Genomic DNA, 167,461 nt, shown 5'->3' with positions numbered 1-167,461 from the left:
TACTGTACCTACTAATCCGATTATCCATATATTCGACACTTCGTGTCGGTATTTTTGATTCCATTAACAATACTATTTCCTGTCTTATGTCTTTAATCAACCGTGTGGTTATTTGTACTCGACCTTCTTGGGTAAATGGGGTTATACTTTGAGTAAAAGCAATTACATTTTTTGTTTTGATTATCCCAAGAGGGAAGAGATATACCCCGGCGATTTTATACGTTTTAGAGCCTAAGCCATAGAACTTTTTATAGACAGGTGGCGGGTTGTTAGGATGTTCATATTTACCGATAGGTTTAAGACGATTGTACATAGATGCACCTATTTCGTAGGCAAGTCGTGAGAACGCTAAGTTGACGTGAGTAGCTCTATTAAAATAATTGTGTAACCCTAAGACAAAACTATTAAAGCGCATGGCATTTTGAGTAGTTGGCGATGTTCGAAGTATTTCTAATCGTTTCTTTGCATCCGCCTTAATTTTTTTCATCTTTTCAGCTTTGACAAACGTATGTGCCACTCGCTTTTTTCCTTTACGATTGGCACGTATTGTGAAGCCAAGAAAAGCAGACTCATTCTTGCGCAGATTAATAATCTTCGATTTTTCTGGTGAAATATCAAGTTTTAAACGTTCTTTTAGATAAAGCTTAACCGCATGATACCACTTTTCAGCAGTTTTCCAATCTCGACAGATGATTTTAAAGTCATCAGCATACCTAACTATGTAGCCTTCTTTTAAGTGTGTACGATTCTTTGCAAGAAGTTGACCCCTAGTCTTTAAGTTTTTATGGAGGGGGAATAGCTCCCATTGATTCGCTACCCATTGGTCCAATTCATTCAGCACAATGTTAGACAATAAAGGCGAAAGTAATCCGCCTTGTGGAGAACCTTTTGTTGGGATACCTTTACCATCCACTTCTGCTTTTAACATTTTGGATATACAGGCTATAACTTGTCTATCCCGGATACCTAAATTCCATAGCTGCTTAATTAGTAAGGTATGATTGATATTATCAAAGAACCCTTTGATATCAATGTCTACAACGTAATGGAGTTTCGACCGGTTAACTAGAAATTGAATTCTTGCCATTGCATGATGAGTAGACCGCAAAGGTCTAAATCCATAACTGTGATTATAAAAATGAGCCTCAGCAATCGGTTCTAACACTTGTTTAAAGCACTGTTGTATGATTCTATCCAGAATACATGGAATACCTAAAGGTCGCATCTTGCCATTGTCTTTTTCGATTAGTTTACGTCTAACTTTCTTTGGACGATAATTTTTAAGCTTACTTTGTATTTCTTCTACTAATTCGTTCTCTGATCGTTTCTCTATGTCTACAATAGTTTTACCATCTGTTCCAGGGGTCTTCGACCCTTTATTTGACTTGATTGTACGATACGCTAATAAAATATTGTTCCTCGACGTGATGATGTCGTATAGCAGATGGAATGATTCTTTATTTTTTGCTCGTTGATGTAAGTCTGTAAAGGTGTCTGTCATCCCATAATAATCCCAATATCGGAGAGCTTGCACTGTGGCATCATTCCTCTTTGAAGTGATGTTCCCACGTTCTTACCCGACCGGTGCAATGCACAGTTGAAAAATAATTGTTACGTATCGCTAGACTTGGGGCTGTTCCTCCATCTTCATTACAGAGACTTCACAGGTCGTACCCCTACCCTCATAAGGACAAATGCATTTCGCCAAATCGCTTATAGCAACCGTTTCGGGTGACAGCCCTTGAGTCAACGTTCCTTACTTTCCAAGTCCCTTATAACCTAGCTATCTTTTTCTAAACTTAGGTGCTTCCTGTAAGCCTGTGAGCTGGATACCGCCATTGTTCGGTATAGCGTGTTTCATAGAAGCAATTTTTACTCCACGTCACTCACCCCATCGTTGGATGGTACACAAGTTTCCTTATGTTCTAACTTTAGACCCGTACATCCGGAAGTTCGTCTGTTCTTTTCCACAAGAAAATTCTCACCATATTTAGTTTTTCAGCCATCCGGCATATCCATTGGCATACCTTTTCCGTAGGGAGTGGCTTCAGCCTTTGTTCTGCCGACTTTACCTGAGCTTCAGACCCCACAATCTGTCCATTATGACGCATGCAGGAAACTTAATGGGATAGTTTCAAAATACATGGTTTTGTCATTCCTATCCTCGGTTATAAAGTTAGGATTTCCGAAGAAATCCCTTGTTTTTTCACACATTAGTGCTTATAACAAAACTTGTCGCGCTGCCCCGTTAGTTTAAGTACATTTCTTCACAAACTCTATAAATTAAAAGAGTTATTCTCCAATTGTATATCTCCTAAGAAGTTTGAAGTTCTTTTTGAACTAATTAATACGGCAGTTTAGTTGAAAATCCTTTTTATTAATTGTAGTTTAAAGGTTTGAATAAACTGTGTTCTATTATGCTCTTTGTTATCTGCAATAGTTATTATTACATGAAAACCTAACTGCCAATTACCATCTAATACCCAAAATTTAATTCCGTTTTTCTGTCGAACCAAAGACTTCATCTACCTCTTTACCGAAAACATGGAATATGTAGTATATTTCTTGTTCTTCTGTAGCGATACCTGTCGCTAAACCTGCTAAACTACCAGTTTTCGTCCCTTGAATATGCATCAAAACATTATGATCGTCGTCAACTGTTGAAAAATCACCTTTTTTCCATCGTTTTAATATATCTAAATATTCTTGATAATACTTATATTTGTCTTTATTTTCTTCTACCATCTGTATCAAAATGTCGATTCTTTCTGTTGTTATCATAATCGAACCTTCTTTTTCCTCAGCAATAATCTTTTGGTGCGCCATTTGTTGAATCACATCTTCCACTAGATTGTCAACAAATGGTTCATTTCCACTTGTCCATTCATCAATCATCTTGGAATGAGTAGTACTTTCCCCACCAAAGGACGAATCCACTGTCGATACAAACTCTCTTTTATCATCTTCTTTTAAACTGCTATCTAATTCATTTTCAATAATTTTAGAAGTTTCTTTTTCATAGTTCTTTTCCACAATAAAATACGTGCCACCTATACTTAACAAAGCTGTTAAGACAACAAGACCTAAAATTCTAATCCACTTCATCTTTTTACCACCTTTATTAATATTTACCCCAAAAGTAACATATGGACTTCACCTTGTAAACGATAGAAAAAAAATGGTTTCCCGACATTACGGTTTGCTAAAATACGAGTCACATTTCTGATAATAGGTTAAAAATTCATCCTCTACCATATCCTCAGCAGCCAACCAATCCAAATATAATCAGTATATTCTATCATAACTTTTTGAAATTATTGCTTTAACAAAATACGATTCATCTAACACTCCCCTATCCTTCCTTATGACTAAATGGACGATTTATCTCTATATTATGTTTTCAATTTCTTGAATTTTTTTAAAAAATCCAAACCTTATTAATTTGGTAATCGTTTAATATATAACAACGAAAGGAGTTATGATCTTGCTAACTATTCATGACTTAAAGGAGTTAATGCTTCAATATACAGAATCCTTAATACGCTTGGCTTATTACTACGTGAAGGATCTACAGGCGGCAGAGGACATTGTACAAGAAGTATTCATAAAGTTTTATCATATGCAGAATTCTTATGAAGAACGTGGAGAGTTAAAGGCTTATTTAACAAAAATGACTGTCAATAAAAGCAAGGATTATTTAAAAAGCTGGGCCTATAGAAAAATCCAACTACAGAACAAATTTTTTTCAACAGTAGGGAAAAGAAATGCAGACGAACTGGTTAGAAAAGACGAGCAAGCAATAATTGGCGAAGCGATTTTAGAATTACCCTTAAAACAGCGAGAAGTTCTCATTTATTTCTATTTTAACGAAATGACGATTACAGAGGTGGCTCATCTTTTATCTATTCCAGAAAGTACAGTTAAAACCCGATTGAGGCGCGGGAAAGAACTATTAAGAAATCAACTGAAAGGAATAGAATGGGAGGTACTTTTAAATGAATAACTTTATTCCTGAAGAAGTGAAGGATTTAACAAGCAGTAAACAACGAGTCATGAGAAATGTAGTGAATGAATTAGAAAATAATACAAAAAAATCAAAACTTAATTGGCGTTATATAGTGATTACGGCTGTTTTAGCCATCAGCACAATGCTGTTTGTCTTCAACGAAATCTGGTTAGAAAATGAACAACAATCAGCTACCGATCTACAATTAGATTTAACCAAACCCACATTTTCAGAAGAACAAGGGTTTCTATATCTTAATGGAGTAACACTAGGTGACTCTCAATCAACAGTAATAGAACGTTTAGGTGCAAATTATACAGTTTATGATCACGAGGATGGTAGTGGGGCAGACTTCATATTGGATTATGATGGTGTTGCGAGATTTTATTTTTATCAAGACAAATTAGATTCAATAATATTCTTGAACGTAGATGAAGGTTACTTTGACAAGTTATTTAATGATTACAATGGTTTTAAATTTCTTACACCAACAACTAATAATGATCGTTATTTCTATTCTAAGGAGACTGGTCAGCTATTGAAAGCAACGACCATACCTGACGGAAGCCTTTATTTATATCTTATGCACGGTGGTCAGGATCTCCTAGAAAATCCAGAGTTCCCCAAAATAGAACAGATTAAATGAGGTTTATGAACAAAAAGTATGAACGATAAAAATAAGGAAGCTCCCTAGATAGTAGGTGCTTCCTTACTTGTATTATTTTTTAAATAAGATGTAATTCTTATAAATTTGAACTGCTTAAGAGATCTCCAATAACAGTACCTATCCAGATGCCTACTAAAATAGTAATCATAAATAAACCCAGTCCCATACCTTCCCAACCACCAACTCCGAATACGCTATAAATAATCACACCTATACAAATCAGACTTAATACAGTAGAGGTAGAAAATAAAGACTTTCTTGAAACCTTACGGGACATAACAAACATCCCAATTACAAACACAATTCCGCTAAGCAATATAGGAGTCCATCCATCTAACAACACAGCATCCATTGAATCCCCCTGTCATTCGTTAATTTTGAATACAAGTTTAACAACATACTTCAACTTTCTTAGAACAATATAGTGGGTAAGTATCCATTTTATCTTTTGTTATGATATACAATTTAAAATTTGCAGTTCGCATTATGGTCGGTTTATATTAGTTGTTTTTTTGACTATCTTTTCGTGTAAGGTTGTATATTTTATAAACACTTAGTTCATAATAAGCTTTGTAAGATATCTACTATTCCGAAGTAGCTCAGCGGTAGAGCAACCGGCTGTTAACCGGTTGGTCGTAGGTTCGAGTCCTACCTCCGGAGTTGTTAACTAAAAATGGTTGATCGTGTATATTTCACGATCAATCATTTTTTATTAATCCACCATTTTATTGCCGTATCATATTCTTTTACCACAATTTTTGAGACAATTGTATCTTACACTAGCTTGTTTTTGGAGAGTTATTCCTCTATTTCTTCTTCATCTATTTTCGCATTTGTAAATGCTGGTTTTATCAGTGAAGCTGAAGTGGAATTATTTACAGACGTCGCATTGTTTTTTTGCTTAATCTCAAAATATTTATCGACAAGTCTTCGTGCTAAAGGCGTAGAAAAATTTGTTTTGTATGATGACTCCAACGAAGCGTGTGGGATAACGAGTGCGTATGCTATTTCGGGATTATCGTATGGCGCAAAACCGACATGGGTTAAGTTTACAGTACTAAATGATTCCCACAATTCTGCATCAAAGTAACTAGCTTGAGCTGTGCCTGTTTTTCCTCCCCCAGTAAATGGAGCGCTTCCAAAGGCTTTATAAGCAGTTCCTTTTCGACTAAAATATACAAGTCTCATACCTTGACGAACACGTTCGATTTCTTCACGTGAGTTATCTACTGTGTTTAATATAGTTGGCGTAATTTCTTTTACTACGTTACCAAGCTGGATGCCATCCTCAGAAGGCTCTCTAATTTCCTTGACTACATGAGGTTGAATTCTATTCCCACCATTAGCAAGCGTAGAAACAAATTGGGCTAATTGCAATGTAGTGTACGTATCAAACTGTCCAATGCTTAAATCCAGCAGCTTACCATCTTCAAATCCACCTGTCTTTCCGCTCACTTCTCCAGGCAAATCTATACCTGTTAATGCTCCGAGTCCAAGTTGAGCATAACCACTTCTCATTTTAAGGAATGCATCTGTCCCAAAATTAATAGGCTGGTTTGGTCTATAAGTACTGCCGGCAACTCCATATGCCGTTTTAAACATATATACGTTGGAAGATAGCTCTAGCGCTTGTAAGTCGTTGATTCGAACACTTCCTAATCGGTTAAATACAGAGCTTTTTGGTTGCGAATCCTTTATTCGGATCGGTTCATCAACCAATGAGCCTCCGATTGGATATACACCCTCACGATAACCTGTAAGTACGGTACCTGGCTTTACAGTGGATCCCACTTCATATGCATTTGTAAATGCACCAAATGCGTAGTCATCTATTTCTTTTGCACCCGTTTCTTCATTTTTTCCAATTCGCTTACCTACTAGTGAAAGTACCTCTCCTGTATAAGGATCCATCATGATAAAATAAGCATTCTGCAAATAATGACCACCACTGTTTTTACTAAATTTAAGTAGTTCTTCTGCTAGTATTTCTTCATGCGCCAATTGAATTTCACTGTCCATTGTTAACACTAAATCTCTTCCAGGTTTACCTTCGTAAACTGTCTGAATATCTTTAACTCTTCCTTTTCCATCCGTAATATTAGTGACCACACTTTTTTGACCTTGGAGCACTTCCTCATATTGTTGTTCTATATAACTTGTACCTACACGGTCATTTCGAGAATAGCCTCTGGATAGAAAATAATCTAATCGATCTTTTGGAATACCTGCTTTTGGCAATGTAGTTGTGCCCAATATAGCTAGTGAAGAAGTTTTTACTCTTCTCCAATCGGTTGTCGTATTAACTCCCTCTAATTCACCCAGCCTTTCTGAGACTCGTGCAAATTCTTCCACTGTTACCTCTTCTTTTACGTCATCTCCTTTAATAATTTGAGGAGATAGTGCATATCCAGAGGCCATTTCTCTAAATATAGCAATTATTTCTAATTCTTCTGGATTAAAAGAATTCAGCTGTTCTTCCGTAATTCGACTTCGAGTCAAACGGTCGATTGCTCTATTCCTCTCTGTTTTATCTAATTTATCATCTGCTTCTATCGCTTTACGCTCTTTATCCGTCACCAACTTAAGGGCTTCTTTTGGATATTTTTTCAACCAAAAATCTTGCAAATCACTCTTGGTAATATTGTTTGGTTTCTTTTCTATTAAAACGCTTAATTTTTCTGCAATCTTATACATTTCTTTGGACTTCGTTGTTTGCATTTTTGTATACGTTATAGCTCGTAATGGAAGATTATCAACCATAATCCGTCCTTCACTATCGAAAATTCGACCACGGGGTACACTAGTATTTACCGGGAATTCTTCACCTTGGGCCAATTTACTTGTATACTCTTCCCCTTTAACGATTTGTAAATAGCCTAATCTTAGTATTAGCACTGTAAAAAGTATAAATATCGAGAAAAACAGTATGTTCATACGAAATGTAATAGTTGAACGTTGTTTCACCTTCACACTTTGTGCACGTTTATTGGGAATTTTTCGCATGGAATCACCTTCTTTCTTTCATAATTTTCTCATGCACCGTCCCTAAAGAAGCAAGTACTGCAGCAGTAGTTGTTTCAATACTATCTACTAAAAAACTAGAATAGAGCCTTGTAATTATAGGAGTGTATTACTTCCTGTTTTCTTTGGTAACTTGCAATGAATTCGCTAACCAAAAAAGTATTGTAATAATTGCAATAACAAATATATTAGGCTCTATATCTGAAATAATCGTATACAAAATCAAAAAACCAAGAAACATATTCATGCTACTAATATTTGTACTTGTAAAAAGTTTAGAGAAAACTTTCAATTACAACACTCCTTCTAGTGATTTACTTGTTGTCTTTAAAATTTTATTGAACTAACCTATTGCTTTAGCGTATTATCTAGTGCCCTTGCAAATGAAAAATCCTCGTAAACTCTCGCAATTGTCCATTCAATAATTATTATTAAATTATTGATCCTTAAGTAAATTCACCCCAAATCATATGTATTGTTATGTGCACCCCTTCTTCAAGTAACCTGAACAGTAGTTTAATAAGAAAAAATGCTTTACTCCTTTTGAAGTAAAGCAATAGTTGGTTGAGAAAGGAATATTATTTGCCTGTTTTACTTGCGGTTTCACTGATAATTAAACTAAGTTTCAATCGGCTTAACCATTTTTCAGTATCACTAATAATCCTTGAGATTCCATTCGTTTCTTCGTGATATTCCAAGCCTTCCACAGGTCGATAGTCTATGTCTAACTTTGCTATTCTAAATGCAATCATTGCCCATTCAGCATCTGTCATTTTTTCTTTGGAATAACTGTTTATGTATTCAGCACTTTCCCTTGAAAAAGAACAAGAACCAGCTGTAATATCAACTTGTTTTCCTAGTTCTAAAGAACAGATATTATTTGTAATTTTTTCTGTTGCAATCCATTCGACAGGGTGTGTTTGCATTGCTCTTTCGGTACGACCTAAAATTTGATAATCATGATTTGGAATGTCTAATACAACATTTTTTAATTCCTCTAAGTGGTTCTTTCCCCAAGTTAATATTCGATCAAAATCACAATAATGATAATATTGACCTTTACCAGTGAGACCAAAATCTAAAACATTTCTACGTGCCTGTGCTGCCCCTTCTTTAGGAATTATTTTAACGTTAAACATGCTAATTTCCATTTCCTTAATTAATTCAATTGACGACTCTTCACTAATCGCGATGAACAGCTCCGAATAAATACCTTCAAATTCTATTTGTAACTCATTGAATGCCTTTTCTTTCCAGTGGGATCGTGGGTAACCGTCAATAGATCTATTTTAGACACGATTTACCCCTCCCACATTTTTCGATACTAACTACCCTACAAACCTGTTCCAGTACTTTTATTCAATTAGCTGCTCCCATACATTAATACGTTTGAATTCAATTAAGGTTTCAATATTATTGGGAATTTTTCAAAATTTTTGACGAATAAAAGAACTTTGAAATGATGGTCTTGTTTAACTTAAGCCCGCGTTAATTCAACAAAGCTATATCCATTAGATATACAAGTGATGGTTAAATGAGGCTGTTTTCGTAAAGATTGTTGTTTTTGAATAGACATATTAGTAGAATATTTTTGGTTCCGCATTAATAGATTTAATATATAACAAATAAGGGAGGAATAGGTCTGAAAAAGGGAGCAATAGCTATAGTAGTAATCCTCATCATATTAAACATAATGTACTTTCTAACAACATCTTCTCCCTCATAGCGATTGCCTTTTTATGGAGGCAATTTTTTATACATGTCTAATTATTTCAGTCTGCTGTTGTTTATTAAAATTTCAATTGGTTAGATGTAGTTTCACCACCGTCGAACCTAAAATCTAATATATAGATCAAAATTCTTCAGACCAGCTTTCAACTTGATTATGGTACATAATATTTACAGTTGCATGTTCTATATTTAATTCATGCTGTAGATAATCAATTAAAGATAGAAACATTTCTTCGTTTATTTCTTCTTTTTTGTTATTTAAGTTGACATTAAGTGCAGGTATGCCTTCTATATCATCCGAAGGTGTAAATGCTATCCCCTGTGTTTCTCCGAATTTTTCATTTATATAACTTTTAACTTTCGGGGTAACTTGTTCAATGAATTTTGTTGCTTCTTGAATAGAGATATCATCTTCTACTTTTTTGGTAAATCTGTTTTCATAAACCATGAACGATTTTTGTGTTTCTTTATTTATAATTATTGCAGCATAATCGAAATTACCGTGCTGCTCCCCAACATCATAAAGGACATACGAAAATTCGTAATCCATGTTTGGATATTCTGTTTGTAGGTATTGTTTTGCTTGAGCCGTTATCTTTTCCTCTTCTTTTTTATCGGTGACTAATGACTCCCTAAATTCACCGAGAAGCCAGAAAGCTCCAACTACTAATCCAACTACTAGGAACAAGAATATTCCTGTAACTATCACAACGAGTTTTGGCCAATATTTTTTTCGCTGATCCATCTTTACACTTCCTCGTTTACTTTAATAGTTCAAATAAGAAAGTATACCTCTTAACTTCAGCCTCTCTTTTAAACATTCAATAAATAATTTACGATTGAACATTCTATTAGTTTCAGAATATTATACTTTTTCTTGAACTATCCTACTGGTAATTGCTTATCCAACTAAACTGTCGCGTTAGTTTAATTGTTTAACTATGCAATTCTTCGTAAGGCTGCTGTATGATTGGTATCATTTATGACTATAACTTGTACAATTGAAAAAGAACAAAGTAGGTGATCGTAGTGTGTGGAAGATTTACACTTTTTACGTGATGGCTATTGGACATCGATTATCCTGCATAATCACCCTTTAAAAGATGAATGGGTTATATGCTAGTGCTGATAAAATTTACGAAGAGAGTAGATAAATTTAAAATATACAGATTTAAAAAACAAGTTCGAATATGAACTTGCTTTTTATTACTATTTAAACTCTTGCATTAAAAATGTTCATTTGTAATTCATAGTTGATATAAACAAGGTCATTTAGTTACAACTCAAAGCTATTTACCTGATGTGCCAAACTATCTGAGAATTCATTGATTTGTTCCATATTAACTTTTAGACATAATGCAGGACCATTCCCTGTTGCTCTTGAATGATTCATTTCGCCTGCATCTAAAACAAAAATTAATGTATATTGACACTCACTTACAGACTCTTTATCAGGAACTAGAAAACCGTGTGTAGGATAGTAATAAGTGCCAAAATGAGGGATGTGGTAAATACACAATCCTGGATCTTTATGCTCTAGCATGCTTAAATGCGTATTATTAAGTTGTTTTAAATCACCTAACATTTCAAGAAAATCTTCTTTCAAACATCTTATTCTTCTGGAATGAACAGTAGGGAAAATGTGACCAGAACGGAAACATATATGGAAAACTACACTTTGTTCAGTAACTGACTCTATATTTAGTTCAACTTCACAAATAGGATCTTTTGGGTCATCTTTTAATATAACCATTAATAAATCTCCTTCTTCCATTTGATTTTGTAAAATGATAAGATACAGCTAGAATCCATAGTAAAACATACCATGGAATCTGGAGTTAAGTTTAGAAATAGCTTCGTATAAAGCTAAAAAAGCTCTAGGATTGTTCCACAGCTCTAATCTACTTTCATTTTACATTAATATCAAAAACGAAATTTTCTTTTCCTCTATCCCAAATTGTATGAAGTTCATAAATATAATACCCCTCTTTAGATGGCGCGGTTATTTTATTATCTTTAATTTCAACATTATCAATTGACCCATCTTCATTCAGTTTAGTTACCGTAATGGAAGTAGGATTCTTATCAATTTCAAATTTTAATATATCTCCTTTTTCTACTTCTAGTGTTTTGAAATAATCAACTAATTCATATACATCGGGAGAACTTTGTGTCTTAATTTCAATGTCGCCTTCTTTCCATTCGTAATTACTTTGAATCATTAAATAGGATGCGTCATCTACAATAATTTTACCTTCTGGTTGACTAAGCGTTCTGGAGGAACTATTGCATCCAGCCAAAACCACAGCAATCAATATGGCGAAAATGGGAAAAATTATTTTATTCATTCAACACTCTCCTTTTCCAAGCTTAGAGTCTCCTCCAAGTTTTGCCCTATATTATTATTAACTATCTCTTCCTGACATCTTATTATATCTGCTTCTTAAATTATCTAACCGGCGGCGTTAGTTCAATAAAGAAAATGTCTGACTCCTTCTTGAAGTAAAGCACCATTAGTTGAAAAAGGTCTCATTTTTTAGATTTCCTAATTAATATTAAAGGAATAATAATTTACCCTTGAAATTCCCTAAAATATATTCTTAAAATCTCGTCCATCCCCATCCAATGAATGAGATAAGGGTTGATGCAACTAAGAAGTGAAATTTATGAAAATAAATCTTGATTCAAGAAACAATATAAATATAATCACAACACTTGTGCCCAAAGATAAGTGGACGAATAGAATAGATTTAATGTTTTTTTCTAAAAGAGCATACCTGTCCATAGATATATCAAACTTAATTTATTGAGATAACTCCACCCGTAATTGTTATAAAGTTTGCATTAGCCCCGATTATACAAATTATATATTCCCCATCCTCATCTACTTCAAAAGAGGTTATCAGTTTATCAGTAACGGGTTCCGAAAAAGTCTCTGTATATTTCCCATCTAATATATATCCAACTACAGTATGACTGAAGCCATCAGGTATCATGGATAAATCTATCTCAACATAATCTCCTTTTTTTAAATGCAAACCATTATTTTTTCTATTTAATAAAAAAAGATCCCCATTGTGTAAATCCATATTCTCTTTGAAATAATAACTATTTGGGGATTCCTCTTTCAAAGCAACGTCAACTTTATTAAAACTATTCAGAAAGTCATTATTTTCTATTTCTGTTTTTAATTCTGCTTGTGTTGCGAAATTTTCATTAATCTCAACTTCTGTTGGTTCAAATATCTCATTACTACCTGACACTTTATTTTCGGCTTGCTTCATTGTATCTAATGGCTGTATAGCAAGAAAAATTATAACGGCTACTATTAAAATGACAGTGATAGTATTATATTGCCAAACTCGATTATTTTTAAGAACTTTTTTGGGGATTGTAACTGTATTCTCTAATATTTTTTTTCTTAATATATTTTTGGATTTGTGTGTTATCTTTAATTCTTGTTCTAAATCACTAAATTGTTCATCTAAAAAAGTTCTCATAGGTAAACCCTCCATCTAATAATTCATTTTTAAGTGCAGCTAAAGCTCTTTTTAAAGTCATTTTCACTTTACTTTCAGACCAGTTTAAAATGATAGATGATTCCTCCGTAGAGAATTCTTTTAATTTCCTCAAAATGATCACATGTTTGTAAGAAGGTTTTAATTGTTGAATGGCCCTATATAATTGTTCAGTTTGATCATTCATTACTACGATTTGTTCAGGTATTGGCTTGTAATCTTTTTCTGTTTTTGTAATATCCAAATAATGTTGTAAAGGATGTTTTTTTCGAAAATGGTCATTTGTCACATTAAAAGCAATAGAGAATAACCACGTTTTCACCGTCGATTTCTGTTCAAATTTATGTTGATTTTTATAAGCTTTTATAAAAGTTTCCTGCGTTAAGTCTTCTGCATGTTGATAGTCTTTCAATATTAATAGTATGTAGGTTAAAACGGATTCACCGTATTGATCAAACCATTTAGCTAATTCTTCTTGTTCCAAAATGTTCACCCCTTTTTATATACTTAGACGTAAATTAAAATGAAAACGTCACGTTTTACTTCAAGATTTAAATTTCCACAAAAAAAGAACGTTAATCCATTATTAGATTAACGCCTCTAGCCCTTTAAGATATCAAGAACTCCAACACTACTTTATTGAACTATCATGCCGCTTTAGTTCAATAAGAAAAAAGTCCACATAGGCAGCTCAATGTTCTTTAAGTAAAGGACCCGTTAGTTGAAAAACGTTATCTCATTGACCTTGCAATTTCTACCATTTGTTCTTTGGATAATCTGGAACTATTCATTTCTACAGAAGTACCATCTTGAATCCAATTAAGTAAGCCACCTGTGATGGTGTCTCCATTTTTATCAAATTCACCACTGTCTCCCCATTCCTGAAAATAACCTTTGTTTCCGTTTATATCAACTTGCTGATGATAAGGAAAATCGTCATCGAATAATCGAAATCCTTTTCTTAAATCAATGACGACCATCAACTTTGAGTCCTTGCTATCCATATAATGTAGCATTATCCAAGGGGAAGTTTTGGTATCTAATGTCCAATCATCAGGAATCTTTTTTGGACTTAAAACGTTAAAGTCAACTTCTTCCTGTATTTCGGATATGGTTTTGCTATCATGATTATACTTTAATTCTTTTGCCATAATTATCATTGGGTAACAATTTAACAGGATTAAGACAATTACTAAACGTATCAGTTTTCTACCTCCATTCTGTTCGAAAATTCATGTATTAGTATTTCCTACTTTTCACTTCTTATTAAACAATCTTATTCTTTAGTTCAATAGAAAAAAAGCCTTACCCCTTCTTGAAGTAAAGCAGCCGGTAGTTGAAGTTCCTCAGTATTTTATTCTCTTTTTGAAACCCCAATAACTATTAGTATTAACCCAATTAAGAAAAAGAACCAGACAAAAAAGTTATCAAAAAAACCAGGGTAATTCATCATACCAGATGTTGAAATTCCCGCAGAAGCGAATCCAGCATCAGTAACAGCAACAGACAATCTTTCAGCAATTCTTTCAGCAGTAAAGAATATACCACTGAGTGAAATACATATCGCTCCTATAATTCTATAAACATTTTGTGTCATACTATTTCCCCCTTGATTTATTTACTATATTATTTGTTATTAAAAGCTAACCCTGTTCAATCAAACTACTGCTTTAGTTTAAGTGTAATTTCACAATGGATTTCTGAGCTCTACTTGAGGTTTTGAACGCAAAAATAGACCATCGAAAATGATGGCCATGTTTAACTAAAGCACCCGGTAGTCCAACAGAGTTACTTACTCTTATTGTGCAGTTCAAATGACTCTTCAAAGTCGTCCCATTTTACATTTACTTTTATAACTTCGTCTTCACTTACCTTTGCCCCACCTTTTGAAGCACCTGAAGTTGAAAATATTACTGTTTGCGGGGGTTCCGTGAACTCTTCAGTGTTTTTCCCACCACTACTATTAGTTTCATATGAGTATTCAAGTTTTTGTAATGAAGACAACTCTTCTAAAGAATCTTTATATTTTAATACAAATTCAAAGTTATCTTGGTTTGAATATGTTTTTTTTCCTGCTTTTTCTCCCCATTTCTCTGTTCCTTTATAGGAGTATTCAGCTTCCCAATGTTCACTTTCTCCACTAAATCTATAATCATTATTTGTAGTTTCCGAACAAGCTGTAAAAAGCATTATTGTAAACAATAAAATCATGATTCTCTTCAAATTATCTCTCCTCCAAGAAAATGTTGAATAGAATTATCACCATTTATTAACTATATTCATCACGCTTCTAAAAAACCTTTTCTTCCGCTAAACTGCACTGTAAGTCCAATAAGAAATAAATGCTTCATCCTTCTTGAGGTAAAGCACCCGTTATCTTAATAAGAACAGAAACTTAAGAAGCCTTATCTGATTTTGCTGTTTTAGGTGTAGCTTTTTATAGCTTTTCCGGCACCAACAGTGATTAGAAGGATTAATATTATAGAAAAGACTGAAGCCCAGATATTTCCTTCTCCAAATAGGACAGTTAATACCACATCAAACGAAGGAGCGCCCAACGCACTCAGCAATGGTATTACGAAGGCTGTTGAAATAACACCCATTACGAAAGCAAATATAAATATTTTTTTCTTTTTATCCACAAGGTCCACCCCTTTACAACTATTTTATCACAATATTTATAAATGTCAGTCAATTTTATATAGTTAACAAAATAGACCGATTTGTGAACACAAGTTAAACCACACTCTTCGACTAACCTGCTGTTTTAGTTCAATAAAAAAATGCTTTACTCCTTCTTGAAGTAAAGCACCCGTTAGTTGAATAATAATAAGCAAAAATCTATCCCTTTAAGTCCGAGAATTACTAAAGATTTTTTTGGTTACTTGTAAAGGAAACTTGATCAGCAGAAATAATAAAGTCCATTAAACCCGTTTTGTTATTTTGAAGCAAGACGTGAAACTCGTATGTGTCATTTCTTTTGTATACTTCTTCATACAGCCACCATGTGTCTTCCAATAAATCATCTTGCTTTATAATATCAAAATTTTCAAAATTGACTTCAACTATATTTGTAAATCCACCTGTATTATCAAGGAATAATGTTAAGGACATATCATTCTGAACAGATTTTATTATAGTACAATCATGAAATCTAAATCTCTTAATAATCTCTTTGTCTAATGTATTAGAGGCTTCTTCTATGTATTTTCTATAATCCTCGCTCGTGGCGGTTACGGATCTTTCATTATTCTCACAAAATTGAATTACAGCGTTCATAACCGGACGAGTTGCTTTATTTAAAGCAAATACCCTTAAATCAGCTATCTGATTTAATATAGTTTCTGGTAATTCCCTTTTTAAATGCTCTTGATTATGAATGAAACCATCATGAAATTGTTCGATTATCTTATCTCTATTAAAAGGCTCATACTCGTTATTATCATCTGTATTTACTGTTTCGTTATTTTTCATTATAGAATCAATTTCTTCTTGTAAATTAAGCCAAGTATTTAACTCAGTGTTGTAAAGGTGTAGAAAAAACTCTTCTGAAAATGTTTCAGCTTGGTTTTCTTCCTCTAAAAGTAAATGAAAACTTGTTTTTTGACACAGTTCATACCATTCTTTAGTAAAATATTTCATTTTTATTTTTCTGTCCTCTCTATAGAAACTCGTTAGTACAATAAAAGAGTCGATTTGATATTTTCGTTGTTCAACTAATATGCCCCTTTAGTTCAATAAAAAATGAGTTGCTAAAGTAACTCATTGAACTTTAACTAAGCACCCGTTAGTTTAAGTACAATGTTTCATAAACTAAACTAATCCTCTTCTTTTGTACATTCTGTATATGAGTCGAAATCTTCACACTCCAATATAAGTTCACAACTCTGAGGGTGAAGTATAAAGAAAGTCTTGTGGTATCCGTCTTCAAAAGACTTTGCATAAAAAGCTGTTAAAGTTAAACAAAGAGAAACCTCCTAGAGATTCTAAGAGGTTATATGTAATCTCAAACTTTTATTTGGGAACGTTTTTTCAGCTGCGTATGTATAATTGTTCTTCTTATTTTTTCAAAGAAAAAGCTACTCACCTTTGCGTGAATCCATAAGCTTTCTTGTCTTTAAATCGTAAATTTTATAATCCATTTCCCACATATGGTCTTTGGTCACCGTAATCTCACAGTAATAAGGGATTGATTTGCCATAAGCATCAAGTTCAGGAATCTCTCTGAAACTAAATTGATCATCGGTATCAATCATATTAAATGTCGAATCAGAAGAACGACCAGATGAAGATATTTCTATCGTACATTTGCCATTAACAACATCAAAGTCTTTCGTTATTACATATTTTAAACTTGGAACAGTCATCCATAAAATTAGGAGTCCTATTAGAAAACCGCTGAGCATTTTAATCGTCGACCAAAACTTAATTTCTCTCTTTCTATACATACGAATAAAAAAAATCGCACTGCCTATAACAAATAACACACCTAAACTAAATAAAAAATAATAAATAAAAATCCCTTCCTCTCTCCCTCCCTACAATAATTACTATATTTACGTTGATTCAATTATAAAAGTTTCAAAAGCTATCATTATAACATTCCCAAGGCGTCGTTTGGTAACATTTCTTTACTTAGCGTTGTAAATCTGACGATAGTCCTTGTTGCACTAAACTGCCCCTTTAGTTCAATAAGAAAAATGCTTTACTCCTTCTTTAAGTAAAGTAATCGTTAGATTAATAATATTACTTTTTATTATGTCGTTTTTTTACATTTGGAAATTTGTTATTAACTTTGTTCCAAATTTTTAATGCATTTGGATAACAATTATTAATCGAATGTGCTTCACTAACTGAAAACATCTTATCAAAGACATTTTGTATCACTACAGCTAATTCTTCAACAGAAGTTACAGTTGGTAATAGCGAAACAATGAGATTTATTTCTGGATCATATTCATCCTCAGATGTGTAACGTAAAAGGTGCTTCGGGTCCCATTCATTAATTACTTCTTTTACAATTTGGTAGTGGTCCATAATATCCCTCTTTTAAATTGTATTTTTAGTGATTTATTCTACACCTTCTTCAACTCACCTGTTGCGTTAGTTCAATAAGAAAAAAGGCTTTACTCCTTCTTGAAGTAAAACACCCGTTATTTGATAAGCAACTTCTCTTTTAAATACCTAATGTATCTTTACCATAACCATTTTCTAAGCTTTGAACCAGTAACTCCACACAATTAACCGCATCTACCATATTTTCAAATACTGTTTGTACTACTGTTTCTTCTATTCCTTTTCCACGGTAACATATAACAAATATACCCAGTTTATAAACTCTTGTGTAATCTCTTTTTATGATAAATTGCATACCTTCCTTTTCAGAGTTTAGAAAGAAACCTGCATGAGAATCATCTAGCAAAATATTACCTTCCACCGCCTCCCATCCAAATATCCTATTAGTATTTAATTTACCCTCATTGATGATGGTCGAGAATTCTTCATATTCTTTAATTACTTGCTTCGATAAGGGGTGAGAATGTTCTTCAACTTTAAGGGGAAGTATTCCTTTATTTCTTTGTTCTTGAAGATACTCAGAAAATCCTTTATCTAATGCTTTAGCAAATCTCTCAAAATCAAATTTATAATTGTAAAAAATCGGTTGACTATTTTCGCCAAAAGTTAGACGTTCAATACATAGATTTTTCTCCTCTACAGTTAAATAATATCTCACCGCAAAACCGAAACCGTCTATTTCAGTTTTGTTTGTTTTCCCGTTCCATAGCTGTAAAAGTACATAAAAAAACGAAGGTATTGAAACGAATGCAATCATAAATATGAAATAGATATCTTGACCATCTCCATTTAATTTAATTTCAACATCTCCGTTTCTATAATCTATATCAAAACGACATGTTTATTGGTTATCCAAAAAAATACTCCTTTTGTTATCTTATTCAACTAACCTGCTGCTTAAGTTTAAGTGTAATATTTCACAATGCATATCTAATGTTTTGGACATAAAAATAGACCATCGAAATGATGGCCATATTTTGCTAAAGCACCCGTTAGTTGAACAAGGAACTGGTAATATAGAATCTTCTTTGATATTTTGTCTCTTTAATCCTATTTTTTTTGCATAATAATCAAGCATTTCAAAAACAGTTAAACGATGAAAACTTCCGTGGATAAATTGAGGTTCATTTCGTCTGTTAGGGTCTATTTTCCAAAGAGGAATTGAAACACTTCCTGTATTATCGCTAAATTCATTTATTGGAACACTGAAGTTAATATGCTCGTTATACCCATTTGCAACTGCTATTACAGTAACTTCCCCCATGTTTTTCATTAGGAACCTAGGGTCCTTGTGAACTGAAACAGGTATTTTTGCTTCGCCATCAGAATTTGTTAATTCTGTTCCAATTATCTCACCTAATGAATTTATTACAATAATTCGAGAGTTACTAATTGGTGTACCATGTTCTTCAAAAGTTGTTGTTACTTTAGCAGATAATGTCGCTACTACGGTGTTTTCATTTGTCTCTGCAAACTTTGCTTTTGTTGAACTTTCCCAATTTACATAAAACACCGTTGTTAGACATAATAGCAATAGTAAAAAAATTACTGATATTTTTTTCATCTAATCACCTACCTAATTATAAGTAGTATTTCCTTGTGATAAGACATTATTCTTATTGAAGTAAAGCACCAGTTAGCCATCCATGAAGCCTTGCTTCACCACAGAATATGGAATAAAAAATTCCATTCTTCCATAGTAGTTGAAGAAGGGAGTAGTAATCTGGTTTATTTATACTGATTAAAGTTCGTGTCGATAGGCATTACCGATTTAATGAAGGCTATATCTTTTTCGTTAACATTGGGTGCAAAAAATTCCATACCCCAATGTTCGGAATGAAAAATAGTAGTGGAATTTTTACTTAGAAAAATAGAGAACCATTTTATCTTTCCTTCCATATTTACATTGTTAGACAATAAATGTTTTACAACATCTAGTACTTTATTTCCCTTGAAAATAGTAAGGTTGTTTTCCGTGATTGTTTCAAATGAGCCTTTAAGTACTGATTTTGTTTCCTCGACAACAACTTCTTCTTCATTCCAACAATGGATTTCTATGGTATCTGATTGTGATAAAAAATAATTCATCAAAGGAACCCAATAATCAATTTTTTCATGTTCATCAGACACACTAAAATACAGTTGATATATCATTTTACTACCTCTTTTTAGTGATTTTTATATACTATATCTCAAATTTCTTCTTCAACTAAACTGCCCCTTTAATTGAATAACAACAATAAAGGCTGTCAGGAGACAGCCTTATTTTGCTAAAGCACCCGTTAGTGCAACAAGGCACTTTAGATGTTTCCAATAATACATAAGCAATTGTGGTTTATAAGATTCCTCTATTGATATAATTTGATTAAATTTAACTGAACGAACATCCTCTATAATAAATCAACCAATAATCAAAATATTACCAGTGTAAGACTCCTTGGCAAATAATTTATCTAAACAGAAAATGTCAGTAACAACCTATGAATTTTCCTTTATTATACGAACAAATTCAAATGCAACAGGGGTTAAATCATCTAAATCGTTTGCAAACACTCCAATATCAAATGATATTGTGGGACTGATAGGATATTTTGAAAATCCTCTTGCCAAAGTATCTAAGGTGTATTCCGAAATGATACCAATGCCAATAGCATCAGCCACCATATTGATAGCCGTTTCCGCATTTTGAACTAATAAAATCTTATCTGCATTTACAATTTTATTATAAGGGATATGTTCAATAATCGTTTCATAAGCGGGTTTATTAATGATCAGTGTATTGGGTGGCATATTCAAATCTATGGATGATATTGCATTATTGTCTTCAGGGAGCATAGCCACAATATGGTCGTGAATCAATGTAATAGAATCAAATTTTCCAAATGGCGAACACGAAACCGCAAAGTCTACTGTATGGTCTTCAACCATCCTAAAAATATCATTCGGGGTCCCCTCTTTGATTTCTATTGTAACATCGGGATATAGAGTACGATATTTTTTTAATGCTTTTGATACGATTGTAGACGTAAGAGAGGTAAGAGCAGCAATTCGTAATCGTCCCTCAATTAAATTATTCTCCTTATATGCTGCTTGGTAAATTCTATTATCAATATCCTGCATCTGTTTAGCCAGGGTCAATATTTTATGACCAACATCTGTTAATAAAAGTCCATTCCTCTTATCACGGAAAAACAATTTCACATTTAAATCAGTTGCTAATTTGGAAAGAGCATTGCTTACTGCTGGTTGAGTTATATACAAAGTTTTTGCAGATTTGGTAATACTTCCATATTCAACTACTTTTATAAATATTTCAAGGTTGCGGTTCAACATCACTTATTGATTATCTCCTCATCATAAAAATAGAATTTTAATTATGATGCATACTAACATATAATGTTTTCAGAAACAATAATTCAAAGCTATTGCAAATAAGATCAAAAGGAGAATGTTTTTATGAAAACAATTTTTATTACAGGAGCATCATCAGGTATTGGTAAAGCAACAGCTGAATATTTTGCAGAAAAAGGATGGCAAGTCATTGCAACTATGCGTAATTTAACAAAAGGAGAGGACTTAGCTAAACTTCCAAATGTTATAATTATGCCTTTAGATGTGACAAACTCAAAACAAATTCACGAAACATGTCAAGAAGCAATTTCAAAGTATGATATTGATGTTTTGTTTAATAATGCTGGTTATGGGTTAATGGCACCAATGGAAGTAGCAACAGAAGAAGAAATTCATCAATTATTCAATACTGATGTGATCGGAACGATGCTAGTCACTCAAGAATTTATTCCGTATTTCAAGAAGCGTGAAAGTGGAACAATTTTAACAACAACTTCATTGGCAGGAATTATCGCACTTCCATTAGATGGTGTTTATGGTGCTGCTAAAAGAGCTTTAACATCGATGTGTGAATCTATTTATTATGAATTAAAGCCATTTAATGTTGCAGTAAAAGTCATGATTCCCGGAGGAACACATACACCTTTCCAAGTTCCCCATAAAGATGTTACAGGATATGAAAAGGCATCAGAGAATCAAAGAAAGTATCTTTTGGATGGCAATGCACAATTCCCATTAGCTGATGAAGCAGTTGAAGTAATCTATACAGCTGCAACAGATGGTAAAGATAAGATTCACTACCCAACGGATAGAGTATGTCAAAAACTTTATGATCAATATATGAATACAAACATTGAAGATTTTAAAATTGATTTTTATCATTTGCTTTTTGAAACAGAAAAACACTAAATGGTGAATCGCCAACATTTCGGAAGTTTTGTACGCTAAGCAAATTCAAACATAAAAAAGTCGAATTCCCCTGTACATTAAGGAACCGACTTTTTTATTTGACTTCTTCAAGTAAAATGCCGCTTTAGTTTAAGTGTAACATTTCACAATGCATATCTGAGATCAACTTAATGTTTTGAAGATAAAATATTGCCCATCAAAATGATGGCCAAATTTTGTAAAGCACCCGTTAGTGAAAAATTATATTCAATCTATCTGGTAAAAATCCTTGAATTTCAACCACGTTTCATACCAAAATGTTTTTTGTTTTAGAGGTTTTTCTATCTCTATTTCCTCTCCATTTTTAATTATATACACTGTATTATCATTAGTTTTCATCTTATCTCCAAAATTAAAAACAATGTTAAAGCAGTCCTTTTTATACTGGTTTTCTCTTTCATCCGACCATTCTGCCTTTTCGATTGAGAATCTACTTTTCAAGTTTAAATCAGTCCTTTTTGTTATTCGTGATTCTTACATCAATTGCAATGTTATATAGTGAAAAATCCTATTCCTTCTTGAAGTAAAGCACCCTTTAGTTTAACAAGAAGGGAAAATCTTATTGATTTCTAAAATCAAATTTGTCCCTTCGCACATCTAACGTATGTCCATTAATTATTACTGTGTTATTGTCTCTCCAAGAAATATCTGCGGAATCTTCTCGATAGTTCCAATAGATATTTTTAGTTTTATTATCTTTATCATTGAATACCAACTCACCACGAACAGAATATGCCGTTGTTGCCCCTCCATTGGTGACATATGCTTCTATTGTGTACTTTCCATTAGGTGATATCTCTTCAGTTAGATATTCTCCAGTTGGTAACCTATTCATATCAAAGAACGCCCAATAAAATCCATATCCGACAAGTGCAAGAAATAACAAACCAAAAATTAAGAGAACCTTTATCAATGTATTAAATTTCTTTTTCTCATATTTAGCATTTGATTTATTATGTTCCAAATCCATTTTCCCCCTGCCCACTAAGATTAATAGAAGATTCTAACCCTTGTAATGAATACGTTAACCAACCAATAAAGTTCCAATTACATATAGTTCAACTAAACTGCCCCGTTAGTGAAATAAGTAGAACGAGCTGTCTTGGCAGCCCTACGCCATTCAAGTAAAGCACCCGTTAGTTGAATAAAGACCTATTCTTCTACTGCACATTATGGTCGAACTATGACACATTCTTTACATATTATAAACACTCAATTAAAATTGGTAAGTGTTCTTATAAGGAGTGGAAATATGTTTAGAAAAATATGGATTAATTTACATTGGATTGCTTTGTGCATTTTATTATTGCTTGTAATCCCAATTGCCATAATGAATAATTTACATACAATTGAAGGTGGGCAACTTGGTCATGACATCATCATGGTTTCATTAAACATTTTTTTTACTTGGCTTCTATTTAGAAATAAAGATGCTAGATATGAAGATGCAAGAAAATAGAGTTGTTGCTCATTATGTGTCAAATGCGACATAGAACCTCAACGTCTCTTATTGAACTAAACTGCCCCTTTAGTTCAATAAGAAAAAATGCTATACCCTTCTTGAAGTAAAGCACCCGTTAGTCAATTTAATCTATCGTTTAAAAGTCCTTTAAAACGCTGCCGTTCTTCTTTGTCCCTTAACAATTTTCTAACCATTTTTCTCGATGAGAAATATCGCCTAAATTCTTTATCTCCATCTACCAATTTAAGTATAGATGGTTCATTAAGCATTAGTTCTTGGAACCAGTATTTATCTTTAACTAATCTTATATTAACTTCAGTCTTTTCTTCTTTTGAAAGGGTGAGGTACTTAACATAAGAAAAAACATCTTTAATTATTCCCCATATTGCTTGTTCGTTTGTCTTCATTTAGTTCCCTCGTTTTATATTTTTGTTGTTCAACTAACCTGTCCCTTTAGTTCAATAAGAAAAAAGCTTTACTCCTTCTTGAAGTAAAGCACCCGTTAGTTGAAGAATATCAACTGTGTATAGAACCTACTCTTGCAATATTTATTAAGTCATTTTCAATTTCAATATCTCCAACAATTCCAAGAGGATTAGGGATTTTTTTATATTCTTCCTCACTTATTTTCTGGCAGTCAAGAATAGGTAAAGTACTATTCCCTACACTTTTATAGAATTTATCCATAAATTTTGTTGCATATTCTATTTTGCTTAACTCGTTTTTGTCCATTATCTGCTCAGAATAACTACCAACAAATTTCCAACTATAATCAAGTATTGAAGCGATACCTGAATTAGCAATATATGTGAAATGTTTTTTCTCTATTAGTTCGTGTATATTTGAAACTTTAAGCGACTCATTAGTAAAGGTGTTTAGAAACCCAATGACAATATCATCATACTTATTTAATTTTAAATCCCCTTGTAAAACAACACCATAAGCATATTTATTAATTTCTTCTAGGTAAATTTCAAATACTTGTCTTGGGAATATATTTCGGAATTTTTTAGTTTTGTTTTTTAGCTTTATTTTAACTTCATACGGAAACTGTCCCCCATAAATCCTCTGGTCAAGATTGAGTGCTTCTAAAATTATATTTTCAAGCCTTTCAATATCCGCTTCAGAATTATTCTGCTTAAATTCTTCAATCAATAATGTACTAATTTCTGATATAGACTTGTTCAATTTAACCCCTCCTTAATTCCCTCTTTACATCTATAATAAAACAAATTCTTATTGAACTAACCTGCCCCGTTAGCTTAATAACTCCATAATTCAACAAAACTATGGTTTCGACTTATTTCTTTTCATTTGATAAAAAATTATAGCAAATACAACCTGAATTAAAGGGACAAATTTTGCCCAAGGAAAAGGCGGATAACCACTAAAAAACCAAGCATCAGGATAAAGTAAAATTGCACTTAACAACATCAAAATCCAAGAACGCTTAATGAGTGCATATACAAAAATAATTACTGATGCTATAAGCAGAGGATAAAACAAACCTAATGGACCCAACAAGCCCCCCATAATTTCTTCCAAGCTATAACCTCCCCTATTTTTTTCTTTTCCTACTTAAAGTAACCTGCCCCTCTAGTTCAATAAGAAAAAAAGCTTTACTCCTTCTTGAAAGTAAAGCACCCGTTAGCTTATAAGGTTTATCGATTTGTTTGCCCTTCATATGAATAATGCTTAGATAAGAATTCATCCAAAATAACTTTATGACTTTTAACAATATTCTTTGGTAATTCATTAGGATAAAAGAAATCAAATGTTATCGATTCAGATTTATCTATGTCTAATTCTCCTTTAAAACCGTCTGAGTAATAAGCGATTGTAACAACATAGAATTCATCACCATTTTCGGCTTTTATATAATTCTGTGGTCCTGAATAAACGTTTATTAGGTTCAGTTTATCAACCTTTAGACCAGTCTCTTCATATATTTCCCGTCTGGCAACATCTTCAGTAGATTCTCCTAATTCCATTAGTCCTCCTGTAATTCCCCACATTCCATTTGGAAACTTTCGCAGTTGTAGTAACAACCTGCCCATTTCATCAATAATGACCGTAACGGAACCCACGAATATCAAAGGTCTATGACCAACTAATCCCCTTAAATCTTCCACATATCCCATAACTAATAACTCCTTCGAATAAATATTATTCCCAATTTCTTAGTGAAATGTCTATAGCAACTCTTAAAGTAAAGCACCCGTTAGTTGAAGAAGAACAGAGACGTTTCTTAAAATAATCGTCCGATTGAAAAATCGAAGGTTATTGAAGCTGGCTCGTACTTAATTTTCATAACCCTCTACGTTGAGAGATTATTTATTAACTTAAAAGTAATTCAGAAAAGAATAATCCAAAAGATAAACCTAACATTGAAATAAAAAAGTATAACAACTTCATTTTCATTGTTTCGTCATTGAAAACCATTCCTGAATAGCGATACACCCAATAAAATATTGGTAAAACCACAACAATACAAAAAATATTTTCAAAAGAAAAACTAAGAGTAAATGTGGTGCTGATCGTGGATAGAAGGCCCCCTAGACATCCAGCAACAAAACCGATTGTATAACCACCTAATAAAAAGTGTTTTAATTCAACTTTTCTTTCCAGAACTTTCACCTTCTTAAAACTGTTTTTTTAAACAAAAGATTTTCTTACAAGTTAAACAACATTATTAAACTAACCTGCCCCTTTAGTTCAATATGAAAAAAGAGTTTGCAACTGCAATAGCTCTAACTCTTTCAATATCTGATAAGTCCATCTCTCTTATTAGCATAATTCATCTCCTAAATTTATTTGATTACTACTTAACTATAACTATTCATTTTCTGTATAAACCTTCTTCAACTAAGCTGCCCTCTTTAATTTCAATAAGTAAAAGGCTTTACTCCTTCTTGAAGTAAAGCACCCGTTAGTTTATTTATCATAATTACTTAAATAGGAGTTATAGACGTTATAGATTATTGATCGTTGAGAAATGTATTCGATATTGTTTGGGCTTATCTTGATTCCCTGCGTGTTCCAAATCTAAATCTCTATCAAAGTAGATATCATATGATTTTCCTTTTAGATCCCCCCCACTTGGTGGTTTTATTAACATAGTTGTAGAATCTTTAGCTTCTACTGTCACACTGACTTTATTTTTATCTTCATCTAAAACATAAATGGATTTTTCATTAATAATATCCTTATTCATTCCTTTATCGAAAGTAATAACCCAATTATGATTTAAAGGTATATCAGATTGATTCATACTAGCCATTACTATATTTTCTTGTTTTTCTTTAGTGTTTTGATTATAACTAATTAAACTCCCTACTCCTATAATAAGAAAAGCACCTAAAGCAAGAACTATCTTTTTCATATTATTTCCCTCCTTATTTATTGTTTAACTATTCTATATATTACCACATTTACTGCATTTACCATTATAAATTTATTATTTTCTCTTCAACTAAACTGCTTTGTTAGTGAATTCCCATAAAATAGATAACCATAAAATTATGGAAATATTTAATACAATAACATATCAATAGTTTTCATAAAATCAACATTATCCTTAATTTTATATCCTGTACTACTTTTATGTGGAAATACAATTATATTTTCTTCAACGAATAAATACAGTTGGTCTTCTTGGTTTGATGTTGATACTATCCTATATTCAGCATCGAATGGAGAATAAGAATCGTCCATTCTTTTTAGGTTCAATTCTTTTACAAATAATTGAATTTCTTTAGACGTATCTATTTCAGTAAAATTTATATTATTAATTCTCTCTATACTTAGTCTCGTATCACTGCTAAAAAACAGATTTTGTAAATAAATCTCCAAGGGTCACTTTTATTTTTTTCTTTCTTTGATCCATAAATATTTCCTCCAAACCTCTGCGTTAGTACAACAAGAAAAAAGGCTTTAATTCATCATGAATCAAAGCACTTGTTAGTTGAATAAAGATAAATTAATAGACTGTTTTTCGCTTTTTTAGGGAAAACAGTAACAATGCTATGACGAAACAAATTATAGAGAGAAGTCCAACAAACTGTATAGGTGGTTCACCTGAAAAAAAATAGAAAGAAATCGGTAATGTAACAATACCTAAACTTAAAAAACTCTTCCAACTACGAACAATCAACGTATAAAACAAAATGATGATTGAAAACAAAAATGACAAAGCAAATATAACAGTAATTAAAATCCCCATATATTCGCCTCCTTTTAATAATTTTGCCCTACATTATTATTAACTATCTCTTCCTGACATCTAATTATACCTGCTTATTAAATTAACTAACCTGCGTCGTCAATTTAATTAAGAAAAAGGCTTTACTCCTTCCTGAAGTAAAGCAATCGTAAGCTTAATAGATTCAATTAAAAAGTGTTAATCCGTCTTGCAGTGACTTCAAAACTAGTTAATTTATATAGATGAACGTTTCCATTTCCTTAACCTTTTTCCCGTTTAATTGGTGCGTGACCCCGAATGTTTCGCCCTTTCCATCATGATTTATTACAATGTCGAGATCGTGAACTAGTTCGGTGAAATAACTAAAAGATTTTTCTAATTCGTTATAGGTTTCTGCCGTTTCAATCCCTTGCTCTTCTGCTCCCGAAATAGAAAAAACAAGATTAGCCATATAAAGTTGAAGCACCTGTAAATTCTGAAAGTCTTTTTGAAGATCCTCACCTTGAATCCGAAAATATTTCATTTCATTTCTGATGCGTTCTGCCTTCGGATAATATTCTTTCACGTCGGTTGTTTTGGCAATGTCTTCAGCGTGATAGGCAATCCAAGCTTCCAACGTTGGTTCTATTCCATAACTATTGAAGCCCTCAGGCGTTGAAACGTCCTTCCAGTTCTTCGGTTCGTTGACTTCGGCTTCTTTTTTTACTTGTTCAACTTTCGTTTCATCTGTTTTAGGTTGTTCAACTTTCGTCTCTTCCTTCGTACACTCTGTTAATAATCCACTTACCAATAATCCTGTAAATGCTAATTTTATTAGCTTCATTTTTCTGCCCTCCTGTTAGTTTTATGAAATACTATATATTTGTTTTACTAAACATTTTATTTTTATTTCTACCATTCAATCGTTTTAACACAAGGTAGACTACCGTAATGTAAAGTGGAATTGACATGAGATAAATCGTCACATTAAAGATAGTCAAATCCCTGATCATATTGTACTCTCCCCATTCTAAAAGAATACGATTTATCAGTCCAATTGAGTTAAATATAAACGCAAATAGAATCATCACAATTGGACGTTTTTCAAATAGACCAAATAATATATAACCAATATAAAAATAGACAACTAGCATTGCTATAGATAAGGGAATATATTGAGTTAATCCTATTGGAAAGAATAGCCCTCCAAATAAAACCATCCAACCAAAAGTAAATGTAAATACCTTTTTTCTATTTCTAGTTATCCATTCAAAATCTGTTTTATTCATTCTCTTCACCCTTATTAAATTATATTTCGTATTTAACCTTTCTCGTTATTCAATATGAAAAAATGCTTTACCCTTTCTTGAAGTAAAGCACCTGTTAGTTGAAGAAGAATACTTATTTTAGAAGTTTTTTTAATTCCTCTATTACTACTAATGTTTTTCGATAGTAGTCTATTTCTTTCTCGGTAAACCTGATAAGTTCTAACTGATTTATTATTTCATCCTGAAAATCACTTAAATGTTCTGGGAAGTAAGCTGTTTCCATTCTACTTTGAAATTCAACAAGACCATATTCTTTTTTTATAAAACTCTCACATAAGACGAGTAATCTATTATTATTGTCATTCATTGTCTACCTCACTTAATTAAATTCTTATGTCGTACCTTAAGCTAACCCGCTTCTTTAATTCAGTAAAAAAAATGCTTTACCCCATCTTGAAACTTAACTAAAGCACCCCTGAGCTGAATAAAAATAAGGTTTTAGTCTCCAGCAATATGCACCCTATCTATATCTGAACTAGACACATTTTTTATAAATTCTTCAAATTCGTTAAGTTTATCTAACGAAACAAATACTTTATAGTTATTAAGATCTGTTATTAGGTTGGAAAGTCTCTCTCCTGAAAAATTCTCATTGGTAAGATAAAAATCGCTTAATCTTCTAAGTTCCAAATAACTACGCCACAGATTCTTAGAATTAAATATTTCATTATGGAGACTTTCGCTCAATTCGTAAAATCCCATCTCACTACCTTCTTTATTATATAAGACAACATCAAATCCCAAATGTAGCACCCTCCTTATAACTTTGTCCTATTGATTTCTTATTGAATTAAACTGCTTCTTTAGTTCAATAAGAGATATTAGTTTTGGTAGCAAGTCTCGTATTCGTCTTTCATTACCAAACTTTTACAAGCCAAACCATTTTCGTGATAAATCTCTTTACCGATTTCTAATTTGATACTTCTATTTGAATTTGGATAATCAGGTTCGTCGTTTAAAATGTTTAACGTATTTTCATCGATCCATTGCATAGAAAAATCGCTTTTTGCATCACTATAATAAACAGTTTGAACCTTATTTTTCTCCTTATTGTTTGTAATTTCAACCCATACGTTAACACCGCCTGCTGCACCACCATATGGTTCATAATAAGCATTAGCTGTATATACTTCATTGGGGGAATTTATAGGTCCAGGACCCTTTTGTATAAATTCCCTGTCAATTTCACTAAATGTAAAATAGTACATTTCATATATATAGATCGAAGATACCAGAACAACTCCAGACAACGATGCAATCAGCAACTTTTTAGGAAAAGGTTTCTTTTTAATAAATGAATTTATGATCTTTGCACATAAAATCAAAAATAATATAACGGTAATGAAAGATATCAATAAACCAAATAAATTTAAAATCATAACTCCCCCCATTCTCGTGTACAATCACAATCATCTCAAATACTGATATTTTGACAGTAGTCTTCTTCAGGTGAATTGCTGCGTTAGTCAAAAATCAATAAGGACTATCTACTAACATCCCTGTTCTGTTATAGCACCCGTTATTTGAATAAGGTCATTCCCTATCATTTGTATATTTTTCTGGTAGTAGTTGCATTACATTGCACTTTACTAACTCACCTTTATAAGAAATGATTACATCAGTATCTTTTCCATAATCACTTATTAACTCACGACACATACCACATGGTGCAACAACCCAACATTTTTCAATATCCTCATGTGGATGAGGATGGGCTACTGCAACAATCGTTTCAAATTCATGGTCTCCCTCCGATATAGACTTACCGAGAGCCATCGCTTCGCCACATACTGTAATTCTTCCTACATTTGCTTCAACGTGGACTGCTGAGTAAATATTTCCCGTTTTAGTCCTTACTGCTGAACCAATATGATGTCGTCCGTATCTATAATTTTTTTCAATAACTTTTTCCGCTTCCTTAATCAATTCATAATCGATATTTTCTAATGGTCTTACTTCTAACATAATAATCTCCCTCTCACTATTTCCCCTCTTTTTTCTTGACTAACCTGTCCTATTAGTCGGCCAAGCACACCAATTATCCCACTATCTCAATTATCTCCGTATACATTTCAGTGGCATATTCACCTAATCGCTCACTTAATTCCTCGCCAAGACTTCTATACTCACCATCTGCTTTTTCCATAAAAATGTAAAATTCCTCTTCCAAACTTTCATAATAAGGTTCTTCACTTCTACTATTTTCTACCGCTAAAAATAATCTCCATAATTCCTCCAAATACTTCTTTTCTATTTCTGCGTATTTATGAGCGCCAACTTTTTCTAGCATTTTCGTCAAATTATTTAAGTACGTTTGAATACCCATCTCCTTCATATGCTCTGAAAACCAATTGAATAAGCTTTCATGCCCACCACTTTCAAGCTCACAATAATAATTAAACAATAGGATGAAATCGTTCGTTTTCACGTCATCTGTCGGAAAAACATATTCTCCATAAGCTGATAAAACAGCATTCCAAATGTCTACGTTGGTTTGCAATTCATTGCGATTTACTTTCATTTTCATTATTATTTAGTCCCCCTGATTCTTTATTGAGAAAGCTTTTCATAGTGTATTTCGCTCCTTCTTGAAGTAGAGCCCCGTTAAGGAAACTAAGTTCTCCGTTTTTTCCAATGCTGCAAAAAAGCAATGCTCACTACGAAAAGAACTAGAACGGGAAGAGCTTTTGTAAGGAAATTCCTCCAATGAAAAGGTGCTTCGTGGACGTAGACTGCTTTTACCCATTGGTTTTCTGCAACTTCAACAGCAATTGACGTTTCAGTTGATACTCCATTTACTTCGAAGTATTTCGTTCCTTTTGGATAGGTATTAGAGGCGTCCCCATAATAGCTTCCAGTCACATCATTCGGTCTTGTTTTTACTTCACCCAATTGCTGACCAATTTCATTCTCTGCTATCTTTTCCTTAGTGACCTCATAAACATTTCCATTCCAAACTACAAAAGAATATGCCCAGGTTAGTGCATGTACGGATGTTGTCGTAAATATTAATAGAAAAAACAAAAGGATTACTCTTTTCATTAAGACCCCCACCCACTTTTCTCATTAACTAATTTGACATCCTTTCAAACACTTTCAGAATCTTATTGATTTCTTTAGTTGCATAATATTTCGAATACTTATGTTAATATTAGCATTAATAGTTTAATTGGATATACACAAATTGACGGCAAAATTATTATTACTATGCAGCCTAGTTAAATAGAAAGGAGAAGGATGAAAATGAATTATTTTGAGGGGTTTAGTTTCGAGAATTTTTGGTATGAGAGGGAATACGCAAGAAATGAGTATACTTCTAATCCTCCGACAGCAGAGCTTATCCATCGGATTGAAACCGAATTAGGCTATAAATTGCCGGCGTCCTATATCTGGTTAATGAAACAACGGAATGGCGGTATTCCTACGAAAGACTGTCATTCCACCAGCACTGCAACAAGCTGGGCAGAGGACCACATCTCTATATCCGGCATTTATGGTATAGGATATGAAAAAAGTTGCTCACTAGGTGGAGAGTTTGGTAGCAAGTTTTGGATTGATGAATGGGAGTATCCAGACATAGGAATTGCTATCTGCGATTGCCCTTCTGCTGGTCATGATATGATCTTTCTTGATTATCGAAATTGTGGGCCAACAGGAGAACCAAGCGTAGTACATGTAGATCAAGAAAACGATTATAAAATTACATTTGTCGCTAAAGATTTTGAAAGTTTTATTAAGGGATTAACAAATGGAGAAGTATACGAATCAGATGATATGGATCAGTCGAACCAATACGAAGTGGAAAGTGTATGGATACATCCTGATCTGGACAAAAGATTAAAAGGCGAATAATACTGTCGTCGTATGTAATTGTGCCTCGCAAATAAAGAATCTCCCTTTACTTCTTGTTTCTAGCAAATACATTTTTGACTTCTATTCTATTATTTTCTTACCTATTGATACTGGAAACATTTTGTAGCAGCCAATTTTATAACACATATCAGAAATACTGCGTTTAGAGACAATTAGTAGAGGGAAGTTATTAGTAAAGAGAAAAAAAAATATCTCCTAAGCTATTGGTAACATAATATGATGTCTTTGCTTAGTTCTCCTTGTGTATTCTATTATATTGAATATGAGGTGATGATAAATGGAAAAAGAGAAGATTAACAGTGAAAAGATTTTAGAGTTATTGCGCCAGATGGATACCACTCTTGGTAAAATGGATAGCAAACTCGATGAAGATCTGGAAGGAATGGACAAGGGGTTTGACCGTATAGACAAAAAGCTGAACGATTTGACTGAAAGAGTTAGCGAAATGGCAAAACTCCCTTCCGATAAACCAAATAATCTAATATAGTTGTATGTAACTTGCCCAATCAACATCTTATCTTCCTAGAACATTGAACTAAGTGAAACCATAAACTTCAACAAAATTACGCCTTTAGTTAAAACATAACAAAGGCTGTTCCTCCCTATTTTGTTAGCACTCGTTTGTATAATTTTAATTCAGCCATTATTTTTTCGTTAGCGTGTAATGATAGTGCAATTGTTCATCAATCTCAACATTTCCGTTTAGAAGAAAACCACATTTTTCTATTACTTTATTGGATGCTATATTCCTTGGAAGAACCACAGCATTTAATTGTTCCACATCCGTGTTTTCGAAGAGGTAATTTACTAATCCTTTTACCGCTTGTGTCGTGTATCCCTTATTTCTATAATGCTTAGAAATAGAGTAAGCAATTTCTCGATTTGATCCACTTAGCTCCTCTTTAATACCCGTATTACAGAAACCGATAAATTCATTGTTCTCTTTTAAAACAATTCCCAACTTCAGCCATCCTTCACCTATGTTTGGAACATTTGCTAAAAACTTTTTATTGTCCGGTATCTCATAATTCTTAACCCAGTCAAACCTTTGTTCTCTAGTCGAACGCCAATCTGGCAAAAACTCATAAACTTCAGGTTGTGAAGTCAGTTCATATATAGCATCTACATCTTCTATTCTAAATTCTCTTAAGATTATTTCACCGCAGTCTATTTTAAATAATTCGTTCATATTCATTTCCCCTTATAACTGTTTATAATAACCTATTGCTCAATAAAAACATTCTTATTCAATTTTTTTATCGCTTCTAGATGACGCCTTTCAAAATAGGCTACTTCGTTTGAACATCCTTATATATGCTTTGAAATGTCTAATAACTTTACCTACAATATTAAATTCGTACTGACTTAAAATTTATCTTCTATTAAACTATTTCCCACAAAAATCCTCAATATTTGAGTGAATATAATATCCAGATGCCAGGGCTTTCCCACCGCTAAAAAAATTGAATGATTCTGTCGCGCCATCACTATCTTCAAATGTAGCTGTATGTTCGATTGAGAACTCCATTTCCTCTGTACCTTCTCTTCGAGATTGATTGATTTCCTTGAGTACTTTATGAATGGTTTTCTGATCAACAAACTCCTTCGTTTCACCACTCTTACATTCGATTGTGAGTTTCACCATTTCTCCCTCTATTAAGGGATCGCTGTAATGGTTACAAGCGCCTAAGAATAGAAAACAATAGAGTAACCATCTTTTCATAATTCGCCTCCTATGGTTCGTTGATTCGTAATTTTCTATCTCATTGAACTCAACACAACCTTAGTGAATATGATCAAACCTCCTTAATCGATTCTATTCTTATCGTCCACATTATTTCTTTTCGGTTGAACAATCCAAATAACGAATAGAAAAAACAGTCCAAAGCAAACTCTATATAAAGTATTTATGATACTACTACCTTCGTCGAATAATCTTGGTGATAAAATAAAACTTAAACAAAATCCAATAATGAAAATAATGAAATTGCGAACTATTATTTCTCTCCCCTTCCTCTTTAAAAGTATCTTCTTTCACTAAACAGCACTGTTAATCAACAATTCTGTATATTCGTTGAACAATTCGAAGTCTCCACAACCCAAAATAAGTTCACAACTCACAGGGTGAAGCATAGTTCAGCAGAATTGGCCTGGACCTTTATTTTATTCATTTGTATTTTTAATCTTCCTTTTTGTTAGTTCGTCTTGAATTTTATTAGATTGCGAACCTATCGCAATACTTATAAACATCAAGTAAATAACCCATGTATGCCAGCCGTCGTCCAAAGTGAAAAAAGTTACAACAGCAGTTAATAATGATATTCCAATTTAATAAGGACCATTTTGATGGTTATAGCGCTCAACATCTCGTAAAGCATCTGCTTCAGCTGCATTTTGGTTTAAAGTCTTTTCCTGTTCTTTTAAAGAATATTTTCGTCCAGTGAAAAAATCCACGAGATAAGTACCTATAATTAACGCTGCAATGGAACCCCAAAAAACCCACATAATCCAATGCACGAGTTTACCTCCCTTTTTTGAGAACAATAATACTTAGAATACGTTTATCAACCGTAAGAAGTTTCGATAATTAGTTTTTTAAAAAATGGCCTACTCTTTTTATATACCATTTGAACAACCAATTACTGTTGATCTTAATGCACTTATATTAAAAATACATAAGAGTATAATTGAAATTTCCAACAAGCCAAGAGTCCAGTTATTAAAAAAAGGCGATAATCCTGCTTGGATTATCACCTCTAACCAATTGTATACCCATAGGCTTGTGTTTGTTTCTAACTATTCTTTTACCATTGCTTTTGAAAACCCTGTCTTAATTCGCTTGCAATCCGAACTAACTTTCCCTTTAGCTCTTCAAACCATGGTGGAGTAATAGTCATTTCTCCATAATCCAAAGAGCTTAGCAATTTGGCATACTTATATAAGTTCGCATATCTTTTAAAATATGGAAACTGAGCCACTGCGCCATCTTCTAACACATTTATAGACCGATACCCGTTCAAAAAAGACTGAATTAGTAATTTGGAATGTGGATTGTTATCATCCATAAAATCATCAAGGGCTGTTACAATATCAAGCGTATACCAGTGATATATCGCATCATCAAAATCGATTATATGGAAACTGTGACTCTTATCTTCAAAAAAGATATTATCTAATTGGAAATCATAATGTATCAACCCGTACACATCATTTCCAGTAGGTATCGATTGAAGCCAAGCAGTCACTTTTTGTAGCTCTTGAAGAGCTGCTTGTTCCTTTGGATGCTTTTGAAATACACTTTCCATGAACTGTACTGTATCCAACCAACTCTTTCTTCTTTCAAATGCAGGCTCGAAAGTCTTTGACAAACAATGAAGGGAGGCTAGTGATTTTCCCCATTCCTCCATCTGTTTTTGGGTAATTGTATCAGCATCCAAATTGATTCCTTTTGCTGCACTAAAGACAGTGGCAATATATGTCCCTTCTGGAGTCTTAAGTGTTTCAATTAGATTTCCACTTATTGAGTAGATCGGTGAAACAGTTGGAAATTCATTCAATAGTAGATATTGCATGAATTCTAGTTCAGCTTTTATTTGTTCAACAGAGTTATCCTGATCGGAACAAAATCTTAAAAAGTATGGAACTTGATTATTTTTAAAAGCATACACGAAATTTGAACTTGCACGCCAAATTTCCAACGTCCCTTCGTCATACTCCCAGAATAGAATGAGACTCTTTGCGACAGTCTCGGAAGTTAATCCTCTGACCATGTTTCCTAAATTCATCATCTTGTATTTTTCCTCCCATTACCTTTGAGAGGATTTAACCTTAGTTAAGAGCGAATTCCTCTCATCGGTATGCTATTTTGAAAATCTATCTTTTTCAATATGTCACCCCTTCCTTAATTTTCGGCTATAAAAAATCCATAGCCTGACATACTGTATTTCTCCATAAAAAGACTAATCCCTTCTTTTTGGGCCAGGATCATACTTAAAAAAGAGAGAAGCAAAAATACCTCTCTCTTTCATAAATATATTCTTATTACTCAATTATTCTCTTAAATAAACGCTGATTCTTTAAAGCAATAACACTAACTATTGCAAGTAAAATTCCGGAAAGAATAAAAACACTCCGCACACCGAAAAGGTCAGAAAGTATCCCCATGGTGAGTGAGGCAATTCCAAACATACCTGTTCCTATAGTGCCAAGAGAAGTATAAACAGTCGCTAGTTGTTCCTTGGGTACGCTTGTTTGAACCAATGTTTGTTGTGGTATATTTTTCAATTGTCCAAAAAGCCCAATTAAAGCAGAAAGGATCACTGCAATTATAGGGAAACTTGTCAATCCAAATATAACCGTAAAAATGCATGTCATAGATGCTCCTATCAGGATAAAAACATGTCGACTATTATCTACAACTAAGGAAAACTTAATGCACAATAAACTTCCTACTACTAAGCCTACAAAAAAAGATGCATTAATAAAACCCCACCAATACTCTTTTGCCATCAATGCCTGCTCCACATAGACTAATATTATGGCTGCTATCCAAACGGATCCGGCAATCGTTTCAACAATTTCCATACGGACCACTGTTTTCAATAACGGTGTCCGTTTAATCGTTTTCCAACCTTTTGTTAATTGAAACCATTTGTTTTCACTTGTTTCTTCTTTATGTTCTACGTTTTTTAACAAACTCAAGACAATACTAGAAAAAACAAATAGTATAGTAACCAGCCAAAGAAGCTGGTTTGGATTGAACACGACTAGCAGCATACTTCCAAAAAACCAGGTCCCTATTTGGATCGACTGAGTAACTGTTTCTGCTACTCCGTTTGCTTTAACTAAGCTGTCCTCAGTCACATAATACGGTATTAAAGTCTGTCTTATTGGATTTGCACAACCATCAAGAAGAGCGATCAAGCTAATTACAACAAATAGGAAGACAAGTTTATTTGCATCCAACCCGGTCATCAATAAAATACATAAGCCAAATAAAAAGACAGTTTTTCCGACTTGTGAACCAACCAATAAATGTTTCAAATTAAACTTACCTATTAGCAGTGGTGTAAGAACACTTGAAATAAACATGGAAAAAGTAATCGTAAACGGAACGAAAGCCGATGCAGTAGCTGATTCAGTTAAACTGTAAATCATGCTGATAACACCGACGATATATATAACATCACCTATATTTGCTAGTGATTGACCTACAAGTAAATAAAGAAAATTACGATTTGATTTCAATTTAATCCCCCATTTTTCGAAATTATCTTTGAAAAAAGGGAAGGTTAAATTGGACTATTATGCATAATACCAAGCTCCTTTATGTACGCAGTACGATAGGAATTGCTGGGGGATAACAAGACCTATCATATTTACGTTTGGTTATATATCTATCATATAAAAAAGCAATGCAAAAAAATACTTGAAGAATAAAAAACCCCCTCCTCCACGGAAAAGGGGTTAATTTGATAACTTATGCTTTGACATAAAAGTATTAGATGGAAAAGAAATAGATAGAAGCTTTTTTCCTATTCAAATCTAATGCTCTTAGCCTGTATATTGAATCATTTGAGCGATCACTAACGTGACAACGCCAATTCCTGAAAACACAAGGAATAGTGGCATATAGAAACGAATCCATTTCTGCCAGGAAACGCCGGCGATAACGAGTGCAGCCATAAAGTAACCAGATGTCGGGAATAGAATATGGGCAAAGCCGTCTCCGAGCTGGAATGCAAGCACTGCTGTCTGTCTAGTCACGCCAATAATGTCTGCAAGTGGCCCCATAATCGGCATCGTTACTAAGGCCTGTCCACTTCCGGAAGGGATGATAAAGTTAATAGTCAGCTGTACTAAATACATTCCTACTGCACCGAGTACAGATGGCATTTCACCAACCAGGGATCCCAGGTTGTAAACGATCGTATCCATAATTTGACCGTCTTCAAGCACTACAGCGACAGAACGGGCAAGCCCAATAATAATGGCTCCCATAAGCACATCACGGAATCCTTCCGTAAAGGCATTAGAAATCTGAGTTGCGTTAAGTCCTGCAATAAGGCCGACTACAATTCCCATAAAGATAAACAGACCTGCCATCTCTACCATGAACCAGCCGAGCTTAAGTACACCAAACACTAACATCCCAAGGAAAAGGAGAGCAACAACCGAAGCATATTTTTGTCTTGTGTTCATACTTTTCGCTTCAATTTTTTCTTTCTGCTTGTAAAGTTTTCTTTTTTCTTGATCATCCTCATACACATAGCTGTTTAAAGGATTCTTCTGTACCTTTTTTGCATAGCGCATGATGAAATAGATGCCGACTGATATACAGACAACAAAGAGAATGAGTCGCATTTCTATTCCTGAAAAAACCGGAATTCCTACAATTTTTTGCGATAACCCAACGTTGATCGGGTTTAAAATCCCAGTAGTAAAGCCGACTACCGTGCCTACTAGAGCAATCGCAGCAGCCACAATGGAATCGTATCCTAACGCAATGATTAATGGCATAATAACAGGTATGTATACTAACGAAAGTTCAGGTGTTCCGATTAAAGTTGCTCCAATCGCAAATACAATAGTTAAAATCGGAATAAGTAAAATACTCTTTTTGGCAAAACGGTTGGCTAGCCTGTCCACAACTACTTCAATAATTCCAGTTGTCTTCAGTACCATAAACATACCACCGATAATAAACGTGAAAAATACAATTTCCCCCGCATCAATCAGTCCCCGCGGAATAACAGTAAGGAAATCAGCTATACCAATTGGTGCAGATTCCACATAAGAAAATGAGTTCGGATCAATCGCTGTTCTTCCTTCAGGACCTGGCACACGCTCAAACTCTCCTGCTGGAATAAAGTAAGTCGAAATGGCTGCAAGCGCACTGAAAATAAATAGAATGACATAAATATGCGGAAGCTGAAATTTCTTCTTTTTGATATTTGTTTCCTTTTCCATTAGTAACCTCCAATAAGTTAATTTTTACAGACATTTGACTAGATTGTTTGCTAATCAAAACAGCAGCCTGCATTAAATGCTTATTATACTAGGTTATCACGCTTGTGTCGCTAGACCATTTAGCCAATAAAAAGTAGCCATATTGTTAATGACAAACAATAGAAAATTCTGATTTGTTAACCCTGCACAACCCTATGTGCACTATTGTCTTTTAATTAAGTTAATTCTCTTTTGTAAAATAATTTAGAATAAAAAAAAGCCGACCCCTTCGGATTTTATTGATCTGAAAGAACCTGTGTCTTAAACTATATAGTTATTTTAGTATCCTTCACTTAATTTCCTCTGGGCCAAATTTCGACCAACCATTATAACCAGTTAATTCATATTGTAAATACCCTTGCGGATTTACTTCATAAATGTTTAAAACAGCGACAGCTTTTATGGGTTGTTTTGTATAAAAATATAGTAGACTATCTTCTTTTGTTTCGCCATTCTCATTGTTGTAGTGCAAGTAAACACTGATGTCACTTGTTTTTAAATCTTTGGTGCTACCAGTATATCTTCCTGTAGATCCAGGTTCTAGACTTTTTATGGTTTCTAACTCAGTAAAGTCAGAACGATTCCCACTATATGAAAATTTAAGATCAGGAAGGATTTTATTGCTTAAATTATTTACTTCTATTGTAATTCCTTTATCGTATTTTTTATACTCATCTGGTGTTTCATCTAAAAAGAATAATAAATAGATAGGTAATATCGTGAATATAATTGCAAGTATTAATCCAAAACAAATAAAAGGAATAAGAGAAATATTTGTTTTCTTCATTAATTAACAACTACTCTCTTTATGTATTTTCCGCACTCCTTAGTACCTTTTAACCAATTACTCTCTTGTGGAAGACAAATCAAATTCATATTTTCCAAAAACATCTTCATATCCTCTTACCCGAAATAAAAGTCTCCCCGTGTTATCAATTCCTGTTATTTCTAAAATAACTACAACTTTACTTGGTTTATTAGATGCTAAATAAGCTAGACTCTCAACATCCGCTTTGGTTTTGTTGATGGGATAATGTAAGTATAAACTTTTATCATTACCCGTGTCTTTTATTTGGTGAGTATAAAGACTGGTGGATTCTCCAGGCCCTATTACATCAATCGTCCCTACATCCTGATGTACCTGATTGCGATCAAACGCAATATAGAAGCTTAAATCCGTTATTGCTTGTTCACTTGAATTATAAACTTCAATTGTTACTCCGTCATCGTATTTTAAAAACTCATCTTGCTTAGCCCATCTCAATAAAATGTAGAATCCCAACAAAATCAGAAAAAAGGAAGCAAGGCCGATTAATGAGTACTTCAGTGTTTTATTCACATTTTTTCTCTCCCTGCTAAAATAGCTCAACCCTCATTAATACATAATTTCAATCCCAGCTTCTTTAAATGGCTCTAACACTTCTGGAGAACACATGGAAATATAATCCACAGTTTTTAAATTTTTTAGATGTTGAAATCCTTCAACGGATGTTACATCAAATAAACTATCCTCACCATCCCAATCTGGTTTTAGGATATGATAAATTTCATTCCCCCCATCGAAGCAGAGGTACTCAATTTTGTCCAAGTCACTTGTTTCCAAAGTTAACTCCTCTAGATATTCCCTGATTTCCACAATGGCTCCTTGTCCAGAATACCATTCAAAGCTGTTTGTATACTTATTTTGTAAGTCTGTTAATTCTCCTAAAAATAGTGGCTCTTTATCTAATAAAGCCTCAATTACTACTAATTTAAAATTAAAATCCTTAAACAACCCGCTTTTATCCATTATCCATCCTCCATTTTTCCTTTATAGTGACAGGTACCAGGTTCTAACACAATTCTAAATTGTTTCAGAACTTGGTACCTTTAAATACAGAAAAATCAGTTTTATTGAAACTAATTTTAGATTACTTCGTATTAAGGTAAAAAGCCTAAAAAGGAGCAATTATTATGAAAAGCATTGAAAAGGAATATCCGATATTGAAAGAAGACCGTAGAAGAAAAGAAAGTAAAAACAGGAATATAAAATCACTTATTATTTTAAGTATCGGACTTATAGGAATAACCGTTAAGATTATGTTTTTTAGCTGAAGAAGAAAACGAATTACCTAAACAGACATAAGAACTTGAACTAAAGCACCTTTTACTTCAAGTTCTATCCCTCAGTTTTCATACTTTCTTTATATACGGCCAATTTATCTGGCTTGTGTCATAAACCAGTTGTATGCATCCTGATCTAATTTATCTAAAGGGTAACTATTAATCTCTTCCAATTTGCAATATGGTTTACCATAGGTACCGTAACCACAGATGCAATTGTTCAAAACCGAAACATTTGTTAGTAAATAGACGATCCCTTCTTCATTATATAAAGCATAGGTTACCAATTCCGTTTTATGCTGCTTAAAGAGCATTATTTCCTGTAGTGGTATTTCATATTTCTCATACTTTAAAATTTGATATGGATTGTTAGGGTTTTCTTCTTTTATGAAATATTTCATACTTACCTCCCTGCTATTGTTGAAGTCTCCATGAGTTTTACTATCCCATCTATGTACTCAAATAGGTAATCGCCTTCTTTGGCTAATAGAACAGGTAAATACTGAGTTACCATTTCAGCAATCCCAAGATTATTCGGGTGCATGATCCAATCAATTTCTTTCCAATCGAGAATTCCTTCTCTCGTTTTTTGTATAGGTTCATTTCCTAATGTTTCATTTACTTCGAATAAGTACACATGTAACCCATCTTTCTCCTCATCACTTTTACTCCAAGTGATTACACCTTTTGAAAAATATTCGTTTACTTTAATGCCTGTTTCTTCGAATACTTCCCGTTTCGCACCCTCATCAGCACTTTCTCCAGCTTCATATTTGCCCCCAACGCCGTTCCACACGCCCATTATTGGAGGCTTTTCACGATTCAACATTAAGATACGCTCATTACTCTTTATAAAACAAACATTGTATTTAAACACGAAATCACCTCCACAGTATAATTATTAGACCTAACTTTAGTATATACATAGTGTATAAATGAGATTGCTTTATCCGTTTAAAGTTAATTCCATAAAGAAGCCAATTGATTATTTCTACCAACTGACAATACTAGAATTTTTATATTTTCCATCCAAGATCATCGGTTTACGGATTCTCTTTTTCATTTTATTAACTTTACATTATCTAAAGGAAAATAAACCATTTTTGCAGTTCCTAATACTTTTTCCATCGAGACAAAACCAACTCGAGGGTCTCTGCTATCTGTACTATAACGTCGATTATCTCCTAGTACAAAAAAGTGTCCATCCGGCACCGTTACTTCACCTAGATTTTCTTCTAAAGTAAAGTCTTCCGTAAGGGTACCACTGTCTATCAAAGCGTTTTTATATTCTTCTAAATAAGGTTCCTCATACTTCTTACCATTAATAAAAAGCTCATCGTTTTCGTAAGCGATGCGGTCACCAGGAATACCAATAATACGTTTAATATAATTTGTATCTTCCTTTGCTTCAAATACAACCACATCGAATCGCTTATACTCCGTCAATCTTGGCCCAATTTTGTTCACTACTACCTTGTCACCATCTTCAAACGTCGGCATCATAGAAGCACCATCAACCACAATAGGAGTTAATATAAAAAATCGAACTCCCCAGACAAATAAGATAGCAATCCCTATTGCTTTCACCCATTCCAATAATTCACTTTTTTCTTTCGTTTTCGCCATGTCCAATGCCCCTTTTTCTATTAAAATAATTCTTTTACACAACTACTTCGACATAATGGTCATTTTACTTAATTAAAATATGAAACTAAGAACTGGTGGTAATAATAAGAGGAAAATCGAACTGAAAATCAGTATTTGAGAAAATCTTTTCGGTAGTTTTTCTCTGCCTTTCCCTTTATACCATCCGCTAAATTGCCATTTATTTCTGTACAGTACAAACATAAGAAAATAAACAGCAGTGAAACCTATCCAACCAAATTTTTCTGTATTAACGCCTATTTCTAAATATATATTTGACAAAAGACCACCTAATATTGTACCAACAATAGCAAATAGGAAGATAATTCGTATTAACTCTAATAAGACTCTCATACTTCCTCCAAACTGTTATCACTTTCAAAACCGTTCCGCTGAACGTTCGTTTTAACAAGCTTTTTTATTTCTTCTTTTTTATAAGTGCCCAAGCAAATAAAACCCAAAGTATGATAGCACAAAAAGTTAAAAATAACTTTAAAATAACAAGCCCAAATAAAATCATCAAAAATACAATTAAACTAAATAAAATTGCTAGAAATAAAGACGCTTTTTTCTTACCTTGTTTAGCTAAGAAAAATTGTATGACACAAACAACAATTCCTATAACAACCAATAGATTAGCTATTATATTCACCTCTTTCGAAACAGATTTTTTTCCTTCTCTTACTAATCATTCATCATCGATTTTATGCCACTTTAAATCCTCGGGAATATGTACCTGACTGACGTTTTTGGAAAGACCATAATAATAAAGAGCTTTCCCTTCGTCATTGAATGCAGTTGCATTTAAAAATTCCACTTGTTCGCTAAATGAAAATAAGAACGAGATACGCTCTCCTTTTTGAATTGCTTTTCTTTCTATATCAGGTTCTACACCCGCCTCTATATATGCAACTTCCTTATCATTAGAGATGACACTTAACAATGTGGCTGCTTCATCTTCTCCTGTGAAGCTAAAACCACTTACAGTTTGAATCCCATCTGCACTGATTGGTACGTTGGTAGATACCCGACTTCTATGTAATAATCCATGTTTCTCAGATAAGACTGTTTGAAATATCTCTTCATTATCATTCTTAAATAAAAATAAAGTAGATTTACCTGTATCATATGCTTCCACTAACTCCGCATCTTTTGACAGGAATGAATTCCCTTTTGCAGCACTTAATGCAGTAAACCTATATCCACTAAAGATAAAAAGCACAATGATTATAACAAGTAACGGTAAAACCTTTATCCATTTTTTCATAGTATATAATCCCCTTTTTTCTCTCTTTTCTTATCCAACTAACCTGATGCTTTAGCTGAATAAAAACAGTTACAAAACCACCCTCACTCCTAAATTCAATATTCATGAATGCTACTCCGGAACAATAATATATTCTCCCACTCTAGCTTTCAAAATTTCAATTAACTCTTCGTCCATATATTCATAATCGTCTGGAATGTCTAAGTTCCAAACTTTCTTATTACTAAGCATAGGACCGAACCTGTCTTTTAATCGTCTTAAATGCTTTTTTTCCATCACAAATATAACGTCAGCCCATCCAATGTGTCCGTTCGTAACCTTAATCCGAGCTGCAGCCTCTGTTCCTCCTGATCTCACATCATAGCCATTAAATTGATGAAATACCTTCTCTGCTGTTGGACTTCGCCATTTGTTTTTACTACATATAAACAGAATTTTAATATTGATCACCTCAAACAAAAAATTAGAAAGTAACAAAGAGTCCTACTATCATTTTAATTGACATTACTTATTTTATTTCCTCAGCCAACTCCAAAATAATTCCCTCCGGGCCCCGAACGTAGCATAATTTATAACTTTCCTCATATCGCTGTATACCACTAAAGATTTCCGTACCCTTCTTTTCCAATTTATCGACAACAGCTTCCATATCTTCCACAGTAAATGCAATATGTCGGATACCCAGCGTATTTGTAAAGGTTTGCTGAATACCTTTTTCATCTGACGGTGTATAAAATTTGATTAGTTCTATCCAGGTCTGACCGTCTGGCATTCCCAATCCAACACACGCTACTTTAGCGTCGGTAAGCCCAACAGCATATCCCATCAAGTCTCCTTCCATTTCCCATTCTCCCTTCACCTCAAGTCCAAAATCGAGAAAAAACTCTTTAGCGGCAGAGAGATCATTGACGATAATACCCACATGATCTATTCTTTGGATTTTCAAATTTCATACCTCCTATATTCCTGTTTATAATTATTCAGCTTGCCCCATTTCTTTCATACGTTTGAAACGATTTGAAGTTCCGCTTTTAAGTAAACATCTCAATTAAAATTACCATTATTGTATTTACTTGTTCAACTAACCTGCTTTTTTTGAACAAACAGGCTTTACTCCTTCTTGAAGTAAAGCACTCGTTAAATTTTTATCAAAACTTGTTGATAAAAATAACTTTGTAATTATCTATACCAGGGATATAATTATAGTAATAATCGGAGGAGGAATAAAAATGAAACAAGCAACTCTCCATCAATGGCATAAAAATCATCATAAACGAAGAGCAGTATTTCACAAAAACCACGAAATGGAAATACAACGTGGTGAAAATGGAAACGGTTTGTTAGCCAAATGGGAAAGATTTTTTTATAACAAAGTCATTTTTCCTCTAAAGAATGCAAAATAATACTTATTGATTGAACTGTCCTTTTGTACAGTTCTTTTTTTCTCGTTTTGAGCCAAATGCGACATAAAAACTTCCATTTTCTTCTTCAACTAAACTAATGAGTTAGTTCAATAAGAAAACGGGCTTTACTTCTTCTTGAAGTAAAGCAACCGTAAGTTAATAAACTAAAACCATTTATCTAACGTCCATCCTTCAGCTAATCTCTGTTTAAGTAAAGTGTCATTCCAAATTCCCCAAGGTGATAGTTGCTTTTGTTCATCAGATATTCTATCGACTTCTTCTCTTTTCCAAGTATCATAATCAATAATATGCCAACAAATCAATTCACCATTTACAAAATATTCACTTCTAAACTTTTTAGGGAATATAAAATTTTGTGGAATGGGATAACTCCCTTTCTGAGTTACTAGCTTTTGATTTAATGCTGCTCCCAAAGGAAAATGAATAAGATATAATTCTTTCTTTTTCACTAATTCATCTTTTATAACATAACCTTCCTCAAGTAAGCAGGGTAATATTCGTATTAACTCTCCAATTGTTTCGTCTTTATGAACATATTGAAATAATCCTATTCCATTTAATGTAACTACCTCAAAAACCTCACCAATGTTTAATCGTACCACTTAAATCATTCCCTATTATCCTCTATATTTTCACGCATGCTTTATTAAGCAGCTCATTCATAAACCCTTTTCTAAAATTTATCTTTCCCGTTCAAAAAGGATCCTTGGGTCTCTTACATTTTGCTTGAGGTTATTGCTCAGAATTCTCATCAGCAGGTCTTCGTTTATGTTTTTCATTAATGATTTTTCTGTTAAGAATTCTGACTTCACCAACCATTAGCAACCTCATATCCTCTACAATATACTTAGCTAACTCTTCGTCAGAAATGTCAACTCCATCAATATCAAGACGAAATTCCTGCCCTTGTATTCCTCCACCATTAGTAAAATCAATTTCAAAGTCGAATTGAACTCTTTTATCCAATTTGAATTCACCTCATGTTAGTTTGGGATTATTCATTTTATACATATCCAAGGGAAATATAACAATAACTATATGAGATCAATTTTTGATACCTCGTATTTCTGCTGACAAGCCTAGCTGCTGCATATAATTTTGAACAAGCATCTTTACCCCCCTAGTACACAAAAATGAATAACCTCTATTGTCGTTATTATATGCTGCAGAAGCAATCCAATTAATAATTAAGATAGAATTTTCGCTATAAACCTCTGTAAGGGGTTTTTTTGACAGAAATTTTATGCAAAAGTGTCTCTTAATAGTCGAAAAATCGTGTATGAATATCAATTCAAATGTTTATAATGCCTATACACAGAACCGAAAGCAGTTCTTAGGAAGCTCTGTTGATTTTGCCAATCTACGTTCTGTTGTTCCTTCAGAAGAGGTGAAGCTCATGCATACAGCTCTAATAATCGCCGTTATTAGTCTTCCATACATTGCCTTTATTTATTTTGTTTTTATTAAGACATACCGTAAGAAGAAATCTTGAACTCCAGTCGATGCAGATAATCTACATGCTGTGTGCTAAACACTTCTAATGTTTTCTATAAACTTATCAAGTGATATTTTTTGCACCTAGCATTGATAGCCTAATTTCAATGTATACACTGTTCCTTAGGTTAGGTGGTTTTCTTTTGAATTTCAATTAAGCCTTTACATTCAGTTTTCATTTTTATATAACGTTCGATTGTCATTAATTTCTTACTTTCAACTTCGCAATTTTCCTTCTTGAAGTAAAGAACCAGTTATTTTAAGTGTATAGTTTCACGAACATTCTCATTTAATTAATTTTTTTTATGATGAATATATCCGAATGTTCTTTTAACAATTTTGAAAGAAATAATAGTTGAGGAAAAGGTGTTAAAAATAAATCTCTATTTATATTTTCTTTTAATATCACTTTTCCATTTTGTTTAATAAAATCATTTAAAGTAATTTTATTATTACAGATAAAATGAACATCTTCTGGAGTTAGTAGTAGAAGTCCATTAGTTTCTGAGGAGGGATATGGTTCATTTTCAGAGTAGGAAAGATACATTATTGATAAAGATTCCTGCGCATTTCCTTTAACTAAAATTGGAGCTATTTCCTCGCTCATCTGTATTATGGAAGGCTTATTTTCCCACTCACTTATATAATAAGTTATTGGGGAATTTATTGGAGTTATTTTCATTGAAGCCTCTTCAAAAACTTCACGCCAAGCTGTCTCTAATGCAGTTTCTTCGAATTCTTTATGTCCACCTAGTCTAACTACTCCAAGTTTATCTGCCTCTTCTGTAGGTCCAACTTGAAAAATAAACAGCCCCCTATATAAAACGTAAGCACCCGAAGTTTTTACATTTTGATTTATATTAATGTCACTCACTCTCCTAATATTTAATATTTATTAATTGATGAGATTCCTAAGACTCAATGTTTATATTCTATTAGTTTTTTTATTCCTCTTTCACTAACCTGCCCTTTAGTTCAAATAGAAAAAAAGGCTTTACTCCTTCTTGAAGTAAAGCAACCATAGAAATCGATTTTTAAGCATCCAAGCTATCGAAGCAGTAGAAACATCTTCAGTTATCAGAACTATATTTCACTAAATATGGAAAAAACACCGATAAAAACATACCATATATAATCATTATTAATGCGATATAAGAAATAGATAAAGACCATTTATTTAAAAAGTAAGATCCAAATATCATTATTGGTAGAACTGTTAATAAAGCTAATAGAATCCTGGAAGAAAAAGTTATCCTATGATTCAACTCACATTGACTGCATTGAATAGGTCTGTATGCTGCACAAAGAGATTTATATATTTTACTCCACTTAAATTGCGATTTACATATCTCACAGTTTTGTAACCCCATAATATAATCACTCCCTTACTTTAACTTACCTTCAAACCCAAGATACTTCTTGAACTAACCTGATATGTTAGTTTAAGTGTAAAAATTTAACCAACTATTTAATTCAATAAAAAACGAGCACTTGTATTGCCCTTTCGTGATAGTAACTGGAACTGTTTCAGAAGATAGTACTGTTTGAAGAAATATATATTGAGAGCGTATCTTTTATCATAATCTTCTTTGTCAGTTCTAAATTAATTCCCAACATCTCTTCTCTTTAAGATGCAAATATTTTTTCGAGCTTCTTTAGTGATTCATTACTACATACATTAGAAAAAAAGGATAGCAGATATTTTCTTGATTCGGCTTTGTCTATATTTATTGTTTCTATTTTATTTCTATTAGCCCAAGAATTATATGTTTCAAAAGCTGTACTGCTCCAGCCATTCTTTTCCCCGACTTCATTTCTTTTCTCCTGTATGCCCGAAATGACAATATCCATTGATCCTTGCAATTCTAATAACGCGTTTTCAAATAGCTTCTTTTTATCGCGTTCCTTTAGACCTGCTTTTATTCTTAAAGCCCTTGTATCTATCCCTTCCAACTGAGTAATGATTTTGTAAATTTCAAACGCTTCTTTTGATACATTCCCTTTAAAATAGCGCTCCTCAACAGACTCATCATACCCTATGACCTTTTTCACATATGGAAGAAGCCGGATTGAAACTAATATCGATTTTTTCTTTATGAATTTGCCGTATCCTGCAACCCCATCAGTTGAGAATTTTGTTCTCCAAATCCAAGGATCGCACTCTGTATCAGAATGCCAGTACTCTGGCTGAGTAATGGTATTTAACGAAGGGAAATCTGGTATTAAAGGGGCAAGGGGGAGTATTCCGATTTCTTCGATTACCTTTATGGCATCTTCATAGGTTTTTACTTTATATTCCACTTTTTTTATCTCCTTTTATGAATAGACATATATCAAAGGCTTTGTTAAAAAGTATAGTTGTTTTCAGACATAAAATATGGGGACGTCCGAATCGAAAGTCCCCGTTTTCAAGCTTTTTAATAGCTACGTTTCCCTGCTCAAGCTCTTTGCATTTTACTTAGGAATACAATTTGCCCAATATGATATGCATCGTGCATTGCTAAACTCTTCATCTCCAGCACTAATGATCTTTCTCCAGGGATCTGTCTATACAAATCTTCCTGTTCTGCTTTTGCTAGTATTTTTTCGAGTTCACGATGAACATAGAAGTATTCTTGTTTTGTTTTCTCCCAATTTTCAGATGTCTCAGTGGGTAATCGAAATGTAGATTTATTATCTTCTGCTTGTGGTTCATTCGCTGTTTCACCAAGAAATCGCAATAGAAGTCTCTTTTCATAGAAAAGTAAATGACAAACTAATTCCCAAATGGAATTCATCGCCCCTTCAGCCGGTTTCCAAAGTGCCTGTTCATAATTAATGTTCTCTAGCACTTTATCAAGTGGTGGAAACCAGTCTTCTTCATCCAAGCAGCTTGCCCATTGTTGTAACAAAAGTGTCTTTACTTCCATTTCTTTTCCCTCCCATTTAATAACTCCCTTTATATACTTCGATTTTCTTATCTAAAGTCCTTTTTGTTCAACTAAACTGCGATGTTAGTTTGAGTGTGCCAAAGCATTATTATTTTTTTCAGCGCACTGTTTCAATTCCTTCATTTGTTTCTCTAAGCCTTTTTTCATAAATGCACGAAAAATGATACTTATTATCTTTCCTGAAACAGTCTTAGCTGTTAGTTCTTCTGTAATGTAAAGAATGCTAGAACTCGGACTAATTTCTTGAAGTTTATAAGAAAGATTGATCAAGAAAGAAGGATGATTCATTTGAATAATTAATCTATTATTTTTATTGAATTCCGTAACTTGTCCTTCATATTCTTGAATACGGTTTCCTTCTCTTAACCTTTGTTTGAACTTTATACCAACCGGATTATTACTATCAAACTCCGTTAAATATTCCGTTCCTTCTAATCCTGTCATCCATTCTTTTTGTTTCTCATTATCTTCTAAGTAAGAGAATACTACCTCCTTAGATGCTTGAATCTCCGTTTGGCTTGTTATTAACAATGTATTGACCCTCCCTTTATAAGTTTTTGCTTTTATGCATTAACCCTTCTTGACGTAACTTACCTTCTTCTTAAATAATTTTTCATAAGCAAATAGGATAATGGCACAAATAACAGTTACACTCAAAATAGAATATAAAAAGAAATATGGGGAAATGATCATGCCGAACGCTACTTCATTTTGAAGCACGTCCACTGTTTCCCATCCTTTTGGTATATCTGGATTATAATATTTTGTTTTTATATAACCGCCCATAATCGTATAAGCTGTATAAATTATATGAATGATGATCGAACCAATAAATGCTTGAAGAATTATCTTCATTTGAACATCCCTCCTCCATCCATAAGACATAAAAAGAAAGGACCAAAAAGTGGCCCATTCTTATTAAATCATCTTATTTAACTCTCAGTCGTTTACATGTAAGATAACTGCCATTTCCTTACCGAATCTATCGCCATGATCAATAAATCCTAAACTTGAGTATAAATTATGTGCTCCCAAATTTTCTGGATGATAACCTACGATAATTTTTTTCGCATCAGGTAATTTAGCCATTTCTAATATCATTAACTCAGTTGCAGCTTTACCTATACCCTTACCTTGAAATTTCTTATCTACCATTATTCGATAAATCCAATAACCATCCAGTTCTTCTTGAACAGAATTGTACATGAGAAAACCAACTATCTTCTCTTCTGCATAAATAGCATATGGCTTTAAAGTCGGCTCAAATTTGGATTGAGCTATTGATATAGCATTGGGCTCCATGTATGCTTTCTGTTCTGGTGATACCTCTAATTCACAACAATCGTACCAGTTTTCTGCATTTAATTCTGCCATTTTCACATTTTCAATTCTCATATTTTTCCCCTTTCAGAATGCGGGGAACGTTAAACAACTTCACTAATTAGTCGTTATCCCCTTGAAGTCATTAATAATATATTTTCTAATATTTGTCATAATGAACGCCTCCTCTAAACCTTTGCCCTAAAAATTATATTAAATAATTTTTAGACTATTTTAATTATACTATTTTTCATCATTAAAATCCTACCCAAAATCCACTCAATGTTTTGGACATAAAGATAGACCATCGAAAAGATGGCCTAAGATTTTATTAATAGCTTAGTATCAACCTGCAACTATCTAATCCTCTCTCAATCTTTGGGATGAAGAAATACTAGGATTTTTCCCTCTTCCGCATCATTAGAATAGCGTTCGGCTTCATCATCGGGAACTCCAATTTCCATTAGAGCATGCTTTAGTCCGCCAGCACCAGCGTTGGCCCCTATTACTGCTCCTCCAATTGTTGTAAGGATAGGGCCTGCAGCCAACACAGCGCCAAATCCAGGAATCAATATAGTGGATAACCCTGCTAACACACCCGCTATACCAATGGCTCCACCAGTTACAGCTCCTGCAATGGCTCCGTCCCTAGTGGAAGGTTTTACTTCCTGTGTGATCTCTGATAGTTCTTCTGTATTTTTAGCAATAACGGAAATTTCCTCTGTTGTATAGCCTTTTTCTTTTAATTCCTCCACCACATCAACCGCTTGTTGTTCATTTTCGTATACACCCACAATATGATTAGTCATTAATAATTACCTCCTGTTTACTCCAACTATGTATGCTTTACCCGTTTTTTCGGTTTTCTAGACATAGCTTCACCTTCTGGTTGCTTTTATTAATCTATAGGATTGTTTTTTTAACGCTAAAAAGCACGACCCAATAATCTGGATCGTGCTTTACATTCAACTTTCTAATTGAGTATGGCAGCTTGATAAATAGGAATTATTGGTGAAAATCGTATCATCAGGTTTTTCCTACAAAGATTCATCAGAAGGTTGAGTAGTATCATTGTTTGGCACTTCAGGATTCGATGTTTCTTTTGGTAGTTCATTTGATTCTGCTGGCTTTGTTGTAGGTTCTACAGATTTAGCAGCATCATCAGACGGTTTTGGTTGTGGTTCTGTTGTTTTAGGTGTTTCAACTGATGGCTTTGTTTGTGATGGCTGTGGTTTAGGTGTGCTAACTGTCGGTTTTGTGGTCGGTTCCGTTACATTTTTTACCGGCGCTGTATTCACAGGCTTGTTGCTACGTTGAACGTATATAAAAATGGACGCATCTGTATTCCATTTTCGTCCATCTCCAGGCAGCTCCTGTCGAATCACCGTGCCTTCTTTTTTTCCAGCACCACCGTCTTCGTATGCCACTCGAGGAGTAATTCCTGCTGCATGCATTATTTTTACAGCATCCGCTACAGTCTTACCTTCTACATTCGGCAAAGTTACAACACGTCTCGGAGCGAACATTCTTTTTAAATCCTCTTCAGAGTATATTTCTCTTAATTGAGCTCGATACTCTGGATCATTGGACATATCGCGACCATTTCTTTTGTAACCTTCTATGTCATGTTTAATTAACATTTCATTATACTGGTGATTAGCATCATCTTTCAGTGGAACAGTTGGTTTTTCTTCTTTTTTTGGTAGAACAGTTGTTTTGACTGCGGTTTCTTTTATTAATTCTTCTGTAGATGTTGGCTCTTCTTGACTAACTTCATGGATATCATTTTCAGCAGATTCCACTTCATTCGCTTGATTTTTTTCTGATTTATGTACTTTATTCTCGACTATTTTATTTTGTACTGAATTATCTTCAGTTTTATTGACTAATTTCTGTACTGGAAGCAATGCAGCAAGATATGCTTGTGGAACGTAAACAATTACTAAAATTATTGCTATTAGCATTGCACCACAAATGGTTACGAATTTCTTTTGAATTATTCTACTTTTTTTCATGATTTAATTCTCACAATCTTTCGGTTTTTAATTTAAGTGTACCATGTTTTTTTCAATCCAATATGTGCAATAATTGGAAATAGAAATGACACTAAATCAATAAAGACCACGAAAAAACAGCTATAAGAATAATCATCAAAATACTTTTGTTTCTACTTTTATTCCACAAGTTAACTGTAGAGACGATTCCACCTAAAACGACGAATATGCCACCAATAACCCCCACTATGTTTAAGGTGAATAAAGAGCCTAAATGTGCTAAGAAAGCACCCAGCAAAAGAAACCCACCTGTGAAAATAAAACGTCTTGACTTAAAATCATTGATGGCTGATTTTTTATCCTCCTTATCCATTTTTACATACTCTCTAATAACCAAAAAAGTTGGTATTGCCCATACAAATATAAATGATACTAGTGCATACGTGTTTATCTTCACAATTCTTTCCTCCTACTAAAGCTAGTACTCTCCTACTTCAATCAAATTGCTACGTTATAAAAACACTTAAGCACCAGTTAGCTGAAAAAGAACAGCATTTTTCGTATAAGGAAGAATGCTGTTCGTATTTTGTTTAATAAATAGCCAAGTACAGAACAAATCTATTCCACATAATGCTTTTTAAAATCTGGATGGATGGAAAATTTGCGACGTAAATTGACGAGGTTCTTCCCAAAGCTCTCCTCCAAAAGTTCTTTATGTTGTTCCATAATTTCCATAAGATATAAATCATGAATCATCACTTCTGTAATTGGCATGACTAAACCTACATGCATGGTCCATGCTGCACGGCTATCTTTACCCAGCGAGACAATACCCGCTACAACTTCCGAATCATCTCCACTGATGACAATCCATCGTCCTCCATACTCTTCTGTAATTTCTTGACCCATATAATGGTGGTAAACATTAGCAAAATCAGAGGCGATTTCCCCATACGCAATAATCGTTACGTTTACTCCTCTTTTTGTTGCCTGTCTCAGTTCAGTCTCCATTTCTTCAAATTCCTCTTTCCAGACTTCTAAGAGAATTCTTTTTTTGGCAGATGTTATACAAGCTTTTACCTTATCAAGTATTTCATTGCGTCCCGTAATGTTCCAGATGTTTTCACGATCATTTGCTGATTGTTTATACTCTGCTAATGATTTTTCTGCCAGTTCAAAATGCTCTTCTGCTTTCATTCGGCGATTTTTAATTAGTTCCTTTGCAGGAATAGGAGAGTAGAGTGGTGTGTTCCCGGGACTGATCAGAATATCTCCTCGCATGGCGAGACTTTCCAGAACTTCATAAATCTTCGATCGGGGCACACCTGAATGTTTTGCAACTGCATAGCCAGTTAATGGTGATTCTTGTAATAAGGTAAGATATGCTTTTGCTTCATATTCGGTAAAATTCAAATTTTTTAATGTATCTAAAATGTTTTCCTGCATATATCCTCCAAGACAAATTTAGTCGCTACCTTTGTAACTAATAGTTTAACAAAATCTATTGATTTTATCCAAAATATTCTGATATAATCATAAGTAGTTACTGCGGTAGTCACTAACAGAAAGAGAAGGGGGAAACAACATGGATAGCTTACTAATATATATTTCAATTGCTGCAATGATGGTTATCATACCTGGAGTAGATACGATGTTGCTAGTGAAAAATACGCTCGCTTATGGTCCAAAAGCCGGACGCTTTACGGTACTCGGTATGGCAGCGGGACTTTCTTTTTGGACGCTTATCGCCATTCTCGGTTTATCTGTTGTCATCGCAAAGTCTGTTGTTCTTTTCAGTATCATTAAATATTTGGGAGCCGCCTACTTAATTTATTTAGGGATAAGAAGTTTTTTTACTAAAAGCATGTTTTCTTTAAAAGAGATTCAATCACAAGCAAACACACCTACGAAATATTCAAACCAGTACAATAAAAGTTCCTTTATGCAAGCATTACTTAGTAATGTTCTCAATCCAAAGACAGTTTTGGTTTATATAACGATCATGCCTCAATTTATCGATTTGAACGAAAATGTAAATCAGCAATTGATCATGTTAGCCTTCATCCTTACTTTACTCGCTGTTTGTTGGTTTCTAACCCTTGTTTATGTGATTGATTATGCAAAAAAATGGTTGAACAACTCCAAATTCCAGAAGGCATTCCAAAAATCAACTGGATTAATTTTGATTGGGTTTGGCATAAAAACAGGCATATAGGAAAAATAATTTCAGACAATAAAAAAACCGGACTAACCCACGAAACTTTAATTTATTGTTTCGTCGTAGTTCGGCTTTTCTTTTTATCTGGTTTGGTTAAATCAAATATTATTCGGCTTTTGCAAAGGGAAATTAGATACGTACTAGGCACTGTATAACTAAAACCTGATTAATATCTAGCCAAATCACCGAAGGCAGAAGTAAATAATGTTCTTACTTGGAAAATAAATTCTCTTGCTCTTTTAGAAATATAGCAACTTCCTCATTTCCATATTCCTTTGCTAAAGAAAGTGCAGTATGTCCATCGTCGGTTTTTGCCATAATATCCGCACTTCTTTCTATGAGCAACTTCACCGTTTCTAAATGGCCATAACAACTGGCAATTATTAAAGCAGTAGTATCATCATTCGATTTTGTTTCAATATCAGCGCCGTTCTTTAATAGATAATTTACAACTTGTATATTCCCATCTGCAGACGCTTGATATAGAGGTGAAAAACCATTTTCGTCTTTTACATCAATATCGACACCGACTGAGAGAAGCAATTGAATAATTTCCAGCTGCCCTTCCTGTGTCGCCCAATGAATCGCTGTCCGTTCATCTTCATCGGATTCATTCACATCTATTCCTGAGCGGATTAATCCTTTTACTTTTTCCAGTTGACCATAATAAATAGCCCACACCAATTCTCCTCTATACCTCTTTGCTATTTTCATTTTTATTCTTTTGTTCATGCTCTGCCCTCCAGCCAAAGTATACTACTCACAAACTATAAATTCTGTATTAAAGTTGGGTCAGCACCAAACCAAGTTTGAACATCATTTTCTTCTGTCAATGGTTGAATCCAACAAACACCAAATATAAACGTTCTATCCAAAGTAGTGTGATATGTGTCATATTGAATTCCATTACTTAAATAATCCCCACCATAATCAATATATCTATTGTTGCCTGTAAATTCTCCCTCTACTCCAATTGTGAGTTTTATATCATTTTTGTAAAAAGATATTGCCTCAAGTCTTTCTCCGCTTTCAACTTCACCTTTTACATCTATTGAAGGTATGCAACACTTGATCTCTTGACTCTTCATTTCATTTTTGTATTCATATGGAATTAAATACCTACCATTTACATCTCGACAATGCAAATCTAAATCTATTTTTATCGCAGTAAATCCCACTTCTTCATCATTAACAAATAATTTTATAGCCCCTAAAGGAGTTGATAACATTAAAGCACCTACTTATAAAAATTTTAGCTTGTAAAATACTAACAGCACTTTATTCTACTTCGAGATGTTCCTTTTTCATCACAGATTATCTCTTCAGAATTGCACAGCTCTAAGCATCAGTCACTACATAATCAAATAGCCATTGTCCATCCTGTTTGATAAATCCAATGTTGATAGTACTATGTCCCTCAGAAAAATAATTTGCAAAGCCAATTGTCAGCTTATCGTTTTCCATTTGATAATGACGATACTCTAGGTTTTCTAATAGATAAGGCATATCATTCATTTTGTAGCTATAGTCAGTAGAATAGATAGTGCTTTCTTCTACATTCACTCGAATATTGGAGGAAGAAATGGATGTAATGTACTCATAATCTTTATTATTTATTGCAGTGAGAAGTTGGAATGCTAAATTCATCGTTGTCCTTAATGCTTCTTTTTCTTCCTCATTCTTCTTTTCCATATCAGATATCTGCTTTTTCTTTTGCTCATTTGTCATTTCCAGCTTTTCTATTTGGGTTATATTATTTACATCACTATTTTCCGATACTGAGCTTGATGGATCCTTACATCCTGCTAGTATTAAGATGAAAACAATTATAATAAACATCTGTCTTTTCATATTATCCTCCAAGATTTGATCTATAGTGCCTGTTAGTTAAGTTAGAAATCATGCTCATTTTAGTTCTTTTCGTAATTTTACGATTATTTGAATGGTAAGAATGAGGCTAAATAAAGGAACTAGCATAAATAAAACCTGATCCCCTTTAGTCAAATTAGGAATATCACTAACAATCAACCAAAGCAGACAACTAAATGTGTTTAACCCGAGGAGAACTCCCCAAACAACTTCTTTTACAATTTTATATAATCTATTACCAGTTAAATATCGTATATACAAGAAAATAATCAAAGCCATCCCTAACACTATTAATAATGACTTCTCGAAGGAGGAAGTTAAAGAAAACGGCTCTTCCCAAGGCATATCTATATAGATTAAGTTAAAGAGGCTAATTATATTATAGATAAAGACAAATAGCAGAGCAAAAAGATATAAAACCCATTCACATACATAAATAATTGGAAATATTATCTTTCTCACCCTTTTCACCTCAGTTGATTATATTTTCTTTCATTCCTTCTCCATGAATAACTGATAGCAAATGATGCAATGAAAAAAGTGGTCACGAAATAAAGGGACAACACGAAAATTTGAATAGCAAAGGACGGTTCTAAAAAAATTGTATGATCTATAAATACAAACAATATTAATAAAACTATCATATAGTATTTAAGAATATTACCTTTATAGAACGTTGAATAACCGTCCATTCTGATTCTTTTCCATTTTTCATGAAATTCAGTTTCCTTTGTTTCCATAAAAGAGCACCTCATTTAATCTTATTTTTAATAATGAGATCTACCTCATATTAGATTCAATAATCTTTTTGTTCCAGTGGAGGTCAACTTGCCTCGTTAATTTGACTCCAACGGCTATGTGACAAAGCCTGGTGCACTTAACTTTCCATTAATGCAACTGCTTCCGAATTATCCTAGTTTTTCTCTTATGTATAAACCAAAATAATATCGTTAGAAAAAGTAGAAAGAACGGAGTTAAACCAACGTATTTCCAAGCATTGTTTGCTCCTGAAAAATAATATGCTATCGGTATAAATGTAATCGTACTAATTAGTAAGAACACCCAAGACGTTTTAGCAACTCCAATAAATAAAGTTGCAATGGAAACAAATAATGAAAGCTGCCATAGTAATAACATTTTCCACCCCCTGCTTAACTTATTATTCTTAATGTAACATTCCCTCTTAATATTTCCACTACTTGCCGTATTAGCTCCATATGAAAAAAGAGCTGCCTAAGCAACCCATGAGTTTTAACGTAAGTATCTTTAACACAATAAAGATAAACAAAAATGTACAATCGTTTTATACACTAATTTCCTCCATAATTGAGTTCCCCTCAGTAGCTTCAGAATCAAGCCATTTCCAATTTTCATATAACCTTATTCGCCCATCGGGTAAAACTTTAGGAGTAGAAGTACACTTTCCACCTCTAATTTCATTTTTGTTATTAACGTGGTTATATCTAAATTCTAAGCAACCGTCTTCCTTTATTACTCCGATCAATGTCCCTTTTACAATTTCCCTTCCACCATATGTTGCTGAGATGATATGTCCCTCTTGTTTGTAATCAAAAATAGTCTTAGAAGAAACCTCACCGTTATCTGTATTTTCAATGGAAACAAAGCTACGACCATTATAATCTATCACTTTCTTTTCCCCCCTTATGATTTTTGTATAATCTTCTTCGTTACTGTTTTCAGCATTTCATACTGGTTCGTCCAATAGTTTAAGATATTCGCTTTTTTATCGGCACAAATAAATCAACTTTCATTTTCCCGTCTGGGTCTTCCCAAGGGTTATTCAAACCAAACTCAAGATTATATCTATCGTAATCTGCCTCATACTCACTATTTGGCAACCACTGTTCAAACATATATTTATAAGCTAAATTCAATAATTCGGGTTTATCATAAAATGGATACAAAGCATACTGCCCTCCATCTAACTTTTTGAATTGGATATTACTATGTTTCTCTTTTTTAAATCCTGCAGGAATGGTAACACAGGCATCATGTCGACATTTATCACTTTCCACAAATTCAGGATTATCTAAAGATATCCCTATAAATGATTGGTGAGGTGGAAAAATTCCATTTTCATTTGTCCAGTGCATCAATTTTTCCCAATGATCCTGTGGTTCAAAATAGCTTCCAACTCGTCTTACAAACGCTACCTCATATTCTGGTAATTCCTTTATTACGATATTTATATTGATCATCTCCTAAAATAGCAATAATCTCTCTATTCGCTATTTTTTGTTTAAATCCTTTTCGGCCCTATTGTTTAAGTGCAATTTTTCAATTCAATTTAAATTAATCGTAATTGGATCAAAATCAATTCGTTTATTATCTGTTTGGCTATTACTTACATGAGCGAAAGGATAAAATGTAATAGATGTTGCTTCTAGACATATACATACTTGGGCTCAGATTTATTAATTTTGCCTTCATTCGCTTGTGATTGGCATACTCCATATTTTCTTCTAATTCCTATATAGCTTGTTGTTACACCGTTACATATGCGGTTGCAGTACCCTTTTATACCACGAATGAACCGAATTTCTGGTTTTATAACAAGTTCTCAGGGTAAAGAAATACTATTACCAAGAACTAAGGAGATGTAGCAATGAGCATTAAAGCGCTAGTTTTAAATTGCAGTTTGAAAGACAGCACCCAACCATCCAATACCCGTGCGCTTATTAACGAGATTGTAAAAATTTTTGATGAAAACAGAGCGGAGACCGAAGTGCTTAGGATGGCTGATTATAATATCGGCTTTGGAATAACCCATGAGGCAGTGAATGATAAGGATCAATGGCCAGAAATTTTCGAAAAAGTGAAGAAGGCGGATATTCTTTTGATTGGCTCGCCGATTTGGCTTGGCGAACAGAGTAGCCTGGCTACTTTGGTTGTTGAAAGATTGTATGGTGGAAGCAGCCTTACGAACGAAAAAGACCAGTACATTTACTATAACAAAGTGGGCGGAGTGGTTGTGACGGGGAATGAAGACGGTGCGAAAAACGTCTCAAGCTACCTAATTTATGCATTGTCGCATATAGGGTTTACGATTCCTCCAAACGTGGATACCTACTGGGTGGGGGAAGCTGGCCCTGGTCCATCCTTTATTGAGGCAAATGGGAGAAAGAACGATTTTACGATGCAACTCGCAAAAATAACTACTTACAATTTACTGCATTTTGCCCGGTTGCTGAAAGTGCATCCGATCCCGGCAGAAGGAAATGTGAATTAAAGTTAATAGCGGTTTGAAAAGTATAAATTAAAACTCAAATAACATGCTAAACTAGCAGTCCAATTTAAATAGAGTTGGATTGCTTCTTTTTAAAAAAATCTGCCCCTATTATTAGTTTCATAAAGTTCATATAAAAGCACTTTAAATTTTCCATATATATTATAAATTTATCTTCAAACGTTCTTAAACTGAACTGCTACTTTAGCTCAACAAGAAAAAATGCTTTACTCCTTCTTGAAGTAAAGCACCTCGTTAGTTTATCAGACTTTCCGGCGTTTCATTCTTTCAAAATAATTGCTCGTAGTGAAGAGTTAGTCTCTCTTTAGACTATAAAATAGCTTAGAAGAAGTAATCTTCGTCCTTCAAGGGTTCGACAATATTATTTATTGTATAAATTGTCCCTTCATGTTTTACGCCAAGTCGTTTTTCAATTTTTTCCATTTTTAAAAGGGTTAAAAAGGGACTCCAAAAAGTCAGTCAAAATGACTTTTTGGAGTCCCTGCTATATCAAATATGACTAGGTAATCATCCCCTACTTATAGAAACGGAGGACCCTAGCTGAGTCAGATGAAACTGGACGAACTGTAATTTCATTGACGTTGACATAGTCAGGCTGGGTGACAGCATAGACAACAGCCTTTGCGATATCCGTTGCCTCCAGCATTTTACGATCATTCCAAGCGCTATTTCTGTTCAAGTCTGTATCTACCATCCCGGGTGAAATATTCGTTATCCTTACACCTGTTCTTGCAAGTTCCTTTTCCAATCCCATGGAAATGGCTCGGACAGCATACTTTGTAGCACTATAGACGGTACTTGTTTTTGTTACCTCATGACCAGAAACCGAAGCAATATTGATAATATGTCCACTTGACTGGCTTAGCATGGATGGCAACACAGCATGAATGCCGTAAAGCACCCCTTTTATATTCACATCAATCATCTGCTCCCACTCCTCTACCTGCCCAGATCGGATAGTTGATGTTAGCATTTGCCCAGCATTATTGACTAAAATATCTACATTGCCTAATTCGGCTAGTGCCTTTTCCGCAAGCTGATTAACGTCACTTTGAACGGACATATCCGCTTGGATTGCAATTACTTTCACGTTGTTATTTGTAATCTTTAAAATTTCACTTTTTACGTCATCTAATTTTTCTAGCCGGCGGGCGGCCAGGACTACATTTGCTCCCTCTTTGGCCAATTCCTTAGCAATAGTAGCCCCAATTCCTGTGCTGGCACCCGTGACAATCGCTGTTTTTCCTTGCAAACTGTTCATAACATCCTCCCCTTCTATCGCTTGCGATCATGATACCATAATTTCATGTAAAACATACGTTAAGCAAAATCCAATTATACTTTGAGGTTTAGCGTAAACGTTCAGGCATCATAAAATCGAGGAACTCCACAATACCATTTCCTACCATAAGTTCTTCTCTATCTTGATCGGCTAGCACTCTTCTGATAGTGTCTTCTTTACCTTCCAGCACTTTGCTTGTCCAGTGAGGATCAATGATAAGCGAACGCCCGACCGCCACTAATTCAGCATATGCTAATATATTTTCAGCATCTTCTTTCGTACGTACATCCCCCACGCCTATTAGAGCTAGGCGACCATTAATTTTTTCATGAACATATTGCATGATTGTTTTTTCTTTATACTCTTCCGATACAGATACTCGATTGTAATCACCCAACGAAATATGTAGATAATCTAATTTTTTATCAGCCAATTTATCAACTAAATATAGGGTATCCGCCATTTTAATTCCAGGCTCTTCATATTCCTCTGGAGAAAAACGGTAACCGACAATAAAATCTTGAACATTTGAATCATCAACAACAGAAATAACCCCGTCCACTAATTGGTTAGTGAAATTAAATCTTTTCTCCAAGCTTCCGCCCCATTGATCTTCACGTCGGTTTGAATGCGGGGAAAAGAATTGTTGGATTAAGTAGGTGTTTGCTCCGTGAATTTCTACCCCATCAAATCCCGCTTTAATAGCACGTTCTGTAGCCTTTTTAAAATCTTCTATTAGTATGTAGATTTCATCTTCTGTTAACTCTCTTGGAGTAACTGCTTCCGGGCGTTCTGCAGCAACGGCACTTGCAGAGACTGGTTGTACTCCACGTAATATTTTGGAATCAGTCATTCTTCCTGCATGGAAAAGTTGTAAAATGGCTTTTGTTCCATTTCGTTTAATGGTTGATGCTAATCGACTAAGACTAGGGATAAATTTATCAGATGCAACGCTAAGCTCACCTTCCCATCCTTTGCCGCCATCTTGGACATTTGCAGCGGCAGTGATAATTGCCCCTACTTCGCCCGCTCTTAGCAAGTAGTAATTCAATTCATCTTGTGTAACTACACCATCATAAAAACTCATTTTCGTTGTCATTGGAGCCATTACCACTCTATTTTTCAACGTTAGTCCTCTTCGAAAAGTTAATGTATTATCTAGATTTGTCATCTTTTCCAACTCCTATTTATTATTATTAATATTAATACTCCTTGTTCTTTGCCTACATATATTAATTGTTTGTTATCACGATATAATTTGTCGATTGTCCCTCCACCAAGGCACTCTTCTCCCTGATAGAAGACTTGTTGATTTTAATCTCTTTAATAAACTACATTTAATCATTTACGTTATTGCAGGAAAATGAGGGACTACTTCTTGTGCTAATTCTTGTATAACTTCTTCCGCAGGGCGATGACTATATTTGTTATTTAGATACACATGGTTCACCCCAGCTTCTTGTAATGCCTTTAGAAATTCAATTAAGAATTTATGGCCACTTCTGAAACCTAAGTGAATAGGTCTTGGCCCTTCATTTGGATCCTCAGATAAATCAATATGGAGTGATTGGGCAAATGGTTTAAATCCATCTGCTGATGAACGGTACTCTTTAATGAGTCTATCTTGTTGAGCTGGGTTACGTGGATAACCAAATAAACCATCACTATTTTCCGCGATCCATTCCATTGATTGCCCAGAAAAACCTGTTACAAAAACAGGAATATCTCCTAATACTGGTTTTGGTAGAAGATCTGTTCCTCCAGTTAGACTTACTCTACTTGTTTGAATCGTTGGGAATGACTTTGCCCACACTTCCTTCATCACATAAAAAGCTTCCCGGTAGTATGCAGCTCTTTTTTCACGTTCAACGTTATACGCGTCGAATTCAATCGGCCGGTCTCCCGTTGCAAGTCCAAATAGAAGTCTTTCCCCCGAGATTTTATCCAAAGAGGCTGCTGATTGGGCAAGATTTAACGGATGTTGAAACGATGTGATGACACTAGCTGTTCCTAAGGCAATTTTCTTTGTATGTGCCGCTATATGGCTAAGGTATATCCATGGATCATACATCTGTCCTACATCCCCGAATGAAGGATCATTTAATGGAATATCACGGACCATCAAAGAAGCAAAATCGGCATCTTCGGCAAGTTTTGCTAGTTTTATCTGTTGCTCTAAATCCATTTCTGGAACGTTGCCCTGATATGCTTCCAGTGGAACAGCCAAGCCTAAAGTAAGTTTATTTTCTTGAAATGTTCTTATATATCCCTTATGCTTTTCAAATTTATTCATGTTCACTATCTCCCTTTCGAATTCTTAGAATATCTAGTACATAGAAGCATCCTCTATAAATTAACATATCACGAATTAACGATTTGTTCGGGCAAAAAAATATAATAACACGCATTCACATATTCAAATACTTCGATATATAGAGTGTAATTAAAGTGAATTGCGATGTGCAATTCACTTGCTAGGCTTTAAAGTTCCTTTGAAATATAGTCGCCTATTTTCTTTATAACTTCTTCATTACGCTTATAATATGTCCATTTTCCTATACGTGTCGCTTCGAGTAGCCCTGCCCGATGTAACATTGTAAGATATTGAGATGCCGTTGATTGTGTAACATTTAACTTTTGATGCAGCTGAGATACACATACACCCTCTTTCTCTAAAGTAGCCCCTTCAGCCTCAGGGGACGTAAAATACAAATTGGGCTCTTTTAACCACTTCAAGATTTGCAACCGTTTTTCATTAGACAAAGCTTTAAGAATTTCTATGATATCCATACGACCATCATATCACTAATTTCCGATATGTCAATATATGCACCTAGAGTTTAATATCATCTACTAATTGGTCCTAATAATGACTTTTCAATCCTATTATATTGCCAAATATGCCTAAAATTTTTTTTCTTTAATGAACATTTGGTGAAAGATCCCACATTTTATTGCTTTATTATATTAGTGTCATTAATATAAAAAATACATGCGCCAACCGGTAAGTTCGGTGACCAGATATTATTTATTTAGGAGTTGAAATGAAATGATTTGGACCATTATCACTATTATAGTACTTGGAACAATATTAATATTCGTATCTTGTCCTCCCAGTGCACTAGTAGGATGGGTTTTAGATAAGTTTGCACTTCATCCAAAACTAGATTCAAAAGATATTACGATAACATTTAACGGAACGCACTTAGATGAGGAAGAAAAGATTAGATTTAATGAATATTTTAATGAAGCTCATTTTTTAGAAAGAAATCACATATTCCCGGGGAATGAAAAGTTTTTTCTAAATCCGGAGACAGATGTTATTCCATTTGTCATAAATGTAAGAAACCGAATAAAAGAAACGAATTTCTTTATCTATAGTCACGATGATAACATTGATGTGGTCAAGCAGTGGAAGAAAAAAGTTGCTTCTTATAGTCTTAGTTCTGAGTATCTACACAACTTTACTATTTCAACTAATATAAATGAAAAAGCTTGATATACATTCCTTACGAGAACTCATATAAATCATCAACTAGTTGAATAAAAATAAAGGCTGTCTATCGACGGCCTTGTTCTGCTAATATACACTTCAATGAATCGTCATATCCTCCCACGAATAATCGGGCATCGTTGCAATCCAGAGCGTATCTCCCACGCTATCCACATCCGAAACAACGAATTCAACCGCATCTAATACTTTTTCAGGTTTACTTCCAACTTTTGTGGGAATGGAATAAATAACCTCACCTCGGTAAGTATAACCGAATAATTTCTCGCCTTTTTTATGAAAGTGAAATATTACTTCATCCATTTGAACTTTTCTCCAAATTTCCTCTTTAAGAACACTAATCCAAATTCCACTTTTTGAAGTAATGAATAGCTGATTATTAATGACTTTCATATCTAAAAGTGCATCATTACTATTGGGTATTGCTATCTCTTTCCAGCCATCATTTGTCTTTTGCAAAATCTTGCTTTTTCCTGTGAGGACTAATAAAACCCCATTATCCGTTATTTGAAACTTAGAAAATGGTTCAGGGACTATAGCTTGTTCCCAACTTTCCCCGTGGTTGGTCGTATAATAAATCCTTTCACTTGATAGCACAGCTAGATGGTTGTTGCTTGAATAATCGACTTTCTCAATCGGGTGGTCTAATGAAAGAATCTTCTTTCCTTTATTTTTAGATGTAACACCTGCCCATATTTCGTTTTCCGTAGCTACATACAATTGGTCATTCCTATCAAACCATGCGTGTGTTACATAATTATTAACCGGAAGCTTTTCCCATGTTTCTCCATTGTTACGGCTCCATTCCATAAAGGGCTGTTTTGTTATACTAAATTGGGTAGGCTTTTTGTCACCCCATAACACTACATAGTTGTTTTCTGCAATAACCCCCATAATTGCCTTGCCTTTTTTGGATATTTCAGATTCGGTGGATCCTAAACGTTTTTTAATCACCCCTCCTCCTATTGGTACCTTGTGGCTGGCAGCTACTATTTCTCCTTTTTTGGCATCGAAAGTTATTCCTGTAAAAAGGCCATTCTTATCATTTCCTAAAACTTTTACAGTATGTTTATCTTTTTCCCCATCAAACGTAAAATGGTATCCTGTTGCCCAATCCACACTTTTTTGTAAACCATATATTTCCTTTGCAATTTTCACTAAATCAGGACTATCAAATTTTATATCCTCTAATTTTATTTCTCCAAGACTAGGTCCATTTCCCTTATGAGTTCCACTTATTTCTCCTTTGGAAATAAAAACAAATAATTGCTTTTCTATACCAGGAGCCTCAAAAATCAAATTCCAATTATATCGTTTCCCTGTTTCTCCCCTTGTTCCTCCCATATCCTCATCCACACTGGTTAGAAACGTTAAATAAGCATTCTCATTCCATTCTTTCGCTCTCTCTAAACCAAGATGAATGGCTTCTTTTAGCGTAATTTCACCATCTGAAGCCATTCCTTCATGATCAACCGAGTTTACAATAAGCAAGAAAATAACTAACATACATGCAGTTATTTTTAATAATCTCAAATCGTCCACCATCCTCTGACTTATTGTGCAATTTAGGTTGTGGTAAATACTTTGTTATATGCCTTCTTAGAGCCAATCTTTTTTTAGTTCCTACACTTTTGTATTCCTAATGATTTGGAGACTTTGGCATATAAGTACCTCCACCTGCTACCATTTCTTTTGTTTCAACATCATAAATTGCATATCTACCTCTAAATTCTTTTTCTGTGTCTTTAAAGGAATAAAAGAAATATACTTGCCTATCTGGGCTCACAGTTAGATGGTAGTTGGTATCTATATCAGGATAGGGCCGAAGAATATTTCCATCAAAAGTTATATAATTTAACCCTTCTACCTCATTAAACAATAACTTTCCCCTAAAATTTACAGAGGCATTATGCATCTCTTTAAAAAGAACAGTATCCAAATGTCTTTGCTGTTGCTTTGGCTTCTGCTTATACCTTTGATATAACTCCTGATGAACAGGATACTTTATGTCTCTTAATGCCTGGTAAAATTCATCTACAGTTTCAACAAAAACTTTTTCCTTATTTGCAGGATATAAATATTCAACTTTATTTGAAGGTGTAGATTGTGAATAAACAGGATTTCCTATAAACATGGATAGACTGAACAAAAAGATAAACGTATACAAACAAAATAAGAATGGATTTTTCATGTAGATTACTTCCTTTTTAAACAGTAACCTACCCTAAATATCATTACCTATCCTGCTTTTTAATAACGTAAAATTTGGCTGGTGTATGTTAAAATTTTCTGAACAGAATAAGCATAAAAAAGAGGTGAGACCATGAAAAACCTATATACAACAGTTGTTTTATGCTTTTTATTAGTTTTGGGCTTATCCGTTTCTGCCCAAGAAATAAAGTCGCCCAAAGTGCTTACTTACCATGGTGAAAGTGAAAATTGGGTCGGTGATTATACACTTGAAATTTCTGAAGGGGCAATAACAAAACTAGGGAGTTTAAAGTTTAAAGGCGAAGATGTTGATTCTGTAGGATGGATTTCATGTACGTATGAAGCAGGTACCGGTAGAACAACAATCAAAAGTCTATTAGCAGGTGTACATCCAACCGATTCACCTATAGGAGAAAAAGGTACTCTATCAAGTAAAACAGTAGTAGGGGGTAGCAAGGAGGGAAATAATTTATATTCTAAAGTAAAAGTTGTTAAAGTGACTGTGGAATGGGATGGGAAAACCGAATCATTTAATTTATACAAACAATAATAATGGCAGGTATTGTCGATAGATGCAAAAAATATATCACCCCCTAACACCATTCTCTTTTTTATGAATGGTGTTATTTTTGAAGCTACTTGATTTTTTGTACTTAATAATAATCAAACATCATAAATTCAAACTTCACTCTATATTTCTGGAAACATGGTAAAATGATGGTAGTAATGAGATTTTTGCTTTTCATTTTCCAAAAGGTAGGTCTACCCATATGATATATCTAAAAAGCTTCAAACTTAGCCCCCATACAGTCAAGAATCCAAATGCCTATCCATACAATGTGTTTAGAAAAATATCTGGAGAAGTATTTGTCTTTAACAATATTACAGTTTTGTATGGTAACAACGGTTCCGGAAAGTCCACGCTCTTAAATTTAATAGCTAACAAGCTGAAAATTACTGGGGCTGAGGGAATTACAAATAATCGCTATAACAATTACCCGTCGGATTACATGTCGGATTGTTCATACAGCCTTGGTGAAAAAAAGCATGACGGGGAGTCAGATCGAATACCGCATAATAACCTGTACATCAAAAGCGAAGATATTTTATATGAGATCAAGAAGATTCAGCAGGAGGCAGTTCTGAAAGAAGGTTACCTGTACCAACACTCTAAATTGGGTTATACCAAGGAGCAATTGGAAAATTTGAAGCATTCTTCGCAGATGTACAAGCAAATCGAGATTATGAACTTTGCCAATGAGAAGTATTCTAACGGAGAGACATCCATCCAAATATTTGATGAATACCTTGTGCCAAATGGATTATATCTGCTCGATGAACCTGAAACTTCTCTTTCCCCTACAAACCAAATTAAATTGGCGGAAGAAATAAATGAACTGGCAAGATTTTTAAACTGTCAGTTTATTATAGCGACCCATTCTCCATTTATGTTGGGAACACTAAATGCTAAGATTTATAATCTGGACGCTCCTCTTCTGAGAACATATAAATGGACTGAACTGGAAAATGTAAGATTTTTCTACGACTTTTTCAAAGATCGTAAAAATGAATTTGAATAAACAGCTGTAACATCCTTGGGTATTTCATAACGCATATATTGAAGAAGCAAGCTAAGACGCCAAATTGGTTACTCTTATAGGTAAAATTAATTTCCACTAAATTAATTGAATGAGAAGAAAAATTGTTCATCATCAGATTTATATGGTAGAAACTTTATTTGCTTGACAATATACTCATCTCCGTCCCACACATACGGAAGCTTGAGCAAACCAATTAATCCTCCGTAGACACTATCTTGTGCTATATAAACAGGTACTCTTCCAAACAATTGACCATTTTCAACAGAGTAGGTTATCTGCTGAAAGCTGATGTATAACGGTTCTCGTGGATTCATGAAATTGTATTCGGAGATATCGCTTACGTATTTCTCACCGTTTACATGAATCGTCACGATATTGTCGTGTTTCTCTAATGTCACGATCGAATCAATGGTTGCTATAGTCTTTTCAATGGACTCGATTATGGCTTCTTCATATTCTCCTCGCTCTTTAATAAAGTTCAAAATATGAATGTCTTTCCGAGGCTTCTCCATACCAGCTTTATCATTATTTAGAACAATGATGATGTCACCAAAGGAGTCGCCATTCACATCATGATAGAATAGATCAGGCGGATACTTTCCATGATACCAATTAGGGAAGTGATACAACGTTTCTTGTGTACTATCATTCACTTGAACAACAAAGTTCTCATAGTCCATCCAAGTGATTTTATCTGCCATTAAGTAAATCATTTGATATCTTATGTCTGAAGGGACACTTAGTAAGACAATTCGTTCGCGTTTTTCTTCAGCAATGACTTTCTCGGATTCTTCTGTATCCTTTCTTGCCATCCATCCAATTGAAGTTGCTAATACTAAAAAGAATAAAACCAACGTAAAAATTACTTTTTTGGTATTCATAATTCTCATTACCACCTTATTTATTAACTTAAGGTAGTTTGCCCATTTCGTAAATGTTATACGATGAGCTTAATGGTATTGTAAGTATTAAGAAGAACCGACTAATCAATCCGATGTATTGTAAATTAAAGCACCTATTATACTAAGTGAATATTTTCATAAGTATATCCTCAATCAATAATAATGACTCTATAATTAATCAGTTAATTTTGACTTTTGCGCTAAAATGCTTGTATAGGAGGTGAAATTAATGAGCAAAAGGAAAAATAAAATGATATCAGTTTTTGTAATGGGTGTTTTTGCAACTGCTTTTGCCTTACCACTGCTAAGTGCATTAGGTGTTCCTACATTTGATGTTGGATTAGTTGCTTTGTTTGGGGAAGGAAGCATATTGGCTTTAGTTCTTTCACTATTACTAATTCTTTCAATTGTTCTTGGTGTAGGGAAGGTTATTAAAAGTTATACCTGAGACGATAAGATTAAAATGAGTCTTAAATGAGACTAAAAAAACGCTAGGATATCTCAGCGTTTTTTTGTATATTAATATAGCTTAATAAGGAAAAAGTCTTTATCCCTTTTTGAAAATTTAGGATCGGCTGCACAAGCACCTTTTCGTTGATATAATGGTTAGAAATTAAATTCTATGAATGTACATTTATAACATATATACTGTTATGTTATCTTATCAACTTCTGCTTCTAAATAATCTTGGTTTTTGAACTTTTCTCTGGACTTTTATAATTAATTTTATGAATAAGAATCCTACTATGCTGCCTATGCTGTTTAAAATTAAATCATCAATATCGAATTGCCCTATTTGCAACAGAAATTGTAGTGCTTCTATTGTGAAACTAACAAGAATCGAAAAAGTAATTGCTTTGGAGAATGAAGTGTACCTTTTAAATAGAATAGGAAGAAATATTCCTAAGGGTATGAAAATAAGGATGTTCCCTAACGTGTTATTGATTACAATATCTAAATTAAATCTGTCATGGTTCACTATGTAATTGATTGTATTCTTAAAAGGTATTAAATTTGCGTTTAATTTCCAAATTTCTAGATTAAAAACAAAGAAACCTGTTTGCGCTTCATTGGAATAAAAGTAATTACTTTGAGGGAAACCATTACTATAATTTATCACTCGTTCCAGTAGTCTTATGAAGATCAACTTCCAAAGTACTACAAAAGAGAACAGAGAAAATAAAATCCAGTTACTAATCTTGAATAATTTGTAATATGGAGATATAGATTCTTTGTAACCATTCCTTAATTGCTTTTCATCTCCAAAACTTTCTAAGGCTTTATTTATAGCTTTTTCTTCTGCGAAACCTTGTTCTAAATACTCTTTCTTTAATAGTTTTAAGTGGTCACTGATCTCTTCGGCAATCTCTTTTTTCTCTGCTTTATCACAGTCTAAGTCTTTTACAATTTGCTCAATATAGGATTCGAATTTTTTATCCAAGCTAACCCCTCCGAAGTGATTTTTATTAAATCATTTACTTTCTTCCATTCACCAAGTTTTCTATTTAGTTCCTCCCTACCGCTCTCCAGAATTTGATAGTATTTTCTTCTTCCCCCTAGTTCAGCATCTTCCCAATAAGATTGTATCCACTCATTTTTCTCCAATCGCTTTAAAGCAGGATAGAGTGTTCCCTCACTCATGTTATACAATTCGTTACTATTCTCTTTAAGACTCTTAACAATTCCATAACCGTACATGTCTTTTTTTGACAATAAGGAAAGAATCAGTATATCGATACTGCCTTTCATTATTTCTTTATCCATATGAATCCTCCTATTTAGAAATTTTCTAATAACACCATCGTATTACATAGTGCATCGAATTACAAGGGTTAATATTTTCTCATTTAAAATAGGATCTTGATCATGAGCTATAAATTATCTAGATAAAAAAGGATAAGATTTCTTTTATCACTACTACCCTTGAATTTTACCCTCTTAATTTATTCAACTTAGAAATCAAAATCCTCTCTATTTGAGATTATTATTTATTCAGCTATACTACTTCGTTAGTTGAATAAGTAAAAAAAGCTTCACTTTTTTTTGAAGTAAAGCACTCGTTACCAATAAATTATTTGTTTATTAAAGTAAACTCTTCTCTTTTTCCATTCCATTCTACTCTTATTACTAACTCATCTTTTACACTTGTAGATGGGCTATTAGAAATCGGAAGATTACTTTGATATATGCCTTCTTCATTTAAAGAAGCGTTATTCTCACCAAAATTTAATACTCCGCTATTCTTTGCTTCCACATTGTAACTAAAAGTAGGCACATCCTCTTTGCTGTATTCTTTATAGTTAATAAGAATCCGATAGGTTTCATCCCCTTTAGTCTGACTAACGGTTACTTTGGAGGACCAATTTTCTCCCTCCCCACTAAATATTAGATCATTATCCTTCGCCTGGCATGCAAACAGTAATAGGAGTATCAAAAATACCAATGCTAAAGTGATCTTCTTGATAGAAATCACCCCTCTCCATGAATTGTTTTTATCCCATTTCCCGATTTTTTTAATGAATTAAACTGCTTTGCTAATATTAAAAGCACCGTTCCTCAATTTTCGTAAATAGAAATTGAATGACAAATTCCTTTCCATACTTAGACTCAACTTCGATTTCAATCTGCAATTCATCACATAATTTCTTAACAAGATATAATCCAATCCCAGTAGACTGCTTTCTATTAGGGTTATCTCCTGTAAACCCTTTATCGAAAATGAAAGGAAGATCAGAACTTAGCACTCCGATTCCATTGTCAGTTATCCTTAAAAAATATCTATTTTTTACACTGTCAAAACCAGTTTCTAACAAGATAAATCTAGCTACTTTTTCATTAGAATATTTGACTGCATTCACTATTATTTGCGTAAAAATAAACTGGAGCGCCTTTTCATCGGAAATAACTGGCACTTCTTTGATTTGAGAAATAACTTTAACTTCTTTTTCATCCAGTAACGATTGAATTTCTAATAGTACATCTTCCAAGCACTGATTGAGCGAGACTCTCTCTAGTTTATAATCAATATGAATAGCCTGTAATCTTGCATAATATAGTATCTGTTCGACATGATCATGGATAGTAATTCTTGCATGCTCAAGTCTTTGATATACCAATTCCGACATTTCGTCTTTGCGATTTTGAAGTACAAAGTTTACTAAAGAAATTGGTGTTTTAATCTCATGAACCCAGCTTTCAATAAATTCTTCATAATCTTTTGACTGTAATTTAACCTCATCCAGCCGGTCATTGAGCATTCGTAATTTTTTCGCTAAATCATGGACCTTATCCTTATGTATTTCCCCAAATGATTGTATCAATGCAAATTCTTGCTCCGGTGAAGGATTTTTTAAAAATCTATCATACACTTTGTCTTGCTTCGCCTTTCCCCGCCAACTAAACAGCATGCCTATCATCACACTCGTGATGGAAAAAACAATCATCATACCAACTAAAAGCTTGAATGCTTCAGGATATACAACCCATGCTAGGAATATAAAAAAAGCACAATTTATAAAAAGAAGTAAGATCCAAACACGTGAAAGCTTGAGTATTGTTAGCCAATCCCCTAGCTTCATGTGTTAGCACCTTCTACTAATTGATAACCAACCCCTCTAACCGTTTTAATTCGATTAGACAAGCCGACCTTATCAAGCGTCTTACGTAATCTGGTCATATTCACTTGCAAAATATTTTCATCGACATATTCGCTACTTCCCCATAACTGCTTAAATAACTCTTCCTTATTCACTACTAAAGGTGCACATTTCACTAAGAGCTTCATGATCATTCCTTCATTTTCTGACAATGAAATCGAGGTGTTGCCAGCATACAAGATATTTGTTTTTTCATCTAGCTGAAAATCGCCGGCATTTAACAGAACCTGCATATTTGCATATAAGTGTTGCAGTTTTTGAATTCTAGCAATTAGCCTTCTCGGATGACATGGTTTCGTTAAATAATCATCGGCTCCTAATTCTAATGCATGTAGCTCATCTCGAAGTTGATCACGGGAGGTTAAAACTAAAATAGGCCCTATTCCTCTAGCCTTCAAGGATCGACAAATTTGAAATCCAGATAGGTTTGGCAAATTTAAATCTAATAAAATGAGCGCTGGAGTAGCTGAAATAATATCTTCTAAAGGCGTATCGAAAGAAGAGATACTCTCTACAGAGTATCCCTCTTTTTCTAAAATACTTTGTAACTCTTCCCGTAAGAAAACGTCGTCTTCCACTATGACGATCTTTGCCATCATTTCACTCCTACTCAATCTCTTTTAATTTCTTAATTTCTTCGTCACTCTTTCGTTGAATCATCCATAAATAGCCAAGTTCAAAAACGATAAAAGCAATAAGAATAATTGCTATGTCCATACTATTTTCTACATTCAACGTCATTGAAGGAAAAGCAGTCAATAAAGACCAAATACCAAAAACACTGCTCACTAATGCTACCGAAATTACTAAACAAAAGTATAACCAAATTTGTTTTCTTGCAGAGGAACAGAGCGATTCAACACTTGCTCCTAGCATAGCTAGTGTTTGATATCTATGTTTCGTACTTCGTTGCTGCATAAGAAAGTTAATGCCCAATACCGTATTCGCAATTATAAGAAACATAATGCCTAGATAAAATGTTGTATAGCTACCTGCCACTGTATAAAACAGCTGTCTTCCCATACTAGATAGATAACTTTCATAATCTACATCGAATGTATTTATTGTCTGTTCTACTTCGTACATCCCTTGCATTAAGCCTTTTTCCTTCACAAATTCAGGATTTATTGTCATATTCCAAAACCATGAATCTTGAGAGTTGCCAACTAAGCTATCATAAATAGCATCGGGCACAATGAGTGCAATAGAAAGAGTAATCGCCCTATCTGCAACGATATTGCTAGTATACAAAGTCGGTACTATTTCATAATGTTTTTCTCCTATAGTAATTGTTGGATTTTTCTGCAATACCCTTCTTAATATATCATAAGAATTTGTATATTTTTCATTAGAGTACATGGCAACTTCATTATCTTCTAATATAATTGGAGATTTATTAATAGTCGTTAACATTTTATTGTAACTAGAAAGAGAAATGAAATAAGGGCGATCGTGCATAGACATATTCCTTAATAAATCCTCTTTTTCTTGTGTATTTTTTTCTTTAGAGATTCTTGCTTCTAATCCAGACCAAGAAAAAGCACTCGCGGCTGTATGGTCAGAAGTTTCTGATTCAATTGGCCAATACTGCCCGAGTTTCATCTCATAATAACTGTTTATGTAAGGCTTCAATTTAGCAGAGGTTAATATAGTAACAATTTCTTCTTCCGTCCCTTTTAACGTAAAATCGACAGTTCTACTCGATGTAGCACTATTATTTAAAGCAGTAGAGGTTCCAAAAGCAAAACAAACCATCGCCATTAATATTAATAAGGATGAAATGGCAAGAGAGCTCCATTGATGTAAAACATTTTCTTGAAGTTGTCTAGCTGTAAATACAAATAATCCAGTTGAAGAACTGCTTTTGCGTTTTATCGACGCTCCAATCAAACTACCTAATCCACGAAACAATATGAAAGTTCCACAGATTCCTATAAACAATATTAACGCAAATATTCTAAGGTCAAGGCCGCGCATATATAATATAGCCAATCCATAAGCTACACATAAGAAAATAGTTCCAAGGAGTAATGCTGCTCCAGTAAAGAAACTAACGACACTCCATATTGGTGAAAGTACTCGTTGCGATTTTTCCTTTTGGTCATTTAGTAATTCTATCGGTTCCTTCCTGCTCATTCTAAAGCTAAGTATAAACACAGCTAAGATTTGTACGACAATAAAACCAACTATCGTTAATCCTAGTCCAACAAAGGAAATACGAAACTCATGACCAATAATCCCCAATCCAATCAACCTTGAAGTAGCTAAGCTAATCAGCTCTGTTAAAAATAGCGATATGGGCACGCCAATGCATAGAGCAACCATGCCATTCCACAATGTTTCTCCCATAATCATGACGAATAGCTTGCTTTGCCTCATTCCCATCATTAAATACATACCAAATTCATGACTACGTTGTTGTAGTTGGTATCTATTTGCAAAATAAACTAAGAAAAATACGAAGAATAAAGAGACCGCATAAAGGACTGGCATCAACAACAGTAGCCTCTCGACCGCATCGCTTTCAACAGTTTTAAGATAGATAATTACATCTTGCTCACCAAGTGACAGGATGACATAAAAAGCGATAATCGAGATGACGAGCGAGACAAAGTAAACCCCATTTTCCTTTCGAGTTTTACGGCTATTTCGCTTGATAAAATCAAAGAACATTGCTGCTCCCTCCACCCAACTGCGCCAATACTGTTAGGATTCGCTCATAAAATGCATTTTGCGTTTCTCCAGGCACTTTCTTTCGAAGCTCATGAAAAATCATCCCATCCTGGATAAATAAAATTCTAGAGCAATAGCTTGCTGCATTGGCATCATGCGTAACCATTAAAATAGTAGACCCTTCCTCTTGATTATTTGCATATAATTTATCCATCAAGATTTTTGCGTTTTTTGTATCCAAAGCTCCCGTCGGCTCATCTGCTAATACAATGCTTGGATTTGAAATCAGTGCTCTTGCTGCAGCTACCCTCTGCTTCTGACCTCCTGATAACTGAGCGGGAAATTTATGTAATATATTCTCAATATCAAATTGTTTCATTAAACTTTGAAGCTGCTCCTCCTGCTCTTTAGGATTTACGCCATGAATAGACAAAGGCAAAATGATATTCTCTCTAGCTGTTAAATTATCGATCAGTTCAAATTCCTGGTACAAGTATCCTATCTTTCTTCCTCTATAACTCGCTAGTTGTGCCCCTTTAAATGAAGAAATATTTTTACCCTCCAATAAGATCTGCCCAGCTGTCGGCTTTAGCATAGTTGCAATCGTATTCAGCAATGTTGTCTTGCCTGATCCACTTGCCCCCATAATCCCAAGGAACTCTCCTGGAAGAACATCAAAGGAAACTCCCTTGAGTGCAACAGTTTCCCCTTGTCCCTCCCCAAATGTCTTATGTACTTCTTTGACCTGAAGCAGTTTATCTGCAATATTCATCTAATAATTCCCTCCCATGTAAACTCTCTATAGTAACCTTACAATAAATTAATATAAATTTACTCTTACAGTTGTTGTAAGGTTTGAAATGAGAAGGATACTATATCCAGCAACCGAGTCAAAACGTATTTGAAATTTGCGAGCTTGCAGAAAAATGATCGGCTAAATCTTGATCGAGTTAAAACGATTCGATGCTATTGAAAAAAAGTGTGTACCACTGGTTTACTTAATGACTTAAGAAAGTATTTAGAATGTGAACTAACTAATGTATTTTAATATCCTAATGAGTAACTTGAATAAATGATAGTAGAACTATATTAGACAATAAAGTTGAAAACATTAGCTGGATGGTATAATATGAATCTAACAAGAGTACATTAAAAAAGACTGTTAGGTGCGTCAACACCCAACAGTCTTGTAACAAAATAGTATCGCTTCAAAGGCGATCAGCAATTACAAGAGTAAACCACCCAAATGCTTGCTATGGCTCAGGGGCGGTTTACTTTTTTTCTTTTGAAAATGTAAGAATGGAAACAATCAAACCAGCGAACGCTATCGCGAGCATCAAGGCTTCGAAAGTTGTCATATACACCATCTCCTTCCCCTATTCTTGTGAGCTTACAAGAATATCAAATCGGAATAAAGGAAATGCTGACCGCCCATGAACACACTATTCTATTACTATTTTATTATACCATACATACGTTCTATTTTATTAATAATTCACTTGTTATCGAATTATCTTCAACTCCGCATTATTCCATTCGTAATTCAGCTAGAACTTTACTGACATTTAAATGTGCATCCAGTTATACTGCTCCCAGCAGCTTCATCCTAGAGAAATAATTTCATACAGAAAATTTCAACACATGCTAAATAAGAATTACCTTCTCCGCTAATATTCTAAGTAATTTTATTGGAGAAATATTATCTCCTCTGTATACGGATTAAAAACTATCTCGATTTCTTTTGAATCTTTAATTGCATTCATACGGTAGACTTCTTTACCAGATTCTACTTGAGTGATTGTTGTAAAATGACTGTCTATCACCTCTGCGTCGTATTTTTGCTCTACTATTGCTTTTGCTTCAGCATAGGTATAACTCGGTTTGACGAATTCATATAACAGAGTGCTACTCCCAATTCCAATCATGAAACAAACAATCATTTTAAAGAGTATCTCTTTATCTTTTTTATCACCAAAAGCCATAAACAGAATATATCCACACGTTACTAAAAAGAACGTTAGTATATTTGGTACAAAATAGGAAAGGGAATTTATCCGTTCGTATGCTTTCGAATCGTAAAAAAAATAGTACAGGCAGAGACTTGTGACTATAAAATAAATGATAAATGCGATGATGCTCTTCTTCTCGATTAGACTTTCCTCCTAATTTTTTCCTGGTGCTATGAAAATAATATTATAATGTCTATCGCTGCTCAATTATGGGAAATAGAATAAAAAATTCTTTCTCTATATCATTTCTTCTACATCAAATAAATAGCCTATAAATTCTTCATGTAGAGCACCATTGTCTTTTAACGACTCGATTGTTCCCTCAATAACTAAGTCTATACCAAATTTATCTGCTAAATCATCCACACCATCTATCATTACTAGTAAAGAGTGTATTACTCCCCTTATTAATTCATTAAGAATACTCTCATATGCTACTTTGTCTTCTTTATCCTTTAGCAAATGTCGCAGTCTTTCATAACCTTCTTCATTATCAGACCAAATTAAATTAGCGTTTGACTCTAACCCATCTAATGATGCTTTAACCCAATAATCTTTATAAAATTTTAGTTGTTCAAACAATAGCTTTTGCTTATCCATAATATTCCCCCTCGTATATTAGTAGAGTTCTTCCCGATAGAATTTCCGGTTGATCCGTACGGTTGGAGAATCTGTTGGATCTTTTTCAGGAAAATTTATGTATTTTTTGGACAAGGGAGAAATGCAGACCTCCCATGATTCAAAGCTGCCTAAAGTAAACCTTAATCTCTAACTAAAACGCCTTGCTAACAGTTTCTCGCACAAATTACCTGTTTCTAATGATCGGCTTTGGCTATTGTTTAACTAAATTAGGTTTTAAAATTTCCACTTCAACAATACCTTCATTTTTTATTTTTATCTCTGCTTCTTCTTCAATAATGTCCTTGAACTGTGTCAAAACTGTATTAAAGTCCGTATGCTTACCAAGCATAAAACTCATTTGATATTCTACATCTATCCAAGTGCTGATATCCGCCTCATTATGTTGAATTTGTGCTTCCAGCTTATCTAAGGCATTTGCTACTTTTGCTTCAAACGATTGTTTGTTTTCAAATTCAATCCAAAGATTGTATATATCTTCCCCTAAATTCCCTTTTAGAGTATCTCTAATATTTTCTATTGCTCTCATCTCATTCCTTTCTTTCTTTTTCTCCATGTTGTTCATCGTTTCGAATGCTGGTATGTCTCTTGCTTCAGCTTCAACCAAATCATGGATTATGATCATTTTTAATAACTTTGCAATATCAACCTTTTTATCTAAATAAGGTTCGACCAGCATAGCCATTAATGATACTCTCCAAGTATGTTCCGCTACACTTTCTTGCCTACCAGTAGAAAGCCAACTGTGCCGTAGTTCATATTTTAGTTTCTCTCCTAATTTAATTACTTTCAATATATCTATCAAATTTTCTCTCATCATTTGTTCCTCCAATTAGTATATTTTCAACTATCTATGTATGGTTTACCTTACTATATTAATTTAGTTTGTTGTACAATAACCCAATCTTTAATGATCGTCTATTTAAGCACTATAAGAAAAGGTGATCGTTAATGATCACCTTTCCCAGTCTCTAATCTAATTAGAAGAGTCGCTCAATAAAATTTATAAGCGTTCTTTCCTGCTGTTTTTGCACAATATAAGGCAGTGTCTGCATTTTTAAGAAGCGTTTTTAAATTGATATTACTATCGACAGGATAAGATACTATTCCAATACTTGTGGAGAGTTGATATTGGTTATCCCATGTATTTAAACAGTTAAGTACATATTCCGCTCGTTCACAGAGTTCCTCTCTAGTAGATAGCTGAGCGAAATGGATGATAAACTCATCTCCCCCTAGTCTTACCGCAAAGGCATCGTGGAGGTCATTAACGAACTTTTGAAGTCTTCTAGCGATTTCCTTTAACACTAGATCACCAGTATCGTGACCATGTATATCATTTACCTCTTTAAAGCCATCCATATCAAGAAAGAATAGCACACCTCCAGTTTTAGAATGTTCCTCAAAATACTTGGAAAGATAATGTCTGTTGTATAGTCCAGTCAAAGAGTCTTTATATGCAAAATGCTCTAGTTCCAAATAATAAGCAAACATCTTGGCTATTTTTTGAAGTAAATTTATACTCTTATTATCAAAATGGCTTTCTTCATGATGCGCTACACATAATGTCCCAAATCTTTCCCCATTAACCAGTGTAATAGGAATCCCCAGATAAGATTTAATATTGACTTCTTCCAGAATATTTCTTAAATCGAACGAACACGCTCCATTCTTAATATCCTCATATATTAATGGCTGTTTATTTTTAAAATCAATTCGATTACAAACCGTTTCGTTAAGGTTTATAACCATTCCCTCCGTTAAGAGAATACTCGTATCTTCATTTGAAAGCTTTAGAATAATTTGTTGTTTATCACTAAAAGAAGTTAAATAAATCAATTTGTCAGGCAAAATTTCTTTTGCAAGATCCAGTACATCACTAGCAAGCTCATCAAAATTCCTATACATCTGCAATTCTTGTAACGTTATTACCATAAAGCAGCACCTCTATTACTATCAAAAATTAGTTTTTATCGGCACATTAAGTGCAATACTTCCTTCACTATTTCTATTAAGGTTAACATAGATAACGATGTTGGTTCAAAAATCTGCCCACTTGTTGCATAACAGTTAAATAATGAAAAAGTTAATAGTTGAAACTTTTAACTTACACCTAGTGGAGAAAATCACTATATTTACTGCCCGCCACGATTTCCTTGGCACCCTTTTTTGTCCAATCCAATATAGAAATATCGGGATTGTTTTCAATGAAGCTTTCGGTGATTTGATAGCCTATTTTATAATTCGAGAAACTCGGGATATCTTTACGTGAATTGCCATAAACCAATTTATCGTAAATAACAAAATCCATAGATTTCCCATATACGCTTAATTCTTCTAACACCTTAGCTTCTTCATCACTAGAGAATGGTTCTTTCCAAATGACTTTTATTTCAGGGTATACAATACTTGCAAAGGTATCTGCTTTGCCTTCTTGGATGGTTAAATCCAAGATGTTATACTCAATCGGTACACTATTATGCAAAATATTAACGGTGTGATGATATTCGTGAGCCACAATATATTTTACTGTTTCTTCTGAAACGGATGGGTCAATCATCAGTAAAAAATCACTCTCAGAAAATGTCAACCCACTCATTCCTCCTCCTGTATTAATGAGATGCCATTCCTCAGGATTAACGGGAAAGATATAGATATTCGTATCTTTACCTGGTAGCAGTTCTGCCGCTTTCGATATGGCTTCCTCAATCCACTTATTAATTTGTTCTTGATTTTCAAGTAGCTCACTCGTCTTTTTTTCTAACTGCTCTATTTCCCAAGAAGGTGAAAGTGGGTCGCCTAATGTAATATCTTTAATGGAGGATTGCTCTTTAAACGGTTCTAATACATACTCTGTATAAATAGCTTTCTTATCAAGTTCAGGATTCTCACTAATTGTTCTTGCGTATTCCAAAGATTCATCGAAAAATGAAATAATTTTAAACTCCTGTCCTTTATATGAAAAACGGTATGTAGTTTCAGCAGAACTATTGTCATCCTTCATTATCTCATGAGCCTCTTCCTCTATTCCTTCATCCTGTTCTATAACCTCTGTACAGCCCCATATGAACAATACAAATAACAGTAAAATGGATAAGTTTTTCAAACGCCTCATGCTAACCCTCCATGTCCTTTCCTAAGTTGTAGAAAAGGACTTTTTATTTAGGTCAATGTACTTTTAATTCACTAAACAGCTTTGTTAGTTGAATAAGAAAAAATGCTTTACCCCTTCGTGAAGTAAAGCAATCGAAAGCAACAATTATTGGATGACATATAAACCATAGAAAATGACACAAAAATGACGTTTTCAATTATGATAATTTACTAAGTAAATAATCAAATATAATAATTATGGCAGTTAAAAATAAAATCCCTTCACAAATTGTTATAATATATTGTTTGGGATTCTGCGAATATTTACATTCAAACAATGCCCTTACTGCATAGTCTAATAATATGAAGAAAAACGTTGCAATCAATAACAGGTTTATGGAATAATCTTCAAGTATGATTAAGCAATTGATAACGATTAATGCAATAGAAGAAGTAATTCTGATAAACCAATCAATTTTTCTATGCAATGCGTTTATGTGGTTGTATAAAAAAATAGGTTTATTTTCTTTCTCGATTTTCAATAATCTTCTCAAAAAAAACTTAACTATTTCATTTAATATAAATACAAACAACACAAATATTGATAACTCTATCCAAATCACAAGATACCTCCCTGTTCAACCAAATCCTGCTGGGTTCTTTGAATTCATCTCCTCTCTCCAAATTTCCAATTTTCTATAAATTATACCATTATTTTATTCTCCTGACCTAAAGAATTTGTTCAATAAAAAAAGCTTTACTCCTTTTTAAAGTAAAGCATCCATTAACAAGAAATTCTCCTGGATTTATAATATTACTCCCGCAAAATTCCCCTTTAACACTTCTTTTTCATGCTGATTTTTACATATAAAAGAGGCTATTATAGCTGTTCTATTGTTCTTATTTTCCTGTTTTTCGAATTGGTCAATTGACACTTCACAAATGATTGTATCTCCCGTAAACACAGGTCTTAAAAACTCGAAATGCATGGAACGGGCTAATACATTATGATCTCCACCCACTTTTGTTGGCAGAGTAGCCGTAAGTAACCCTTGAACTACCAGTCTTCCCTGTTCATCTGGTGTCAGATGATGAATCCCTTCATCTCCCGAGATTTCTGTAAATAATTCAACATCTCTTGCGGTAAAATCCCGTTCAAACGTTATAATATCTCCCACTTTTAATGACATTTAAATCTCCCCTTTAATATGACTTTAAAAAAGCTTTCCATTCTTTCGGTTTTACGTTCTGATCCAACCATTCTTTTACTGGTGCATGATATGGAGCAGTGGCGATTAACTGATTGTCTTGCCATCTTGCAGCACCGGAACGAATCATTTCATCGAGCAGGATTTTAGTAAATTCTTCTGGCTGAACCTGAAAAGAGTAACGGGCAAAATCTTGAAACCAGCCGCACTGCAACAGATAGTAATCGATCTCTTCTTTGGCTAATCCATCTTTCATTATTAAAGTAAATGAAAAAATTCGCTTACATGCATGCCATGAAATCTTCTCAGGCATTGTGAGCCACTTTTCGAATCTGCTCCTTGCCGCATCAATAGAGGCCATAGGATTCTCAATTTGGGGGCCATGTCCTGAGTAAGCTTTTTCTATTGGAAGCATCGACAACCGCTCTAAGCTCTCTAAAGATCTTTGGATAGACGAAACGCCCTCGCGAAAAATATTTAACCATCCAATATCATTGTTATGAAAGAGATCCCCGCAGATTAAAGTCTTCTCTTCTGGTTCATATAAAGAAATATGTCCCAATGTATGTCCCGGTGTGTGTAAAACTTGTAATGTTCTACTTCCAGTATGGATTTCTTCATTATTAGAGAGCTTTCTATCAACTTGATAAGGTTCTACAGGCTGATCAAGCCATTCGGCACTGCAGGCTTCCGAATCACCAACATTAATTAATTCAGCCTCCCATTTATGGGCAGCGATTTTAACACCATAATTTTGCTGCAAATAAAAATTTCCACCAACATGATCACTATGATAGTGCGTGTTCACGATAAGGTGTAATTCTTCCGGTGAAACACCCGCTTCTGTTATTAATCGCTCTGTCTCTTTCACATCGCTACCGAAACCAGTGTCAATAAGGATCGGAAGCTCATCCTTAACAAGAACCATATTTGCACTTGGAAATTTTCTTTCAAAGAAAACAATAGTTGATTTGTTCAAAAGCTATTCCCCCTTTATGGAAACATAAATGGAATTTGATTGAGCGTTCACTCAACTTTAATTATACATAATTTCAGAATATTTAAAATGAAATTATTTATTTTAAAAGGAAAACTGTTAATCAAAAAATTCCATATGATCTTTTTCTGATTTATAATATTGTAATCTATCTAGCAATGTTCCAGTATGAAATTCAAACTTATGACCATCAGGATCAGTGAAATAAATAGAGTTCTTATCTCTTTCATCTCTTGGACGTCCCGCTAAAATATTTACATTCCATTTTTCCAGTTTTTTATGCATTTTTTCAAATTCAGCCTCATCAATGGAAAAAGGTATATGTGTATATGATTGACTTATTTCATTACGAGGTATATCTTTCTCTACATTTAGTGCAAGCCATATACCATTTAAATCGAAATAGGCAGTGGATCTCTCTTTCACTAACAATTTGGCTCCCAATACATTTTTGTAAAAATCAATGGAATTATCTAAATTGGAAACGGAAAATAATAAATGATTAATACCTTTTATCGACATGTTTATCACCTCAAGATTAATATTTATCAACCAACAAATACAGAAATTAGTAAACTGATTGCAAATAATAGATATGCAATCTGGATGATTACATACATAGCATGTTCAAAGATTGATAGTTTTCTTTGCTTCTTAGTTTTTGTTAGATGGCGAACATATAAAAAAGATGACATAATCATAACTCCAACATAAATAGCCATTAAAATATCTGCAATGAGTGACAAGCACACCAGCTCCTTTACAGTATCTACGAATAGTGGGAAATAAGGTTTCGGAAATTTCGAAATATAAGTTGTACAATAGAAAAAGAGCTGCCTAAGCAACTCTTTTTCGTCAGTTGTCCATTCTTTTTTTATATCCTTTATGTGGAAGGTTCCAGTCAAAATAGACGGATAGTATCCTTAATATAACAATCATTATTAAGAGCAAAAATGTAGCAGACGATCCACGTATAAAACCAAAACCAATGACAAGACCTACTAGTACGGCCCAAAAAGCATAAATACCAGAACTAAAAATCATCGGTTTCCTGCCTGCGAACACATCTCTTATCATTCCACCACCTGTTCCTGTCATGCAAGCCGCTATAATTACTACCATTAACGGTGCATCGATGGATACAGCATAATTTGCCCCTTGAATGGCGAACGCTGCTAAACCGATTGCATCAAAAAATACTACAGCATTTTTCCATTTTATAATCCATTTATTTGGCATTATATAAGCAATCGTAATAGTCAAAAATGCTATTTCAAACAAATGAGGTTGTAGCCAAAAGTTCTCAATTGGTATCCCAATCAATATATTACGAATAAGACCGCCACCGAATGCAGTCATAAATCCTAGCACATACATACCGAACAGATCATAATCCTCTTCTATAGCGATAAGCACACCACTTATTGCAAATGCAATGGTACCAATAATATTAAGAATGTCCCATGTCAAAGGCAACTCCTCCTTTCTTCATCGGACTCATTCATCGCAAAAAGTCGTTCAAATTGAAAGTTTTGAACGACTCTACTGTTTATGCTTACATACTTAATTATCATACCCAAAAATAGTGTTGCTAGACTAATTTAAAGGTATAATTGGCTGGAGGAAGCACGATCAATTGGAGGTGGAAGAAATGCAAAAGAAATCCCTTACATTACTAGGAGTAATACTGGCTTGGATTGTTATACTTACCTTTTTGTTTGTACAATCACAAAACGATGAGAAGACATTAGCTGAAAGTATGGCGGAGACGAAAAAGGAACACCAGAAAGTGGAAGAATTTTTAATGGAATTAAATCAGAGACTAGAGCACAAAGATTTCGGTGAAATAGGTACAACCTTCTCGAATGAAGGACATCTACTCACCCTAATGGTTACAGATCATACTTTAGTAGATCAACACGAACAGGAAATAAAAACGCTTGTCCATAACATTGCGAAAGAAAATAAGCTGGAAGCAATTAATATTCACTTCGAAGTTTCGGATAGGCCCAATATGATGAGTGAGGAAGATAAAAAAACAAATGAATTAATCAATGAGGTTTCTACAATATCAGCTGAATTATTAACCGAAAAAGGATATTCATTCAATGCAATGATGGTTGATCCAAGAAAATCGAATCCCTATGTAGATATAAGAATAGACGAAACGAAAGCGTATGATGACGAAGCGAAGGACGAAATTCAACTGCTCATTTCCAGTGCCATTTTTTCCAAGACAAACATGAACTTTGATGTGAAAGTAACAAGAAAAAGTGAGAATGAAATAAGAGATGAAAAATGGCAACCAATTTTCGATGCAATAAGAGAAGAAACGGATAAAAAGTTTGACGAATATAAAGGATTTGCTTACTCATTCCATCCAGAACCATTGCAAATTATTATTAAAACAGACTTAATCGACTCGACGTGGGCATGGATTTCCAATAAAAAAGTCGAGCAGATAGAAAAATATGTACATGACATCATTGACCTAAAAAGAGAAGAGTTAGCAGTAGAAGAATTGCCATATGAAGTTATTATAAGAGGGAAAAATCACAAGCGATTAAATTAAGGAAAAGCTTGGGTGAACTGGGCTTTTTCTTTATCTAAACAGTAATATAGTGAACGAGCTTTATTCTTCTAACCTCCTCTTTTGAAAAAAGAGCAGATCAATCCCCAATAAAATAACGGAAATCCCAATTGAAATAGTCATGTTTATCGCAATATCTAAATTTAATATAATGCCAATTATGTAGAATGTCGCAATTCTTGCTACAGCTAAGGATAAAATAGCATATATATTCTCCCCCCAAAGATATTCAAAGAATTTTTCTATTATATTATCCGCGGTCATCCAATAAATAAGATAAGAAATGCCAATTAGTATTAATTGACTCGAATTTAAATTTAACGAAAATAATGTATTCATGACATTAGCGGAACCAATGATGAGAAATAGAAAAAAAGCAATAATAGCTGTAAGAATCATTGAAAATAAGATAGCAATAATCACCAATGTTAGCAAATTGTCTTTCTCATTTTCTTTTTTATTTTCATGGTGAACAAACCAAAATAAAAAACCAAATAGAAGAATAAAAATAACAGCTAAAAATATTCCTATTTTCATTAATACTCACCCCACATTAAAAGCAATTCCATCTTCACTTCCCTAGATTCAAATATGTTCCTTTAAATATCTTCGGTTTTTTAACATAGCTTTCCATGATAAACCCACAATCTGTACAAATAATGTATATAATATCTGATCCAAAGCTCAATTTGTTACATGGATGCATAGTTGCATGTCCAATTTGCTTCCCTTTTCCGAGTTTTATTCCTCCACATTTTGGGCATTCTTTTGCTTTCGTAGAATATTCCATTTGAACTCCCCCTGTAATTTTGGATCATGAGTTTAAGATGTTCCCCTATATCTACGAATGTACAGTAAATTGGTTTCAATTTCTGCTGTAAGCTAAAAACGTCAATCCATTTCAGAATTGACGTTCCATGTTTTTATCGGTTATCTAAAACCATTGACTGCTAAAGAACTTTCATGAACGGTTGTAGGATAATTCAGCGATTTCTTCAATGACCTGAGTTGTTTTTGCAGGGTTTTCTACGACTAATAGATGCGTGCAGTTTTCAAAAGGTACCACTCTAGCATCTGGAATTTGCGATGCTAAATAATCCGCTGTCTCTTTCGAATACAGGGTGCTCTTTTCTCCGTATACTATTTGCGTTGGAACTGTAATGTTTGGGAGCACATCTCTAAAATCCGAAACTGCCATCGCATGCCACATCGCAGATAAAATATGTGACGTATTGTTATTGATCACTATACTGAGCTGCTCGCTCATAAGGTCATCAGTTAAATAAGGCACTGTAATTTTGAAAAATGGTTTCGCAAATTCTCTGAAATCCTCATTGATCACTGACAGGTCGTTTAGCGAATCTTCTCTTGTATATTTTCCATGATAGAGACCAAGATTCCAATCGCCCTCATTGACCAATTTTGGCGTCATGTCAAAAATGGAAACTGATTTTAGTCTTTGAACACCAAATTGCTTAACATACTCAAAGACAATAGATACGCCCATCGAATGTCCAACTAGAGTGACATTTTGAACCTTTAAATCTTCCATCAATTCTTCGAGATCTTTCGCAAATCTTTTTAAGGATAATCCTTTTTCCGGCCTTTCAGAACTGCCGTGCCCTCTTAAATCGTAGGAAATAACCTGATAGCTTTTACTCAATTCTTCGAATGTCTGGTCAAAAGAAGTATGATCCGAAGACCAGCCATGGACAAGCACGATTGGATTGCCTTCTCCCTTGTGCTGATAATACAATTTCACTCCGTCACTTGTTTCAAAAAACGCCATCTCAATCCCTCCCTTACACTGTTTCCCTCTATTTATATAGTATATTTTACCGCAATATAGAAGACTTTTATAGAATCGAGCTAGGATCTTTTAGAAATGTTTTACGTAAAAAAACCAATCAATCATATGTAATAACATAGATCGATTGGTGCTTATTAATGTCGTTCAAGTGGCATGGAACAACACCGGAACGAGCCTCCTGATTTAATGATTTCCGAAAAATCTACCTCCAACACTTCATATCCATGCTTTCTCAACTGATCATTAACATCCTGATTTATTGGCAAACTAAACACTCGATTTTGACCGATTGATAACACATTCGTACCCATTGAGAACTGCTCTTTCTCACTTACTTCGATTAAATGATACATACTCGCCAAGTGGTCCACTATCTCTGGATCGAGCGCATCGGGATAAATTAATGCATCTTCGGAGGACAAAATATTGAATACACAGTCCAGATGCAAGTATTTTGAATTAAATGGAACAGGAATAATCTCAAATTCCGGTAATACTTTTTGCAAAGCTTCTACAGCTTTCATACACGTACGTTCGCTAATTCCTATAAACACACGATTGCCATCTATGATTACATCTCCACCTTCTATGGAATGATTGGAAAACTCCATATAGGAAAGGCCATGTTCGTTCATCCACTGGGCTAATATTTCCTCTTCACCTTGACGAATCGGATTCGCCATTTCGGAAATAAAAAAGCGATTGCCTAATGTAAAACCAATATCTCTAGTAAATACTTGTTCAGGATGATCTTTACTTGGTTTTAGTTTAATCACTTCAACACCAGCATTTCTTAAAGTTTGTTCAAATAACTGATGCTGTGAAATGGCAAGTGAGCGGTCAATATTATCATGTTTATATTTTTTCTGCACATCATTAATCACTTCTTTAATTTCCATATATTGCGGTTCACATAGAACGACTTTTTGGAGCGTTCCATATTCATTTTGACAATATATTTGAGCTTGCGTTTGACTTATTTTCACAATGATTAATCCTCCAATTTCTTTATTCCTTCTTTTATATTCCCTCTTTTTTTCATTACATAACCTTTTTGTGCAATTTATTTTCATTTAACCTTATTGTTTCAGGAAATTTAGGATGGGGTAAAGAATAAATATATATATGTGAATAAAGATAGTGGAGGAGATTGTGTGATTACAAAGGAAAAAGCATTATTAACAAAAGAAGATTTTCATACTAGAACAGACTTGCCTAGTTGGCTTTATAAGGAATATGAAACATTTCACAATACAGTAACAGATAAAACGTTCCCGTGCTTTTTTGGAATGAGTGGCGAACTGAAAGGCGAGCTCCGCTATGCTTATATCACGCAAGACGACTGGAGTAATCTACCGTCTGCTGTAGCAGGCTTTCTAGATTTATTTAAATTACCAAACTACAAGAGACACGGTCTTTTTGTATTTGTAGAGCCTTTTGAACAAGAGGGTTCTATCGATGATTACCGAAAGCAGTTTTGGGAAATCCTCCAATACTTACACGAAGTCGATGAAGTAGAATGGCCGGAAGATAGTCCACGAGACCCTGAGCATTACTTATGGGATTTCCGATTCAATGGAGAGCCTATATTCGTGTTTGGAAATACTCCTGCATACAAGAAGCGCAAGACACGAGATCTAGGAAATGCCATGGTTCTTGGATTCCAGCCTCGTAAAATATTTAAAGGATTGGAAGGAACTGAAAAAGGTGGTATTATGTCACGTGAAAAAGTCCGGAAACGTGTGGAAGCTTGGGATCAGTTGCCGAAGCATCCAGATATCGGTCACTTTGGCGATCCTACGCATAATGAATGGAAGCAGTTCTTTATCGGCGATGATATTGAGCCGATTCAAGGAAAATGTCCATTTCAACATAAATCACAAGCATAAAGCTATTATAAAGGTTTCGGAATGATGTGTTCCGAAACCAACTGAAGTATAAAAAAATAAAATATTTTTTTCTTGTCTGTTATCGATATTCTTCCTATATCTCACATTAAAAAGCTCAGTGGAGACTTGTACTGCGCTTTTTAATGTGAATTTTATTATTATAGGAAACAATTTTTTGGTCCTATTATAGTTTATCTCGAACAGCAGAAGGAATCTCCTTTAGCTGGACTTCTTCCCATGATTTCACATAAGTTCTTTTAGTATCTACTTTTAAATATGCTCCCTCTCGTAAATGTTTACTGGCGGTAAAAGCAATCTGAACTTTCTTACCATCTTCATTAATTCCTTCTAAGATATATTCGTATGTCTTTGAATCTATCCTTTCTCCAATTTGATCAATCTTTACGAAAACATCCTTTTGTGGGATAAAAGGGTTTAACATGTCTGCCAGCTCGTTCTTAACTAAAAGAGACATAGACAATATTAGTATAACCGCCACAATCAGGGTTCCAATTGCTATCTTTACTGCTTTCATTCTTAAATTCCTCCTTCTTTTCCCTTTTCGTACATTTTACAGGTAATAGAAAATATTAGCCTACGATTATGGTTACAAAATGATAAGAGAAGTGACGATTTTGTCACTTCTCACATAAGTACTAGCTAATACTACCCGACTATCATACAAACAGGAAAATGAAGAAGTTTTTTTCAGCATGCATATTGGTTATTATTTACTTTTAATAAAAAAGTGACTACTTCCGAGAAAATTCTCTCCTAATCAATCCACCATTCGCTTCCGATACACTACCACCGTCAATGCAAAGACCGCAACGATCCAAATACCGATAATCCCTAAGTTCGAAAGCACTTGAACAAAACCTGCTCCTTGCTCTACTTCTTCAGCCAGCTCAATTAATTGTATGTTCGGTAAAAATTCTGCAACTTTTAATATTGGATACTTTTCTGTCCAAGCAGTTACAAATGAACCCATTGTAAAAACCCCAATAACCGGAAGTACAATAACAGATGACTCCATTACAGACTTTGCAACAAGCCCTAATAACGTACCCATTCCAATATAAAATAATGTCGATAAAACAATTGCAACTGCTACAATCCCCATACTTGCCGGTCTATATTCAGATAAATACGCACTAAAAAATACAACAACAATCGTTAATACAAATGTTAGCAAACTTTTCCCACCGAGAATTTCTAGCGTACTTGCAGGTGATAGCATGAGTCCTCGTAACGTGTTCTTCTCTTTTTCTTCTGCTATTAAACAACATTGTACATAGGTTCCAACCATTGCAAAGGCCATATTAATATTCATAAAATGGACTTGAAGCGAATCGATTCCCATCCTTCCGTAAATTGCAGCCAAAATAATTGGTAAGAAAATGATGATAGATACAGCCGAGTTTCTCGAAAAATCTTTAAAATCCTTTTGAAGTATTGCGTTTACACGCTTCCATGAAAATGTCATACCAATTCCCCTCCCGTTACTTTTACAAAAATATCCCCTAATGTTGGTTCGTTGGAATGTACCGTTACCACTCGATTATCTTTCATTAATTGGTACATCTCTTCTGCTCCTGCTGCATCTCTACGGAGTTGTATTTTTTCATCATTCGTTAATTCTACGGTAATAGTGGCATCCGCATATTGCTTCTTTAACTTGTTTGGTTGATCGAGCAGGCGGATCTTCCCTTTATTTAAAAAGGCAACGCGATTACACAATGTATCTGCTTCCTGCATATCATGCGTCGTTAAAAAAATGGTTGTTCCTTTTTTATTGAGCGCACGTAATCCCTCATATATATGAAGGGTATTCACCGGATCCAGTGCAGATGTTGGTTCATCTAAAAATAATAGCTCTGGTTCATGCAAAATTGCCCTTGCCAAAACGACACGCTGCGTCATCCCTTTTGATAATGTAGCCACTTTTTTCTTGCTTTCTTCTTTTAAATTAACGAATCCAAGGGTCTCATCAATTTTAGAAAGTGGGAGTTCATATAGCTCGCAATACAATTTTAAATTCTCATAAATGGTCAATCTTCCATACAGGCCACTATTATCTGTTAGTACGCCGAAACGTTTGCGTGCTTTTGGATTTTTTAGATGGGAAACATTTTCCCCAAAAACAAATGCTTCTCCTTCTGTCGGATCTAGTTGACCAGTTAATATTTTAATGGTTGTTGTTTTTCCCGAGCCACTTGGTCCAAGAAAGCCAAAAATTTCTCCTTTTTTTACTTCAAAATCGACGCCTTCAATTGCTTTAGAATTAGCAAAATATTTTGCTAAACCTTTCACTTCAATTGCGTTTTCCATATTCATCCTCCTAAATGGTTAGTTGTCTGTTTCGTTTCTATACAACTAACATTAAGCGGTTTTTATATGGAAAACAGCATATTTCCGGTGAAAGGAGTCATTTCCTTGGTGAATGGAGCTTATTTGAGGCCCAACATTCCCTTTAAATCCGCCATTTTCGTTTTGGATAAGGGAACGGAAGATTTTAATGCATCATCGAGTACGAGGCTATAACTATTTCTCGTCCACGTAATTACTTCCCGAACTTTTTGTAAATTCACGATATAGGAACGGTGACATCGGAAAAATCCAAACGGATATAATCGCTCCTCTAATTCATTTAGCGTAAACGTACAAGGAAAGCTTTCCCCCTTTATATGTAAAAAAGTTTGCCCTTCCGTACTTTCAATATAGTCAATTTCTGGTGGATCAAATAGCACGATTTTTTCATTTACTTTCGTTGGGATTTTTTCAAATCGGATTGGTTGTACAATTTTTTCTTCGGTTTCACTTTCTATTACGTTTTCGTTTTGGAGTTCCTCTGGATGCTCTTCTTCCGTTTGGACTATTTGAAGTCCTTTGTCATCCAAGCGGACAATTTTATCTGCAACAGTTACTGCTGTTTCTAAGTGACTTGTTAAAACAAGCACTGTTTTATTCAATTTTCGAAGCTCGTTAAAAACGGCGATAAATATTCGTTTCGATTCAACGTCCAAATTTTGATCAGGTTCTTCCATTATGTAAGTTTCCGCATTTTGAATTAGTATGTAAGCTAACTGAGCACGTTTTTTTTCGGAATATGTAAGGTCTTTTATTTTTTTGTTTTTCTTCGAATCCAGCTGTACTAAACGAGTAATCTCTTCGATTGATTGTTTGGATTGATACAATTGATGGTAAAACTTGAGAAACTCCTGCACTGTAAGACGCTCATGCAAGCCTTCATGTAGGAAAAAGAACGCTAACTTCTTTTCATCCGCATATTGAATTTCTCCATTGGATAATAAATTTCTTCCTAGTATTATTTCGATTAACTGCTCCCTTATGTTCACATTCGAACAAATAGCGGTAACTTCCCCACCAGCAATCGTTAAATCAAAAGCAGGAAATACGATGGAATCATATACTTGCTTTTCCGCTTGTATAAATTTGAGTGACATCCAAAATCCTCTTTTCTATTATTCTTAACATTTTAATTATAACAGTTTTCTATATATGCCCATATAGAAAAAACACGAACCCATGAAGGCTCGTGTTTTCCGATTAAGCTACTATTGCTTGTTTCTTTTTATCTGTTTTTTCACGTGTCATATATTGGATCGTGACAAGAATAGCAAAAATGATTAAGCCTGCAATGTCAGAATAACCTTCCGGATAAATTAATAATAACCCTGCAACCACAGCGAAAATTCTTTCAATCCAATTTACTTTACGATACCAATAACCAATTACTCCTGCACCAATAGCAATCATTCCAATTAATGCAGTAATGAAAACCCAAATTATCTCCCACAAGGTTGTATCAATCATTAACAATGTCGGTGAAAATACAACCATATACGGAATAATGAACGCGGCTATCGCTAACTTGGAAGCTTCCACACCGGTTTTGATCGGATCACCACCTGAAATTCCCGATGCAGCAAAGGCGGCAAGGGCGACAGGAGGCGTAATATCTGCAATAATCCCAAAATAAAACACGAAGAAATGCGCTGATAATAACACGACAATCGGCACAGCACTTTGCGGTACGTCAGGTGCCAATAATGCAATAATAGCCGGTGCTGCAATTGTAGAAGTAATAACATAGTTAGCAGTTGTTGGAGCACCCATTCCTAGTATTAGAGATGCAATCATAACAAAGAACAATGTTAAAATAATACTTCCTCCAGCTAGTTTTACTAAACTCGTTGCCAAACTTAGTCCTAATCCAGTTTTCACAACAACCCCTACAATTATTCCAGCACACGCAGTAGCGGCTATAACACCTAGAGCTGTACGAGCACCATCCACTAATGCATCTAAAATCTCCCGAGGACCTGTTTTTGTATCTCTGTTGATCATCCCAACGATGATACAAGCAACAATACCGTACATTGCAGAGTGAATGACAGGAACCCCTACCATCATCAACACGATGATTAAGAAAATCGGCAATATTAAATATAACTTTTTAAAGATTTTTTTACGATCTGGCATTTGCTCGTCTGTTAAACCACGTAATCCTAATCGCTTTGCTTCAAAATGCGTCATAATCCAAATCCCTGTGAAATATAAAATAGCAGGTATTGCAGCGGCTTTCGCGATATCCCAATACGTCACACCACGACCGATAAATTCAACCATTAAGAAAGCAGCCGCCCCCATAATCGGTGGCATCAATTGTCCTCCCGTTGAAGAAGACGCTTCTACCGCACCGGCAAACTCCTTTTTATAACCGAGCGATTTCATCATAGGTATTGTATAGGCACCAGAGGTAACAACGTTTGCTACAGAACTACCTGAAATCGTTCCTTGCAGCGCAGATGAAAAGATCGCTACTTTTGCAGGACCGCCAACCAACTTTCCAGCAACCGCTATAGATAAATCATTAAAGTACTCTCCTACTCCCGTTTTTACTAAAAATGCTCCAAATAATAGGAAAGCAAAAATATACGTAGAAGAAACGGCTAGCGGAGTCCCTAAAATTCCGTCCGTCGTAAAGAACATTAAATTAACGATATTATCAACACTTTGACCGCGATGGGCCATGAAGTCCGGGAAATACGGTCCAAAATACGCATACACTAAAAACAAAGAAGCAATAATGGTAATAGGTAAGCCTACAGCACGTCTAGAAGCTTCTAATACTAGTAATATGGAAAGTAAACCTATGAAAAAGTCCAATCCCTCTAACTGGCCTAAACTTTGTACTAAACGATTGTAGTTAATTGTCCAGTAACTCCCGATTAAAATTGCTCCCGCAGCTAATATAAAATCATAAAATGGCACTTTTGTTTTCGAAAATTTTCGTCGTGCCGGAAATAATAGAAAAATAAAAACAAGTCCAAAGCCTAAATGGACCGTACGCTGAATTTGCGCTGGAAACTGACCAAAAATAGCCGTATACAATTGAAATAATGAAAACGCCATTAACCCAAAGTAAATAACATACTTCAATATTCCACCTAAAGTACGTGTATTCGATTCAAGATCATACTTTTCTAAAATGGCCTGCTGTTCCTCAACAGACAATTCATCAAACTGATTGTCTTGTAATTTCGGATCCTTTTTACCCATTCAATTCGACTCCTTTCATCTTTTCATATAAAGACAGTTTCTTCACTTCAAATAAATATGATTTACCTCTAACTAGCTCTTCTTTTAAATTAAAATCCTTCGTCCCATAGTTGAAGCTTAACTTATAATCAACATCACCAATATGTAAGGTAAAATCCTTCAATATCGCTTCCTCGTATCGCAACGTATAAATTCCATTTTCATACTGTAACGTTTGACCTTCCTCCGCATAACCTGGCATACCGATTGCGACATCGCTGTATTGCATAGAAAGTAATTGAATTTTATGGGAATCTATTACTTTATAGCTTTCGATTACATCCGTCAGATGAATAGAATGTGTAAAGATAATTTGAAAATTGGTTTCTCTACTCATCGGTATGTAGTGGAGAACAGGGTCCTCACTGCGTGTTTCTGTAAACGTAAAAGCAGACCAAAAAGGAATAAAAAATATAATAGGCATTAAGATGATTAGCCCCACAAGTATTTTTTTCACTTGTTGATTAACCCCATTTAATTCAAAAAGAGGCTCGAAGCTATTCGCAACTGAGCCCCTTTTTTATTTTTCAATTATTTATTTACTTCATCAAAATATTTTTGTGCTCCAGGATGAACTTCGATACCGATTCCATCTAAACCAGTTTCCGCTTTAATGAATTCACCTTTTGCATGACTAATTTTATCTGTATTATCATAAATTGCTTTTGTCATTTGATATACAAGATCTTCTGGAAGTTCTTTTTTAACTGCAAGCATTGCCAGCACAGATACAGCTGGTACTTCTTCTGCTAAATCATAAGTACCTTTAGGAATAGCATCTTTCGCATAATATGGATATTTTTCGATTAATGCTTCTGCTTTATCGTTACTTACCGGAATGATGGATACTTTATTTGTTGCATTCAATGCTTCTACCGCACCAGTTGGATAACCAGCTGTGATGAATGCTGCATCGATTTGTCCAGATTGGATTCCATCTGTTGACTCACCAAAGTCTAAGTTTTGTGCTTGAATATCTTCCATTGTTAACCCGTGTATTTCAAGTAATTGTTCTGCATTTGCGTAAGTACCAGAACCTGGTGCACCCACAGAAACTTTTTTACCTTTTAAATCTTCGTAAGAAGTAATACCTGAATCAGCAAGTGTTACTAATTGAATTGTTTCTGGATATAAGGCACCTAATGCAGTTACTGAATCCGTTTTCTTTCCTTCAAACATTAGGGTTCCTTCCGTTCCATAATACGCAATATCGGTTTGTACGAAAGCGATATCACCTTCGCCATTTTGCAAAGCAGTCATATTCGCAGCGGATGCTTGAGAAACTTCTGCTGTAGTTTTAACGCCAGTTTCCGTTGTGATCAATTCAGCGAATGTACCGCCAAGTGGATAATAAGTTCCTTGTGTTCCACCAGTTAACAAGCTTAAAAATTTTGGTGCTTTGCTTGATTTTTCAGTTTCTCCGCCAGCACTACCATCAGTAGTAGCATCGCTGTCTGAAGAACCGCTATCTGTAGAACCACAAGCTGCTAATACTAATAAAGCAAATAAGCTTAGAAGCGCTAACAAATTCCATTGCTTTTTCTTCATTCAAATTTCTCCCCTTATCTATATATTTCCCCTATGTTCGTTACAATTCTACCATAAGTCGCTACTTAATTGTCAACCTATTATGCCAATTCTCTATTTTTAGATTATTATATATAATATATTACCAACTTATTAACTGACAAAATAAAAAACGCACATACATCTTTTCAAATTATATGTGCGTTTTTCTTCAATTATTTATTAAGAACAGCTATCATATGTTGTATTTTTTACTTTGGAGCCAGTTTCGCCTCTAAGTAGATCGCCTTCAGTTGCTTCGATGATTTGGTTTGTTACATTGTTAGAAATTGAGTTTGCAACTAATTGAAGAAGACTGTTTACATCACCTTGTGATTGTTTGAACTCTTGTACAATTGGCAGTTCATCGATTTCTGCTTCGATTGCTTCGATTTTACCTTCAATCATTTTGAGTGCTTTTTCTTTTCCTAGATGTTGAAAGTTTACTGCTTGTTTTTGCAAGCTTTTCAAACTAGCAATTTTTTCACGCACTGTTTGGTTTTCGTTAATTTGTGCTTCTGCACGTTTAAAGAAATCTACTTCTTCTGTATTAGCAATCATTGTTGCGATTTCTTTTGCTTTTTCAATAATATCGTCTCTAGTATATTTAGTAGTCATTATATTCCCACCTCTTGTTCTTTTTGTACTTCTACTAGTTCTCCAGTAAGTGACCACGTTTTAGCATCTGTAATTTTTACTTGCACTAGCTGACCAATGATCTCTTTTGGTCCAACAAAGTTAACTAGCTTACTCTTTGGTGTATATCCTGCAAGTACATCCGGGTTATTTTTACTTTCCCCTTCTACTAGTACTTCTACAATTTGACCCTCGTATTTTTTCATTGCTTCAGCAGACATATCATTTACTAATTTATTTAAACGTTGGAGACGTTCTTTTTTCACTTCCATCGGTACATTATCAACCATTTTGGCAGCCGGAGTACCCTCACGTGGAGAGTAAATATACGTATAAGCAATTTCAAATCCTACTTCTTTATATAAAGACATTGTTTCTTCAAATTGCTCATCTGTTTCGTTCGGGAATCCCACTATAATATCCGTTGTTAAAGAGACATTTGGTATAGCAGTTTTAATCTTACGAACTAGCTCTAAATAATGCTCTCTTGAATATTTACGAGCCATTATTTTTAGTATATCAGATGAACCAGATTGAACTGGTAAATGAATGTGATCGACTAAGTTGCCACCTTTTGCAAGTACTTCGATTAAATGATCATCAAAGTCTCGAGGGTGACTTGTCATGAAACGAATACGTGCTACATCAATCTTGCGAAGATCATCCATTAAATCACCGAATCGATAATCTAAGTCTTCGAAGTCTTTTCCGTATGCATTAACATTTTGACCAAGTAGTGTCACTTCTTTATAGCCTTGCGCTGCAAGATGTCTAATTTCTTGAATGATATCTTCCGGGCGACGGCTACGTTCTTTTCCTCGTGTATAAGGAACGATACAGTACGTACAGAACTTATCGCATCCGTACATAATATTTACCCAAGCTTTAATAGAACCTTTTCTCACTCGTGGCAAGTTTTCAATTACATCGCCTTCTTTAGACCAAACTTCTACGACCATTTCTTTTGAAAGGTAAGCTTCGTTTAGAATATTAGGTAGGCGGTGAATATTATGCGTTCCAAAAATCATATCTACTTGATTATAGGTTTTTAATATTTTATTGACGACGGATTCTTCTTGGGACATACATCCACATACACCGATTAATACGTCTGGATTGTTTTGTTTTAAGTGTTTTAAATGGCCTAGCTCACCAAATACTTTGTTTTCCGCATTTTCACGAATGGCACATGTATTAAGTAAAATGACATTTGCATCATCCACCGTGTCGGTAGGCTCATAACCTAGCTGCATGAAAATACCAGCCATAACTTCTGTATCATGCTCATTCATTTGGCAGCCATACGTACGAATATAAAATTTACGGTTTTGCCCCATTCCTTTAAATTGCTCGGCAATAGAAAAGTCATTATGGTAAGCAACTTCTTCTTTTCCTCGTTTTTTTGCTTCTTTTAAGGATGGTGGAGTATAAACTGATTGAAAATATTGGCTATAATCCTTCTCGGATTTTTTGTCCGGAGAATTAGGTTCCTTTACTTGTGTACTTTGTAAACGCGATTCTTCATTCATTAAGAAGACGCTCCTTTCTTTCCTTCGTAGCTAATACGAATACCCATCAACCTATTATACTGAATACTGCACTATAGCTACAAGGTATAAAGCTTAAAAGTACTTATTTGGACATAAGAAAATGGGTTTGGAGTGGAAACGTTGGAGTTTGTACTGTATTATTTTGGTGGTTTCGGGGGATCTTGCGATTTAAGGGGGCTATCTTGCGATTTTTGGACTCTATTTTGTGATTCTAAGTCTGTATCTTGCGATTTAGGGGTTCTATCTTGCGATTCCTAATTTATGGAGGGGGATCTTGCGATTCGCGGACTCTATTTTGCGATTCGGAGACTGTATCTTGCGATTTAGGGTTCCTAACTTGCGATTCCACACACCTATCTTGCGATCCCCAATTTATGGAGGGAGATCTTGCGATTTAGGGACTCTATTTTGCGATTCTAAGTCTGTATCTTGCGATTTAGGGGTCCTATCTTGCGATTCCACACACCTATCTTGCGATCCCCAATTTATGGAGGGAGATCTTGCGATTTAGGGGTTCTATCTTGCGATTCCACACACCTATCTTGCGATCCCCAATTTATGGAGGGAGATCTTGCGATTTAGGGACTCTATTTTGCGATTCGGAGGCTGGATCTTGCGATTTAGGGACTCTATTTTGCGATTCTGAGACTGTATCTTGCAATTTAGGGGTCCTATCTTGTGATTCCACACACCTATCTTGCGATTCCCAATCTATGGAGGCGGATCTCCCGTTTCCGGAACTCTATCTTCCAATTCTCCACGCACTAAAAAAGCTACCCCTTAAAGGTAGCTTTTTTATCATCACATAAAATCTTGTAATAATGTATTAAATTCTGTTTCACTCATTTTCAAGTTCTGGTCTACTAGTGGTGTTGGTGCGTAGCCAGGAACTTGCTCTTGATAGGAAGGAGCTTCTTCATTTTGATAAATGATTCCTGTTACTAATCCTTCGTTCTCCATGACAACTTGCATTGCTTGTTCGCGATTTGTATGGTCGTAGCCTTCTACATCGGAAAGCTTTGTTAAGTTTTCTTTGAACCAGTCATAGGTATTTACTTTATTGTACGTTACACAAGGACTGAACACATTGATGAAAGAAAAACCTTTATGGTTAATACCAGCCTCAATAATGGCAGTTAGCTCTTTGATGTCAGAAGAGAAGCCTTGTGCTACAAAAGTAGCTCCTGATGTTAGCGCTAGTTCTAGTGGTTTAAGAGAAGGCTCGATTGCTCCACCTGGCGTGGATTTCGTTTTAAATCCTTCTGCTGAGCGTGGAGAAGTTTGCCCTTTTGTTAAACCATAAATTTGGTTGTCCATGACTACGTATGTTAAGTCGATATTACGTCGAATGGAATGAATTGTATGGCCTATACCGATTGCAAACCCGTCTCCGTCTCCACCAGAAGCAATTACATGCAGATCTTTATTTGCCATTTTCAAGCCTTGTGCAATCGGAAGTGCACGTCCGTGAATACCGTGGAAACCATAAGAATGGATATAGCCGGAAATACGTCCTGAACAGCCGATTCCTGAAATTACCGCTAGGTCGTGGGGCTGAATGCCAACATTGGCTGCCGCACGTTGAATAGCTGCTTGAACGGAGAAGTCGCCACATCCTGGGCACCAGTTTGGTTTTACATTATTACGAAAGTCTTTAAATGTTACCATTATTTAAGCAACTCCTTTACTTGTTTTTCAAGCTGTAATGGTAAGAATGGCGTTCCATCATATTTCAATACATTGATTACTTTATCATGACCGCCAACATTCATTTTTAAAATGTTTGCTAATTGGCCTGTTGCGTTATTTTCCACAACGACTACTTTTTTCGCATTTGCTACTAGTGGTTGCACTTCTTTTGCTGGGAATGGGTGGATCAAGCGGATATGTGCATGATTCACTTTCATTCCTTGTGCAATTAGCGTTTGCTGTAATTCTTCTAACACACCTCTAGTAGAATTGAATCCTACGAATAGAATGTCAGCTTCTTCATAAGGTGCACTTACATAAACTGGGTCGCTAAAGTTTACATGCTGAAGCTTTTTCATACGTTTATCCATTTGCGCTTTTCGGTTAGATGCTGCTTCTGAAGGCTTACCAGTTTCATCATGCTCAACCCCTGTAACGTGGTGAATGGCATGCTTCGTACCAGGTAGTACACGCGGTGAAACACCATCTTCTGTTACTTCATAACGTTTGAAGTATGATTTATCTTCTGCTTCTGGTATTTCATCTGTATTTATTAGGTTACCACGGCGAATTTCGATTTTAGAATAATCAAATGGATCTACTGTTTGTTTACCGAGTGAAAGCTGTAAATCCGATAAGATAATAACAGGAATCTGTAATTCTTCTGCTATATTAAAAGCTTGAATCGTATCATAAAACGCTTCTTCTCCCGTACTTGGTGCTATAACTACTTTCGGAATCTCCCCATGTGTACCATAAATCATTTGCATAAGATCCGATTGCTCTTGTTTCGTTGGTAGTCCAGTAGATGGTCCCCCACGCTGCGTATCAACTATAACTAATGGCTGCTCTGTCATGCCTGAAAGACCAATTGCTTCCATCATTAAAGATAGACCAGGGCCCGCTGATGCTGTAAATGCACGTACACCACCGTAGTTAGATCCAATAGCCATAGTAGCTGCTGCGATTTCATCTTCTGTTTGAATAACTGCTCCACCAAACAAAGGCAGCTTTTTAATCATATATTCCATAATTTCAGAAGCTGGCGTAATCGGATAGGCTGCCATAAATCGAACACCCGCAGCCAAAGCTCCAAGCGCAATTGCATCATTTCCGATCATAAACAAGCGGTGTTTTCCGTCTGCAGGAACAAGTTCCCACTCGCCTAATCGGTCTCCTAGCTGTTCAGCCATCGTATCGAAGCCTTGTTGGATTGCTTGCATATTCTTCTCAACAACTTCTTGTCCTTTTTTACCAAAAATCTCATCTACAACTTCTTGGAATACTGCTTTATCCAGATTTAATAAGGCTGATGTAGCTCCTATTGCCACCATATTTTTCATAAGCGACGTACCTAATTCTGCAGCGACCTCTGTAAATGGAACAATATACATCGGTGCTAAGCAATCTTCTGGTGCTACTGGTGAGAATTTAGCATCTGCTAGAATAATGCTCTTTTCGGTTAGTTCTTTGTAGTTCACATCTATTGTTTCTTGATCGAAGGCTACTAAAATATCTAAATCATCTGGGATTGTACGCACTTGTGTAGGACGTACACAGATTTTATTGTTTGTGTGGCCACCTTTAATTCGAGAAGAGAAATGACGGTATCCGTACAAATAATATCCAAGGCGGTTCATCGCCATAGAGAAAATTTCCCCAGTACTTTCAATACCCTCTCCTTGCTGCCCTCCTACTTTCCAAGAAAGTTGTTGCAACATATATAAACATCTCCTTACTGTCTCGTTGAATGCTTTTTTCTATTATTAAATGTTTTTTTACCTTCATAAGTTTACCATGAAGTAGTACGATTCACTATGTATTCACAATGTTTTTCCTCAAAATCAGACCTTTGACGGAATCAAATCGTCACAATATATTCTAAAAAATAAAATGAAGTCGCTACGTTTTACAGTAGCGACTTCACGGTTATTTTACCTTTTTCTCTACTAATAACTTCAAAGCAGTTCGATCTTCACCCGATATGATGATATCTGTGAAAGCAGGTGAACAAGTTAAGTCTGTACCACTAGGTGCAACAAATCCTCTTGCGATGGCAATTGCCTTAATTGCCTGATTTAGTGCGCCTGCCCCTACTGCTTGCATCTCTGCATACCCTTGTTCTCTAATTACTGCAACAAGTGCTCCAGCAACTGAATTGGGGTTAGAACGAGAAGATACTTTTAAAGAATCCACTATCATTTCTCCTTTTATAGCTAGATTATGAACTTGCTTTCGTCCATAACCTACCTTATGCTCCGGAGTGATTATTTAGACTCTATTAGCCTTGAAATGGATAATCATCATTAATATAAACTCGTTCTTGGTGAACAGCTTTCCCCGTAGCATTATCTACTTCTACGAAAAAACCACTTAATACGGAACGACCACTTTTCGGTACTTCAAAACGAGTCGGCAAATTCGTTTGAAAACGATATAAAACATCCTCTTTTTTCATCCCTAACACTTCATCGTAAGGCCCTGTCATTCCAACGTCAGTTATATACGCTGTACCGCCTGGTAATATACGAGAGTCCGCTGTTTGTACATGTGTATGCGTTCCTACAACGACTGATGCTTTTCCATCTAGATGCCAACCAAAAGCAATTTTTTCACTTGTTGCTTCCGCATGAAAATCAACAAAAACAATTGGTGATAATTTCTTCGCTTCTTCTACTAGCTCTGTCGCTTTTTTAAATGGATCATCATGAGGTGGCAAGAATGTTCTACCATGCATATTAATAACCGAAATAGTTTGCCCATTTTTCGTTACGGACGTCATCCCTTTGCCTGGTGCCTCTTCTGAAAAATTGGCAGGACGAATCAAATAATCCGTATCATCAATAAAGTCCATAATTTCTTTTTGATCCCAAGTATGGTTACCCATCGTAACGACGTCTACACCCATATATAGCAGGTCTTGAAAAATTTTCTTCGTAATGCCGCGACCAGCCGCAGCATTTTCACCATTTGCAATGACAACATCTGGATTATATTTTCTTTTTAATCTTGGTAGATAACTTTCTAGTGTATCTCTACCAATCGAACCAACGATATCTCCTATAAATAAAATCTTCATTATTTACCCACTTCCTTAACGAAAAAAAGGCTTCTTAGTAGAAGCCTTCCTTCTATTTTGCGTATTCTACAGCTCTTGTTTCTCGAATAACAGTTACTTTAATATGACCAGGATAATCTAGTTCTTCTTCGATTCGCTTACGGATATCTCTTGCCAAACGATGAGCAGTAATATCATCGATTTGATCTGGACGAACCATAATACGAATCTCTCTTCCTGCTTGAATCGCAAAAGATTTTTCCACGCCATCATAGGATTCCGAAATTTCTTCCAGTTTCTCTAAACGACGAATGTAGTTTTCTAATGTTTCACTTCTTGCACCAGGTCGTGCTGCGGATAATGCATCTGCAGCTGCAACTAATACGGCAATAACAGAAGTTGCTTCTGTGTCGCCATGGTGAGACGCAATACTATTGATAACAACTGGATGTTCTTTGTATTTCGTTGCAAGCTCGACACCAATTTCAACATGACTTCCTTCTACTTCATGGTCAATTGCTTTCCCGATGTCGTGAAGTAATCCTGCACGTCTTGCAAGTGTTACATCTTCTCCAAGCTCAGCAGCAAGTAAGCCAGCTAAAACCGCTACTTCTGTTGAATGCTTCAATACGTTTTGACCGTAGCTTGTACGGTAACGTAAACGACCAAGGATTTTGATCAAGTCAGGATGTAAATTATGAACGCCTACATCAAATGTAGTTTGTTCTCCGATTTCTCGAATCTGTTCATCTACTTCTCTTCTCGATTTTTCTACCATTTCTTCAATACGGGCTGGATGAATTCGTCCATCTTGCACTAACTTTTCTAGTGCTAGACGAGCAGTTTCTCTTCGTATCGGATCAAATCCTGATAGTATAACAGCTTCTGGTGTATCATCAATGATTAAATCGATTCCAGTTAAAGTTTCGAGCGTACGAATGTTACGACCTTCACGGCCAATGATACGGCCTTTCATTTCGTCATTCGGTAGATTAACAACGGAAACGGTTGTTTCTGCTACATGATCAGCTGCAAATCGTTGCAACGCAAGGGAAAGAATTTCACGAGACTTTTTATCGGCCTCTTCTTTTGCTCTTGTTTCCGATTCTTTTGTCATGACAGCGATATCCGTAGATAGTTCATTTTCTACTTCTTGAAGAATAACGGTTCTTGCTTCTTCACGTGTTAAAGTAGAAATTCGTTCAAGTTCACTTTGTTGTTTATCAACAAGCTCGTCCACTTTACTTTCTTTCCGTTCGATATGCTGTTGTCTTTCGGTTAGAGCATCTTCTTTACGCTCAAGACCTACTTCTCTCTTGTTTAGAGCATCATCCTTACGATCAAGGTTCTCTTCTCTTTGTAATAACCGATTTTCCTGTTTTTGCAGTTCCATACGGCGTTCACGGATGTCAGATTCTGCTTCATTTCGTAATTGGTGAGTTTCATCTTTGGCTTCTAGTAATGCTTCTTTCTTTAATGCTTCTGCTTCTCGCTTTGCTTCATCTAAGATGAGTGCAGAAGATTGTTTTGCACCAGTCACTTTTGAATCGTTCACGTTTTTCAGATAAATATAACCAACAACGGCACCGACGAAAAGACCAAGCAAAGCGGAGATGATAATTTCATATGGCATTCGAACACCCCCTATTGCTATTCTTTTTAAGTTTCAGTCGGCTCATATATGAAAGTACATATATGTATTGCCTTTTCATTATTTTATAAAGAAATTATACAATTTTAATTGTATAGATGTAGAAATACTCTGTCAAGGAAACGATAGGAATATTATTGGTTTCTACTTGGTTTTTTATGAAAATGCGTAATTGCTTTAAAAGAAATACTGAAATCTTACTTCATTAAATAGGGATTACAAGTCTTAGTGAGTTTGAAGGGATTATTCGCTAGTATTTAGTATAAAGACATTTTGCTTTGCGTGGTCGTTCGACGGACAGCTTTGTCGCTACTGCCAGCGCGCTAAATCCCGAAAATTATATTGGATAATTAATCCTAAAAAATGGATAAGAGCAATCAATTCTTATCTATGAGCAACTAAATTAACCTCGAAAGCAACCAACTTTTCATATAGCAAGTACAGTTAGAGTGAGACAGCAATGAATAGGGCATATGCTATAAGGATACTGTTCTATAGTTTGCTATAATCCACCTGCTAAGTAAAAAGAATTCGCTAGATTGGTTTGTCGTGTTGGAGGCTTACTATGTCGTGTAAAACACTTAATGGAATTTAGAGCAAGCGAATCTTGGTTAAATTGGAATTTTGACCAGTGCTCTAGCTAAACTATTAAAATGTAGCTCAGCGGATCTGAATCCTAGTGCAAACTTATTATTGCGTATTATCTTTTAAAACGAACGCTAAAATATCAAAAAAAGTCCCTCAACAAGTTGAGAGACTTTGATTATTTTATTCTTCATCTAATAGTAATTCAAACTCTTCGTCTTCTTCTTCAGGTTCGTGTCCTGCAATTGTATAAGAAGACGCAGCAAGTCCTAGAGATTCGCGGATTTTTAAAGCGATTTCGCTTTTAATAGTTGGATTTTCTTTTAGGAATTGTTTTGCATTTTCTCTACCTTGTCCTAAACGTTCTTCGTTGTATGCATACCAAGAACCGCTTTTTTGGATGATGTCCATTTCTGAACCAAGATCGATAATTTCTCCTTCTTGCGAAATTCCTTCTCCGTACATAATATCTACTTCAGCTGTTCTAAATGGTGGCGCTACTTTGTTTTTAACAACTTTAACTTTCGTTTTGTTCCCCATAATATCCGTGCCTTGCTTAATTGCTTCTGCACGTCTTACTTCTAAACGTACGGAACTATAGAATTTAAGTGCGCGTCCACCTGGAGTGACTTCTGGATTTCCGAACATTACTCCAACTTTTTCACGAATTTGGTTGATGAAGATCGCAATCGTGTTAGATTTGTTAATAACACCTGAAAGTTTACGTAATGCTTGAGACATTAGTCGAGCTTGAAGACCAACGTGTGAATCTCCCATTTCCCCTTCAATCTCTGCTTTTGGAACAAGGGCAGCTACTGAGTCAATTACTAAAATTTCTACGGCACCGCTTCGAACTAATGCTTCTGCAATTTCAAGCGCCTGCTCTCCCGTATCTGGTTGTGATAAAAGTAATTCATCAATATTTACACCTAGTTTTTGAGCGTAAACTGGGTCTAATGCATGCTCTGCATCGATAAATGCTGCTTGACCGCCATTTTTTTGTACTTCTGCAATCGCGTGAAGTGCAACAGTTGTTTTACCCGAACTTTCTGGACCGTATATTTCGATAATACGGCCTCTTGGATATCCGCCTATTCCTAATGCTGCATCAAGTGCTAAAGAACCACTTGAAGAAGTAGATATTTCACGGTCCGTTTTTTCTCCTAATTTCATAATGGAACCTTTACCGAATTGCTTTTCTATTTGTTTTAACGCCATATCGAGCGCTGCTTTACGATCATTAGCCAACTATATTTCCTCCTTAGAAGATTCTCTGATTTTTATTTCTATCTCTACTATACTAGGTTTTTGAGAAATACACAAGAAAAAAGCGAACGTTTATTCGTTCATTTTTGCGTCTATTTCATTTTAGTTACTAAAAACAGCCCAAAATTCAATTTCGGGCTGTTTTCTATGTTCAAAATTCAATTTCTATAATCCTCGATCATGCAGTAAGCATATTAAATAATGGATGGTAAACTTTACAGCTCTTAATCTGTTTGTATTTCGCATACCTGATAGGCTTAACTTGTAAGAAACAGGTGCCGCATCGTCAAAAGCGATACCAATCCAAACTGTACCTGCCGGTTGACCACCGTGCCCGTCTGGACCAGCTGCTCCTGTAATGCCAACACCAATATTAGTATCAAACTTCTCTCTTACACGCATAGCCATTTCCTCTGCACATTGACTAGATACTACGGTGAATTCATTAATCGTCTCTTCATTTACGCCTAATTGCTGTATCTTTATATCCTCTGTATACGTAATCATACCACCAACTAGTGCCTGCCCCATACCTGAAACTGCGGCAAGCTCCGCTTGAAAAAGTCCTGCTGTCATACTTTCTGCGGCAGAGATCGTTAAATTATTTTCAACCAAAATATCTCGAAGCTTTGATGCAAGGGAATCATTATTATAGCCATACACAAACTTTCCTACGCGATTGTAAATCTCTGTTTGTAAGACATCAATAAGTTTCCAAGCCTCTTCCTCTGTTTCACTTTTAGCGGTTAATCGTAAGGTAACTTCTCCGTCAGACGCTAGTGGTGCAAGCGTTGGGTTCGTTTGATTGTACAATAAATCTTGGACTTCGGTTTCTAGCTCTGCTTCTCCAATGCCATAAAATCGCATAACATGTGACTTAATAATGGATTCATTATGTAGTAGCTTAGAAAGGATAGGTTTCGCTTCGAATTGGAACATTGGCTCCATTTCTTTCGGTGGGCCTGGTAGTAAAATATACGAATGCGTTTCGGTCGATAAAAACATTCCAGGTGCCATTCCGTGCTTATTTTCTAAAACAGTACAGCCTTCTAAAACAAGTGCTTGTTTTTTATTGTTTTCTGTCATATTTCGGTTCATGCGCTTGAAAAAATCTTCAATATAAATGAGAGCATGTTGATCTGATACAAGGTTTTTGTTTAGATGTTTCGAAATTGTCTCTTTCGTTAAATCATCTTTTGTAGGCCCCAATCCTCCTGTAAAAATGATCAGGTCTGCTCGATTCTCCGCAATTTTAATAGATTCTACCAAGCGGTCGGGATTATCACCAACAACACTATGATAATAAACATCGATTCCTAACTCCGCTAGCTGAGAAGAGATGAACCGAGCATTTGTATTGGAAATTTGACCTAATAATAATTCGGAACCTACCGCAATAACTTCAGCTTTCATAAAAAACTTCCTTCCTACTTAGAATCCAGTAACACTCTACGATTTAGATAAAAATAATCAAAACCGGACCATACAGTAAAGAATAAACAAACATACAGCATAATCATATCAAACGGAATATGGAACATTTCAAAAAACACATTACCTAATAATAAAGAAGAAACTGCGATAATTTGTGTCCACATTTTAATCTTTCCAAGCTGGTTGGCAGCTACGACTTCTCCTTCGTTTGCAAGGATCAAACGTAGTCCTGTTACCGCAAACTCACGGCTAATGATTAAAATAACTACCCAAGCTGGAGCTGAACCCAGCTGCACTAAAATAATGAGAGCAGCAGACACTAACAATTTATCTGCCAGTGGATCCAAAAATTTCCCCATATTCGTTACTAAGTTATGTTTTCTTGCATAGTAACCATCAATAAAGTCTGTAATCGATGCAACTATAAAAATTATCGCTCCGATTAAATGTCCCATCGGAATTGTTGCACCAAGAAAGCTAATATCGCCCCAGTTAAAAGGGACAAGCATAAATAACATAAATACTGGTATTAAAAAAATTCGGAACATCGTTATTTGATTCGGTATATTCATTTATATGTAACTCCTTTCACTTTCAAACAAAATAGCCATCTATAAGATGACTATTTTTGAAACTGTATGACTAAGTTTTGCGTAACCATATCTGTTGGAAATTCAACTACTTGGTCATTGATAGACACGGTATTACCAGGAGTCGAACCGAGGCGTACTCGAACTTTTGATGAGTTAGTCACGTCTAATTCGAATGTCTCACCAGCGCTAACTGCTTGGTCGACCAAAATCTTATTGTCCTGATCTCTTATGTTCAACCAAGTTTTGTTCGTTGCAACTACTTTTAATACATAGTTTTCTCCACCAGTTAAATTATACGTAGACGTTTCCCCTTGTGTTTCCACAAAAGTAAGCTGCTCGTCGGCAACAGGCTCTTCTTCTACTACTTCTTCCTCCACCGGCTCTTCTGGCTCTTCTTTTTCCTGTTCTTCCACGACTGGATCTTTTGCGTTTTGCTCTGATTGAGGTTTTTGTTCAATCACCACATTATCATTTGGTTCCACCACATCTTTGGAATCTTCGGGTTTATTTTGATATAAAATCCAAACAATTACAATAATTGCAATGATGAATAGGGCAACAACGATCATTGGGAAAGCTTCCATAAATTTATTCGACGTACGTCCACCTAAACTTCTTCTAGATGGCGTCGCAGGAATACTTTTAGAAACGTCGTCATTTGTAGGAGAAGGAATATCGGTTTTATACGACTCCAAAAGCTCGTCTCCGTTCAAACCGACTGCCTCTGCGTATTGCTTTATAAATGCGCGCACATAAAATGCGCCAGGCATTGTGGCATAATTTCCTTCTTCTATACCAGTTAAATACCTCTTTTGAATTTTTGTTATTTCTTGTAAATCATCAATACTATAACCTTTTGCTAATCTCGCTTCTTTTAAGCGAGCGCCAAGTTCCGTCAACTAAAACACCTGCCCGTTAAAAATTAAATCCACCAAATCCGCCGAAACCACTCATTCCTTTGTCCGACATGCTGTGGTTTTTCTCCATCATTTCATACGAAATCTCTTCTTCGGGATTGTGACGAAGCTCAATAATATAATCAAAATCATCAATAGAATACTCGGAGTGTTGAATGAACATATCTGGATGCTCTACTACTTTAATCGTAGGCATTCGCATCATTTCCCTTACTAACATTTGATGTTTTTCATCATTTGAATTCCTTGTCACAATGCCATCGAGGATGAAAATATTGCGATCGCTAAACTCGTCCCCTATAAGTTGGCTTCTGATGGTTTGTTTAATCATGGTAGAAGAAAGAAAAATCCACTTTTTATTTGCACAAACGCTTGCAGCGACAACCGATTCTGTTTTACCGACACGTGGCATTCCCCTAATGCCAATCAACTTATGGCCTTCTTGTTTAAAAATTTCAGCCATGAAATCCACTAAAATTCCCAACTCATTGCGGACAAATCGGAATGTTTTTTTGTCATCTGCATCTCGTTGAATATAGCGACCATGACGCACTGCCAACCGATCTCTTAACTTCGGTTCCCTATATTTAGTCAATTGGATTGTTTCCATTGTCGAAGCAATATGTTCAAAGCGTTCAATATTTTCCTTTTTTTCTGCTTTAATAAGCATACCACGTCTGCCTTCATCTACGCCATTAATCGTAACAATATTTACACGAAGCATCCCAAGTAATGAAGCAATATCCCCTAAAAGACCTGGACGATTTATTTGAATCTCGTATTCAAAAAACCACTCACTTGTCATACATATCTGTCCTCTCTCGTTAGATGACGTTATTTACCTATTATAAGTTCTATCATATATGAATTTCGAGGCGAATAAAAGAAAAAAGAAAAGAGCACGATTCTCTCTCTTTTCTCTAAAAATACTACTTAAATATACCATCCGCCGTTAATGCGAATAATTTGGCCAGTAATATAGTTTGCTTTTTCGCTAGCTAAAAAAACGACCGCATCCGCAACGTTTTGTGTTGTACCAAAAACGCCTGCAGGTATTTCTTCTAATAATAACGTTCGAGCTTCGGTTTCCACATGCATATTCATCTTCGTATCGATAAAACCTGGTGCTACCACATTTACCGTAATCTTAGAATGTGCGACTTCTTTTGCATAAGCTTTCACAAATGCATGCTGGGCTCCTTTTGCAGCAGAGTATGCCGCTTCATAGGAAGCCCCCGTCTCTCCCCAAATAGATCCAACGAAAATAATCGAGCTATGCAAATGTTTTCGAAGCTTTGGTGTCACTTTACCTAAAAGAAACATCGGATGTTCCACATGCACTAGAAATAACTGACGTATATCTTCTAGCGTCGTTTCTTCCAACCCTTTATATAAGCTATGCCCATGAGCGAAAACAATGGAATGAAGGGAAAAGATTGAATTTGCTAATTTTTCAATAGAGCCGGGTTCCCTCATATCCGCTTGTATAAGCATAAATTCTTGTGTCGGGTATAAACGCTCCAAATCTTCCATAAGCGTGCTTACACGCATATTATTGCTTGAATAATGTAGATATAGGGACCATCCTGCTTCAGCTAGGTTACGACAAATGGTGTCCCCTATTTCTCCTGAAGCCCCTAACACTAATGCAAACTTTTTATTCATTACCGTTTTTCTCGAATGGAACGACCTTGAATACAGTGTGTGTCTGTTCATCCTTCAAAGATTCCAGTGCCTGCATCACTTGTTCCAGCTTAAGATTTTCAAGGGCTGGTACAACGTCAAATAAATTCATATCGTTAAAGGAGTATCTTGTAAATTGGTTTGCGATGTATTCAATTGAATTTAATGCACGTAAGAAAAAGCCAATTTTTTTACGTGTAACCCGCTTTAAATCCTCTTCGGTAAACTGTCCTTCTTTTGCTAATGATTGAATCGATTGTTTAATTTTCTCGACAAGTTGTTCCGGGTTAACGGTATCCGAGCCGATCATCGTAAATCCGTATCCTTTTTCCATTGAAAAGTCTGCTGAATACGATTCATCGATTAATCCTTTTTCATAAACGTCTTGATAAAATGCAGAAGTTCTTCCGAATAAGAGTTCAATTGCCACTTGCATGGATAACTCATAATTCAGCATTTCTTCGCCAGAAATATCGGTATTCGTTGCCTTAATACCATAAATAACTTTTGGTTTTTGGACATCCATTTGCAAGCTGCGCTCTGAAAAAGCAACATTCGTTTGTTCAGTCGGGAAAAATCGTTTAATTTCCTGTGGCGCTTCAAAAGTTTTCGCCGCTTGGTCTTGTTTGATAAAATCCATCATTTCCTGTGGATTCACCGCTCCAACAACAAATACTGTCATATTAGATGGATGATAAAACGTGTTGTAGCATTCATATAAATGATCTGCGGTAATTTTATCAATAGACTCTATCGTTCCTGCAATATCAATTTTCACGGGATGGTCCTTATACATATTTTCAATAGCTCCAAAGTATAAGCGCCAATCGGGCTGGTCATCATACATGGTAATTTCCTGCCCAATGATCCCTTTTTCTTTTTCGACGGTTTCTTCTGTGAAATAAGGTTGCTGCACAAAATCAAGTAAAGTCTTCGTATTATCTAATACATGATCAGTAGAAGAGAATAAGTAAGTCGTTTTTGTAAAAGAAGTGAACGCGTTGGCAGAAGCACCTTTTTCACTGAACTGTTGAAAAACGTCTCCTTCCTCTTTTTCGAACATTTTATGCTCTAAAAAGTGGGCTATACCATCAGGAACGATTACAGGTTCCGTTTTACCAAGGGGAATAAATTCACGGTCAATCGATCCATACTTCGTCGAAAAGGTTACAAATGTCTTGGAAAATCCCTTTTTCGGTAAAATATATACTTCTAAGCCATTCGGCAATTGCTCATGGTATAACGTTTCTTCTAATTGTTCAAAATAAGTTTCATTCATTGCCTGCACCTTCCTTACCAGATAGGAAATAGACGAATTCCTTTTCTATTTTCTGAGCCATTTGACTGATTTGTTCCTTTGTTACAGTGGACCATTTGGCAACCCAGTCTTCTACAGTAAATGACTCATTTAATTCTTTATATTGATCGTAAATTTCAATTTGCGCGCGAGCGGAATCCATTGCTTCTTTCAATTGATTTGATAGCATCGATTTTGTTTGATTTATTTCTAGGTCTGTAATATTTCCTTCTTGCATCGTTTTTAACTGTTCATCTATTAACTTTACCGCTTTTTCCTGTAAATTAGCATCGATCCCTGCTAGGACAAATATTAAGCCATATAAGGATGCATAGCTACTAGACGCATAATAGGCCATGCTTTCTTTTTCTCGTACATTCATGAAAATTTTGGAATGTGAAAAGCCTCCTAAAATGCCGTTTGTCATCTGCATTACAGGAAACTCCTCCGAAAAGAAAGTAATTGGTGTACGATAGGCGATATGCAGTTTTCCTTGCTTCATATCTTGTATTTCATGTAAGAACCCATTTTCGGTAGATGCCTTAGCTGCCTCTACGTCACGTGACAGTGCTGTGGATCGAGCTGTAAATGGAAAATGGCTAGCTATTTTTTCTTTGATTTCTTCTACATTTACATCTCCAACAACATATATGGACAAATTATCTTCTGTTAGAATGGTTTGGTGCATCGCTACTAGTTGTTCGTTTGTTACAGCTTTTACTGCCTTAACTGTTCCATTTGCAGAAATAGAAGCAGGGTGATTCGGGCGAATATTCTCTAGCAAACGTTGCTGCGCATATCTTGTTTTGTCGTCATACATCGATTGTATACGTTCGACAACTTGATCTTTTTCTCTAGTGACAATTGAATCTACAAATTTTCCATCTACCAACCTTGGTTTAAATAAGACGGTATGTAATAAGTTGAAGACTTCATCTACTACTTTTTCGTTGGATAAATAAGCATCATTTACCGTTTCCGCATTCAGTGAAAAAATATGATGAGCTCCTTTTTTCCCTGTATCAAAGTATAAGACAGCACCATATAAATCATCTAAACGTTTTCGAAAATCTGCATTAGTTTCATATTCGGCATTGCTATACTGCAATACATTCGCTAAAACAGCACGGATCGCCGCTTGTTCCTCGGTTAGTTGTTGTTTCCATTTGAACGATATATTAATCGTTTTAAATTGTTCGGTCGGTCTTACATAAAGCTTAACGCCTTGGGCAAGTTCGAATTGTTGAAACATGTTGTGATCCCCCTTTTTCTTCTAGTTTATCTCTTATACCATTTTACTATACATGTAGTCCTTATAACTGTACAAACAAAAAGGGACCAAATTTAATTGGTCCCTCACGTTTTATCGTTTTCCTTTAATATATGGTACACCACTAGCTTTTGGTGCATGTGCTTTTCCGATAAATCCAGCTACCGCTAAAATCGTCAATACATACGGTAAGATATGCAAGTAATAGCTCGGTATTTGATCGATATATGGAATTTGCCCACCAATAATACTTAATGCCTGCGCAAAACCGAAGAATAATGCTGCTCCAAGCGCTCCTAGTGGATGCCATTTCCCGAAGATCATCGCAGCAAGTGCCATAAACCCTTGTCCATTAATCGTTGTATGACTAAATTCCCCGGAAATAGCTTGTGCATAAACTGCTCCACCGACTCCTGCAAGCATCCCTGATAAAATAACCGCAATATAGCGCATTTTCGTAACATTAACACCCATCGTGTCCGCAGCCATCGGGTGCTCCCCTACTGCGCGAAGACGTAAACCAAACGGTGTTTTATAAATAACAAACCACGCACCGATTGCTACGATAAAAGCTAAAATGGATGTCGAATAAACATCTTTAAAAAACATAGGTCCCAGAACTGGAATATCACTTAAAAAAGGAATATCGAATCGGACGAAACGTTCTTGAATATAATCTGTTTGCCCTTTACCATAAATCATTTTAACAGAGAACAATGCAATTGCGACACCTAGCATATTGATCGCTACCCCGGAAATCGTTTGATCTGCACGGAAGGAAATAGTTGCTACCGCGTGCATAATTGCAAATATACCAGAGACAATCATGGCTGCAACTATGGACATCCATGGAGTCATTGAACCGAAAGTATCGACAAATGTAAGGTTGAAAATAATGCCGATAAATGCTCCCATTACCATTAAACCTTCAAGTCCGATATTAACAACACCGGAACGTTCGGAGAAAACCCCACCGATTGCTGTAAAGACTAGCGGAGCAGCATAAAATATGGCTGACGGAATAATGAAATATAGAACCTCTAAAAAGCTCATGTTATTTCGCCTCCTTTTTCTTGTTCGTCTTTACAAGGAAATAGCGAATAATGTAACCACATGCTACAAAGAAAATAATAAGCGCGATAACAATCGAAACGATTTCAACCGGTATACCAGCCGCATTTGGCATATTCAATGAGCCAAATTTCAACGCACCGAATAAGGTTGCACCGAAGACTACCCCGAGCGGCGTATTTGCACCTAAAAGAGCTACTGCTATTCCGTCAAATCCGATTCCCGTAAAGCCACCTTTTACACTCGCATATTGGAATGTACCAAGCGCTTCCATCGCACCCGCTAACCCTGCAAATGCTCCGGAAATAACCATCGAAAGGATAATATTTTTATTTACATTCATACCAGCATACTCAGATGCGTTCTTATTGAATCCAACTGCCTTCAATTCAAAACCAGTCGTCGTTTTTTCTAATATGAACCACATCACAAATACCATTGCCAGTGCAATGAATATACCGTAATGCAATCTCGAATAATCTGTTAAACTTTCAAAAAATACTGATTTCAAAGAAGCCGTTTCTTTAATAGTACCTGTCGTTTCTTTGCCATTTGCAACCATTCGTGTAAGTACATTTGTCGTATGAAGCGCAATGTAGTTCATCATAATCGTTACAATAACTTCATGCACTTGTAATTTGGCTTTTAAAAGACCAGGTATAAATGCCCACAAACCACCTGCTACTGCAGCAGCGATAATCGCTAATGGTAAATGGATGTACATTGGTAGATCGAACGCAATTCCCACATATGCAGCTGCAAACCAACCGACTAACAATTGTCCTTCTACCCCGATATTAAATAGTCCTGTACGGAAAGCAAACGCAACTGCTAACCCTGATAACAAGTAAGGAGTTATTTGGCGGATAGTTTCTCCTATTGTATAGGAATCTCCAAAAATACCATTCCAAAGTGCAGAATAACCTGCAATTGGATCGTATCCACTTACTACCATTACTACTGCTCCTACAAGTAAACCTAATATTACGGAAATAACAGGGACAAGTATATTAACTACTCTATTCGGCATGCTTATTATCCCCCTGTTTGCTCACTTTTTCTCTTGTGCTTTGACCTGCCATTAACAGACCTAATTCTTGCTCAGTTGTTTCTTTTGGCAATACGGTGTCGACTATATGTCCATCATGAATAACCGCGATACGATCTGATACATTCATTACTTCATCTAGTTCAAACGACAGTAATAGTACCGCTTTTCCTTTATCTCGTTGCTCGATTAATCGTTGATGGATAAATTCAATCGCACCAACATCTAATCCCCTAGTTGGAAGTGCTGCGATTAATAACTCTGGGTTACGTTCGATTTCTCGACCAATAATGGCTTTTTGTTGGTTACCACCCGATAAAGCACGCGCCGGAGTAAATTCTCCTTGCGTTCGCACATCATATTCTCTAATGATTTTCTGTGCTAATTCTGAAACTTTTCCATAGTTCATAATTCCATTTTTAGAAATTGGATTTTCATAATAAGTTTGTAAAGCAATATTATGTCCAATAGGGAAATCCAATACTAGTCCATGTTTATGACGGTCCTGTGGTATATGTCCAATGCCTGATTCCGTCACTTTACGAGGCTTCTTATTCGTTATATCTTGTCCATTGATCGAGATGGAGCCGCTTTTTGACTTTCTTAATCCGGTAATGGCTTCGATTAACTCGGATTGGCCATTTCCATCAATTCCAGCAATACCTAAAATCTCACCTTTACGCACTGTTAAACTCAAATCTTTTACTCTTTCCACGCCACGATAATCGGTAACAACTAGATTTTTTATAACTAAAGCATCATCAGTAGGATTCGCATCCACTTTAACAGTTGTAAAATCTACTTGTCTACCAACCATTAGAGAGGCAAGTTCATTAGGATTCGTTTCAGCCGTGATAACGGTTCCAATTCCTTCTCCTTTACGGATAACGGTTACTCTGTCTGAAACGTCCATAATCTCTTTTAGTTTGTGCGTGATAATAATAATCGATTTTCCTTCTTGAATGAGTCTTTTCATAATTTGAATGAGCTCAATTATTTCTTGGGGAGTAAGAGATGCAGTTGGTTCATCGAATATTAATATCTCTGCTCCTCGATATAGTGTTTTTAAAATTTCCACACGTTGTTGCATACCAACAGATATATCTTCAATTTTAGCGTAAGGATCAACCGCCAACCCATACATTTCTGAAAGGGATTGGATTTTTTTCGCAGCATCTTTAATGTCGATAACACCGCTTTTCGTTAGTTCGTTCCCTAAAATAATGTTTTCTGTTACAGTGAAATTTTCTACAAGCATAAAATGCTGATGAACCATACCAATTCCAAGGTCATTTGCTACGTTCGGATCCGTTATTTTCACAGTCTTCCCTTTTACTTTTATCTCGCCGGCTTCCGGTTGATATAGACCAAATAGCACATTCATGAGAGTGGACTTTCCAGCTCCATTTTCTCCTAGAAGAGCATGAATCTCTCCTTTTTTTAATTGGAGAGTAATATTATCATTCGCAACAAATGATCCAAACTCTTTTCGAATGCCTAGCATCTCTATTACATATTCCAATGAATTCACTCCCTACTATACTAGTACAAAATTAATACAGGAAAGACTTTAAATTTTTAAAATCTTTCATCTATTAATTAAAATATCATAAAGACCGATTCACATCGATCTTTATGATGTTCGTATAACTAATTATTCAACTGTTTCAGGAACAGTAATTTCACCAGAAGCAACTTTATCGGAATACTCTTTGATTTGGTCTAAAATTTCTTGTGGAATAGCCCCACGTGAATCAGCAAGTTCAACGCCATTTTCAGCTAGTCCATAAGTTAAAGTAGTACCACCTGGGAAGTTTCCAGCCATTGCATCATTCGCAACATCTTGTACCGCAGTTCCAACTTTTTTCAACATAGAAGTAAGTGTTACGTTAGAATCACCAACAGCACCTTCTTCGTATTGGTCAGAGTCAACTCCGATTACCCATACATTTGCATTCGGATCTTTTGTTTTACGTTCTTTTGCTTCCGCAAATACACCGTTACCAGTACCACCAGCAGCGTGTGCAATAATATCTACACCTGAAGAATACATACGGTTAGCAGTTGTTTTACCAAGTGCAGCATCATCAAATTTACCAGTGTATTGTACATCTACTTTAATACTTGGATCTACTGCTTTAACACCTTCAACGAATCCTGCTTCGAAACGTTCGATAACTGGAATTTCCATTCCTCCAACGAAACCAACTTGTTTAGTTTCTGACATAAGTGCAGCTGCAACTCCAGCAAGGTATGCTACCTCTTGTTCTTTAAACAATACAGAAACAACGTTTGGTCTATCCGCAACACCATCAAGAATAACGAATTTATTATCCGGTTTTTGGTCCGCAATCGTACCAATCGGTTCTTCTAATAAGAAACCAATACCATAAACGATGTCGAAATCACGACGTACTAAGTTATTTAAGTTTGTTACGTAATCAGCGTCTCCTGCTGATTGAAGATAGTCAAAACCACCATCGCCTTTTTCAAGACCATGCTCTTCACCCCATGCTTGAAAACCTTCCCAAGCTGATTGGTTAAAAGATTTATCATCTACTCCACCAACATCCGTGATCATTGCAATAGAGAAATCTGTTGATTCTGTAGTACCTTTGTCTGTACCTTCAGAACCTGTTGATGCTTTCTCATCGTCTTTTGTACCACAAGCGCCAAGAATCGTACCAGCAGCTAGTACAAGTGAAAGACCTAAACCAAATTTACGTTTTGTCAAAATGAAAACCTCCATTTATTTTCTTATTAGCAGGAATTGAAACATTTTACAACCTTTTCCGAACAACATGAAAGCTAAATTTATCTGCTCGAAAATAATTTTTCGAATACAATACCACACAATCATTTTCATCGTAATGCAGTTGTTTTAATACAAGCAAAGACGTCTCCGGTGCACAATTTAGTGTAGGAGAAGCAACTTCATGGTATCCAACAGGATCGATGTATGCTACCGCATGAGATACACGAATTTCCCCAGATTCCTCTAGTGCTGAAAAAATAGAACCTTCTTCTCTTAGGAGAAAATCACCTGGCAAGTATTTTTTAGGAACTTTATCCACACAATACACTACCGGTTCGCCATTTGCAGTACGGACTCGCTCCATGGAAATAATCCAATGCTCGTCCTTACATTCAAAGCGATTCATATCTTCTTCAGTTGGAAGCGATTGCATCGAACTCAGATAAATTGTACCTGGTTCCATACCCGCACTTCGAATCATAGAAGAAATACTCGAAAGCTGTTCTATACCCGACGTGAAGACAGGTTTTGAATTAACAAATGTCCCTACTCCATGTCGTCTGACAATTACATTTTCTTCTTCCAAAAGACGTAAAGCTTCTCTTAAGGTTGCACGACTGACACCTAGTGATTTTGCTAATTCAAACTCAGAAGGAAGTTTTTCCTTTTCCTTGAATATGCCATTTTCAATGTCTTCTTTTATACGATCAATCACTTGAAGATATAAATGACGATGATCTACTTTTATTGTCATATAAAAACACCACCATTTTTAGAGATCAGACCTCTGATGTAAAACATTCCTACTAATCAGTCATACTATAACACTTTTAATTGGCGAAATAAATACTTTTATAAATTTTTTAACTATTAACTTAACAGAAACTTTATCTATTTGTAATCGTTTTGTCATATAGAATCAGTATCTAAGGAGTTTTTAATAACAAGTACTTGACGTGGCTTATTTCCTTTATGAGGTCCTACTATTTCATACAAACCGAGATGATCCATAGTTCTGACAACTCGACAATAGCCCACTCTATAGCATCTCTCGATTGGTGTCTTCGATAAAGTTCCCTATTTTTTACCAATAGTGTAGCCTCATCATACAACTCATCCCGATCTAATCGTTCTTGTTACTCTTCTACTTCAAACGGAATCCCTATTACAAAATTAATACAGGAAAGATTTTAAATCTTGTAAGTTAAAGTTCTATACAATGACATAAACACTTAAATTTTTTAAAATCTTTCTTCTATTAATTAAAACATCATAAAGACCGATAAGCATCGGCCTTTATGATGTTAGAAAAGCAAATTATTCTACTGTTTCAGGAACAGTAATTTCACCATCAACAATTTTTTTAGAGTATTCTTCGATTTGGTCTAGAATATCTTGTGGAATAGCTCCACGAGAGTCAGCAAGCTGTACCCCTTTTTCTGCTAAACCATAAGTTACTGTTTTCCCACCAGGGAAGTTTCCATCCATTGCTTCTTTTGCTATTGTTTGTACTGCAACGTCTACACGTTTTTGCATAGAAGTAAGTGTAATGTTCGTATCACCAACAGCACCTTCTTCGTATTGGTCAGAGTCAACTCCGATTACCCATACATTTGCATTCGGATCTTTTGTTTTACGCTCTTTAGCTTCTGCGAATACACCGTTACCAGTACCGCCAGCTGCGTGGAAAATAATATCGATGCCTGAAGAATACATACGGTTAGCAGTTGTTTTACCAAGAGCTGCATCATCGAATTTACCAGTGTATTGTACATCTACTTTAATACTTGGATCTACAGCTTTTACACCTTCAACGAATCCTGCTTCGAAACGTTCGATAACTGGAATTTCCATTCCTCCAACGAAACCAATTTGTTTGGATTCAGACATTAATGCAGCTGCCACACCCGCTAAGAAAGAACCTTCTTGCTCTTTAAACATTACAGAAGCAACATTTGGTTTATCAACAATAGCGTCAATAATAGCAAGTTGTGCATCTGGTTGTTGATCTGCGATATTACCAATTGGTTCTTCCATTAAGAAACCGATTCCATAAACTACATCGAAATCACGACGTACTAAGCTATTTAAGTTTGTGATATAATCAGCGTCCGATGAAGATTGAAGGTAATCATAACCGCCGTCACCTTTTTCAAGTCCATTTTCTTTACCGAATGCTTCGATACCTTCCCAAGCTAATTGGTTGAATGATTTATCATCTACTCCACCAACGTCCGTTACCATAGCGATAGAAAAGTCTTTTGTTTCTGAAGTTCCAGTATCTGTGCCTTCTGAACCTGTTGAAGTTTTTGTTTCTTCGTCTTTTGCACCACAAGCTCCAAGGATTGTACCAGCAGCTAATACAAGTGATAGACCTAAACCAAATTTACGTTTTGTCAAAATGAAAACCCCCAATTATTTTCTTTTTTTCTTATTAGCAGGAATTTAAAGCATTTTACACCCTTTTCCGAACAACATGAAAGCTAAATTTATCTGCCCGAAAATAATTTTTCGAATACAAAACCACACGATCGTTTTCATCATAATGAAGTTGTTTTAACACAAGCAAAGAAGTTTCCGGTTCACAATTCAAAGTTGGCGAAGCAACTTCATGGTATCCTACAGGGTCTATAAACGCGACCGCATGAGATACACGTATGTCTCCAGATTCCTCCAATGCAGTAAAAATAGAGCCTTCTTCTCTAATGAGAAAATCATTAGGCAAGTAATTCTTTGGAACTTTATCGACACAATACACAACTGGTTCTCCATTTGCAGTACGGACTCGTTCCATTGAAATAATCGATTGCTCTTCTTTACATTGGAAGCGCTTTATGTCTTCTTCAGTTGGAAGCGATTGCATAGAACTCAAATAAATAGTACCAGGTTCCATACCAACTCTCCTAATCATGGAAGACACACTTGTAAGTTGTTCAATACCAGACGTGAAGACGGGTTTTGAATTAACAAAAGTCCCGACTCCATGTCGTCTGACAATGACATTTTCTTCTTCCAATAAACGCAGAGCTTCTCTTAATGTTGCACGACTAACACCTAGTGATTTGGCTAATTCAAATTCAGAAGGAAGCTTTTCCTTTTCCTTGAATATGCCATTTTCAATGTCTTCTTTGATACGATCAATCACTCGAAGATATAAAGGACGATGATCTACTTTTATTGTCATATAAAAACACCACCATTTTTAGAGAGCAGACCTCTGATGTAAAACATTCCTACTAATCAGTCATACTATAACACTTTAAAAGTTCAAAATAAATACTTTTATTAATATTTTAACTATTGACTTTACAGAAACTTCATGTAATTGTAATCATTTTGTCATATAGGGTCCTGATCTAGTGCGTTTTTAGAAATAAGTACTTGGCGTGGCTTACTTCCTTCATATGGTCCTACTATCCCACCCATTTCGAGTTGATCGATGATTCTTGCCGCTCTAGAATAGCCCACTCTAAACCTTCTTTGGATGAGAGAAACCGACGCTGTCTGCATTTCTGTCACCAATTGTGCTGCGTCATCATACAACTCATCTCTATCTACTTGTTCGTGTGATTCTTCCACTTCATCTGGTATCATTTCTTCCTGATAATTTGCTTTTTGCTGTTCAATGACAAAATCCACCATACGTTCTACTTCTGCATCTGATAAATAAGCACCTTGTACACGAACCGGTTTGGAGCTACCGGCTGGTAAAAATAACATATCTCCTCGACCTAGCAGTTTTTCTGCCCCTCCCATATCTAGTATGGTGCGTGAATCGATAGCAGAAGACACAGCAAAAGCAATACGGGAAGGAATATTTGCTTTAATAATTCCAGTAATAACGTCTACACTCGGTCTTTGTGTCGCAATGATCAAATGGATACCTGCAGCACGTGCCATTTGAGCTAATCGTGTAATAGAATCTTCCACATCGCCGGAAGCTACCATCATTAAATCCGCTAACTCATCTACGATGACAACAATGTAGGGAAGCTTTGGATGTTTTTCCTCATTTTCTTCGTTCCATTTATCAATATAATCATTATACCCTTCCATATTTCGTGTACCGGTATGAGAGAATAGATCATATCGTCGTTCCATTTCCGAAACAATTTTTTTCAATGCTTGTGATGCTTTTCTCGGATCTGTAACTACAGGAGCTAGTAAATGCGGTATTCCATTGTATACATTTAACTCTACCATTTTGGGGTCGATCATCATCATTTTTACTTCATGCGGTTTTGCGCGCATCATGATACTAGTGATGATTCCGTTAATACATACACTTTTCCCACTACCTGTCGATCCTGCTACTAGTAAATGGGGCATTTTATTTAACTGCGCAAGCACGGCCTGTCCTGTTACGTCTCGGCCAAACCCTATGAGTAGTTTTAAATTTGGTTTGTTATTTTCTTCTGATTCTAGTACTTCTCGCAAGCTTACAATCGCCACTTCTGTGTTCGGCACTTCTATTCCAATAGCTGACTTTCCAGGAATAGGAGCTTCAATACGAATATCTCTCGCCGCAAGTGCCAGCGCTAGATCATCATGTAAACTGACAATCCGACTTACTTTTACCCCAACATCCGGCAGCACTTCATATTTTGTGACCGCTGGACCTAAATGCACTTGTGTAACTTTTGCTTTAACGCCGAAGCTTAAAAATGTCTTTTCTAATTTTTGTGCATTTGCTTGGAGCGCATTTAACTCACCACTTTGATCACTATGCTCAGGTGAATCTAGCAAAGTAATTGGTGGCAACTGATAATCCTCATTTTCCAATTCTTCTGTATCCATATTAATCTCGATTGGTTCGCTTATTACTTCTGGTGGTTCTACTTTTTCTTCTTTTCTCACGATTCGTTCTGTAAAGGCAGAAATAATCGGTGCTGTAACTTGTTCTACCTCCTCTTGGTCTCGAATTGTCAATACTTCCTCGTGAACAGTCACTGCTTCTTCTTGGACCTGTTCTTTCTTAGATCGTCTGGAAGTCTTTTTAGCAGGTGCTGGCTTTTTCTTTTTCTTTCTATTCATTAACTTTTCTCTTACTTTCGGTACTAACTCAACAGCTAACGGTACGAGTGCTTTGTCGCTCCATAAAATAATTCCTATTAATAGCAACAGCCAGCCGGCAATCCTCGCTCCGGCGGAATCAAATAAAACATGAAACGAAGCAAACAAAATAGCACCAATTATGCCTCCTCCAAGTGAGCTCGTTTGGTTGGTAATACCTCCACTTTCTACTAGCACACGATAGCTTTCTCGTAAAACTGAATTTGTCATTAATCCTTTTCCTTCAAATAATTGTTGAAAAAGAGCTAAGTGACTAAATAACAACAAACTACTTAATATAAAGCCACTCCCCAATAATAATCGGTGATTCCATGCGGGAAAAGTTTGCTTCATCATTATGATAAGTGCATATACGATAAACATAAATGGTATGGCGATATGCCAGTTTCCAAATAGGAAATACCCCATATAAGCGAGTCCCCGACCTACTAATCCATATTCAAAAAAGGCAATGATGGCTAGTCCTATAATGAGCAATCCGATAATTTCAAACATGAGTGGATGCATGGACTTTTTTTTCGGTGCTGCTTTTTTTGCTGGTTTTCTCTTCTGTTGTGCCAACAATATCACCTGCTTTCTAAAAAAAATGTACAAGCGCTTTGACAGAAACCCAAGGGGAACTGTTCTTCTGCGTCTTGGATTGATAAGCTTATATTCTCTTCTCTCTTATAAAAAGGGATTTCCCTCCGTAATCGGAAAGGAAATCCCTCTATTATCCATATTAATATTCCATAATAATCGGGATGATCATTGGACGGCGTTTAGTTTGTTGGAATAAATATGAATTTAGCGTATCACGGATTTCTTGTTTTATGTTTGTCCATTCAAACGTTTCTTTATTCACATATTTCTCAACAATTGTTCGAACTAGTCGCGCCGATTCCTCCATTAGTTCCTCTGATTCTCGTACATAGACGAATCCTCTCGAAAGAATTTCTGGACCAGACGCTATTTTCTTTTGGGCGCGGTTCAATGTAACGACTACGATAAAGATACCGTCTTGGGAAAGAAGCTTACGGTCACGTAAAACGATATTCCCAACATCTCCTATACCGATTCCATCAATTAGTACATTACCGGCTTGAACTCTGCCGCTCATTCGCATTTTACCGTTTTTATATTCGACAATATCCCCTTTATCTGCGATAAATATTTCGGATTTTGTCATACCAATGTCTTGCGCTACTTTCGAGTGAGCCATTAACATGCGATACTCCCCTTGAATCGGGATAAAGTATTTTGGCTTCGTTAAGTTAAGCATCATTTTTAAATCTTCTTGGCTACCATGTCCAGATACATGAACATTTTTGCTAGCAGTTAAAACTTTTGCCCCTACTTTTGCGATTTGGTTCATCGTTTGGTACATGCCAACTTCCATTCCTGGTGAAGGAGTGAACGTGATTAATACAGTGTCTGTGTCTTTAATTCTAATATCTTTGTGGTGTTTACGAATCATTTTTTCTAACGCCTCTAACGGTTCACCTTGATTGCCAGAGACGATAACAACAACGTTCTCATCTTCATGCTTTGCAATTTCTTTGATAGAAATAAGCGTGTCCTCTTGAACAGTGAAATACCCAAGATCCAATCCAATTTGGAACGTGTTTTCTAACGTTTTTCCAGCAATCGCTACTTTTTTACCTGTCTCAGCCGCTTTATCTAACACTTGCTGAATACGGATAAAATTAGATGCATATAAAGCTACTAGAATACGACCACGTGCAGCGTGGAATGTTTCGGATAACTGGTTTTCAATAACAGCTTCTGAAGTTGTATATCCTGGTCGTTCTGCTTCCGTTGAATCGGATAGAAGAATAAATACTCCTTCTTCACCTAACCCAGCGATTTTAGCGATATCCGGACGATACTTTCCTTTTGCTGATTGATCAAATTTAAATTCGCCTGTATGAACGATTGCACCTTCCGACGTATGAAAAACAATTCCAAGTGAATCTGGAATACTATGTGTTGTGTGGAAGAATGTAACATGCGTACTTTGGAAATTCATACGGCTTTTGTTTGTGACTTCAAAATATTTTACCGCTTGTTTCGTAGGTAATGCTTTAATATGCGTTTTTGCCAAAGCAATCGTCAATTTAGAACCATAGACAGGTGCTTGTACTTTTTGCAACAAATAAGAAATAGATCCGATTGCATCTTCATGTCCATGCGTTAAGAAGATTCCTTTTACACGATCCTTGTTCTCTTCTAAATACGTAATATCTGGAATGACAATATCAATTCCAAGCATTTCATTTTCAGGGAACATAAGTCCACTATCTACTACGAAAATTTCTTCATCTATTTCTACAACATACATTGCTTTTCCGATTTCTCCGACTCCACCGAGTGGGATAATACGAATAAGCTCATTTTTTACTTTAACCAAATCTTTTCCTCCTATTATTAACCCGACCAACATCCACTAGATTTTATTATATCGAACGACGACGAATCACACAAATAAAAAAAAGACGGAAAGGAAAAATAAAATGCCCCGAGCGAAGGGAACACTTTAACTTTCCTCAGTCTTTTTAGTAAAAAATTATTTATTTTTCAAGTATTCTTCCCAAATAAGATCGTATACTTTTTTCTCGTCCTCTGTCATTTCTACTAGTGGCAATCGAAGTGAACCTACTTCCACTCCCACTTTGGAAAGTGCATATTTCACTACTACTGGATTCGGATGTGCAAATAATCCATTTATAACTGGTAAAATAGCCTGATGAATTTTAGCCGCTTTTTGATGTTCGCCGGCATAGAATGCTTGTATCATTTCTTGCATATCGTTCCCAATTACGTGAGAAGCAACCGAAATAACTCCAACTCCTCCTAGTGCAAGCAGTGGTAGAGTTAATCCATCATCTCCACTATAAACACGGAAACTTTCATCTGTACCTGCTAAAATTTTAGTCATTTGATCTAAATTCCCACTCGCCTCTTTTGCGATTTGAATGGATGGAATTTTACTTAGAGCGATCATGGAATCCGCTTCTAAATTGACAACTGAACGTCCTGGAATATTATAGACAACAATCGGTAATGTTGTCGCATTTGCCACTGCTTCAAAATGCGCAATCATTCCTCGTTGATTTGGTTTGTTGTAATACGGTACAACGAGCATCAGTGCATCTACACCAAGCGCTTCTGCTTTTTGCGACAAGTCAATCGATGCTGCTGTATTATTACTTCCCGTCCCTGCAATAATAGGAACACGTTTGTTTACTTTCTCTACTACGAACTTAAAGAGTTCTAACTTCTCATCCGTTGATAATGTTGGAGATTCTCCAGTTGTTCCACATACAACGAGTGATTCCGTTCCAGTAGCTAGTAAATGTTCAATTAACTTCTCAGTAGCGATAAAGTCAATGGAACCATCTTCTGAAAACGGAGTAACCATCGCTGTTGAAATATGACCTATATTCATTATCTTACACCTCTTTTAAAATACGTTCCTCGATTAATGCTTCTGCGATTTGAATGGAGTTAAGTGCTGCTCCTTTTAATAGATTATCAGACACTATCCACATGTGGAAGCCTTTACTATTAGAAGGATCCTTTCTTATACGTCCAACAAACACATCGTCTTTGTCTGTTGCAAAATAAGGCATCGGATATTGCTGTTGTTCAGGCGCATCTTGCAAAGTGATCCCTTTTGTATTCGAAAGTAATTGTTTCAACTCATCCACTGTTACATTCTCTTTATCTATCTCGATATAAACAGATTCAGAATGACCCGTTACGACAGGTACACGTACACAAGTTGCCGCAATCGATAGATTTGGAAGTGTCATAATCTTCTTCGTTTCATTCATCATCTTATGCTCTTCAAAAGTAAATCCATCTTCCTCAAATACATCAATTTGTGGAATTACATTTCCAGCGATTGGGTAATGCTTCTCAGCGCTTTTTACAGGTAAAATGGCAGGATGCGGATTTGGTTCTTTAATCGCTTCACTTTGTGTTATTAACTCATCAATCGCTGCTGCTCCTGCACCTGAAACTGCTTGGTAAGTAGAGACAACGACTTTGTTTAGACCATATTCTTTTCGAATAGGTTCAAGTGCGGCAACCATCTGAATAGTAGAACAATTTGGATTAGCAATAATCCCTTGATGCTCATGTAACGCTTGTTTATTTACTTCTGGAACGACAAGTGGTGTGTCTTTATCCATTCGAAAAGCACTTGTATTGTCGACAACAATTGCTCCGCGACTAACTGCTTCTTTTGCCAGTACTTTCGAAATAGAGCCACCTGCCGAGAAAAAGGCAATATCTACTCCTTCAAATGATTCTGGTGTTGCTTCCTCAAGCGTATATGTTAAACCTTTAACTTCCACTTCTTTACCTGCAGAACGTTTGGAAGCTAAAAGCTTTAGCTTTGAATATGGAAAGCTTCTTTCTACTAACTTTTCGATAATTTTTTGACCGACAGCACCTGTCGCTCCTACTACTGCTACTGTGTAACCTTGTGACATAAAAGCTCTCCTCCTAAAATCAAAACATATTGGCGATATTGTATCATATTATACATGAAAATACATCTCTATTTATATTTATGATGAATACGTAATGAGTAAAGGCTGTAGTTGTTTTTTCTGAATAGCATGCTCCACAGTAGGCACAATCCTTGTGAAATCAGCAATTAGCGAGTTTGGTTTCGAGTGAGGATTGTCTTGACCGAAAGGTATAAAATAAATATTTTTTGTCGATAAAAGTTTCATAATGTTCATACCATTTAATCCTAATGCATCGTTTGTGGAGATACCAAGTACTACTGGTTTTCCATTTCGTAAGGTCGCTTTCGCCGCCATTAATACAGGCGAATCTGTTTGCGCATTTGCCAGTTTACTAATTGAATTTCCAGTCATCGGCGCAATGACCATGCAATCGAGCGGATTAGTTGGCCCAAAAGGCTCCGCTTCTACAATTTTAGAAATTACTTTACTGCCACTAGCAGCTTCAATTTTTTCAATCCATTCCTCTCCCGTTCCAAAACGGGTTGCTGCAGTTAACACAGAGTACGTGATAATCGGCACGACTACCGCGCCCAAATCCGTAAACTGTTTAATCATTGGTATTACTTCCTCATAAGTACAATGAGACGCAGTAATACCAAGACCTATTCTAAGATCCTTTACCACTAGATTTTTCCCCCTTCAAAAAAGCCAAATGATTTTGAACCGATTGGGCGATTAGTAAACCAGCATCTTGTGGAAAATACATGCCCGGTAAACTAGTCGCAAGCGCATAATTAGGCGGGATATTTTCCTCAGTATCGAGTAAACATCCAGGATTTGAGGCAAGATCAAAAACTTGTTTAAACAAGGATGCCTGCGTATTTTCTAACCATTTAGATGGTATGGTATTGATCAAATAGGCGGAATTACTTTTTTGTTTATCCAATACATTTTCCAATGTTTCTATAGCATAACCATAACTTTTTGCTTCAAATAATTGATGTTCGGAACGCACTGAAATGACCACTTTCGCACCTAAGTGATGCAAAGCATGTGCAAGTCTTTTCCCTACTCTCCCGTAGCCTGTAATGATAAATTGCTTATTATAGATTGCCTGTTTTTCATGCGTATAAAAATAATTAATAAATCCTTCCGCAGTCAAATTCGCATTATCCCAAATATATTGCTCATCTTCTAAATAGGAAAAAACTTGAATCTCTTTACGCTCTATTTCTTGATCGATTTCTTTATTTTTTTTGCCAACAAATAGTACTTCACATGAGGCTGGTAGAATAAAAGGACATTCCATTTTAAGTGGGTGAATCGGTAGGAAAACAATTTGTGGTTCAAATTGATCGATTGCATTTTTTAGTTCATCATCCCACGTCATCGTGGCAACTAATTTTGTATTTAAGTCTTTACTAATTGCAGTGTGGAAGTAGGATAAGCGTAGATCAGTTCCAATAATGACACACTTTTTTTTCATGAGTAATCACTTGCTTCACTGGAGGAATCTGTTTCATTGAATAAAATACGATCTTTCCCAATAAGGATGATTTCTTTCCAAGCAATAAATTCTTTTTTCTTATTTGTTTTGTTAGCCTGAAAAAAAGATGTCGTCTTTTGAAATACTTCAAAGCCTTCTATTTTACCGGTTTTTGGATTAAAGAGTAGTTCTGTGTCCGCTAACTTCCCGTATCTCGCACCGTCTCTCACTTGTATCAACTCTTTTTCTGCCAGTTCCGAAAGTAACAATCATTTCCCTCCTTATTTCTTTCTATTTATGTATATGCGCATTTTTGAGCAAAGTGAATAAGAAATAAAGCAATCCCGCTTTTAGTGGATCTTAGTGTCGAAAGTATCGCTGGGGTAGATGGTGGTAAATGGGGGTAGAGGAATTGCTTACTGATCAGATTCACTTGCTAAAATAGTGTGAGGCCATGCCTGTGGATAGTATCTGGCATAGCAAAAATCCTCGCGATTATATTTTAATATCCAGAAATTGGATTAGAGCAACCAACTAGTCATTGAAAGCAACCAATTCTAGTCGGAAAGCAACTAAATAATCGGGAGAACAACCAATTTGTCGAGGAAAGCAACCAATTCTTACTATAACAAGTTTACTTGGATTGAAACGAAGGTAGAATAGGACACTCTATTGTAAACGTTGCGCAAATGCCCCTGAATGTTGCGCGTTTGAAGGAGAACGTTGCGCAAATGTACTCCAATGTTGCGAGTACGGCAATATATGTTGCGCATTTATAAAATGCCACCTTAAAAAAACGCCGATCACGATTGATCGGCGTTTTTAGGCATGATAATGGAGATTGCAGGTTTGTGTGAAAAGATTTCTTTTGCTAAATCCATTACAGAAGTTAGCGTAACTTCATCTATTGTTTCACTCACTTCATCAAGTGAACGATGTTTTCCATATAATAACTCATTTTTACCATTGCGACTCATACGTGCATTGGTACTTTCTAAGCCTAGTAATAAATTTCCTTTTAGCTGCTCTTTTGCACTGGATATTTCGGTTTCTGTTAATCCATTTTGAATAATGGTTTGAATGGTATCGTTAATAGAAGACTGCAATTCGTTTAATTGATTGCTAGAAGTACCACCATAAATCGCAAGTATCCCTGTATCCTCATAGGAAGAATGATAGGAGTAAATGGAGTATGCGAGCCCTTTGTCTTCTCGGATTTCTTGGAATAGTCTGGAGGACATACTTCCACCTAAAATATTGTTTAGAATGACTAAGCTATAAATATTGTCTGCCTTCACCCCTAGTCCAGGGTAGGCTAAACATAGATGCACTTGTTCTGTTTCTCTACTATTTTGTGTAAAAATGGGTTTCATCACTGGAGTAGCAAAGTCTGCTCTATCCTGTGATTTCTTATACGTGAATTGACCAAATAGCGATTCAATTTTTTCCGTGAGACCTTCTGGAATATTACCTGCTATAGAAATAACAACGTTTTCTGGAGTGTAGTGCTTTTCCATATATGATAAAATCATTTCTTTCGTAAAGCTATTCAGCGTTTCCTCTGTTCCTAAAATAGGTGCACCTAGTGGATGATCGCCGTACATTTCTTTCCATAAATACTCATGGACGATATCATCTGGTGTATCTTCTACCATGTTTATTTCTTCTAAAACGACTTGGCGTTCTTTTTCAATTTCGATTGGGTCAAATACCGAGTTAAAGAACATGTCTGCAAGTATTTCAACTGCATGTGATGCATGATGATCCAATACTTTTGCATAATAACAAGTATTTTCTTTTGAGGTAAATGCATTAATATTTCCGCCAATACGATCGAACTCTTCCGCTATTTGTTTAGCGGTTCTTTTATTTGTTCCTTTAAACAACATATGTTCAATAAAATGTGTTAAACCGTTCTCTTCTGGAAGCTCGAACCTAGAACCAGCTTGCACCCATATTCCAACAGCTACGGAACGTACATGAGGAATCTGTTCTGCAACAATTCGAAGCCCGTTATTACAAGTAATTTTCTTTATCAATATTACACCTCTGTCTATGTTATTCATTAAGTTATTCATGTATTAAAAAAAGTTGCCGTAGTAATAAATGCTACGGTCAACCTATTTTATCACATTAAACTATTTATTTATTGCTGTTCTTTTTGCTCTTCACGTTCTTTTTCTTCTTTTAATACAACTTTACGTGATAAGTTTACGCGACCTTGATTGTCAATTTCGATTACTTTTACTAGAAGTTCGTCTCCTAGTTTAAGCACATCTTCTACATTTTTCGTACGTTCTTCTTGAATTTCTGAAATGTGCAGGAGACCATCTTTTCCGTTGAATATTTCTACGAAAGCACCGAATTTTTCAATTCGTTTTACTTTTCCTAAATAATATTCGCCTACTTGGGCTACGCGAACGATATCTTCAATGATTTGTTTTGCACGTGCAATCATTTCTTCATCTGGAGATGCAATATAAATTGTACCATCTTGTTCTGTATCAATTTTTACGCCAGTTTCATCAATGATTTTATTGATCTGTTTACCACCAGGTCCGATTACATCGCGGATTTTGTCCGGATTGATCTTGATCATGGTGATTTTCGGTGCGTATTGAGATAATTTCTCACGTGGTTGGTTAATTGTTGCAAGCATGCTTTCTAAAATCTGCATACGACCAATTTTCGCTTGTTCTAATGCTTCTTCTAAAATGGCTTTAGATAATCCGTCGATTTTAATGTCCATTTGAAGAGCTGTAATCCCTTTAGAAGTACCTGCAACTTTAAAGTCCATATCTCCTAGATGATCTTCCATCCCTTGAATATCGGTTAAAATCGTGTAGTTTTCGCCTTTTTTCACTAGACCCATTGCAATACCTGCAACAGGAGCTTTTAGTGGAACACCGGCATCCATCATCGCAAGTGTTGATGCACAAATACTAGCTTGAGATGTAGAACCATTCGATTCTAATACTTCTGCTACTAAACGAAGTGTATATGGGAAATCCGATTCGTCTGGAATCACTGCCTCTAATGCACGCTCACCAAGGGCACCATGTCCTATTTCACGACGACCTGGAGCACGAATTGGACCTGTTTCCCCAACGCTAAACTGAGGGAAATTGTAATGATGCATGAAACGTTTTGTTTCTTCTAAACCAAGACCGTCGATAATTTGTACATCGCCTAGTGGCCCTAAAGTACAAATACTCAATGCTTGTGTTTGTCCACGCGTAAATAAGCCTGAACCATGTGTTCTTGGTAAAATGCCAACTTCAGAAGCAAGCGGACGAATTTCTGCTACTCCACGACCATCTGGACGTACTTTTTCTTCCGTGATCAATCGGCGAACTTCTTCTTTCACCATTGCATCTAAAATTTCTTTTACTTGTTTTAACGTTGCTTCATCTGCTTCTTTTTCAGTATATTGCTCTAATATTTCATTTTTTACTTCCGTAATAGCATCTTCGCGTGCATGTTTTTCTTGTACTTGAATAGCTTGTACAAGTTTTGTTTCGCAAATGCCTTTTACTTCCTCAAAAAGCTCTTTGTCTAGCTCAAAAAGAGGAATTTCTTTTTTCTCTTTTCCAATTTCAGCGACTACTTGTTCTTGGAACTCAATCAATTTAATGATTTCGTTATGACCGAACATAATTGCTTCTAATACGACTTCCTCCGAAACTTCTTTCGCTCCAGCTTCCACCATATTAATCGCGTCTTTTGTTCCCGCAACCGTTAAATCGAGCGTACTTTTTTCCATTTGTTCAACAGTTGGGTTAATAATGAATTCTTCCCCTATTAATCCTACTTGAACGCCTGCAATTGGTCCATCAAATGGAATGTCTGACACACTAAGTGCTAAAGAAGAACCTAGCATAGCTGCCATCTCAGATGAGCAGTTTTGATCCACGGACATAACGATGGAAATTACTTGTACTTCATTGCGGAAACCATCTGGAAATAATGGTCGAATAGGACGGTCGATTAAACGACTAGTTAAAATCGCTCTTTCAGAGGGACGTCCTTCTCGTTTAATAAATCCACCAGGAATTTTACCAACCGCGTATAATTTTTCTTCATAGTTCACTGTTAATGGGAAGAAATCTAAATTTTTCGGTTGTTTAGAAGCAGTTGCAACTGATAATACACTTGTATCACCGTATCTAACTAGTACTGCTCCATTTGCTTGCTTTGCAAGTTGTCCAATTTCTACTGATAGTGGACGCCCTGCCCATTCGTACGTAAACACTTTCTTTTCACTCATTTAATCTAAACTCCTCTCAACTTCAAAACTGCTTGAAATAGCGTATATAAAAGTTATATGTATCATAAGTAGTGTATCAAAAAAACTCAAACTATGCGAAGTATTTTACGCGCAAGCACCTATGTTAGCGGAATACAGTCTAAGCTATCGACATTTTGTCGTAACGGCTGTATAACTTACTTCCTATAGGAGCCTTTCACAAGTAAATAGGTCTAGATTTACCCATCCACACAGCACCAGTTTATAGTTTCATAGACAAAAGAAAAAGCGGGATAAATCCCGCTTTCTTAGGTGGTATCTTATCGACGTAAACCAAGTTTTGCGATTAGCTCACGGTAACGTTGTACTTCGTTTTCACGTAAGTATTTTAACAAGTTACGGCGACGTCCAACCATTTTGAATAGACCACGACGTGAGTGGTGATCTTTCTTGTGTGTACGTAAATGTTCGTTTAAAGAATTGATTTCTTCAGTAAGGATTGCGATTTGAATATCTGCAGATCCAGTATCGCTTTCGTGAGTTCTGAACTCAGCGATCAATTCGTTTTTACGTTCTTGAGTAATTGCCATGTTTGTTTCCTCCTAAAATTCATAATATCCCCTGTTCCTGAGCAATCGTTGGAGAATCGAAAAAGCCAAGGAAAGGTTAAGTACAATTTTGTACTTTTACAGAATAACATATTATTTTATACGAAGCAACAAATTATGCTTGTCCGAAATAATCGATTGCTACTAATTTATCCTTTGTAATTTGTGCTTTTAATTCATCTATTCCATTGAATTTTTGCTCCGAGCGAATTCTCTTATACCAATGTACGACAACTTCTTCTCCGTAAATAGATTGATCAAAATCAAAAATATGTACTTCAATCGATAGCTTTTTTTCATCGGGATTATTAAACGTCGGCTTATATCCAACATTACAAACTCCCTCATACCATTTTTCTTGCACACGAATTTTCACGGCGTACACTCCAGTTGCGGGTGTGTATTGCCCTTCAGTCGGTTGGATATTGGCGGTTGGGAAGTCGATTGTTCTCCCTCGTTTATCTCCATGAACAACAACCCCGGATAACATGAAAGGTCGTCCTAGTAGTTCTTTTACGTTTTCCATATTTCCTGCTTTTAGCTCTTCTCTTATTCTAGTAGAGCTAATTTTCTCTCCAGATAGTTCTTGTTTACCAACGACAGTGACGGTATATTTACCCTCTGAAAGCTGTTCCATGTCTTCCATCGTTCCTTTCCCAAATGCTCCAAATGAAAAATCAAAGCCTGCAGTAACATGCTTTACATTTGCTTGTTTGATAAACGATTCGATAAATTCGGCAGGAGTAAGTCTCGCAAAGTCAGATGTAAAACGCACAACGAAAACAGCATCTACTTGCAGCTCTTTTAATATTTCTATTTTTTGTTCAAGAGGAGTTATATAAAAAATTTGTTCTTTTCTGCCTCCAAGAACTAACGATGGATGCGGATCGAAAGTCATAACAGCCGTTTTAATATTTCGTTCTTTTCCTTTATTTAAAGCTTCTTGGATGACCGCTTGATGACCAGCATGTACTCCATCAAAGAAGCCAATTGCTAAAGCATAGGCATCATTTGTTTCGTTTTTAAATAAATGGTTCGGGTAAGATACGTGATATACTTCCATACTAATCTCCTTTTTTAAGCTGAAAACATTTTTTCTGGTTTCATCATACCATTTTTTGTTGGATGTTTAATATAAATAGCAATCGGATTGGAATTTATAGCGTATACGATTTTATCATTCGTTTCTAATAGTGGATGAGATTCTATTACCTGGCCGTTCAAAATACTCTTTTTGGTTTCTTCTGTTATTTCAATTGTTGGCCAATGGCCGAGCGCCTCTTTCAAGGGTAAAATAGCATCGTTTAACTGATCATTTTCGACTGCTTGTTGTACTTCTTGTAATGTTAAGCATTGTTCTTTCGTAAAATTACCTGAGGTTGTTCGTACTAATGAAGCCATATGGGCAGGATAGCCAAGTAGCTCTCCAATTTGCACGGCAAGTGTACGAATATACGTCCCTTTGCTGCATCCTATTTCAATCGTGAACGTGACATTTTCTCCAAAAAATTCTTCTTGTTCATCAAGCAAGTTCAGCTTATAAATTGTTACTTGTCTACTCGGACGTTCTACTTCTTTTCCTTCTCTTGCATATTCATATAGTTTTTTACCATTCACCTTCACAGCAGAAAACATGGGAGGGGTTTGAGTAATTTCACCAGTCAGTTGTTTAAGAACTTCTAAAATTTGTGCTTTTGAAAAGTGCTTTTCTTCCTTATTTTGTTCGATTACTTCTCCGTCTGCATCTTCAGTAGAAGTAGATGAACCTATCGAAACGGTTGCTATATATGTCTTACCTTCGTTCATAATATATTCTGATACTTTTGTTGCTTGCCCTAAACAAATAGGCAGAACCCCTTCTACACTTGGATCTAATGTTCCTGTATGACCGATTCGTTTCATTTTTAATATTTTGCGTAGTTTAAATACACAATCGTGAGAAGTCATTCCTTTTTCTTTCCATAACGGAAGTATACCTTCGTACATGTACTTCACCTCTAGTTTCATAATATACAACAAAGAAGTCTGCTCATTTTGTTAAGCAGACTTCTTTGTTTTTTACTCTTCAGATGATTTGTTGATCTGTCTTAGTAAATCATCTATTCGATTACCGTAAGCTGCAGACTCGTCAAATTGAAATAACAGTTCAGGCGTGATACGTAATCTAATACGTTGTCCGATTTCCGAACGGATAAATCCTTTTGCTTTTTCTAAAGCTTTTAACGTATCTTCTTTGTTTCCATCAAGGACAGTTACATAAATTGTCGCTTGCTGTAAATCTCCTGTTACTGCAACATCTGTTACCGTAACAAAACCGATACGAGGATCTTTTAGTTTTCGGCCAATAATCTCGCCTAGCTCTTTTTTCATTTGTTCTGCAACTCGGTTAGCGCGCATCGACATGATGGCTACACCTCATTTTCTATCATAAATGTTCTTGTCTTATATCAATGCATTCCCATTCCGGAAAAGATTCCAAATGGTTGATCGCATGCGTAAGCTCTCGCTTTGCAGCATCCTTCCCAGACGCAACACAAACTATTCCAATAGTCGTCCGCTGCCATACATCTTGGTGATCAATTTCCGAAATAGAAACATTGAACTTTTGTTTCGTACGAGAGAGCGTTCGTTGAAGAACTGCTCTTTTTTCTTTCAAGGAATGTGCAGTAGGAATGAGAAAATCACACTCTGCATATACAATCATTATCGTTTAATCTCTTCCATAATGTAAGCTTCGATAATGTCGCCTTCTTTAATATCATTGAAGTTTTTAATCGTAATACCACATTCATATCCTCTTGCCACTTCTTTTGCGTCATCTTTAAAACGTTTTAATGTATCTAATTCGCCTTCGAAAATAACGATAGAGTCACGGATAATACGAACACCGCTGTCTCTTGTAATTTTACCTTCGATGACATAGGAACCAGCAATCGTTCCAACTTTTGATACTTTAAATGTTTCACGAACTTCCGCTTGACCAATAATTTTCTCTTGGAATTCAGGATCAAGTAATCCTTTCATCGCAGATTCAATTTCTTCGATTACTTTATAAATAACGCGGTGTAAGCGAATGTCTACGCCTTCTTGGTCCGCTGCACGTTTAGCATTTGTATCTGGTCTTACATTGAATCCGATTACGATTGCGTTAGAAGCAGCAGCAAGCGTAATATCTGATTCAGTAATAGCTCCTGCACCAGTGTGAATGATTCGAACATTTACACCTTCTACTTCAATTTTCATAAGAGAAGCAGCCATTGCTTCCACTGTACCTTGTACGTCTGCTTTTACGATTAAGTTAAGCTCTTTCATTTCCCCTTGCTTCATTTGATCAAATAAATTGTCTAATGTCACACGAGCTTTTTCAGAGCGTTGGTTAACTTGTGCATGAGAAGCACGTGTCTCCCCAACTTGTCGAGCAGTTTTTTCGTCTTCAAACACGACGAAACGGTCTCCTGCTTGTGGTACTTCATTTAATCCTGTAATTTCTACTGGTGTGGATGGACCTGCTGATTTAACACGACGTCCTAAATCATTCACCATTGCACGTACACGCCCAAATGCATGACCTACTACAATAGGATCTCCGACATTTAGTGTTCCATCTTGTACTAATAGTGTAGCAACTGACCCTCTACCTTTATCAAGTTGAGCTTCAATAACAGAACCTATTGCAAGACGTTTTGGATTTGCAGTTAGTTCTCCAACTTCTGATACTAACAATACCATTTCCAGCAGGCTATCAATTCCTTCACCTTTTAACGCAGAAATTGGAACGAAAATTGTTTCCCCACCCCATGCTTCAGGAACTAAACCATGTTCAGTTAGCTCTTGCATTACACGATCTGGGTTTGCAGCTGGTTTATCCATTTTGTTTACTGCAACGATGATTGGTACTTCCGCAGCTTTTGCGTGATTGATCGCTTCAACTGTTTGTGGCATTACACCATCATCTGCTGCAACTACAAGAATCGTAATATCCGTTATTTTAGCTCCACGTGCACGCATTGTTGTAAACGCAGCATGTCCTGGTGTGTCTAGGAATGTAATCTTTTTGCCGTTTTCTACAACTTGGTAAGCACCGATATGTTGTGTAATCCCACCTGCTTCACCAGCCGTAACTTTCGTATGACGGATGGAGTCTAGTAAAGTTGTTTTACCGTGGTCAACATGTCCCATAATGGTTACAACTGGTGGACGTTCTGTTAAGTTCGCTGTGTCTTCTTCAGAGTTTTCGAAGTGTACTTCTAAATCGGTAATATCGATTTTAATTTCCTCTTCTACTTCTACCCCGTAGTCTGCACAAATTAACTCTATTGCATCCTTATCCAATTCTTGGTTAATCGTTGCCATTACACCAAGTAAAAATAATTTTTTAATAATTTCTGCTGGTTCACGACCAAGTTTTTTCGCTAATTCCATTACTGTTAATGACTCAGTAAATGTAATTTTTTCAGGAAGCTCTCTTTCTTTTCTTGGTACTGGCGGTTGCACAGGCGTTGTTGGGCCTTTTCTTCTTTTTTGGAATTTTTGACCTGGTCTGTTTTGTCCACCTGGTCTATTTTGGCCGCCTGGTCGGTTATTTCCGCCTGGGCGATTATTGTTATTAAAAGGCTTTTTATCTTTTGATTGGTTGTTTGAACCTTGGCTAGCATTCCCTTGAGATGGTCTTGCTGCTCCTTGGTTTGCCGGTCTTGATTGGTTTTGGTTTGCTGGTCTTGATTGTGATTGTCCAGCTGGTCTTGATTGTGATTGTCCAGCTGGTTTTGCTTGTGATTGATTTTGAGCTGGTTTGCTAGGTTTAGCGGTAGACTTTTTATAAATACCGTCTAGTTTTTGGACAGCATCTCCTTCAAGCATCGCCATATGATTCTTCACTTGAATATTAAGCTTTCCTAGTTGCTCTATAACTTCTTTACTCGATTTATCTATTTGTTTCGCGTATTCATGAACTCTGATTTTAGTCATTCGCTCACCCCCGGTTATATTCGTTGAGAAGGCCGGACAGTTTTTTAGCGAAACCGTCATCCATAATGGCTATTGCCACCCTGGCCTCTTTTCCCGTCGCATGTCCGAGATCGTGCCGGTCTCCAAAGACATGCAGCTCAACGTTAAAAGATGCACATTTATCATTCAATTTTTTCGCTGTATTGTCAGAAGCATCGGATGCTAAAATGACAAGTTTTGCTTTTTTGCTTCTAATTTCTTTGACGACTAGCTCTTCACCAGATATCGTCTTTCTTGCGCGTGTTGCAAGTCCAAGTAGTTGGGTAATCTGCTGCTCTATCGTCATTTCAGTTTTTCTCTTTCAATGATCACGATCAATTCATCATATATTTCATTTGGAATTGAAGCTTCTAAATGATTGGCTAGCGAATTTTTCTTTTTCGCTTGGTTTACCGCTTCGATCGTTTTAGATACGTATGCGCCACGACCTGATTTTTTTCCAGTCAAATCGACCGTAACTTCGCCTTCTTTTGAACGAACGATGCGAATCATTTCCTTTTTCGGGAACATTTCACCAGTAGCAACACATTTACGTAATGGTATTTTCTTTTGAATCGCCATACAAGCTCACCATCCTTGCATATTCTTACTCTTCGTCTTTATAAAAATCGAAATCATCCATCTCATCATCGAAGCTTTCTAAAGTAACTTCAGGAGAGTTTTCATTCGGATAAATCCCTAATTCTCTTGCATCTGTTTCGCTTTTAATATCAATTTTCCAGCCTGTTAATTTTGCTGCAAGTCTAGCATTTTGGCCTCTTTTTCCAATTGCAAGAGAAAGTTGGTAATCTGGAACAACGACTGTAGTAGATTTCTCTTCTTCGTTCACTTGTACATCCAATACTTTAGAAGGACTAAGTGCATTTGCAACGAAAACTACTGGATCTTCTGACCATTCTACAATGTCGATTTTTTCTCCACTTAACTCATTTACAATCGTTTGTACGCGAGCACCTTTTGCACCAACACAAGAACCTACTGGATCAATTTCTTCGTTATGCGCATAAACGGATATTTTAGAGCGATCTCCTGCTTCACGAGCAATCGATTTGATCTCAACGATACCTTCAAAGATTTCTGGAACTTCCATTTCAAACAAACGGCGAAGGAAGCCTGGATGTGTTCTTGAAACAAACACTTGAGGTCCTCTAGAAGTTCGTTCCACTTTCGTGATATACACTTTAATACGATCATGTGGACGATACGTTTCCGTTTGAATTTGTTCATTCGCAGGAAGCACTGCTTCTACTTTACCTAAGCCAACATAAATATTACGTGCATCTAAACGTTCAACGATACCATTTACAATATCGTCTTCACGATCTACATATTCTTCGTAAATAAGTCCTCGTTCTGCTTCACGTACGCGTTGTGTTACAACTTGTTTCGCAGTTTGTGCAGCAATACGACCGAAATTACGTGGAGTCACTTCTTCTTCCACGACATCCCCAATAGCATAATGTGGATTAATCGCTCTTGCGTCTTCTAGTGAAATTTGTAAGCGATCATCTGTTACTTCTTCCACTACATCTTTACGAGAATAAACAAGCATCGTTCCCACTGCCAAATTAATATCTACCCGCACATTTTGCGCTTGGTTAAAGTTTCGTTTATATGCAGTTACTAATGCTGCTTCGATTGCCTCAATCAGCACATCTCTTGCAATTCCTTTTTGTTTTTCGAGCGCTGTTAACGCATCTAATAGATCACTACTCATAGCTATCACTCCTCAATATACATTATGCAGAGAAATCGATTGCTAAACGAGCAAGCGCAATTTTCTCTTTATCAATTTGAATTTTTACTCTTCTAGTTTTCACACGAACTTCTATTAATGCGCCTTCTTCTACGGAAAAGGAAAGTAATGTCCCTTCAAATTCCTTAGCGCCGTTTATAGGTTCATACGTTTTAATGAAAACATATTTTCCGACTGCTGCGATAAAATCAGCGTCTTTTTTAAGAGGTCTCTCTGCTCCTGGTGAAGAAACTTCTAAGAAATAGTTTTCCTTAATCGGGTCGACAACATCTAATTTTTCGCTTAGTTTTTCACTAACTTGAGCACATTGTTCAATATCTATACCACCAGCCGGTGTATCTATATAGATTCGTAAAAACCAATCGCGACCTTCTTTTACATATTCAATGTCAATAAGCTCTAAGTTTAACTCTTGTAAAATAGGCGTTACAAGGTTCTCAATTTCACTGGTAATATTACTCATATAAGCCTCCTACACCACAATGATTTTCTATATAACAACAGAAAAGAGCGGGAAATCCCACTCTTTCGTCACAGAACTATGAAACATTGGTAGTTTTATATTACCATACATCCTGCTTTCATGCAAATTGTGAAGAAATGCGCAAGCGCCTATATCTGCTCCGACGGGCAAATGGAGATGTGGTAGGTCTGCAAAGTGACCCGCATCGTGCCGGCCCGAGCAAGGCGCGGAAGCTAGACAATAACCGTATAGATAAGCTTATGCTATTAACTCAAAACAACGATAACTGATTGGCTTCTGGAAGGCCTTCTAAACAGCCCATTGAATCCATATATTCAATAATCGTTTTCGAAACTCGTCCTCTTTGCTGCAAGTCCTCTTTCGATAAAAACTCACCATCTAGTCTTGCTTTGGTGATTTGTATCGCAACGTTTGTTCCAAGACCAGGAATCGCATTAAAAGGCGGAATAAGCGTATTACCTTCAATTGTAAACTCTGCTGCTTTAGATTTGTACAAATCTACTTTTTGCATTTTAATTCCACGCTCGGACATTTCCAGTGCAATTTCAAGAACAGTAAGTAAACTTTTTTCTTTTGGAGCGGCATCGAGTCCCTTAGCGTTGATTTCATCTAATTTTGCCCGCATTGTTTGCGATCCATTCACCATGGAGATTAAGTCGAAATCAGAAGCTCGAACCGTAAAGTACGCTGCATAATATAGTATCGGAAAATGTACTTTAAAATATGCGATACGTACTGCCATTAATACATAAGCAGCGGCATGGGCTTTAGGGAACATATACTTGATCTTTTTACAGGATTCAATATACCAGTTAGCTACACCTTTTGCTTTCATTTCCGATTCGAACTCTGGTGTTAACCCTTTCCCTTTTCGAACCGATTCCATTATTTTAAATGCTAACGAAGGTTCCAGACCTTGATAGATCAAATAAACCATAATGTCATCCCGACAACCAATTACATCGGATAATTGACATGTTCCATCTTGGATAAGCTCCTGTGCATTTCCAAGCCATACATCGGTACCATGAGAAAGCCCTGATATTTGGACAAGTTCTGAGAATGTCGATGGTTTCGTCTCTTCTAACATTTGACGAACAAATCGCGTACCAAATTCCGGAATACCCAGTGTTCCCGTTTTACAATCTATTTGCTCTTCAGTAACACCTAACGATTCGGTTCCACTAAATATTTTCATCACTTCCGGATCATCCGTAGGAATTGTTTTCGGATCAATTCCAGATAAATCTTGAAGCATCCGAATAACCGTTGGATCATCGTGCCCCAGAATATCGAGTTTCAACAAATTATCATGAATCGAATGGAAGTCGAAATGGGTTGTTTTCCATTCAGAATCTTGCGCATCTGCTGGGAATTGAATTGGTGAGAAATCAAAAATATCCATATAATCGGGAACTACTATAATTCCCCCTGGATGCTGACCAGTCGTCCGTTTCACTCCAGTACAGCCTTGCACCAACCGATCGATTTCTGCTCCTCGCATCGTTAAATTATTGTCATTCATATACCCTCGAACATATCCGTAAGCCGTTTTTTCAGCAACTGTTCCGATTGTACCTGCCCGGAATACATAATCTTCTCCGAAAAGCTCTTTCGTGTAGTTATGAGCTACTGGTTGATACTCACCGCTGAAGTTCAAATCGATATCTGGAACTTTATCTCCTTTAAATCCAAGGAATGTTTCGAACGGAATATCCTGTCCATCTTTCACATACGGTGTATCACATTTTTCACAAGACTTATTCGGCAAGTCAAACCCAGAACCGACGGAACCATCTTGGAAAAACTCCGAATGCTGACATTTCGGACAAACATAATGCGGTGGCAACGGATTTACTTCCGTAATTTCAGTCAATGTAGCAACCAATGAAGATCCGACCGATCCACGAGAACCAACCAGGTATCCATCATCAAGCGATTTTTTCACCAGTTTATGTGAAATTAAATAAATAACCGCAAATCCATGCCCAATAATAGAGGTTAACTCTTTTTCTATTCGAGCCTCCACTATCTCAGGGAGTTCTTCTCCGTATATTTCTTTTGCTTTCGAATAAGTTAAAGACCTAACTTCGTCGTCTGCTCCTTCAATTTTTGGAGTATATAAATCGTCTTTAATCGGTTTAATCTCTTCTATCGAATCTGCAATTTTATTTGGGTTTGTAATGACAATTTCTTTCGCCAATTCTTCCCCAAGAAATGAAAATGCATCTAACATTTCATTTGTCGTACGGAAATGCACTTTAGGCAACCCATGACGATTCAGTGGATTCGCCCCGCCCTGGGAGTTTATTAATATCTTTCTGAAAATCGCATCGTTTTCATGCAAGTAATGGACATTACCCGTCGCTACTACTGGAAGGTTTAGTTTTTTCCCTAGTTTGATCATCTTGCGGATAATATCTTCCAAATTCCATTCATCTCGCACGAGCTCAAGTTCTAATAAGTGACTATATACTTCTTTTGGATGAATTTCTAAATAGTCATAGAACTTCGCAATTTCCTCGACTTGCTCTAGCGGTTTTTGCATAAGCCCTTCAAAAACTTCTCCTTTATCACAGCCCGAGCCAATGATTAATCCTGCTCGATGCTTTTGTAATACGGATCGTTTAATTCTTGGTACACGATAAAATGTCGTTGTATGTGAAAGAGAAACTAATTTAAATAAGTTTTTAAGCCCTTCGTCATTCACCGCTAAAATCGTACAGTGAGACGGTCTTGCTCTTTTATAGGAATCCCCTTGTCCAATATGTTTATTGAAATCATCATGGTATTCAATATCTTTTTCTTCTGCTTCCTTCAATAAATGAAGGAGTAAATAACCCGTTGCTTCACAGTCGAATATAGCTCGGTGGGCTTGTGTTAACTCAATGTTAAACTTCTTCGCGAGAGAACCAAGTCGATGGGTTTTCAGCTCCGGATGCAAAAATCTTGCCAGTTCCAGCGTATCAATAACTGGATGTGTGAAATGATCAATGCCGCAACGGCGATAGCCCTCATATAAGAATCCCATATCGAAGGATGCATTATGGGCAACAATAATTCCGTCTCCAATGAATTCATAAAAGTCTTTAATAACTTCTTCAATCTCCGGTGCATTTTGAACCATCTCATCCGTTATTCCGGTTAACTCAATAGTTGTAGCGGAAAGGGCGTGATGTGGATTGGCAAAGCGTTCAAATTTATCAATGATATTACCGTTTTTCATTTTGACTGCAGCTAGCTCGATTATTTTATCGTATGTTGCCGATAAACCGGTCGTCTCCACGTCAAAAACAATATAAGTGGCATCTTCAAGTCTAGTATGTTGTTCGTCATAAGCAATCGGAACACCGTCATGCACTAGATTGGCTTCAAGTCCATATAAAATTTTGATGCCATTCTTTTTACCAGCTGCATATGCTTCCGGAAACGATTGAACATTTGCATGGTCCGTAATAGCAATCGCCTTATGTCCCCATTTTGCTGCTTGAGATACGATAGAAGAAACAGAGGACACTGCATCCATCGCACTCATTGGAGAGTGCATATGTAATTCTACTCGTTTTTCAGCTGCTGTATCATGTCGCACTACAGCATTTATCTCTGACATATCTTGAGCCATAATGATTAGATCTCGTACGAATGTGTCGTTTTGAACGGATCCTCTTACTTTAATCCACATTCCTTTTTGAAGGCGAGACATCATTTGTGCATCTTCTTTATCACGAGAGAACATCTTCACAAGAATCGAATCTGTATAGTCCGTTACTTTTGCCGTCAGAAGCGAGCGCCCACTACGCAGCTCTTTTACTTCCACGTCAAATACAAATCCTTCGATCGTTACTCTTCTCTCTTCGTCTTGAATTGTTCTTATTTCTAAAATTGGTTCTTCCTTCTTCAGCGGAATACCTAGCTGGAAAGGTCCATCTGCAACATCGTCTCCAGCCTCTTGACGATTTTGTTCTCGGTTTTGCAAGTCTAACAACGCTTTTTTCCCGAGTGCTTCTTCTTCTAATCGCCGCTGCTCCAAAAATGCCATCTGTGCTTCAGCTACCGCTTCTGTGTTTTCTACTACTCGAAAATCAATCGCTACTTTCGGAAATCCAAAACTCTCGTAAATAGAACTGATCATCTCTATATATTTCTTTTTGAATGTACGTAACTCTAAATCATTCCCACATGTTAGTTGAATCATTTGGCCATTCCACACTGGCTCTTGCTTTTCTAGACAATCTTTTAGTGGCGGTGACATGTCACTTAATTCTTTTAGTACGCTTGACCAATATTGTTTTACTAACTCATCGGTCACGTCTGTATGATCACTCGAAATCGTTAAAATAACATTCGCTATGCCCGCAAACTTTTCTTGTAAGCGAGTTTGTAAAATAGTGTATATATTAATTGGCAAAATAGTTGGTAATTGAATTTGGAATTGCCACTTTCTTATTTTTTTATGCACTGTAAATCTATTGATCGATGCATGTTCAAAATATTTGACGAAAGAATCCTCTGTTAACTCGAGTTGTTGCAGCAATAAGTGCATTCTCATCTTACCATCTTGCATAGTGATTCCCTCCTTCACTAACCTATAACAGAAAAAGAAAGGAAAGTTCATTGGTGCGAACTTTCCCTTCTTCCAGTTCTTCTTTAGAAGAAAAACCTTTGTATATCATTCCACGTGACGACTACCATTAATACCATTAGAAGCATAATTCCCACAAAGTGAACCATTCCTTCTTTTTGTTTATCGACTGGTTTTCCTCGAATTGCTTCAAATAGGAAAAATAATAATCGTCCACCATCTAATGCTGGGAGTGGCAATAAGTTCATGATCCCTAAGTTAATACTTAGTAACGCTGCCCAATACATTAAATTATACACGCCATATTGCGCAACTTCCTCTGTTGCTTTATATATACCAACTGGACCTGATAAATCATCGATGGAGAAGTTACCAGAAATTAATGTACCTAATAAAATAAATATTCGTTTGGTCGTTTCATATGTTTGCCCCGCACCATATGGTATAGCTTTCAATGGATTTTTTTCAAGTGGGCTAACGTATTGAACGCCAATTTGTCCAACTTTTTCTTTGCCCACCACCACTTCATTTGGAGTCATAGACAACTCTAATGTTTCGCCATTTCGATCAATCGTAAAGTTCATCTTCTCATTTGGACTAACCTTTACTTCTTCTGAGAACTCATCCCATGTGCTAATAGGTGTACCATTAATCGCTGTTACTAAATCCCCGTCTTTCATCCCTGCCTGTGCTGCTGGGCTATCTGCTACTACTGTAGTTATAACAGGTTCATATGTCGGTACCCCTTGAAATAAACCAAGCAATAAAAATATGAAAAACGCCAATATAAAGTTAAAGAGTGGACCAGCAAAAATAGCCATTGATCTTTGTCCTACTGTTTTGGATCCAAATTGTCGATCATATGGAGCAATGAATGTTTCTTTCCCATTCTCATTGATCACAGCATTTCTAGCTACTTTATATCTAACTAATCGTTCCTCTTCATCATACCCTTCGATGAACATTTCCTTCATCAAATCCGAATTCTCTACTTCTAAAAAAAGCATGTCCGGAAACTGTTTATTTTGATTGAGAACGATTTGATCGATTTCATTGTCATCATTTACTCGAATCCCTAATCTATACCCGGGTTGAAGTTCGACAGAGTCCAAATCTTCTCCTGCCATCCGAACATACCCGCCTATAGGTAATAGACGAATCGTATAAAGTGTTTCACCTTTTGTCATAGCAAAAATCTTCGGACCCATTCCAATCGCAAACTCACGCACCATTATTCCTGCTTTTTTGGCAAAAATAAAATGCCCTAGCTCATGAAAAAATACAATACTACCAAAAATTATTATAAACGCAATGGCTGTCTCCATTATATCCCACCTTCATTGTGTTCCAGCATTTCATGCATTATTTTAACATGTTTCGTACGTTTTTTCTTGTTTGGGCGTCTACATGTAAGATAGTTTCTAAATCTGGACTTGAAATGTTCACATGTGCATCCATTGCTCGCTCGATTAGCTCATCAATCGTTAAAAAGCTAATTTTCTCCTGCAAAAATAAAGCTACCGCTGCTTCATTTGCCGCATTTAAAACTGTTGTCATCGTTCCACCTGCTCGTCCCGCTTCAATCGCAAGCTTTAATGCATAATAACGATTATAATCCATTTCTTCAAAATGCAGTTTGCCTATTTCAGCTAAATTCAATCGCTTTGCATTTGGACGTGGCAATCTATCCGGGTAAGACAAGGCATATTGAATTGGAACTCTCATATCAGGAGTTCCTAGTTGAGCGATTACACTCGTATCTTCAAATTCAACCATGGAATGGATAATACTTTCTCTATGTAACAATACTTCTATATCATCATAAGAAATATTAAATAGAACACGCGCTTCGATGACTTCTAACCCTTTATTCATCATCGTGGCTGAGTCTATCGTAATTTTAGAGCCCATTGACCAGTTTGGATGATTTAAAGCATCTTTTACCGTCACATGTTGCAGCTCTTCTCTTGTCCGATCTCTAAAGCTACCCCCAGAGGCCGTAATGATTAACTTGGCAATCTCTGATCTTTTTTCTCCGTTCATCGCTTGAAAAAGAGCAGAATGTTCACTATCTACAGGTAAGATAGGTACATTATATTCTTTTGCAGCTTGCATCACGAGATGTCCAGCTGTCACTAGTGTTTCTTTGTTCGCAATTGCAATCGTTATTCCTTTTTTGATAGCTTCCAGTGTCGGATTCAACCCAACACTTCCAAGGACAGCATTCACTAACACATCGGCATTTGTATGAGCAGCAACTTGTACTAACCCAGCGTCTCCGTATACGAATTCGACGTGAGAAAATTCACTTTGTAATTGACGCGCATCTTCTTCACTTATAACAGATACTAATTGCACAGGAAATTCACTCAAGATTTTTCTTGTCTCTTCTATATTTTTTCCGACTGAAAATGCAACCAGCTGAAACTGCTCCGAATGCTCTCTTATAATATCTAATGTTTGAATACCTATTGAACCGGTAGCTCCTAATAAACTTATTCTTTTTCGCATGAAATTATGTCTCCTTAGATGAAATGTAAAAAGTGTAGTAATGGTAAGACGAATAATAGACTATCAAAACGGTCTAAAATACCGCCATGGCCAGGTAAAATCTTACCAGAATCTTTTACATTATAATGCCTTTTGATCGCTGACTCTACTAAATCACCTAGCTGCCCAAAAATAGATGCAGCAATCGTAATTCCAATTAATATAAGATAAGAATTCGTAAGCGGGCTTATAAAGTGCATGATAAATGCTGCTATTATGGCCCATATAATACCGCCAATAAACCCTTCTATCGTTTTATTTGGTGAGATCTCTGGCCATAATTTACGCTTTCCAAGTTTTCTACCTGTAAAATAGGCACCAGAATCTGTTGCCCAAACTACAATAAGCGCAAATATTAAATAAGCTAATCCAGCATCTCTTGTCTCTATAAAATAGTAAAATCCAATTCCTACGTATAAAGTTCCTAATAACATAAATGCCGCATCATCGAACGTAAATCGATTTTTCACGAGTACTGTATAGATTAGGAGCAGAAAAACAACGACAAAAACCCATTCAATTTTTGAGTGCCCCGTCATAGCAAACACATCATCCGCAATAGACGATGGCAATAAAAGCACAAATAAAAGGAGCAAAGAAATAGCCCCCGCAAATGAAAATATTGGTAACTCTTTCATTCGTAACAACTCATACACGCCTATTGCAGCCAAAATATATATAAGTGCAGTAAAAATAGATCCACCTAACCAAACAATAGGAAGAAAAAGTGCTGCTGCAATAACACCCGTAATTATACGTACCTTCAATTCCCTTCTCCCTCCTTCAATCCACCATATCTCCTATTTCGTTTTTGATAATTTTCAATCGCATCCATTAAACACGATTCATCAAAATCCGGCCATAAAGTGTCTGTAAACCAAAATTCCGTGTAAGCAAGCTGCCAGAGCATAAAATTACTTAGACGTACTTCTCCGCTCGTACGAATAAGCAAATCTGGATCACTTAAATTCTTTGTCATTAAGTGATTGCTTAATAATTCCTCAGAAATCTCATCTAGCGCCACATTACCTTCTTGTACATCACGAGCAATTTTACTGACTGCTTGAACAATTTCATCTCTGCTTCCATAATTTAAAGCAAAGTTTAATATTAACCCATCATTTGCCGCAGTTTGATCGATTGCTTTTTGTACAGCTCTTTTCGTATGCTCAGGCAATGATTCCATATTTCCCATCATTTGTACTTGTACATTTTGCTCAATTAACTCCGGTAAATACGTGCCTAAAAATTCCTCTGGCAGGCGCATTAAAAACTCTACTTCCATTTTAGGCCTTTTCCAATTTTCTGTAGAAAAAGCGTATAAAGTTAACTCTTTTATACCAACTTCATTCGCAAACCTAGTTATTTTCTTTACAGTCTTCATGCCCTCGTGATGACCAGCTATGCGGGGTAGCGCTCGCTTTTTAGCCCATCTACCATTTCCGTCCATAATAATCGCAATATGGCCTGGCAATTGTTCTTGTTGGGCATTTTCTTTTCGTTTCTCTAACGGAATACTTATCGATTTTTCATTTTTACGGATAAGTTTATTTAACATTCAAAAAACCCCCACCTTACTAACTAGGAACATATATGACCTATCATATCAAATATATCGCAATATAAAAAGGCGTCCCTACTCTAAAGGACGCCTTTTCCAAACAAAAAGTTCAAACAATTATTTGGATGCACTACTAAATTAGCTTATACTTCTAGAATTTCTTTTTCTTTATCTTTCGTAATTGCATCGATTTTATCAATATTTGAATCCGTAAGTTTTTGGATTTCTTCAGTGTAGTTTCTTAAGTCGTCTTCTGTAATGTCCCCAGATTTTTCGAGTTTTTTAAGATCATCGTTTCCATCACGGCGAACATTACGAATATTCACTTTTGCTTCTTCTGCTTCTTTTTTCACTTGTTTTACTAATTCTTTACGGCGTTCTTCTGTAAGAGCAGGAATCGCAAGACGAATTATGGAACCGTCATTCGTAGGTGTAATACCTATATCCGACTTTAAAATTGCCTTTTCAATCTCTCCAAGAATTGACTTATCATAAGGCTGAATCGTGATTAATCGAGCCTCTGGAGTCGAAATACCTGCCATTTGATTAATAGGTGTTGGCGCACCATAATAATCAATTGAAATTTTGTCAAGCAAAGATGCATTTGCACGACCAGCTCGGATAGAAGCAAGTTCTCTCGTGTATACTTGAATCGTTTTTGCCATTTTATCTTTTGTTTGCTCAATTACTTGTTTCGGCATTATGAATTCCTCCTAACGACTGTACCAATCGTTTCCCCAAGTACAGCCCTTTTAATATTTCCATTTTCCATAACTGAGAATACAATAAGTGCGATATCATTGTCCATACATAATGTAGATGCAGTAGAATCCATCACTTGTAAACCTTGTTGAATTACTTCGATAAAGGATAACTCATCGTATTTAATAGCTGTAGTATCGGTCTTTGGATCTGCAGAATATACACCGTCCACATTATTTTTAGCCATCAGGATAACATCCGCTTCTATTTCTGCTGCACGTAAAGCAGCAGTTGTATCAGTAGAGAAGTATGGATTTCCTGTTCCAGCTGCGAATATAACTACACGCTTTTTTTCTAAATGACGAATTGCTCGTCGTCGTATGTACGGCTCTGCAACTTGACGCATTTCGATGGAAGTTTGAACACGAGTCTCAATCCCGCATTTTTCAAGTGAATCTTGTAGTGCAAGTGAATTCATAACCGTAGCAAGCATACCCATATAATCTGCAGTTGCACGATCCATGCCCATTTCGCTTCCTACTTTTCCACGCCAAATGTTGCCTCCACCTACTACAACAGCAACTTCGACGCCTAATTCTACTACTTCTTTTACTTGCTCTGCTACAGACTTGATAATTTCAGGTGATAGTCCGAAACCTTGCTCTCCAGCTAATGCTTCGCCACTCAATTTTAAAACGATTCTTTTGTATTGTGGTGTGCTCATAGGTATCCTCCATCTCTTTTCTTGAAAAATAGGGAACACTAATTGCGTGTTCCCTAAAAGTATTGTCTATTTAGTGAAAATACTTATCGTATTTCCGCTTTTCTTATTAGTTACCTTTTACTTGGTTCATTACTTCTTCCGCGAAGTTATCTTCACGTTTTTCGATTCCTTCACCAACAGCATAGCGAGTGAATGAAACTAGTTTACCACCAGTTGATTCAACGAATACGCCAACTTTTTGATCAGGGTTTTTAACGAAAGATTGATCTAATAAACAAACTTCTTCGAAATATTTACCAAGGCGACCTTCTACCATTTTCGCAACGATATTTTCCGGTTTACCTTCATTTAAAGCTTGTTCAGTTAATACTTTACGCTCACGCTCTACTTCATCAGCAGATACTTCGTCACGAGAGATGTATGCAGGGTTTAGTGCTGCAATGTGCATTGCAACATCTTTAGCTGCTTGCTCGTCAGTTGAACCTTCAAGAACAGTTAGAACACCAATGCGTCCACCCATGTGTAGGTAAGGACCGAATGCATCTGCATCTGTTTTAGTTTCAACTACAAAACGGCGAAGTGTAATTTTCTCTCCGATTTTTGCAACTGCGTTAGAAATAGCGTTTTCTACTGTTACACCTTCTTCAAGTGTAGAAGCTAAAGCTTCCTCTACTGAAGCTGGTTCAGTTGCTAATAAATGTGTAGCAACTTGTTGTACTAATTGTTGGAAAGCTTCGTTTTTTGCAACGAAATCTGTTTCTGCATTCATTTCTAAAAGTACAGCTTTATTTCCATCAATTTGGATGTAAGTAGTACCTTCAGCTGCAATACGGTCAGCTTTTTTAGCTGCAGAAGAAAGACCTTTTTCACGTAAAAAGTCGATTGCTGCTTCTAAATTACCTTCTGTTTGTACTAAAGCTTTTTTACAATCCATCATACCTGCGCCAGTTTTTTCACGCAATTCTTTTACCATTTGTGCTGTAACTGCCATTTTAAATTCCTCCTAGTACGAATAAATTCATCTTCTCAAAAAAAGGTGATAAGAGGTTTGGCCGCTTATCACCTGTTAACTACATGTGTCTTACTCAGCAGCAACTTCAGCTGGAGTTACTTCTTCGTCTTCACCTTGTCTTGCTTCAAGTAATGCATCCGCCATTTTAGCTGTTAATAATTTAACCGCACGAATTGCGTCGTCATTTGCAGGAATTACATAGTCGATTTCGTCTGGATCACAGTTTGTATCAACGATTCCTACTAATGGAATGTTCAGTTTACGAGCTTCCGCAACAGCAATACGCTCTTTGCGTGGGTCAACTACGAACATTACATCTGGAATAGCTTTCATATCACGGATACCGCCTAAGAATTTAACAAGACGTTCGTGTTCTTTTTTAAGTTGAACTACTTCTTTTTTAGGAAGTACATCGAATGTACCGTCTTCTTCCATTTTTTCAATCGCTTTTAGACGAGCTACACGTTTTTGAATAGTACCGAAGTTTGTTAAAGTACCACCTAACCAACGTTGGTTGATGTAGTAGTTACCTGAACGTTCAGCTTCTTCTTTAATAGCTTCTTGCGCTTGTTTTTTAGTTCCAACGAATAGAACTTTTCCACCGTCTTGACCTACTTGACGCATGAAATCGTAAGCTTCTTCTAATTTTTTCACCGTTTTTTGAAGATCGATGATGTAGATTCCGTTACGCTCAACAAAAATGTATTTTTTCATTTTTGGGTTCCAACGGCGAGTTTGGTGTCCAAAGTGTACACCAGCCTCAAGTAATTGTTTCATTGAGATTACTGACATGATAATTCCTCCTGGTTTGGTTTAGTCTTCCGCAGTCATCATTTTTCTTTAGCTACTCTTTTATTTTATAAAAGAGCACCTGCTAAATCCATCCGAACTGCGTGTGTATTCATACCGTATTGTAATATACCATACATATTTCATACTTTCAACTATTTTAATGCTTAAACTTTAAGAAAAGCTCTACTTCTGTTTTGCCAATTTGTAGCTTTTGGGCAATTTCATCGACGCTTTTCCCCTCGTCAGCATAAAAAAAGACTTTTTCTTTTATCGTAACTGGTTCCTTTTTTTCTATTACCGATGCAGTTTTTAAATAGCTATTTGCGGCAAGTTGTTTGGATACAAATGCTTTTGGGACCTCAAAAACTGGAGTTGTTTCTATTGTATCTTCTTTTTCCTCCACCTGCTCCGTCGTCGCTGCTACAACGCGATCGGTATGGTTTAATTCTCGTAACAGACGATCGTTTTCGTCTTTGATCTCGGCAATATATGCACTGAAGGAGTCTTCAATTTCGGCTAATATTTGCTCTTGCTTTTGCTCCATATTGTTGAATTTAGTTAGTTTTGCATTTAATAAAGCAATGAAGTAAAAGCTAATTAATTGAAGTAAAAATAATATGACTAGAATAATTGACGTCATTGCCTGCTCCTATCCACTAAAATCCACAAAATTTCCTTTAAAAGGATGTTTTGCCTCTTTCATTTCTTGTTCTCTTTTTTCTCGTTTTTTTCTTTCTTGCTCTGCTTGTTCTTTTTCTTTGTTTTCTAAATCCGCTTCTGCTGTCTTGTTCGATTCTAAAACAGTTTCTCTGTTTTTTTCAAGTTGTCTTTCAGAAGCAGCTTGGGCATTCGCCTGGTTTACTGCACTTTGCTGTTGCATTTGCTCAGCAACTTTCCCAGCATCTAATGTTTTCGGAATAGCAATTTGGAGCTCTACACCTTTTAAACTCAAGGGACTGCCTCCTTCGATGACTTAAGATAAAGTATTTATTTGATGAATTAGTAGCTTTCTAAAAAATAGTGCATAGAGACTGCTAGATAATCAGTAGCGTTGTCTTGAATCTCCTTTACGTCGAAGTATAGCGAACTGCGAAGTAGGTAGTTGATGAAGTTATCTGCTAGATTTTCACTGCAGTCGTACGCTTACCGCCGGGTGATCGATGAGCCATTCCCTCCGCTTAGGGCGTCGTTGGAATGTCTCATTAGCCCAAGGAACAAAGGCTAAGAGCGCCACATCGTGTGGCAACGCCTTTGAATCCAACGTCCTGTTGGCCTCCACAGGAGTCGACGGCTGCAGTGAAAATCAATAATAACTGCTTGTTTATTTAGTATCGGCTTGCTAAAAACCAACTATTAAACAGTTTCTCAACTGGGTAAATCCAATAAATGGTGGAGTGCGACACTATCCACTGTGACTGCGATAAACTAGCCTCTGTACGCGACAAAGCCGACAAAGTCGATGCTTTTTGTAAAGCAATCCCCAATAATGCGCTATTATTATCGGCGTCTCACTCCAAGTAAACTTGTTTTATGAATAATTGGTTGCTCTCAGGGGTAATTTGGTTGCTTTCAGACTGCCTCTAGTTGCTCTCAACAGTCGTTTGGTTGCTTTCAGACTAGGACAGGTTGCTTTCACTGCTATTTGGTTGCCCTTATCCATTTTCTGGAGATACTTATTCTGCAACTACTTAATTGGAGGGATTTAGTGCGGTGGCGCGAGCCCGGCAGTCGCTCGCCCGCGGAAAGCGAAGCGCCGCCGTGCTAAATCCAAGCGGTCACTTTCTTCAACGCATTACCTCGCCGTTCCCTAAGAAATAACCAATCATCTTTTCATTTTTTTATACATTCGTCATTTCGTTTGCGAGTAGCTTTCTTAACTTAAACAGGGCTTTTGAATGGATTTGAGAGATTCTGGATGTCGATAGTCCAAGCATTTCGCCAATCACAGTTAAAGTTAACTCTTCTGTATAGAATAGGCTCAGCACTAATTGCTCATTTTCGTTTAATTGCTGAATTTGTCCAGCTAGATCACGAAGTAATTCTTCTTTCACCATCTGTTGCTCCGGTGTTTTTTGGGCATCATCTCTAATCACAAAAGACTTTGAATCCGCTTCTTCATTATCTTGTAATTGCTCATCAATAGACAATACGTTAGAAAAAAAATGTTCTTGAACGGTTTGATAAACATCGTCTACCGGCATTTCAACATAATCTGCTATCTCTTCTGCAGATGCATGCCTTAATAATCGTTGTTCGAGCTCTTCAATTTTTGATTCTAACTTCTTCGCCTTTTCACGAGAAGATCTTGGAAGCCAATCTTCTTTTCTTAGACCGTCGATAATCGCTCCGCGCACCCGAAAAGAAGCATACGTATCAAATTTTAACTCTCTTGAGTAGTCGAATTTATTAAGCGCATCAAATAAGCCCATCATACCTAGGCTTTTCAGTTCGTCTCTTGATATATTTTTAGGGATGCTTGCACCAATACGCTGAACATGATAGGTAACTAGGGGCGTATACTTGCGTATAAGTAAATCTCCGGCCTCTGAATCTTTAGATTCTATCCATTTTTTCCAAAGGAGTTGTTCCTCTGTCGAATTTTCTTTTGCCACTATTACACCCCTTTTCAATATATCTGATGAATATGTATATTATAGCAAATTTCTGCACAAAAAGGGGAGTCGAAAACATCGACATCCCCTACTTTCATTGTTCGTTTAACATAGATTTGACATTTTTCGTGCATTCCTCAGGAGAAAGCTCTGCTTCATCTAAATATCTCTAACACCTTGGTTTACCGTTCGAATATTTAATAGTTTTGTCATAGGATTAAATTCAATCGTTCTCCCGCTACTTCCACCTGTATCTTCCGCAACAATTGGTATAGAATACTTTTTTAAATATTCCTTCACCGCTTCCACATTGCGTGGACCAATTCGCATGGTGTCTTTACCAGAAGTGAATTGGAACATTTGCGCACCACCGGCTATTTTTGCGCGTAATCTAAAAGGTTGTACCCCTTCTAGTTTAAGCTGCTCAATCATAGCAGGAATACCAGTATCCGCAAATTTGGCAATATTAATCGTTGCAGTTCTACCTAAACTAGAATCTGGTAGCATTACATGGACTAATCCAGCTATTTGCGACCTTTCGTCATACAAGACGACCCCTACACAGGAGCCGAGACCAGAAGTGCGTATCGTGTCTGGAGCTTTCACTGTATTCATATCCGCAATTCCAACTTTAACTACTTGACCCTGTCCAATCATATTACTGTACTCCTAAAGCAGTGAAAATAGCTTCAAATGAATCAGGGTCAGGCAGCAAGAAGAAATGTCCTTTCACACTTTCTCCATTCGGTGTATTTTCCTCAGTAATCGCAGTATCAATCACAATAACATAATCACTAATATGAGAAACTTCTACTAATCCAAAACTAACAATAGCTCCTACCATATCTACACTTAAAGCAGGTACGGACGGATAAATTCGAAGACTCGTAAAATCAGATAGTGCAGATAGATAGGATCCGGATAGAATATTACCTAATTCTTGCATGGCTGATGCTCCTAGCTCAGAAACTTCACCGGTTTGAAAATCCACACTACTATCTTGCACTAACGATTGAATGAAGTGATTAGCCTGCCCTACTGGTAACACAAAAAACATACTACCCGTTACATCGCCGTCAATGCGAAGATAAATACCCGCGACAACATTTTCAGGGCCCCCCGCTAAATCCATCATATCGTCAAAAGATACCATTTCCACCTTAGGAACAGTCATCTCTATTTTTTTATTTAATAATGTCGATAGGGCGGTCGCTGCATGGGCAGCGCCAATATTTCCTATTTCCTTTAAAACATCTAAATGGATCGATGTTATATTTTTTTTATACATGTATTAAACACCCGACTTTATCGGATTTAGTACGAGATGCATATGCAGCAATATTAACAAACGACTGTCCAGTTTAGCGACACCAGCTATATAATCTTCCTCGAATCCGCCAACTACTTCTGGTTGTGGTTCTATTGAATCTGTTGGAATGTCTAACACATCATTTGCGGAATCTACAATGACACCTACGTTCATCTCTTCTAACGTGATAATGATAATTCTAGAAGCTTCATTTAAGTTACTTTCTCCTAGTCCAAGACGATTTCTTAGATCTATAATTGGTGTAACTACCCCTCTTAAGTTTATTACCCCTTTTACATAAGAGGGTGTTTTAGGTACTCTCGTAATATGCGTCAGTTTTTCAATTCCTTGCACATGTGTGACCGGAATGACATATTCCTTATCTGCCAATTGAAAAACAACTACTTTTAAGTTTTGAACATCTACAGCTTCTGTCATATAGTTTCGCATCCTTCCTGAAAGATAAACTCTTATATAATCAATGCATTACAATCTACGATTAATGCCACTTTACCGTTTCCTAAAATAGTTGCTCCAGAAATAGCAAAAACACTCGTTAAGTACGCTCCTAGCGATTTCAAGACAACTTCTTGCTGTCCAATAAACGAATCCACAACAAGTCCAGCTAATTTGTCCCCTTTTCGAACTAGGACAACTGAATGGAATTCCTCTTTTGTGCTTTCTCTTGGTACATCAAACACATCTTCTAAAAATACTAAAGGCACTACTTTTCCTCGGAAATCTATTACTTTTTGATTGTGTGCATTTAAAATATCAGATGAACGTATAATGGCTGTTTCAATAATCGAAGAAAGTGGAATTGCATAAATCTCTTCTCCAAGTTCCACTAACATGACAGAAATGATAGACAATGTTAATGGTAATTGGATTGAAAACAAGGATCCTTTTCCTTCTGTTGAAGAAATCTCTATCGTTCCACCAAGTGATTCAATCGTTGTTTTTACTACGTCTAATCCAACGCCTCGTCCAGATACGTCTGAAATGACATCAGCTGTAGAAAAACCAGAAGACAAAATAAGCTCCGCAACCTGTTTATCTGTTAAAGTCAAAGCAACTTCTTCGCTTACAATACCTCTAGAAATAGCTTTTTTCAGCACTTTTTCCCGATTAATCCCTGCTCCATCATCCTCGATTTCAATAAAGACATGATTTCCGCTATGGTATGCTCGGAGAACAACTGTACCTTCTTCAGGCTTACCTTTTGATTTTCTCACTTCCGGGCTTTCAATACCATGATCGAGCGAATTCCGAATAAGATGAACAAGTGGGTCTCCAATTTCATCTATCACTGTTCGATCTAATTCTGTTTCTGCTCCAATAACTTCTAAGTTAATCTTCTTATTTAAATCTCTCGCTAATTGTCTTACCATTCGTGGGAAACGGTTAAATACTGTTTCCACTGGTACCATACGCATATTTAAAATAATATTTTGTAAATCTCCTGTGATTCTAGACATCCGCTCAACAGTCTCATCTAATTCAGCGTTTCGAAGATCCTCTGAAATGGACTGTAATCGACCACGATCAATCACTAACTCTTCAAATAAATTCATCAGAACATCTAGACGTTCAATATTTACCCGTATTGTTTTACTACTAGCTGGAGCATTTCCTTTTGCAGTAGATGATTTTTCTTTTTTCTCTGGCTGCAATTCGGTAGTCTCGCTCGTTAGCTCAGGAGTTTGAACAGCTACTTGCTCTACTTCCTCAACTTTGCTTAATTCATCCTGTTGGCGAGTTTTTAGTTGCTCTAAAGTTACAGCTTGGACAACTACATCTGTCACTTCGGAAACTTTCATTAATTTCTTTTGTACATCATCTTTTGGTTCATTAGTCACTAAGGCAATATAGAAAACTTCATCAAAATCTTCCTCTTCCAACTTTTCAACGGACGGTGAGGACTTTATAACATCTCCCATTTTCTCCAATAGTTCAAAAACCATATAAACACGTGCTGCTTTTAACAAACAATCTTCTCGTAATTTAACGGAAATTTCATATGTATGATAATCCTGCTCCAACGATTGTTGGATGACCGTTAATTCATAATCATCATAGTTTAACCAATTTTGTACGTTAGAAGAATCTACAGTTACTGTTTCTTCAACAGTGGTTGCTGCAACTGGAGCTTCTTCTCCTGTTTCGATTGCATGCAGTTTTTGTACTGTCGAAGCTACGTCTAATTTCCCGTTGCCACCTGCCGCAATATCTAAAACCATTTCTTCTAGCTGGTCAACTGCTGTAAATACAACATCTAGTAAATCAGCTGTTACATGCAAACGATTATTTCTTATTTCGTCTAGTACGTTTTCCATTTTATGAGTTAAATTTGCAATATCTTCGTATCCCATCGTTGCAGACATACCTTTTAACGTATGTGCTGAACGAAAGACTTCGTTTACAATGGCAATATCTTCTGGATTTTTTTCCAATTCTAATAAGTGTTCATTACAAGCTTGTAAATGTTCTTTGCTCTCTTCAATAAACATTTCTAAATATTGACTTGTATCCATTTATTAACACCCCTTTAAGGTAAATATTGTATGATAGCTTTGGCGATATGTTCTAAATCGACTACTTCATTTACGAGCTTTGTTTCCACTGCGGCTTTTGGCATACCATAGACGATGCATGAGTCCGCTGATTCAGCAATGGCTACGACATGGCCGTTTTTCTTCAGCTGCACAAGACCCTTGGAACCATCTGATCCCATCCCTGTCATAATAACAGCAATTTTATCGAAATCATTATAATGGCTATTATCCTCGAATAAGACATCTACTGACGGTCTATGTCCTGCTCTAGGCGCCTCTTCGTTATCTAAAACAATGCAATATGTACTTCCAACTTTTTGGATTTTCATATGATAGCCACCGGGAGCAATATAGGCATGACCATTGCGAATGATATCTCCATTTTCCGCTTCTTTTACTTCTATTTCAGCTAATTGATTGAGTCTTTCAGCTAAAGATTTCGTAAATCCAGCTGGCATATGCTGCACAATAAGCACGGGAGCTTGCATGTTTTTGGGAAGCTTTGTAATCACTTCCTGCAATGCTCTAGGGCCTCCTGTAGAGGTGCCGATCAATACCATTTTTTTAGTCGTTTTACTCCAATTGGACACTCTTTTTGTACTAACTACGTTGCTTGCTACTGGTTTTCTATCTAGTAGTTTAGGTGTAGTCGTCGGAAGTTTAGTAGTTTCTTTATTCAATTTACTAATGGTGACGTGTGCAGCATTCTCAACCTTCGCCACTAGTTCGTCTTTAATCTTATGTAAATCTAATGAAATCGTTCCACTCGGTTTTGCGACAAAATCTACTGCCCCATATGCCATAGCCTGTAATGTAATTTCGGTCCCTCTTTGCGTAGTGCTAGATAACATGATAACTGCAACCGGAGTTTCTGCCATAATTTGTTTTAACGCGTCTAGCCCATTCATCTCAGGCATCTCTACGTCTAGCGTAACAACGTCAGGTTTTAATGCTTTTATTTTTTGAATGGCATCCTTGCCGTTGCGTGCAATCCCAACCACTTCTATTACATTATTCTCCTTGAAAAAGTCACCTATCAACTTTCGCATAAACGCAGAGTCATCAACAATCAATAATTTCTTTTTTGGTATAAGAACCATCCGCTCATGACCTCCTTGAAAATAGATTTTTCAACCGAGAGATGAATGTACTTTGGTGTGGAATATCTGTTTCCTCTACTTCAATATTAGTAAAACTACTAACCATTTGTTTAAGCTTTTTGGTAATGGCGGCATTTGGATATAAAATAGAAAAAGGGACTTGTTCTTTCACGGACATACGTACGGCTGGATCTTCTGGTAATGAACCCAGCACAATGATTTCTTTTGATAAGAATTTAGACATTGCAAGTTTCAACCTAGTTGTCGTATCAAACCCTTCTTCTTCCGAGAATGCTCGATTGCAAAGCAAAAAGAAGTTTTTATCTGGATCTTTGAAGTAGATAAATTTCATCATCGAATAGGCATCTGTTATGGAAGTAGGTTCTGCAGTAGTAATGACAATAATATCATCCACAGAGACTAGTAAATCTAGGGTTTGACTTGTTGCACCAGCACCCATATCAAAGACGATGTAATCATAATTTTTTTGCAAATATTCAAACGCTTCGATTAGGCGAGTGAACATTTTATCATTCCACTCCATAACTCCCGAAAGGCCAGACCCACCCGAAATATATTGCAGGTTATTCGGCCCTTCGAACATGACTTCTTCAAGCGTTTTTTCTCCGACTAAATAGTCCTTCAAATTAGTAGGGACTGTTTTTCCAAGCAGTATATGAATATTTCCCATACCGATGTCCATATCAATTAGTACTACTTTTTTCCCTACCTCACTTAAGGTGGTTGTGAAATTCATCGAAAAATTACTTTTCCCGACGCCACCTTTTCCACTGACAACCGCAATAGATCGACCTAGCTTTTGCTGACTTCGAAGCATTCGCAGCCGTAACTCCTCAGCTTGATCTCTCATAATGAGTCCCCTTTAAAAAATAAATTGAGTAATTCATCTAGACTAGTTCCCATAATATCCTCAGGGACTTCTTGACCATCCGTATAGTAAGCAAGTCCCTTCTTATATTTAACCATTAAATTAATAATGGAGCCAATAGAATTTGTTTCATCTACTTTAGTAAAAATAAATTTTTCAATTGGGAATTCCTTGAATTGCTCAATAATCACTTCCATATCCCTCTGTTTAGAAGTAGAAGATAGGACAAGAAATGTTTCTGTATTCTCTTTTAAATCAATTAGCTCTTGCAAGTCTTCTACAAATTTAACTTCTTTGTAATTTCTTCCCGCTGTATCGATAAATACTACATCTAATGCTTCGAATTTCTGCATTGCTTGTTGTAAGTCCTGTTCGTTATAGACAATTTCAATTGGCGCTTGTAATAGTCCTGCATATGTCTTTAATTGTTCAATTGCTGCTATTCGATATGTATCCGTCGTAATAAATCCAACTTTTTTCTTTTTTTCTAATACAGCACGTGCAGCCATTTTCGCTATAGTCGTTGTTTTTCCTACTCCAGTTGGCCCAAGTACGTTGATATATTTCTTGTTATAGGAAATACCGCCAAATGGAAATGTTTCAAGCTGAGATTTCAAGTAATCTTTCGCCAATTTTTGCTGCATTTCTATAGAAATATGGTCTTCGTTTTTTTTCATATGCACGAAAAGCTCATCACTAATCGATGTGATAAGCTCCTCTGCTAATTCTTGCTCCTTCAAATGATGAATAAGAGCTTCCAGTTCATCCGGATAAGTCCTATTCGGTTTTTGGCGCCCTATCGATTTAACCATTTGTTTTAAGTCTTCTAATTCCTTTTTGATGGCAATTGAATTAGGATTTTCTTGGACCTGTTGAATGGTTGGCTTTTCTAGGATGGGCGCTGGACTTTCCATTGAATCCATTCCAGCTAATACTTCAATCGATTTCTTTTTAAACAAACCTAAAAAGCCTTTCGAATAGACAGCCTTCGAACTTAAAATGACTGCCTCTTCTCCTAATTCTTTTCGGATTAGTTTCATCGCCTCAGGCATCGTATCAGCCGTATATTTTTTCATTTTCACTCTACATTCACCACCCCAACACTTTGTACCTCAATAGATGACTCTAGTTCGTTGTAAGAAAGAATCGGAATTTGAGGGAAATATCGTTCTGTCATTTGTCTTACGTACATGCGTACCGCAGGAGAACATAGAACAATTGGCGATTGCTCCATTAAAGAAGCTCGTTCTATTTCCCTTGCCATGGATTCTAAAATGGCTTGTGAATCATTTGGATCTATAGATAGATAGTTCCCATGTTCTGTTTGCTGAATACTATCTGCTATTAACTTTTCTACTCTTCCTGAAACGGTTAACACTTTTAAAACATGATTATTGCCTGCATATTGCGTTGTTATTTGTTTTGCTAATGACTGTCTCGCATACTCGGTTAATATATCGACATCGGACGTCATTTTTGAATAATCGGCAAGTGTTTCAAAAATAATAGGCAAATTTCGAATGGACACATGTTCACGCAGTAGATTCCCTAAAACTTTTTGAATTTCCCCAACCGTTAAAGGTGTAGGCGTAAGTTCATCTACAAGGATTGGGTACGTTTCTCTAATATGATCGATTAACTGTTTCGTCTCTTGACGACCCAGCAATTCATGCGCATTGTTTCGAATAATTTCCGTCATATGTGTGGATACAACACTTGGTGGATCCACAACTGTATAACCAAGTATTTCGGCGTCTTCTTTTACAGACTCTGTTATCCATTTTGCAGGTAATCCAAAAGAAGGTTCAATTGTATCAATACCCTCAATCGAATCATCATCACCAGGACTCATAGCCAAATAGTGGTCAAGTAATAGTTCTCCTCTTGCCATCTCATTTCCTTTAATTTTAATTCGATATTCATTTGGCTGTAGCTGAATGTTATCTCGTATACGAACGACCGGAATGACCACTCCAAGTTCAAGTGCTAACTGCCTACGAATCATGACCACCCGATCGAGTAAATCACCGCCCTGTGCCGTATCTACTAACGGGATCAATCCATAACCAAATTCAAATTCGATTGGATCCACATTTAATAGATTAATAACATTTTCAGGACTTTTCATCGTATCAGTTGCAACTTCCTCTTCATATTCTTCGATTTCATCCGGACTTTCTTTCGTACTTTTCGACATCATATAAGCCCCTACTGCAAGTGCAATCGAAATAGGGAATGTGAGTAGTATTCCAATTGGAGTAACAATACCAAGTAAAGCTATCGTACCAGCCGCAACATATAAAAGTTTTGGTTGGTTAAATAATTGACCTGTAATGTCTCCACCTAGATTACCTTTAGATGCTGCTCTTGTAACAACGATACCAGTTGCAGTAGAGATCAATAACGCCGGAATTTGAGAAACAAGCCCATCCCCTACAGTTAGTGTGGAAAATAGGGATGCTGCTTCAGCAAAAGGAAGGCCAAATTG

General features: G+C 35.7%; 187 protein-coding genes and 1 tRNA gene (1 of these 188 running past the window's edge). 17 read left to right on the top strand and 171 right to left on the bottom strand.

Features of this window, described 5'->3' with window-relative positions; all coding sequences use genetic code 11:
* The coding region (gene ltrA / locus ACIP9W_RS10045) for a group II intron reverse transcriptase/maturase (protein WP_400788748.1) at positions 1-1,501 on the bottom strand (1,501 nt) is incomplete at its 3' end.
* Positions 1,502-2,490: 989 nt separating this feature from the next.
* Positions 2,491-3,105 carry a DUF6241 domain-containing protein gene (locus tag ACIP9W_RS10040; protein ID WP_400788746.1) on the bottom strand — a complete coding sequence of 205 codons (615 nt, stop codon included), beginning with the start codon at positions 3,103-3,105 and terminating at the stop codon, positions 2,491-2,493.
* A gap of 379 nt (positions 3,106-3,484) precedes the next feature.
* Here ACIP9W_RS10040 and ACIP9W_RS10035 point away from each other — a divergent pair, with 379 nt between their 5' ends.
* Entirely contained in the window at positions 3,485-4,003 is a 519-nt protein-coding gene (locus ACIP9W_RS10035) for a sigma-70 family RNA polymerase sigma factor (RefSeq protein WP_400788743.1), read from the top strand.
* Positions 3,996-4,652 (top strand): hypothetical protein, encoded by a 657-nt coding sequence (locus ACIP9W_RS10030; RefSeq protein ID WP_400788740.1) that lies wholly within the window; start codon positions 3,996-3,998, stop codon positions 4,650-4,652. Before ACIP9W_RS10035 ends, ACIP9W_RS10030 begins: the two co-directional genes overlap by 8 nt.
* A 97-nt stretch (positions 4,653-4,749) precedes the next feature.
* Here ACIP9W_RS10030 and ACIP9W_RS10025 read toward each other — a convergent pair whose 3' ends face one another.
* Complete coding sequence (locus ACIP9W_RS10025; RefSeq protein ID WP_400788737.1) at positions 4,750-5,025, bottom strand: YesK family protein; 276 nt, start codon at positions 5,023-5,025, stop codon at positions 4,750-4,752.
* Between the two features lie 236 nt (positions 5,026-5,261).
* Between ACIP9W_RS10025 and ACIP9W_RS10020 the strand changes: the two genes are divergently transcribed.
* Positions 5,262-5,333 (top strand) — tRNA-Asn (locus ACIP9W_RS10020).
* A gap of 138 nt (positions 5,334-5,471) precedes the next feature.
* Here the strand turns inward: ACIP9W_RS10020 and ACIP9W_RS10015 are convergent.
* From ACIP9W_RS10015 to ACIP9W_RS09930, 18 genes are all read right to left on the bottom strand, one after another.
* Positions 5,472-7,676, bottom strand: a complete 2,205-nt coding sequence (locus ACIP9W_RS10015; RefSeq protein ID WP_400788734.1) for a peptidoglycan D,D-transpeptidase FtsI family protein — start codon at positions 7,674-7,676, stop codon at positions 5,472-5,474.
* Positions 7,677-8,272: 596 nt separating this feature from the next.
* Positions 8,273-8,833: a hypothetical protein gene (locus tag ACIP9W_RS10010; protein ID WP_400788731.1), complete on the bottom strand. Its 561-nt coding sequence runs from the start codon at positions 8,831-8,833 to the stop codon at positions 8,273-8,275.
* 713 nt (positions 8,834-9,546) lie between these two features.
* The gene (locus ACIP9W_RS10005) at positions 9,547-10,170 is read right to left on the bottom strand and encodes a hypothetical protein (protein ID WP_400788728.1); all 624 of its coding nucleotides are present in this window, start codon (positions 10,168-10,170) and stop codon (positions 9,547-9,549) included.
* A 531-nt stretch (positions 10,171-10,701) separates the two neighbouring features.
* Positions 10,702-11,178 (bottom strand): hypothetical protein, encoded by a 477-nt coding sequence (locus ACIP9W_RS10000; RefSeq protein ID WP_400788725.1) that lies wholly within the window; start codon positions 11,176-11,178, stop codon positions 10,702-10,704.
* 154 nt (positions 11,179-11,332) lie between these two features.
* Positions 11,333-11,773, bottom strand: coding sequence for a hypothetical protein (locus tag ACIP9W_RS09995; RefSeq protein ID WP_400788722.1), 441 nt, complete (start codon positions 11,771-11,773; stop codon positions 11,333-11,335).
* Between the two features lie 450 nt (positions 11,774-12,223).
* Positions 12,224-12,925: a hypothetical protein gene (locus ACIP9W_RS09990; RefSeq protein ID WP_400788719.1), complete on the bottom strand. Its 702-nt coding sequence runs from the start codon at positions 12,923-12,925 to the stop codon at positions 12,224-12,226.
* Positions 12,906-13,436 (bottom strand): RNA polymerase sigma factor, encoded by a 531-nt coding sequence (locus ACIP9W_RS09985; RefSeq protein WP_400788716.1) that lies wholly within the window; start codon positions 13,434-13,436, stop codon positions 12,906-12,908. The genes ACIP9W_RS09990 and ACIP9W_RS09985 overlap by 20 nt, the downstream gene beginning before the upstream one ends.
* Before the next feature lie 238 nt (positions 13,437-13,674).
* Entirely contained in the window at positions 13,675-14,094 is a 420-nt protein-coding gene (locus tag ACIP9W_RS09980; RefSeq protein ID WP_400788713.1) for a DUF4367 domain-containing protein, read from the bottom strand.
* 203 nt (positions 14,095-14,297) lie between these two features.
* On the bottom strand, positions 14,298-14,540 hold the full coding sequence (locus ACIP9W_RS09975; RefSeq protein WP_400788710.1) for a hypothetical protein: 243 nt from the start codon (positions 14,538-14,540) through the stop codon (positions 14,298-14,300).
* 191 nt (positions 14,541-14,731) lie between these two features.
* Positions 14,732-15,166, bottom strand: coding sequence for a hypothetical protein (locus ACIP9W_RS09970; RefSeq protein WP_400788707.1), 435 nt, complete (start codon positions 15,164-15,166; stop codon positions 14,732-14,734).
* A 200-nt stretch (positions 15,167-15,366) separates the two neighbouring features.
* Positions 15,367-15,585: a hypothetical protein gene (locus ACIP9W_RS09965; RefSeq protein ID WP_400788704.1), complete on the bottom strand. Its 219-nt coding sequence runs from the start codon at positions 15,583-15,585 to the stop codon at positions 15,367-15,369.
* Positions 15,586-15,808: 223 nt separating this feature from the next.
* Entirely contained in the window at positions 15,809-16,585 is a 777-nt protein-coding gene (locus tag ACIP9W_RS09960; protein WP_400788701.1) for a DUF4085 family protein, read from the bottom strand.
* 437 nt (positions 16,586-17,022) lie between these two features.
* On the bottom strand, positions 17,023-17,349 hold the full coding sequence (locus tag ACIP9W_RS09955) for a hypothetical protein (RefSeq protein WP_400788699.1): 327 nt from the start codon (positions 17,347-17,349) through the stop codon (positions 17,023-17,025).
* A gap of 340 nt (positions 17,350-17,689) precedes the next feature.
* A complete protein-coding gene (locus tag ACIP9W_RS09950) occupies positions 17,690-17,980 on the bottom strand; it encodes a DUF1871 family protein (protein ID WP_400788696.1) in 291 nt (96 codons plus the stop codon).
* 139 nt (positions 17,981-18,119) lie between these two features.
* Complete coding sequence (locus tag ACIP9W_RS09945) at positions 18,120-18,776, bottom strand: hypothetical protein (protein ID WP_400788693.1); 657 nt, start codon at positions 18,774-18,776, stop codon at positions 18,120-18,122.
* Between the two features lie 120 nt (positions 18,777-18,896).
* Entirely contained in the window at positions 18,897-19,583 is a 687-nt protein-coding gene (locus ACIP9W_RS09940) for a hypothetical protein (RefSeq protein WP_400788691.1), read from the bottom strand.
* 164 nt (positions 19,584-19,747) lie between these two features.
* Positions 19,748-20,173 (bottom strand): hypothetical protein, encoded by a 426-nt coding sequence (locus tag ACIP9W_RS09935; RefSeq protein ID WP_400788689.1) that lies wholly within the window; start codon positions 20,171-20,173, stop codon positions 19,748-19,750.
* A gap of 324 nt (positions 20,174-20,497) precedes the next feature.
* Entirely contained in the window at positions 20,498-21,352 is an 855-nt protein-coding gene (locus ACIP9W_RS09930) for a LysR family transcriptional regulator (RefSeq protein ID WP_400788777.1), read from the bottom strand.
* 123 nt (positions 21,353-21,475) lie between these two features.
* On the opposite strand from ACIP9W_RS09930, the gene ACIP9W_RS09925 reads away from it, so the two are divergent.
* Positions 21,476-22,279: an SDR family oxidoreductase gene (locus tag ACIP9W_RS09925; RefSeq protein ID WP_400788686.1), complete on the top strand. Its 804-nt coding sequence runs from the start codon at positions 21,476-21,478 to the stop codon at positions 22,277-22,279.
* A gap of 598 nt (positions 22,280-22,877) precedes the next feature.
* On the opposite strand, the gene ACIP9W_RS09920 is transcribed toward ACIP9W_RS09925, so the two are convergent.
* On the bottom strand, positions 22,878-23,288 hold the full coding sequence (locus ACIP9W_RS09920) for a DUF5412 domain-containing protein (RefSeq protein WP_400788683.1): 411 nt from the start codon (positions 23,286-23,288) through the stop codon (positions 22,878-22,880).
* Between the two features lie 282 nt (positions 23,289-23,570).
* Between ACIP9W_RS09920 and ACIP9W_RS09915 the strand changes: the two genes are divergently transcribed.
* Positions 23,571-23,777 (top strand): hypothetical protein, encoded by a 207-nt coding sequence (locus ACIP9W_RS09915; RefSeq protein ID WP_400788681.1) that lies wholly within the window; start codon positions 23,571-23,573, stop codon positions 23,775-23,777.
* Positions 23,778-23,899: 122 nt separating this feature from the next.
* On the opposite strand, the gene ACIP9W_RS09910 is transcribed toward ACIP9W_RS09915, so the two are convergent.
* The 14 genes from ACIP9W_RS09910 to ACIP9W_RS09845 form a co-directional block, all read right to left on the bottom strand.
* Entirely contained in the window at positions 23,900-24,187 is a 288-nt protein-coding gene (locus ACIP9W_RS09910; protein WP_400788679.1) for a hypothetical protein, read from the bottom strand.
* A gap of 109 nt (positions 24,188-24,296) precedes the next feature.
* Positions 24,297-24,968 (bottom strand): hypothetical protein, encoded by a 672-nt coding sequence (locus ACIP9W_RS09905; protein ID WP_400788676.1) that lies wholly within the window; start codon positions 24,966-24,968, stop codon positions 24,297-24,299.
* A 99-nt stretch (positions 24,969-25,067) separates the two neighbouring features.
* Positions 25,068-25,325 (bottom strand): hypothetical protein, encoded by a 258-nt coding sequence (locus tag ACIP9W_RS09900; protein ID WP_400788674.1) that lies wholly within the window; start codon positions 25,323-25,325, stop codon positions 25,068-25,070.
* 116 nt (positions 25,326-25,441) lie between these two features.
* Complete coding sequence (locus tag ACIP9W_RS09895; RefSeq protein WP_400788672.1) at positions 25,442-25,921, bottom strand: NUDIX hydrolase; 480 nt, start codon at positions 25,919-25,921, stop codon at positions 25,442-25,444.
* A gap of 830 nt (positions 25,922-26,751) precedes the next feature.
* Positions 26,752-27,162, bottom strand: a complete 411-nt coding sequence (locus ACIP9W_RS09890) for an Ig-like domain-containing domain (protein ID WP_400788669.1) — start codon at positions 27,160-27,162, stop codon at positions 26,752-26,754.
* A gap of 597 nt (positions 27,163-27,759) precedes the next feature.
* Positions 27,760-28,002 carry a hypothetical protein gene (locus ACIP9W_RS09885; RefSeq protein WP_400788667.1) on the bottom strand — a complete coding sequence of 81 codons (243 nt, stop codon included), beginning with the start codon at positions 28,000-28,002 and terminating at the stop codon, positions 27,760-27,762.
* 208 nt (positions 28,003-28,210) lie between these two features.
* Positions 28,211-28,804, bottom strand: a complete 594-nt coding sequence (locus ACIP9W_RS09880; RefSeq protein ID WP_400788665.1) for a hypothetical protein — start codon at positions 28,802-28,804, stop codon at positions 28,211-28,213.
* 31 nt (positions 28,805-28,835) lie between these two features.
* Positions 28,836-29,249 (bottom strand): hypothetical protein, encoded by a 414-nt coding sequence (locus ACIP9W_RS09875; RefSeq protein WP_400788663.1) that lies wholly within the window; start codon positions 29,247-29,249, stop codon positions 28,836-28,838.
* A 112-nt stretch (positions 29,250-29,361) separates the two neighbouring features.
* Positions 29,362-29,595, bottom strand: coding sequence for a hypothetical protein (locus ACIP9W_RS09870; protein WP_400788661.1), 234 nt, complete (start codon positions 29,593-29,595; stop codon positions 29,362-29,364).
* Between the two features lie 131 nt (positions 29,596-29,726).
* Positions 29,727-30,032, bottom strand: coding sequence for a hypothetical protein (locus tag ACIP9W_RS09865; protein ID WP_400788659.1), 306 nt, complete (start codon positions 30,030-30,032; stop codon positions 29,727-29,729).
* 77 nt (positions 30,033-30,109) lie between these two features.
* Positions 30,110-30,667 carry a DUF5412 family protein gene (locus ACIP9W_RS09860; RefSeq protein WP_400788657.1) on the bottom strand — a complete coding sequence of 186 codons (558 nt, stop codon included), beginning with the start codon at positions 30,665-30,667 and terminating at the stop codon, positions 30,110-30,112.
* Between the two features lie 154 nt (positions 30,668-30,821).
* A complete protein-coding gene (locus tag ACIP9W_RS09855) occupies positions 30,822-31,253 on the bottom strand; it encodes a cytidine deaminase (RefSeq protein ID WP_400788654.1) in 432 nt (143 codons plus the stop codon).
* A gap of 73 nt (positions 31,254-31,326) precedes the next feature.
* Positions 31,327-31,815 (bottom strand): DMP19 family protein, encoded by a 489-nt coding sequence (locus ACIP9W_RS09850; RefSeq protein ID WP_400788652.1) that lies wholly within the window; start codon positions 31,813-31,815, stop codon positions 31,327-31,329.
* 86 nt (positions 31,816-31,901) lie between these two features.
* The gene (locus tag ACIP9W_RS09845) at positions 31,902-32,330 is read right to left on the bottom strand and encodes a hypothetical protein (protein WP_400788650.1); all 429 of its coding nucleotides are present in this window, start codon (positions 32,328-32,330) and stop codon (positions 31,902-31,904) included.
* Positions 32,331-32,531: 201 nt separating this feature from the next.
* Here ACIP9W_RS09845 and ACIP9W_RS09840 point away from each other — a divergent pair, with 201 nt between their 5' ends.
* Both ACIP9W_RS09840 and ACIP9W_RS09835 read left to right on the top strand, forming a co-directional pair.
* Positions 32,532-33,140, top strand: coding sequence for an SMI1/KNR4 family protein (locus tag ACIP9W_RS09840; RefSeq protein ID WP_400788647.1), 609 nt, complete (start codon positions 32,532-32,534; stop codon positions 33,138-33,140).
* A gap of 298 nt (positions 33,141-33,438) precedes the next feature.
* Positions 33,439-33,648 (top strand): hypothetical protein, encoded by a 210-nt coding sequence (locus ACIP9W_RS09835; protein WP_400788645.1) that lies wholly within the window; start codon positions 33,439-33,441, stop codon positions 33,646-33,648.
* A gap of 156 nt (positions 33,649-33,804) precedes the next feature.
* On the opposite strand, the gene ACIP9W_RS09830 is transcribed toward ACIP9W_RS09835, so the two are convergent.
* The 9 genes from ACIP9W_RS09830 to ACIP9W_RS09790 all read right to left on the bottom strand — a co-directional run bounded on the left by ACIP9W_RS09830 (position 33,805) and on the right by ACIP9W_RS09790 (position 41,958).
* Positions 33,805-34,350, bottom strand: a complete 546-nt coding sequence (locus tag ACIP9W_RS09830; protein ID WP_400788642.1) for a GNAT family N-acetyltransferase — start codon at positions 34,348-34,350, stop codon at positions 33,805-33,807.
* A 198-nt stretch (positions 34,351-34,548) separates the two neighbouring features.
* A complete protein-coding gene (locus ACIP9W_RS09825; RefSeq protein ID WP_400788639.1) occupies positions 34,549-34,884 on the bottom strand; it encodes a hypothetical protein in 336 nt (111 codons plus the stop codon).
* 605 nt (positions 34,885-35,489) lie between these two features.
* A complete protein-coding gene (locus ACIP9W_RS09820; protein ID WP_400788637.1) occupies positions 35,490-35,678 on the bottom strand; it encodes a hypothetical protein in 189 nt (62 codons plus the stop codon).
* Positions 35,679-35,965: 287 nt separating this feature from the next.
* The gene (locus tag ACIP9W_RS09815; protein ID WP_400788634.1) at positions 35,966-36,949 is read right to left on the bottom strand and encodes a phosphotransferase enzyme family protein; all 984 of its coding nucleotides are present in this window, start codon (positions 36,947-36,949) and stop codon (positions 35,966-35,968) included.
* Between the two features lie 253 nt (positions 36,950-37,202).
* Positions 37,203-38,408 carry an MFS transporter gene (locus ACIP9W_RS09810; protein ID WP_400788631.1) on the bottom strand — a complete coding sequence of 402 codons (1,206 nt, stop codon included), beginning with the start codon at positions 38,406-38,408 and terminating at the stop codon, positions 37,203-37,205.
* 306 nt (positions 38,409-38,714) lie between these two features.
* Positions 38,715-40,130, bottom strand: coding sequence for a YfcC family protein (locus ACIP9W_RS09805; RefSeq protein WP_400788628.1), 1,416 nt, complete (start codon positions 40,128-40,130; stop codon positions 38,715-38,717).
* A 328-nt stretch (positions 40,131-40,458) separates the two neighbouring features.
* Positions 40,459-40,956, bottom strand: coding sequence for a hypothetical protein (locus tag ACIP9W_RS09800; protein WP_400788626.1), 498 nt, complete (start codon positions 40,954-40,956; stop codon positions 40,459-40,461).
* A gap of 57 nt (positions 40,957-41,013) precedes the next feature.
* A complete protein-coding gene (locus tag ACIP9W_RS09795) occupies positions 41,014-41,508 on the bottom strand; it encodes a hypothetical protein (RefSeq protein ID WP_400788623.1) in 495 nt (164 codons plus the stop codon).
* Between the two features lie 36 nt (positions 41,509-41,544).
* Positions 41,545-41,958: a DUF6892 domain-containing protein gene (locus ACIP9W_RS09790; protein ID WP_400788621.1), complete on the bottom strand. Its 414-nt coding sequence runs from the start codon at positions 41,956-41,958 to the stop codon at positions 41,545-41,547.
* A 164-nt stretch (positions 41,959-42,122) separates the two neighbouring features.
* On the opposite strand from ACIP9W_RS09790, the gene ACIP9W_RS09785 reads away from it, so the two are divergent.
* Positions 42,123-42,263: a hypothetical protein gene (locus ACIP9W_RS09785; RefSeq protein WP_400788619.1), complete on the top strand. Its 141-nt coding sequence runs from the start codon at positions 42,123-42,125 to the stop codon at positions 42,261-42,263.
* A gap of 104 nt (positions 42,264-42,367) precedes the next feature.
* Here the strand turns inward: ACIP9W_RS09785 and ACIP9W_RS09780 are convergent, their stop codons facing one another.
* The 7 genes from ACIP9W_RS09780 to ACIP9W_RS09750 form a co-directional block, all read right to left on the bottom strand.
* Positions 42,368-42,673, bottom strand: a complete 306-nt coding sequence (locus ACIP9W_RS09780; protein ID WP_400788616.1) for a hypothetical protein — start codon at positions 42,671-42,673, stop codon at positions 42,368-42,370.
* Positions 42,674-42,675: 2 nt separating this feature from the next.
* Positions 42,676-43,149, bottom strand: coding sequence for an NUDIX hydrolase (locus tag ACIP9W_RS09775; RefSeq protein ID WP_400788614.1), 474 nt, complete (start codon positions 43,147-43,149; stop codon positions 42,676-42,678).
* Positions 43,150-43,331: 182 nt separating this feature from the next.
* Positions 43,332-43,898, bottom strand: a complete 567-nt coding sequence (gene lepB / locus ACIP9W_RS09770) for a signal peptidase I (RefSeq protein WP_400788612.1) — start codon at positions 43,896-43,898, stop codon at positions 43,332-43,334.
* A gap of 72 nt (positions 43,899-43,970) precedes the next feature.
* On the bottom strand, positions 43,971-44,270 hold the full coding sequence (locus ACIP9W_RS09765) for a hypothetical protein (protein ID WP_400788610.1): 300 nt from the start codon (positions 44,268-44,270) through the stop codon (positions 43,971-43,973).
* Positions 44,271-44,604: 334 nt separating this feature from the next.
* A complete protein-coding gene (locus ACIP9W_RS09760) occupies positions 44,605-45,183 on the bottom strand; it encodes a hypothetical protein (protein ID WP_400788608.1) in 579 nt (192 codons plus the stop codon).
* 111 nt (positions 45,184-45,294) lie between these two features.
* Complete coding sequence (locus ACIP9W_RS09755) at positions 45,295-45,624, bottom strand: low molecular weight protein tyrosine phosphatase family protein (protein ID WP_400788775.1); 330 nt, start codon at positions 45,622-45,624, stop codon at positions 45,295-45,297.
* A 67-nt stretch (positions 45,625-45,691) separates the two neighbouring features.
* Positions 45,692-46,129: a VOC family protein gene (locus ACIP9W_RS09750; protein ID WP_400788606.1), complete on the bottom strand. Its 438-nt coding sequence runs from the start codon at positions 46,127-46,129 to the stop codon at positions 45,692-45,694.
* 283 nt (positions 46,130-46,412) lie between these two features.
* Here ACIP9W_RS09750 and ACIP9W_RS09745 point away from each other — a divergent pair, with 283 nt between their 5' ends.
* The gene (locus ACIP9W_RS09745; protein ID WP_400788604.1) at positions 46,413-46,586 is read left to right on the top strand and encodes a hypothetical protein; all 174 of its coding nucleotides are present in this window, start codon (positions 46,413-46,415) and stop codon (positions 46,584-46,586) included.
* Positions 46,587-46,750: 164 nt separating this feature from the next.
* Here the strand turns inward: ACIP9W_RS09745 and ACIP9W_RS09740 are convergent, their stop codons facing one another.
* From ACIP9W_RS09740 to ACIP9W_RS09680, 13 genes are all read right to left on the bottom strand, one after another.
* Positions 46,751-47,209: a hypothetical protein gene (locus tag ACIP9W_RS09740; RefSeq protein ID WP_400788603.1), complete on the bottom strand. Its 459-nt coding sequence runs from the start codon at positions 47,207-47,209 to the stop codon at positions 46,751-46,753.
* Positions 47,210-47,339: 130 nt separating this feature from the next.
* Positions 47,340-47,573 carry a cyclase gene (locus tag ACIP9W_RS09735; RefSeq protein ID WP_400788600.1) on the bottom strand — a complete coding sequence of 78 codons (234 nt, stop codon included), beginning with the start codon at positions 47,571-47,573 and terminating at the stop codon, positions 47,340-47,342.
* Between the two features lie 817 nt (positions 47,574-48,390).
* Entirely contained in the window at positions 48,391-48,966 is a 576-nt protein-coding gene (locus ACIP9W_RS09730) for an NUDIX hydrolase (protein ID WP_400788772.1), read from the bottom strand.
* Between the two features lie 205 nt (positions 48,967-49,171).
* The gene (locus ACIP9W_RS09725) at positions 49,172-49,471 is read right to left on the bottom strand and encodes a TIGR04104 family putative zinc finger protein (protein ID WP_400788598.1); all 300 of its coding nucleotides are present in this window, start codon (positions 49,469-49,471) and stop codon (positions 49,172-49,174) included.
* A 256-nt stretch (positions 49,472-49,727) separates the two neighbouring features.
* The gene (locus ACIP9W_RS09720) at positions 49,728-50,402 is read right to left on the bottom strand and encodes an AlkZ-related protein (RefSeq protein ID WP_400788595.1); all 675 of its coding nucleotides are present in this window, start codon (positions 50,400-50,402) and stop codon (positions 49,728-49,730) included.
* 137 nt (positions 50,403-50,539) lie between these two features.
* On the bottom strand, positions 50,540-51,010 hold the full coding sequence (locus tag ACIP9W_RS09715; protein ID WP_400788593.1) for a DinB family protein: 471 nt from the start codon (positions 51,008-51,010) through the stop codon (positions 50,540-50,542).
* Between the two features lie 84 nt (positions 51,011-51,094).
* Positions 51,095-51,562 (bottom strand): SRPBCC family protein, encoded by a 468-nt coding sequence (locus ACIP9W_RS09710; RefSeq protein ID WP_400788591.1) that lies wholly within the window; start codon positions 51,560-51,562, stop codon positions 51,095-51,097.
* A 39-nt stretch (positions 51,563-51,601) separates the two neighbouring features.
* A complete protein-coding gene (locus ACIP9W_RS09705; protein WP_400788588.1) occupies positions 51,602-51,886 on the bottom strand; it encodes a hypothetical protein in 285 nt (94 codons plus the stop codon).
* A gap of 84 nt (positions 51,887-51,970) precedes the next feature.
* Positions 51,971-52,426: a GNAT family N-acetyltransferase gene (locus ACIP9W_RS09700; RefSeq protein ID WP_400788586.1), complete on the bottom strand. Its 456-nt coding sequence runs from the start codon at positions 52,424-52,426 to the stop codon at positions 51,971-51,973.
* Positions 52,427-52,722: 296 nt separating this feature from the next.
* Positions 52,723-53,160, bottom strand: coding sequence for a general stress protein (locus ACIP9W_RS09695; RefSeq protein ID WP_400788584.1), 438 nt, complete (start codon positions 53,158-53,160; stop codon positions 52,723-52,725).
* A gap of 228 nt (positions 53,161-53,388) precedes the next feature.
* A complete protein-coding gene (locus ACIP9W_RS09690; RefSeq protein ID WP_400788581.1) occupies positions 53,389-54,366 on the bottom strand; it encodes a PASTA domain-containing protein in 978 nt (325 codons plus the stop codon).
* A 91-nt stretch (positions 54,367-54,457) separates the two neighbouring features.
* Positions 54,458-54,802 (bottom strand): hypothetical protein, encoded by a 345-nt coding sequence (locus ACIP9W_RS09685; RefSeq protein WP_400788579.1) that lies wholly within the window; start codon positions 54,800-54,802, stop codon positions 54,458-54,460.
* Positions 54,803-54,963: 161 nt separating this feature from the next.
* Positions 54,964-55,791 (bottom strand): TrmB family transcriptional regulator, encoded by an 828-nt coding sequence (locus tag ACIP9W_RS09680; protein WP_400788577.1) that lies wholly within the window; start codon positions 55,789-55,791, stop codon positions 54,964-54,966.
* A gap of 139 nt (positions 55,792-55,930) precedes the next feature.
* Between ACIP9W_RS09680 and ACIP9W_RS09675 the strand changes: the two genes are divergently transcribed.
* A complete protein-coding gene (locus ACIP9W_RS09675; RefSeq protein ID WP_400788575.1) occupies positions 55,931-56,560 on the top strand; it encodes a homoserine/threonine efflux transporter in 630 nt (209 codons plus the stop codon).
* A 213-nt stretch (positions 56,561-56,773) separates the two neighbouring features.
* Here ACIP9W_RS09675 and ACIP9W_RS09670 read toward each other — a convergent pair whose 3' ends face one another.
* From ACIP9W_RS09670 to ACIP9W_RS09640, 7 genes are all read right to left on the bottom strand, one after another.
* The gene (locus tag ACIP9W_RS09670; RefSeq protein ID WP_400788573.1) at positions 56,774-57,295 is read right to left on the bottom strand and encodes an ankyrin repeat domain-containing protein; all 522 of its coding nucleotides are present in this window, start codon (positions 57,293-57,295) and stop codon (positions 56,774-56,776) included.
* A gap of 35 nt (positions 57,296-57,330) precedes the next feature.
* The gene (locus ACIP9W_RS09665) at positions 57,331-57,792 is read right to left on the bottom strand and encodes a hypothetical protein (RefSeq protein WP_400788570.1); all 462 of its coding nucleotides are present in this window, start codon (positions 57,790-57,792) and stop codon (positions 57,331-57,333) included.
* 109 nt (positions 57,793-57,901) lie between these two features.
* A complete protein-coding gene (locus ACIP9W_RS09660) occupies positions 57,902-58,414 on the bottom strand; it encodes a hypothetical protein (RefSeq protein ID WP_400788568.1) in 513 nt (170 codons plus the stop codon).
* Positions 58,415-58,468: 54 nt separating this feature from the next.
* A complete protein-coding gene (locus ACIP9W_RS09655; RefSeq protein ID WP_400788565.1) occupies positions 58,469-58,894 on the bottom strand; it encodes a hypothetical protein in 426 nt (141 codons plus the stop codon).
* Positions 58,895-59,320: 426 nt separating this feature from the next.
* Positions 59,321-59,569, bottom strand: coding sequence for a hypothetical protein (locus ACIP9W_RS09650; RefSeq protein WP_400788563.1), 249 nt, complete (start codon positions 59,567-59,569; stop codon positions 59,321-59,323).
* Between the two features lie 166 nt (positions 59,570-59,735).
* Positions 59,736-60,080, bottom strand: a complete 345-nt coding sequence (locus tag ACIP9W_RS09645; protein WP_400788561.1) for an avidin-fold protein — start codon at positions 60,078-60,080, stop codon at positions 59,736-59,738.
* 79 nt (positions 60,081-60,159) lie between these two features.
* Positions 60,160-60,651 carry an AraC family transcriptional regulator gene (locus ACIP9W_RS09640; protein WP_400788558.1) on the bottom strand — a complete coding sequence of 164 codons (492 nt, stop codon included), beginning with the start codon at positions 60,649-60,651 and terminating at the stop codon, positions 60,160-60,162.
* 407 nt (positions 60,652-61,058) lie between these two features.
* On the opposite strand from ACIP9W_RS09640, the gene ACIP9W_RS09635 reads away from it, so the two are divergent.
* Positions 61,059-61,682, top strand: a complete 624-nt coding sequence (locus ACIP9W_RS09635; RefSeq protein ID WP_400788556.1) for a flavodoxin family protein — start codon at positions 61,059-61,061, stop codon at positions 61,680-61,682.
* Positions 61,683-62,214: 532 nt separating this feature from the next.
* On the opposite strand, the gene ACIP9W_RS09630 is transcribed toward ACIP9W_RS09635, so the two are convergent.
* From ACIP9W_RS09630 to ACIP9W_RS09615, 4 genes are all read right to left on the bottom strand, one after another.
* Complete coding sequence (locus tag ACIP9W_RS09630; RefSeq protein ID WP_400788554.1) at positions 62,215-62,961, bottom strand: SDR family oxidoreductase; 747 nt, start codon at positions 62,959-62,961, stop codon at positions 62,215-62,217.
* 88 nt (positions 62,962-63,049) lie between these two features.
* Positions 63,050-64,153, bottom strand: a complete 1,104-nt coding sequence (locus ACIP9W_RS09625) for an NADH-dependent flavin oxidoreductase (protein WP_400788552.1) — start codon at positions 64,151-64,153, stop codon at positions 63,050-63,052.
* Between the two features lie 174 nt (positions 64,154-64,327).
* Positions 64,328-65,275 carry an LLM class oxidoreductase gene (locus ACIP9W_RS09620; protein ID WP_400788550.1) on the bottom strand — a complete coding sequence of 316 codons (948 nt, stop codon included), beginning with the start codon at positions 65,273-65,275 and terminating at the stop codon, positions 64,328-64,330.
* Positions 65,276-65,463: 188 nt separating this feature from the next.
* A complete protein-coding gene (locus ACIP9W_RS09615) occupies positions 65,464-65,772 on the bottom strand; it encodes an ArsR/SmtB family transcription factor (RefSeq protein ID WP_400788547.1) in 309 nt (102 codons plus the stop codon).
* A gap of 259 nt (positions 65,773-66,031) precedes the next feature.
* On the opposite strand from ACIP9W_RS09615, the gene ACIP9W_RS09610 reads away from it, so the two are divergent.
* Positions 66,032-66,481 (top strand): YfmQ family protein, encoded by a 450-nt coding sequence (locus ACIP9W_RS09610; RefSeq protein ID WP_400788544.1) that lies wholly within the window; start codon positions 66,032-66,034, stop codon positions 66,479-66,481.
* A gap of 93 nt (positions 66,482-66,574) precedes the next feature.
* Here ACIP9W_RS09610 and ACIP9W_RS09605 read toward each other — a convergent pair whose 3' ends face one another.
* Both ACIP9W_RS09605 and ACIP9W_RS09600 read right to left on the bottom strand, forming a co-directional pair.
* Positions 66,575-68,026: a WD40/YVTN/BNR-like repeat-containing protein gene (locus ACIP9W_RS09605; protein ID WP_400788542.1), complete on the bottom strand. Its 1,452-nt coding sequence runs from the start codon at positions 68,024-68,026 to the stop codon at positions 66,575-66,577.
* A gap of 106 nt (positions 68,027-68,132) precedes the next feature.
* Positions 68,133-68,684 (bottom strand): hypothetical protein, encoded by a 552-nt coding sequence (locus ACIP9W_RS09600; protein WP_400788540.1) that lies wholly within the window; start codon positions 68,682-68,684, stop codon positions 68,133-68,135.
* 132 nt (positions 68,685-68,816) lie between these two features.
* Here ACIP9W_RS09600 and ACIP9W_RS09595 point away from each other — a divergent pair, with 132 nt between their 5' ends.
* Positions 68,817-69,254 carry a hypothetical protein gene (locus tag ACIP9W_RS09595; RefSeq protein ID WP_400788537.1) on the top strand — a complete coding sequence of 146 codons (438 nt, stop codon included), beginning with the start codon at positions 68,817-68,819 and terminating at the stop codon, positions 69,252-69,254.
* A gap of 220 nt (positions 69,255-69,474) precedes the next feature.
* The gene (locus ACIP9W_RS09590; protein WP_400788536.1) at positions 69,475-70,284 is read left to right on the top strand and encodes an AAA family ATPase; all 810 of its coding nucleotides are present in this window, start codon (positions 69,475-69,477) and stop codon (positions 70,282-70,284) included.
* A 101-nt stretch (positions 70,285-70,385) separates the two neighbouring features.
* Here ACIP9W_RS09590 and ACIP9W_RS09585 read toward each other — a convergent pair whose 3' ends face one another.
* The gene (locus ACIP9W_RS09585) at positions 70,386-71,186 is read right to left on the bottom strand and encodes a hypothetical protein (protein WP_400788534.1); all 801 of its coding nucleotides are present in this window, start codon (positions 71,184-71,186) and stop codon (positions 70,386-70,388) included.
* A 250-nt stretch (positions 71,187-71,436) separates the two neighbouring features.
* On the opposite strand from ACIP9W_RS09585, the gene ACIP9W_RS09580 reads away from it, so the two are divergent.
* A complete protein-coding gene (locus ACIP9W_RS09580; protein WP_400788532.1) occupies positions 71,437-71,655 on the top strand; it encodes a hypothetical protein in 219 nt (72 codons plus the stop codon).
* A 216-nt stretch (positions 71,656-71,871) separates the two neighbouring features.
* Here the strand turns inward: ACIP9W_RS09580 and ACIP9W_RS09575 are convergent, their stop codons facing one another.
* The 19 genes from ACIP9W_RS09575 to ACIP9W_RS09485 form a co-directional block, all read right to left on the bottom strand.
* A complete protein-coding gene (locus ACIP9W_RS09575; RefSeq protein ID WP_400788529.1) occupies positions 71,872-72,648 on the bottom strand; it encodes a VanZ family protein in 777 nt (258 codons plus the stop codon).
* Entirely contained in the window at positions 72,609-72,971 is a 363-nt protein-coding gene (locus tag ACIP9W_RS09570; RefSeq protein WP_400788527.1) for a PadR family transcriptional regulator, read from the bottom strand. Before ACIP9W_RS09570 ends, ACIP9W_RS09575 begins: the two co-directional genes overlap by 40 nt.
* Before the next feature lie 307 nt (positions 72,972-73,278).
* Complete coding sequence (locus ACIP9W_RS09565) at positions 73,279-73,650, bottom strand: hypothetical protein (RefSeq protein ID WP_400788525.1); 372 nt, start codon at positions 73,648-73,650, stop codon at positions 73,279-73,281.
* Between the two features lie 97 nt (positions 73,651-73,747).
* A complete protein-coding gene (locus tag ACIP9W_RS09560) occupies positions 73,748-74,785 on the bottom strand; it encodes a sensor histidine kinase (RefSeq protein ID WP_400788523.1) in 1,038 nt (345 codons plus the stop codon).
* Positions 74,782-75,462, bottom strand: coding sequence for a response regulator transcription factor (locus ACIP9W_RS09555; protein ID WP_400788520.1), 681 nt, complete (start codon positions 75,460-75,462; stop codon positions 74,782-74,784). The genes ACIP9W_RS09560 and ACIP9W_RS09555 overlap by 4 nt, the downstream gene beginning before the upstream one ends.
* Before the next feature lie 7 nt (positions 75,463-75,469).
* Complete coding sequence (locus ACIP9W_RS09550) at positions 75,470-77,536, bottom strand: FtsX-like permease family protein (protein WP_400788518.1); 2,067 nt, start codon at positions 77,534-77,536, stop codon at positions 75,470-75,472.
* Positions 77,526-78,308: an ABC transporter ATP-binding protein gene (locus ACIP9W_RS09545; RefSeq protein ID WP_400788516.1), complete on the bottom strand. Its 783-nt coding sequence runs from the start codon at positions 78,306-78,308 to the stop codon at positions 77,526-77,528. Before ACIP9W_RS09545 ends, ACIP9W_RS09550 begins: the two co-directional genes overlap by 11 nt.
* A gap of 499 nt (positions 78,309-78,807) precedes the next feature.
* Complete coding sequence (locus ACIP9W_RS09540; RefSeq protein WP_400788770.1) at positions 78,808-78,894, bottom strand: putative holin-like toxin; 87 nt, start codon at positions 78,892-78,894, stop codon at positions 78,808-78,810.
* Positions 78,895-79,221: 327 nt separating this feature from the next.
* Complete coding sequence (locus tag ACIP9W_RS09535; RefSeq protein WP_400788515.1) at positions 79,222-79,518, bottom strand: PepSY domain-containing protein; 297 nt, start codon at positions 79,516-79,518, stop codon at positions 79,222-79,224.
* Positions 79,519-79,782: 264 nt separating this feature from the next.
* Positions 79,783-80,145 carry a histidine kinase gene (locus tag ACIP9W_RS09530; RefSeq protein ID WP_400788513.1) on the bottom strand — a complete coding sequence of 121 codons (363 nt, stop codon included), beginning with the start codon at positions 80,143-80,145 and terminating at the stop codon, positions 79,783-79,785.
* 232 nt (positions 80,146-80,377) lie between these two features.
* Positions 80,378-81,004, bottom strand: coding sequence for an HD domain-containing protein (locus tag ACIP9W_RS09525; protein ID WP_400788511.1), 627 nt, complete (start codon positions 81,002-81,004; stop codon positions 80,378-80,380).
* A 173-nt stretch (positions 81,005-81,177) separates the two neighbouring features.
* On the bottom strand, positions 81,178-82,119 hold the full coding sequence (locus ACIP9W_RS09520; RefSeq protein ID WP_400788509.1) for a sensor domain-containing diguanylate cyclase: 942 nt from the start codon (positions 82,117-82,119) through the stop codon (positions 81,178-81,180).
* Between the two features lie 178 nt (positions 82,120-82,297).
* Positions 82,298-83,299 carry a DUF2268 domain-containing putative Zn-dependent protease gene (locus ACIP9W_RS09515; protein ID WP_400788507.1) on the bottom strand — a complete coding sequence of 334 codons (1,002 nt, stop codon included), beginning with the start codon at positions 83,297-83,299 and terminating at the stop codon, positions 82,298-82,300.
* Positions 83,300-83,495: 196 nt separating this feature from the next.
* Complete coding sequence (locus ACIP9W_RS09510; RefSeq protein WP_400788767.1) at positions 83,496-83,873, bottom strand: DUF4181 domain-containing protein; 378 nt, start codon at positions 83,871-83,873, stop codon at positions 83,496-83,498.
* A gap of 210 nt (positions 83,874-84,083) precedes the next feature.
* Positions 84,084-84,467 (bottom strand): hotdog family protein, encoded by a 384-nt coding sequence (locus ACIP9W_RS09505; protein WP_400788505.1) that lies wholly within the window; start codon positions 84,465-84,467, stop codon positions 84,084-84,086.
* 13 nt (positions 84,468-84,480) lie between these two features.
* On the bottom strand, positions 84,481-85,464 hold the full coding sequence (locus ACIP9W_RS09500) for an MBL fold metallo-hydrolase (RefSeq protein ID WP_400788502.1): 984 nt from the start codon (positions 85,462-85,464) through the stop codon (positions 84,481-84,483).
* Positions 85,465-85,581: 117 nt separating this feature from the next.
* Positions 85,582-86,004, bottom strand: coding sequence for a FosM family fosfomycin resistance protein (gene fosM, locus ACIP9W_RS09495; RefSeq protein WP_400788500.1), 423 nt, complete (start codon positions 86,002-86,004; stop codon positions 85,582-85,584).
* 26 nt (positions 86,005-86,030) lie between these two features.
* Positions 86,031-86,228, bottom strand: coding sequence for a hypothetical protein (locus ACIP9W_RS09490; protein WP_400788498.1), 198 nt, complete (start codon positions 86,226-86,228; stop codon positions 86,031-86,033).
* 109 nt (positions 86,229-86,337) lie between these two features.
* Positions 86,338-86,952: a trimeric intracellular cation channel family protein gene (locus tag ACIP9W_RS09485; protein WP_400788495.1), complete on the bottom strand. Its 615-nt coding sequence runs from the start codon at positions 86,950-86,952 to the stop codon at positions 86,338-86,340.
* Between the two features lie 181 nt (positions 86,953-87,133).
* Between ACIP9W_RS09485 and ACIP9W_RS09480 the strand changes: the two genes are divergently transcribed.
* Complete coding sequence (locus ACIP9W_RS09480; RefSeq protein WP_400788493.1) at positions 87,134-88,054, top strand: hypothetical protein; 921 nt, start codon at positions 87,134-87,136, stop codon at positions 88,052-88,054.
* A 60-nt stretch (positions 88,055-88,114) separates the two neighbouring features.
* On the opposite strand, the gene ACIP9W_RS09475 is transcribed toward ACIP9W_RS09480, so the two are convergent.
* The 4 genes from ACIP9W_RS09475 to ACIP9W_RS09460 form a co-directional block, all read right to left on the bottom strand.
* Entirely contained in the window at positions 88,115-88,609 is a 495-nt protein-coding gene (locus tag ACIP9W_RS09475; protein WP_400788491.1) for a hypothetical protein, read from the bottom strand.
* Between the two features lie 34 nt (positions 88,610-88,643).
* Positions 88,644-88,862: a transcription initiation factor TFIIIB gene (locus ACIP9W_RS09470; protein WP_400788489.1), complete on the bottom strand. Its 219-nt coding sequence runs from the start codon at positions 88,860-88,862 to the stop codon at positions 88,644-88,646.
* A gap of 171 nt (positions 88,863-89,033) precedes the next feature.
* The gene (locus tag ACIP9W_RS09465) at positions 89,034-89,861 is read right to left on the bottom strand and encodes an alpha/beta fold hydrolase (protein WP_400788487.1); all 828 of its coding nucleotides are present in this window, start codon (positions 89,859-89,861) and stop codon (positions 89,034-89,036) included.
* A gap of 155 nt (positions 89,862-90,016) precedes the next feature.
* Positions 90,017-90,871 carry a dimethylarginine dimethylaminohydrolase family protein gene (locus tag ACIP9W_RS09460; RefSeq protein ID WP_400788764.1) on the bottom strand — a complete coding sequence of 285 codons (855 nt, stop codon included), beginning with the start codon at positions 90,869-90,871 and terminating at the stop codon, positions 90,017-90,019.
* 165 nt (positions 90,872-91,036) lie between these two features.
* Between ACIP9W_RS09460 and ACIP9W_RS09455 the strand changes: the two genes are divergently transcribed.
* A complete protein-coding gene (locus ACIP9W_RS09455; protein ID WP_282245232.1) occupies positions 91,037-91,771 on the top strand; it encodes a YqcI/YcgG family protein in 735 nt (244 codons plus the stop codon).
* Between the two features lie 184 nt (positions 91,772-91,955).
* Here the strand turns inward: ACIP9W_RS09455 and ACIP9W_RS09450 are convergent, their stop codons facing one another.
* The 69 genes from ACIP9W_RS09450 to flhA all read right to left on the bottom strand — a co-directional run.
* Positions 91,956-92,306, bottom strand: coding sequence for a YxeA family protein (locus ACIP9W_RS09450; protein WP_400788484.1), 351 nt, complete (start codon positions 92,304-92,306; stop codon positions 91,956-91,958).
* 243 nt (positions 92,307-92,549) lie between these two features.
* Positions 92,550-93,257: an ABC transporter permease gene (locus tag ACIP9W_RS09445; protein WP_400788482.1), complete on the bottom strand. Its 708-nt coding sequence runs from the start codon at positions 93,255-93,257 to the stop codon at positions 92,550-92,552.
* Positions 93,254-94,102, bottom strand: coding sequence for an ABC transporter ATP-binding protein (locus ACIP9W_RS09440; RefSeq protein WP_400788480.1), 849 nt, complete (start codon positions 94,100-94,102; stop codon positions 93,254-93,256). Before ACIP9W_RS09440 ends, ACIP9W_RS09445 begins: the two co-directional genes overlap by 4 nt.
* Positions 94,103-94,221: 119 nt before the next feature.
* The gene (locus tag ACIP9W_RS09435) at positions 94,222-95,238 is read right to left on the bottom strand and encodes a LytTR family transcriptional regulator DNA-binding domain-containing protein (protein ID WP_400788478.1); all 1,017 of its coding nucleotides are present in this window, start codon (positions 95,236-95,238) and stop codon (positions 94,222-94,224) included.
* A gap of 103 nt (positions 95,239-95,341) precedes the next feature.
* A complete protein-coding gene (locus tag ACIP9W_RS09430; RefSeq protein ID WP_400788476.1) occupies positions 95,342-97,357 on the bottom strand; it encodes a TRAP transporter permease in 2,016 nt (671 codons plus the stop codon).
* A complete protein-coding gene (locus ACIP9W_RS09425) occupies positions 97,350-97,853 on the bottom strand; it encodes a DUF1850 domain-containing protein (RefSeq protein ID WP_400788474.1) in 504 nt (167 codons plus the stop codon). Before ACIP9W_RS09425 ends, ACIP9W_RS09430 begins: the two co-directional genes overlap by 8 nt.
* Positions 97,854-97,927: 74 nt before the next feature.
* Positions 97,928-98,944, bottom strand: a complete 1,017-nt coding sequence (locus ACIP9W_RS09420) for a TAXI family TRAP transporter solute-binding subunit (RefSeq protein WP_400788472.1) — start codon at positions 98,942-98,944, stop codon at positions 97,928-97,930.
* Between the two features lie 201 nt (positions 98,945-99,145).
* Positions 99,146-99,580 carry a YlbF/YmcA family competence regulator gene (locus tag ACIP9W_RS09415; RefSeq protein ID WP_282245247.1) on the bottom strand — a complete coding sequence of 145 codons (435 nt, stop codon included), beginning with the start codon at positions 99,578-99,580 and terminating at the stop codon, positions 99,146-99,148.
* The gene (gene miaB / locus ACIP9W_RS09410) at positions 99,580-101,127 is read right to left on the bottom strand and encodes a tRNA (N6-isopentenyl adenosine(37)-C2)-methylthiotransferase MiaB (RefSeq protein ID WP_400788470.1); all 1,548 of its coding nucleotides are present in this window, start codon (positions 101,125-101,127) and stop codon (positions 99,580-99,582) included. Before miaB ends, ACIP9W_RS09415 begins: the two co-directional genes overlap by 1 nt.
* 822 nt (positions 101,128-101,949) lie before the next feature.
* A complete protein-coding gene (locus tag ACIP9W_RS09405; RefSeq protein WP_400788468.1) occupies positions 101,950-102,816 on the bottom strand; it encodes a 2-oxoacid:ferredoxin oxidoreductase subunit beta in 867 nt (288 codons plus the stop codon).
* Entirely contained in the window at positions 102,816-104,558 is a 1,743-nt protein-coding gene (locus tag ACIP9W_RS09400; protein WP_400788466.1) for a 2-oxoacid:acceptor oxidoreductase subunit alpha, read from the bottom strand. Before ACIP9W_RS09400 ends, ACIP9W_RS09405 begins: the two co-directional genes overlap by 1 nt.
* Before the next feature lie 208 nt (positions 104,559-104,766).
* Positions 104,767-105,033 (bottom strand): stage V sporulation protein S, encoded by a 267-nt coding sequence (locus ACIP9W_RS09395; protein ID WP_093060206.1) that lies wholly within the window; start codon positions 105,031-105,033, stop codon positions 104,767-104,769.
* Between the two features lie 85 nt (positions 105,034-105,118).
* Positions 105,119-105,916 (bottom strand): TIGR00282 family metallophosphoesterase, encoded by a 798-nt coding sequence (locus ACIP9W_RS09390; RefSeq protein ID WP_282245262.1) that lies wholly within the window; start codon positions 105,914-105,916, stop codon positions 105,119-105,121.
* 52 nt (positions 105,917-105,968) lie between these two features.
* Positions 105,969-107,528, bottom strand: a complete 1,560-nt coding sequence (gene rny, locus ACIP9W_RS09385) for a ribonuclease Y (RefSeq protein ID WP_400788464.1) — start codon at positions 107,526-107,528, stop codon at positions 105,969-105,971.
* A gap of 786 nt (positions 107,529-108,314) precedes the next feature.
* Entirely contained in the window at positions 108,315-109,379 is a 1,065-nt protein-coding gene (recA, locus tag ACIP9W_RS09380) for a recombinase RecA (RefSeq protein WP_142540850.1), read from the bottom strand.
* A gap of 183 nt (positions 109,380-109,562) precedes the next feature.
* Entirely contained in the window at positions 109,563-110,810 is a 1,248-nt protein-coding gene (locus ACIP9W_RS09375) for a competence/damage-inducible protein A (protein WP_400788461.1), read from the bottom strand.
* 14 nt (positions 110,811-110,824) lie between these two features.
* Entirely contained in the window at positions 110,825-111,403 is a 579-nt protein-coding gene (pgsA, locus tag ACIP9W_RS09370; protein WP_400788459.1) for a CDP-diacylglycerol--glycerol-3-phosphate 3-phosphatidyltransferase, read from the bottom strand.
* Positions 111,404-111,453: 50 nt separating this feature from the next.
* Positions 111,454-112,323, bottom strand: a complete 870-nt coding sequence (locus ACIP9W_RS09365) for a helix-turn-helix domain-containing protein (RefSeq protein WP_400788458.1) — start codon at positions 112,321-112,323, stop codon at positions 111,454-111,456.
* A gap of 16 nt (positions 112,324-112,339) precedes the next feature.
* Positions 112,340-113,146, bottom strand: a complete 807-nt coding sequence (locus ACIP9W_RS09360; protein ID WP_400788456.1) for a DUF3388 domain-containing protein — start codon at positions 113,144-113,146, stop codon at positions 112,340-112,342.
* Positions 113,147-113,274: 128 nt separating this feature from the next.
* Entirely contained in the window at positions 113,275-114,006 is a 732-nt protein-coding gene (gene ymfI, locus ACIP9W_RS09355; protein ID WP_400788454.1) for an elongation factor P 5-aminopentanone reductase, read from the bottom strand.
* A complete protein-coding gene (gene yfmH, locus ACIP9W_RS09350; RefSeq protein ID WP_400788452.1) occupies positions 113,999-115,303 on the bottom strand; it encodes an EF-P 5-aminopentanol modification-associated protein YfmH in 1,305 nt (434 codons plus the stop codon). The genes ymfI and yfmH overlap by 8 nt, the downstream gene beginning before the upstream one ends.
* Positions 115,296-116,573: an EF-P 5-aminopentanol modification-associated protein YfmF gene (yfmF, locus tag ACIP9W_RS09345; RefSeq protein ID WP_400788449.1), complete on the bottom strand. Its 1,278-nt coding sequence runs from the start codon at positions 116,571-116,573 to the stop codon at positions 115,296-115,298. The genes yfmH and yfmF overlap by 8 nt, the downstream gene beginning before the upstream one ends.
* Positions 116,574-116,684: 111 nt before the next feature.
* Complete coding sequence (locus ACIP9W_RS09340) at positions 116,685-117,644, bottom strand: ABC transporter permease (RefSeq protein WP_400788448.1); 960 nt, start codon at positions 117,642-117,644, stop codon at positions 116,685-116,687.
* A gap of 1 nt (position 117,645) precedes the next feature.
* The gene (locus tag ACIP9W_RS09335; protein WP_282245280.1) at positions 117,646-118,692 is read right to left on the bottom strand and encodes an ABC transporter permease; all 1,047 of its coding nucleotides are present in this window, start codon (positions 118,690-118,692) and stop codon (positions 117,646-117,648) included.
* Positions 118,682-120,232, bottom strand: coding sequence for an ABC transporter ATP-binding protein (locus tag ACIP9W_RS09330; RefSeq protein ID WP_400788444.1), 1,551 nt, complete (start codon positions 120,230-120,232; stop codon positions 118,682-118,684). Before ACIP9W_RS09330 ends, ACIP9W_RS09335 begins: the two co-directional genes overlap by 11 nt.
* A gap of 132 nt (positions 120,233-120,364) precedes the next feature.
* The gene (locus ACIP9W_RS09325) at positions 120,365-121,444 is read right to left on the bottom strand and encodes a BMP family lipoprotein (protein WP_400788442.1); all 1,080 of its coding nucleotides are present in this window, start codon (positions 121,442-121,444) and stop codon (positions 120,365-120,367) included.
* Positions 121,445-121,490: 46 nt separating this feature from the next.
* Positions 121,491-122,219, bottom strand: coding sequence for a GntR family transcriptional regulator (locus tag ACIP9W_RS09320; protein WP_400788439.1), 729 nt, complete (start codon positions 122,217-122,219; stop codon positions 121,491-121,493).
* A 155-nt stretch (positions 122,220-122,374) separates the two neighbouring features.
* Positions 122,375-122,521 (bottom strand): DNA translocase FtsK, encoded by a 147-nt coding sequence (locus tag ACIP9W_RS09315; RefSeq protein WP_483880174.1) that lies wholly within the window; start codon positions 122,519-122,521, stop codon positions 122,375-122,377.
* A gap of 261 nt (positions 122,522-122,782) precedes the next feature.
* Positions 122,783-123,865 (bottom strand): BMP family lipoprotein, encoded by a 1,083-nt coding sequence (locus ACIP9W_RS09310; protein ID WP_400788436.1) that lies wholly within the window; start codon positions 123,863-123,865, stop codon positions 122,783-122,785.
* 55 nt (positions 123,866-123,920) lie between these two features.
* Positions 123,921-124,649, bottom strand: a complete 729-nt coding sequence (locus tag ACIP9W_RS09305; protein ID WP_282245292.1) for a GntR family transcriptional regulator — start codon at positions 124,647-124,649, stop codon at positions 123,921-123,923.
* A gap of 155 nt (positions 124,650-124,804) precedes the next feature.
* Positions 124,805-127,045, bottom strand: a complete 2,241-nt coding sequence (locus ACIP9W_RS09300; RefSeq protein ID WP_400788761.1) for a DNA translocase FtsK — start codon at positions 127,043-127,045, stop codon at positions 124,805-124,807.
* Between the two features lie 214 nt (positions 127,046-127,259).
* Positions 127,260-128,927: a ribonuclease J gene (locus tag ACIP9W_RS09295; protein WP_400788432.1), complete on the bottom strand. Its 1,668-nt coding sequence runs from the start codon at positions 128,925-128,927 to the stop codon at positions 127,260-127,262.
* A 156-nt stretch (positions 128,928-129,083) separates the two neighbouring features.
* Positions 129,084-129,965 carry a 4-hydroxy-tetrahydrodipicolinate synthase gene (gene dapA / locus ACIP9W_RS09290; protein ID WP_400788430.1) on the bottom strand — a complete coding sequence of 294 codons (882 nt, stop codon included), beginning with the start codon at positions 129,963-129,965 and terminating at the stop codon, positions 129,084-129,086.
* Between the two features lie 4 nt (positions 129,966-129,969).
* Complete coding sequence (locus tag ACIP9W_RS09285; RefSeq protein WP_400788428.1) at positions 129,970-131,016, bottom strand: aspartate-semialdehyde dehydrogenase; 1,047 nt, start codon at positions 131,014-131,016, stop codon at positions 129,970-129,972.
* Between the two features lie 78 nt (positions 131,017-131,094).
* Positions 131,095-131,682, bottom strand: coding sequence for a dipicolinate synthase subunit B (locus ACIP9W_RS09280; protein ID WP_142537807.1), 588 nt, complete (start codon positions 131,680-131,682; stop codon positions 131,095-131,097).
* Positions 131,666-132,484 (bottom strand): NAD(P)-dependent oxidoreductase, encoded by an 819-nt coding sequence (locus ACIP9W_RS09275; RefSeq protein ID WP_400788425.1) that lies wholly within the window; start codon positions 132,482-132,484, stop codon positions 131,666-131,668. Before ACIP9W_RS09275 ends, ACIP9W_RS09280 begins: the two co-directional genes overlap by 17 nt.
* The gene (locus ACIP9W_RS09270; protein ID WP_282245306.1) at positions 132,481-132,753 is read right to left on the bottom strand and encodes a YlmC/YmxH family sporulation protein; all 273 of its coding nucleotides are present in this window, start codon (positions 132,751-132,753) and stop codon (positions 132,481-132,483) included. Before ACIP9W_RS09270 ends, ACIP9W_RS09275 begins: the two co-directional genes overlap by 4 nt.
* Before the next feature lie 534 nt (positions 132,754-133,287).
* Entirely contained in the window at positions 133,288-134,523 is a 1,236-nt protein-coding gene (locus ACIP9W_RS09265) for a M16 family metallopeptidase (RefSeq protein WP_400788423.1), read from the bottom strand.
* A gap of 107 nt (positions 134,524-134,630) precedes the next feature.
* Positions 134,631-136,751 carry a polyribonucleotide nucleotidyltransferase gene (gene pnp / locus ACIP9W_RS09260; protein WP_400788420.1) on the bottom strand — a complete coding sequence of 707 codons (2,121 nt, stop codon included), beginning with the start codon at positions 136,749-136,751 and terminating at the stop codon, positions 134,631-134,633.
* 299 nt (positions 136,752-137,050) lie between these two features.
* Positions 137,051-137,320 carry a 30S ribosomal protein S15 gene (gene rpsO / locus ACIP9W_RS09255; RefSeq protein WP_053589935.1) on the bottom strand — a complete coding sequence of 90 codons (270 nt, stop codon included), beginning with the start codon at positions 137,318-137,320 and terminating at the stop codon, positions 137,051-137,053.
* A gap of 133 nt (positions 137,321-137,453) precedes the next feature.
* Entirely contained in the window at positions 137,454-138,401 is a 948-nt protein-coding gene (gene ribF, locus ACIP9W_RS09250) for a riboflavin biosynthesis protein RibF (RefSeq protein WP_400788417.1), read from the bottom strand.
* 14 nt (positions 138,402-138,415) lie between these two features.
* Positions 138,416-139,324, bottom strand: coding sequence for a tRNA pseudouridine(55) synthase TruB (gene truB, locus ACIP9W_RS09245; protein WP_400788415.1), 909 nt, complete (start codon positions 139,322-139,324; stop codon positions 138,416-138,418).
* Between the two features lie 72 nt (positions 139,325-139,396).
* Positions 139,397-139,741 carry a 30S ribosome-binding factor RbfA gene (gene rbfA / locus ACIP9W_RS09240; protein WP_282245319.1) on the bottom strand — a complete coding sequence of 115 codons (345 nt, stop codon included), beginning with the start codon at positions 139,739-139,741 and terminating at the stop codon, positions 139,397-139,399.
* Between the two features lie 22 nt (positions 139,742-139,763).
* On the bottom strand, positions 139,764-140,042 hold the full coding sequence (locus ACIP9W_RS09235; protein ID WP_142537799.1) for a DUF503 domain-containing protein: 279 nt from the start codon (positions 140,040-140,042) through the stop codon (positions 139,764-139,766).
* Positions 140,042-142,306 carry a translation initiation factor IF-2 gene (gene infB, locus ACIP9W_RS09230; protein ID WP_400788412.1) on the bottom strand — a complete coding sequence of 755 codons (2,265 nt, stop codon included), beginning with the start codon at positions 142,304-142,306 and terminating at the stop codon, positions 140,042-140,044. Before infB ends, ACIP9W_RS09235 begins: the two co-directional genes overlap by 1 nt.
* Before the next feature lie 4 nt (positions 142,307-142,310).
* Complete coding sequence (locus ACIP9W_RS09225; RefSeq protein WP_093263075.1) at positions 142,311-142,631, bottom strand: YlxQ family RNA-binding protein; 321 nt, start codon at positions 142,629-142,631, stop codon at positions 142,311-142,313.
* Positions 142,628-142,906: an RNase P modulator RnpM gene (rnpM, locus tag ACIP9W_RS09220; protein WP_093263079.1), complete on the bottom strand. Its 279-nt coding sequence runs from the start codon at positions 142,904-142,906 to the stop codon at positions 142,628-142,630. The genes ACIP9W_RS09225 and rnpM overlap by 4 nt, the downstream gene beginning before the upstream one ends.
* A gap of 25 nt (positions 142,907-142,931) precedes the next feature.
* Positions 142,932-144,062, bottom strand: coding sequence for a transcription termination factor NusA (gene nusA, locus ACIP9W_RS09215; protein WP_400788408.1), 1,131 nt, complete (start codon positions 144,060-144,062; stop codon positions 142,932-142,934).
* 22 nt (positions 144,063-144,084) lie between these two features.
* The gene (gene rimP / locus ACIP9W_RS09210; RefSeq protein WP_282245334.1) at positions 144,085-144,564 is read right to left on the bottom strand and encodes a ribosome maturation factor RimP; all 480 of its coding nucleotides are present in this window, start codon (positions 144,562-144,564) and stop codon (positions 144,085-144,087) included.
* Positions 144,565-144,835: 271 nt separating this feature from the next.
* Positions 144,836-149,149, bottom strand: a complete 4,314-nt coding sequence (locus ACIP9W_RS09205) for a PolC-type DNA polymerase III (protein WP_400788406.1) — start codon at positions 149,147-149,149, stop codon at positions 144,836-144,838.
* A gap of 83 nt (positions 149,150-149,232) precedes the next feature.
* On the bottom strand, positions 149,233-150,492 hold the full coding sequence (rseP, locus tag ACIP9W_RS09200; RefSeq protein ID WP_400788404.1) for an RIP metalloprotease RseP: 1,260 nt from the start codon (positions 150,490-150,492) through the stop codon (positions 149,233-149,235).
* A gap of 37 nt (positions 150,493-150,529) precedes the next feature.
* Positions 150,530-151,678 (bottom strand): 1-deoxy-D-xylulose-5-phosphate reductoisomerase, encoded by a 1,149-nt coding sequence (gene dxr / locus ACIP9W_RS09195; RefSeq protein WP_400788402.1) that lies wholly within the window; start codon positions 151,676-151,678, stop codon positions 150,530-150,532.
* Positions 151,679-151,692: 14 nt separating this feature from the next.
* Positions 151,693-152,484: a phosphatidate cytidylyltransferase gene (locus ACIP9W_RS09190; RefSeq protein WP_282245342.1), complete on the bottom strand. Its 792-nt coding sequence runs from the start codon at positions 152,482-152,484 to the stop codon at positions 151,693-151,695.
* Positions 152,481-153,275 (bottom strand): undecaprenyl pyrophosphate synthase, encoded by a 795-nt coding sequence (locus tag ACIP9W_RS09185; protein WP_400788400.1) that lies wholly within the window; start codon positions 153,273-153,275, stop codon positions 152,481-152,483. The genes ACIP9W_RS09190 and ACIP9W_RS09185 overlap by 4 nt, the downstream gene beginning before the upstream one ends.
* Before the next feature lie 146 nt (positions 153,276-153,421).
* Positions 153,422-153,979 carry a ribosome recycling factor gene (gene frr, locus ACIP9W_RS09180; protein WP_142537788.1) on the bottom strand — a complete coding sequence of 186 codons (558 nt, stop codon included), beginning with the start codon at positions 153,977-153,979 and terminating at the stop codon, positions 153,422-153,424.
* Positions 153,979-154,704 (bottom strand): UMP kinase, encoded by a 726-nt coding sequence (pyrH, locus tag ACIP9W_RS09175; RefSeq protein ID WP_282245345.1) that lies wholly within the window; start codon positions 154,702-154,704, stop codon positions 153,979-153,981. Before pyrH ends, frr begins: the two co-directional genes overlap by 1 nt.
* 106 nt (positions 154,705-154,810) lie before the next feature.
* Positions 154,811-155,695: a translation elongation factor Ts gene (gene tsf, locus ACIP9W_RS09170; RefSeq protein ID WP_282245347.1), complete on the bottom strand. Its 885-nt coding sequence runs from the start codon at positions 155,693-155,695 to the stop codon at positions 154,811-154,813.
* Positions 155,696-155,785: 90 nt separating this feature from the next.
* On the bottom strand, positions 155,786-156,508 hold the full coding sequence (gene rpsB / locus ACIP9W_RS09165) for a 30S ribosomal protein S2 (RefSeq protein ID WP_093263113.1): 723 nt from the start codon (positions 156,506-156,508) through the stop codon (positions 155,786-155,788).
* 157 nt (positions 156,509-156,665) lie between these two features.
* Entirely contained in the window at positions 156,666-157,148 is a 483-nt protein-coding gene (locus ACIP9W_RS09160) for a DUF6115 domain-containing protein (RefSeq protein ID WP_400788396.1), read from the bottom strand.
* 9 nt (positions 157,149-157,157) lie between these two features.
* On the bottom strand, positions 157,158-157,460 hold the full coding sequence (locus ACIP9W_RS09155) for an RNA polymerase subunit sigma (protein WP_400788394.1): 303 nt from the start codon (positions 157,458-157,460) through the stop codon (positions 157,158-157,160).
* A gap of 886 nt (positions 157,461-158,346) precedes the next feature.
* The gene (locus ACIP9W_RS09150; RefSeq protein ID WP_400788391.1) at positions 158,347-159,120 is read right to left on the bottom strand and encodes a FliA/WhiG family RNA polymerase sigma factor; all 774 of its coding nucleotides are present in this window, start codon (positions 159,118-159,120) and stop codon (positions 158,347-158,349) included.
* 159 nt (positions 159,121-159,279) lie between these two features.
* Complete coding sequence (locus ACIP9W_RS09145) at positions 159,280-159,777, bottom strand: chemotaxis protein CheD (RefSeq protein WP_400788388.1); 498 nt, start codon at positions 159,775-159,777, stop codon at positions 159,280-159,282.
* 1 nt (position 159,778) lies between these two features.
* Complete coding sequence (locus tag ACIP9W_RS09140; protein WP_400788386.1) at positions 159,779-160,408, bottom strand: chemotaxis protein CheC; 630 nt, start codon at positions 160,406-160,408, stop codon at positions 159,779-159,781.
* A 3-nt stretch (positions 160,409-160,411) separates the two neighbouring features.
* Positions 160,412-160,867, bottom strand: a complete 456-nt coding sequence (locus ACIP9W_RS09135; RefSeq protein ID WP_400788384.1) for a chemotaxis protein CheW — start codon at positions 160,865-160,867, stop codon at positions 160,412-160,414.
* Between the two features lie 32 nt (positions 160,868-160,899).
* The gene (locus tag ACIP9W_RS09130; RefSeq protein ID WP_400788382.1) at positions 160,900-162,963 is read right to left on the bottom strand and encodes a chemotaxis protein CheW; all 2,064 of its coding nucleotides are present in this window, start codon (positions 162,961-162,963) and stop codon (positions 160,900-160,902) included.
* Positions 162,964-162,977: 14 nt separating this feature from the next.
* Entirely contained in the window at positions 162,978-164,084 is a 1,107-nt protein-coding gene (locus ACIP9W_RS09125) for a protein-glutamate methylesterase/protein-glutamine glutaminase (protein ID WP_400788380.1), read from the bottom strand.
* 4 nt (positions 164,085-164,088) lie between these two features.
* Entirely contained in the window at positions 164,089-164,955 is an 867-nt protein-coding gene (locus tag ACIP9W_RS09120; protein ID WP_400788378.1) for a MinD/ParA family protein, read from the bottom strand.
* A complete protein-coding gene (locus ACIP9W_RS09115) occupies positions 164,952-166,055 on the bottom strand; it encodes a flagellar biosynthesis protein FlhF (RefSeq protein ID WP_400788376.1) in 1,104 nt (367 codons plus the stop codon). The genes ACIP9W_RS09120 and ACIP9W_RS09115 overlap by 4 nt, the downstream gene beginning before the upstream one ends.
* A protein-coding gene (gene flhA, locus ACIP9W_RS09110) for a flagellar biosynthesis protein FlhA (protein ID WP_400788374.1) crosses the window boundary here: on the bottom strand, positions 166,052-167,461 show its 3' portion. It continues 624 nt past the right edge of the window; the window shows 1,410 of its 2,034 coding nt (coding positions 625-2,034); the start codon falls outside the window, past its right edge; it ends in the stop codon at positions 166,052-166,054. The genes ACIP9W_RS09115 and flhA overlap by 4 nt, the downstream gene beginning before the upstream one ends.

It is taken from the genome of Psychrobacillus sp. NPDC093180 (genome assembly GCF_044754065.1).
GTDB lineage: Bacteria > Bacillota > Bacilli > Bacillales_A > Planococcaceae > Psychrobacillus.
The sequence above is the reverse complement of the archived record's forward strand: the minus strand, read 5'-3'. Positions and strand labels throughout refer to the sequence as shown.

Coding starts and splice junctions, on each gene's coding strand:
- ACIP9W_RS10040 (WP_400788746.1), bottom strand. CDS start 3,105: ATGAAGTGGATTAGAATTTTAGGTCTTGTTGTCTTAACAGCTTTGTTA.
- ACIP9W_RS10030 (WP_400788740.1), top strand. CDS start 3,996: ATGAATAACTTTATTCCTGAAGAAGTGAAGGATTTAACAAGCAGTAAA.
- ACIP9W_RS10025 (WP_400788737.1), bottom strand. CDS start 5,025: ATGGATGCTGTGTTGTTAGATGGATGGACTCCTATATTGCTTAGCGGA.
- ACIP9W_RS10015 (WP_400788734.1), bottom strand. CDS start 7,676: ATGCGAAAAATTCCCAATAAACGTGCACAAAGTGTGAAGGTGAAACAA.
- ACIP9W_RS10010 (WP_400788731.1), bottom strand. CDS start 8,833: ATGTTTAACGTTAAAATAATTCCTAAAGAAGGGGCAGCACAGGCACGT.
- ACIP9W_RS10005 (WP_400788728.1), bottom strand. CDS start 10,170: ATGGATCAGCGAAAAAAATATTGGCCAAAACTCGTTGTGATAGTTACA.
- ACIP9W_RS10000 (WP_400788725.1), bottom strand. CDS start 11,178: ATGGTTATATTAAAAGATGACCCAAAAGATCCTATTTGTGAAGTTGAA.
- ACIP9W_RS09995 (WP_400788722.1), bottom strand. CDS start 11,773: ATGAATAAAATAATTTTTCCCATTTTCGCCATATTGATTGCTGTGGTT.
- ACIP9W_RS09990 (WP_400788719.1), bottom strand. CDS start 12,925: ATGAGAACTTTTTTAGATGAACAATTTAGTGATTTAGAACAAGAATTA.
- ACIP9W_RS09980 (WP_400788713.1), bottom strand. CDS start 14,094: ATGGCAAAAGAATTAAAGTATAATCATGATAGCAAAACCATATCCGAA.
- ACIP9W_RS09975 (WP_400788710.1), bottom strand. CDS start 14,540: ATGACACAAAATGTTTATAGAATTATAGGAGCGATATGTATTTCACTC.
- ACIP9W_RS09960 (WP_400788701.1), bottom strand. CDS start 16,585: ATGAAATATTTTACTAAAGAATGGTATGAACTGTGTCAAAAAACAAGT.
- ACIP9W_RS09955 (WP_400788699.1), bottom strand. CDS start 17,349: ATGCTCAGCGGTTTTCTAATAGGACTCCTAATTTTATGGATGACTGTT.
- ACIP9W_RS09950 (WP_400788696.1), bottom strand. CDS start 17,980: ATGGACCACTACCAAATTGTAAAAGAAGTAATTAATGAATGGGACCCG.
- ACIP9W_RS09945 (WP_400788693.1), bottom strand. CDS start 18,776: ATGATTGCATTCGTTTCAATACCTTCGTTTTTTTATGTACTTTTACAG.
- ACIP9W_RS09940 (WP_400788691.1), bottom strand. CDS start 19,583: ATGAAAAAAATATCAGTAATTTTTTTACTATTGCTATTATGTCTAACA.
- ACIP9W_RS09935 (WP_400788689.1), bottom strand. CDS start 20,173: ATGATATATCAACTGTATTTTAGTGTGTCTGATGAACATGAAAAAATT.
- ACIP9W_RS09930 (WP_400788777.1), bottom strand. CDS start 21,352: ATGTTGAACCGCAACCTTGAAATATTTATAAAAGTAGTTGAATATGGA.
- ACIP9W_RS09925 (WP_400788686.1), top strand. CDS start 21,476: ATGAAAACAATTTTTATTACAGGAGCATCATCAGGTATTGGTAAAGCA.
- ACIP9W_RS09920 (WP_400788683.1), bottom strand. CDS start 23,288: ATGGATTTGGAACATAATAAATCAAATGCTAAATATGAGAAAAAGAAA.
- ACIP9W_RS09915 (WP_400788681.1), top strand. CDS start 23,571: ATGTTTAGAAAAATATGGATTAATTTACATTGGATTGCTTTGTGCATT.
- ACIP9W_RS09910 (WP_400788679.1), bottom strand. CDS start 24,187: ATGAAGACAAACGAACAAGCAATATGGGGAATAATTAAAGATGTTTTT.
- ACIP9W_RS09895 (WP_400788672.1), bottom strand. CDS start 25,921: ATGGGATATGTGGAAGATTTAAGGGGATTAGTTGGTCATAGACCTTTG.
- ACIP9W_RS09890 (WP_400788669.1), bottom strand. CDS start 27,162: ATGAAAAAGATAGTTCTTGCTTTAGGTGCTTTTCTTATTATAGGAGTA.
- ACIP9W_RS09885 (WP_400788667.1), bottom strand. CDS start 28,002: ATGGGGATTTTAATTACTGTTATATTTGCTTTGTCATTTTTGTTTTCA.
- ACIP9W_RS09880 (WP_400788665.1), bottom strand. CDS start 28,804: ATGAAGCTAATAAAATTAGCATTTACAGGATTATTGGTAAGTGGATTA.
- ACIP9W_RS09875 (WP_400788663.1), bottom strand. CDS start 29,249: ATGAATAAAACAGATTTTGAATGGATAACTAGAAATAGAAAAAAGGTA.
- ACIP9W_RS09870 (WP_400788661.1), bottom strand. CDS start 29,595: ATGAATGACAATAATAATAGATTACTCGTCTTATGTGAGAGTTTTATA.
- ACIP9W_RS09860 (WP_400788657.1), bottom strand. CDS start 30,667: ATGATTTTAAATTTATTTGGTTTATTGATATCTTTCATTACCGTTATA.
- ACIP9W_RS09855 (WP_400788654.1), bottom strand. CDS start 31,253: ATGTTAGAAGTAAGACCATTAGAAAATATCGATTATGAATTGATTAAG.
- ACIP9W_RS09850 (WP_400788652.1), bottom strand. CDS start 31,815: ATGAAAATGAAAGTAAATCGCAATGAATTGCAAACCAACGTAGACATT.
- ACIP9W_RS09845 (WP_400788650.1), bottom strand. CDS start 32,330: ATGAAAAGAGTAATCCTTTTGTTTTTTCTATTAATATTTACGACAACA.
- ACIP9W_RS09840 (WP_400788647.1), top strand. CDS start 32,532: ATGAATTATTTTGAGGGGTTTAGTTTCGAGAATTTTTGGTATGAGAGG.
- ACIP9W_RS09835 (WP_400788645.1), top strand. CDS start 33,439: ATGGAAAAAGAGAAGATTAACAGTGAAAAGATTTTAGAGTTATTGCGC.
- ACIP9W_RS09830 (WP_400788642.1), bottom strand. CDS start 34,350: ATGAACGAATTATTTAAAATAGACTGCGGTGAAATAATCTTAAGAGAA.
- ACIP9W_RS09825 (WP_400788639.1), bottom strand. CDS start 34,884: ATGAAAAGATGGTTACTCTATTGTTTTCTATTCTTAGGCGCTTGTAAC.
- ACIP9W_RS09815 (WP_400788634.1), bottom strand. CDS start 36,949: ATGATGAATTTAGGAAACATGGTCAGAGGATTAACTTCCGAGACTGTC.
- ACIP9W_RS09805 (WP_400788628.1), bottom strand. CDS start 40,130: ATGGAAAAGGAAACAAATATCAAAAAGAAGAAATTTCAGCTTCCGCAT.
- ACIP9W_RS09800 (WP_400788626.1), bottom strand. CDS start 40,956: ATGAAGAAAACAAATATTTCTCTTATTCCTTTTATTTGTTTTGGATTA.
- ACIP9W_RS09790 (WP_400788621.1), bottom strand. CDS start 41,958: ATGGATAAAAGCGGGTTGTTTAAGGATTTTAATTTTAAATTAGTAGTA.
- ACIP9W_RS09785 (WP_400788619.1), top strand. CDS start 42,123: ATGAAAAGCATTGAAAAGGAATATCCGATATTGAAAGAAGACCGTAGA.
- ACIP9W_RS09780 (WP_400788616.1), bottom strand. CDS start 42,673: ATGAAATATTTCATAAAAGAAGAAAACCCTAACAATCCATATCAAATT.
- lepB (WP_400788612.1), bottom strand. CDS start 43,898: ATGGCGAAAACGAAAGAAAAAAGTGAATTATTGGAATGGGTGAAAGCA.
- ACIP9W_RS09765 (WP_400788610.1), bottom strand. CDS start 44,270: ATGAGAGTCTTATTAGAGTTAATACGAATTATCTTCCTATTTGCTATT.
- ACIP9W_RS09760 (WP_400788608.1), bottom strand. CDS start 45,183: ATGAAAAAATGGATAAAGGTTTTACCGTTACTTGTTATAATCATTGTG.
- ACIP9W_RS09745 (WP_400788604.1), top strand. CDS start 46,413: ATGAAACAAGCAACTCTCCATCAATGGCATAAAAATCATCATAAACGA.
- ACIP9W_RS09725 (WP_400788598.1), bottom strand. CDS start 49,471: ATGGGGTTACAAAACTGTGAGATATGTAAATCGCAATTTAAGTGGAGT.
- ACIP9W_RS09715 (WP_400788593.1), bottom strand. CDS start 51,010: ATGGAAGTAAAGACACTTTTGTTACAACAATGGGCAAGCTGCTTGGAT.
- ACIP9W_RS09705 (WP_400788588.1), bottom strand. CDS start 51,886: ATGAAGATAATTCTTCAAGCATTTATTGGTTCGATCATCATTCATATA.
- ACIP9W_RS09700 (WP_400788586.1), bottom strand. CDS start 52,426: ATGAGAATTGAAAATGTGAAAATGGCAGAATTAAATGCAGAAAACTGG.
- ACIP9W_RS09695 (WP_400788584.1), bottom strand. CDS start 53,160: ATGACTAATCATATTGTGGGTGTATACGAAAATGAACAACAAGCGGTT.
- ACIP9W_RS09690 (WP_400788581.1), bottom strand. CDS start 54,366: ATGAAAAAAAGTAGAATAATTCAAAAGAAATTCGTAACCATTTGTGGT.
- ACIP9W_RS09680 (WP_400788577.1), bottom strand. CDS start 55,791: ATGCAGGAAAACATTTTAGATACATTAAAAAATTTGAATTTTACCGAA.
- ACIP9W_RS09675 (WP_400788575.1), top strand. CDS start 55,931: ATGGATAGCTTACTAATATATATTTCAATTGCTGCAATGATGGTTATC.
- ACIP9W_RS09670 (WP_400788573.1), bottom strand. CDS start 57,295: ATGAACAAAAGAATAAAAATGAAAATAGCAAAGAGGTATAGAGGAGAA.
- ACIP9W_RS09665 (WP_400788570.1), bottom strand. CDS start 57,792: ATGTTATCAACTCCTTTAGGGGCTATAAAATTATTTGTTAATGATGAA.
- ACIP9W_RS09660 (WP_400788568.1), bottom strand. CDS start 58,414: ATGAAAAGACAGATGTTTATTATAATTGTTTTCATCTTAATACTAGCA.
- ACIP9W_RS09650 (WP_400788563.1), bottom strand. CDS start 59,569: ATGTTATTACTATGGCAGCTTTCATTATTTGTTTCCATTGCAACTTTA.
- ACIP9W_RS09640 (WP_400788558.1), bottom strand. CDS start 60,651: ATGATCAATATAAATATCGTAATAAAGGAATTACCAGAATATGAGGTA.
- ACIP9W_RS09635 (WP_400788556.1), top strand. CDS start 61,059: ATGAGCATTAAAGCGCTAGTTTTAAATTGCAGTTTGAAAGACAGCACC.
- ACIP9W_RS09630 (WP_400788554.1), bottom strand. CDS start 62,961: ATGAACAGTTTGCAAGGAAAAACAGCGATTGTCACGGGTGCCAGCACA.
- ACIP9W_RS09625 (WP_400788552.1), bottom strand. CDS start 64,153: ATGACAAATCTAGATAATACATTAACTTTTCGAAGAGGACTAACGTTG.
- ACIP9W_RS09620 (WP_400788550.1), bottom strand. CDS start 65,275: ATGAATAAATTTGAAAAGCATAAGGGATATATAAGAACATTTCAAGAA.
- ACIP9W_RS09615 (WP_400788547.1), bottom strand. CDS start 65,772: ATGGATATCATAGAAATTCTTAAAGCTTTGTCTAATGAAAAACGGTTG.
- ACIP9W_RS09610 (WP_400788544.1), top strand. CDS start 66,032: ATGATTTGGACCATTATCACTATTATAGTACTTGGAACAATATTAATA.
- ACIP9W_RS09600 (WP_400788540.1), bottom strand. CDS start 68,684: ATGAAAAATCCATTCTTATTTTGTTTGTATACGTTTATCTTTTTGTTC.
- ACIP9W_RS09595 (WP_400788537.1), top strand. CDS start 68,817: ATGAAAAACCTATATACAACAGTTGTTTTATGCTTTTTATTAGTTTTG.
- ACIP9W_RS09590 (WP_400788536.1), top strand. CDS start 69,475: ATGATATATCTAAAAAGCTTCAAACTTAGCCCCCATACAGTCAAGAAT.
- ACIP9W_RS09585 (WP_400788534.1), bottom strand. CDS start 71,186: ATGAATACCAAAAAAGTAATTTTTACGTTGGTTTTATTCTTTTTAGTA.
- ACIP9W_RS09580 (WP_400788532.1), top strand. CDS start 71,437: ATGAGCAAAAGGAAAAATAAAATGATATCAGTTTTTGTAATGGGTGTT.
- ACIP9W_RS09570 (WP_400788527.1), bottom strand. CDS start 72,971: ATGGATAAAGAAATAATGAAAGGCAGTATCGATATACTGATTCTTTCC.
- ACIP9W_RS09560 (WP_400788523.1), bottom strand. CDS start 74,785: ATGAAGCTAGGGGATTGGCTAACAATACTCAAGCTTTCACGTGTTTGG.
- ACIP9W_RS09555 (WP_400788520.1), bottom strand. CDS start 75,462: ATGATGGCAAAGATCGTCATAGTGGAAGACGACGTTTTCTTACGGGAA.
- ACIP9W_RS09550 (WP_400788518.1), bottom strand. CDS start 77,536: ATGTTCTTTGATTTTATCAAGCGAAATAGCCGTAAAACTCGAAAGGAA.
- ACIP9W_RS09545 (WP_400788516.1), bottom strand. CDS start 78,308: ATGAATATTGCAGATAAACTGCTTCAGGTCAAAGAAGTACATAAGACA.
- ACIP9W_RS09540 (WP_400788770.1), bottom strand. CDS start 78,894: ATGACAACTTTCGAAGCCTTGATGCTCGCGATAGCGTTCGCTGGTTTG.
- ACIP9W_RS09535 (WP_400788515.1), bottom strand. CDS start 79,518: ATGGCTTTTGGTGATAAAAAAGATAAAGAGATACTCTTTAAAATGATT.
- ACIP9W_RS09530 (WP_400788513.1), bottom strand. CDS start 80,145: ATGGATAAGCAAAAGCTATTGTTTGAACAACTAAAATTTTATAAAGAT.
- ACIP9W_RS09525 (WP_400788511.1), bottom strand. CDS start 81,004: ATGATGAGAGAAAATTTGATAGATATATTGAAAGTAATTAAATTAGGA.
- ACIP9W_RS09520 (WP_400788509.1), bottom strand. CDS start 82,119: ATGGTAATAACGTTACAAGAATTGCAGATGTATAGGAATTTTGATGAG.
- ACIP9W_RS09515 (WP_400788507.1), bottom strand. CDS start 83,299: ATGAGGCGTTTGAAAAACTTATCCATTTTACTGTTATTTGTATTGTTC.
- ACIP9W_RS09505 (WP_400788505.1), bottom strand. CDS start 84,467: ATGTCATTAAAAGTGGGAGATATTATAACGTTTGAACGGGATTTTACC.
- fosM (WP_400788500.1), bottom strand. CDS start 86,004: ATGTCGATAAAAGGTATTAATCATTTATTATTTTCCGTTTCCAATTTA.
- ACIP9W_RS09480 (WP_400788493.1), top strand. CDS start 87,134: ATGCAAAAGAAATCCCTTACATTACTAGGAGTAATACTGGCTTGGATT.
- ACIP9W_RS09475 (WP_400788491.1), bottom strand. CDS start 88,609: ATGAAAATAGGAATATTTTTAGCTGTTATTTTTATTCTTCTATTTGGT.
- ACIP9W_RS09470 (WP_400788489.1), bottom strand. CDS start 88,862: ATGGAATATTCTACGAAAGCAAAAGAATGCCCAAAATGTGGAGGAATA.
- ACIP9W_RS09465 (WP_400788487.1), bottom strand. CDS start 89,861: ATGGCGTTTTTTGAAACAAGTGACGGAGTGAAATTGTATTATCAGCAC.
- ACIP9W_RS09450 (WP_400788484.1), bottom strand. CDS start 92,306: ATGAAAGCAGTAAAGATAGCAATTGGAACCCTGATTGTGGCGGTTATA.
- ACIP9W_RS09445 (WP_400788482.1), bottom strand. CDS start 93,257: ATGACATTTTCATGGAAGCGTGTAAACGCAATACTTCAAAAGGATTTT.
- ACIP9W_RS09440 (WP_400788480.1), bottom strand. CDS start 94,102: ATGGAAAACGCAATTGAAGTGAAAGGTTTAGCAAAATATTTTGCTAAT.
- ACIP9W_RS09435 (WP_400788478.1), bottom strand. CDS start 95,238: ATGTCACTCAAATTTATACAAGCGGAAAAGCAAGTATATGATTCCATC.
- ACIP9W_RS09430 (WP_400788476.1), bottom strand. CDS start 97,357: ATGGGTAAAAAGGATCCGAAATTACAAGACAATCAGTTTGATGAATTG.
- ACIP9W_RS09420 (WP_400788472.1), bottom strand. CDS start 98,944: ATGAAGAAAAAGCAATGGAATTTGTTAGCGCTTCTAAGCTTATTTGCT.
- ACIP9W_RS09415 (WP_282245247.1), bottom strand. CDS start 99,580: ATGACTACTAAATATACTAGAGACGATATTATTGAAAAAGCAAAAGAA.
- miaB (WP_400788470.1), bottom strand. CDS start 101,127: ATGAATGAAGAATCGCGTTTACAAAGTACACAAGTAAAGGAACCTAAT.
- ACIP9W_RS09405 (WP_400788468.1), bottom strand. CDS start 102,816: ATGGTAACATTTAAAGACTTTCGTAATAATGTAAAACCAAACTGGTGC.
- ACIP9W_RS09400 (WP_400788466.1), bottom strand. CDS start 104,558: ATGTTGCAACAACTTTCTTGGAAAGTAGGAGGGCAGCAAGGAGAGGGT.
- ACIP9W_RS09390 (WP_282245262.1), bottom strand. CDS start 105,916: ATGAAGATTTTATTTATAGGAGATATCGTTGGTTCGATTGGTAGAGAT.
- rny (WP_400788464.1), bottom strand. CDS start 107,528: ATGCCATATGAAATTATCATCTCCGCTTTGCTTGGTCTTTTCGTCGGT.
- ACIP9W_RS09375 (WP_400788461.1), bottom strand. CDS start 110,810: ATGAAAGCTGAAGTTATTGCGGTAGGTTCCGAATTATTATTAGGTCAA.
- pgsA (WP_400788459.1), bottom strand. CDS start 111,403: ATGAATATACCGAATCAAATAACGATGTTCCGAATTTTTTTAATACCA.
- ACIP9W_RS09360 (WP_400788456.1), bottom strand. CDS start 113,146: ATGACAAGTGAGTGGTTTTTTGAATACGAGATTCAAATAAATCGTCCA.
- ymfI (WP_400788454.1), bottom strand. CDS start 114,006: ATGAATAAAAAGTTTGCATTAGTGTTAGGGGCTTCAGGAGAAATAGGG.
- yfmH (WP_400788452.1), bottom strand. CDS start 115,303: ATGAATGAAACTTATTTTGAACAATTAGAAGAAACGTTATACCATGAG.
- yfmF (WP_400788449.1), bottom strand. CDS start 116,573: ATGTTTCAACAATTCGAACTTGCCCAAGGCGTTAAGCTTTATGTAAGA.
- ACIP9W_RS09340 (WP_400788448.1), bottom strand. CDS start 117,644: ATGAGCTTTTTAGAGGTTCTATATTTCATTATTCCGTCAGCCATATTT.
- ACIP9W_RS09335 (WP_282245280.1), bottom strand. CDS start 118,692: ATGCCGAATAGAGTAGTTAATATACTTGTCCCTGTTATTTCCGTAATA.
- ACIP9W_RS09320 (WP_400788439.1), bottom strand. CDS start 122,219: ATGACAATAAAAGTAGATCATCGTCATTTATATCTTCAAGTGATTGAT.
- ACIP9W_RS09305 (WP_282245292.1), bottom strand. CDS start 124,649: ATGACAATAAAAGTAGATCATCGTCCTTTATATCTTCGAGTGATTGAT.
- ACIP9W_RS09300 (WP_400788761.1), bottom strand. CDS start 127,045: ATGCATCCACTCATGTTTGAAATTATCGGATTGCTCATTATAGGACTA.
- dapA (WP_400788430.1), bottom strand. CDS start 129,965: ATGAATATAGGTCATATTTCAACAGCGATGGTTACTCCGTTTTCAGAA.
- ACIP9W_RS09285 (WP_400788428.1), bottom strand. CDS start 131,016: ATGTCACAAGGTTACACAGTAGCAGTAGTAGGAGCGACAGGTGCTGTC.
- ACIP9W_RS09275 (WP_400788425.1), bottom strand. CDS start 132,484: ATGAAAAAAAAGTGTGTCATTATTGGAACTGATCTACGCTTATCCTAC.
- pnp (WP_400788420.1), bottom strand. CDS start 136,751: ATGAGTGAAAAGAAAGTGTTTACGTACGAATGGGCAGGGCGTCCACTA.
- rpsO (WP_053589935.1), bottom strand. CDS start 137,320: ATGGCAATTACTCAAGAACGTAAAAACGAATTGATCGCTGAGTTCAGA.
- ribF (WP_400788417.1), bottom strand. CDS start 138,401: ATGGAAGTATATCACGTATCTTACCCGAACCATTTATTTAAAAACGAA.
- truB (WP_400788415.1), bottom strand. CDS start 139,324: ATGTACGAAGGTATACTTCCGTTATGGAAAGAAAAAGGAATGACTTCT.
- rbfA (WP_282245319.1), bottom strand. CDS start 139,741: ATGTCGATGCGCGCTAACCGAGTTGCAGAACAAATGAAAAAAGAGCTA.
- ACIP9W_RS09235 (WP_142537799.1), bottom strand. CDS start 140,042: ATGATTGTATATGCAGAGTGTGATTTTCTCATTCCTACTGCACATTCC.
- infB (WP_400788412.1), bottom strand. CDS start 142,306: ATGACTAAAATCAGAGTTCATGAATACGCGAAACAAATAGATAAATCG.
- ACIP9W_RS09225 (WP_093263075.1), bottom strand. CDS start 142,631: ATGACGATAGAGCAGCAGATTACCCAACTACTTGGACTTGCAACACGC.
- rnpM (WP_093263079.1), bottom strand. CDS start 142,906: ATGGCGATTCAAAAGAAAATACCATTACGTAAATGTGTTGCTACTGGT.
- nusA (WP_400788408.1), bottom strand. CDS start 144,062: ATGAGTAGTGATCTATTAGATGCGTTAACAGCGCTCGAAAAACAAAAA.
- rimP (WP_282245334.1), bottom strand. CDS start 144,564: ATGAGTAATATTACCAGTGAAATTGAGAACCTTGTAACGCCTATTTTA.
- ACIP9W_RS09205 (WP_400788406.1), bottom strand. CDS start 149,149: ATGCAAGATGGTAAGATGAGAATGCACTTATTGCTGCAACAACTCGAG.
- rseP (WP_400788404.1), bottom strand. CDS start 150,492: ATGGAGACAGCCATTGCGTTTATAATAATTTTTGGTAGTATTGTATTT.
- dxr (WP_400788402.1), bottom strand. CDS start 151,678: ATGCGAAAAAGAATAAGTTTATTAGGAGCTACCGGTTCAATAGGTATT.
- ACIP9W_RS09185 (WP_400788400.1), bottom strand. CDS start 153,275: ATGTTAAATAAACTTATCCGTAAAAATGAAAAATCGATAAGTATTCCG.
- frr (WP_142537788.1), bottom strand. CDS start 153,979: ATGCCGAAACAAGTAATTGAGCAAACAAAAGATAAAATGGCAAAAACG.
- pyrH (WP_282245345.1), bottom strand. CDS start 154,704: ATGAGCACACCACAATACAAAAGAATCGTTTTAAAATTGAGTGGCGAA.
- tsf (WP_282245347.1), bottom strand. CDS start 155,695: ATGGCAGTTACAGCACAAATGGTAAAAGAATTGCGTGAAAAAACTGGC.
- rpsB (WP_093263113.1), bottom strand. CDS start 156,508: ATGTCAGTAATCTCAATGAAACAATTACTTGAGGCTGGTGTACACTTT.
- ACIP9W_RS09160 (WP_400788396.1), bottom strand. CDS start 157,148: ATGACGTCAATTATTCTAGTCATATTATTTTTACTTCAATTAATTAGC.
- ACIP9W_RS09145 (WP_400788388.1), bottom strand. CDS start 159,777: ATGATTGGACAGGGTCAAGTAGTTAAAGTTGGAATTGCGGATATGAAT.
- ACIP9W_RS09140 (WP_400788386.1), bottom strand. CDS start 160,408: ATGTATAAAAAAAATATAACATCGATCCATTTAGATGTTTTAAAGGAA.
- ACIP9W_RS09135 (WP_400788384.1), bottom strand. CDS start 160,867: ATGACAGAAGCTGTAGATGTTCAAAACTTAAAAGTAGTTGTTTTTCAA.
- ACIP9W_RS09130 (WP_400788382.1), bottom strand. CDS start 162,963: ATGGATACAAGTCAATATTTAGAAATGTTTATTGAAGAGAGCAAAGAA.
- ACIP9W_RS09125 (WP_400788380.1), bottom strand. CDS start 164,084: ATGGTTCTTATACCAAAAAAGAAATTATTGATTGTTGATGACTCTGCG.
- ACIP9W_RS09120 (WP_400788378.1), bottom strand. CDS start 164,955: ATGAGAGATCAAGCTGAGGAGTTACGGCTGCGAATGCTTCGAAGTCAG.